The organism is Hyphomicrobium sp. MC1 (genome assembly GCF_000253295.1).
Classification (GTDB): Bacteria; Pseudomonadota; Alphaproteobacteria; order Rhizobiales; family Hyphomicrobiaceae; genus Hyphomicrobium_B.
Genome location: NC_015717.1, coordinates 906,272 through 1,130,182 on the forward strand (window position 1 = coordinate 906,272; position 223,911 = coordinate 1,130,182).

Consider the following 223,911-nt stretch of genomic DNA (forward strand, 5'->3'; position numbering starts at 1 on the left):
TGGTGGGTGGCGATCCGCAAGATGATGAACATCACGATGCCTTCGAGCGCCGCCTCATAAAGCTGGCTCGGATGGCGCGGGTTGTCGCCGCCGTTGGGAAAGACCATGCCGACCCAGGCGTCGGTCACGCGGCCCCAGTGCTCGGAATTGATGAAATTGGCGATCCGGCCAAAGAAAAGGCCGAAGGGTACGGACGCACAGACGAGGTCCGCCACGGACCGGGCTGACACTTTGTAGATGTAAGCGAATACGAAGATCAGGATGGCGCAGCCGATGACGCCGCCATGGAAGCTCATCCCGCCCTTCCAGACCTTCACCATCTCCAGAGGATGCGAGAAGTAGAAATCGGGGTCGTAGAGAAAGATCTGACCGAGGCGGCCGCCGATGATGACACCAAAGGTCATGAAGAGCAGAAGGTCGTCGATGCGTTCGAGCGTCATCGGCGGTTTGTTGCCCGCCCAGAGCCGCGGGGTCGAAACCAAGTTGCGGATATACCACCAGCCGAGCAAAAGGCCGGCCATATACGAGAGGCCGTACCATTTGACGGCGACTGGCCCGAGATGGATCGCGACCGGGTCGATATCGGGGTAGGTGAGAAGGGCGAGGGGTGTCATCGGCTCTCCGGGCGAGGTTTCGCAAATGGCCGTATCGAGTTACCAGGGAAGGCCGGTCTTAGGCCGCGTTGTTTGGGTAACGCCGTCTTAATGTCAAGCATGCATCCGGCAGACCCAAGATGAGAATGTCGTAAGCTTGCAGCCATGCCTGCCTATCGCCATAGTTGAATAACCGTTCCAATCCGAGATCTTGAAATGACCCAGACGACCAACAAATTCTTCGACGACTTTGCCAAGCTCATGACAGACGCAGCGGGTGCGGCAGAGGGCTTCAAGAAAGAAACCGAGGCTGTTTTTCGGGGCCAAGCCGAAAAGTTCCTGCGGGATATGAATGTCGTGACGCGCGAGGATTTCGAAGCGGTGCGCGAAATGGCGCAGAAGGCGCGGCAGGAAAACGAGGCGCTGGCGGCGCGCATCGCGGAGCTGGAAGCCAAGCTCTCGAAGCTTTCGCCGCAGGGCGGCACCGCTGCCTAAAGGCATCCACAGGTTCGAGCGCTTTTCACCAGCAATCGTGGCCCAAGGCGGCCTTGGCCCCTGTTCCGCCTGGGCTTTGCCACTTTGATCGTGGACAAGATTTCCTGGCCCGCCGGGTCAGCTTGCGACTCGCAGGGCCGTCTGGTTTTGTCCGGCGCAGCAGCACGAAAGCGGCGCAATTTGGGAAATCCCAATCGCGTGGTTGTTTCGTGGCCATCCCGGCGCGCGGCAGACTGGAGAGCGATATCAAATGGCAGTTGCGGAACAGGGTTCTGACCGCGTTCTCAATCCGATCGATCTCATCGAACAGCTCGCGCATGCCCATGACTGGCCGTGCGAGCGCGCGAGCGACGAAGAGCTGACGCTGATCGTTGCGGGTTCCTGGGCCGACTATCACATCTCGATCAACTGGCGTGACGATCTCGAAGCCCTGCACTTGGCGTGCGCGTTCGATTTCCGGGTGCCAGAAAACCGCCTGACGGAAATGTATCGCCTGATCGCCCAGATCAACGAGCAGCTCTGGCTCGGCCACTTCGATCTGTGGACCCAGGAAGGGCTCGTGATGTTCCGTCACGCGCTGCTGCTTAACGGTGCCGTCGCGACGGTCCGGCAGTGCGAAGCGATGCTGAAAGCGGCGCTGGAAGGCTGTGAACGGTATTACCAGGCCTTCCAGTTCGTGGTGTGGGCAGGTAAGGAAAGCCGCGAAGCCCTGGTTTCGACGATGTTCGAGACGCAGGGGCAGGCTTAAGCCGGGTCCATCGGGCGACGTCTCGACCCACGCCCGGCCACTTTCCAAGGTGTCCGGGTTATGTCTCTGAAATTAGATGGTTCCGTCGTGCTCGCCGGCGCAGGCAAAATGGGCACAGCGATGCTTGCAGGCTGGCTTGAGCGGGGCCTCGATCCGGCTCAGGTCATCATCCAGGAGCCGAAGCTTTCCGGAGCCGCCCTCGAACTCGCGCAGAAGCACGGGATCGCGTCGCAGCCGGTTCTGGAACCGCGGTCGCCGCCACCCGCTGTCATCGTCGTCGCGGTGAAGCCTCAAGCGATGGATGACGTCTTTCCGGCCTTGGCCAAGATCGCGGGGCCACAGACGGTCGTCATGTCAATTGCGGCGGGTAAGACGATTGCGAGCTTCGAGAGGCATTTGCCGGCTGGTGTTGCCGTTCTACGGGCCATGCCGAATACGCCGGCCGCCATCGGGCGCGGCATCACGGGTGCCGTCGCGAACGCTCATACAACACAGTCTCAAAAGGCTGCCTGCGAAGCGCTGCTCGGTGCGGTTGGTGATGTCGTTTGGGTTCCCGAAGAAGACCTGATCGACGCGGTAACGGCGGTGTCGGGGTCGGGACCTGCCTATGTGTTCCTGCTGGCGGAAGCACTGGCGGACGCTGGCGTTGCGGCGGGGCTCGATGCGGCGACGGCGAAGCGGCTCGCCACTGCCACGGTATCAGGTGCCGGTGAGCTTCTGCATCAGTCGAAGACCGATCCAGCGACGCTGCGCCAGAACGTGACGTCACCGGGCGGCACGACGGCGGCTGCGCTGGCCGTGTTGATGCGCGACGGCAGCGGCCTCAAAGAGCTGATGACGGAAGCGGTGCTGGCGGCGGAAAAACGAGGCCGCGAACTCGGGCATTGACCAGGGCTGGGAAATTGGTCTCGCCCGAGGTTCGCGACCTTCGATTGGCGTTCCCGTGGGTTGGCGACCCACAGCGTGGAACTTCGGTTCCGGCGACTGCAGCCTTGGAGGACACCTTCGCCGTAGTCGGACGGGAAATCGTGCCGGAACCGATGTGCAGAAATTGTAACTTCATAACGTTACGGTCAAATCACAAGGGCGTGTGCCACGCGCGCCAAATTTGTGATCGACGGCCAAATTTCTCTATTGCGGCAAAGAGATAATGGCGCGGAGGCCGCCCATCGAACTCTCGCCCAATGCGATCTCGCCGCCGTGGCTTTTGGCGATGTCGCGGGCGATGACGAGCCCCAAGCCGCTGTTGCCCTCGTCCTGATTGCGAGCGTGGTCCAGCCGATAGAACGGCCGGAAAACGTTCTCGCGTTCGTCCTCGGGAATGCCGGGACCGTCGTCATCGACCTCGATGCGGACCCAGCGGCCTTCGGGTGCCACACGAATGATGATGCGGTCGCCGAAGCGGGCGGCGTTGGTGACGAGGTTCATGATGGCGCGTTTCAGGGCCTGCCGCTTCAACGGCAGGATGATGTCGCCCTTGCTCTTGCGGATCTTGAGTTCGATCGAGCAAGCGTAGATCGACGCATCGTCGACGATCTCTTCGAGAAGCTCCTTGAGGTTCGTCGGCTTGGCTTCCTCGCCGCCGTCGCCTTTCGCGAAGGCTAGGTAGTCTTCGAGCATGTGCTGCATCTCGTCGACGTCGGCGGAGAGTGCGCGCGTCTCCGGTGTATCTTCGAGCAGGGCAAGCTCAAGCTTGAAACGGGTTAGGACGGTGCGCAGGTCATGGCTGACACCTGCCAGCATCGTCGTACGCTGCTCGACGTGCTGCTTGATGCGGTCGCGCATCTGCAGGAAGGCGAGCGCGGCCTGGCGCACCTCGCGCGCGCCACGCGGGCGGAAATCCTCCGGGATGCCGCGGCCTTTGCCGAAAGCGTCGGCGGCATCGGCAAGGCGCAGAATGGGTCTGATCTGATTGCGCAGGAACAGGATCGCGACCGTCAGCAGAATGACGGACGAGCCGACCATCCACAGCAGGAAGATGTGCGAGTTCGAGGCATACGTCTGGCTGCGGGTGGCGACGAAACGCAAGATCGCATCGTCGAGCTTCACGCGGATCTCGACGTTCTGATCGCCGACGGTGTTGATCCAGAACGGCAGCTGTACGTGCTTGCGCAATTCGTTCGAGAGCGCGCGATCAAGTAGGCGAAAGAACGGTTTCGGACCAGGCGGCGGCAGGTCGCCGCTTGGCAGCACTTCCATTTGCAGGTTGAGGCGATCGCGCGCGAGGTCGATGATCTTTTGGGGACCTTCGCGTTTCGCCATGTCCTCGTAGACTTCGATCACGGCCGCGATGTCGCGCGCGGTCGCTTCCGAAAGCCGGCGCGTAACGGCTTGCCAGTGCCGTTCCATGAACGCGAATGCGATCACGCCTTCGAGGACGACGATGGGCGTGATGATGATCAGCAGCGCGCGGGCATAAAGCCCTTTCGGCAGCATCTCGGAGCCGAGACCCAGGATGCGCATGACGATCGGGTGCTCGCGAAAGCGCTGATAGCGCGCGGCGAGGCTGCCGGTCTCCGGGGTCGTTTCGGGCACAACGGCCATGGGATGCTATCCGCCTTGCGCCGGTCGGCCCGAGCGCGCTGTTACGGTCAATCGGTGTAGAGGATGTAGCCTTTGCCTCTGACCGTTTGCAAATAGACCGGGTTCGAAGGGTCGGCTTCGATCTTGCGCCGGAGGCGGTTGATCTGGACGTCGATGGCGCGCTCGCTGCCAGTGCTGTCGTCACTCGACAGTTCATGGCGCGGGACGGCGACGCCGATGCGTTGCGAGAAGAGGCGCAAAAGATCGCGCTCGCGCTCGGTCAACTTGATGGCTTCGTCATCGCGCTTGAGTTCGCCGCGCGTGATGTTGAAGACGCAGCCGCCCATGCGGATTTCATCGCGCTGGGCGGATTGCGTCTGGCCGCGGCGAAGAATATTGCGCAAGCGGAGCAGCAACTCGCGCGGATCGAACGGTTTCGAAACGTAGTCGTCAACGCCGGCTTCGAGGCCTGAAATGCGATCCTCGGCTTCGGCGAGTGCGGTCAGCATGCAGATCGGCACCGGACGCGTCAGCTTCAGGTCGCGGGCAAGCGACAAGCCGCTTTCGCCTGGCATCATGACGTCGAGCAGCACCAGGTCGAACGCCAGTCCGCGCATGTAGGATCGTGCGGAGGCAGCGTCAGACGCTTCGGTGACGCGGAAGCCGTTGCTCGAAAGAAAGCGGCCGAGCAGTCCGCGGATTTTCTGGTCGTCATCGACGACGAGGATGTGCGGGGCATTATCGGCCAAAGGTTCAGTTCGGTCCGGTGCCATCATGGTTCCCGTGGGTTGCAACCAGGTTCGGGCGAGGGCAGTCCGCCGTGCTCGCTACGGATAAGGCTTTCGACACGATGCTTGTCCTTTTCGGAAATCATCGCGAAGAGAAAATTCCTTGCAACGGTGTCGGCGTTTTCGCCGAGCCCGGCAAGAGCCCCTTCAATCCGTTTGGCCTGGATTTGTGTCAGTTTATCGGTCAAACGCGCGCCCTTTGCCGACAGATAGAGGCGGCGTTCTCGGCGATCCTCGTTGCCCGCTTTCTGGATGATGAAGCCCTCATCGACGAGCTGTTTCAAGACGCGCGCTAATGACTGTTTTGTAATCTGCAAAATATCGAGCAGTTCCGCGACCTTCAGGCCGGGATTGCGGTGCACGAAGTGCAGGACGCGGTGGTGCGCGCGCCCGAAGCCGTATTGCTCAAGTATCGTGTCCGGGTCGCAAGTAAAGCCCCGATACGCAAAGTAAAACAGCTCGATACAGGCGATCAGGTCGGCATTGGGAGAGCGTCGGCCAGCGTCCTGGGCGTGGGAGGGCTGTCCCGGTGCGCCGCGATGTTCTGACGGGCCTTCTGACGTTATGTCAGTCATGTTGACTTATTGGCCTCGATTGTATTCTGTTGCAAGCCAATTTGGTGGCTTGTCCCGCAGGTCCATAGTCTTGCACGCGGCGCACTGAAATATCGGTTTTCCGAGCATTTCAGCCTGCCTGGCCCGTCCGTGACGGACCGCGCGACATACACCACCACTTCAAATTCGCCAATGATAAAGACCAGGAAGGATTACGCTGGCATGGCCGACCTTATTCCGTTTCACGATCGCGACGGGTTCATCTGGATGGATGGAGCGCTCGTTCCCTGGCGCGACGCGAACGTTCATATCCTGACGCACGGGCTGCACTACGCCAGCTCGGTGTTCGAGGGCGAGCGCGCCTACGACGGCGAGATCTTCAAGCTGACCGAGCATAGCGAGCGGCTGATCGAAAGCGCCCGGATCCTCGACTTTACAATTCCGTACACCGTCGCCGAAATCGACCAAGCCTGCCGGGATGTCGTTGCCGCCAACAAACTGTCAGACTGCTACGTGCGGCCTGTGGCATGGCGCGGCAGCGAGCAGATGGGTGTTTCGGCGCAGAACTCGAAGATCCATCTTGCCGTCGCTGCCTGGGACTGGGGTTCCTATTTCCCGATGGAACAGCGGCTGAAGGGTATTCGCATCACCAATGCCGTTTACCGTCGTCCAGATCCGGCCTGCGCGCCGTCGCGCGCCAAGGCTGCCGGTCTCTACATGATCTGTACGCTCGAAAAGCACCGCGCCGAGCGCATGGGCTATTCGGATGCTTTGATGCTCGATTGGAAGGGCCGCGTGGCGGAATGCACCGGCGCCAACATCTTCTTCGTCAAGGACGGCGTCATTCATACGCCGACGGCCGATTGCTTCCTTAACGGCATCACGCGGCGGACGGTCATTGAGCTGGCGAAAAAACGCGGAATTCAGGTGATCGAGCGCGATATTATGCCGGACGAGCTGGCGTCATTCTCGGAATGCTTCATCACCGGTACGGCGGCGGAAGTGACGCCGGTTTCGGAGATTGGCGAGCACAAATACAAGCCGGCTAAAGTCACCGAGACGCTCCTGAACGACTATATGGAACTGGTGAAACCGAAGAAGCGTGTCGCTGCGGAGTAAGCCACGTTTCGAAACTGTTTAGCAGAGATTAGCGGGGTGCCGTTTCGACGGCGCTCCGTTTTTTGTGAAGGCTAGACAATGCCGCGCAATAGAGCCTCAGGCCTAGGCGCATGTGGCGTGCGAGTTGAAATATGGGCTTGTTCTACGCCTTGCGGGCTTCGATTTTGGCGTCGGTGTCGGTGGCCGGCCGGCGCAACATCAGCGGAGCGCAAATCGCGAAGAGGAATAGAGCAATCACCGCGCCGATCATCAGGATCGTTTTCGAGGACAGCGGCTTGTCGAGCCACAACGCGCCGACGGCGAGAATCGCACTCCAGAAGGCGGCAGGAATGAGGGAGGCAATCGCGAGACCAGCGAAGCGCGAGAAGCCAGACGGATGAGCCACACGTGTGGTCTCCTCAATGGCGTGAATCGCGGTCGATGTCGTCGCAGTTCGCATGGCGGCTTCCTCAGCCCTAAGCCAGTAATATGATTCGCCCCTTAAGCTGGCGGTCGATTGCAGCTCTTCGACCAAGGCTATGTTGCGGCATTCAACAAATGGTAAATGCTGCTGCTAAAATGCTACAAATAGGGCGCAATGTAGGGCGAAATGGGGCTATATTCCGTATGCGCACCAACTGCCTTACGATCTTCTCCTGAGGGTTGTTCCCGAATTTCGCAATCGCGAATACTATGCCGCAGCCTTTTCGCAATCAATAGTGGTGTTTGCCTCTGTCTGCAATTGTTGGTTGGTGATTATGCACATTGCTCCGGCCGTGCCGATATTAAGGATATTCGACGAGGGGAAGGCCAAAGACTTCTACCTTGGCTTCTTGGGGTTCACGCTCGACTGGGAACATCGGTTCGAGCCGGGCACGCCGCTTTATGCGCAGATCTCACGGAGCGCCTGCATCATCCATCTCTCCGAGCATCATGGGGACGCATCCCCAGGCAGCGCGGTTCGAATTGCCGTCGACGATATTGACGGCTATCACGCTGAGATCATGGGGAAGGGCTACAAGTACATGCGGCCGGGGATCGAAGCGATGCCGTGGGGGACGCGCGAGATCAAAGTCATCGATCCGTTCTTCAACCGCCTGATGTTCTTCTCGCCCGCGAAGAAGGACTAGCAGCGCGATGCGCGTTTCCGATGCGCTCGACATCGACGAAGCGGAACTCGAAGAGCGCTTCGTCAGGGCGTCGGGACCGGGTGGCCAAAACGTCAACAAGGTGTCGACGGCAGTCGAACTGAGGTTCAACCTGCGAGCCAACACGTCGATACCGCCTTACGCCCGCGAGCGCCTGAAGCGGCTTGCGGGGCGGCGGCTGACACTCGATGGCGTGATCGTCATCCAGGCGGACCGGTTTCGAAGTCAGGAGCAGAACCGGGCGGATGCGCGTGCACGCCTCGCTGAGTTGATTGCAGAAGCGTTGGTGCGGCCGAAGCTTCGGATCAAAACCAAGCCGTCGCGCGGCGCCCGTGAAGAGCGCATCAAAGCAAAGACCGTGCGCGGGCAGGTGAAGAAAATGCGAAGCCGTAAAGTCGATTTCGATTGAGACCGCTGTGCGGCTTCGCGAGTAACCGTCTTGTCGCCTGTTGGATCAGGCGATCACCGCGGCGATGCCGGCGGCTGTCTTCAGGAGATTGGCGAATTCGGTAAGCGTCTGCTGGAGCGGGTCGGTCGCGGCCGTATCGGTGGTCGTCGTGCTATCGCTCGTCTGCGATGTCGCGTCGGCCTTGCCGTGGTGGCCGTGCGCACCATGAGCGTGCGATTTGCCGTCATTCGAGCCGTTGAGCATCGAAAGATCGGTTTTGAACTTGGTCGTGAACGGATTGGTGTCGGAGGGATCGGTCGTGGCCGGTGGCGTGATGTAGGACAGGGCTGTCGTCTGACCGGCTTGCGTCTGCTGGCCGGGCGAAGCCAGGAGATCGAGCGCCTGCTGGCGATAGCGTGCGTAGGCGTCCGAGTTGCCGACGGATGAAATGGACATGCGGTCTCCTATGGAGCGGAGGCATAAAGGAGGGCCGTGATGGCCTTGTCGGCCGCGGTAAGCACATGCAAATGACCCGCCGCCGATGAAACAGCGTTTTCTAACCCGCGAACCTCGCCCGAGGCTGACATTGTCATCGATTTGAGAAAAGGCGGCTCCGCGCCTGAAGCGCGATGTGGCCGAAGCGGCGCGCTGGGGAAATGCGAATGCTTGGTTTGAAATCTGGTAGCGGGAGGCGGACTTGAACCGCCGACCTGCGGATTATGAGACCGCCGCTCTAACCACCTGAGCTATCCCGCCACACGCGGCGCGCTGCGCCGTCGAGGGACCGTCTATAGGGAGCGCCGTGCCTTTCTGTCAACACGGCGCGCCGTCTCAAAATGCCGCCGAACCGCTTATCTCGGCAATTGGTTGAGGGCTGGCAGCTATTCCGCCGCTTCGGGGCGGAGGGAAGCCGAGCCTTCGTCCTTGCGGAAGCGCATCATCGTGAAGATGCCCCAGGGTCGGAGTGCCTTGCGGTCCATCAGCTTCAGGTCCGGGCAGACCATGACGCGCGAGACGTCGAAGACGGAATGCCAGCCGACGAGGTCGGCGAACGGTGCCATCTGGCGCTCGACCCAGCCGCGGACGCCTTCGTCCTGGCTGAAGTGATTGACCAGCATGACCTCGCCGCCGGGCTTGGTTACGCGTGCGAGTTCAAGCATCACCTTCTTGGGATCGGGAACGACGGTGATGACGTACATCGCAACCGTCGTGTCGAAGGTGTTGTCGGGGAAAGTGAGATTGCTGGCGTCCATCTCGTGGAGGCCGGAAACGTTCGTCAGCTTTTCGGCTTTGACGCGCTCGCGGGCCTTCTCAAGCATTTCAGGCGCGAGGTCGATGCCAACGATGTCGAGGTGTTTCTTGTAGTTCGGAAGTGACAAGCCGGTGCCGACGCCAACTTCGAGAACGCGCCCTGAGCCGGAGTTGATGATTTCGACGGCATGACGGCGGCCAGCGGTCGAAACGGCTCCGAAGGTATAGTCGTAGACAGGCGCCCAACGACGGTAAGCGTCGCGAACCTGGCCTTCGTCGAGTTGAAGTACCTTCGTTGCAGAACGCCCTTTCTGTGCTTCCGACCGCGCTGTCGCGGAGCGGAAGCTCGAAGGCTTGTTATCACTCACTGCCGATCTCCATCAGTCCGCAAACAATCTTGCCCGATGCGCCTAGCGTCCCAACTCGGCCATCGTCGTAACGCGAGGCTCGACACCGTTTGCCTTGATCGTCTTGGCAATCCAGCCCCCGCCGAGAACGCGTCCTTCCGTCCCGTCATCGGCATAAAACACGCACGCCTGACCGGTCGCAATACCTTCCTCACCGTCATGAAGTTCAATTCTGACCGCACCATTTTGTTCGATTTGCAGCAGTGCGAGCCGAAGCTTCTGCGACGAACGCATGCGAACATACAGCGAAAGTCCCGAGGCGCCGACGTCTTCGAGCGGCTTTTCCCCGAGCCAATTGACGTTGCGCAGCATCAGGCCGGTCGTCGTCAGCGCCGAGCGCGGCCCGACGATGACTTCGTTGCGGGCGGCGTCGAGGCGCACGACGTACAGCGGCTCGGCGGCGGGGATCTTGATGCCGCGACGCTGACCGACCGTGTAGTGAACGATGCCATCGTGACGGCCGAGAATGCGACCGTCGAGGTGGACGATGTTGCCGGAATCGAGCGCGGTCGGCTTCAGGCGTTCGATCACGTCGGTGTACTTGCCGGTCGGGACGAAGCAGATGTCCTGGCTGTCGGACTTATCAGCGACGGGCAGATTGAACGAGCGGGCAAGCTTGCGCACATCGTCCTTGCGCATGCCGCCGATCGGGAACCACAGGGACGCGAGCTGCTCCTTTGTGATCCCGAACAGAAAATAGCTCTGGTCGCGATCTGTATCGACGGCGCGGGCGAGGACGGGGCCGTGCTCGGTGTCGAGCCGCTGCACGTAATGGCCCGTGACGAGTACGTCGGCGCCGAGGTCCTTGGCGGTGTCGAGAAGATCGCGGAACTTGATCTCGTTGTTGCAGGTGACGCACGGAATCGGCGTTTCGCCGGCGACGTAGCTCTCGGCGAACGTCTCGATCACCTTGGCGGCGAAGCGCGTCTCGTAGTCCAGAACGTAATGGGGGATGTCGAGAGCTTCGGCGACGCGCCGAGCATCGTGGATATCCTGGCCGGCGCAACAGCTGCCCTTGCGTCCGGTGGCTGACCCATGATCGTAAAGCTGGAGTGTGACGCCGATGACGTCGTGGCCGGCTGCCTTCATGATTGCCGCAGCAACTGAGCTGTCGACGCCGCCGGACATGGCGACGACCACGCGCTTGCGAGCGGCCGGCGCCGCGATGGGCGCGTTGGCGGGATTGGTCATCGTGCCGCGGCTGGCAAATGTCGTTTCAGACTGAGTCATGGTGATCAAGCAGAGGCTAGGGTAACTCAAAGCGGGCCATCGGTCGGCCCCTGCAACGCTATCCCTGTGCCGCTATCCTTCAAAAGATTGAACAGATTCAGACAACTACCGTGACGCAGCCTGGATGGCGCCACCGCCAATTCGAATAGCGTGTAATCAATAGTTCTCAAATCTGCCATCGGCAAGGCTGTGTGTCATCCGGAAGCTGCCGTTGGCCCATTTTTCGCTGAGAAAGACTTACGGTTAGCGATTGGGTCACAATGGAACAGTTCGCCTCATCGGCGCCCTATTTCAGTGGCCGGAATGTTGGAATTGGCACGCCTATTTAAGTCTTTTTCACTCAATGGGTTAGTGCTAATTTAATCGCAAACCGGTTATAACTGAGCCGTGGTCAAGAGTGTGTATCGAGTATCATGACCGAACAGCAGATGAGAGCGCGCGGGCGCTATGTGATCGGACCCGATGGGTCTCCGCTCACAGTCGCAGATCTTCCCCCGCGGGATACGAAACGTTGGGTTATTCGCCGCAAGGCTGAAGTGGTTGCTGCCGTGCGCGGCGGACTGCTCAGCATTGAGGAGGCGTGCGAGCGGTATACGCTGACCGTCGACGAGTTTTTGTCGTGGCAGCGTTCAATCGACAAGCATGGCCTTCCGGGTCTTCGGGCGACGCGCCTGCAGGACTATCGCGAATAACTTCGCGATCCTCGTGAGGTGAACGCGGCGGCTCGCGCTTGCGGGCCGTTGAGCCGTGTCCAACTGGATTTACGGTTGAGAAGCAGACTGCGCGGCAGGTTTTGCCTGCGCAGCCTTGACCTTTGTCTTGGGCTTCTTCGCGGTCTTTGCCGGTTTTGTTGCGGACGCGACGGCGTCGCCTGGTGGCGGAGGCCACGCGGCGACGGTCGTCGGGCCGTGGCAGCCTTCTTCGCCTTTCGACCAGCGGGAAATGTCGTCGGTCATGGCGGCGGCGTAAGCGTCCGACATCTTGCGGTTTTCGACGGTGACACTGGCGGTTTCTTCGCCGGTCGGCTCGATTTCAACCAGATAGGCTTTGAGCCCACGCGGGTTGGCCTGCGATGGATCACGCACGTGGATTGTGATCACGGCCTTGCCGCCGGTGCCGCGCGATGGCGCGTCGGCCGCAGCATGGAAGATATAATCTTTCTTGAGTGGGCCATTCACTGAAAACCAGCAAGCCATCGCGCCGGTCGCGATGTGCGAATAGATCGTCGTCGCCGATCCGACAGCGCCGCGAATGGGAGTGCCGGGAGGTGCCTCAGGGTCGCCGGGTGCTGTCGTTGGCGACGTCGGCATCGTGACGGGCGTGGGTGCTGTTGCAGCCGTCGATTGCGCGCCGAGCGAGGGCAGTTCAGGGGTATTGCCTGCGCAACCCGATAGCGACGCAGCCAAAAGCAGCGCCGAAGCGGCCATGCATGATGGACGGCGAAGCGACATCTTCCCCCAAAGTGCAGTCCAATCGAATCGTCATTCTGAGCACTGCAACGGCACAGACTCCTGCCCGCCGCGTCACGTTTGGGCAAGGGGGCGGAGCACTTTCAGCCGCGCCGCCAACAGAATTTGGAATGAAAAAGGCGGCGCCTTTCGGGCACCGCCTTGAAGCCTGCCTTTTTCTGACGGCCTACACAACCCAAGTTCGCCCGGAGCGCAAGGCTCAGCGAAGGGCCGTGAAGCCGAGCGGACGGTCGCGGCGGCCGGGGCGCGGATCGTCCATATTCTGGGACTGCTGGGAGGCCCGGGAAAACTGTTCGACGGTATCATCGCGCTCGCGGACGGCGGCGGTAAGCTTCTCGCGGAGGCCTTCCGTCGACTGGCGGAGGTTGTCGCGGCGTTGGGCGGCGGCCTTCGCAAAGGTCGAGTAGGAGAAATGCCCGCGATCGCGAATGCCGGTGCGATCCTCTTCGAGCTGGATCTGGCGTTCCAAATCAGCAGCCATTTGATCAAATTCGCGAATAATGCGCTCGAGATCGTCAACCTTTCGGGACTTCTCTTCCACTTCTCGACGCTTCAGGCGGATGGCCAGGTCACGTGACTTCATCGTTCGATACCCCAAACACATTCGAACCCTGGTATCCAAGAAGCATGCCAGATCATTGATAAGGCTTTGCTACTACAGCAACCAGGAAGAAATACCTTAAATCCGGCAAGAGGCTGCGTTGCAACAGCTCTTTAGGACCCTCAATACTCTAAATAACATTCTGCACTTAAGTTGCGGTAAAGCAACGCGTAACTAATTCTGATCGGTCGTTTCGTTTGGGGGCAGCTTTTGGCCATAACCCATCTAGGGCAATGACGCGAATTCTGTTAGCTCTTGATTCGAGCCGTATATGGATTGCGAGGCGATTGTATAGGCCAATCAATGGGGTGGGCGCCCCAGCGAGAGGTTTCGCTTAGGGTCTGTTAGCGGGTCGAGAGGGGCAAGTTCTAATACATCGAAACTTGTGGCGGGCCGTTGTCCGGCGCGAACGGGATTACTTTGTCCCGTTATCGACGGCGCGTGACCCGAGATCGTGAAAGCCGTATCATCGGCTGCGGACGCTGACGTGTTTCGGCATTCCGACAGTATGGTGAAATAGCTAACGCGGATTAGGGTTTGTTAACCTCTCGTCGCTAACTTCCTAACGATCGCTTAGCTCGACTGTAGTGCGTTCACTTTGAGCAAAGAGCAGACATAGCGCGGACACGGATCGGATAGGGCACCAGAGGGACGGTCATGCGGGTTCTACTCATTGAAGATGATAGTGCCACGGCGCAAAGCATCGAGCTTATGCTGCAGTCGGAAGGTTTTAACGTTTACACGACGGATCTTGGGGAAGAGGGCGTCGATCTCGGCAAACTTTATGATTACGATATTATTCTCCTCGACCTGAACCTTCCCGACATGAGCGGCTATGAAGTTCTGAAGACGCTGCGCGTGGCAAAGGTCGGCACGCCAATTCTCATTCTATCGGGCCTCGCCGGCATCGACGACAAAGTTCGCGGTCTCGGCTTCGGCGCCGACGACTATATGACGAAGCCGTTCCACAAGGACGAACTCGTCGCGCGAATCCAGGCGATCGTTCGCCGTTCGAAGGGTCATGCGCAATCGGTCATCGAGACGGGCGATCTTCGCGTTAACCTCGACACCAAGACGGTCGACGTCAACAATCAGCGCGTGCATCTGACGGGTAAGGAATACCAGATGCTCGAGCTGCTCTCGCTGCGCAAGGGCACGACGCTGACGAAGGAGATGTTCCTTAATCATCTCTACGGCGGCATGGACGAGCCCGAGCTCAAGATCATCGACGTGTTCATATGCAAACTTCGTAAGAAGCTGCAGGCAGCGACCGGCGGCAAGCACTACATCGAGACGGTGTGGGGCCGCGGCTACGTTCTTCGCGATCCGAGTGATGAAGGCTCTGAGGCCGCGTAGGCCAGAGCGTCATTGCGATCACGCGCACAGGGGCCATGACGGCCCTTGTCGTGTTTTTGGGAGGCATGCGGAGTGCGGCAAGCTTCCCGCCGCGCTATTTCAACGGAGCGTCGGGCGTTTCGCGAGCGCCAAAGCGATAGTTGAGCGAGAGGCGGCCCATCTGGATGGTGGGATCGAATTTAGTCGAGATGAACTGATTGATCTGAGGAAGGTCGTTCGGCAATAACGTCACCTCATCGCGGCTGAGATCGACATAGCGATACTCGGCCTTAAGCGACAGCGACTCCCAGATTTTCGTTTCGATACCGCCGCCGACGAAGAAGCCATCAAATCGCTGGCCGTCGATCAGGACTATACCGGTGCTCGCTCCGGAGAACCCGGCGTTGAGCGTCATCGGATCCATTCCGACGTTGGCATAGCCGACACTTCCGAAGACCAGCGTGTCGGGGGTAACGAGATATCCGAGCCTGCCGCCGACCATCAGCATGTTGTCGAACTTCGAGATCGTGCCGGCGCCAAGAGTATCTACGCCGTCTGTCAGGCTGAGGGTGTTGCGGTTTTTGAGATTGGCAAAGTCGGCATCGAAAAATGCGCCGATGACATAGCGTGTGTGGAGCTGGAGGTCGTAACCGACCGTGCCAGATATCAGTCCTCCGTCGCTTCCGATGCCATCAAGGGCGACGTTGAAGATGGATCCCGGCGGCGATGAGCGATCTGCAACCGTCGCTTTATTGTTCGCGACGCCGTAGCCCGCGCCGATGCCGATATAGGGACCTGTCCAATTGCTGTTGACGGTCGGCGGCTGCGGATTGGTTGCGGCGTCGTTGCTGTCATCACCGAAGCGATAGTTCAGCGACAGTCGCGCCGTTTGAATCTGCGGTTTGATCGACGCGGATATGAAGTCGCTGACACCACTGCCAGGCAGGATCGTCGCGCTTTCGGCCTCAAGTGAGGTGTAGCGATACTCGGCCTTGACGCTGAATCCCTTGCCGATCAGCGTCTCGGCGCCGCCGCCGAAGAAATAGCCGTTGAAGCTTCCGACACTCGCGAGCGTTCCGCTGCCGCCGCCGCTGGCCGTTGAAACCGAGGCATCTACATCGCTCGTTTCGGCGTGCGTGTAGCCGCCCGTCGCGAAGAAGACCGTCGTCGGTGAAACCAAGTATCCGATCTTGCCGCCGACCGAGAGCTGGTTATCGATCTTGAATTTGGCGCTCGCGTTCAGATCGTCGGCGGGCGGGATGCCAAGCGAGACCTTCGTCTCGATGTCGGCGAAATCGTAGTCGACGAATGCGCCGACGAGCAGCTTGTTATAGAGAATGCGATCGTAACCAGCGCCGAGGGTGAAAAAACCGCCGGTGCCACTGAGCCCGTTGATATCCAGGCCGCCGCTTATTCCCGTCACGTCAGGACCGGGACCGATCTTCATCTCATTGTTGGTGGCCCCGTAACCGCCTCCAATTCCGACCGAAAACCCATTCCAGTCGTTGGCGTGTGCCGGGTGACAGGCGAGCCCAAACGCAGCAGCCGAAACAGCGATGCTTAGTGCAATACTGATTGTGTTCGGCATTGTTGCTTGTTCCCGCATCGAGCAAAAATTGAGCGTATGCGGACGATCGTGCGATTCGGCTTTGGCGCGGAGATGCCGAAAGGCAATGAACAATGATTGTTAATTAGGCAGATGATCTGGGGGTGGTTGGGTAGAGGCCGCTGCTGTGCCGATATTTGCGCCAATGCGACGCTGCTACCTGCACCGCAAGATGCGCTAAGACCCAGGTCGGCAATACGGAGCGAATCTCATGAGCGAACCGCGCGCGAACGTTTCATCCCCGCTGCAGGCCGCGATCGTTCGCGTCACGCCGTTCGAGCAGAATTGCACCTTGATCTGGGACGAGGCGACGAAGGTCGGCGCGGTTATCGATCCGGGTGGCGATCTCGATCGTATTGAAGCCGCGATCAAAGAGACGGGCATGACGGTCGAGAAGATCCTGCTGACGCATGGGCACATCGATCATGCGGGTGGCGCAGCGGAATTGCGCGACAGGCTCGACGTCAAGATCGAAGGCCCGCACAAGAACGACTCGATCCTGCTCGATGCACTGGAAAAGCAGGGCGAGATGTACGGCTTTTCCGGTGTCCGCAACGTCGTGCCGGACCGTTGGCTCGACGAAGGCGAGACAGTCACGGTCGCCGGGCATACGTTCGAGATTTTTCACTGTCCGGGGCACTCGCCCGGTTCGGTCGTGTTCTTTAACCGGCCGCAGCGGTTTGCGCTGGTCGGCGACGTCATCTTCCGCGGCTCAATCGGACGTACGGATTTTCCGTATGGCGATCATGAGGCACTGATCTCCGCTATCAAGACGAAGCTGCTACCGCTCGGCGACGATGTCGCCTTCATTTGTGGGCACGGTTCGCCTAGTCAATTCGGGCACGAGCGGACAAGCAATCCGTTTCTCGTATAGGGCAGAGTTGAGGCCGCTGCCGGTAGAGATCAGAAGCCGCTCAGAACGAGAATTCGTAAGAGCCGCCGAGACAGCCGAAGATGCCACATTCGCGGGCAAGCGAGCCATAGCCGCCATCGTCGATCGAGTTCCCGCCCGAAAAGTAGTCGATCGTCTGCACGCGCAATGTTTCTTCGCAGCTGCGGCGGCAGTAGGTCCAGTTGCCGCTCGGCAGCTTCACCTGCCAGCCCACTTGCGTCGGTCGAACGACGCTCCTGATCGAGCCGTTGCCGTAGCGGCTATAGGCCGTGATGATCTGGCCCGGCTTATAGCTCGTTTTCAAGCGGCCGATGCCGCTGGCATCTGCAACCGGAACAAGCGCCGTCGTGCCGAGCATAGCGGCGAGGGCGGGTATGAGAGCCAGCAGTCGTGCGCGCATCGAAATCTCCAATTTCCGGAAGTCTGGCAGATTCCCGTTAACGCGACATGGAAATGTGCACGCCCTTGAACGACGGACCGCTGGATGCGACCGTCACTGAATGCGTGCCGCCCGAAATCGAGACGGTCATCGTACCGGTGATGCCGCCACTGATGGCGAGCGTCATTCGGCTGGCTGTCGCGCGTCCCTGTACGGTGCCCGACTGATTGTAGGTTCGTTCTTCCCAGCTACCGCTGACGGCGCCGTTGGTATCGACGAGGTTGGCGCGCAGCTCCAGTTTTGCGGAAGCATTGGCGCAGCGGATCGAGAGCCCGAGGTTATGCGGGTTGCCGTTGTTGGTGTAGTATCCCTTGCAACGCAGGCTTTCGGTCTTGCCGTCATCGAAGCGGGCCGTGCCAGAGCCGCCCCACGTTCCTGCGAGGGTGACGAACGGGTTGTCCGATGCGGCCCATGCCGGTGCCGCCGAAACTGCTAAAGCCACGGCGATGGCGGAGGTCCACGCCGACACCGACGTTGCACGTCTCAGATTGCGCATCACGTAAAGCCTTCCTTCCCAGAATGCGGGCTGCACAAGCGGCGCGCATTATTGTCTGATGTTCGCCGTTTTGCGAGACGTATGCATGTAGTTCGCGTTCACGCCGAAATGTGTGGCCGCGAGGCGACACTAAAAGGGTAATGGCCGGCGCAGCCCCCCGTGATATGGGGGCGATTCTACAGTACTCCGGTTTCATTTTGATGCCGGTTTTAGAACGGATTGACGATTTGTGCGACGATCGGTGGCGCATCCGTTTTGGGGTCGTAGCGGAAATCCAGGATGAGATTGAAGCAGTCTTGAGGCCAGGGATCAGGATAAGACCCTTTTTGCGCGCCCAGAAGGGACGCAATCTCCGGCAGCTTGCCGTGATGCCAGCAGATGACGATGGTCTTGCCGCGATATTCGGGCTTCGAAAAAATCTCCGTGACAAGCGAACGGAACTGCTTGTCTTCGATGTGGTATTGAACCTCGATGCCGAGCGTGGCGGCGAGCGGTTTTACCGTTTCGATCGAGCGGATCGACCGCTTCGAGCGCGCTGCTGCATAGATATAGTCTGGTTTACCGAAGACTTGCGGGATATAGGTCGCCAGCCGTTCGGCGCGCTTCATTCCGTCTTTCGAAAGATAAATGTCGTCGGTCTTGCCGGTCTTCTCGGCGTGCCGCATCAACAGGATGCGGCCAGGACCGCCATCCGGGTGGCACGTCGCGGTTATTTCCTTGTGCCCACACCAGGCTTTCCAAAGCGCGCCAAGCCAGCCGCTGTTGCCGTCGGCACTTTTTTCCTCAGAACTCAGCACGTCGTGTCCCTCAACGGTGTCATCGCGGCGCATGTCCGCATCGGCGCCCGGCCCCAACTAAGCAGGCGCCCGCGTGTAGTCAGAGATGGCGGAAGCGTCAATGCGACGACGATCTGCCGGCGTTTCAATCCGGCAGTTACGCACGGCGATCAAAACGGTTCGATGACGCGCGACACCTTCGGAGGTTTGCCGGAGAAGGGATCGTATTGGAGATCGAGGACAATGTTGTAGGCGTTTTTCGGCCAAGGATCGGGATAGCTGCCGGCCGGTGCGCCGAGCAGCGCGGCGATGGCGGGCAATTCCTTGTGGTGCCAGCAGATGACGACCGTCTTGTTCTTGAAGTCTGGGTCGTTCAGGATTTCATCGATGAGATCGCCGAACTCATCTTTCTTGAAATAGTCCTGGATTTTGAGATCGAGCGCGTCCGCGAGCGGTTCCATCGTTTCGTGGGGCCGGTCGGAATGTTTCGATCCCGCGGTCGCGACGATGATGTCGGGCTTGCCGAAGGTTTCGGGGATGTACGTCGCCAGGCGCTTGGCGCGCTCGACGCCGGCATCCGAAAGGTCTTCGTTATCGGGGTCGTCGGTCTTGTCGGCGTGACGCATCAGGATGATGCGCTTCGGGCCGCCCATGAAGTGATCAATCGGCGCAAGGTCGCTCGCCTTTTCGCGCGCAGGCGTGCAGACGCTGCAAACGCGTGCCGCGGCGATTTTCGGAAAGCCGAGCGCAAGCAGGCCGACGTGAAGGCCATCGGCAATATCGGCAAAGTCAGTGCCGAATGCTGCTGTCGCGAGCGCCGCCATTAAAACGGCTGCGAAAAGTGCGTGCCGGTAGGCGAGACCATGTCTCATGTTTTTTCCCTTCAGCGGGAGATTAGACCCAGGTTGAGCCATTGCGGGGTTCTGGCAGGGGGCGCGGCCGACCGTTATCATCGAGCGCGACGAACGTGAAATGCGCGCGCGTCACGCAGGCTTGAACTTCGCCGTCACGCGGACGCCGCCATGCCTGGACCTCGAACGTCATCGATGTGCGGCCGCGCTTGGTGAGGAGCGCCCAAACCGTTACCTCATCGCCGACCTTGACGGGTGAGTGAAAGCTCATGCCTTCGACGGCGACCGTTACGCAGCGACCCTGGCTGAGCCGGGCCGCGGCGTTGCCTGCCGCGAGGTCCATCTGGGACATGATCCAGCCGCCGAAGATGTCGCCCGCCGGATTGGTGTCGGCGGGCATGGCGATCGTGCGAATGACCGGGTCGCCAGACGGCGTCGTGATATCCGCAGCCGTCGGGTTCTGGCTGGCGTCGGGTTTTCCATCTTTCATGTCCGCGACCCCTCTTTTGATGCGTTTCGCGGCTTCTGGCACGCGACGTCACATTACGAATGTCATCTGAACAAATATCCGGACTTGGCCGCCGGGGCTATGCGCCGGACGGGCGCGGTCTAAAAGGCCATGTCCGAAATCGGTATGGCGTCAACCCTTGTGCAACCTTCGTTGCCTAATTTCGGCAGTCGAACCGTTCTTTTCGATTCGAAAACGAGACCGCACGATGAAATGGGCAACGCCTGATCGCGAACTGCTGCAGCAACTTGCAGATATTCCGGAGGTGACACTCAGCGGCTTTTCCGTCCGGGAAGGCTTGGCTGGCACCGGTGTGACAGTTCTCAAGGGCCGGGACTATTTCGGCAGCTGGCGGACCGTCGATACGCAGCTCGTCTGGGTTCCGGCGAACCTGACAGAGCCGGGTCACATCGTCGAGACGGTGGACGAAGCGCTGCGCCAGACGCTGCTGATGATCTTAAAGAGCCTGCAGGTTTCGCCGAAGAAGCCGCCGCGCGCTCTCGCCGGTTGAGGCGGTTTGCAAAAATAGAAATGGCCGCCAAGGCAGCGGCCACTTCGTATCATCGCGTTTTGCAAATTTGAGACGACGCTAGGCCGCGAGAACCGCGCGGTCGTGTTTGCCTTCCTCAATCTCCTCGATGATTTTTGCGACGAAGGCTTCGAGGTCGCCGGGGTTGCGGCTCGTCACGATGCCTTGGTCGGATACCGCGGGTTCGTCGACCCATTGTGCTCCAGCATTCAGCATGTCGGTTTTGATTGAGGCGTAAGATGTCGCTTTGCGGCCGCGGACGGCGTTGGCTTCGATCAGCAGCCACGGAGCGTGGCAGATCGCAGCGACGACTTTGCCTTCCGCCAAAAATGCTTTGATGAGTTTCACTGCCTCAGGATTTTGCCGGAGCGCGTCGGGATTCATCTGCCCGCCAGGAAGTACGATCGCATCGTAGAGCGATGTTGAAGCTTCGCTCAGTTCGACGTCGACTTTGACGGGCTTGCCCCAGTCTTTGTTCTCCCAACCGATGATCGAGTCTTTCTGTTTGCGCTCCTTCGGTGCTGCGACATGCACGAGCTGCGCGACGGCTTTCAGCTTCTCGCGCGGTACGTCGAGTTCGGACTGCTCGAAGCCGTCAGTCGCGAGAATGAGAATTTTCGCTTTCGAGATCTTTGGCATTGGAGGTTCCTCGATTGCTGTACAACTGAGGGACAACCATGTGCATCAGGCGAGGTTCCCAGCAGTGCGAAGAACGCCGTTATTGTCGCGTGTTTATTGGCCAGGGCGGCCGGTTTTACGCGGGCGGCCGCGGCGTTTCTTCTTCTCGCTATCGTCGTCGAATTCCCGCGTACGTGTCGGCGTCGTAATGTGTGACGGTTTCTCTCCGGACTTCACGGGCAGCGATGCGTGCGGGCCCATCTCGTCGAGGGTCGGCTTGTGCGGCCCGGAAATGCGTTCGCCGAATGCGCCAGCTTTCGCGCGGCTGTCGACGGTTGGCGCGCGAGCAGGCACAGGGCGATCAGTTCCTGGACCCATGTCGTCGAGCGAAGGTTTCTTGATGCGTGATGTAGACTGAGCATGCGTCGGCTGAACCGGCTCGTATTCGTTCTTTACGCGTGAAGAATCGGCGGCCGGCGGCACATTCGCTTTCGCGCCGTATTTTCGTTCGCCTTTGAAGCCGCCGGACTTGTCCTCGATCTCCGACTGGCGCGCGAGTGGGTCGTCGGAGATTGCGAGTTCCGTTTGCTGCAGGCGTTTGATCTCGTCGCGCAAGCGCGCGGCGGTTTCGAATTCCAGATCGGCGGCGGCTTCTTTCATGCGCCGTTCCATGTCGGCGATGACGGCGTGTAGGTTGTGTCCGAGCGTTTGCACTTTGTCGCCGTCCGCGAGACCGGCATCGACTGTCACATGATCTTGCTCGTAAACAGACTGCAGCACGTCGGCGATATTCTTCTTCACGCTTTCCGGCGTGATGCCGTTGGCTTCGTTCCACGCCATCTGCTTTTCGCGACGGCGCGTCGTTTCGGCGATGGCTCGTTCCATCGAGCCGGTGATCTGGTCGGCGTAGAGAATGACTTTGCCGTCAACGTTACGCGCAGCACGGCCGATGGTCTGCACAAGGGATGTTTCCGAACGCAGAAAGCCTTCCTTATCCGCATCGAGAATAGCGACGAGGGCGCATTCGGGAATATCGAGACCTTCGCGTAGCAGGTTGATGCCGATGAGCACATCGAACGCGCCAAGACGGAGGTCGCGGATGATCTCGATACGCTCCAACGTTTCGATGTCGGAGTGCATGTAGCGGACGCGCACGCCGTTCTCGTGCATGTATTCGGTGAGGTCTTCGGCCATGCGTTTCGTCAGCACCGTGACGAGCGTACGATAGCCCTTTTGCGAAACCCGGCGCACTTCATCCAACAGATCATCGACCTGCGATTTCGCCGAACGCACTTCGACGACAGGGTCGATCAGGCCCGTCGGGCGAATGACCTGTTCGGCGAAGGTGCCACCGGTCTGCTCCAGTTCCCAGCTTGCGGGCGTCGCCGAGACGAACACCGACTGGGGGCGCATCGCGTCCCATTCTTCGAAACGGAGCGGGCGATTGTCCATGCACGACGGCAGGCGGAAGCCGTACTCGGCGAGCGTTGCCTTGCGCCGGAAGTCGCCGCGGAACATGCCGCCAATCTGCGGGACCGTGACGTGGCTTTCGTCGGCGAAGACGAGAGCGTTGTCGGGCAGATATTCGAACAGCGTTGGCGGCGGATCGCCCGGATTGCGGCCCGTCAGATAGCGCGAATAGTTTTCGATGCCGGCGCAGGAGCCGGTCGCCTCCATCATTTCCATGTCGAAGGTCGTGCGCTGTTCGAGGCGCTGGGCTTCGAGCAGCTTGCCGGCATTGTAAAGCTCGTCGAGGCGCTGCTTCAGCTCGGCTTTGATCGACTTGATGGCCTGTTGAAGCGTCGGCTTCGGCGTTACGTAGTGCGAGTTGGCGTACAGTTTCACGAGCGCCAGCTCGTCGGTCTTTGTGCCGGTCAGCGGATCGAACTCGACGATGCTCTCGATTTCGTCACCGAACATCGAGAAACGCCAGGCACGATCCTCTAAGTGAGCCGGAAAGACTTCGACGGTATCGCCGCGCGCGCGGAACGAACCGCGGATGAAATTGTGATCGTTGCGGCGATAGTGAAGCGCGACGAGGTCGGCCAGCAATTGATCGCGCGAAAGCTGTTCGCCCTGGCGAACCGTGAACGTCATCGCGGTGTAGGTTTCGACCGAACCGATACCGTAGATGCAAGAGACAGACGCGACGATGATGACGTCGTCGCGTTCGAGCAGCGCGCGGGTCGCGGAGTGGCGCATCCGGTCGATCTGCTCGTTGATCGAGGATTCCTTCTCGATGTAGGTGTCGGTGCGCGGGACGTAGGCTTCGGGCTGGTAGTAATCGTAATATGAGACGAAATACTCGACCGCGTTGTCAGGAAAGAAGCTTTTGAACTCGCCGTAGAGCTGGGCGGCGAGCGTTTTGTTCGGCGCGAGGATCAGCGCCGGGCGCTGCGTTGCTTCGATGACGTGCGCCATTGTGAATGTCTTGCCGGAGCCCGTCACGCCGAGCAGCACCTGATTGTGCTCGTGCTTGCTTACGCCCTCAACGAGTTCGGCGATGGCTTGGGGCTGGTCGCCTCGCGGCTGAAACTCGGACGCGATTTTGAAGCGTACACCGCCTTCACTCTTTTCCGGCCGGTCGGGGCGGTGCGGAACGAACGTCGGCATGCCGCCGGAGACGATCGGATGCGTCGCCATGAGCGGCTGGCGGGCGAGGATTTCGCGGGCACGATCGGTTCGCTCCTCGGGTTTGGTGAGGAGGGCTGTCAGGCTGTCGGTCAGGCTCTCGCTGCCCATGGGCGGGCGCGGTCCGGACTGGCGCAGGGCGGGCAGGCTTGGAAGGCCGTTGGCCGATTTGTGGCCCGAGAAGTCGGCGGGCGCGAAATAGGCGCTCGATTCCGCAAAGCCCGGCGTCCCTGCTTCCGTCTCAATGGGCGGAGCAGCCGGTTTTCCCGATTTGCCGCGGGAGGGGCGGGGGGTCTTGCGGCCGGATGATTTCGATGGGGGCGACACCGCCTAGATATAGGAAATGCCCGGCTGTCCATAAATGCTGTTTTCACGCCACAGTGTCACGGTCAAGCTATAGTACGAAGTGGCGAACCTCTCGGTCCGCGAAAATGTTCTCCTTACGGAACAGTATGTTCGGTCGCGCCAAGTGGCGTGATAGCGAAACGGAAACCGGGAAGGGGCGTTAGATGCGCGTCTGTCCGGCGGGGGGCGATGAACCTGCCAAGCTGGGCTTTGTCGGTTTATCGGGGCGACCCTAAAAAAAACATGGAGACCACAATGATCACCACCCGTTTGATCGCTGCAGCCGTTGCGGCCACGTTCGTTATTGGCGCAGGCGCAGCGGTTGCTGCCGAGAAGACGCGTACGCCGGAATCGATCGAATGCTCGAAGCAGGCCGACGCGAAAGGTCTGCATGGCAAAGAGCGCAAGACGTTCCGCGCGCACTGCAAGGCCGAGATGAAGAAGGCCAAGAAGAGCTAAAAGCTTTTTCTTCTGATACGTCTAGGTGAGAGACCCCGTCGCTTGCGGCGGGGTTTTTTGTTTGGCCGTTTGGCCGGCGCTATGTTCAGTTTAAAAAACGCCGGGAGAGGTCTCATGGCGATGGGCAAGGACGCGAAGCTCGCGCTTGTAACGGGCGCAAATCGCGGCATCGGCTTTGCGATAGCGTGCGGACTTGCGGCGCGCGGGATGCGTGTGCTGGCGGGTGTGCGTTCCACTGAGAAAGCCCGCGAGGCAGCCGATGCGTTCGGCAGGGCCGGTGCGGCGGTCACTTCTGCCGTGCTTGACGTGGCAGATGTGCGGCGCATTCCAGAGGCGCTTGATGGCATCGCGCGCGATCACGGTCCGATCGACATTCTCATCAATAACGCCGCCGTTCTCATCGACGGCCCCGGCGGGTTTGCTGCCAGCCTGTTCGACATGACCGACGGTGTCTTTCGGCGAACGTGGGAGACGAATGTCTTGGGGCCTTCAGCAACCATTCGCGCGCTGGTTCCGGGCATGATGGCGCGAGGGTTCGGGCGGGTCGTCAACATGTCGTCGAGGGCGGGGCAATTGAACGGGATGGGCGCGGGATTTCCCGCTTATCGGGTTTCGAAAGCGGCGCTCAATGCGCTGACGCGCATTGCAGCGGCGGAAGCGGCTGCGTCGGGCTCGGACGTGAAGATCAATGCGTGCTCGCCGGGATGGGTCCGGACCGGCATGGGCGGAGCGGAAGCGCCGCGCTTGCCTGCTGAAGGTGCGGAAACGCCGATCTGGCTGGCGACGCTTGCGAGCGACGGCCCAAACGGCGGCTTTTTCGAAGATAAGAAGGCGCTCGCATGGTAAGCGCCGCCTGGCGACCAAGCTGTGCGATCAGAATTATAGCGCGAAAATCAGAGCGTGCGGCCGCTGCGTCCGCCAGCTACGACCGGCAATCCGCCCTGCTGAATTTCCATCACGAAACGGACGGGCCGGGCTCCTGAATCGTTCAGATCACGGGCAGTGACGAGAACGAGGTGCGTCGGAGTCGTCGAGGTGTCGATCTGGGTGATCTGCGGCGTGAAATCGGAGACGGTCGAAACTTCAAGCGTGCGATGGACGCCGCCAAGATCCAGCGAAATCTGATCGCCGACCGAGATCGTCTTGGTGACGGGCGTGGTGCCGTCGCGCATGGCCGAAAGCCAGAAGTCTTCGGAGCCAGAAACCGGCGTCGCCGGCGCGATGGATGCGACCTGTCTGACTTGTTTGGTGTGAATTTCGGCGCGGTCGTTCAGAGCCGTTTGAAAGCTCGAGCGGAGGACCGACTCGCTGCTAGCAAAAAATAACGCCAACCCGGCGAAGGCCACCGTGGAACCGGCCGCCAAACTCAGCCAAAGAGGGCGCCTTACTTCCTGCTTCGTCATGCTTCCGTCTCCAGCATTCCTATCAGGGCAACAACCGGTCCAAATGCAACCTTGTTGCTATCCTCAGACGTACAGGCGAGATTAAGGCAATTCAATAGCGCTGCTCGCCACATCGGCCAATAACTCTATTTCGTGAGTGGGAAACGCCGGGCAGGGACCGCATAAGCGCGCTTCAGATGCCGCAGAATGGCCAAGTTCAGCGCCGTCATCAACGAAAACGCAACTCCCAGTAGGCCCCATGCGGCCGACACACTCGTTTGGCGGTAAACGGCGTCAGCGGGGGAGGTCGCGGTCGCGATCTGAACGATGGGCTGCGGACCAGGCTGGGCGACGGCCTTTTCAGCCGCAGATTTCTGAGCCGCCAGCGCGACGCCGGTGAAGGCTGCGGGCACGATCCCGGCCTTGGCGTGATTGCAGATCAGGGTCGAACTGACGATCGTGAAGAGGAGACCTGCCGCGACAGCGTCCACCAGGGGACGTACGAGGCGGCGATATTTCGGATGAGCGCGAGTTTTCGCGCGCGGAGGCGTTTCCGGATCAGTACTCACACTCATTGTCTCAAGACCTCCCGCTCAGCATCAACTTGGTAATGACATTCCATTAAAGCAAAGTTGACCTTTGCATCTGGGCGGACGTGGGTTCGGATTGTGGCGCGAGCGGATCAAATACGGTTTCGCGAGAATTCGCCCGCACTTTGTGTCTCGCCTGCATCATGACCTCACGATGGCGATAAGAGCCCTGCAAAAGCGCGACTTGCGGCGCGGATACATTGCAATTAGGGTCCGCGCCGCTTATCTCGCCGCTGCGAAATAGGAAGTCTTGTCCGTTTCCCCACCTCGTTTACAGGTCGCTTTGATCATGGGCTTCATCGCCGACAGTCTGAACCGCATCCAACCGTCCGCAACCATCGCCGTTTCGACCAAAGCGCGCCAGCTCAAGGCGCAGGGCCGGGACATTGTCTCGCTGTCCGCGGGCGAGCCGGATTTCGATACGCCGCAGAACATCAAGGATGCCGCCAAGCGGGCGCTCGACGAGGGCAAAACGAAGTATACCGACGTCGACGGCATCCCCGAGCTCAAGGCGGCGATCGTCGCGAAGTTCAAGCGCGATAATGGCCTCGATTACAAGCCGAGCCAGGTTTCGGTCGGCACGGGCGGCAAGCAGGTGCTCTATAATGCGCTGCTCGCGACGCTCAATCCGGGCGATGAGGTCGTCATTCCGGCGCCGTGCTGGGTGTCCTACGCCGATATCGTACTGCTCGGTGGAGGCAAGCCGGTGTTTGCCGAGACGACGCTCGAAAACGGCTACAAGCTGACGGCGGATGCGCTCGAAAAGGCGATCACGCCGAAGACGAAGTGGTTCATCTTCAACTCGCCGTCGAACCCGACCGGCACCGCTTATTCGGCTGCCGATCTGAAGATCATTACGGACGTTCTTCTTCGTCACCCGCACGTCTGGGTGCTGACCGACGATATGTACGAGCACCTGCTTTATGATGGGCTGGAGTTCGCAACGCCGGCGCAGGTCGAGCCGAAGCTCTATGAGCGGACGCTGACAATGAACGGCCTGTCAAAGGCTTACTGCATGACGGGCTGGCGCCTCGGTTATGCCGCTGGGCCGGAAATCCTGATCAATGCCATGCGCAAACTGCAGTCGCAGTCGACCTCGAACCCTTCGTCGATCGTGCAGTGGGCGGGTGTCGAAGCCCTGAACGGGCCGCAGGACTTCATTGCTGCCAACAACAAGATCTTCGTCGAGCGGCGCGATCTCGTTGTCAGCATGCTCAACCAGGCGAAGGGTATCCAGTGTCCGAAGCCGCAAGGCGCGTTCTATGTCTATCCGAGCATCAAGGCGACGATCGGCAAGACGAGCAAGGGCGGCACGGTCATCAAGGACGATGAAGCTTTCGTGACGGCCCTTTTAGAAGAAGAGGGCGTTGCCGTGGTTCACGGTGCGGCGTTTGAAGGCTCGCCATCATTCCGCGTTTCTTATGCGGCTTCGACCGAGTCCTTGAAGGACGCCTGTACCCGCATCCAGCGGTTCTGCGGAAATCTCAGCTGAAAAACATAAAGCGCGCGATTTTGGTCGCGCGCTCGAAAATTCGATCGGCAACTTGGTGGCGTGCCGAAGCCCCGGGTCAGAGCCTTAAGCTGGCGTCGCGCCGTGCGGCATGAACCGTTCGGCGAACCAATCCCAAGCATGGGCGAGCTGGCTCGTAATCGGTTTGCCATCGACTGCCGGGACGACCGGCCGCCAGATTGCGATTTCTGTCGCTGGCTGCGCTTTGAATTCGAAAACCGTCGGCTCAGCGCCGAAGGTCTCGGGGAGTTGTTCTTCGGCGGCCATGACGTATCCGGCGGCGTTAGCCGCGGACATCAGTGTTTCGATACTCATAACCTTGCCTCGCATTTCTGAGCCAATTTCCCTCTGGCCCATTCCGCATTTCTCGCCAGTACCCCTAGAACGCGCGAAACACCGGAAGAGTTCACAATGCGACGAATATAAAGTTATTCAAGTTATTTTTCGCTTTCGAACTCCGTTCGACAAACATGCGCCGCAAAGTAGGTTCGGCAGCGCAAAATAAATCTCCCTCGAATTGTCTTCATATCGCATCGCAATAGAAGCCTTCACAAAACTGTGCGGCGAAGATCGTTGTGCTGTCCGATCTTTGGAGCGAGCATCTCCTGAGCCGCTCCCTTCCGAGGTGCGGGGTGCGGCCGGTAAAGGTCGCGCGCCTCGCAATCGGAGGCAATCATGACAAGCTCAGATGGCCCAAAAGGCGGAAACGGCACTCAAAGTGGCAGAGGCGGGGTCCGGGGCGCGCGATGCGTGGCGCTCATCGGACCCTTTGCAGGCGGTAAGACGACACTTCTCGAAGCGATCCTGGCGCGAACGGGTACGATTTCCCGGGCCGGATCGATCTCAGCGAAATCGACGGTGGGAGACAGCACGCCGGAGGCTCGCGACCACGTAATGAGCGTCGGGCTCAACGTTGCGGAGGCTTCGTTCCTCGGAGAGCAATACACCTTCATCGATTGCCCAGGCTCGGTCGAATTTGCCTACGAGGGCGCGCTAGCGCTTCCGGCTTGCGACATGGCCGTCGTGGTGTGCGAGCCGGACCCCAAGCGCGTCTCGGCCTTACAGGTGATCCTGAAGCAACTCGACGACGCCGGGGTGCCGCATCTCCTGTTCCTGAACAAGATCGACGCCTCGAGCGTGCCGGTGCGTGACGTCATCCCGAGCCTGCAGCCCGCGAGCGCGAAGCCGTTGGTTCTGCGCCAAATCCCGATCTGGGAGAACGGCATCGCGACGGGGTTCGTCGACCTCGCGTCCGAGCGCGCCTACGTCTATCGCGAGCATGCCGAAAGCAAAATTATCGAACTGCCTTCCGCCGTCGCCGCGCGCGAGAAGGAGGCGCGGTTCCAGATGCTTGAAAAGCTCGCCGATTACGACGACGAGCTGATGGAGCAGTTGCTCGTCGATATTCCGCCTCCCAATGATCGGGTGTTCGAGGATCTGACGAAGGAATTGCGTGACGGATTGATATGTCCGGTGCTGCTCGGCTCTGCGGAGCATGGGCACGGCATTCTCCGGCTATTGAAAGTGTTGCGGCACGAATGTCCGACGGTCGAAGACACCGCCAAGCGACTAAAGCTCGATGGTGCGAAATCTGCGGCCTACGTATTCAAGAGCGTGCATACGAAAGCGGGTGGTAAGCTGTCGTTTGCGCGCGTTTTTGCCGGTGAGATCGCCGACGGAGCGACCGTGACGGGTGCGCATGGGCAGGAGGAGCGTGTCGCCGGCATCTTCAGCATTCGCGGTGAAGAAACTTCGAAGCGTGGAACGGCGAAAGCCGGAGAAACGGTGGCGCTGGGACGGCTCGATTCCATCCGGTCCGGCGAGACGATTGCGGTTGGAAAGTCGGCGGCGGCGCAGGTCGCCGTGGCGAAAGCTCCACAGGCGGCGCTTGCCATCGGTCTCGGCCTCAAGGATCGAAAGGACGAAGTGAAGCTGTCATCGGCCGTTGCGAAGCTGACGGACGAAGATCCCTCGCTGACGCTTGAGCACAACGCCGACATGCATCAAATCCTGCTGCATGGGCAGGGCGAGATGCATTTGCGCGTGGCGCTTGAACGCTTGATGCGCAAGTACGGCATCGACGTTACGCGCGAGAAGCGACGCGTCGGCTACAAGGAGACGATCCGCACGGCGACGGAGGTGCGGGCGCGGCACAAGAAGCAATCGGGCGGTCACGGGCAGTTCGGCGACGTGAAACTCGACATCCGACCGATGCCGCGATCAAGTGGAGTTGCGTTCGACGACAAGATCACGGGCGGCGTCATTCCGAAGAATTTCATTCCTTCGGTCGAGATCGGCGTGCGCGATTATCTGACTGAGGGGCCGCTCGGGTTTCCGGTGGTCGATGTCGCGGTGACGCTGACGGACGGCTCATTCCATTCGGTCGATTCTTCCGACATGGCGTTTCGTCAGGCCGGACGATTGGCGATGACGGAAGGCATGCCGAAGTGCAATCCGGTGCTGCTCGAACCGATCATGGCCGTGTCGATTGCCGTGCCCTCAGAGGCGAACGCGCGGATCAACGGTATCATCTCGCAACGGCGCGGGCAGATCCTGGGGTTCGATGCGCGTTCGGGCTGGCCGGGATGGGATGTGATCGAGGCACATATTCCGGAAGCGGAAATGGACAACCTGATCATTGATTTGAGATCAGCGACCGCGGGTGTCGGCTCGTTTACATTCGGGTTCGATCACCTGGCGGAAGTGTCCGGGCGGCTGCGCGATCAGGTGCTGGCTGCAAGCCGGGCCGCTGCAGAGTAATTTGCCACGTTCGAAACTTAAAAGGCGGCGTGGAACAACACGCTGCCTTTTTTAGTGCTGTGTCTTGGGGAGGTCTGAAGTCTTAGCCCGCGTCACCGCCGCCGCTGGCGGTGCTCGGCATAGCGCCTTTCGGCGCGACTTTGTCTTTGTTCTGCACGACGGCCTGCTTCACCGGCGATTTCGGGCCTTTGTAATAAGCAGCCATGGCTTCGAGGAAGAGAGGCGAGAGATCTTTTCCGCCAGCGTCGATGTAGGCCTTCAACTCGTTGCGCATCCGCGGTTCCCAGAAATTGTGGATGTGCATCGCGATGCCGTCGATCGCTTCCTGCTTCGGATACGACTCGAAATAAGCGGCAATTTGATTGGTCATGCGGATGATGTCGGAGCTTTGCATCGTCAGGTGATTTTCTGGTTGTTGGATGGGAAAGCGTTCAACGATTAAAGATGACAGGGCCGCCAGGGCCGAGCGCGGCGAGGAAGAGATTGGCGTTCGTCGCCAATTCAAGGGCGAGTGCGGTCGGCGCCGAGACGGTGACGAGCGCACCGATGCCTGCCGTGACGGTTTTCTGTACAAGCTCGAAGCTGCAGCGGCTGGTCATCAGCACAAAGCCTTCGCTGCGGTCGATGTTCTGCGTGTAAAGCGCGCCGACGAGCTTATCGAGCGCGTTGTGGCGGCCGACATCTTCGCGGACGAGCTTGATTTCCCCGTCCTTCGACACCCAAGCCGCGCCGTGGACGGAGCGGTTGAAGCGGTTCATCGGCTGCTGATCCGATAAGTTCTGCGCGGCGCGGCGGATGGCATCCGGCGAAGGCGCCCACGAACGATGCACCGGTTTCAGCGGACGAACGGCGGACTCGATTTCTTCGACGCCGCACAGGCCGCATCCGGTGCGGGCTTCGATCGTGCGTCGCGACAGGCGCGTCGAGTCGATTGCGTCTTCCGGCACGGCGACGTCAACTGCCATGCCGCCGTCGACCGGCATTACCAGGACGCCCTGGATTTTGCTTGGATCGGGAACGATGCCTTCGCCGACGAGAAAGCCGATGGCGAAGTCGCGCAGGTTTGCCGGCGTCGACATCATCACGGTGTAAGGCACCGAGTTGATCTGCAACGCAACCGGCGTTTCCTCAGGCAGTTGCCACGTGATCGCCTGCGTGCCTGACGCCGTTGTCTGCTCGCCGAAGGCAGGGCGCGAACACAGGTCCGCGCCGCCCGTTGGCTGAGATACGGCTTTGGGCACGACGTTCATTGCGGTCAAACTCCGGGAGGGCCGGCTAAGAGGACGTTACTCCGCCGGCTCCAGTTTCTTGTCCTTGGCGATGCGCTTGTTCTCGAACTCGCGCTCCTGCCATTCCTCCTGCCACTCTGACGGGTGGTTGGAGACGTGGACCTGGACCGCCGTCACCTTATACTCGGGGCAGTTGGTCGCCCAGTCCGAGTTTTCCGTAGTGATGACGTTGGCGCCGGTCACGGGGTGGTGGAAGGTCGTATAGACGACGCCTTGCGGCATGCGATCCGAGACCTTTGCCGTTAACGTGGTGGCGCCGACGCGGCTTGCAAGAGACACTTTCATGCCGCTCTTGATGCCACGCACTTCCGCGTCGTGCGGATGAAGTTCGAGGATGTCCTCCGGGTGCCACGCGACGTTCTCGGTGCGCCGGGTCTGAGCACCGACATTGTACTGCGACAGGATACGTCCGGTCGTCAGGATCAGCGGGAAGTTGCGGTTGGTGCGCTCGGCCGTCGGGACGAAGCCCGTCAGCATGAAGCGGCCCTTGCCGCGCGTGAACTCGTCCGTGTGCATGACGGGCGTGCCGACCGGATGTTCTTCGTTGCACGGCCACTGGATGGAGCCCAGTTCGTCGATGCGGTCGAACGAGACGCCTTCGAAGGTCGGCGTGACGCGGGCGATCTCGTCCATGATTTCCGACGCCGAATTGTAATGCATCGGATGGCCCATCGCCGTTGAGAGGCGCGAGATGACCTCCCATTCCGCCATGCCCTGTTTTTCGCGCATGACCTTACGGACGCGGTTGATGCGCCGCTCGGCGTTCGTGAACGTGCCGTCCTTTTCAAGGAACGACGTGCCGGGCAGGAAGACGTGAGCGAAGGCGGCCGTCTCGTTCAGGAACAAGTCCTGTACGATGACGATGTCCATCGATTCCAGCGCGTGCTCGACGTGATGCGTGTTCGGATCCGACTGAGCGATGTCTTCGCCCTGGATGAACATGCCCATGAACGTGCCGTCAGAGGCTGCGTCGAACATGTTGGGAAGACGCAGACCCGGTTCCGGATCGAGCTTGGTGTTCCATTCCTTCTCGAAGATCGTACGTACTTCGGCGTTCGAGACGTGGCGGTAACCGGGGAACTCGTGCGGGAACGAGCCCATATCGCACGAGCCCTGCACGTTGTTCTGACCGCGCAACGGGTTCACGCCGACGCCTTCGCGGCCGATGTTGCCGGTTGCCATCGCGATGTTGGCCATGGCCATAACCATCGTCGAGCCTTGGCTGTGCTCGGTGACGCCGAGGCCGTAGTAAATCGCAGCGTTGCCGCCGGTCGCAAAAAGGCGCGCGGCTTCGCGAACCATTTGCGCCGGAACGCCGGTAATGTGCTCGGTCGCTTCGGGGGAATTTTCAGGGCGCTTGATGAATTCTTCCCAGCGATAGAAATCAGCAGGTTCGCAACGGCGCTTGACGAACTTGGTGTCGATCAAGTTTTCGGTCGCGATGACGTGACCCATCGCGTTCATGACCGCGACGTTGGTCGAGGGTTGAAGCTGAAGATGGTAGGCCGCCTCAACGTGCGGCGAGCGCACGATATCTGTGCGACGCGGATCGACGACAATCAGCTTGGCGCCTTCGCGGATGCGCTTCTTCATGCGCGAACCAAAGACGGGGTGACCGTCGGTCGGGTTGGCGCCGACGACCATGATGACGTCGGTCTTATCGACGCTCTTGAAGTCTTGCGTTCCGGCGGATTCACCGAACGTCTGCTTCAAGCCGTAGCCCGTCGGCGAGTGGCAGACCCGGGCGCAGGTGTCGATGTTGTTGGTGCGGAAGGCACCACGAACCAGACGCTGCACGGCGTAGACTTCCTCGTTCGTGGTGCGCGAGGAAGTGATGCCGCCGATGGAATCCTTGCCGTATTTCTCTTGCGTGTCCTTGAGACGCTTCGCGGCATAGTTGATGGCTTCATCCCACGACACAGCCTGCCACGGATCGGTGATCTTTTCGCGGATCATCGGCGTCAACACGCGATCCTTGTGCGTCGCGTAACCGAACGCGAAGCGGCCCTTGACGCAGGAATGGCCTTCGTTGGCGCCGCCGTCCTTGTAGGGCATCATGCGGACGACTTCCTCGCCGCGCATTTCAGCCTTGAACGAGCAGCCGACGCCGCAATAAGCGCACGTTGTGACGAGCGAATGCTCGGGCTGACCGTGATCAAGAACGGACTTCTCGATGAGCGTTGCTGTCGGGCAAGCCTGGACGCAGGCGCCGCAGGAGACGCATTCCGACGACAGGAATTCTTCGTCCATGCCGGCAGAAACGTGAGAAGCGAAACCGCGGCCGTCGATCGTCAAGGCGAACGTGCCCTGCACTTCCTCGCAAGCGCGAACGCAGCGCGAGCAGACGATGCACTTCGACGGATCGAACTGGAAGTAGGGGTTCGACTTGTCTTTCGCCTTGAAGCGGTCGTTGGCTTCGCCGTCTTTCGTTTTGGCGAAGACGTGGTTCTCGCCGTCGTAGCCGTAGCGGACTTCGCGCAGGCCGACTGCACCCGCCATGTCCTGCAACTCGCAGTCGCCGTTGGCGCCGCAGGTTAGGCAGTCAAGCGGATGGTCGGAGATGTAAAGCTCCATCACGCCACGGCGGAGGTTGGCGAGACGAGCATTTTGCGTCGTGACCTTGATGCCGGGCGCGACGGGCGTCGTGCAGGACGCTGGCGTTCCTTTGCGGCCCTCGATCTCGCACAAGCAGAGGCGGCACGAACCCCAGGGGTCGAGGCTATCGGTGGCGCAGAGCTTCGGGATCTGGATGCCGAGCTGCATTGCGGCGTTCATGATCGACGTGCCTTCGGGCACCGTGATCTCGCTGCCATCGATTTCGAGCGTCACCATCTTGGTGGCTTCGTGGACATCTGGTGTCGGCGTGCCGAAGTCGGTCTCTTTGATGAGAGTCATCGGCTTGATATGTTGGTTCATCGAGCGTCCTCTTGGAGGTCAGCTGATTCTGGAAATTTACTCTGCGGCATCTGCGAGAAATTTATTCGTCGACGGCTTGTGGAAGTCTTCCGGAAAGCCCCGCAACGCACTCATGACGGGGAACGGTGTGAGGCCGCCCATCGCGCAGAGCGAGCCGTCCGTCATGGTCACGCACAAGTCTTCGAGCAGCGCCAAGTTCTTGTCGCGATCGACGTCGTCGATGATGCGGTCGATCACCTCGACGCCGCGCGTCGAGCCGATCCGGCACGGCGTGCACTTGCCGCAGCTTTCGATCGCGCAGAATTCCATCGCGAAACGTGCTTGCTTTGCCATGTCGACCGTGTCGTCGAAAACGACAAGGCCGCCGTGGCCGACCATGGCGTCGACTTTGGCGAATTCCTCGTAATCCATCGGCACGTCGAACTTCGATGCCGGGATGTAGGCACCGAGCGGACCACCGACCTGGACAGCGCGGACGGGACGTCCCGTTGCGGTGCCGCCGCCCCAGTCTTCGATCAACTGACGCGTGGTGACGCCGAACGCCTTCTCGACGAGGCCGCCCTGCTTGATGTTGCCGCCGAGCTGGAAGGCGAGCGTGCCGCGCGAGCGGCCGACGCCGTAGTTCTTATAGAACTCGCCGCCCTTGGACAGGATGATTGGCACGGCCGCGAAGCTCATCACGTTGTTGATGATGCTCGGCTTGCCGAACAGGCCTTCGATGGCGGGGATCGGCGGCTTGTAGCGAACGATGCCGCGTTTGCCCTCGATGCTTTCGAGCATCGACGTTTCCTCGCCGCAGATGTAAGCGCCGGCACCCATCCGGACGAAGAGATCGAACGAATAGTTCGTGCCCTGGATGTTATTGCCGAGCCAATTGGCTTGGCGTGCGATTTCGATGGCTTCGCGCAGCACGTGCACCGAATGGGGATATTCGGAACGCACGTAGATGTAGCCCTTCTGGGCACCGCCCGCGACAGCGGCGATAGTCATGCCTTCGATCAGGCAGAAGGGATCGCCTTCCATCAGCATGCGGTCGGCGAAGGTGCCGCTGTCGCCTTCGTCGGCGTTGCAGACAACGTACTTTTCGCCCGGCGGCAGGTCGTGAACCGTCTTCCACTTGATGCCGGTCGGGAAGCCTGCGCCGCCGCGGCCGCGAAGACCCGACGTCGTCACTTCGGTGACGATATCCAGCGGCTTCATCTGCAAGGCTTTGGCAAGCCCCTCATAGCCGCCGTGGGTACGATAATCTTCGATGGAAAGCGGATCGGTAATGCCGCAACGCGCAAACGTCAGCCGTTCCTGGTTCTTGAAGTAGGGAATCTCTTCAGTCCGGCCGTGGCCGAGACGATGGGATTTGCCTTCGAGGAAGCCAGCTTCGAAAAGGCCCGCGACATCGCCCGGCGTCACCGGACCGTAGGCGACGCGGCCGCCCGGCATATCGACCTCAACGAGCGGCTCAAGAAAGAGCATGCCGCGCGAACCGTTGCGGACGACCTGAATATCGAGGTTGCGAGATTTTGCCTCTTTGGTGATCGCAGCTGCGACTTCGTCGGCGCCGACGGAGAGCGCTGCAGCGTCTCTTGGAACGAAGACCCTGATCATTCTGCAGCTTCCTTGTCGAGAGCGCCGATGATTTCGTCGAAACGCTTGGAATCGACCATGCCATAAAGTTTTTCGCCGACCATGATGGCCGGCGATAGCGCGCAATTCCCAAGGCAGAAGACCTGTTCGATGGTGACCGAACCGTCGGCGGTGGTGCCGCCGAGTTTGGTGCCAAGCGATTGCTCTGCGTGCTGACAGAGCTTCTCAGTGCCCATCGATTGGCAGGCCTCGGCGCGGCAGATCTTGACGACGTGGCGGCCGACGGGATGGCGTTTGAATTCGTGATAGAAGGTCAACACGCCGTAGACCTCGGCGCGGGAGCGGTTCAGTGCCTTGGCGATCACCGGCAGCGTCGCATCCGGCACGTAGCCAAGCTGATGCTGCAACTCGTGAAAAATCTCCAGGAGCTCGTCGGGCTTGTTGCCGTGACGGGCGCATACCGCCAAGGCCGCGACCTCAGCGGGGTCCATGACTGGCGTTGGCGCCGTCGAAGTGCCGTTGTTTTGACTGGCTTTCTTCGCCATGCGTGGCGTTTCCTCGGTATTGTTGGCGGTCTTTCGTGCCGCAGTGCGCACTTTGCCGCATAAACGGTTAAGTGGTTCAATCCGCACCTCGGTTCAAATCGATATAGTCGATATCTCTATAGACGCCGTCAATGATGCGGTGCAAAAACTGGGCCGAATGGCACAGTTTTGAGCATTTTTTCGGGCTAAGTAGCCGGAAAATTTCAGGAAATGCGTTTTGTAGAAAGAGCGGTCGCGGCCTCTCTGAAGGCCCGTACGAGCGGTGCAACGGGATCACGATCCTGTGTGATCATGCCGACGCTGTGCGCCACCTCAGGATCTACAAGAGGAATGGCTCGGATGCCGGGATCGTCGCCCAAGAGATTCAACAGATAGTGGGGCATGACGCTCGCCAGCCCCATGAGGCGGACGTTGGAATAGAGATTGATCACGGAGTTCGTTTCGAGCGCCGGTTCTGGGTGGCGGCCGGCTGCCTCGAACGCGTGGTCAATGATGCGCCGGTTCTGCATGTTTGGGGTCAGCAGGCCCAGCGGCAACTCGGCGGCGTCGCGCCAGCTCACCGTCTCGCGCTCGGCCATCGGATGATCTTCTGGAACGAAAAGGCAATAGCGCTCGACGTAGAGCGGGGTGGCGACGAGGCCATTGATCGGCTCGTTGTCGAGGTAACTGATCCCGGCATCGATCGTATACTCGTTGAGCCCGCGCAGGATTTCCTCGGAACTCATCGACATGATCGTGAAGTTGATCTGCGGATGTAGGCGCTGCACGTCGCGCGTCAGATAGGGCAGAATCGGCAGCGCCGACGGGATCGCGCCGAGGACCAAGCGGCCAGTCAGGCCGAAATCGCTGATCGCAAGCTGCGCCAGCTCCTGATGCATCGAGGCCCAATTGTTGAGAATGAGCTGCGCCCATTTGAGGACGCGTTCACCTTCTTGCGTCAGACCCTGATAGCGTTGGCCGCGTTCGACGATGGGCACGCCGAGTTCAAGCTCAAGCTGGCGGATGCGGCCAGAGAGCGTCGGCTGCGTGACGTTGCAGGCCTGGGCAGCGCGCGTGAAATGCTTTTCGCGCGCCAGTGCAACGAGATATTGGAGCTGGCGGATATCCATTTTCGACGCTCTCGCTTGAGAGAGCGCCGGTTATCGGGGTTTCGCTGGGCAAAAGCAAATCGCGCGCTGACGGCTGTGTTTCAGCCGTCAATGCCGGTGGCGTCGAAGACGTGGCCCGAGAGTGCGCGGCGGCGGCGGGAAGCCAGGTGCAGCGCGAGAGAGGCGACATCGGGTTCGCTGGCGAGATAGGCTCCGGCGCGGCCGTCGAAGAAGGCGCGGGGCCCGACACCGTTAATGCGAACGCCCTTATCAGCCCAGGCGCGGGCTTCCTGCGCGATCATCGCGGCGAGCGCCGTCCGGATGACGCCGCAGATCGCGGCCGAGCGGGCATCGCGGGGTTCGGGCATGTTGACGACGTTGAGGACGAGGCCTTCGCTCATGACGAGGCACATGCGATTGGCGATCACCCGGGTGAGCTGGGCGAGGGGTGCGAGCTTTGACTCTATAAGGGCTTCGAGATCGGCATCGTCGGCGATGGCATTGATCTCGTCGGCCGAAATCGACGTCATGTTGATGGCGGCGTCGAGCCCGCCAAAGGCCTGAGCCGAGGTCTGGGCGAAGCGCGCCGCGGAATTTGCAGTCGAAATATCGAGAGTATGGAGGCGAATCTCGCTTGCGCTCTGGGACAGGAAGGCGAACAACTCGACGAGTTCTGGCGACAACTCGGCGGTATGGACGACAAGGCGGACGTTGAGATCGGCGAATGTCCGGGCGACGTCGATGCCCGAGTTTCCGGTCAGACCGGTGATTAGGATGCGCGCCCGCGATAACTCACTCGAGACTTCTTCTTCGACGCTGGTACCTACTCGATCCATGTACATGGCGCTCTTCCCCTCCTGACAACACGCTGAACCGGCGAACGCGAGAGGCGCCGTCGGCAGGATGATAGCACGCCGATTCGCCTAACGAGACCTAAACAGCCAGCCGATTCGGGTTTGGGGGAGACGGGTCAAGGGCGCTTTTGAGACTATGCACCGCGTCACGCGTTATAAGTCTGTGACCCTGACGCCCCGCACAGGCATCGATCTGCCCTTAGTGCGGGCAGAGGGTGGAAAAGGTGGTGATAGTTCGAGGCGCGCACGTTGCGCCGCGTTTCACGCCTCTGCGAAGGTTGAGACTGACGAATCGACTAGCTGCTTGGATAAGATGACAAAACAGGACAACTCGAAGCCGCAAGCCAGTGTCGCGCCTGCCGACACGGCTGCACCATCGCCGGCTCTTGTGCCTGGTCCCGCTTTTGGGCCTGGTCCGGCTCCAGGACCTGCTCCGGCAAACGGGCCGCCTGCTCCAAGCGCGGCTGCGCCATCCCAGGATTCGCCCCGCGAGGTTAAATCGCGAGATGGGCTGATCGTGGCGTCCATCGTCATTGCCTCTGTTGCCGTGGCGGTGATGTGCTTTACCCAGCTCGGGCTGACGCTACCTGTTGCCGGCGCCGTGGGCGTCGTAACGCTGGCGCTGCTGATGCTCATTCACAAGCAGATGCAGAAGTCGGCGCAGATCGCTCAGCTGAAAGCGGAACTGGCCCAAAGCCGCCTTGCCGGACGGCCCAAAGCCGGAATGCGTCCGGGTCCCGCTCCCCAGCAGGCCCAAGCCCAGCCTCAATCATCGCAAAGCGCAACCGAGGCGCGGATTCGCGAATTGAGCCGTGACATCGGCAATCTTGTTCCCCGTTCGGATGCGTCGCCAGCCGGCGCTCAAGGTCCGACGCAATCGTTCGTCGGTCCGCTGGCGCCCGAGCAGGGGCCGCGAAAGGCGCAGCGCGCGCCGTTACCGCCTATCGGTGAAGCAGCGGCGAAGTCGGCAAGCGAAGCCGGCGCTGGTCCGTCTCTGCAGGGGCCGACTGTAAAGCCTCCGGTTTCGGAGCCGCCTGCCGACACGCAGTTCATGGGGCCGCAACCGGCGCAAGAGGATGCGCCGCGCGAGCAGTGGTCTTTCCGGCCTCGGACCGATGCCCAGGCGTCCGTGCAGGGCGCGTCGGCTGCGACCAACGCTATGAACGGCAACGCACAGGCGCCAGTCGCGACGACCATCGAGGGCGATCTCGAACTCGTGCAGCGTAAGATCAAGGAACTCGCTGACGAGGTGAACGCGGCGGAAGCATTGCGTCCCAAGCCGCAGCTCGTTGCGACTCGTCCGAGCGGACCGTCGAGCCCGCTGGAAGACTCCATCGGCGCGCTGCGCGCTGCTGCAAAGAGCATGCGCGGCAGGCCGTCTCTCGGCGATTTCATTCCGAAGTTCGAAACGCAGGCTGCCGAGCCGAAGCCCGCTTCCCAACCACAGTCGATGCCTGCGCAGCCAGCTGCTGCTCCGGCGAGCCCCGCAACGGGTTTCGGCGAGCTCGTCATTCCGGCGACGGCAGAAAGAATCGCGGGTTCGGACACCGCCGCGTCGGCTTCTACTGCTCCACCATCAAATGCTGCTGAGCGCGATGTGGCACCTCCCAACCTTGAGCTGCCGCTTCCCGATTTCTCGCTGCCGTCGGGGCCGACCCTGCCGCCGCGTGCGGATGCGATCAGCCGTGCTGTTGACGATGGAACCATCGACGTCTTGCTTGGGCCGATCGTGACGCTGTCGGAGCATTCGGTCAGCCACTACGAAATGACGGCGAACCTCGTTTCGCTGACTGGCGAGACACTTACCTTCAGCGAGGACGATTTTGCGCTGATCGAAGGTGACCGCGATGCGAAATTCGACATTGCGCGTCTCACTCGGGCCGCTGCACTGGCGGCGCGAATGGATGCGCGTGATCGCGAAGGTTCGCTGCTCGCGGAATTTTTTGGCTCCTCGATGACGAGCAGGGCTTTTCTTGAAACCTTCGCGAACGCCTACGAAACGCGGCAGCGAATTTCGGCACAGCTCGTACTGACGTTTACGCAGCGTGCGGTCGACGCGTTCTCACCGGCGGCTTGGCAGGCCGTGCGCGATATGCACGCGTTCGGGTTCCGCTTTGCGCTCGACAAGGTTCGTCACGTGGGGACGGATTTCGCGGCGCTGCAGAGATCGGGCTTCCGCTTTGTTCGCATTGACGCTCAGACACTGCTCAATGGGTTGGCAACACCAGAGCGGCTTGTGCCGGCCGAGGAAATTCTGCAGCGGGCGACGCTGGCAGGGCTTTCGATCATTGCGGCGGGCATTCAGGACGCAACAACGCAAAAGCGGCTGCTGGACGCCGGTGTGCTGTTAGGTCAAGGGCCGCTGTTTGGAGCGCCGCGACAGGTCAACGTCGACAGCGGCGCGGGGCCGTCCGATCAATCGGCGGCGGCTTGAGATAGCTCGGCGAAGTTTAACGACTGTGACGACGGCGCCGGATGACAGTCCGGCGCCGCGTCGTTTATAGGGCCGTTTATCGGGGCCGCAGAGCGCGCGCTCCATGTAAAGGCCTGCCGATGACCGACATTCCCGTTCTCTCGTCCATTGCGCCATTCGCGGAAACATCCGAGCTCTGGTTCGTCGATATCTGGGGCGTGATGCACAACGGCGTGCGGCCGTTCGCGTCGTCGGTGGCGGCGTGCGAGGCTTTTCGCAAGCGGGGTGGAACAGCGCTGCTGGTGACGAACTCTCCGCGGCCGCGGGAGAGTGTGGGCAAGCAGCTCGATAGCATCGGCGTATCGCGCGATGCTTATGACGGCATTGTCAGTTCGGGAGACGTGTCGCGCAGTCTCATCGACGCGTGGGCGGGGCGGCCTATTTTGCACATCGGGCCATCGCGTGATCTGCCGATCTTTGCGGGGTTGAAGGCTCAGCCCGGCGCGACCCTCGAGGATGCCGAAGTTGCGATCTGCACTGGTCTTTACGACGACGAGACGGAAACGCCGGATAGTTACGCCACGATTTTGGAGAAGCTTCGTGCGCGCGATGTGCCGATGATCTGCGCCAATCCGGATTTGAAAGTCGAACGTGGTGGCCGCATCATCTATTGCGCCGGAGCGATTGCGGCGGCTTATACGGCGCTGGGTGGTACAGTGAGCTACGCAGGGAAGCCATACCAGCCGATCTATGACCTTGCGCTCAAGATCGGCGCCGAGAAGCGTGGCGCGGTGGTCGGTAAGGATCGGGTGCTGGCGATTGGCGACGGCGTGGCGACCGACATTGCGGGAGCGGCCGCATTCGGTATCCGTTCCGTGTTTATTGCGAGCGGCATCTCCGTACGGGCAGACGAAACGATGGATCACGCGGCGCGGCGCCTATTCGCAAACGACAGCGCCGCGAAGCCGGTTGCGGTGATGAAAGATTTTGTTTGGTAGTTGGAATTGTCATCCTCTGCATAATGTCGAGGATGACACGGTAAGAGCGGCGAAGTCGCTCAACGTTTCTATATCGTCAAAACGATTTTGCCGATGTGGGCGCCACTGTCGATGCGCTTGTGGGCTTCGGCGGCATCGGCCAGCGGATACGTGCTGTCGAGCGGAATTTTGATTTTTCCGGAGGCGATCAGCGGCACGACTTTTTCGGCAATCGCGCTCGCGATATCGCCTTTCACTTCGTTCGAACGGATGCGCAGCGTCGAGCCCGTTAGCGTCAGGCGCTTCAGCATCACGCGCATGAAGTCGACTGTTGCGGTCGAGCCCCTCTGGAACGCGATGTTGACGAGACGACCATCGTCGGCAAGCGAGCGAATGTTCTTCTCGATGTAGTCGCCGCCGACCATGTCGAGGATGACATTGACGCCTTTGCCTGCCGTTTCGGTCTTGATGACTTGGGCGAAATCCTGCGTGCGATAGTTGATCGCGACGTCGGCGCCGAGCTTGCGGACTTCTTCGCATTTTTCATCTGAGCCAACGGTCGTGAAGACCGTTGCGCCGAACGCCTTGGCAAGCTGTACGGCCGTCACGCCGATGCCGCCACTGCCGCCGTGAACGAGAAACTTCTCGCCCGCCTTCAATTGTCCGCGCTGAAAGACGTTGTGCCAGACAGTGAAGAACGTCTCGGGAATGGCGGCTGCTTCGATGAACGAGATCGGGTCCGGCTTTGCGATGCAGGCGAGTTCCGATACCGCAGCGTATTCGGCATAGCCGCCGCCAGGAACGAGGGCCATTACGGCATCGCCAATAGTGAAGCGTTTCGCGCCCTCGCCCAAGGCCACGATCGTGCCGGAGACTTCGAGGCCCGGAAGTTCCGAATGGCCTTTCGGTGCGGGATAATTGCCCTGTCGCTGCAACACGTCTGGCCGATTGACGCCTGCTGCTGCAACCTTGATCAACACGTCGCCTGCCTTCACCTCGGGTAGCGGCAGTTCCGTCATCGTCAGGACTTCGGGTCCGCCGGCTCCGTTGATCGCTACCGCTTTCATCGTCGTGGGAAGGCTCATCAGGTTTGCTCTCTTGGCATTTTGGCTGGCGAGAGGAATGCACCGCAAGGGCCGCTGGGGCAAGGCGGGATGGAGACGCGCCCTGTCTGCTGCATCCGATCTCGACCCGCTGGAGCATCTTCAATAGAGTGGGCGCATAAGAACCGGAGGACGCGTCATGGACCTCGACGATCTGTTGCCGCCGAAAAAACCAAAGGGTACAGCAATCGGCGAAAGCCTCGAAACGCTGTCGGTCGCAGAGCTCGAAAAACGGATCGCAGATCTTGAGGCGGAGATCGTCCGGGTGCGTGCGGAAGTCGATCGCAAGAAGCGTCACGAAGAGGCGGCGCACGCGCTTTTTAAATCGTAAAGTGCGTTCTAACGATCAATTTGAATTACGCTGCATACTGTCCAATTTTGGGATTCGATGAATTTGGCGCGGCTGTTTCGAATCCTAACAGCGCGTCACGCCGCTCACGTTTCCACTTAACTGAACCTTAAGCATATTGCTGCACTTTCGGTGTTAATCCAGGTCATCTGGATCGTGGCGGCCCCTCTGCCGCCTCATTTGACGCCTCCCTGTTGACTTTCGAGCCGCCCTAACGGAGCGGCTCTTTTTTTGCACTGTCCACAACAGGATTGGAAACGCCCCGTTTTGGGCGAGGTTGTTAACTATGGTGCTCTAGTGTCGGTTCGTGGTAGCAGTTGCACACGGGTAAGCGTTTGTATCGTTGAGGGTCATGAGTAACGTATATCGCGTGGATGGCGCGCCGTCTGGCGGCGCCACAACGGTCTCGTTCGGAGAGCGGTTTCAGTCCTCCGAACAGTTTGACCACATCTTCAAAGAAGGCATGGCGCTCGTCGAGCGCACCGCCAGTTATCTTGACGGTCCGGGCCGCAAGGAAGCAAAGGCGCTCGCTGGCGGGGTCGGCGTCCTTTATGCAACCGAAAGCATGCGTCTGACGACGCGGCTGCTCGATCTGGCTTCGTGGCTTCTCATTCGCCGCGCGCTTCGAGAAGGTGAGATCACCGAGGACGAAGCGCGCAAGAAGCGGCGTCGCGTCAAGCTGCAGGCTTTTGGCCGCCCGGCGCACGTCAAGGGCTATTCGGAGCTCCCGATGGGCCTTCAGAGCCTGATCGAGGAAAGCTTCGCTCTGCACGATCGCATCTCGCAGCTCGATCGCATTCTGACGACGCCGTCGGCAGCAGATGCGCCGGAAGCAGCGGTGAATCCGGTTGCGCATCAGGTCGGTTTGCTGGAGCGGGCGTTCGCTGCGAAAGTCAGCTGAGCGCAACCGACAGTTCGAAAATCAAAAAGGCCCGCTCGACGAGAGCGGGCCTTTTGATTTCTGACGATACGTTCGATCACGAAAAGCGATCAGAACATGCCTTCGAATTTCTTCTTGAAGCGCGACAGGCGGCCGCCACGGTCCATCAACTTCGCATCGCCGCCGGTCCAAGCCGGGTGCGTGTTCGGGTCGATGTCGAGGGTGAGCGTGTCGCCCTCCTTGCCGTACGTCGAGTACGTCATGAACTGAGTGCCATCCGTCATGACCACCTTGATCTGGTGGTAGTCGGGGTGGAGATCGGCGTCTTTCTTCATAGCCTTTGGTCCGTCTGGTAATACGTTTATCACGGCGAAGCCCTGAAGAGCTCCGGCCCCGGTCTTGGCAAAGAGGGGACTGAATTGGCGCGTTGTTTAGCCGAGATAGCCACCCTGCACAAGCCGCAGTGCGTCGCAAACCTAAGCAAATCGTAATTTTCTTGAGGCCGATCAGCGGCCCATTGCCACTTGAGCCATCGGCTCCGGTGGGGCATGGTCCCCGCGGCTTAAGGGTCGAAACATCATGTTTCCCCACGACTTGGATCAGAAAACCCCATGAGCAGCGACGTTGCAGACCGGAGCCCTGAGCAGGCTCAACCTACGGATGAACCTTCCCGGGAACGCCGGCGCATGTCGCTTAAGCCTTTGAAGACGCTGATGCCCTTGATCACCGCGCATAAGGGTGCGCTCTGGGGCGCCGTTATCGCCCTGGTCGTCTCGGCGCTTGCCATGCTGTCGGTTCCGCTCGCCGTCAGGCGTATGATCGACAAGGGTTTTGCCGGCAACGATTCCGCGCTCATTAACAGCTACTTCCTCACGCTCATCGGTATCGGCCTCATCATCGCGATCGCGAGCCCGGCCCGCTATTATTTCGTCAACTGGATCGGCGAGCGCGTGGTTGCCGATTTGCGCTCGAAGGTTTTCGCGCAACTCGCCAAGCTCGGACCGGCCTATTTCGACGTCAATCATTCCGGCGAGATCATGAGCCGCCTGACGGCGGACACCACGCAGATCAAAGCTGTCGCCGGCTCGTCGCTGAGCCAAGCGGCGCGCAACTCGATCATGCTGGTCGGCGCGCTGATCATGATGTTCATCACCAGCACCAAGCTTTCGCTGCTGGTGTTTCTGGCGATCCCGGTCATCGTTCTGCCGCTCGTCGGCTTCGGGCGGCTTGTGCGCCGCCTGTCACGGGAGGCGCAGGATACGCTCGGCGATTCATCGGCCTACGCGGCCGAGAACCTTGCCGCCTATCGGACGATGCAGGCCTACGTCAACGAGAAGGCCGTGACGGATCGGTACGACCGTTCGGTGGAGCGGACGTTCGCTGCGGCACGTCGGCGGATGCGGGCGCGCGCGGCGCTGACGGGCATCGCTATCTTCCTGACTGTCGCGAGTATCACGGCTGTGCTCTGGTACGGCGCGTCGGCGGTGATCTCCGGTGACATGACCGGCGGCCGGCTTGGGCAATTTGTGCTTTATGCGCTGTTCGCTGCGGCATCTCTCGCAGAAGTCTCGGAAGTCTGGGGTGAGATCAGCCAGGCGGCAGGTGCTGCGGAGCGGCTTTCTGAAATGATGGCGACGGTGCCGGAAATCCGTTCGCCAGAGAAGCCGACGCCGCTGCCGGAGCCCGCAATCGGCAGCGTAGCGTTCGAAAACGTGTCGTTCGGCTATGCGGCGCGCAAGGGCGATAAAGCGCTCGATTGTATTTCATTCCGCGCCGAACCGGGCGAGACGCTGGCGCTCGTCGGGGCCTCGGGGGCAGGCAAGACCACGATCTTCAATCTGCTTCTGCGCTTTTATGATCCCGATACGGGCATCGTTCGCGTTGATGGCGTCAACGTCAAGGATGCCGACCTCTCGGCGCTGCGCAATCGCATGGCGCTCGTACCGCAGGACGTTGCGCTGTTCGCCGATACGGTTGCCGAAAACATTCGCTATGGCACGCCAGGCGCGACGCTGTCGGAAGTGCGGCGTGCGGCGGCTGCAGCCCAGGCCGACGAATTCATTCGCCGTCTTCCGGATGGATACAACACGCGTCTTGGCGAACGCGGCACATCGCTTTCGGGCGGTCAGCGTCAACGCATCGCCATTGCACGCGCAATTCTGAAAGATGCGCCGATCCTGCTGCTCGACGAGGCGACGAGCGCGCTCGATGCGGAAAGCGAGGGCGCTGTGCAGCGAGCGCTTGAAGACCTGATGAAGGACCGGACGACGATCGTCATCGCGCATCGCCTGGCGACGGTGCAGAAGGCGGACCGGATTCTCGTCATGGAGAACGGCCGTATCGCGGAAGCCGGTACGCATAGCGAACTGGTACGGCGCGGCGGAATCTATGCGCATCTTGCCGAGCTTCAGTTCGGACGCGAGGCGGCGGAGTAGGCCGAACGGCGGATCTGCGAGTTAACCGGCTGTTAATGTCTGTGAACTGATTATCAACAATCTGTCCGCCTGCTGATAATTAGTGTCATGAAGACGCTTACGGCCATCGTTATCGGGTTCGGAGTTTTTGCGTACGACATCTCGTTCAACAACGGCGAGATCGTACGTTGGGTCGGGTCGTTTCTCGGACTTGCCTAGGCGATAACAGCTGACTACTGCCCCGACGCATGCGGCTGCGCATTGACGTGGCCGCTCCTGTTTTCCATTGAGCTTAGCGATAAGCGTTCGGCGCGGCGGCCGCTAGGCTTTTATCTGTTCGTCAGCTTCAGCTCGATGCGACGGTTCTTTTGGTAGGCTTCTTCCGTGTGGCCGGGATCGACCGGCTGGAATTCGGCATAGCCCGCTGCGACGAGCCGGTCGGCGGGGACGCCGCGCGAGACGAGGTATTTCACGACCGATGCGGCGCGGGCCGTTGAGAGTTCCCAGTTCGAAGCGAATTGCGAATTCGAAATCGGGCGCGCGTCGGTGTGGCCGTTGATCTGAAGAGCCCAATCAATGTCGGGCGGAATTTCTTTCTGCAATTCGACGATGGCTTCGGCGATCTGGTCCATCGCCGCCATGCCTTCCGGCGTCAGCGTTGCGGAGCCCGACGGGAACAGCACTTCAGATTCGAAGACGAAGCGGTCGCCGACAACGCGGATGTCTTTGCGATCTTTCAGCAGCGTGCGTAAGCGGCCGAAAAAGTCGGATCGATAACGCTTCAACTCCTGCACCTGCTGGGCAAGGGCCGTGTTCAAACGGGCTCCGAGATCCTTGATGGTCTTGTCGCTTTCGGCGCCTTTTTTCTCCGAGGCTTCGAGTGCGTCGTTCAAGGCTGCGATCTGGCGGCGAAGCGCAACGAGCTGTTGATTGAGAAGATCGACTTTCGACAACGCTTCGTTCGAAAGGTTCTTCTGCTTGTCCAGCGCCGCCGTTAATCCGGCAATCTGACCTTCGGCCGATTTGGCGCGCTCGTCAGCGCCAAGGCCTGCGCCCGTCAGTTTTTCGTTCTCGGCTTTGAGTGTGGAGAGCGTGGCTTGCAGAGCCGCGAGTTCATCCTGCGCCGATTGCGATTTGCCTTTTTCCAGAGACAGCATCGACGTCAATTCACTGATCTGGGCGGTGAGGCGCTGAAGGGCGGAATCTTTGCCGGTGACTTCCTGGGCGGAGAAGTACTGCGCGATCATGAAGATCGACATCAGCAGCGTCACGACGAGGAGCAGCGTCGAGAGCACGTCGACGTAGGCGGGCCAGAACTCGCCGTATTCGCCACCGCGGCGGGAGCGTCCGCGCGCCATTGGTTAGCCCCCGCGCTTCATCGCATCGGCGAGGCTGCGCAGCATGCTGGCGACCTCTTGCTGCTGCTGCGCCTGCTCATCGACCCATTCGCGGACGACCTTTTGTTCGGTGCGCATCTGCGTCACGAGCTGATTGACGCCGCGCGCGAGGTCGCGAACGTCCTCTTGAGCTTGACCGGCCGCCTTGGCGGTCGTGGGTGCCGGCTGGTCGGTCAAGCGATTGGTGAAGTCTTCGAGCGAGCGCTGCATGTCAACGACGGCGGACAGAAGCTGGCGGTTGACGTAGTCGCTCGACGACACGCCGCCGGCAGGCGTCAGCTCGGTGATGCCCGAGAGCCATTCTTCCAGCTCGTTATAGAAGCGGTTGTGCGCGTGGTTTGCCTGCAATTCGAGAAAGCCGAGAATGAGCGATCCGGACAGGCCCAGAAGCGATGACGAGAAGGCCGTTCCCATGCCCCTCAGCGGCGCGGCGAGGCTTGCCTTCAAGTCGCTGAAGAGCTGGACGTTGTCGGTCGCCTTGCTGTCGAGGGTGTCGATGGCGTGGCCAACCGACTGAATGGTTTCAAGCAGACCCCAAAAGGTGCCGAGCAGGCCGAGGAACACGAGCAGCCCGACGAGATAGCGGCCGGTGTCGCGGGCTTCATCGAGGCGCGAGCCGATCGAATCCATGAACGATCGCATGGCGGCCGTCGACAGCGAGATGGTGCCGGTGCGATCGCGCAGCATCGTCGCCATTGGGGCGAGCAGCACGGGGCGGGCGCTGATCGACAGGCCTGGATCGGAAATACGGAAAGCATTCACCCAGCGGATTTCGGGATAAAGCCGGAAGACCTGACGGTAGGCGTAGATGATGCCCAGAAAGAGCGTACCGAGGATCAGGCCATTCAGGCCTGGGTTGTTCAAAAACGAATGCTGCAACTGGTCGAAGAGAATGGCGGCAAGAAAGCCAACCAATGTCAGGAAAATCGTCATGCGCAGCAAAAAGACACCGGGCGGTGTCAAACGCCGCGATACCGGTGCGAGTGCCGAGGCATCGCCCGGGCGGATCTTGGCCATTCGTCGTCTCCGGAACGTCCCCGCTGTCCCATTGCGAGACCTTAGCGCAACGCTGTGTCATCGAAAACCGGCAACATCATGCCGGAGGTCGGGCTAGCCCGGGGCGTCCGGCGTGTGTCAGCCCTTTGTAAACAGCACAGAGCCGAAAGCTTTGTGAAGGTGGAGGTTGGCAGCCAGGACGTCGCCCGAGTCCAGCATCTTGTCGCCGCCCTTCAGGTCGCTGACGAAGCCACCGGCCTCGCGGACGATGACGATACCGGCCGCGACATCCCACGGTTGCAGATTGTGCTCCCAGTAGGCGTCGAAGCGGCCGGCAGCAACGAAGGCGAGATCGAGGGCGGCGGAACCGGTGCGGCGGATGCCTGCGACTTCGCCCATCAGCATTTCCATCTCTTTGAGGAAACGCGGGTGTCCGGTGCGGCCACGGTGAGGAATGCCGGTTGTCACCAGGGCATCCGCGGGCGATTTGCGGGCGGCGACGCGGAGGCGGCGGTCATTCAGGTAGGCGCCCTTGCCCTTTTCAGCGGTGAAAAGCTCGTCGCTCGCCGGATTGTAAATGACGCCCGCAACAAGCTGGCCTTCGCGTTCAAGGCCGATGGAAACGGCGAACATCGGGTTCGAATGCAGGAAATTGGTGGTGCCGTCGAGCGGATCGACGATCCAGCGGTGGGTCTTGTCGGCGCCAATGATCTCGCCGCGCTCTTCCATCAGGAAGCCGTAGCCGACGCGGGCCTTCGACAGTTCCTTGAAGATGATGTCTTCGGCTTTGTGGTCGGCGGCGGAGACGAAATTGGCAGGGCCTTTGATCGAGACCTGCAGGTGTTCGACCTCGCCGAAGTCGCGAATGAGGCTGCGTCCGCCTTTGCGCGCCGCGGAAATCATGACGTTCAGGGTCGGTGATACGTTGCTCATGTCGTGAGATCCGGAATCGGCGCGAGAAAAACTTCGAAGACGCGCGCTCTACCGGCTCTTCACAGTCATGGCAAGGCGGCGCAAAGCCTTAAGGCACTGCCGACATTTCCGGATCGACCGCGATACGGTCCATCCAGGCGGAAGCCTCGACCGCTGCTTTGAGGCGATCGGCCTTCGACATTTTCGCCAGAATGGCGTCGAATTCCTTGTCGACGAAGCCGTTCTTCTGCGCGATCAGGCGCCATTTCGCGGCTTCGATCGGGTCTTTCTTCACCTTGATGCCGTCAAGGTAAACGTAGGCCAATCGGTTCTGCGCGCCGACGATGCCCTTTTCTGAGGCCGCCTTGAGCAGAGCGGGGATCTTCACCTCGTCCTTCGTGAGGCCGAAGCCCTGGAGGAGCCGCACAGCATAATCGTATTGCGCGACTGCGAGGCCTTGCTCGGAAGCGCGGGAGAGCCAGCGTGCCGCTTCCAGCGCATTGGCATCGACGCCGGTGCCCGTCTGATAAAGCTCTGCGAGGTCGTATTCGGCCTGTGGAACGCCTTTTTCGGCGGCGTAGCGAATGTGCTGGTAGGCGCGGATCGGGTTCTGCGGCTTGCCCGTGCCGTTGAGGAACAGCAGGCCGAGATTGTAGTTGGCGTCGGCGCTGCCGGAGAGGGCGGCCTTCTCGAACAGTTCGCCGGCCTGTGTGTAGTCTTTCTTGACGCCCTTGCCCTGGGCGTAGGCCATCCCGAGCGCGAAGGTGCCCTGGATGTCGCCCATGTCGGACGCTCGCTTGAAGTATTCGTTGGCTTTGCGCTGGTCTTTTTCGACGCCAAGGCCGTCCTGGTAGATGCGGCCGATGAGAGTATTGGCTTGTGGTTCGCCCTTGGCTGCGGCTTCCTGCGCGAGCTTCAGCGCCGTCAGGTACTGGCCTTGGTCGAAGGCGGTGTAGGCGGCATCGTCGCCGGTCGGGGGAACCAGCGAGGGAATGCGCGTTTTCATGCTCGCCGGTCCGGACGTGGGGGGCGGCTCGGCTTCCGACTTCTTGGGCGTCGGGGTGAGCTTGGGGACAACCGTCTCGTCGCGCGAAAACCACGAGCTGCTTTCGGCCGCTGCGGGAGCGGCGCTGAGAGTGAGTGCCAAGCAGAGGGCCGTTCCGATTAATGATCCAGACCGGGATAATCTCATGTTGCAGTCTCGGGGATTCGTAAGGCTTCCGAAAACGCGCGAACGCGGGCGGCAGCGTCTTTTTCCGTTTCGCTGCTTGTCACGCGGACAGAGACGAAGTCGGCGCCCAAGATAGCCAATGCATGCGCGGCATCGCTATCGGGAACATCGAAGGCAACGCAGGGGACTTCGAACAGCTCACTCCACCAGGCGATGAGATCGCGTTGGCGTTGCGCTGCCTTTTCCCGGTCTTCGACATGAGGAGGAATGCCGAAGGCGACGTAATCGGCGCCGCTTTCGCCAAGTTCCATCGCGTCGTGGCGGCTGCGCCCAGCGTCGGCGCCGACGATGGCATCAGGCGCGGACTGGCGCGCTGTTTTGAATGAACGGATGATATCCTGTGACCAGAGCAGATGAACGCCATCGGCGCCGAGCATCTTGGTTTCGCCGGTCTCCGACGCGATCAGCACGGCGATGCCTTGTGCTTGCGCCAAGGCAATGAGCGGCCGCGTCGTTTCGGAAGCGATTTTCGCGCCTTGGCCGGGACGCAGCAGCACGCTTGCAATCGGCGCGGCCTCAATCGCCGCCGAAAGCACGCTTTTCGCCTGTGCGGCGGGCGTGTCGTCGATCTGAAAATCCAGATAAAGGCTGGCTGGGGTAGACACGCGCCAAAGACTCCAGTTTTTGAACGTTCAATTCCGTGCTGAATGCGGCGGAAACAAGAAGGCCGTCGATTGACCGGGTTTCGTCCACTGGGTTGCAGCAAACAGGGCTATACTCAAGACGAATCGAGTTTTAAGGGCCACAGCGCGGTTTTTTCGCCGGATTACCGCCTTAACGCAGTTTACCAGTCTACGGGAACGGGTCATGGTCACCCATCTCTGAGTTTAGGCGTTTTTCCGCCAACTTGAGGGCTCACGTAGTGTCGGCAAGATCGGCATGCTGCGTCTCTCGCCCATCGGAGCCAAACGGGGAATGATCAAACAAGTCACGCTTCGCCTAGTCGGCGTCAGTTTATTGGGGGTTTGCTGGATCGGATGTGCGCCAGTCATGGCGGCAGAGACGACCACGCAGGATTCCTCAAGCGGCACGACGACGTATTTTCCGCCGAAACCGACGTCGGCAGCGGATGCTCCGGTTGTCACGCCGGCGGCGCCGACGACAACGGCTGCCATTCCGAAATCGGCTGACCCGCCCAAGAGCAATCTTCCGGCCGAGCCTGCGGTTTCGCCGAAGAGCAGCGTACATGATGCCGATCCGTCGGTAACGGCGACGGTGACTCCGGCTGCCGGTGAGACGCCTCAGTCGCAACCGGCGCCCGCGACAGGCGATGCCAAGCCGGCTGATGCAAAACCGGCCGACGTCAAACCCGACGCTGCGCCGGCCCCTGCAACGACGGATACGGCTATCGTAACGCCATCGGCGGACGACAAGTCTGCCGCGGATAAACCTGCTGCAGACACGCCGGCTGCAACGCCTGCGCCATCAACCGACAGCAAGCCAGACGCTGCTACCGCGACACCTCCTGCGGCTTCTCCCGCGAGCGATACAGCGCAGCAGCCCAAGCCCGCTGAGACGACGCCGGTTGCCACGCCGCCAGCACCGCCGCCGGTCAATCCGGTCGTTCTCGCGGCACGCGGGAAGCTTTCGGATAAGTCGTTCGCCAGCAACAGCGCCAATGACGATGTGACCGCCGCGCGCGATTACTATAGTGGCCATACCGAGCCGCTGTGGGTTCATGGCGGTGAGTTCACGCGCAAAGCGAAAGAGATCATCTCGACGTTGAAAGGCGCTGATGATTGGGGTCTCGATTCATCGGCCTTCGCTATTCCGGCGCTCGGGAGTGGGTCCGCTTCGGAAGGAGCGGCGGAGGCTCAGTTGACGCTATCGGCGCTGAAATATGCGCGGTATGCGCGCGGCGGCCGTCTCGATCCAGTGTCGCTCAGCAACATTCTCGATATGAAGCCGCCGGTCAAAGAGCCGAAGGCCGTCATGCGAGAGCTGGCGAGTGCGTCAGATCCCGGCGCTTATCTGCGCGGCCTCAATCCGAAACACATCGGTTTCGAACGTCTACGTCAAGCGCTGTTGAAGGCACGTGGCGGGGCGACTGATGTCGCGGATGAGCCTGTCGACCCGGCGCTACTCATCAAACTACCGACGAAGGGCAAAACGCTGAAGCGGGGCGTCAAGGACGATCAGGTTTCGCTGCTGCGGCAGCGCTTGAAAGTTCCTGCCGACAATCCCTCAAATGATCGCGTGTACGACGATCAGCTTGCCGATGCGGTTCGCGCCTTCCAGCAGGCGAACGGTCTCAAGGCCAATGGCGTGGTGACCAATCGCGTGCGCACCGCGCTCAACAGCGAGGGGCAGCCCAAGCGTCGCGCCAGCCCGTCGGAGAACGTCGATCGCATCGTCGTCAACATGGAGCGTTGGCGGTGGCTGCCGGCCAATCTCGGGAAGTTCTACGTCATGAACAACATTCCCGAGTTTACCAGCGAGATCTGGAAAGACGATCGCATCGAGCTGAAGCAGAGGATCGTTGTCGGACAGCCGTCGTGGCCGACGCCGCTGCTGTCTTCTAAAATGCAGTATGTGATCTTCCGCCCGAGCTGGGGCATGCCGGACGGCATCAAAGCCAAGGAGCTTATGCCGCGCCTCCGGCAGGCGTCCGGCAATTCGGGCTTCGGATTCTTCGATCAGTTGTTCGGTGGCGGCGGCGGTTACAGCGGCGCAGATGTGATCGAAGCCTACAAGCTGCAGGTCTATTACAACGGCCAGAGGGTCGATCCCAATTCGGTGAATTGGAAAACGGCGGACGTTCGGCAATACAGCTTTATCCAGCCGCCGGGTCCGGACAATCCGCTCGGCATGGTGAAGTTCCGTTTCCCGAACAAGCATGACGTCTACATGCACGATACGCCGGAGAAGAGCCTCTTCAGCGCGAATGCCCGGGCGTTGAGCCACGGCTGCATGCGTGTTCAGGATCCTCGTAAAACTGCGGAGGTCATTCTGGGCGAAGACAAAGGTTATTCGCCTGAGAAGGTCGGAGAGCTTTGGAATAGCGGTGCCAGCATCACGCTGTCGAAAGAGGTGCCCGTTTACCTCGTCTATTTCACCGCTCGTGTGGGCGACGATGGTCAGATGGAAAACTTCCCCGACGTCTACGGCATCGACAGCCGGGTGATGTCTGCAATCCGGGGACGTCCCGTCCGCTTCGTTGCGCAGGAAGCGATCGATCCGACGGAAGCTTCGGAGCCGGGCGCCAGCGCGTACGATCCGGGAGACGATCAGCGGCCGAACCGCCGGAGCAAGAAGAACAGCAATCCCATCCAGGATGCGCTTTCCAACATCTTCTTGAACTGAGCGCAGCCGGTATAGACATCAAAAAAGGGCGGATCTTTCGATCCGCCCTTTCTGTTTTCAGGCCGTGCCCGGGATTTCGATACGGCTTTTATCAGGCCGCTTTTTCGAGCTTCTGGTCCCATTTGCCGAGAGCAGCTAGGCTGTTCATCTTGGCGCGGTGCGTGAAGGCGCGCTGGCCGGCAGCGACGTTCTCGGGCTTGCCGCCCCAGGCCTGGATCGCAGCGGCCTGCAACGCGCGGCCATAAGAGAAGGTCAGCGGCCAGGGCAGCGGACCGGACGCGTTCATCAGCGAGAGATGCTCGGTTGCGGCTTCGTCCGACTGACCACCCGAGAGGAAGGCAATGCCAGGGACAGCGGCGGGAACCGTCGCCTTCAAACACTTGACCGTCTTTTCGGCGACTTCGGCGGCGCTCGCCTGCTTTGAGCACTTCTGGCCGGAAATGATCATGTTCGGCTTGAGCACGATGCCTTCGAGATTGACGCGGGCATCATAGAGTTCGCGGAAGACGGTGCGCAGCGTCCACTCCGTGACGCGATAGCATTCATCAATGTCGTGGCCGGCATGCTCGCCGTCCATCAGGACTTCGGGTTCGACGATCGGGACGATGTTGGCTTCCTGGGCAAGGGCCGCGTAGCGGGCCAGCGCGTGCGAATTTGCCTTGATGCAGTTCCAGGTCGGCATGCCGTCGGCGATGGTGATGACCGCGCGCCACTTCGCAAACCGGGCGCCGAGCTTGTAATATTCGGCGAAGCGTTCGCGCAGGCCGTCGAGGCCTTCGGTGATGGTTTCGACCTTCGACGTCGGACCTGCGAGCGGTTTTGCACCCATGTCGACTTTGATGCCGGGAAGCGAGCCTGCGGCCTTCATGATGTCGACGAGCGGCGTACCGTCCTTGGCCTTCTGACGGATGGTCTCATCGTAAAGGATGACGCCGGAGACGTAATTCTTCATGCCTTCGGTGGCGCGGAACAGCATCTCGCGGTAGTCGCGGCGGCTGTCTTCGGTCGATGTCAGCTTGATCGAGTCGAACCGCTTCTTGATCGTGCTCGTGCTTTCGTCAGCGGCCAGAATGCCTTTGCCGGGCGCAACGAGAGCGCGGGCGATGTCTTCAAGTTTTTCGCTCATACTTGCCTCCGTAGGCCGTTTAAACAGTGAAACGCACAATAACGGGCGCCGTTCACTGGCGCCCGTCCTAAAATCCCGTTCAAATCAGCTTGGCCATTGCGACTGCGGTATCGGCCATGCGGTTCGAGAAGCCCCATTCGTTGTCATACCAGGAAACGACGCGAACGAAGTTGCCGTCAATCACCTTGGTTTGATCGAGGGCGACGGTCGAAGACGACGGATCGTGGTTCAGGTCCATCGATACGAGCTTGTCCTTCGTCACCGTCAGAATGCCACCGAGGCGGTTCGATTTTGTGGCTTCAACGATGGCGTTGTTCACTTCTTCTGCCGTCGTGTTCCGCTTGGCGACAAACTTGAAGTCGATCAGCGAGACGTTGGGCGTCGGCACGCGCATCGACGCGCCGTCGAGCTTGCCGGCGAGTTCCGGGATCACGAGGCCGACGGCCTTCGCGGCGCCGGTCGTCGTCGGGATGATGTTCAGCGCTGCTGCACGGGCGCGGTAGAGATCCTTGTGCAGGGTGTCGAGCGTCGGCTGGTCGCCCGTGTAGGAGTGGATCGTCGTCATGAAGCCGTGTGCGATACCGACGGCATCGTTGAGCACGTGGACGACCGGCGCGAGGCAGTTGGTGGTGCACGAGGCGTTCGAGACGACGACGTGCTCCTTCGTGAGCTTGTCGTCGTTGACGCCGTAGACGACAGTCAGATCGGCGTTATCGGCGGGGGCCGAGACGAGCACGCGCTTGGCGCCGGCTTCGAGATGCGCCTTGGCCTTGTCCTTCGAGGTGAAGATGCCGGTACATTCGAGCGCGACATCGACGCCCATGGCCTTATGCGGTAGCTCGGCGGGGTTCTTGATGGCCGTCACCTTGATCGGACCGGTACCGGCGTCGATCGTATCGCCATCGACCTTCACTTCCTTGGGGAAGCGGCCATGCACGCTGTCATAGCGCAGCAGATGGGCGTTGGTTTCGACAGGGCCGAGATCGTTGATGGCGACGACTTCAATGTCCGTCCGACCGCTCTCGATGATTGCGCGCAGCACGTTGCGACCAATGCGGCCGAAACCGTTGATCGCGACCTTCACAGCCATTCTTGGAGATCCTCCGGGTGTGAGAAATTGTAACGGATACGGACGAATTGCGGGCTCGTCGCGATCAGTCTCAAGGTTTTGCGGGTCTTTAACGTCACTTGGTGGCCGCCTGTCAATCAGGCAAGCCCGGTGCTTTGGGTTACGCTCCTAGGATTCTTTTCAGTCATAAGGGGGCAAACACGGTCTCGTTTATTGACGACATTTACCTTAGCCACGTAACCTAACGCCCAAGCTAAGGTGATCGATGCGTCAATCGTGTCGCCCGCGAGGGCGATGAGAGGCCATGACTGAACGCAACACCGTTAAGATCAAGCGCGCGGAAGACCTGAAGTCTGCCCGCAAGCCGTCGGGCGACCTCAATTTGCGGTCCGAGAATGCGCGCCTGCGAGCCGAGCTGGCGACCGCCCAGCAGCGGATCGCGGAGCTTGAGCAGCGGACCGCCGACGCCCTCAATCGCATTGATTGGGTTCTCGATTCGCTTCATAGTCTGCGCGAAAGCGAGTCATCGTGAGCGTCGTTCAAGGGGGAGACCGGCTGCGTTGCCGGGCAGGATGGCCGAAGTCCCGTTCACCTTCAATCAACGCACCTATCGGTTCCACTGCGAGGAACACGACGAGCGGCGCCTGAGGGACATCGTCTCGTACTTCAACTCAAAACTGGACGAACTGGTCCGTGAGCATGGGGCGGTCGGCGACGAGCGTCTGATCCTCATGGCGGCGCTGATGATTACGGACGAGCTGTTCGACACTCGGGCCGATGTCGACGATCTGCTGGGGGGCAACTCAGCTGACCTGCGCTCGGCCGCGATCCGCAGCCTTGAGGCGGACGAAGACGCCGAGCCCGAGAAGCGGCGCGCCAAGGGCTAAGGCGGCGAAAGCCCATCGGGCTCGTGCATATGCCGACGCGACCACTGGATTTTTCTTAGCCGTTCACATACATCAGCAGATGCTGCGGGGCTCGTCAGGGACAATATGACCCGGGGGCCTATAAGATCCGCACGGGCGCTGTCCCTGACCGGAGCCGTGGCTCCGGATACATGGTGCCCACCTACGCTCGTAGGGACCACGCGGGATCATCGTCTCAACGGCCTTCGCGGCATTATTTCTTTCAGGACCAACTTGCGTTAGACAGCGAAATGATGGCGGACGCAAAGAAAGAGCTGCGCGCCGAAGCGCTTCTGCGTCGCAAGGAAGCCTTCGAGCGCCACGGACCGGAGGCGAGCCGGCTGGTTGCCGCCCAAGGTCTGGATTTCCTTGGCATAAAGCCCGAAGCGACGGTGTCGGGGTTCGCGGCAATCCGCGATGAAATCAACCCGGCGCCGCTGATGACGTGGCTTCAGGCCGAAGGCTGCAAGCTGGCGCTGCCGGTGATGCAGGGGCGGGGCAAGCCGCTTATTATGCGGTTGTGGTCGCCTGGAGACGTGATGGCCCCTGCAGCCTGGGGGATCGCCGAGCCGACCGACGATAAGCCGGAGGTCGATCCGGACGTCGTGCTGGTGCCGCTGCTGGCGTTCGATGCGCGAGGGTACCGCCTGGGTTATGGTGGCGGTTTTTACGACCGTACGCTCAACCGGTTGCGAAAAATAAAGCCGATCATCGCCGTTGGGATCGCCTATGACGAACAAAAGGTCGACGCGGTGCCTGCCGAAAGCTATGACGAAAAACTCGACTGGGTCCTGACGCCTTCGGGTCCCCAAAAATGCCAATAAATTCTGGTCGGACCCTTTCATGCGTCTTCTGTTTCTTGGAGATATCGTCGGCCGTGCGGGCCGCACGGTCGTATGCGATGCATTACCCGGGCTCATCCGGCGGTTCGGCCTGGATTTTGTCGTCATCAACGGTGAGAATTCGGCCGGCGGTTTCGGTATTACGGAAGCGATTTTCAACGATCTGATCGACGCCGGCGCCGATTGCGTGACGCTCGGCAACCATGCGTTCGATCAGAAGGATACGCTCGTCTTCATCGAGCGACATGACCGGCTGATCCGGCCAATCAACTATCCCAAAGGTACGCCGGGAAGGGGCGCCACCCTGCTGCAGTCAAAGGGGGGTGCAGATGTGCTCGTCGTCAACGCTATGGGGCGCGTGTTCATGCCTGAAAACGACTGCCCCTTTCGCGCCGTCGATAATGAATTGGCGGCTTGTGCACTAAAGCGCGAAGCCGACGCCGTTATCATCGACTTCCACGCCGAGGCGACGAGCGAGAAGCAGGCGATGGGCTATTTCCTCGATGGGCGCGTCAGTCTCGTGGTCGGAACACATACTCATACGCCCACCGCGGACGGCCGCATTCTGCCGAGCGGAACGGCGTATCTTTCAGATGCAGGAATGTGTGGCGACTACAACTCAGTGCTCGGCATGGATCCCGAGGAGCCGATCAATCGCTTTCTGACGCGGATCCCGCGGGGGCGTTACGAGCCGGCCGTCGGGCCGGGCTCGATTTCAGGGTTCGCGGTCGATACGGACGACACCACCGGCTTGGCCGTTCATGCCGCCCCGCTGCGGCTTGGTCCGCATCTCGAGCCGTCAACGCCTGCTTTCTGGACGGAAACGGTCGCCTGAACGAGGCTTTGAAGGGTCGCCCTTGACCCGCGCGCGGCCGTTGCGCAAAAGACGGGGCTTCTGCACAACTCCAAAAACGCAACGAGCACGAGCATGGCCGGCCATTCGCAATTCAAGAACATCATGCACCGCAAGGGCAAGCAGGACGCGATGCGTTCGAAGCTCTTCGCGAAGCTCGCACGCGAGATCACGGTGGCCGCGAAGTCGGGCACACCCGATCCGGACATGAACCCCAGGCTGCGGCTGGCGATCCAGGAAGCCCGCGCCGAAAACATGCCGAAGGACAACATCGAGCGCGCCATCAAGAAGGCGGCAGGCGGCGACCTCGCGAACTACGAAGCAGTTCGCTACGAAGGTTACGCGCCGGGCGGCGTGGCGGTGATCGTCGAAGCTTTGACCGACAACCGCAATCGCACGGGCGGCGTCGTCCGCAGCGTGTTCACGAAATACAACGGCAATCTCGGCGCGACGGGTGCAGTCAGCCATATGTTCAATCATATCGGCGAGATCACCTACAAGCCGGGTGCCGGATCTGCGGACGCTGTGCTGGAAGCTGCGATCGAGGCGGGCGCCGACGATGTGCAGTCGGACGAGAATGGCCATCTGATCACGACGGCGTTCGAATCCCTCGGGACGGTCGCGGGCGAGCTTGAGAAAAAGCTCGGCGAAGCCCAGAGCGTCAAAGCTGTGTGGAAGCCGAACCTGTCAACGTCGGTCGATGAAGACAATGCGCAGACCATCATGAAGATGCTTGGCGCGCTCGAAGACGACGACGACGTACAGAACGTCTACGCCAATTTCGAAATCTCCGACGAAGTGTTGAAGAAGCTGACGGCGGCCTGAGGCTATAGGCCCGAGCGCCTCGGCCGAGGCGCTTCGAGAACTGAGAGCTATCCGGCAGTATAGAACACGCCAAATGTCATCGCGACCAGTCCGGCGATGACCATCAGGATGCCGACGATCCCGAAAAACTGAGCCATCGAGTTGCGGAAGCGGGTGCGGGCGCTACCTCCAGCCGAGGCTTTCGGCTGGCCTGGACCGGGAGCACCCGGCTTTTTGCGAAGTTTGTTAATTGCGGCTTCTGTCGTGGCGGCGGCGATCGCGGCGCGCGTATCATTCCGTTTGGCCCAGCGAAATAGCCAGAATCCGCCAAGGATCAGCAACAGACCTGCCACAATCCAGAGCGGATGAGCGAAGGTGACGTTCATTACGTCCTGAACCTCTATGGTGGCGGCGGACCGCCAAGTTATTTATTCATTCCGCAACACTAAAGTCGAAATCTTGCGTTCTTACGAGTTTGGTGCGGCAGCAAAGCCGGGGAAGCGTGCTTTGTTGTCAAAACGCACTATGATTAGGGCGTACACGGTGTACGGGAGTAGGCATGGCGGCGGGCGGACCATCGGGGGGCAGAAGCCGGGTTCGTGTCGGACTGGTCGTTGTCCACGGTGTGGGCGAGACCGAGCCCGGCTATTGCGTCAATGCCGTTCTCGATACCCTGGCCACGACGCGGCCCGGATACAGCGTTTCGCCTGCCAACGAATACAATCGCATGACCGAGCCCGAGGTCGGCAATCCGCCGCCCGTGTTTCCGGTGATCCGCCGCGGCGCCGCGCATAACAGCGGCATCGAGATCGAAGCCGTCGAGCTGCACTGGGCGGACCTGACCGAAGGCCAGCCCGGGCGCGTGAATACGCTGCTGCAACTCTTTCGCGTCATCTTCGAATCCCATCACCTCGTCGATGCCATGCTCGACCGGACGCGGGATGTCACGTCGTGGATCCTGCGCAAGCTGCTCTGGATCGCGGGCTGGCTGATCCGCGGGCCGAGCGCGGCACTCACGATCGTGACCTCGGCGATCTGTGCGCTGTTCCTGTTCGAGCCCGTGTCGGTGACGACCGAAATGATGGACGTCCGCTCGCAGGTGCTCGTCATGACGGGCGCAATTTTTATTGCGTCGCTCTATGTTTTCTACCGGATCAGCCGGCAGCAGGATTACTCCTGGTACGACACCGTGTTCTGGCTGGTGGTGACGTCGCTCGCGGTGTTCGCGCTGACGTACTACAACGCGCTGCTCGTGCTTCTACAATACATTCCCGAACTCGAGATCGGTCCGCAGCGGCTGTTGGCCCGCGGTGTTGCTGACTGCGTCGGCGGACCGACGAACGCGGCCTGCTATATCGACGGCCTTTACAAGATCATCATCTGGGGCTGGCGCTTCTGGGGCGGGATGATGGTGTTCGCGGCGGTGCTGCTCGGGTTCGCCTGGGTCCGCGCCCGGATCACGCGCGACCGTTCGCGGCTCGGGACGCTGTCGACGAGCATCGCCATCCTCATCATGCAGTTCATGCTGTGGACGACAGTGGTCGTCAGCGTGATCTATCCGGTGTTGAACCGGGCTGAGACGATCACGACGCTGCGGGAAGCGCGGCCCATTGTCCAGAAGGCCATCGCCGCGCATGAGATTCAACCCGACAGTCCGCTTGCAAAGCTTGTGCAGGTGCCGAACATCGAGCTCGACTGGATCGGTCGCTTCAAGTTCATTTATGCGGCAACCGCCGTCACCGTGCTGCTGATGATATTGGCCTCGATCCTGCTGATCGAAATCCGGCAATTCAAGGCGCGGCGCGGGCGTTCAGATCTCGAACAGACAGCGCGAAACATGCCACGGCTGTTGTTCAATCCGGCGCTGGTCGGGCTTTTGATTTTCGCGTTTCTCGTCGTCTTCGCGCTGGTTTTCGTGCAGCCCTATCTCGACAAGAACCAGATGTTCGTGACGCTGAGGGGCTATATCCTGCCGGTGGCGGCGGTGGTCGCTTTGGTGCTGCCGTTCTTCTTCGGACGGCGCGTCGCCAACGTCGCAAACTTCGCGCGCGATCTGATCGACCATCACTATCAGCCGCGGCAGGAGACGGCCGCGTACTTCATCCCGTCGGTGTTTCGCATTCGCAACCGTCGGCTCCGGCGCGAGCGGATACAGTCGCGCCTCAACCTGGTGCTCGAACACTTCGTGCAGAACCAGGGCTATGACGGCGTGATCTTTCTGGCGCACAGCCAAGGGTCAGTGATCGTCTATGATTATCTGCGCGATAACGGGCCGAACTATACGCGCCTCGGCGATGCCGCCCCGGCGCTGCTGACGTTCGGATCGCCGCTCGGCAGCATCTATCAGAAATATTTCCACGAATACGCGGCTGCGAAGCAGGTGCCGATTGGCATCGCGTCGAAGCTCAAGTGCTGGATCAATCTCTTCCGGGTGGACGATTACATCGGCGGTCGCATCCAACCGCCGCCGGGACTGCGCGTCGACAACCACGTCATGGGCCTGGGTGGCCATACCGGTTACTGGACCGAGCCTGACGTGGCGGAAGCGCTCGATGCGATCCTGACGGGCAAGGTTGCGGACGCTACCAAGCCCCCGCCGTTGCCGCCGCCACCGATGACGCCTTCGGCGCCCTATGCGGTTCGTGCTATGCGAAGAGCATGAGGGAACGAACGATTCGCATTATCGGCTTCGATCCGGGGTTGCGCCGGACCGGGTGGGGGGTCATCGACAGCGATGGCGTCCGGCTCGTCTATGTGGCGTCCGGCGTGATTACGCCGCCCAAGGACGACGATCTTGCCTATCGGCTTTCGGCGTTGTTCGACGAGGTGACGAGCGTTATTCAGAGCTTCAGTCCGTCTGAGGCCGCCGTCGAAGAGACGTTCGTCAACGAGAACCCGCGCTCGACGCTGAAGCTCGGTCAGGCGCGCGGAGCGGTGCTGTTGGCGCCCGCACGCCTCGGGCTGCGCGTCGCGGAATACACGCCGAACCTCATCAAGAAATCGGTGACCGGCGCAGGTCACGCAGAAAAACATCAGATCCAGGCGATGATCTCGTTCCTGCTGCCGAAGGCGACGTTTGGATGTGCGGACGAGGCGGACGCGTTGGCGATCGCTATCACGCATGCGCATCATCGCGTCAGTCGCCAGCGGGCGGCGGCGTTTGCGGCCAAGGTCGCGGGAACATGATCGGCAAGTTCATATGATCGGGAAGCTCAAGGGCAAGGTCGATGCGATCGGCGAAAGCCACCTCGTGATCGATGTCAACGGCGTCGGCTACGAAGTGCAGGCCTCGACGAAGACGCTGCGCAATCTGAAGGTCGGCGACGACGTGGCGCTGACGATCGATACGCACGTGCGCGAGGATGCGATCCGGCTGTTCGGATTTCAGAGCGAGTTCGAGCGGAGCTGGTTTCGTACCCTGCAGACGATCCAAGGCGTCGGCGCCAAGGTTGCTTTGAGCGTGCTTGGCGTGATGGCGCCGCAGGATCTCGCCAACGCCGTGGCGTTCGGCAACTGGGCGGCGGTGGAAGAAGCACCGGGCGTCGGCAAGAAACTCGCGCAACGCATCGTTCTCGAATTGAAGGACAAGGCGCCGGCGCTTTCGCTCGGCGGGCATAACATTCCGGCGGGTGGTGCGGGTATGGCTGCTCCTGGGCCCAGCATGCCGCCATCGAGCCTGGCGTTCGCCGAAGCGCTCTCGGCGCTGACGAATCTCGGCTACAACCCGGCGCAGGCCAATGCTGCCGTTGCGGTCGCGTCGCAGGAATTGGGAGATGCTGCCGACACTGCTGCCCTTATCAAGCGCAGCCTCAAAGAGTTGGCGCGCTAGGCCGTCCGTCATAATTTTCGCCGCAACCGGAAAGCAGTCTCGCGCATGGAGAAGAACAAGATCAGCAACACCATGCGCACGCTCTGGATGGTTTTGATTACGTCGCTGGCGGCGCCATTCTTTGCCGGATTGATCTTTGTCGGACTGCAATTCCTTGCTCCGGCGACGAATTTTCTACTGCCGCCGCACGGTGGCGAAGCGATTGGCGAAGTCGCAGTGGATGCGTTCGTCTGGAGCGCATTGCCGGCGACCGTCGCGGCGCTGGGATTGACGCCGTTCGTCCTGCAAAACGGCACGTACCCGTGGTTGTATGCGGCCGTGGCCGGTGTGTTGGGGTTCATGGCGGGCGTGATCATTTTTCCGTTTCACGCCGGACCGGCGATGCCGTTTCTGGCATTTCTGGCGGGTTTGCTGGCCATCGGCATGCGGGCGCTGCTGATCGCGGGCGGCATTCTGCGCGAAGAGGCGTGAAGTCGGGCTTTGCACCGCGTTTCCAACGGCCCCTGGCGCGCCGACTTGACGGCGCTGGCGAATAGCCTCACGAACAAACCATGACCGACAGGCTTGTCAGCAGCGCGCGTAAGGACGCGGATGCCTTCGAGGCGACGATCCGCCCGCAGTCGCTCGACGATTTTGTCGGGCAGGAGCAGGCGCGCGCAAATTTGAGGGTTTTCATCTCAGCGGCGCGCGGGCGCGGGGATGCGCTCGACCATGTGCTGTTCGCCGGGCCTCCGGGGCTCGGCAAGACGACGCTGGCGCAGATTCTGTCGAAGGAACTCGGCGTCGGGTTTCGAGCGACCTCAGGGCCGGTGATTTCCAAGGCTGGCGATCTCGCGGCGCTCCTGACGAACCTCGAAGAGCGCGATGTGCTCTTCATCGACGAAATTCATCGGCTCAATCCGGCGGTCGAAGAAATTCTCTATCCAGCGATGGAGGATTTCCAACTCGATCTGATGATCGGCGAGGGGCCCGCGGCGCGGTCGGTTCGCATCGATCTGCCGAAATTCACGCTGGTCGGCGCGACAACGCGCGCGGGACTGCTGACCAATCCGCTGCGCGACCGGTTCGGCATTCCGGTGCGGCTCAACTTCTATACGGTTGCCGAGCTTGAGCAGGTGGTCGGGCGCGGGGCACGCGTGCTCGGAGCTGCGATGTCGCCGGACGGAGCACGCGAGATCGCCAAACGTTCGCGTGGGACGCCGCGCATCGCAGGGCGGCTGCTTCGCCGCGTCCGGGATTTTGCGGCCGTCGAGGGTGCCGTCGTCATCAACGCCGAGGTCGCCGACCGGGCGTTGACGATGTTGGAAGTCGATGGCGAGGGACTCGATGCGCTCGATCATCGCTATCTGGGCTGCATCCTCAAACATTACGAAGGCGGCCCAGTCGGCATCGAGACGCTGGCGGCGGCGCTGTCGGAACCCCGTGACGCGCTCGAAGAGATCGTCGAGCCGTATCTTTTACAGCAGGGCTTCATCGGGCGTACGCCGCGCGGACGGGTTCTGACCCTCAAAAGCTACAGGCATCTGGGCGTAAACAGCCCGGCGAAAGGGGCTTCGCCGGAGCTTCCGATCTTCGAGGACGGCGAAGGCGAGGCGTAACGCCGCTCCTCAACCAAAACTTAAAAAAGTTCATGGTTTGAACAGCATTTGCCGTCGAATGTCGGTGCTCGGCTTTCAAATCTGAAGACTTAAGAGGGATTTGCAGTGATTAGCCGCCGCGATCTGCTGAAGATGACGGGCGTCGCAGGCGTCGGCTCGACGGCGCTCAGTGGTTATGCCGTCGCCGAAGCCTTCCGCGAGCATGTCACGACCTACGCATTTACGCCGCCGAACTGGACGCCGGGACTGACGTTGCGTCTGGCGGTTCTGGCCGATCTGCATGTCTGCGATCCGTGGATGTCGACCGAGCGGCTCGAACGCATCGTGGCGCAGACAAATGCGCTTAATCCGGACGCCATCCTGATGCTCGGCGATTTTGTCGTCGGCTTGCAACTCGGCAGCTACTCAGGCGCGGTCAGCAACGAAGCGTGGGCTTCTGAGCTGGCGAAGTTGAAGGCGCCTTATGGCGTGCATGCGATTCTCGGCAATCACGATTGGTGGCAGTCGGCAGAGGTTCAAAAACGCCGCGCAGGTCCGACGCCGGCGGGACTGGCGCTGAAAGCCGTCGGTATTCCGGTTTACGAAAACACTGCCATTCGGCTGGAGAAAGACGGGCATCCGTTCTGGATTGCGGGGCTCGGCGATCAGTGGGCTTTCAAACCGCCCAAAGTTGAAAGCGACGAGGTGGTGCCGAGCCGGGATAGCGGATTGAGCTATGCGGGCGTCGATGATCTTCCGGCGACCATGCGCGCAATCAAGGACGATGCGCCGGTCATTCTGATGGTGCATGAACCCGATATCTTTCCAGACGTTTCAAAGCGCGTGTCGCTGACATTTGCCGGCCACACGCATGGCGGTCAGGTGCGCATTTTAGGATATGCGCCGGTCGTTCCGTCGATCTATGGGTCGCGCTATGTCTACGGGCATATCGTTGAGGATGGGCGGCATCTCATCGTTTCGGGCGGCCTCGGTTGCTCGTCGCTGCCGATCCGGATCGGATCTCCGCCGGAAATCGTGGTCGCAGACCTCGGCGGGGCAAACGGAGGCGAAGTTTGAGCGTCGAGCAATGGCCGGATATCGCGGGCCGCATCATCAATGATGCGAACGGCCAGCGGCACATTCTACCGGTCCGGGTTTATTTCGAGGACACTGACGCAGGCGGCGTCGTCTATCACGCATCGTTCGTGCGCTATGCCGAACGTGGACGCACGGATTTTCTGCGGTTGCTTGGCACCGACGCGCGCCGCTTAATCGACGGCTCCGACAGTGGCGAGCCGGCGGCGTTCGTCGTGAGGCGGATGACGTTCGACTACGCGCGCCCTGGACGGATGGACGATCTCCTGGAGGTCGAGACCCGCGTGAAAGAGCTGGGTGGGGCAAGCGTCACGCTTGAGCAGACGATCAGCCGCGACGGCGTGCGTCTCGTGTCCGCGGACGTCATCGTGGTGCTCGTTGCGATTTCGGGGAAACCGCTGCGTCTCAGCGGAGCTGTGCGGGAAGCTTTTGCCGCCTACGCGGAAGGCGCGAAAAGCTCGGCATCCTAAGGGCCTGCATCTGGGATAGGCAGACGTCGGCCGATTGCTGTCAGACACGGATTGAGCACCTTGAGTGGCTTATCTTGGCTCCGCCTGAGGCCAACGGCCGCAATTTTCGTGGATAAACGGGCGGATGCGGCGATGTCATGGGCTGTAGTAAGCCCTCGTTTGGTCATATTGGGCGGCAAAAGCTCTCCGCTCCAAATGCGCATGGGGCGGGGGCGCTTGCTGCCGGGGTGGACGTCATTAGGCCGTCATACGCTTTCTTCAACGGGCCGATGCTCGGCGCGTCTCATATCATTGGGTTCGCCTTGAGCGTGTCCCGGTGCTACCGGAATTCCACGGCTCGTGCGATTGCGCACGGGTATCGCAGTTCTACGACATGGATGGTGAAATGAATCCCGCGGATGTCGCCCAAAGCGCCGTTGCACCGGTCTCAGCGGGTGGTTTTTCCTTTCTCGAACTTTTTCTGCACGCAAGCATCGTGGTGCAGCTCATCATGGGCGGGCTGGGGCTCGCCTCTATCTGGTCTTGGGCGATCATTTTCGAAAAGCTTCTGGCGTTCCGCAAAGCGCGCGTCGAAAGCGATCGTTTCGAGCAGCTTTTCTGGTCTGGCCAGTCGCTCGACGAGCTCTACACCAATCTGTCGCGTGGGCGGACGATCACGATGGCGGCTCTGTTCGTGGCGGCCATGCGGGAGTGGAAGCGCTCCGTCGAAGGCAACATTCGCGCACTCGGCGGCATTCAGCTTCGCGTCGAGAAGGTGATGGACGTTACGATCAGCCGTGAGATGGAACGGCTCGATCGACGCCTGCTTTTCCTTGCGACGGTCGGCTCGACGGCGCCGTTCGTGGGTCTGTTCGGCACGGTCTGGGGCATCATGACGAGCTTCCAGTCGATCGCGGTTTCCAAGAATACGTCGCTGTCGGTTGTGGCGCCGGGTATCGCGGAAGCGCTTTTTGCAACCGCCCTCGGCCTGATGGCCGCTATTCCTGCCGTTATTTTCTACAACAAGTTCTCGGCGGATTCGGCTGCGATCTCGCAGCGTCTCTATGCATTTTCGGATGAATTTGCAGCGATCGTATCGCGGCAGATCGACGTGAGGGCTTAGCCGATGGGAATGAGCGTCAAGGCGGGCGGAGGCGGTGGACGCGGTCGGCGTCGCGGCAAGCATATGCCGATGAGCGAGATCAACGTCACGCCGATGGTCGACGTGATGCTCGTGCTGCTCATCATTTTCATGGTCGCCGCGCCGCTGCTGCAGACCGGCATCGACGTCAATCTGCCGGAAGCCAAGGGGCAGCAAATTCCGACGCCGAAGAAAGATCCGCTGGCGGTCACGGTGAAGGCCAACGGCGATGTTTACATCGGCGATTCGCAGGTTCCGCTCGATGATCTGGCGACGAAGCTCAAGGCCATCGCGCAGAACGGCTACGACGAGACGATCTTCGTGCGCGGCGACAAGGGTGTGAACTACGGTACGGTGATGGAAGTCATGAGCCGCATCAATCAGGGCGGCTTCAAGAAGTTGTCGTTCGTTCTCAACGGGGAGAAGGGAGGCACTTAGCGCCCGTAATCGCTAAAGGACGATACGTATGACGAACATGGATGCGCGTCAGCGCCCTCTCAAGACCGGTTCGTCGCGAGGCCTGTCGGCAGCGAAGGCTTCGGTCTGCGGCCGGTTCCCGTCGCAGTTCGGACCGCTACTTGGGCCGCAGTTTGGTGAGTATCGGCGGCCGGACGCGCCGCCTTATGTTGATTGTGGGTGCTGAACCGTGCCCTTCGGACTTGTTCTGTCCCTTCTTTTTCATGCCGCCCTTCTCGGGTGGGCACTTTACGGCTTGCATTCCTCGCCGCCGCTGACCCCGGACACGCCTGCGATTTCGGCTGAACTCATCACGCCGTCGGAATTCCTGCGCCTGAAGCAGGGCAGCGAAGACGCCAAACATCTCGAAACGAAGGCGAACGACAAGCCGACGCCGGACGACAGCAAGAACGATACGCAAAAGCCCGCGAATGCGCCGCCCCCTCCGCCGCCCCCGGCCGAGGAGCAGGTCGCGAAAACGGAGCCGCCTCCGGAGCCCGAACCGCCGGACGCTGCCGAGCCTCCGCCGCCTCCACCTCCGCCCGAGGCATCGAAGTCCGAGCCCGATCCGATCGCGAAGAAGCTGCAGGAGACGCCGCCGCCTCCGGCTGCGAACACGCCGCCTCCGCCGCCCGAGCCTGGTCCGACGCCTGAAGAAAAGAAGGCTGAAGAAGAAAAACAGGCCGCAGAAGCGGCGAAAAAGAAGGCCGAGGAAGAAGCTAAAAAGAAAGCCGAAGAAGAGGCAAAGAAAAAGGCCGAAGAGGAAGCCAAGAAGAAAGCGGCCGAGGAAGCGAAGAAAAAAGCGCTCGCCGAAGCCAAGAAGAAGGCTGCGGAAGAGGCAAAGAAAAAGAAGCTCGCTGCACTGAAGAAGAAGCGGCAGGAAGAGGCGCGCAAGAAGGCCGAGGCTGCCAAGAAGCAGTTCGATCCGAGCAAGATTGCCGCGTTACTGGACAAGTCGCCGGACGACGCGACGCCGAAAGCGTTGCTCGACAAGGACAAGCGGAAGAAGGGTCAGCAGGCATCTGGCTCGAAGAACGACGCGTTCGACACGGGCAAGGAAGCCGGTACGGCGACGGGCACCGATACGGTGCTTTCGGCGCGCGAGCAGGATCTGCTTAAGGGCATGCTGAAACAACAGCTCAACGGCTGCTGGCGGCCGCCGGGAACGGGCGGCGGCGAGGAAGTGCCGGTCGTCGCGCTGCATTGGGAACTCAATCCCGACGGCACACTCGCAGGCGAGCCGCAGGTGACGTCGGCACCGAACACGACGGCGGGGCAGGTCTATGCCGAGGCGGCGCTCCGGGCCGTCCGGACCTGTGCGCCTTTCCATCTGCCGCCGGACAAGTACGAAGGGGGCTGGAAGGTCATCGACTGGACTTTCGATCCGCGACAAATGTTGTAAACGCCTAAAAGTTGCTTCAATCGACCGCGAAGCGAGACAATCTTTGAACTCCCGGTTTGCCGGCAGTGACGCATGAGAGAGCCTGAATGATTCTGAAAGTCCGCCTGAAACGGCTGTTTTCTGTCGCTACGTTCGTCGCTGCCACCATAGGGCTCGCTCCAGGGTTGGCGACGACGCCCGCCATGGCGCAGCTCAAAGGTACGCAGACGGAAGGCACGATCGCGCCGATCCCGATCGCAATCCCGACATTTCTTGGCGACGATCAGCAACTCGCGCAGCAAATCTCCGGCGTGGTCGAAGCAGACCTTGGGAATTCAGGTTTGTTCCGGCCGCTCGATCACGGGTCTTTTCTGGAGCAGGTGCGCGACGTCAACGCGCTGCCACGTTTCAACGACTGGAGGTCGATCCAGGCCGACGCCCTGGTCGTGGGGCGCGTCGTCAACAGCGGCGACGGGCGAGTCGGCGCCGAATTCCGGGTCTGGGACGTGGCAGGCGGAAAGCAGCTCACGGGGCAGCGATTCTCAACGGCGTCCCGAAACTGGCGCCGCATCGGTCATATGATCGCCGACAGCATCTACGAACGCCTGACGGGCGAAAAAGGCTACTTCGATACGCGAATCGTCTTTGTCGACGAGACGGGACCGAAGGAACGCCGCATCAAGCGGCTCGCGATCATGGATCAGGACGGCGCCAATGTCCGCTTGCTGACGCAAGGCAACGAACTCGTGCTGACGCCGCGGTTCTCGCCGACGAACCAGGAAATCACCTACATGGCCTACATGGCCGATGGCCAGCCCAAGGTTTTCATCATGAACCTTGAGACCGGACAGCGGGAACTGGTCGGCGATTTTCCGAACATGACGTTCGCGCCGCGATTCTCGCCCGACGGCCAGCGCGTGATCATGAGTCTCGGCCGACCGGACGGCGGCTCCGACATCTACGAGATGGATCTGAGGTCGCGGCAGCCGCGGCGACTCACCCAGTCGAACGGCATCGACACCAGCCCCAGCTATTCGCCCGACGGCAGTCAGATCGTGTTCGAAAGCGATCGCGGCGGCCGGCAGCAGCTCTGGGTCATGAATTCGGATGGCTCCAACCAGCATCCGATCTCTGGAGGCGATGGCACCTATTCGACGCCGGTCTGGTCGCCGCGTGGCGACTATATCGCCTTCACCAAGCAGGCGGGCGGCCAGTTCATCATCGGCGTGATGAAACCGGACGGTTCAGGCGAGCGGCAATTGACGTCGGGCTTCCACAACGAGGGGCCGACCTGGGCGCCCAACGGCCGGGTGCTGATGTTCTTCCGTGATGTCAGCAACGGCGAGTCGGGTGGACCTCGAATCTATTCGGTCGACATCACCGGCTACAACGAGCGCGAAGTGAAGACGCCCTCGTTTGCATCCGACCCAGCGTGGTCGCCGCTGCTGAATTAAGATCCCGTTTACGAATGCGTCGCCACAAATATTAACGGCGATGGAAAAAGGACTCGAAAAGATACGCGATACCAATTGGTTGCGTATCTTAACGCCGCTGGAAAAAGTGTTGACTTTTGCCCACTAACGCCCGTTGCATTTTCGCATCTATGGGGTTGGAAAACTTGGGATTTGGCGCCTCCGTTCTTGATCCAAGACCGCCCTCCCGGTACCCCAGAGTACGGCTTTTGCCGGAATCGTATCAGGAGATATGACCATGCAGGGTGTGAAGGGGCTGATCCTTTTGTCAGCAGTTGTTGCGGCTATCGCTCTCGGCGCTTGCCGTCGCGAAGCTGAGCATGTTCCTCTGAAGCTTGGCGGCCCGGTCGCCAGCGACTCGGTTGCTCGCTAATTTAGCGCGTAATCAGGAACTTTAAGGAGACTACAATGAAGAGCGCAATCGTTCTCGCTACAGTTTTGGTTGCTGTTGCTCTCGGTGCTTGCCGCCGTGAAGCAGAAACGACGCCGCTGAAACTTGGCGGGCCCGTCGCTTCGGAGCAGGTTGCGCACTAAGCGCACCCTGACTTCTTAGTACTGCGTTTTTCATTATTGATCTTCAAGACCGAGTTGTGGGCGGGTTTCCGTCAACAACTCGGTCTTGAGCTTTTTAGGCCTGTCGTTCCAGGCATCCTCATTGTGCTGACAAAAGATCAGAACAAGTGAGTCTCAAGTTCTTTGGTGCTCTCGCGCAATAATTCCGGGAAAACACAAAGAAAAGTGGTCGTAATTCAAATTAGTCGCACACACACCTCTAAACCCGATGGTAATAGATCCGGTGAGAGGCTGCTGCGGAAAGCCCAGATTGCCAGTTCGAAATACGACGGATCGGGGAGCTACCGCCGCGGAATCGGCCATATTTTCGGCTGAACGCTCCGCTATCGGCATAAGGGACAAACACTATCTCTTGGCGGACGGTACGCGGTGCGACTCGCGCAAGGGACGAGATCGATACGAAGGGGATTAGCGGAATGATGGCCACGTTTGCGCGGAGCTTGGGCCTGCGCCTTGCCGCCGTTTCGATTCTTGCCGCGACGCTCGGCGCATGTGCCAACAAAGACATGCAGCCCGACTCGCTCGCCAGCAAGTATGGCAATGCAACACCCGGTTCGCAGCGCGACTTCACCCAGAATGTCGGCGATATCGTCTACTTCTCGACCGACTCGGTCGATCTGACGCCGGAAGCGCAGCAGACGCTCGTGAAGCAATCGCAATGGCTGCAGCAGTACCCGCAGTACACGATCACGATCGAAGGTCACGCCGACGAACGCGGTACGCGCGAATACAACATCGCGCTCGGTGCGCGCCGCGCGACGGCCGTGCGCAATTTCCTTTCGCAGCATGGTATCAACGGCGCCCGCATCCGTACGATCTCGTACGGCAAGGAGCGTCCGGTTGCGGTTTGCAACGATATTTCCTGCTGGTCGCAGAACCGGCGCGCGCAGACCGTGCTCAACAGCGGCGGCGTCGTCAGCCAGCGTTAGCGCTGGGCATCAACACCGAGGCATCGGCTGGGCGTCGTTTCGCCCGCCGCCACCTGCTCGTTCCTACCGGGTCGATGCTTGAGGGGGCTTGTTCGATAGGGGTTGCCGGGTGGTTCAATTCGGCAACATGTTAACAAACCTTTAAGGCCATTTGCTATCAGCAAAGTTTGGCCCAATTAGCCTCGCATAAGGACGCCACGTTATTTTTAGTTGCGGCGCCCTTATTCAATGCGGATTTCGCGGACTTCAATTGTTGCGGCTGGCGTGATTTGTTGCGTCCTGGGCTTGATGGGCGCCTTGGCATCGCATGTCGGCGCGCAAGACAGTGATCCTGATGGCATTCGGGCAGCCGAACTTCTCGAAGATGGTCTGGATGCCTTGTCCGACCGTGCAGAGGATTCGGGCCGCCGGCTCCTTAATCGCGTTATCGACGAATATCCCGGCACGGCTGCCGCGTCGCGCGCCAAGCGAGCGCTCGCCGCGCTTGAGCGTGGCGAACTCGATCCGGAATCGCGGCAACGGCTGAAAGCCGATGAGGCCGAACGGACGTCGGAATATCGGCATGCTTTCCTGCTGGATGTTGGCGATCGCGTCTTTTTTGCTGAGAACAGTGCCGCACTTGGCGGACGCGCGCGCAGCCTTATCGAGCAGCAGGCGCGCTGGCTAAATGTGCGACCGGATCTGTCCATCATGGTCATCGGCCGGGCCGACGGCGAGGGCAACAGCAAGGCGGCCCGCGACCTGTCGCTGCAACGGGCGCAGGCAGTTCGCGATCGTCTCGTCGCGGCTGGTCTGCCGCTGAATCGCATAGAGATCAAAGCCGCCGGAGATCTGGACCAGGTCGCAATCTGCGACAACGCCCTTTGCCGGGCGCAGAATCGCAATGCCGAGGTTCTGATCAACTACTGGCACGTCTATTCCGGCTGGCAAGCCGGTGCGCAGCATCCCGGATTGGCAAATTCCACGTCCGGAACGGCAAGCCGGCAATTGCGCGATTCGGGCGATCAGATTTCTCAATAGGTTGTTGGGAAAGGTGGTTGATGGCGGACTGCGACCCGGCGTAGGTGGAGGCGCGGGAACACCTGGGGTAAGCTCCCGCAGCCGGCTGGCGGGAGAATCCTGTTCCGGCGCGTGTCGCATCAACTGATCCGAGGGGCACAGCCGGGCATGGCCAAGCTTGCGCAAATCTACAGCACTGGCATGGGCGCCTTTCAGGCCGTCGCCTTGATTGCGGTTATGGCTCTCTCGTCCGGTCCGCTTTTGTCTCGCCCGGCCATGGCGCAGGCGAACGATGCGCGCGGGACGAAGGGCGGCGCGGCGGCGAATGCTTCTCCTGACTCGGCTCTCAAAGCACGCGTCGATGCCCTGGAAGAGCAGCTTGTCGATATGCAGGTCGTCGTCGGGACTTTGGAAACACTCGCCAAGAACGGCGGCGGTGGTGGCGGGGCTGCATCGCAACCCTTCCCATCGGCCGGAAGCGGTGCTGATACCGCGCGGATCGAAAGCCTCGAAACGCAGGTCCGGGCGTTGACGGCACAGGTTCAGCAACTCACAGAACAGATTCAAGCCCAGGGCGGTGTGCAACATCGAACCGACCTTCCGGGCGGACCTGACACGGCTTCGCTCGGGAGTGGCAACGGAACGCCGCAAGCCGAGTCTGCGGCTATTCCAGGTTTCGGCTCGACGACCGTTTCGCCGGGGAATGGCGGCAACGATGCCATCGGCGGGCTTCTGAACAAGCAGGATCAGCAAGGGCAGGCGAACGGCTGGTCGTCTCCACCCGGCGCGGGCGTTGCGACGGCGGCCTTGCCGCCCGCAAGCGAAGCGTCAGGCGATCCCAAGCAGGCCTACGAGACGGCGTATGGCTATCTGCTGCAGCGCGATTACGGCTCGGCGGAAGCGTCCTTCAATGATTTTCTGAAGAAGTATCCCAACGACTCGCTCGCCGGGAACGCCCAATACTGGCTCGGCGAGACGTATTTCGTGCGCGGTCAATACAAGGCGGCAGCCGGCGCGTTTCTCAAGGGGTATCAGACTTATGGGCAAAGCGGTAAGGCGCCCGACAGTCTGTTGAAGCTCGCGATGTCGCTGGACAGGCTGGGTCAGAAAGAGGCAGCTTGCTCATCGTTCTCGGAGCTCGCCGCGAAATTTCCGACCGCCCCGCAGAGCGTCAAAGGCCGGGCGCAGAGCGAGCGTCAGCGGATCGGCTGCCAATAAATCTGTGTTCGCCGGCCTTTAGGGCGTTTGCCGGCTGAGAGTTTGCCCGTGCGTAGAGATTTGCAATCGCCGATCAGCACTGTCGAAGCGGATGCCGCGTTGGCGGTGCTCGCGCGTTTCGATCATGTCGTGCTTGCGGTGTCCGGCGGTCCGGACAGCATGGCGTTGATGGCGCTCGCGGCTGAATGGCGTGCCCGTTTCGAAGGGCTAAAGCCAAACGTCTCCGTCGCCACTGTCGATCATGGTCTGCGCGCCCGGTCGCGCCACGAAGCGGAGATGGTGGCTGTCGAGGCGCGGCGCCTCGGTTTGCCGCACGCTATTCTGAGTTGGGACGGAGAAAAGCCGACCTCGGGTCTGTCAGCCGCCGCACGGGAGGCGCGCTATCGTCTGCTCGAAGCGCATGCGAAAACGATTGCTGCGGCCAACATCGCAATCGTCACGGCGCATCATCGTGACGATCAGGCAGAGACGTTTGCGATGCGGCTTGCGCGCGGGGCGGGACTGGATGGTCTTGCCAGCATGCGTGGCGAACGGCCGTTGCGCGATGGCGCGCCGATCGTGCTGATGCGGCCGCTGTTGGCTTTTCCGAAAGCGCGGCTATTGGCGACAGTCGCTCTGCGCGGCATCACCTATGCCGAAGATCCGACGAACCGCGACCGGCGCTATGAGCGGGCGCGCGTTCGCTCGACGCTGGAGCAGATGGAAGAGGCCGGTCTGTCGTCCGAGGCCATTGCAACGTCCGCCCGGCGCCTGGGCGAAGCTCGCGAGGCGTTGGCCTACGCCGAAGCGCACTTCGTGGCCTCGCTTGATCTGTCTTACGGCAACGACGTTTTCGCGAAGCTCGATCGTCGGGCATTCGAGGCTGGCCCGGCATTCCTGCGACAGAAAGTTCTCGCGCAGCTTATCGCGCGATATGGCGGTGCAAGTCCGTCACCGCAACTTTTCGAGGTTGAGGACTTGGTGGCGCGTATGCAACGCGATGCCGCCTCAGCGGCAACACTCGGGGGGGCGGTGGTTTCGAGCGGCCCGCGCTTCGTGCGTGTCTGGCGTGAGGTTGGGCGGCTCGGACAGGCCGAGATTACGCTGTGCGTCGGTGAGGCGACCGTCTGGGATCAGCGTTTCGTCGTGCGGTTTGCGCCGGATCAGGCCGATATGGCCGATGCCGTCACGGTTAAGCCTTTGGGCGAAAAGGGCTATGCGGCCATCGTACTGCGGCTTGCGCCGACCCGGCGGCCGCCGACACGTGCGGCACAGGCGCTGCCGTCATTTTGGATCGGGGACAGCTTCCTTGCGGCCCCTTCTCTTGCCCCATTTGCGTTATTCGATGCAGCGCCGCTCGATCCCAAGGCATACGAGATCAGCCCCTGGTTGCCGCTGCCAGATCTTAAGGAATTGGCCGTACGGTCGGAGGCCAAAGGTTGGTAAATGCCCGAACTTGTGCGGCGTTACGCTGGCACCTATGTTAGGGTCTAACTTTGGGGGCAGCAGTGCCGCCGAGCACGCGCCGATTTGGTGCCGGTGGCACCATCAAGGAAAAATATGAACCCGAATTATCAGAAACTTGCGATTTGGGCGGCACTGTTCGTCCTGTTGCTTGCCCTCTACAATCTCGTCAGCAATCCGAGCACGACGCGCCGGACCAACGAAATTCAATATTCCGAATTTCTTGATGCCGTCGATAAGGGTAACGTAACCGAAGCCGTGATTGCAGGTAATCGGATCACGGGTACGAAGCGCGATGCGAGCAGCGGAGACATTTCGTTCTCGACTTACGCCCCGGAAGACCCCAACCTCGTAAAGCTTTTGCGCGAGAAGGGTGTAAAATTCAAAGCGCGACCTGCCGAGGATGAAGTGCAATCGATTACGAGCATTCTTCTGAGCTGGTTCCCGATGCTGTTGCTCATCGGCGTGTGGATCTTTTTCATGCGTCAGATGCAGTCCGGCTCCGGTCGAGCCATGGGCTTCGGCAAGTCACGCGCTAAGCTTTTGACGGAGCGCCACGGGCGCGTCACGTTCGAAGACGTGGCCGGCGTCGACGAGGCGAAGGCCGATCTTGAGGAAATCGTCGAGTTTCTGCGCGATCCGCAGAAGTTCCAGCGCCTCGGCGGACGCATTCCGCGCGGCTGTCTGCTCGTCGGTCCTCCCGGCACCGGTAAGACCCTGATCGCGCGTGCCGTCGCCGGTGAAGCCAACGTGCCGTTCTTCACGATCTCAGGCTCCGACTTCGTCGAGATGTTCGTCGGCGTCGGCGCGAGCCGCGTCCGCGATATGTTCGAGCAGGCGAAGAAGAATGCGCCGTGCATTATCTTCATCGACGAAATCGACGCCGTCGGTCGCCATCGTGGCGCCGGTCTTGGCGGCGGTAACGACGAACGCGAGCAGACGCTCAACCAGTTGCTGGTTGAGATGGACGGCTTCGAGGCCAACGAAGGCATCATCATCATCGCGGCGACGAACCGTCCCGACGTGCTCGATCCAGCTTTGCTGCGTCCGGGCCGTTTCGACCGGCAGATCGTCGTGCCGAACCCGGATGTCATGGGCCGCGAGAAGATCCTTCGCGTGCACATGAAGAAGGTGCCGCTGGCTCCTGACGTCGATCCGAAGGTGATTGCGCGCGGTACGCCCGGTTTCTCCGGCGCTGATCTCGCGAACCTCGTCAACGAGGCGGCCTTGCTTGCTGCGCGCCGTAACAAGAGGCTCGTAACGCAGGCCGAATTCGAAGATTCCAAAGACAAGGTCATGATGGGCGCCGAGCGCAAAACCATGGCCATGACCGAGGAAGAAAAGCTCGCGACCGCCTATCACGAAGCCGGTCACGCCATCGTCAACCTCGTCGTGCCAGGCAACGATCCGCTGCATAAGGTGACGATCATTCCGCGCGGCCGGGCGCTGGGCGTAACGATGAGTTTGCCGGAGCGCGATCGCCTCAGCTATTCGAAGCAGTGGTGCGAGGGCAAGATCGCGATGGCCTTCGGCGGCCGTGTCGCCGAGCAGTTGATCTATGGCCGTGAGCATTTGAACACCGGCGCGTCGAGCGACATCAGCCAAGCGACGAACATTGCCAAGAAGATGGTGACGGAGTGGGGTATGAGCGAGAAGCTCGGGCCCCTGCTCTATTCCGAGAACCAGCAGGAAGTGTTCCTCGGCCATTCGATCACGCAGCAGAAGAACATGAGCGATGAGACCGCAAAGCTCATCGACGAAGAGGTTCGCCGCATCGTGACCACGGGCCAGACCACCGCTTGGGAAGTGTTGACGAAGCACAAGGGCGAACTGGAGCTGATGGCGCAGGCGCTGATGGAATACGAGACGATCTCGGGCGATGAGTGCCAGACGATCATGCGCGGCGAGAAGATCTCTCGTCCCACGGATGATGACGGTACGAAGGGGCCTGCCGGTTCGGCTGTTCCTTCAGCCGGTCGTCAGCCGCCGCGTCCGCGCGGAGAACCGCAGGGCGGCATCGACATCGGACCTGAGCCTCAGCCGCAGTAAGTGGCGAGGTCGATGGTCGGCCAATAATTTCCAGGCGGCCGCGATTGTTTCGCGGCCGCTTTTTCATGAGTTACGCGCACGGGCAGGCACACACCGGAATGAGACGCTCAATCTATCTGCAACCCACCGCCATCTTCTGGGACCGGAGCGAGCGGCGCGCCGTCGACGAAGCCGACGTGGCCCAGTGGAAGGGTCTGCCGCTGGCAGGCGGACGCCTGTCGTTTGCTGCGCTCGACGTGCTGACGCGTAGCTCGCCTAACACCAAACGGCGAACGGTCGTGCTCGGTGATGCCTTCAGCGGCGATTGGGGGCGGGAAGCGCTGGCTGCTGCCGATATTCTGCAGGAGCTTTCGGAACCGAGGGCGCGGCTTGCCGGTATGTCGCTCGACCGGCCGCGCATCATGGGCATCGTGAATGTCACGCCCGACAGCTTTTCCGATGGCGGCGAGTTTGCTTCGACGCGCGATGCAGTCGAGCACGGTCTGCGTTTGATCGAACAGGGTGCCGACATTCTCGATATCGGCGGCGAGAGCACGCGACCGCAGGCTGACTATGTCGCTGTCGAAGAAGAGTTACGACGCGTCATTCCGGTGATCGAAGGGCTGCGGGCAAAGACCGATGCCGTCATTTCGGTCGATACGCGCAAGTCTGAGGTCATGAAGCGCGCGGCGGCGGCGGGAGCTGATATTCTGAATGACGTCTCCGCCTTCACGCACGAACCGGACGCGCTGGAGGTTGCTGCCGAGACGGGGCTGCCGGTCATCGTCATGCACGCGCAAGGTGATCCGAAGACGATGAACGACAATCCTCAGTACGACGATGTCGTGCTCGACGTGTTTGATTATCTGGAAAGCCGCGTGCAGGCGTGCATCGCGGCCGGGATTCCGAAGTCGAAAATCGTCGCCGATCCGGGCATCGGCTTCGGCAAGCATCTGCATCACAACGTGGCGGTGATGGCGGGGTTGTCGCTCTATCATGGGCTCGGCGTGCCGCTGCTTCTCGGCGCGAGCCGTAAGAAGATGATCGGTCAGCTCTGCAACGTGGATGGTGCCAAGAACCGGGTGCCGGGTTCTCTGGCCTGCGCCATCGCCGGGGTTGCGGCAGGCGTTCAGATGGTTCGCGTGCACGACGTGGCGGAAACGAAGCAGGCCGTCGAGGTCTGGCGGGCGTGCTCGGCAGGAACGGAGAAAGGACTGGACTGAACTGAACGGCGCTAAGGCCGATCTTCCCTCTCATTTTTCGAGAAGGTCCTTGCTGGAAATCCGGACTGCCGCCGCCGGCTAGAATGCCCTATCTCCGGTCTCCAGAGACGGTGTGAGAGGGCAAAGGCGATGAAATTATACGATCTCGATGTTTCCGGAAATTGCTACAAGGTCCGACTGCTTTGTTCGCTGCTCGGCGTCCCGGTCGAACTCGTTCCGGTCGACTTTATGGGCGGCGCGCATAAGCGCAGTCCAGTGATCGATCTCAATGCCTTTTGTCAGCTGCCCGTCCTAGAAGACGGCGATGTGATCCTCAGAGATAGTCAGGCGATCCTCGTTTACGTCGCTCGTAAGTGGGGCGGGGAGACTTGGCTGCCCACCGACGCGGAGTCGATGGCGCAGGTCATGCAGTGGCTCATGGTGGCGGAGAACGAAATCGCACGCGGGCCGGGTGATGCGCGCCTGCATGACAAGTTCAAAATGAATATCGACATCGCGGCGGCGCGAGGGAAGGCGGCGCGCATTTTGACGATCATGGATCGGCATTTGGAAACGCGGCAGTGGCTGGCGCTCGACCGGCCGACGATCGCCGACATCGCCTGCATGCCCTACGTCGCCCTCGGGTGGGAGGGCGGTGTGCCGCTCACACCGTATCCGGCCGTTTCCGCTTGGGTCGAGCGCATCAAGAAACTTCCTGGCTTCATCGGCATGCCGGGTCTTTGACGAAAGGTATGTGCTGTGGATCGTGTCGCGTCTGACATTGCGTTTACGCCTGCCGTGAAGGCGGAGCAGGCGCGGCACGGGTCGCGCCTGCAATACGAGCGCATGGAGCGGCTCAGGGGCTGGCCGACTACGGTGACCGACGATCTCGCGGAACGGATCGCCGAGACGCGGTCATTCTACTTGGCGACGGCGAGCGCCGACGGGCAGCCTTACGTCCAGCATCGCGGCGGCCCAGCCGGGTTTCTCAAGGTTCTCGACGAGAAGACGCTGGCGTTCGCGGATTTCGGCGGCAACAAGCAATACATCACCGTGGGCAATCTGGGTGAGAATGCGAAGGCGTTCATTTTCATCATGGACTATGTGAACCTGCGCCGCGCCAAACTCTGGGGCACCGCAAAGGTGGTCGAGGGTGACGACGCGCTGCTGTCGCAGCTCAGCGATCCGGGCTACCGCGGCAGGCCGGAGCGGGCGATCGTCTTCACACTCGAAGCGTGGGATCTGAATTGCCCGCAGCATATTCCACGCATGCTGCCGTTCGACGATGTGAAAGACGCGATCGGCCGGTTGCAGTCACGCATCGCCGATCTGGAGGCCGAAAACCAGCGCCTGCAAGACGAACTTGCCGCCGCCGCGCACTGATCAGCGCTGGCTCGCCTTCGTCAGCCGCAATATTGCGTAGAGCGCGAGAATGCCGGCGAGGAGCGCGGCGGCGAGTGCCGGCGCGCGCCAGTCTGCGCTCGCGAGGCGGGTGATCAGCAACACGCCGCAGACGCCGATCCCTGCAATCGGTAGCGCAATCGGGATTTCGAAGCGGCCGCGCGCTTCACCGGGGCGGCGCTTCAGAACGACGAGCGCCGCATTCACCGCAATGAAGATCACCAGCAGCAACAGGACCGTAGCGGCGGCGAGGTCGGCAATCTGACCGGCGACGACCAACAGCAGGAGCAGTCCGAGCAACGCCGCGATGGCGATGTGGGGTGTCCTGCGGGTCTCATGCACGCGGCCGATAAAGCTCGGCAACAGGCCTTGTCCCGACATGCCGTAGATGAGGCGCGAGGCTGTCACGTAATTTACGAGTGCGGTGTTGGCGACCGAGAAAAGCGCGATGAGCGTCATCAGTTCCGCCGGGATGCTCGGCGCACTCTTTTCGAGGACGGCCGTCAGCGGGCTTGGCGCAGCGGCGAGTTCCTGCCGCGGCACGACGGAAACGGCCGTGATCGAGACGGCGACGTAAAGCACCGCTGCGGCGAGGGTGGCCACGATCAAGCCGCGCGGGATCGTGCGCTCGGGATCTTTGCATTCTTCCGCGACGTTCACGGCATCCTCGAAGCCGATGAACGCGAAGAAGGCGAGCACGGAGGCCTGCAAGACGACGACCCCGAGGCCGAGATCGGCACGCTCGGGCGGGATTTGGAAATAGTCCACGGTGCCCCAGTACGAGAGGCCGGAGGCGATGACGAGGAGGAGGCCCGAGACTTCCATCAACGTGCAGACGACGTTCACCCACATGCTTTCGCGAATGCCGCGGAAGACGATGCCGGAAAGAATGAGAAGGAAGCCAACGGCGATGATGTTCGGCGACGAGGCTTCCCAGCCAGCCAGATCCGCGACGATGGCGGCAAAGATTTTTGATTGCGTCGCAACCGACGTCAGTCCGGAGGCAACGAGCGCCAAGCCAATGGTGAAGCTCAGAACTGGAATGCCGAAGGCGCGGTCAGTGACGTAGGCGGCGCCGCCTGCGCGCGGGTACCGTGAGCCAAGAGAGGCATAAGACAGCGACGTCAGCAGCGCCGCAACGAGCGCGGCCAGGAATGACAGCCAGACAGCGGAGCCGGCTTCGCCTGCGGCCTTGCCGATCAGGCCGTAGATGCCTGAGCCGACCATGCTGCCGAGCGCATAGAGTGCAAGCTGAGTCGGCCCGACGGAGCGGCGGAGATGAGGGGTTCCGTCGCTCACACTGTCGGTCACCAATACGCTTCTCCCGGTTTAAGGATTGCGGCCGGTCAGCTTGCGGCGGCTTTGCGATCCGCGAGCCGGCGTTCGACGCCTGCCACGATGGCCTTGCGGATATCGTCGGTTCGTTTCAGCGAGGCGTCAACCGGGACATGTTGCGCTTCGGCGAAGGCACGTAGATTTTCGGCCGACTTGATATCTTTCAGCCGCAGCATCAGGCCGTCGCGGCCATGCTTCGCCAAGGCGACAAGCGCGGAGAACAGGTACGGATTGAAGTTCTCGGCGCGGTCGTGCCGCTCCTGAACGGCGATCTCGCTTTCGATCTTTGGCGGCGAAGGAGGCGTCGCGGCAGCTTCCGGCAGGTCGGCAGGGACCTCCCACACCAACATGCGATTGACGGACTTCGTCAGCGAGGCTGCAAGTTTTTCGGCTGTTTCCGCATCGAGAGACGTTTCGCGCCGGATGTGGGCACGAAAGAAGTTGAGCATCTCATCGCCGGGCCAGAGCTGTTTGCCTTTGCTCATGATCGACGTCTTTTCGCTCTCAACGGTTAAGAAACAGCGACTGCGGCTTTCTTTTTCGCGGCGACCGTTTCGACCAGTCGCGCGATTTCCTGGTGAAGCTCTTTCACGTCACCGGCAGCATCGCCGTATTTGGCGTCGATCGGGCGGAGCTTGCCAAGATAGTCGAAAGCGTTGGCGATTCCGTTGCGCTGCGGCAGGAACGTCTCGAGCACAGGATGCACGAGGCTGATTTCTTCGATCATCATATAGTCGCGGTCGTCGTTGCGCACGTAGTTTGCGAGGCAGACGTAACGGCGGTCTTCCGGCGGCATCTCGGCGAGATCGTCGAGGTTGCGCATGTCCTCGATCAGCATGGCGACGCGGTCGACGGCAAGCTGCGAGACGTAGTCGGGGCGGAATGGCACGATCACCTTGTCAGCCGTCTTGAGCGCCGCCAGTGCCGCGAACGACAGGCCGGGCGCGCAATCGAGAATGACGACGTCATAGTCGCCTTCGAAGCGGCGGATGAGGCTTTCCATGCGGCCGCGTACACGGTTGGCGACGACCTCGGGCACGTTGCTCTGGTTCGCCTGCTTCAGGTACAGCTCGCCCTGGATATCCTCAAGCAGAAGAGATCCCGGCACGAGCGAGATCGGCGCGGGCTTGCCGTTTGCCGCAGAGACGTCCCCGACGTTCTTGGCGACATAGTCGCGCGCATTTGCCGGGATGCCGTCGAAAAGATCGTAGAAATAATCGGCGATCGTCTTGCCGGCCTTGCGGGATTCGTTCCAGCCCTGGCCGCCCATCAGGATCAGTGAGGCGTTGCACTGGGAGTCGAGGTCGATCAGAAGGACGCGCTTGTTGCCATAGACCGCCAGGCCGTGCGCGAGCATCACCGAAACCGTGGATTTGCCGACGCCGCCCTTTCGGTTCGCGACCGCAAGAAAGACTGCCATAATTGAGTTACCTCTCAGATCGCGCACGCCAATTCAGCCCTCTGAGGCGCGCGATTCATCAATAGCCGAGCTATGGGCCGATTCCATGTCGCTTCGCCACCCCGCGCGAGGACGCTCAGTAGGTGCGGCTTTATTAGCGCTGTTTTCAACCCTCAGTGGAATTCCGTGCAAAATTTTGTTTCATTCAACCGTGGGGATGGAATGCGGAACCGCTCTCGGGCATCTATGATGGCGAGGGGTGAGGGGGAAGCAGGTCGTCTCGGTGCGACACGCGTTTCTCCGCCAATTCCGGATTGTTTCGCCGGGGCCGAAAAGGCCGGCTGCAGGCGTTCCGGCTCTACGGGAGGATAGCATGGCACGGCGGTATTTCGGGACAGACGGCATTCGCGGTCTCGCCAATCGTCACCCGATGACGTCGGAACTGGCGTTGAAGGTCGGCATGGCGGCCGGAACCGTTTTCCGGTCCGGTACGCATCGCCATCGCGTCGTCATCGGCAAGGACACGCGGCTCTCGGGCTATATGCTCGAAGCGGCACTGATGTCAGGCTTCACCGCTGTAGGCATGGATGTGTTTCTGCTTGGGCCCATGCCGACGCCCGCGGTCGCCATGCTGACGCGGTCGTTGCGCGCCGATCTCGGCGTGATGCTGTCGGCATCGCATAACCCATCGCACGATAACGGCATCAAGCTGTTCGACCCTGACGGCTACAAGCTCTCCGACGACATGGAACAGCAGATCGAGGATCTGATCGACGCGGACAGCCGGACGCTGCTTGTCGATGCCGATCGGATCGGGCGGGCAACGCGAGTCGAGAGCGCGCAGGAGCGTTACATTGAATTCGCCAAGCGGACGATGCCGAAGCAGCTCCGCCTCGCGGGGCTCCGGATCGTCATCGATTGCGCCAACGGCGCTGCCTACAAGGTCGCGCCGGAAGCGTTGTGGGAGCTTGGTGCGGAAGTCATCAAGATTGGCGTCGAGCCGAACGGTCTCAACATCAATTTGAATTGCGGTTCGACGTCACCGCAGGCGCTGGTCGACAAGGTCAAGGAGTTGCGCGCCGACATTGGCATCGCGCTCGACGGCGACGCCGACCGCGTCGTGATCGTCGACGAGAAGGGCGATATCGTCGATGGCGATCAACTGATGGCAGTGATCGCCGAAAGCTGGCATCGCACGGGCAAGCTTTCCGGCGGCGGCATCGTCGCGACGGTGATGAGCAATCTCGGGTTAGAGCGTTATCTGCGCTCCATCGGACTGTCGCTGGCGCGCACGCCGGTCGGCGACCGTTACGTGACTGAGCACATGCGCAAACATGGCTTTAATATCGGCGGTGAGCAGTCCGGCCATATCGTGCTGTCGGACTTCACCACAACAGGCGATGGGCTCGTTGCGGCGTTGCAAATTCTCGCCTGCGTCGTGGCGACCGGAAAGACAGTATCGGAAGTCTGCAATCGCTTTCGCCCGTTGCCGCAGATTTTGCAGAACGTGCGTTACTCAAACGGCCAACCGCTCGAAGACACGCGCGTGGTCAAGGCGATCGAAGGCGCGAAAGCAAAGCTTGGCGAGAACGGGCGCCTCGTTATCCGGCCATCGGGCACGGAGCCTGTCATTCGCGTGATGGCGGAAGGCGACGACGAGAAAATCGTTTCCAGCATCGTCGGCGACATTGTCGATGCCGTGAAGTCGGCAGCGGCCGCGGCTTAGTTTCGACGTTTGCGTGTCATGCTCGGTTCGTCCGAGCATGGCAGGATTAGGTCGGCTTCGCGCCATACCTTGTTCGCAAGACCGCGTGGGCATTTACCTTTCATTAAGGCCATCGCCGCCGCTGAGGCGTGCCACAATTCGACGGCAATTAAGGCTCCCTTAAGCACTCTCGGCAATATTCGGGTTCGATTTTAAATCCCGGTTCGGCGAATCGCGCGGACCGGTTCCTAGGGAACCCGTATGTTTTTTGCGCGCACAGTTCCGTTTGTCAGCGCTGCGCTTCTGTTCGGAGGCGCCGTTGGTGCGTCTGCGGCCGATCTCGGGATGCCCGATCTCGACACTGCGCCGACAATGGCGCCGATGCCTCAGCAGTTCACGTGGAAATGGTACTTGCGCGCTGATGGGGGGTACACGTGGTATCCGACGCCGGGCATGTCGTTCAGCGATTTCGACACGCACTACACGAAGTCTGAAGGCGCATGGACCGTCGGCGGCGGTATCGGCCAGTATTACGCCTGGGGCTTCCGCGGCGACATCACCGTCGATCATATGTTCGACGCCAAGAACGAAACCAATTTCGATTTTGGGTCTTCGCAACTCGATTTCAACAGCACGGTCGTGCTTGCGAACCTCTATTATGAATTCAATCGCGGCGGGCGCTTCGTTCCTTATATCGGCGGCGGCATCGGCTGGGCGCATAACGAAACGAATTCGGGAACGGTGACGACGGCGGCGGGCACATCGTCATACGGCGGACAATCGACCGATAACTTTGCGGCCGCAGCGATGGCCGGCATCTCGTGGCGCCTGTGGGGCGGCCGGACGATGTACGTTTCGGGCAGCACGAAAGATGCCGATCCCGTCGAGGTCAATACGGGGCACGCGGTCTATCTCGATTTCGGATACCGCTTTCTCTACCTCGGCGACGCCAAGACCTTGGCATTCGATGCCGACGGCACGACGGCGGCCGAGAAGCTCAAAGAAATCACCGCGCATCAGTTTCGTATCGGTGTGCGCTACGACCTGAATTAGGGGGGCGGACGCGTTTTGTCCGCTAAGTAAATGAGTAGGCAGGCGCGGGGGGCTGCGTCTGCTTGGAATGCCAACAGGTGCGGTTTATACTGCGGTGTTTCGCGTACGTGTGTCCACGTTGTTGCGTCGTGCGCTTCCCTTTAAGGGAAGCGCACAGGACACCGTCCGAAGACCGTTTTTCCCTCCCTTGGCTTTGTTAGCGCAAGCGTAGCGTCGAGCAGAGTCTCAAGTGGCGTGCGTTTTGTCTTGAGCGCCGACTTCAAAGGGTGGGGCGATGAAATCTACCATTGCGTGGATTGCGACGATATTTGTGATGGCTTCCGGTGCGGCGCCTGTGATGGCAGCCGATTGGGGAGGCGTCAAAGACATGGGCGGCGGCGTGCCGATCCCGGTGCCTGCTCCTGCGCCGGTCCCGACATATGATGCGGACAGCGATTGGTATATCGGGCTCTCGCTGGGCGGGAATCTGCTGACGGATGCGACAATACGGGATTCCGATCCCAACATGCCTGTCAAGGACGGCAATGATATTGCAGCGTCCCCGACATTTGGACTGACTTTTGGGCGCTACATCACACCGTCGCTACGTTGGGAAATTGCAGTCGATTATACCCCCAATACCAACTTGATCGACGGGCAGGTTAAGTATCGAACGTATGGTGAGCCTGGCACGGCTATCGAGACACAACAGTACGGTGTATTTCGCAACGACACTGTGAAGCTTTCGCGAACGACAGCGCTTTTTAATCTGCTTTACGATATTCCGACCGGAACGCGCTTTACGCCTTATCTCGGCGGCGGCTTCGGATTGACGTGGCGGCGTTTAGAGCGCAGCTACACGGAGAATGCCAGCTGTGATGATACCTTCGATTTTCCCGGTATAAGCTGCAACGGGGCGGGGCCGAGTAATTCGAGTACGTCCGGCTCGAGTTCCAAGAACCAAATCAATTTTGCCGCAGCGGTTCAGGCCGGCGTTTCGACAGACCTCACGGACTCGATCGTTTGGGACAACGGTTGGCAGATGCTTTGGGAGAGTGGAGGCATCTCAATTGATGGCAATTCGATTTCCGGCAACAATCGCCTGACCTTCAAAGATTCCATCCTGCAGCAATTCCGCTCGGGCATCCGCATCAAGTTCGACTAGAAAGCGTGCACCCTTGTGTTGCTTTGGTGCCGAAAGGCGGTCGTTCGCGACCGCCTTTTTCTTTGGGGGGAGGCCATGCTAAGAGGCCCCCATGCCGAAGCTTTTGAAGCCCAAAACCAGTCCTGAAAGGCCGTTCTTTTCGTCCGGGCCCTGCGCCAAGCGGCCGGGGTGGCGACCGGATGTGCTCTGCAATGCGCTGGTCGGACGTTCGCATCGCTCAATGGATGGGCGGGAGCGATTGAAGCTTGCCGTCACGCGCACGCATGAGCTTCTGCGATTGCCGCCCGGTTATGAAGTCGCCATCGTTCCGGGGTCAGACACCGGCGCGTTCGAAATGGCGATGTGGAATTTGCTTGGGCAACGTGGCGTCGATGTTCTTGCCTGGGACGTGTTCGGCCGTAACTGGCTGCGGGACGCAACATCTGAACTAAAGCTTGCCGATCTCAGAACGTTCGAAGCCGAACCGGGGTATCTGCCTGATCTTGGTCAGGTGGATTTCTCGCGCGACGTTCTTTTTACCTGGAACGGTACGACGACAGGCGTGCGTGTCCCGGATGCGAATTGGATCGCATCTGATCGCGACGGACTCGTTATTTGCGACGCTACGTCGGCGTTGCTCGCGGAAGAGATCGACTTTCAAAAAATCGATGTGCTGACGTATTCCTGGCAGAAGGTGCTCGGCGGCGAGGGCGCGCACGGCATGCTGATCCTGTCGCCGCGCGCGCTCGAACGGCTGGAAACGCATCGGCCGCCTTGGCCGGTGCCGAAGCTTTTCCGACTATGGAATGCCGACGGCGTCCTGCGCGACGTGTTCGAAGGCGTGACGCTCAATACGCCGTCGATGCTATGCGTCGAGGACTATCTCGATGCACTCGCCTGGGCCACGGGGATTGGCGGTCTAGAAGCGACGATCGCGCGTGCCGACGCGAACGCAGCGCTGCTTTACGATTGGATCGAGCGGACGGATTGGATTGCGCCTCTGGCCGTCGATCCGCAGACGCGGTCGCACACGTCAGTCGCGATGCGCTTTGCCGAGCCACAGCTTGTTGCCGCCTCGGAAAGCGTGCGCGCCGATGTCATGCGCACGATGGTGCAGTTACTCGAAGCCGAAGCGGCGGCGTTCGATATCGCAGCTTATCGTGGAATGCCCCCCGGCCTGCGGATCTGGTGCGGCGCGACGGTCGAGACGCAAGACATCGCCGCGCTTCTGCCCTGGCTCGATTGGGCCTATGCGGAGGCCCGTGCCGTGATTGCGGCCTGAAAATGAGCCGATCCTGCTCGCAAACTGGTTAAAACCGGTCGTGTCAATGCCTTTTTCTCACGCATACCATCGGTCATAATCGCCCGGGCTCGCCAGCGCGCTATGGTGCGCTCTTCCCCACGTGTCAGAAACGATCAACGAGAGGTCTCAACGCGATGCGCATTGTCTTAGCGGCTGTTTGGGCGGCTGTCTGGTTTTCCGCCTTGTCCGCACCGGCATTTGCGGCTCAGGTTCCGGCAACGTCGGCCGTCGATGCGGTGACTGTGTTCCTGTCGGGGGCAGAAGTGACGCGACTGGCAAAAGCGCATCTCGACAAAGGCGAGCATACGATTGTTGTCGGCGACCTGCCAGCAAGCGCTATTCCGGGCTCGATCCGCGTCGAAGGGCGGGCCTCCGGCAAGCTCGATATCGGTTCTGTCGATACGGCGCAGAAAATGCTGCAGCGTGCTGAAAGCGAAGCGGCGGACGCGCAGCGTAAAATTCTCGAAGACAAGATACAGACGCTGAAAGATCAACGGAAGACCATCGAGGCGCAGGCGCTGGCGGCAAAGACGCAGCAGAAGCTGATCGCCAACCTGGCGCAATTGCCGACGCGACCCGCTCCGCAGGGCCAACCTGCGACGTCGCTCGATGACTGGACAAAGGTTCTTGCGCTCATCGCGCAGGGGACGACCGATGCGGGCAAGCTCGCTCTCGACGCCGAACAGAAGACGCGCGACATCGATCGGCAAATCGCCGACGCCAAGGCGCAGATGTCGTCGCTCGCGCCGGCGCGTACGCAGCAAACGGAAGTGCGCATTCATGTGATCGCACAGAGCCCGCTCGATGTCGATTTGAGCATTCACTATCAGGTGCCGGATGCACATTGGACGCCGCTTTATGATGCGCGCCTTTCGACGGGGACCAAAACCGAGCCGCCGAAGCTTTCGATCGACCGGCGGGCTGCCATTTCGCAGGTGACAGGCGAGGACTGGAACGGCGTTTCCATGGAACTTTCGACGGCGCGTCCGTCGGATGGATCGGCGGCGCCGGATATTGAGACGCAGTTCGTCGATTTCGAGCCGGAGCCAAAGCCTGTAGCGGCAATGCCGGCTCCGCCACCCGCTCCGACGCTGATGGCGCGTCGTAAGATGGATGCCGAGCTTGACGCCACACTCGGTGCGGGTGCGGAGGCCAACGCACCCGTCGCGGCAGAAGAAGCCGTTGCACAGCTCAAAAGTGCGCCGTTCGACGCGACGTTTGGGGTCCCCGGACGGGTGACCGTGGCGGCGAACGGCGAGCCCAAGCGCGTCTTGATCGCGTCCGAAAGCAGCGAGCCGACGCTCGGCTGCCGCTCAGTGCCGAAGGTTGATACCAACGCCTACCTCTACGCCCGGATCAATGTGGCCAAGGGGAGCCCCATGCTGCCGGGCACCGTCTATCTTTTCCGGGATGGTACGTTTGTTGGAACCGGAAATTTACCACTTTTGCGCCCAGGAGAAGACCACGATATCGGTTTCGGCGTTGACGATCAGGTGAAAGTCAAGCATGCGGTGCTGGAAGATAAGCGCGGCGAGACCGGGCTGATTTCGACGTCGCATGTCGATAGCCGGAATTTCCAGGTCAACGTCAAGAACATGCATGAGCGGCCGATCGACGTAACGATTCTCGATCGCGTTCCGGTCTCGCAGAACGACGACATCAAGGTCGAGATGACGGGCAAGGCGTCGCCCACTACGACCAACGTCGATGACAAGCGCGGCGTCATCGCCTTCCAGGCGAAGCTGGAGCCGGATGAGGAGAAAATCCTTGAGTACGGCTATCGGGTTTCGTGGCCTGCGTCGAAGTCGATCGTTTACGGGCCTTGAGGCGGGCGCTTCAAGTCCCGGGTTTTAACAAGCGGGTGTGCCGCGTGGCCCTGGCTCAAGCCGGGGCCAAATCATGAGAAGACTGAGAAGGTTTAAGACTAATGGCGAATGTCGTCGTGATCGGAGCCCAGTGGGGCGACGAGGGCAAAGGCAAGATCGTGGACTGGCTCTCGGAGCGCGCCGACGTCGTCGTGCGTTTTCAAGGTGGGCATAACGCTGGGCACACGCTGGTGATCGGCGACAAGACGTTCAAGCTGTCGCTACTGCCGTCGGGCGTGGTGCGGCCGGACAAGATGTCGGTGATCGGCAACGGCGTCGTCATTGATCCATGGGCGCTCGTGAGCGAGATCGAGCGGCTAAGGGAGCAGGGGATTTCGATCACGCCGGATAATCTGCGCATCGCCGAGAACGCGGCGCTGATTCTGCCGCTGCATCGCGAGCTCGACGTCGTGCGCGAAGCCGCAGCTGGCACGGAGAAGATCGGTACGACGGGCCGGGGTATCGGTCCGGCCTATGAAGATAAAGTCGGCCGCCGGGCTATCCGATTCCAGGATTTGGCGACGCCCGAGACGCTGGGGCCGAAGGTCGATCGTTTGCTGGCGCATCACAATGCGTTGCGGCGCGGGCTTGGTCAGGAAGAGATTTCGAAGGCGAAGCTGATCGATGATCTCGTCACGATCGCGCCGAAGGTTCTGCCTTACTCGGACGTGACCTGGGAATTCCTCGACAATGCATGGCGGCAGGGAAAGCGCATTCTGTTCGAGGGTGCGCAGGGCGCTCTGCTCGATGTCGATCATGGCACGTATCCGTTCGTTACCTCGTCGAACACCGTTGCAGCGCAGGCTGCGACCGGCTCCGGTATCGGTCCGCGCCACGTCGGTTACGTGCTGGGGATCGCGAAGGCCTATACGACGCGCGTTGGCTCGGGTCCGTTTCCATCGGAGCTGACGGACGCCATCGGCGAGAAGATCGGCGAGCGCGGCCGCGAGTTCGGAACGGTGACGGGACGCAAGCGCCGCTGCGGCTGGTTCGACAGCGTCCTCGTCCGGCAGGTGGCCAAGGTGTCCGGCATCGACGGCATTGCGCTGACGAAGCTCGATGTGCTCGACGGTTTCGACACGATCCGCATTTGCGTCGGTTACAAGCTTCGTGGTGAGCGCCTCGACCGGCTACCTGCAAGCGCCACGGCACAGGCCGAGATCGAACCGATCTATGAAGAGTTCGAGGGCTGGTCGGAATCGACCTACGGTGCGCGGCGCTGGGCGGATCTGCCGGCGCAGGCAGTGAAATACGTTCGCCGCGTCGAAGAGCTGATCGAATGTCCGGTCACGCTACTCTCGACGAGCCCCGAACGCGACGACACGATCCTGATGAAGGACCCATTTATCTGATCTGACGAGTTTCGGCGCGAGGGGGAGCGAAGCAGATGTTTTTCGTCGCGTCGAAAGTCATTTTCTTCTGCATTCAGCCTTCGAACCTGGTGTTCTTTGCACTGCTCGGTGGCACGCTGCTTCTCGGCTGGTGTCCGAAGTGGGGGCGGCGGCTGCTCTATGCCGGTCTCGCCGGTATCGTGCTGTTCGGCTATCTGCCGGGCGGGAACATTCTGGTCCTGCCGCTCGAAGAGCGCTTTGCCTCGCGCGTTCCGGCTGTGCCGCACGAGAAGATCAGCGGCATCATTCTGCTCGGTGGCTTCGAGGATATTTCCATCACGCGGGCGCGCGGCGGATTGGCGCTCAACGAAGCCGCGGAGCGTTTGACCGAGACGCTTCGGCTCGCTCATGAACTGCCCGAGGCCAAGGTCGTTTTCACCGGCGGTAGCGGGGCGCTGTTCGGCGACAGCGGCATCGCGGATGCGGTGAAGCAGTTCTTCATCGACGCGGGAATCGCGCCCGACCGCATCATCATCGAAAACGACTCGCGCAATACCTATCAGAACGCCGTCTTCACGAAGGCGCTGCTGAGGCCCGTTCAGCAAGATCGCTGGCTGCTCGTGACGTCGGCCTATCACATGCCCCGTTCGACAGGCGTGTTTCGTAAGGTCGGCTTCGACGTTGTGCCGTATCCTGTCGATTTCCGCACGCGCGACTGGGACGATGCGTTCCGTCCGTTCGACAGCTTCGCGGCGGGATTGCAGCGCACAGATCTGGCCGTCAAGGAATGGATTGGGCTCGTCGCCTATTGGATCACAGGGCGAAGCTCGGCGATTTTTCCCGGCCCTTGAACCGCCCTCCGCGCAGTCGTGCTGGCGCCGTTCGCCTGACGAGTGCGGCGCACACGGACGATCCCGTGCGCTTTCGGTATTTTCGGCTGGAACAATCACGCCGCGAGCACTGTTGAAACCTCGAATCTTGGCGAGGAGACGTGTGCAGTGCACGAGATCATCTATCTGATCGGACTAATCGTGGTCATTTCGTTTCTTCTGAGCCTTCTGGGTTTTAGATGATCGAAGGAGATGCGCAGATGGCCGATGTCATCGAAATCGAGGCGACGACTCCAGCTGAATCCTTCCTGAGCTGGCGAGGTATTCTCGCCGGGGCGGCAGCAGGTTCAGCGTTTTCTCTGGTACTTATTTCCCTTGGACTTGCGGGGGGCTTGTCGCTGCTGTCGCCGTGGCCGGGTCAGTCGCACACGGGATTGGCGGCAAGCGTAGCGGCAGCTTGGAGTTTGATCGCGACGATCGCTTCGTTCCTGATTGCCGGATTTGTTGCGGCGCGCGTGCGGCCGCGTGTTGCAGATGTGCCCGCGGACGAAGTCGAATTTCGCGACGGCGTGCAAGGGTTTGTCGCGTGGGCAGTGTGCGTGTTGTTTGCGGGACTGATCGCAGTCGGCGCGAGCGGTCTTGCTCTGCACGCGACGTCGGCCGTCGCCAAATTCTCGGACCGAACATCGTCAAGCCCGCTGGCGGCAATCGTGTCGACGCTGGCGGCGCCACCCGAAGGCAAGCCGGTGACGGCGGCGGTGCCACTGTTCACGGCCGATGAAACGCGCACCCTCGAAGGCGTTTTTCTGAAATCGGTCGGTAGTGGCGGAATGGCGCCGAAGGATAAATCGTTCGTGGCAAACATCGTCGCGGCAAGAGCCGGTATTCCGCTGAGCGATGCCGAGACGCGAGTTGATGTGGCTTATGCGGATGCAGTCGCAGCTCTCGACAAAGCGAAGAAGGCCACCGAGCTGTCCGGGCTGCTGACAGGTATCGGTCTACTGATCGGCCTCGCGGCCGCTTGGTATGGCGGCGTCCGCGGCGGCAAGAGCCGTGACGAGAACATGCCCGGCCGCCTGAGGTTCGGCGGCTGGTGAGGTGAGGACCGGCCGATTATTGGCCCAGGATGATGCGCGGCTTACGGCGCGGTTTCGGCAGCGTCGGCAAGGGCGGTCCGAACAGCGGCTGAACAAGATTATAGTTGGGACCGGCCGCACCGCCGCTGTTGCTTCCGTTCCAGCCAGAATCCGGCCCGAGCATAGTGTCGGGCGGGAGGGTTGGGCCTAAGCGATCGACGGGCGCCACCGGAACGTCTCCGGCTGGGCCGCGGGGTCCCGAACCTGAGCGGGGTTCCGCGCTGGCCGCACCAACCGACAGGGCCAGCAAGGCCGCGGCGGCACTGGTGATGGCGAGGGGTCTCATCTGGCTGTCCTCTGCGAGAGCGTGGCACATCCGGCCAAAGATCAATCCTAGATTAATCTCTGGCGCCGGAGACGGAAAGACCGTCCGACCGTATCCTCTCGGCTGCTGCTTAAAGGGCACAAGCGGGACAAAGAGCCTTGAACCACGCGGGAAAAGGGGCGCCGACCCCAGAGTTCACGCAGTGCAGGCGGCCGTACATTACATCCGAAACGACGCAAATCCGTTAAACGGCCCCCCGCAATTGCGAGGATCAGGAGCTGATCGGAACTGTGATCGGGTCGATGGAGATGATGCCGTTCGACGAGCCGGAGCTGCCCTGCAGGATCTGGAGGACGGGAGAAGTCGAGGTCACGTCGGAATTGTTTATGTCATAAAGTGCTGAGAATTGTGCGATGAGCTTGGTCAGCTTTTTCGGGTCTTGAAGGTCTGCGAGGTTGAGCTTCTTGGTGATCATCGTGGCCTGGGTATCGATATCGGCATTCGACATATAGCTCGACAGGCCAAGGGCGGTCTGGGTGAACTGCAGAAGCGCTTTGTCGCCCAGGATCTGATAGGCTGACGTGATGGTCGGGGCCTTTTTCAGGAAATAAAGCGCGAGCTGTGCGCCAGTGCTTTGGTCGCCTGCTTGCGTTTCCATCGTCTGCTCGACGTAGCCGTCCTTGGTGGCGACGATCTGGCTGCGATCCTGGACCTGATTGATCGGCACGCTGAGCGTATTGCCGTCTGTCCCGAAATTGAAGGCGACGTCGAGAGCGCGATACTTCGCATTTTCAGGCTTGTTGATGTAGCTGCTCGGGTCGGTCGGATCGCTGGTCAGGATTTTGCGCAAATCCGTAGTGGTAAGATTCGCGTCCTTTAAATTGTAGGCATCGAGCGCGTAGTTGACTAGGCGCTGGTCCTTCAGGAAGTCGTCGACATTCGTGATCGAGCCGATCGTCGATGTGTAGTAATTGCTTTCGGCTGTAGCCAATGTCTGCTGCTGTGTGGCTGTCGCGCCGGAGGCGACCGAGCCACCGTTGTGGCTTGTGTATGCCGTTACCGTTGTCGCGAGATTGGTGTTGGTCTGGGCAACGTTGGCCGTTTTTGCATTGCCGTTGGCGTCGAAATTGAAATCCTGCGCCAGCTTGATGTAGGCGGCGTTGTGCGACTGGTTGGCAAAGCTGTGCGGATCGTTGGGATCGCTCGTCAGGATCTTGGTCAGCGTATATTTCGACGTCGTATCGGAATTGAGCCCGTAGGCGGCCATGATGAAAGAGTATGCGGTGCCGCTCAACAGATCGCTGACGGTCGTGATGCCTTCGACCGTGCTCTTATACGCGGTAATAGCGCGATCGTTCGAGGCCTGCAGGTTGTCATCGAAGGTGTTCGAATAAAGATTGACCACATTGTTGAGCTGATCTGTAGTTTGAATTGAGCCGTTGATGGAACCGTCGGCGTTGAAGTTGAAGGCCTGGGCGAGCTTTTTGTAGGCCTTGTTGGTTTGCTGATTGGCGATGCTGTTGGGATCGGAGAGATCGCTCGTCAGCACCTGCTTCAATAGTGTTCTGGATGTGAGGCTGGGGGTGAGGCCAAAGGCTGTCAGCGCAACATCGACGAGCGCGTTGTTGGCGAGGAAATCGTCAACATTGGACACCGTGCCGATGGTCGATTTGTAGTACTGCGATTTGTAGTTGGCGGCCTGCTGGCTGGCGTTCGTGCCAGTCGCGTTGAAATATTGATAGACGGTTGTGGCCGTGTTCGCTGCCGACTGGGCCGTGCCGTTGACGCTACCGTCGGTATTGAAATTGAAGGCTGCCGCCAGCGTCTTATAATTCGAATTGTTCAGCGTGTTCGCGACACTGTTGGGATCGGACAGATCGCTCGTTAGGACGGCACGAATCGTCGATTTCGAAATAAGATCTGGATCGATGCCATAGGATCTGACCGCGACGTCATACAGGCGCGGGTTTGCCATCAGCTGATCGACGGACGTGATGTTGCCGATGTTGGCTTGATAGTACGTCGCTTCGGTCTGGGCTGAGGTCGCTTTGTTGACCTGAGCCTGCGTGTAGAGATCAATCGTATCGTCTTCGTCGTTGGTATTCTGAGCGGTCACTGCCTGCTGAGCGACGGTGCCGTCGGTCGAGAATTGATAGGCCTTGGCGAAGGTGAGAAAGCGCGGATCGGTGAGCTTGTTGACGAAGCTACTGCTGTCGCTCAGGTCGCTGGTCAGCACCTTTTTCATGAAGGCTTTGGCGTAGGCCATGTCGCTCAGGCCGTATGCCGTCATCGCATACGAGAACAGGCGCTGATTGTTCAGGAAGTCATCGACGGACTTCACCTTGCCGATGTTGTCTTGATAATACTGCGCGGCGGTGGAAACGTCCGACTGAGAACTGATGCGGGCAAGCGTTTTGGAGAGGTCGGCCGCGTAGCTCTGATAGAGGAGATACGTTGAGGTCATCGCCGGCTTTCCCATTCCGTGGCTTACATCGAGGGGACTGTCGCCGAGGCAGCTTGCGTGGGCCTGCCCCTGCCGCGTTTCGATGCTTGATACAACTCGTGTAATGATACCCGCGCGGAATCCTCCGGCGATTCGGTTACGAGGGCGTTACGATCACAGACGTCCTTGGTCCGATCAGGCGGTTTTTCGAGCAGGGGGCTCTGCAACCACAAGACCGCGATACTCGGTGAGGGCGTCGGCCGCGAGTTCGTAGGCCAGGATGCGCTGCGGATTGACCGGGCCGGGAAAAATGATCTGGCCCATCGGCACGGGCTTGAAGCCGAAGCGGCCGTAATAGGGATGATCGCCGACGAGCACGATAAGGCGGGCGCCGCCGTTGCGCGCAGCTTCCAGCGCCGCCGCGATCAGCTTACTGCCGAGGCCTAGGCTGCGGTGTTCGTTGTCAACGGCGATCGGTCCGAGCAGGACCGCGCCCGTCTTGCCGCCAATGGCGATCTCGGTCGTGCGGATCGAGGCGATGATCGTCTTGCCGAGGCAGGCGACAAGGCAAAACCGCGACAGGTGCCCCTTGCCCTCGCGCACGCGATAGGCGGAGCGGGCGAAGCGTCCCGGACCGAATACGCGCGCATGCAACTTGGATATCTCGGCGATATCGTCGGGAAGCGCGGGGCGGATGGTCAGGGACGGGGACATGCGCGAACACAGAAAGCTGGAGGCCGAAGGAATGCAGCCGCGGCTTCTATCATACTTCCGGCGCCATGCGATCCTCGACGGAGCGGCGAATTCGCTCGGCCGTCTGAGCGCCCGTGTCCGGCGGAAGGGATTGGATCGGGAAAAAACCGACCTCGCGGGTGGTGAGCGCGGTTACACGCCGCCAATGGCGGACGAGATACACACCCGTCTGCTCATTTTTCCCCCTAGCATAGAAGAACGACAGATCCGGTTGGGCGTTAACCTCGATGCCGGCGACCTCGCGCAGGACGCGGCGGAGGGCCGTTTCAAGATTTTCGCTGTTATGAACCGATCCCACCGGCAATTCCCAGGTGCTGCCACTTTCGTTTTGGACCATAAGAGTGCGCCCCGCTTCGTCGATGACACAGGCTTCGACGGAGAGGTTCAGTCCACGCGCTACCCGCCAATACTTTTGAAAAACGCGGGCAATCCATCGACCGAGCAGCGGAATGTCTTCTCTCAACGGCAAACTCTCCTTCGGCAATGCCCGTCGCTGGACATTTCCCATCCGCAGGGTGATCTAGACGTGCGCTTCTCTATATATCGTTCCTGCCGCCAATGACCGAAGCTTTCACGCTCGCGCATTTTTCCGATGTGCACCTGCCGTCTACCGTGCGGGCAGCGTGGCCTTTTTGGAATGCAAAACGTCTGCTCGGGTACGCCAATTGGATGCGCAAGCGGCGGCGCGTTCACGTGCGTTCGGTCGTCGACAGACTAGTGGCGGACGCGAAAGCGTTGAGGCCCGATCATATCGCCATCACGGGCGACCTCATCAATCTGGGGTTGCCGGGAGAGTACGAGGCGGCGCTCGGTTGGCTGAGGACCGTCGGGGCGCCTCGGAACGTGACGGTCGTTCCCGGCAACCACGACATTTATTCGAGCCTGCATGGCCATGCCGGAATTGGGCGGTGGGCGCAGTATATGGGCGATGAAGACGACACGCTGGCATTTCCGTTCGTCCGCCGCGTCGGGCCGCTCGCGCTCGTCGGCTTGAACTCGGCCGTCGAGACACCGCCTTTTTATGCCGGCGGTAAGCTTGGTCGCCATCAACTCGAAATTGCCAGCGAGCTTCTCGATGCGCTTGGCCAAGAAGGCGTCATTCGCGTTGTGCTGATCCATCATCCGCCATTGCCGGATCTCGCGCCGACACGACGGGCATTGAGCGATGCGGCGCATCTTTCGCATTTGCTCGAACGCGGGAATGCTGAACTCGTGCTCTATGGACACAATCATCAGCCGCGGCTCGATTGGCTGCATTCGCGCGGCAAAGCCGTTCCGATCATCGGCGCAGCATCGGCGTCAGCGGCGATGGCGCATGGTGAAGAGCCGCCTGCGAACTACAATCTCTTCACGTTCTTTAAAAACGAAAAGGGATTGCGCATTCGTCATATCGTGCGCGGTATCGATGGGCCGGAAAGCGCGGTCAGGAAGATCAGCGAAACGGTGTTGAAGGCGCCGGCATAAATTTCAGGCAGCGCATTTCCGTGTCGCGGCCATATGCCACGCGCAAACGAAAGCAGCGTTGCGATGCCTCATCGTGACGCGTCTTCTCTCTATGCAGCGCACGTATGCTTGTGTTCTGAGCAAGTGTGACAGCGTGGCCGCCCATGCGATGGGCAGGAAAGACGTGCAGCGCGTGTGTTATATTTACGCGCTAGTGCATAATCTGGGTGAAAGCCTGTCGTTCTGACGCGGCGCCATTGACACAAGCTCGCCGCGAGCGGTCATGATATGAAGACGCGCTGGCTTTCATTTTTAGGTGGCCTGCGGGGAGCACTGCAATTTGCCTAAACCTGTCGAAATCAATCTCGCCCTTCAGGGCGGTGGAGCACACGGCGCCTTCACGTGGGGCGTTCTCGACCGTCTGTTGGAGGATGAAACGCTACAGTTCGGATGGATCAGCGCAACGAGTGCTGGTGCCGTCAATGCGGTAGCGCTTGCAGCCGGTCTGGCTGAAGGTTCTCGTGCCAAAGCGCGCGAGAAGCTCTACAAGATCTGGCATGCGATCCATCAAGCCGGTGTGCCGGATCTCACCCGTCTCAATCCGTTTCTGAACGGATTGGTTCGTCCGACGCAATTGACGACGCATCTCGCGACGATGCTGTCGCCATACGAATTCAATCCGCTGGGCTTCGATCCGCTCCGCCGGCTGATTACCGAGCATGTCGATTTCGATCTGATCCGCACGCGCTCGCCGGTCGAGCTGCTGATTGCTGCGACGCATGTTGCAACGGGCCGCGCACGTCTTTTCCGCGAAGATGAGATCACCGTCGACGCGGTATTGGCGTCCGCCTGTCTCCCGGTCATGCATCACGCCGTAGAAATCGAAGGCGCGGCCTATTGGGACGGCGGCTTTTCGGCCAATCCCGATATCGTGACGCTGGCGAGCGAAAGCCCGGTTCCCGATACGCTGCTGGTGATGGTGTCGCCGCGCGTGAATGAACATCTGCCCACGACGGCGCGCGATATTTCCAATCACGCCAACAGGCTGACATTCAATGCGCCGCTGTTGCGCGATATCGAAGTCGTGACGGCGGTGCGCGAAACGTCCGGGCCGCTCATGGCAAAGGGCCGTTTGGCGCCGATCTGCCGACATCGCTTTCATTTGATCGACGGTGGTCCGATCACGGGCACACTCAATCCCGAGACGACGATGCAGCCCGATTGGGATGTCATCACGTATCTGCACGGCGCCGGGCGCGACCATGCGGAGAAGTGGATGGACGTTGCTCGTTCTGCCGTCGGCCGGCTCGAAACCGTGGACCTCGCGAACTACTTCTTTCCACCAGTCGAAGATGGCGTGCAGTTCCGCACGGTTTCCACGCCGAAGCGGCACACCGGGCGTCGTGGCCTCGGCGGTGGCGTTAAACGCGCGAAGTAGCTTCGTCGGGCAAATCTCCCGGTCACAATCGTGGGATTTGCCTGCAACAAATCGGTCCCGCGGCGGTATTCCTTTCGGAATTCGAAGGAATACGAGCAATGATCAATCGCAGAACTCTCTTTGTGGCGTTGATGGCGGCGTTATTGCTGCCGTTGTTGCCGATTTCAATTGCTGAGGCCGCGCCGTTGCGCTTGGCTTTCCTCGGCGTGCGCATCCAAAACGACAACGAAGGCTTGGAGCCGACGACCGATGCAGAGCGCAAGCGGATGGCGGCGATCGGTAAGCAGTTCACCGATGCGCTGGCAACGTCCGGCGACTATAAAATCGTGCCGTTGACGGACGATATTCGCGCCGAGATCGCGCGCGGACAGTCCGTCGGGCATTGCGGTGGCTGCGAGGCCGATTACGGCAAGACATTGAAAGCCGATCGCGTCGCGTGGATCATGGTGCAGAAAGTTTCAAACCTGATCCTGAATATGAATGTCTATATCGCCGACGTGGCGACAGACAAATATACGTTCATCAAGAGTGTCGATATTCGCGGCAACACGGATGAATCGTGGTCACGCAGTCTGAAATACCTGCTCGACAATTACTTCTTTGAACGGAAGTCGTAGCGCAAGTGCCGCCGTCTTCGGTGCGGAACCTATAATTTTGCGTGGATGGCCGCCTTTCGCGGCCATTTCCTTTTTGGGGGAAGATGACAGCGACTGGGCCGCAGAGTCATCCGACGAGTTTGGCGTAGCCTTCAGCGATGGTTTCATCGAGCAGGCGTTTGTATTCCGCATAAGCTTTGTTCTTCGGCGTGACTTCGCCGAAGGTGTCACCGTCGAAGTTCTGGCGCTGGGAATACAGAATGGGCGTTGCGACCGGGATGAAGGTCGCGCGCTGTTTGTTCAGTGTCGTGATGATGCCGCGCATCTCTCCCGCGCGATCGAGCTGGGAGACGACGACCATGCGCATCGCGCCTTTCGTCAGCGAGACGAGGTGGATGAAGCTCGATGATGCCGGAATGTAGAGCCGGCCGCGATGGGCATACGGGGCGTCCGGCCGGTCACGCTCCTGGAAGAGCAGGCTCGGCCATTCCGGGTCCCAACTGATGTCGGTGCGATAGGCGACGATGGTATCGGGCAGCGAGAACGAGCGCCGAAGCGTCAGGTAGCTGCCGATGTAATGGTCGACGGCAGCTTGTGTGTAGGCGCCCATGTAGATCGGCGCGATGCCGCCGCCGTTGCGCGCAAATTCGAGCGGACCGCTGGCGCTTTCGACGGCGACCGTTTCGCCGTGCCAAGCGTCACGCAGGCCATGGAAATCGAGGCCGAGCACCATACAGACGTCAAACAGCGTCTGGTCGCGGACGGAACGGCCGCCGAGCAAATTTTGGATCGTCTTTTCGTGGCAGTCGGCGGCGTCGGCGAGTTCGGCTTGCGTGAGCTTTTTTTCGACCATCGCCGTCTTGATGCGGTCGAGCGCCTCGGAGCGAGTGGTGGCGGGCGCAATCTGGTCGGCGACTTTTTTCATGGCCCACGAGTTTCGATGCGTGGCGGCGGAACGCCGCCGTTGCCGGAAAATACCGATTTTTTCCGCCTGGAAGCAATCGGAATCGGAGGTCAATTCCCGGCTTCTTCCGGTTGCCGCTTACTGGGGCCTGACGGGCTCATGTTTCCGCTGTGCATTCGGCATTCTTCTCGCGTCGTCACCGCTGGGGTGACGCGGCGCGCCGCTTTAGCGCGCAACCCGAGGAGATGGGCACCATGTCGGACACGGTTACTTTAAAATTGGCGGCGGCGATTTCTATGGGCTCGCTGCTGGCGCTCGCCATCATGGCGGGCAGCGTTGGGCGAGCCGCGGCGCAGGAGTTCGATTGCCGGAACGCCGAATTCGCATCCGAGATGACCATCTGCGGCAGCGGCCGGCTATCGGCGCTCGATGAGCGGATGAACGAACTCTATCGGGATTTGAAGGCCGCTTACGGCACCCGCTACCAGCGCAACGGTCTCAAAGCCTATCAGCGGCAATTTCTCGATGCGCGTGACGCGTGTGGGCGCGATACGGAATGTATCAAAGGTGCGTATCTCGATCAGATCAGCGTGCTGGAGGCGCGCCTTGAGCAGGTTTACCGGCGCACCGAACGTTGATCGAGGTTTTCGACGACGTGGGGCGGATCCTGCCGGTCGACGACTTCGAGTTTCACGGCAGTCAGGCCCTTATCCGTCATCGAGAGGTCTTCGGCGGCTCTGCGAGACAAATCAATGACGCGGCCTGGTTTGAATGGGCCGCGGTCGTTGATGCGAACGATGACGCTTTGTCCGGTGTCGACCCGCGTAATGCGGACACGCGTTCCGAAGGGCAGCGTCCGGTGGGCGGCGGTAAGGGCGTTCGGATCGAACGCTTCGCCGGAAGCCGTCTTCTTGCCGGAGCCGTAATACGAAGCGATGCCCTTCATGGCATGGCTCTTAGCGGTGCCCTCGGTAATCGGACCGTGCAGGCCGAACGGCGGGGTAGCCACTGTGGCGGTGGCCTTGACGCGTTTGATCGCCGGCTTGTTCAGTGTGATCTTGGCTCGCCAGTGATCGAATTTGATGGCGGGCGGTTTCGGCGGATCAGGCTCGGGCTGGGTGTTCGTGGCCCAGACGCCGACGGATGCGGTGGCGGCCGATGTTGTGGCCGCCGACGTCGCGACGGCAGCGTTGCTTGCCGGCCCTGACAGAGCTTCTGAAAGCGATTGAGCCTGTGATAAGCCGCTTCCAGCGAAAACGGCTGAACTCACTAAAACGGCAACATAAGCCACACGAGTGCTTCGGCGCACGCACATTCCCCCCGGAACATCCCCGAATCACTGTGATTATGACGATTCTAATGGCGGAAAAACGTCGGGAGGCGCAGGTTATCCAACGCCTCCCGTCGTTTTAGTCAGAGCATAAGCGTCTTTAGTTCAAGACCTGCAACGAAACACGGGCCACGCCGGCACCGGTCATGTTGATGGCGCGGGCTGCGCCGCGCGACAGGTCGATGACGCGACCGCCGACAAACGGACCGCGATCGTTGATGGTGACAACGACGGACTGGCCGTTCGACTGGTTCGTGACGCGAACGCGCGTGCCAAATGGCAGCGTGCGGTGGGCGGCCGTCAGACCGTCCGGATTGAAGCGCGCGCCCGAAGCGGTTTGCTGGCCCTGCCAGTAGTACGACGCCATGCCGCCACCGCCGCCGCCAGAAGCATAGTGACGCTTACGCGACGAACCCTGTGCATAGTGCTTGCGAGATACGTTGCGGGCATACCGCGACTTAGAAGACTTGTGGTAGGACTTATACGACGACTTGCGATAGACGGCTTTCTTGTGAGAATGCCCGCAGACATAGGCTGCGCCTTCGCACTTCCAGGCCGCGTTTGCGGGCATGGCTGCCGCTGTGATCCCCGCCAACGTGAACGCGGCTACCGCGATAGTTGAACGCATAATGCACTCCTTCATCAGGAGCAGCAGTGGTTTCGGGTCGAATGGGCGGTTTCCCCCGCCCGTGATCCGCTTTCTTCAGCGATCACGGGTCAACCGCCTCGGTGGCGGCACCGTCCGTGTATGTTGGGAGAAAGTTGCCCCTGTATCGGAAACCCCGTGTGACCCGTTACTGAACTCCAGAACCCAGTTCGTACTGCTGCCCGTGCTTGTTGACTGGGGTTACCCCCGTCCTGGCAGCGGCCAACGAGCACCGACTGGCTCCCGCGGTCAACCCGTTGCTGCTAACACTTTTTAACCATAATTGGTAACTGTCGGAAATATATCATTTATTTTAACTGCATCTTTAGGTTGCGCGACGCCAGGTCGCAGAATTTAACAATCTTTCACGGAACAAAAATCTTAACAGGCCATTTGTCATATTTCGTTTACCAATCAAAAGCCTATCTCGATCGGCCTGGACGGACGCTCCGTATGCGCCGATTACCCGTTTTCGAAAATGCACTTTTAAATCTCGTCGCCGAGCTCTCGTCGGCTGCCGTGTCGTGAGACGTCCGCGCATGTTATTGGCCGTCCAAGCGCGAGAGATTAGCGCGATGAGATGGATCGAATGCGATGGCGGATGTCCGGCGACAGCAGCACGAACAGCCGGTGCCGACGCCATCATTCGCGGAGGCACGCGCGGTTTGGCTGCGTATTGGGCTGATGTCGTTTGGCGGTCCCGCCGGACAGATCGCTCTGATGCACAAGGTCCTCGTCGATCAGAAGCGATGGCTGGACGAGGGGACGTTCCTACTGGCGCTGAACTTCTGCACATTGCTGCCCGGTCCGGAGGCGATGCAACTCGCGACCTATGCAGGATGGCGGATGCATGGCGTGCGTGGCGGTCTGACGGCTGGGCTGCTGTTCGTTCTGCCGGGCGCCCTGCTGATCCTCGCGATCTCCATTCTCTATGGCAACTTCGGGCAGGTGCCGATCGTTGCCACCCTGTTCGAGGGGATCAAGGCGGCGGTGCTGGCGATAGTCGCCGAAGCGCTGTGGCGGATCGCACGGCGCGCGCTGACGAGCCGGACGGAATGGCTAGTCGCTACGGCATCGTTCATTGGGATCTTTCTGTTCAAGGTGCCGTTTCCGCTCATCGTGCTGGCGGCGGCGCTGGCGGGCTGGGGCCGGACACTGGTTTCCGGCGGCGGCAGTTCCGCATCAGCGACGGCGTCGAATTTGGTTGTGCCGATCGCATCCACGCTTAAGACGATCGGGCTTTGGCTGGCAGTTTGGCTCCTGCCGCTGCTGGCCGTGGCGCTGGTTTTCGGGTTCGATCATGTGCTGGCGCGGCTTGCCCTCTTTTTTTCGAAGCTGGCAGTCGTAACGTTTGGCGGGGCTTATGCCGTGCTCGCCTATATGGCTCAGGACGTCGTCGAAAAATACGGGTGGCTCAGGCCCGGCGAAATGCTGGACGGACTGGGTCTCGCCGAGACGACGCCGGGACCGCTGATCCTCGTTACCGAGTTCGTCGGCTATCTTGCGGCGGCAAGACATGGCGGCGGCCCAGCGTGGCTGTTCGGAGTGCTTGGCGCTTTTGTTACGCTGTGGGCGACGTTTGCGCCGTGCTTTCTCTATGTCTTCGCCGGTGCGCCGTATATCGAGTGGCTGAAAGCGGCGCCGAAGCTGAAAGCGGCCTTATCAATGATCACGGCGGCCGTCGTCGGCGTCATCTTCAATCTGTCGCTCTGGTTTGCGCTGCATGTGTTCTTCAGGGCGCAGGCGGAAGTGGGGTTCGGGCCGGCGCGGCTCGACGTGCCCTTACTGGCCAGCGTCGATGTCCGGGCTGTCGGATTGGCGGTTCTTGCCGCCGTGCTGCTGTTCGTTTTTCGCCTCGGAATCGTGACGACGCTCGGCGTTTCAGCCTTGGCATCGTTGCTGCTGGCTTGGGCGATGTGACGTCAGAGCCAACCCTTCTTCTTGAAATAGAGGAACGGGATCAGGCCCGAGATGAACATCAAGACGAGGGCCATCGGATACCCGAACGGGAAATCGAGCTCCGGCATGACTTTGAAATTCATGCCGTAGATCGAGGCGACGAGGGTCGGTGGCATCAGCATCACGGCCATGACCGAGAACAGCTTGATGATCTGGTTCTGCTCCGTCGAGATCATGCCAAGCGTCGCATCGAGCAGAAAGCTGGTGCGGGCCGAGAGAAAGCGCATGCTTTCCATCAGCGATAGGATGTCATGGTTGGCGGCTTCGATGCGACCGAGCACGCGCGTGTCGTCCTGGCGTTCGCGAGCGGCATTGGCGAAATAGAGCGACAGGCGGTGAAGCGACATGGCGCTTTCCTGCGCTCTCGCGGTGATGTCGCCTTCCTTGCCGACCGTCCTGAGTAAAACGTCCAGTCGCCGGTTGTGTGCGGCCTGTCCCTTTTGAGCGAAGACGAGTGGGGCGATGAGTTCGATTTCATCTTGCACGCGTTCGATCAGGTCGGCTTCGCGCTCGATCAGCATTTCGAGCAGGCCGATCATGACGCCCGCGCCAGTCACGCAATCGGCGTCACCTTTCGCGGCGCGGGTGACGTAAACCGGAAAGGCCTTCGGCTCGGCGTAGCGCACGGTGACGAGGCGGTTGCCGGACAAAATGAACGTGATGACCGACGTCATCGGCATATCCTGTGCGTTGTGATGCAGGATAATGCTCGTCATGTAGTAGGCGCCGTTCTCCGAGTAGAAGCGGTTCGACGCTTCGATCTCGCGCATTTCGGAGCGGGTCGGGATTTCGATGCCGAGAGCGTCCTCAATGCACTTGTCTTCGTTTTCGCCGGGATTAATCAGGTCGATCCACACGCTCGACGCAAGATCGCCCGGCTCTGTGCGCTTGATCAATTTGCTGCCGAGGGCGTCATAGACCGTTATCATTGATTTCAACCTTGCTGTGAAATGCGTGCGGCGTGGATGCTAGAACGCCGTCGATAGGCCTCAAGTTCGGGGCGCAGCCATTCCACGGCGTCCCAGAGCCGAACAAGCCCGCCGAACGGCCGAGCTTGTTCCAGCCGTCGGCGTTTCGGGCTTTGCTCGGCGGTCGCGAGTCCGATATGACGAATGCATCTTTAATTGGAGCGGCTTCCATGTCTCCGCGATTGATGATCGTTGCTGGTGTGGCCGGAATTCTATTTTGCGGATTGGCGACGTCGGCCGGCGCCGGAGGAATTCAGTGCAAGAACGGCTTTCAGCTGGTGCAGGGCTCTTGGCTTTCCACGCCCTACTGCCAGGACGCACTGGTTGCCCAGGTAGCCCATGAATATGGGTTTAAGGCGACAGCGGCGGAGGTTCGAAACAACCCGATGTTCAAGCAGCGTCTTTGCCGTTTCATCGGCCAGGATATCCGGATCAAAGAGACCTGCAGCGAGGTCACGCCGGTGCCGGGGCGCGGATTTTACTGACGCCGCTATCGTAGGCCGCCAGGCATAAAAAAGGTGATGATCGCTTGGTACGATCATCACCGGGATGGCGTCGAAAAAACGTCAGATCTCAGCCGAGATCTGGCGTCACTTCGCTGATGTCCTTGGCGCGGCGGACGCTGCCGTCGAACTGGGCGCCTTCGTCGATCGAGAGTGTCTGCTTGATGATGTCGCCGTCAACGCGCGAGGTGGCGTTGAGGTTCACGGACGAGCCCTTGAGGGCGCCGCTGACTTCGCCCTGCACCGTGATGGTGCGTGCCGTGATGGTGCCGGCGACGCTGCCCGTTTCACCGACGGTGACAGCTTCGCCATGAACATCGCCCTGGATGTGCCCGGCGATGAGCAGCGAGCCCTTCGTCTTGATCACGAGCTGCTGGCCCGAGATGGTGATGTCCTGTCCGAGGACCGATGTCGGCGCGTCGATGGCGTGGGTGTGTGAGTGACTGGCGGTCTGCTGGATCGGCGAGCCGAAAAGCGGCGGTGCCGGGGTCTTGGGTGCCATCGATGGGATCGATGAAGCGTGTGGCGTGAGTGTCTTGGCTGGCTCTGCGACGCGTGGTTCCGGCGTCGCTACGCGGTTGAACATCGGTCTACCCCCAAACAAAAAAGAACTGCTGTCGCCCTTCCCGCTGAGGCACAGCATCACGCTAGTTAGGGTACATTATGTCCAAGTCGGCACTGGCGCTAGGATTGTTTCGCCGCGGCGCAGAATTCGGCGGGCCGGGGCAGCAATCGTTAAGACGCTTGATCAAAAGAGAAACGGGCCATCGCGTTTGGCGAGGCCCGCTTTGGATTTCCCATAGTGAATTCGTGTCGATCAATCCCAGTAATTCACGAACGGCGCGACGACGTGCGTTCTGCCGTGGCGATCGCTGTAGACGTGTGCGAACGGTGCATCGACGACTGTCCGGCGTCCGCTTTCCACGCGCGTGAAGGGCGCATGCACAACATTACGGCCCCGGTGATAGTGACGGTGATAAATAGGGCGGCCATTCCGGTCGTACCGGTCATGGACCTTGATTAGGTTGGACGGCGCAGCGGGTGCGCCGGGCTTTGTAGCCGGGAAGGCGTTGGCTGTTACGGAGACCGCCAGCATCGAAGCCAGCGCTGCCGTGACTGCGATGAGGGGACGGGAAAATGCCGTCATGACAATACTCTTCTCGTTTCTGTTGCTACGCTTTCAAAACTGACGAAGTGAGCTTTTGGTTCGCATTTTTCCATGCGGCAATTGGCTGAACGGCTGCCTCTTTTGCTCGGCGCGATCCAATCCCTGACGCCTTAATGCGACGTACCCTGCAGAATCTGCGGGTCTGGGCTTCCGACAGCGCGGGAGTCTGCTAGATTCGTTAACAAAAAGGGGAGGTCGTCATGGTCATTCACCGAGTGGGGCTCGCCATTATCTTAACGGCGCTTCTCGGGCATGGCCCGGCGTCGGCGGCAGATGAAGCGGCGTGTCCGCGTCCGGGTACGCTTGGCGTTTCCCGCACCGTCGAGATCGATACGACCGGCGGGCCGGGCTTCGGAATGGAGCACTACAAGGCGTACGACTTCCTACAGGACAAGGAAGTCGTCCTGACATTCGACGATGGTCCGCAAAAGTACACGACCGAAGCGGTCCTCAAGGCGCTGAATGACGAATGCGTCAAGGCGACGTTCTTCTCGATCGGGAAAATGGCGCTGGGCTATCCGGAGATCATTCGCGAGGTGGCGAAGGCCGGACATACGGTCGGAACACACACGTGGAGCCACAAGGCGATTGCCAAGCTCAAGACCTTCGATGCGGGCAAGGATGAGATCGAGCGCGGCGTCAGCGCAGTGCACCGCGCGGTCGGTGGTCCCATAGCACCCTTCTTCCGGTTTCCAACGCTCGTCGATACGCAGGAGGCCGTCGCATATCTCGGCAAGCGCAACATCGCGATCTTTTCGACCGACATCGACAGCGTCGACTACAAGCCGCAAACGGCTGATCATCTCGTCAAGTCGCTGATGCAGAAGCTCGACAAGAGGGGCAAGGGCATCCTCTTGATGCATGATATTCATAAAACGACCGCGAAGGCCGTGCCGATGTTGCTCGCGCAGCTCAAGGCCAAGGGCTACAAGATCGTCCACATGACGGCGAAGTTTCCGGTGACGACGGTGGCGGAATACGATCAAGCCATCGAGAAGGAAGCGAAAGGCTTGCCGCAAGTCGGCGCCGAGAAGCCGCTTTCGAGCATCGTCAAGACAGTCGGAGGAACACCGCCGCCAAGCGAAGCGCCATCTTCATCGGAAAACGGCGAGCCAGAGGGGCTGCCGGCGCCGCCGTCACCTGAAGCCGCGTCGTCCGCTCCGGCTGCTGCGCCGCTTCCGGCTTTTCCGGCGACGCCGCCCGCTCCACAATCCGTTCCTGAAGCGGCGCCCGCTCCGGGAAAGCAATCTTCTGCGGCCCCCGTGCCTCAGGAGATCAAATCTCCGGTGGCGACTGTGTCGGAGACAGGCGACGGCGCGGCAAAGCCCGTGAGCGTTGTCGCGGCGGCCGAGACCGCGCCTGTGAAGACGGTTTCGGGGACAGCGCATATCGATGAGCCAAAGAAGGTCGACGCGCTTGAGCCCGCGCATCCGGGCGAGCCACCAAAATCGATATCCGAGAAGCTGAAAGAGACGTGGCAGTTCTGGTTCGGCGAATAGTGCCGACAAAAATGAAATGGGTGGCAGGGTCTGCCACCCATTTCATTTTGGACGCCCTGTAAGGCCCCCCCGGGCCCGCCGCAAACCAAGCTTTCTGCCCGAGCGCACAACAGCGCGACGGCAAGTTCTTGGGCGTTCACCACGGTCTGACGCTGATAATCAGAGACGTAGCGTTTCCGGCATCATGTGGGCTTGGTCCCCCAATCGACCCCCCGATCGACTGCCCACGAGAAGGACGCTATTGGACCTTGACGGGGGCTTCCACAGAAAACGAATCAGTTTTGCTCGAATCCAAAATCGTGTGGCGTATTGGATACAACAAAATGAATATTCAGTACTCAGACTATAGTCTTGTGGATAGCTGCTTTCGGAGGGAACTACGCAAAGAGAAGGGCCGCTCGTGAGAGCGGCCCCGTGAGATCATCGTCTGAAAGCGGAGTTGCAATGTCTGCCGCTTAAGGTGTCAGGCGCACTCCAGGAGAGTTCCGTGTGCAAGCCCGAGCGACCTCGACATCGACCGCCTCAAGATCCCACTCGACATCGGATCACCTCCTCTCTGTTGTTGAAAGATGAGATAAGCTGACACTGTTCGCGCGCTTTGAAAAGCCTTTGTTTATGACGCTTTGTTAAGTCTGGTTCGCATCATTTGTTGAGGCAACTCGGATAGGGCGGTTTCTCGTCCGGTTTGATTGCGCAGAGGCGGATCGGTGCGAGCTTCGCCAGCCGGTCTTTCCATTTGCTCTCGTCGATCGTTAGGTTCTCGGCATTCGCGGCCGTGCGCTCGGCCCATTGCACCGTGTAAACGGCGGACGCGGATTTGATCGCAACGACGAGGGCTGTTTCGCTGTCGTCGCCGCCGCTCGCATCGATCTTGCCGCAACTCGCGACGGCGACGAATGCGTCTTCGCCGCTGATCTCGGTCTGGCCGAGCGGCTTTACCGAGAATGTTTTCGGGCAGGCCTTCTGAAATCCGGCCGCGATCTGCGCCGCGAAGTATTGTGCGGAGAGGTCGGGATGTGTGGGTGCGGCTTTCGCGCCGGTCACAGTGATCATCTGCGACCACTTCTCGGCTGTCTCGCCTTTCAGCACGGCTTCGCGAATATAGTTGTCGGCGGTCGGCTGCTCATAAACGGTGGTGAAGTCTGCGGGCAGCGTGAACATCACGAGCTTCCCAAAGATCGGGGAAATGACGATCGGCGCGGATGGGCTGCTTGGTGGCTTGGCCGTATCGTCGGCGATAGCATATCCCGGCAAAGTGCAGATCAGGGCGAGCAGAAACATCGAACTTCGCATGCAGCACATCCTTGATGGTTTTCCGGAACGGCTAGCGTGCAGATATGACCATAGTCAGACGGCACCTGCGTCAATTCTAGGGTCGTTGCAATGTCGGGAAATTTCTCCCCAACAACGCCGTTCATGTAGAGCCGCTGACGGCGTCGTGGATGGCGCGGCAGTGGCGCACCATGTTGTCATGCGCGACGACGAATTTCTTCAGCGGTGTGTCGATGTCATAGAAATAGATGTTGGCGATAAAGCCATAGATGCCGGCATCTATCGTTGACGGTTTGGGGCCGTGAACGAAGCCCTCGGCCGGGATGAGGTTGGCCAGAACCTGTAGGTCCGCGAGGCCGCGCGCCATGGCCTGATCCGGCTCGTAGCGGCCGATCCCTTGGTAGTAATAGCGCTTGGCGTTGAATTCTTTTGCAGCGGCGAGGCCCTCTTCCGTCAGTTGCGGATGTTCGCGCAGCAACGCATCGCGGAATTGCTTCCAATAGCGCTCGTCCTTCCAGCGCGAATACGACATGACCCAATAGAGATCGTCGAGCAGGCGCGTGACGAGGAGATCGGTGTCGCGCTGGGCGGGCGTCAGCGCGTCGTCCATCGTTACGCCGTACTTGCGCGTGACGTGCGCGATGATCGCGCCGCTGTCGCCGATCGTTTCGCCATTGTCGACGATGTAGGGAAGCTGACCGCGCGGCGCGGACGAGGCGTCGAAGATGTGTTCGTGCACGAACGGTACGCCTGCCAGTTTCAGGAAGGTATAGACTTTCAGGCCGTAGCCGTTGTTGTCGGCGACGCCGAACAGCGTCGGGTAGGAGTAGAGCGTGAGCATCGCGCGAACCCTTAAGTCTAAGACCTATGCGCACGCATTTCCATGGCACGGCCAAACCCAGCAAGCAGTGTGCCGACGGCAAACAACGCCAGCACGATGTATTGGAGATTATCCTCGACGCCTTCCTTCGCGATCATGAAATCGGAGATATCGGCGTCCGATGTCTTGAAGCGGTTCAGGGTCTCGTCGCGCGCGGTCCGTGCCCCTGTGATTTTTTCCGCGGGCGCATTGAGAGCTTGCAGCACCTCGATGCGATTGTCGTAAATGGCTTTGATCTGGACCTGTGCCGATTGCTGGGTGCTGAACGCGGCAAGGCGCCATTCGATCTCGCGCTTCAATGGATCGAGATAGAACATCTGCATTGCCGTCGAGCCGAGCAACAGAATGATCCCGAACAATTCACCGAGCTGATAGACCCTGAACCCCATAGCTTCCCCCGCGGTTGGCGTTGGGCGGGCGGCGCTGGTGTCACCGCTTCCGCCAACCGCGATCCTAGCAAATGGGCGTGTGCTGCCTATGGCTTTTCGGCGTCGATGTAGATCTGGTTCCCCATCTCTTTGAACTTCGCGCTCATCTCGATCATGCCAACCTGCTGATCGTTCAGGGTGGCGGCGTAGTCGCGGACGTCCTGCGTGATCTTCATCGAGCAGAACTTCGGGCCGCACATCGAGCAGAAGTGCGCGACCTTGTGGGCGTCCTTCGGCAGCGTTTCGTCGTGGAACGACATCGCCGTGTCGGGATCGAGCGAGAGGTTGAACTGATCCTGCCAGCGGAACTCGAAACGGGCGCGTGAAAGCGCATCGTCGCGAAGCTGTGCGGCGGGGTGGCCTTTCGCGAGATCGGCGGCGTGTGCTGCGATCTTGTAGGTGATGACGCCGACCTTCACGTCGTCGCGGTTCGGCAGACCCAGATGCTCCTTTGGCGTGACGTAGCAAAGCATCGAGGTTCCAAACCAGCCGATCATCGCGGCGCCGATGCCTGATGTGATGTGATCGTAACCCGGCGCGATGTCGGTCGTCAGCGGCCCAAGCGTATAGAACGGGGCTTCGCCGCAAGCTTTCAGCTGCTTGTCCATGTTGGCTTTGATCTTGTGCATCGGCACATGGCCGGGGCCTTCGATCATGACCTGACAGCCCTTGTCCCAGGCGATCTTGGTCAGCTCGCCGAGGGTTTCCAATTCGGCGAATTGCGCGCGGTCATTTGCATCGGCGATGGAACCGGGACGCAAGCCGTCGCCCAGAGAGAACGACACGTCATACTTGCGCATCAGATCGCAGATCTCGTCGAAGCGTTCGTAAAGGAAGCTTTCTTTGTGGTGAGCAAGGCACCACTTCGCCATGATCGAGCCGCCGCGTGAAACGATGCCCGTGACGCGATTGGCGGTTAGCGGCACGAACGGCAGCCGCACGCCGGCGTGAATGGTGAAGTAATCGACGCCTTGCTCGCACTGCTCGATCAGCGTGTCGCGATAGAGTTCCCATGTGAGCTTCACAGGATCGCCGCCGCACTTTTCGAGCGCCTGATAGATCGGCACGGTGCCGATGGGCACGGGCGAATTGCGGATGATCCATTCACGCGTGGTGTGGATGTTGCGGCCCGTCGAGAGGTCCATGACGGTGTCGGCGCCCCAGCGGATCGCCCACACCATCTTTTCGACTTCCTCTTCGACCGACGACGTGACAGCCGAGTTGCCAATGTTGGCGTTGATCTTCACGAGGAAGTTGCGACCGATGATCATCGGTTCCAGTTCGCCGTGGTTGATATTTGCCGGAATGATGGCGCGGCCGCGGGCGATTTCGGAACGCACGAACTCGGGCGTGATGTGCTCGGGGATATCGGCGCCGAAACTTTCGCCATCGGCAAGAGCATCCTTGGCACGCGCCAGGGCCGCCGCACGACCGAGGTTCTCGCGATGGGCGACGTAGATCATCTCTTTGGTGATGATGCCTGCGCGGGCGTATTCGAACTGGGTGAGGGGAGCGGAAGATGTGGCACAGCGCGGTTGATAGACGGTCGGGAATACGCGCGCGGCGTGGGCGCCCGTTACGTTGCCGTTATCTTCAGGTTTGATGACGCGACCTTCGTAGGCTTCCGTGCCGCCGCGCTCGGCAACCCAGGCGTCGCGGATTCGCGGGAGACCGGCCGTGACATCGATCGTTACGATCGAATCGGTGTAGGGGCCGGACGAGTCATAAACGCGGAACGACGGCTCGTTCACATCCGTAAGCGCGATCTCGCGGAATGGTACGCGCACGTTGTCATGGCCTTCGGGAGAGGAATAGACTTTCGTCGAAGCGCTGACCGGGCCGACAGTGACTTTCGGCGTCTGGATGTCGGCGCTGCGGGTTGGCTTGTTCATGACGTTGCTCCTCTCGGCCACTCCCTTGGTAAGGGAGTGCTCCATGGCTGCACGCGCACGCGCAGAATTGCGTTGACCGGAAAGGTGCGGAATGCGGCTCTGCCGCGGAATGCCCCGTCCCTTCGCCGGCATGACCCGGATCAGGTTCGAAGGGTGCTCGCGCTTTCTTACGCGATCTCAGCCGGACAACCGGCGCCCCTCGGAAACGCTCCCATTCTTGCGCGGATGGGGTGCGCTTGGCAAGCTTGGGCTTATCTCTTCACGAAACAGTCAATTTTTGTACCGGGCGAGCAGCTGCCTTCGCCGGCATGACTGTGGTTTGGCTTAAGCTGCCGCGACCAGTTTGGCGAACTCGACCCAGGTTTTGATTTTTTCGATGTCGGGTGGGCGGCCTTCGCGCAGGACGCGTTTGCCTGCCGATGTGGTTGCGAATTTCAACACGCTGGCCGAGAGCGCGAGCGGATCGGCTTCGGCCACGGCTTCGGCCGTCTTGTAGCCCGCGCCGACGAGTAGTTGCGCGTGTGTGCCGCGCAGACCCGGCACGGCCATGACGAGTTTCGCCTGATCCTGCCATTCGAGCAGCGTTTCGGAATCGAAATGCGGGTCGTCGAGTTTTTCTGCGAGCTGCTCCGGATCCTGCTTCAGGAAATCTGCGACCGTGTGAATATCGATCGCCGCGAAGCGATCGGCGATTTTCGGTCCGATGGAGGGTGCCGCTTCGAGGTCGTCGCCTTCGCGCAGATACACGCGCGTTTCCGACGGACGATCAGGGGACGGCCGCGAGATTGAAATCGGCGCGACTGTCGCGGCAGGTGCCGAAGCGGGCGTGTGTGCCGCTGCGGGCGTCGCTGCTGGCGGTACTGTCGCCGCACGTTGTTGCGAGGGCGTCCAGAGCGGCTCCATGCGCGCGACGATGCTCGGCGCGGCGCGGGGCATAGGCGGCGGTGTTTTCGACAGCGGGATCGTCGGCGGCGTTTCGGAAATGTCCATTTTGGTAGCAGCCGACTTTGCGACCGCGAGTTCGAGCGGCGTGTCGTCAGGACCATTGATGCGGGCGGCGCGTGCTGTTTTGCGTTCGGCGAGCTTTGGCGCCAGAACTTCAGCATTGTGAAGGTCGCGGATCGTGCGATCGTCTTCGGACAGAGATTTGTCGACGCGGCCGGTGGTTTTCAATTCGTCGTAGATGGCAGCGACGAGCTTGCGGTCTTCCTCGTTCGAGAGCCGCTTTTCGATGAACTTCCGTGGGATCTGCGTCATGGCGAGGAAAGTTTCCGCCGTCAGCGTTACTTCCGGCGCGGACATGCCGGATTCGGCGACGGCTCTGTCGAGAACTTTGCCGAAGCTCGTCGAGGCATAGATCAGCAGTTCGGCGACGATGGTTTTGGCAATGTCGTCAAGGCCTTCCTCGGGACGAGAAGCGCCTTTGTGAATATCGTAATGGGCGATGAGCTTCTCGTAATAGCGGTGCGAGAATTCGGCGCCGTCGCAGACGAATTTTGCCAGCCATTTCTGGCCAGAGGGAACCGCGATGCTCAAGCGTCCGAAGCGCTTTTCGCCAAGCGCGCGGAGCGTATTGTAGGAGCGGTTGATGCTCCACTCGGTGGCGCGGTGGATGGCGTTCTCGGCTTCCGTCTGGCCGGTGTGGAACGGCATCACCGGATCGGTGAAGTAGTGGCTCAGTACGCCCGCGGCGTAGACGGCTTCCGGCCAATTACCGGCTTTGAGTTCGAAGACGGTGCGGTTGTACCACTCCTGCGTCTTCTCCGGCGCGCCGCCCCAGTAGTTCTCGGATACGTGCAGGACGTGGTTCTTGAAATCCTTGAAGGTGACGTCAGGGGCTTTCGAGCCTTCGAGATAGCGCTCGACGTGTTTCAGGAACAGGCGGGTCCAATCGGCGCTGTCCGGGCGCGTCATCGCTTCCAGCGCATCGAGCGCCAGCTTGTGATGCGTGCCGTTGGCATGCGTAGCATACACAATTCGAAAGAGCGGCGACATGTGAGGCCCCAGTGCTCGCGGTGAAGTCTCGCGACGAAAGTGCAAGATGCTTACGCGAGTCGGGGCTGTCGCTCGATCCGTGCGGCAGGGACGCCGCAGGTCATCAACGGTTTTCGCGCTTGGAGCGTGCCTGTTTTTCAGCCGCAAGGTCGATGATGTCGGCTCCCACATTGCGGTCGCGGGCGATACGGCGGGCAAGATCGGCGCGGCGGGCGATCTGTACGACGTTCATTCCGTGCGGGGGCGCGCGTTCGGACAGGACGCGGGCGATCATGTCCGGCGTCAGGCCACAGGCGGCGCCAAGGGCCATGGCTTCCTCGCGGGCGACGGCATGGGCGGCCTCGATGTAGCCCATAAGGGCCGCGGCGGCGTGGGCACTTCCGAGCGGGCCTGTACGCTCGACGGTGCCGAACAGCGAGACGATGCTGGCTGCCATCTCGGTCGCGGTTTCGGCGCCGCCGAGGAGAACTTTGGCGCGGCCTTCGGCAGCAGCGGCGCCGCCGCCGATCAGCGCCGCGTCCGTCAGCGAAACGCCACGCGGCTCGAGAAGTTCGAGCAGCGCATCGAGTTCCCGCGGCGTGCGGGCACCGAGATCGACGATGACAGCGCCCGACAGCGGAGCAAAATCGAGATCGGACGCGTCGCGGCTGGTCAGGAGGCCGCGGAACGCTTCGGTGTCCTCGATGGCGATGAGGATGACCGGACAGTTCGCCATGCTGTTCGAGGTTGGTGAGACCGGCTCCAGATGCTCGCCGTAGATGGCGGGTGAGGCCCCAGGCAACGCTGCGTAGAGCGTTGGAATGCGGCATGCAGCGAGGCGTTCGGCAATTGCCGTTGCGAATTCGTCGTTGCCTATGACGCCGATTGGCCGGGTATTCGAAGCGCTGCCCATGGGGTTATGTGCCCTCTCATTATCGTCCCTCACGCCACCACGCCAAGGCGATGAGAGCGAGTAGCAGCGAAAGCGCCGCAAATCCCGTAAACATCGGCGTCAGCTTGACGCCGCGGGTCAGAAACGCTTGCCGGTCTTTCAGACCGAGCCAGTCTGAGCCCGCCATCACCTTGGCCGCTGACATCATAGAGATACGCGGCACGTCGATATCGGTTGCAGTCGCGAGGAGACCTGACGGCTTCGTCCAGAAGATGCCGCCGCCCGTCGCGTCGGCGATGGGCTTCATTTTCTGGTCTGTCGCAGTGACTTCGCTCATTTCGCGAGGGTCTTCGACGCCAGCATTGGCAACGGCAGTCAGCTGGCCGTTGGGGCCATCGGTTTCGACTTTGTAGAGGCCCGGCATTTTGACATCGATGGTCGAGCGCCACACGCCAGGCTCGACGGGCACAGGCTGAAGCGTGACTGTAGACGTGTCGCCGCCGGGACCCAGCACCTTCACAGGTGGAATTTTGTCTTCCATCGAGCGGCGCTCGATCGTGAGCTTCAGACCTTTGGCGGACGCGATGACGCGTTCTTCCTCAAGGTCCGGCTCTTTCATCAGCCAATGCGACAGGCGGCGAAGCAGGTCGGTGTGCGGGCCGCCGCCGTCGTAGCCGCGCGCCCAGAGCCAGGAGTGGTCGGACGTCAACAGCGCAACGCGGCCTTTGCCCTTGCGGTCGAGGATCAGAAGTGGCTTGTCCTCGGCGCCGCTCATCAGCACGCGACCGCGCAGCGGCGTCACCTCGGCCTGACGGAACCACTTGCCCCATGACGGCTGCGGAGAATTGTCGGCGACCTGCGCGCCATTCCAGCCGGGGAGATCGCGTGTGACAGGATGCTTCTGTCCTTCCGCCGTCACCTTGGCTTTGAACGGCATTTCGAGGACGCGGCCGGTCGGCGCGGCGGGAAGCACCGGGGCGAGCGGCGTATTATAGATACTGTACGGGCTGGCATAATCGTCACCCGCGGCAACCAGCAGCGCGCCGCCGTGCTCGTTCACGTAGCGGGCGATGTTGTCGTAGTAGAGAAGCTGCAGAATTCCGCGGTGCTCGTACCGATCGAAGATGATCAGGTCGAACTCATTGATCTTTTCCGAGAACAGCTCGCGCGTCGGGAATGCGATGAGCGAGAGCTGATTGATCGGCGTGCCGTCCTGCTTCTCGGGCGGGCGCAAAATCGTGAAGTGGACGAGATCGACGGCGGCGTCGGATTTCAGCAAGTTGCGCCATGTGCGTTCGCCTGGGTGCGGCTCGCCCGAGACGAGCAGCACGCGTAGGTTTTCGCGCACGCCTTCTGCTGCAACGACGGCGCGGTTGTTTGCAGTCGTCAACTCGCCGTCGACAGGCTGCAACTCGATTTCGACGATGTTCGTCCCGGTGTGCGGGATCGGCATGTCGATTTTGACGTTACGATTGACTTCAGTGCGGATCGTTTCGTCGGGTTGGCCTTCGCGGCGAACTTTCAGCGTCGCAGCGCCAGAGTTCGCGGATGGGGCGGTACCGGTCTGGCGGACGGCAACTTCGATTTCGCGCGACTGGCCAACGAGACCGTAACGCGGAGCTTCGATCACCTCGATGCGGCGGTCGAATTCATCGCGCTTGCCGGTCAGCAGCGTGTGAACGGGGGCGTCAAAGCCGAGCGATGCGGCGGACTTCGGCACGTCGTGAACTTCGCCGTCGGTTACGAAGATGACGCCCGCGATGCGGTCCGGCGCAGTGTCGTTCAGCGCTGCATTCAGGTCCGTGAAGAGGTTCGTTCCCGGCGGCGCTGAATCGGACGGCACACCGCCCGTCACCCATTTGATGTCGAGGTTCGGGATCTTGGCGAACTTGGCTTCAAGATTGGCGCGGATCTCGTCCATCTGCTTGGTGCGGTCGGCGAGCTTTTGGCTCGGGCTTTCGTCGAGGACGACGATCGCGACGTTGGCTAGGCTTTCGCGCTGCTCTTCCTTCAGGATCGGATTGAACAGCGCCGCGATCAACGCTGCCAGCGCACCGGCGCGCAGAAAAGCGCCACGCGAACGGCGGAACAGAAGAATGAGGATCAGCGCGGCCGCCAATACCGACAGGCCGATCAGGATCGGCATCGGAATCAGGGGCGCGAAGGTAATCGACCAGTTCAAAACCTAATGCCTCTACTGACCGAGCCGCTCAAGCAGCGCGGGAACGTGGACCTGATCGGCTTTGTAGTTGCCGGTCAACGCGTGCATGACGATGTTGATGCCGCCGCGGAACGCCATCTCGCGCTGCATCTCGCCGCCGGGCACGACCGGATAAAGCGGGCGTCCGCGGTCATCGAGCGCCCAGGCAGCAGCGAGATCATTCGACGTGATCATGATCGAGGTCACGCCGTCCGAAACGCGAGCCTTGTGGGATTCGTTTTCGTCTTTCGGTGTCGCTTCGACCCAAAGCTGGCCGCCGTCCCAGCGGCCGGGGAAGGAGCGCAGCAGATAGAACGATTTCGTCACGACGTGATTTTCGGGAACCGGTTCGAGCGGCGGCACGTCGAGCTTGCTCAACAGCCGCTGGATGGCGGTGCCGCCCTGGCCTGCCATCGGCAGCATGTCAGCGCCGCCGTCGCCATAGTCGCGCGTGTCGAAGATGATGAGACCACCTTCTTTCATATACGCGTCGATCTTGGCGATGATTGCGTCGGGCAACGCCTTTGCCGTCTTCAGCACCGGCCAATAGAGCACAGGATAGAACGCGATCTCGTCTTTCGTGATGTCGACGGCTGCGGGTTCGCCGGGCTCGACAGCCGTGCGGGTTTGCAGCACGCGGCCGAGGCCTTTCAAGCCCGCGCGGCTTGTGTCGTCGGTTTCTCGATCGCCGCTCAACACGTAGGCGAGCGTGACCTTACTCGTCGCGTCGATGGCGGCATTATCGGCGGGCGATGCGGGCGGGCGCACAATCACCGGGCCTTGCTGCTGCGACGGGCTTACCGGACTGAAGCCGTCGAACTGAGGAATGGCGTCGCGAAACTCGGACGGAAACTCCTGCGCCTTCGCATCGGTGCCGAGGGCGATGATGCCCGCGCCTAAAGCAAGAAGACCGAGCACGATCGTGGAAGCCGTTGCGGCGCGGCGCCGCGATCCGGGGCGGCGGGAAAAGAGACCGGCGATGCCGCCTGCCTGGAGGATCATGACGGCGATGATGTCGAGGAACAGCAGGCCGAGCGCCAGTGCTAACAGCGCAGGCTTCAGCGAGGTGCTGGCAGCGTTGTCATACGTCAACCTCTCGATGCTCGCGGGCAGTTCCGGGAACGGCGCAAGCGTGCTCTTCACGGTCAACACGTTGACGGCGCGGGGCGCCGCGGCCTGGCCGTAGTAGCCCGGCGGATGCTCGAAGTTCGGCCGGATTGCACCGATCTCGGCAGCCTTCAGAGGTTCGGCGGTCGGCGGTGGCGAGACGAGCGTTCCGACGCCGCTCAGCGTCTTCAGAGGTGCAAGCACGCTCGCTGACACGGTATTGGCTTTCGTTGCGGTATCGGCTGCGGCCGTATCCGACTGCGGTTCCGCCGATGCTGCAGCGCCGACCGTTCCCATGGTCGAGAGGCGGCGAAGCATTTCGACGAATAGCCCGGACATCGGCAGGTTCGACCAGTCGGAATTGGCGGTGACGTGGAACAGGACGAGTCGGCCGTTGCCGCGTTTTGCGGAGGTGACAAGGGGCGTACCATCTTGCAGACGCGCCCAGATCTCGACGTCAGGAGTCAGCTCGGCCGGGTCGGCCAGTACCTGGCGCGTAACGGTGACATCCTTCGGCACGGTCAAACCGGCGAACGGACTGGTCTCGTCGAACGGTGCAAGCGCCTGAGGTGACGACCACGAGAGCGCGCCACCGAGCGAGCGGCCACCGCTGCGCAGTACGACGGGCAGCAGATCGTCGCCGGCCTTTTCGAGGCGCGGTCCCGCGAAGCGCACCAGCAGGCCGCCATGTTTGACGAACTCGTCGACCTTTTCTTCGGCTTCGCCGCTGATGGTGCCGATGTCGGCGAGAACCAGAACGGAGATGTTCTGCTTCAGCACGGCGTCGAGGCCTTCCACGAGGTTGGCGTTTTTGGCGGCGACGACGTCGGCGTAAGGCTTCAGCGCCTTCTCGATGTAGTAGAGCGGCGCGAGCAGCGGCTGAGCTTCCTCGCGGCTTTCGCCTGAGAGAAGACCCACGCGGTGCCATTGTGTCATGGCGTCGATCAGGCTAACGGCGCCTGCCGAGCGTTCGCCTGCGATTTCGATGCGAGCGACTTGGTTGCGCAGTTCGAGCGGCATTTCGAATTTAGCTTTCGCGGATGTTGCGCCCGGGCCGAGCTTGAAGGGCGCTTCACCGAGACGTTCGCCACGGGCTGAAAAGGCATTGACCACACCTTCGCGCGCCGGGCCACCGGTCGAGAGCACCGTTGCTTCGAGCTTGCCGCGCTCGGCGAGATCGGCGACGAGGCCCAAGGCTTCGCGGCCTTTGGTTTCGTCAATTACCGAGAGCGTGCCGCCACCCGCTAGATTTTGCAGTTTCGTTGCGACGTCGCTGACTTTGCCTCTGTGATCGATGCCGTCTTCGATCCAGACGATCGAGGAATTTTTAACGGCGGCGTCCGACAACGCAGTTTGCAGGGCGGCGACGGCGGCTTCGCGATCAGGCTCGAACGGTTGCGGTTCGATTGCCGCTGCCGTGCTGCGCGCTTCGCCGGGCGGCTCGATCTTGATGGCGGGCAGCTTTGTGGCGGCGGCGGTCGGCACCAGCATGACGGGACGGCCGCTGCTTTCCGCTTCGCTGATGAGGCGTTGCATGATGTTGGCGCGCTCAGGCCAGCGCGATGCTGCCGCCCAGCCGTTATCGACGAAAATGACAACAGGGCCGGTGCCGGTCAGGCCCTTGTCCTTCGAGGGATTGAGCATCGGGTCGGCGAGCGCGAGAATGACGAGCGTCGCCGCGATGAGGCGCAGGAGCGTCAGCCACCACGGCGTCTTCTCGGCCATCTTTTCTTCGTTCTCGATGCCGACGAGAATGCGGGTCGGCGGAAATTCGATCTGCGTCGGGCGCGGCGGCACGGCGCGCAGCAGCCAATAGATCAGCGGCAGCGTGACGAGCGCCGCAAGCAGCCAGGGATTGAGGAAGGCGAGCGGGCCGAAGCTCATCGGGCGCGCTCCTTATCGTCGGAGCTGACGGCATCAGAGCTGGACGACATCCAACGATAGCCCTGGGCTGAACCGTTGAGACGCATCAAGAGCGACAGCAGCGGCTCGGAGGCCGGGCGGTCGGTGTGGTGGGTCAGCAGCGACCAGCCGAAGCGTTTCGCCATCTCGGCGACCTCGGCGCGATGGGCTGCGAAGCGTTCCTGATATTTCGGACGGAGCGATTCAACGCGGTCGGCAACCCAACGCTGACTGCCGGACGGAGTCAGGAATTCGGTGCGGCCGTGATAGGGCAGCGTCTCTTCCGCCGGGTCGATCACCTGCACGAGGTGACCGCCGACGCCATTGCCCGCGTACCCTTCGAGGCGTTCGCGAATGGCGTGCACGGGGGCAAGAAAATCGCTGAACAGGATCAGGCCGGAAAAGCGGTTGAGGCCGGCATTGGGCGGCAAGCTTTTCTGCGTTGTTTCGGAATTGGCGTTGGCGGCAATCGTTTCGGCAATGCGCGTCGCGGCATTGCGGCTGGCAGTCGGCAGCATCTGCGCGAGCAATGCAACGCGCTCTCCACCGCGAACAAGCATCTCGGCGGCGGCGAGTGTCAGCACCAGCGCGCGGTCGCGTTTGGTGACTGGCGCGAGATGGCTCTTGAAGTCCATCGACGGCGAAATGTCGGGCCAGAGATAGAGCGTGTGCGCGGCTTCCCACTCGCGTTCGCGAACGAAGAGATGATCCGAGCTTGCCGAGCGGCGCCAATCGACGAGGCTCGCATTCTCGCCCGACTGATATTGGCGGAACTGCCAGAACGTTTCGCCGGGTCCGGCGCGACGGCGTCCGTGAATGCCCTGCGCAACAGTCGAGGCGATGCGCGCTGCTTCCATCAGCAGCTCCGGCATCCGGTCGACGATGGTGACGGCTTCGCGCTCAAGCGTGAGGACGCGCCGCCTTTCGGAGCTGTTGCCTTCGCCTGACGTTCCTGTCCGCCCTATTGGGCTCGCCATCCCGCACCTACTCCACAGCCGCCGCGAGACGCGCGATGATATGGTTCAGATCTTCGCCTTCGGCGCGGGCGGCGAATGTCAGCGCCATGCGGTGCTTCAGGATCGGTTCCGCGAGCGCGATGACGTCATCGACGGACGGAGCGAGGCGGCCATCGATCAGCGCCTTGGCGCGGACGGCGAGCATCAGCGCCTGGCTGGCGCGCGGGCCGGGACCCCAGGCGACGAACTTATCGGTATCGGCGTTCGCTCCGGTGCCCGGACGGGCCGAGCGCACGAGCTTCAGAATGGCCTCGACAACTTTATCGGGCACCGGGATCTGGCGGACGAGGCGCTGCGTCGCCATCAGTTCCTGTGCCGAGATGACGGTTTCGAGCTTCGGCGTTTCCGTGCCGGTCGTCGCGTAGAGCATGCGCCGCTCGGCGACGAGATCGGGATACGTCACGTCGATCTGCAGCAGGAAGCGGTCGAGCTGGGCTTCGGGCAGCGGATAGGTGCCTTCCTGCTCCAGCGGGTTCTGCGTGGCGAGCACATGGAACGGCGCGGGCGTATCGTGGCGCTGACCGGCCACCGTGACGTGATGCTCCTGCATCGCCTGCAGCAGTGCCGACTGCGTCTTCGGCGAAGCGCGGTTGATTTCGTCCGCCATCAGAAGCTGCGTGAAGATCGGACCTTTGATGAAGCGGAAAGCGCGGCCGCGGCCCGGCTCATCTTCGAGGACTTCGGAGCCGATGATGTCGGACGGCATCAAATCCGGTGTGAACTGAATGCGCTTGGCGTCGAGGCCCAGCACGCGTCCCAATGTTTCGACGAGCAGCGTCTTGGCGAGACCCGGAACACCGATCAGAAGGCCGTGCCCGCCGGACAAAATCGTGATGAGCGTCCGCTCGATCACCTGATCCTGACCGAAGATGACGCTGGCTGCCGCTTTGTGGGCGCGCTGAACGCGCTCGGCGGCGGCCTCGAGCCGGGGCACGATATCGGTATGCGTTTCGACGACAGTGCTCATAAAGGGGGCCTCGCGCAGCTGCTTCTTGTCATTCTTGGTGGCGAATTCGCCTTACAAAACAATGGCCGAGCGGCTGCGTACTCGGCCTTAAGCATCAGCCTAGACGATCCTGCCCAGCCCTCATAGGGTCAAGTGAATGTTACGTTAGGATGAGGTGCATCTGAAGGCACCTTGAGGGCGCGGGCAGAAATGCCGAATGAAAAACTGCAAGTTGCGTCCGGGAATGGAAATTCTGACGCACGACCGGGTGGATTGGATGCGCTTTTGCGAGCGGCGTCGGAAGGTGGCGCGTCGAGCATAAGACCGGTGGAAAAGTGGAATCCGCCGTACTGTGGCGACATCGGCATGGAGATCCGCCGCGACGGGACGTGGCTCTATCAGAGGAGCCCGATCGGACGCATCGCGCTCGTCAAGCTGTTCGCGTCGATCCTGAGAAAGGACGATGACGGACGAACGTATCTCGTGACGCCGGCGGAGAAGGTCGACGTTCAAGTCGAGGACGCGCCGTTCCTCGCCGTCGAGATGGCGGTCGAGGGCGAGGGGCAAGCGCAGCGGCTGACGTTCCGCACCAATCTCGATGACGTCGTGACGGTCGATGCGGAGCATCCGCTGCGGTTCGCGCCGAGCGGACCCGACGGCGGGCTGAAGCCCTACGTGCTCGTGCGCGGGAGATTGGAAGCGCTGTGCACGCGCGCGGTTTACGCGGAGCTGGTAGAGTTGGCAGTTGCCGCAGGTGATGACGGCGATGCGGTCGGGGTTTGGAGTGGCGGGATGTGGTGGGGGATGGGGTAGTTAGAAATGATTTCTGTTCTCCGGGGATGTTCTGATAGCTAATTCGAGTGTCGCGACGGCAATATGAGAAATCACATGACAAAACGGAAGTTCGACGTTGAGCCGAGAGATGAAGAATTTGAAGAAGACGAACCCCGTGAGCGGCCGGAAGACCTTGCAATTGCCGCCGGCGATTTTGGTCAACTGCTTGTTGCGCCGAGCGATTGGACGATCCAATCTCTTCTTCACCAAATAGGAAAGCAGATTGATCTTAATCCGGAATTCCAAAGACGAGGTGTTTGGAGTCGGCAAGCGAAATCCAGTTTCATCGAATCTCTTTTTCTGAATATACCAATTCCCCAAATTCTTCTCGCCGCGAAGAAAGACAACCGAAATTCATTCATCGTCCTTGATGGCAAGCAGCGGCTACTAACTATAAAGCAATTCTACGACGGTGTTTTGGATGACGGGTCCAAATTCGTGCTGAGTGGGTTGCGTGTTCTCACTGCACTAGAGGGAAAAGACTGGTCGGAAATTTCGCAAACGGGAGAGTGGGCAGATCGATTTTTAAACACGACTCAGCGGACGGCGGTGTTGAGAGGTTGGGATAGAGAAGATGTTCTCTACGAAATTTTCCACCGGCTCAATTCGGGATCAGTGAAGTTATCGCCGATGGAACTTCGTATGTCGTTGTACCCAGGCGGCTTCTTAAAGCACATAATTTCTTGGTCCGAGAAGATGGGTGCGATACATGAGCTCCTGCGACTGAAGCACCCTGATAAGCGCATGTCCGATGTAGAGATTGCTGTGCGCCATTTAGCGTTCGGTGATCCTCGCTTTGTTTACGATGGAAATCTGAAAAAGTTTCTCGACGACGCATGTCGTCAGTACAACGTTGATTTCATGAACGTTACGACAAAGAGTGCGATCGAAGATCGGCTAGCGCAGCTTGAGGACAGCATTCGTGAGGTTATCTCGATCTTCGGGATCGATAACGCCTGCAGGAAATGGAAAGGTACCAAATATGAGCGGCGTTTTAATCGAGCCATTTTTGATATTCAGGTCGGTTCGTTAGCTTCGAGCGTTCTGCGAAATATTGTGAGCAAGGACCGGCCCAGATACGAGAAATTGTTTCAGAAGCTAAGTGAGGAGGATGATGAATTCGTCAGATCAATGGAAACGACGACGAAGAGTGTTGCTTCAGTCAGGAAGCGATTTGGAACATGGTATAATGCTATTAAATTGGAATATAAAGTTGATCTAGTGATGGCGCAAATAGCGGATTCTCCTAATGCGTCATCCAACTGACATGCTGAAGAAATTGAAAATGGAGATAAGGCAGGCAGGGAAGATTGTGGCCGGTGTTCCCACAACCGGATCGGTCACGCCGCTCCACCACTTGAAAGTACAGTCATTTATTTTGCTATCTCATGCTGCATTCGAGCAGTACCTTGAGGAACTGGGAAGGCAAATCGCAAGAGATGCTCGACGTCAATTTAAAGCTAAAGGACGCATCTCTAAGGTTTTGGTTACTCTTATGACCGCTAAAGCATTGGACGACGTCGCTGACAAAGCCCGAAAACGAGTGACTGAGGACATTGTTCATAACTTGGATGTTTTTTCTGAATTGGCTCTAAGTAGATACGAAAAAATGTTAGGCGATAATCACGGGATTTGTGAGCAAAACCAGAAGAATATTTTGTTGCCAATCGGTGTTGATCCCGAAATGATCGATACATCCCTTATGAATACCTTGAACGCGTTTGGTAAAATGAGAGGAACAATAGCGCATACGTTCGCAATGGTTCGAACGGAGCATACACTAAGCGATGTAAACGCCACCCTTTCACTGATATTGGGAAGTATTGGAAGTTTCGATCAAGCTGCATGTTCGGCTCTAAAGCTCGGTATGGCGAAGTCAAGTTAGATTGCAAGCAGTTGATGTTGGAGCTTGCCCTCAAAAAACTTATCCCCGCTCACGCACTCCCGCTGACTACCCTCTCCTCCCGCCGCGACGTCGAAGGTCTAAACCCGCCCCACCTTCCGAGACTGCTGGACGCGTTGCCTGCGCCTTCGCGTTCCGCCATACCCTCCCGCGATGGAAACTTCTAATCCTCACCTTCCAGACGGCTATTCGCCGATACCGGCGGGGAAGCTGGTCAATGCCGTGACATTCGTCGAGATGTGCGAGCGGCCGACGCCCTCGCGCGCCACGAATGAATCATCATCGCTTTCGATATCGCGGTGGAGATCCCCCGATCTCGATGCTTATCGCGCGTTGTTCCGCGCCGTCGGTGAAGATTGGTTGTGGTGGTCGCGTCTCCGGCTGACTGATGAGGCCTTGGCGGCCGTCCTCAGCAATCCCGGCGTCGAGGTTTTTGTCCTGACCGACGGCGACGCGCGCATCGGTCTGCTCGAATTGGATTTTCGCGAAGATCAAGAGTGCGAGATTACGTGGTTCGGCGTCGTCAAAGAAGCCATCGGCAAAGGCGCGGGCCGGTTCATGATGGATTTCGCAATCGACACGGCGTGGGCGCATCCCATTCGCAGGCTGTGGCTGCACACCTGCAGCTTCGATCATCCGGGCGCGTTGGCGTTCTATCGGCGGTCCGGCTTTCGGCCCTATGCCTTTATGGTTGAGGTGGAGAACGATCCGCGCCTCGCTGGCCTGCTGCCGCGAACGGCCGCGCCGCAAATTCCTTTGTTGGAGTGGTGACGGGGGAAAAAAACTTATCCCCGCTCTGGCGCGCTCCCGCATACTCCCTCCTATCCCGCCGCGACTTGCAAGGGCGCGAAACTCGAGCATGGGGTTTTGCGTGCGGATGAGAGCGTGCCGGGCCGCCAGCGATATCGGCGCGCCTGGGGATCCCTGCCGGCCGCGAGCGGACCACCATGGCGTGGTATCGCGGTTCAACTCCCGCTCCAACTCGAGATGCACGGGAGGATGGTGGGTTCACGGCTCGAAAGGAAGCTCGCTTCCTTTCAGGTTGCGAGTGCCCCGGAATGCCGGTTCGGCCGCCGCTGGGTGCATGAACAAGACTTGGCACTGTCCCGGGGCGGCGAAGGCTGCATCCGAAGTACAATAAGACAAGAGAGCGAGGCCCCGCCGCCCTGGCCCTTGTTGCGTTTGCCATCGGCGACTCCGCTACGCGGAGCCGGCCGCCGATGGCGCTTGCTTTTGCGTCTTTCTTCGGACGTCGGCCGCGCAACCGGCACGCGTTCCACGAGCCGGCCGTCGGCGCATGACCGTTTCCACCGGCCGCCGATCGCGGGTGTGCCGTCGCTTAGAGCGTCGAAAAAATCATCACTTCGACGGCTTCTTGCGGGCGTCCAGGCATTTGCCGCCCTTGAGATACTGATACGTGCCCTTGCACGATTTCCAGCCCTTCACGTGATGGGTCTTGTGATGGCCGTGATGCTTCGTGGCCTTCTTGGCTTTGCCGGCCTCGGCAGCGGACGTCGCGGCGAATGCGATCGCCATCGTTGCGATGGCGAGCAGGAATTTCGAATTCATAAGGTGGACCCCCAAATGCGGTTTGAGCGTCTGAGACTCATCCGCTGGCGGACGAGTTCAGCCGTCCGCGCCCCTTATCCCAGATTTATAACAAGCCGGTGTAAGCGCCGGGAGGTTCCGACGAATGACGATGGGCGTGAGCGCCAGTTGGTGTTGCGGGAGGCGGCGCCTGGGGGTGTTGGAAAGTCTGCTACGTTATCGCTTCTTCTTCGTCGCGGGGGGATTGGCTGCTTCCCGGGCGAGCCGCTCGGCGCGAAGTCGTTCAGTCTTGGCGCGAACGGCTTGGCGTTCCGCTTCGTGGTCTTTCATCGCTTGCGATGCTTCCTGAGCCTTCCGCAGCTTAACGGTTGCTGCACTCGACAGGTCTTTCCGGGGCATAGCCATGAAATCGTTCCTTGATTTTGACGGGCAAACAAAAACCCGCGGCTGGCCGAGCAGACGCGGGTTTCGTTGATCCGGTTCGTGTTCGAGGCCAGCAGGGGCTGGCCAGGTCCCGATCTTTATGGAGATCAGGCGGCGCGCAGGTTGTCGGCCGACGACTTGCCGCTGCGGCGGTCAGCTACGACATCGAACGAAACCTTCTGGCCTTCGTTAAGGCCGTTCATGCCCGCACGCTCGACGGCGCTGATGTGCACGAAAACGTCGTTGCCGCCATCATCCGGCTGGATGAAGCCGTAGCCTTTTTGGCCATTGAACCATTTCACGGTACCAGTCTGCATAGGTAAAATCCTTAGTTTATGCGCGATTATTCCCGACAATGCCGGGACTGACAGTCGAGATTTGTTGGGAAGGTCGTCGGTCAGGCGCGCACTTCGCGGGCGAGGCCAAGTCATTTTCAGCGAAGCTCGAACGGAGAAACAATAGAAAAAATGCTGCTTCTATGCAAGCGCAATCGGTTCAGCGCGCAAAAACGTGTTTCCAATCGGACGTTGCAAAGCCCTTGATCTAAGGGTTTGCCTTGGTGGGACGATCGCAATCTTTAACGGTTAGGTGGCCGAGGTGACGGACGATCCGCGTCGCGCGGGCCTGATGCCGCGGACGGCAGCGCCGCATATTCCGCTGTTGGAGCCCCACGGCAAATAGAAGCTTGCGCGCTACGTTAAACGCTGTGTCTGTGGAGATGAACGCTCAGCCCGACGTCTTGGCGGGTGTGATGTGGAATTCTACGCGGCGGTTCAGACGGCGACCTGCGGCCGTGGCGTTGGATGCGATCGGTTGATCCTGTCCGTACCCGACGGCGCGCAATTTCTCGGCTGGGACGCCCGCGCTAACGAGCACGCCAACGACGGCATCGGCTCGACGCTGCGACAACTCACGATTGCCGAGGCGGGTGCCGAAAGTGTCGGTGTGACCGCTAACCTCTATTGCCACGTTCGTGCAACTGCGGGCGATCTCGGCAATTTTTTTGAGTTCGGCGACGCTATCGTTCGAGAGGATCGCGCTGGCATTCGCGAACGTTATCGCTGCGGCATGGATTTCGCTATCGAGCGTTTCCCGGCAGGGTTCGACGCCAGGTACGGCGGCGACGGTCGACTCGGCGGATGGCGGCGGGGCGGCGGTTGGCGACGGTTTTTCCTCTGCTCCAGGGTTTGCCGCTGGGGTCTGTATGGTGACAGCAGGTTCAGTGGACGCGCTCGGCGACGGCGGGGCGTGTAGCAACGGCTTTTCTTCTGTGCCGGTACTTGCTGCAGGAGCCTGCGCGGTATCGGCAGTTGCTATTGAGGCGCTTGGCGGTGGTGTGGCGGGTGTCGCTTCCGTCGCATTTTTCTCGGGTTCGACAGTTGCGCTCGGCTCCGCTTGCGCCGTCGGCGCTTTCGCAGAGCCGCTGATGTTACCTCTATAGTCGGCCGCGGTCTGGGCGTCGGCCGGAGGAGGCGAGGCGGGCACGCTTGTGGGTGGCGTGGCAGGCGCTGGCTCAGGTGCGCTTGTGGGCGATTCAACGGAACGTGGTTCCGACGGCGGCTCGGATGCCTTTGCCGAGCCGGCGGTGGCGTGTTCGTCGCCGGTCGTCGGCTGTGCCGAGGGTGGAGGCGCGGCAGCGAGGCTTGGCGGGGGAGCGGCGGAGAGCGGCTCAGCCGCATTCTTTTCCGGCCCGGAGATGGAGTTCGGCAGTGGCGGGGAAGTAATCGCCGCGAGGTTTTTGTGATCCTTCTCTTCAGTCTTCGCTTCGTCCGTCGCCGCAGGTGCGGAAGGCATGTTTGGCGACGTTGACAGCGGCGACGGCGGTGCTGCCTCGTTTGGCTCAGGTTTAGCGGCGAGCTTTGGTTCGATGTTCGGCTCGGCCTTCTGAGTAGATGGCGGTGCCGTCTGGCCTGGAATTGGCTCTGATTGTCGTGGGGCGCCCGCGGCTCGGTTCGATTGGGCGACAATGTCAGAGATTTTGGCGCGCACGCACGAGTCGAAAAATTCGCGATTTTTACCGCCACCCGAAAAGCCGCCGCTGTTGGCTGCCAAGTCGAAATAGAAAAAACCGAGTTCATCGCCGCTTGCTGGCGGAGACGTTTCCTTAACGTCCGTGCCGTCAACCAAAAGTGACATCGTCTTGAACCAGCCCTTGCCGAAATCGACCCTGGCGGTTTTGGCGGCAATGTTGATGGCGATGATGGCGGATCCGATTTTTCTTCGGGTCGCTTCCGCTTCGGAGCCAAGCTGATAATTGCACGTGTAGGCCACTTCTCCAGCCGACGCTGCGCAAGCAAATAGCGTCGAGAGCAGGATGAGAATTATGGTCGTTGTCCGTGTCACCGTACTGCTGCGTCCATCGAGGGGCGATTTGTCGATCTTAAATCAAAGCGCGCGGCAGGCCGCGATGGGTTTCAAAGCCTTTGGTTAGCGAGGCGGCGCGATCGGCCGCCAATATTCCCAGGTAAAAATTTATTCTCGTAGCGCATCGTGTGTCCCGGCTCCGGGTTCACGTGCGTAGGGTTCTACGTCGCGATACGGCCGCCGGATCTGAACAGGAACGCCGCCGATTGCACACTCCGCAGGCTGGCTTCGCCACGCTCCCATGCTGCGCGCAACAGTCTGCGAACGGGCGGCTCGCCATAGAGCGAAACTTCGTAAGCTATCGACAGCATCGACAGAACAGCGATCGTCAAAGCAATCCAAGGATTTATTCCAGATCGCACCATCACTCGGATCAAGAAGGCCCCGACGACGGAATGAATGAGATAAAGCGGATACGTCATCAGCCCCAGGTTCTTGAAGGCATTTTGCAGCCTGGGCGACAATGGTGTGAAGCGCTTGTCGTCTCGGACGATCACCAGCATAAACATTATGGTGCCGATCCATACAGCTGCTGGCAGTACCTGCGAAACTGGAACACCGGGGTGAACTTCCCATTTTGCCATATCTCGCGAACGGCCGACGATTTCGAGAATGCAGATCGCAAATGCGGAAACCAGGCCGAATACGTTGGGCATTCCCAATGTGCGCCTTGAGAAAAGCCACATCCAGATGCCGAAAGCGAAAAAACATCCGTATCGGAGCTGCAGCACGTCCGAATACGCCACGATGTGCCAGCCAAGATGGGATCTGTAGGCGTTGGGAAAGAAACTAACGGAAATCAGAAATGCCGCCGAGATCGTCGTCAACGCCCACGCCACATGCGTTAGACAATCGAACCGGCTGCTGAGTAGAAGGAAAAAGATGATCGCGTAAAACACCAATTCCACAGCGAGCGACCAGTAGACGCCATCGACCCATGGTCCGAAAATCCAAAGCGTGATGGAGCGCAAGAATTCTCCGCTAAGGTGACGTCCCGACACGCCTCCGACGAGAAGCCACGCTGCAACTGTGAAGCAAATGGAAAGCCATGCGGCTGGATAGAGTCTGAGCACCCGGCTTTTGACGAACGCAATCGGCGATGAATTGTTGGCGGAATTGGCGATCACAAAGCCGGAAATGACGAAGAATATCTCGACGCCGACCCAGCCGAACGATGTATAGGGCGCAGCCTGCGGAAAGGACGTCGCGGATGCGAACATTTGGCCGACGACGGAGTTCGTCGACGCCCAATCGTAAAAGCTCAGATGAAAGAGCATGACGCAGAGCGCTGCAAAAAAGCGGACTGCGTCAAGCGGATATATGTGGGCGCGCATGAAAGGCCCCCGGAATTTGGCTTTTGCGGCCAACTTGAAGGGTAGCGCAAGATTCGGGCCCTCGACATTCCGCCGAAAAGGCTAATTACGGCGTATACGTTCCGAAAGCTTGCGGCGTGCTACTCCATTCGGAGAGCGATCCGCAGACCGCGTCCGTTAAACATATCGCAGCGTCGTGAACATGCCTGCTGCCATGTGATAGAGCAGATGGCAGTGGAACGCCCACCAGCCGGGATTGTTGGCATCAAACGCGACGACGACACGGCCGTTCTCGGGAACGAGGACCGTATCGCGCTTGGCACCAGAAAAGCGCTGGCCGTCGATTTCCACGACCTGGAACGGATGGCCATGAAGGTGCATCGGATGCGGCATCGGGTTCTTGTTGATGATGATCAGCTCGACGCGCTCGCCTTGAGCAATGGCAAGCGGCGGCACATCCTTCGTCCAGGGCACGCCGTTAATCGACCAGACGTAGGTCGCCATATCGCCTGTCAGGTTGATGGTGTGGACGCGATCAGGCTTGCGAGGGGCGAGCGGATCGAGTGCTTTCAGATTGCGTTCCAGATCGAGCGTCAATGCGGGTGAAGGCTGTGCAGCCTGATCGGGAATGCGCGAGACGGTTGCCGCACCTGCCGAGAGCACGATGCCGGTCTGCTTTGCCGCGCCTTCGAGGATGGCAAGAACGGGATGCGCTGCGGCGCCGGCCGGTATCGTAAGCTCGATATCGAGGCGTTGCGCGACCGCTATCGGGAAACGCTGTCCCGATACGGGCTGGATGCGCAAGCCATCGACGGCAATCAGTTTGCCGGAGAGTGCGCCGAGATCGAGGTGAAAATTGCTCATCGACGAGCCGTTGATGACGCGCAGCAAGACGCGTCCGCCGGGTTCTACCTTAATCACCTCGGGATCGGCCAGCGTGCGGTCGTTGGCGAGAAACGCGTCATACGTTACGTCGTTGAGGTCCGGCACTGCGTGCGCACCGGTTTTGCCCATCTGCATGCCGGGCGTCGACATGTCCTTCATGTCCATGCCGGACATATCCATACCACGCATCGCCATTCCGCTCATGTTGCCCGGCTTGCGCAGGGATGCGTAAATCTCTTCAGGCGACTTGAAGCTGAAGTCGTGCAGCATCAGCACGACCTCCTGCTGGTCTTTCGTATCGCGCTGGTCGTGGATGATGAGCGGCGCCGTCATCAGAAGTTGTTCCTGGAAGCCTTGATGCGAGTGCATCCAGAAAGTGCCGCCAAAATTCAGCGAAAAATCGTAGTCGGCGCTGCCGCCAGGCGGAATGGCGGGGGATGAGATGCCGGGGACGCCATCCTGCTGCCAGGGTGGGGTCAAGCCGTGCCAGTGAATGAGGCTCGGCTTGTCGATCTGGTTCTCGACGCGCACGCGAAAGCGCTCGCCAATCCCGGTCGTCAATCCGCTTACGCCGTTTGGCTGGGCGATGCGATAAACCGAGGCGGACTTGCCATTCATATCGATTTCACGTCGCTGCAACCTTAAGACCGTAGCGGGCGTTTCGGCAGCAAAGGTCGGCGTGCGGAGCAAGCCAGCCGCGGCAGTTGCCAGAGCCGATGTGATGACCGTGCGGCGATTGAGGAGCATGGCATTTCTCGTGAAGGCAGCAATACGAAGCTCGTTCGCGAGTTTGCCAAATGTGCGAACGATTACTCAATAGCCTCGTATAGATCGGCGATCCGCGGTTTTGACATGAAACAATCGTCCGTGTGGGCGTGGGGCTGCATCGGGTTGATTGCCATTATTTCCAGAGCCCCAGGTCTTCGTAGCGGTCTTCCGGAATTTCGGTCCCGAGATCGTACGTAAAGGATGTGGCTGTCATCTGGTTTTCGCCAACCGTGCAGGTGAACTTGAGCCGGTACCAGTGGCCGTCGGCTCGAACGGCCGCGCCCTTGGCGACTACGGTAGCACCGTCGAATGTCGCTCGGGAAAGAATGCTCGTTTTCAGCCGGTCGATCTTTTTCAGTTTTTTGGCGCGCTTGAGCGTGTCCATGCCGCGCAGAATGCACGCCTGATGCGCACGTTCTTCAGGTTCGAGCTTCATCAGCGTCTTGTCCATGGACGCCGCAGATGCCGGCGTAATCAAGCCGATGAGTGCCAATAGTCGCAACCACAGATGCATTTCCCCTCCCTCGTCGCGCGTCACGCTGCGGACGGACCCGACTTAACGCCCCTCGTCGCTGGCGTCAAAAAAGTTATGCCGGCACGGGGCGTAGTGTGGACAGGGCTCTCGTGGCTTCGGGAAGGGAAAATCCGACGCTGATCGGCGTTAACGCGGCTGGGGCGCCCTCGGTTGCATTGCGGGACGATTGTTCGAACGGTCTATATGAGCACTTGAACGATTTCGGCCGCCGGTGCGTATTAATCCGCATGGATACATGGGTCGCTACTATTCACCGGGCTGCGCTTGCTGCTCGCACCATTCCGAAGGTGCTGCGCTACGCAATCACAGTGCTTCTCGTGGCGCTAACGGTTTTGGTGCAACTCGCGTTGGATGGCTCAACGGTCGATCGATATCCGTTTCTGACCTTCATTCCCGTCGTATTCGTTTGCGGGATGTTGTTCGACCGTGGGAACGGATTTCTTGCGACCATATTGAGCGCGATGGCCTGCGTCTTCTTTTTTCTGTCGCCACACCATTCGCTCGACATTCTGCAGGCACGCGATCAAGGCGGATTGGTCCTTTTTATCGTCATCGGTTTTGCGATTTCGTCCGTTGTCGAAGCCCTTCATAGCGGGCTTGTGGCGCTGGCGATGGAAAAAGAGGAGGCGCGCGATACTGTCCGGGATCGCGATTTGCTGCTGAATGAGCTTGCTCATCGCACGCGCAATGACTTTGCCAATGTCGTGACGTTGCTCAATCTTCAGTCTCGGTCCGCCAACCCCGAGGCGCGTGAGGCGCTGGCATCCGCGGCGGAACGTGTTCAGACGATTGCGCGGGTGCATCGCCGATTGGAGCTTCAAAACGATCGGGTCGTCGTCGATACCCGGGCGTATATCGGCGAGCTGTGCGCCGATCTTCGCCTCTCGCGGCTGGCGATGCGGCCAATCGCGCTCGATTGCGAGGTCGAAAGCCATTCGATTAGCCTGGAAAAGGCTGTGCCGCTTGGGCTGATCATCAACGAGTCTGTTACCAACGCCTGCAAGCACGCGTTTCCAGAACAGCGCCAAGGGCATATTACGGTCTATTTTCGACGCGTCGGATTGGAGTACACGCTCACCATCGCGGACAACGGCGTGGGAAGCGAAACCGTCACGAACGGCGGGATCGGCAACCGTCTGATGGGCATGCTCGCAGCTCAGCTCAATGGCGATCTTTCGTTTGAGCCGAGGTCGCCGGGCATGGCCGTGGTCGTCGTCATTCCTGTCAAAACAGAGAAATAAAAATTCCCAAAAAAAGAGGCAGCGCTTGCGCGCCGCCTCAAGAACTGAGTTTCGGATTGACCGAAGCTCAGCGCCACCAGCAGTGGCGGTGGCCGTGGCGCCATACGCAATGGCGATGGCGATGATAGTAGCCCGTCTTCTGAACGAGGCTTGAGCCGTGAATGCCGTCGAGCGCAGCGACGCTCGGAGCGGCATTTGCGATTTGAGAGCCCAGAGCGAATGTCGCCACTGTGGCGACTGCCAGAAAAAACTTCATGATTTTCTCCTCAATTGATCCCGTCGAGACAGCCTGGAGCGCGCTGCTTGCGAGATGCCCCGCCAACGCAGATCCAAGTGTGTGTCGGCTGCGATCTAGTCCCACCCAATGAAATATTTCGTGCGACGGCGCGAAGCTAAACCGAAGCGGTAAGGAGGAGGTACTTACCCTTTTGTAAAGTCGATTTCGTTCTGCGGGCAGAGGCGGAGAGACGCGCGCTCATTGTGGCGGTCGGAAAGGCCGACCGCTTTCGTTCATCGTTCTGCCGCAGATATAAGGCGCGCTCTCTCGCACTCGCGAACGCCCAACTCAATGCAGCTTCAATTCCGATCCAATGAGCCGTAATTCGCGCGGCCTTATTAATTCGGAATGGGCTACGGTCACGCGATAAAGTTTGCCTTCGAGCTTGGCGACCCAGAAATCGAGGAACGATTTGAGTTTCGGAAAACGCGGCGCGGCGTCGTATTCCTGCCAGATATAGCTTTGCAGCAGCGAAGGATGGTCCGGAAGACGGTAGAGGATTTCAGCGGTCGTCAGGCTGAACCCTGCAAGTTGAGCCCGGAAACCGTTATCGCAAGACATTTCCCGTTCGGTCACGTAGCAATCTCCTTTGAATTAGGTGATTGGGCGCCCTCCCTAGAATGATGATGATCAAGTGAGATTCGTTCCTTGTCCATTGCGAAGATGTGCGAAAATACATTGCTAGCAAACGCATTATTCGAGTGCTGGCGGTTTCTGCCGAAGTGCTGTGCGGACCGCTGACTGGATGTGCGTCAACGGCTGTGCCGATGGCTGTTTCGATTGGAAGGTAGCGTCGCCGGATGCTTGAGATTGCCCTCAAAAGTTTCACGACGTTCTTTGCAACGGTCGGTCCAATCGAAGCCGCGGTGTTATTTGCGACGCTGACGCCAAAGATGGCCTATGCCGAGCGTCAAGCGATTGCGGTGCGGGCGACGCTGATCGCCTCCGGTATTTTGGCGTTCTTTACGCTGCTGGGTGGTCCGATCCTCAGCCAGCTCGGCGTATCACTGGCGGCGCTGCAGGCGGCGGGCGGCGTGATCCTGCTCTTGATTGCGCTCGACATGATTTTTGCGCGGCCGGGCGGATCGATAAAACTTACGGCTCCGGAAGGTGCGGAAGCACAATCGCGCGATGACGTTGCGGTTTTTCCTCTGGCGACGCCGTTGCTCGCAGGACCTGGCGCAATGAGCGCAGGTATCCTGCTGGCCGCCAACGTCCACGGCGAGCCGCTGGGGTTGGCTGTCGTCGCCATCACCCTTGTCGTGGTGATGATCATCACGCTGGTCCTGCTGATGATGGCCAATCAACTCAACCACGTCCTCGGTATCACGGCGCAACGGGTGCTCATTCGCGTGTTCGGAATTCTGCTGGCGGCGATTGCGGTGCAGGCGCTGTTCAATGGCATCCTGGCGTCGGGGCTGATCCCGGCTGCAGCCAAGCTTTCTTAGAGACCTCGGCAACCCGAGCGGCTTCAAAAGCTGGCGGCCGTTAGGGCGCCTTTAACGCCTGGCTGTTTCAATCCCGGACAACTGTTGAACTTGCGTAGCGTTTGTTGCGTTGACGAAGGCGTATGTGATGTCCGCGTTTTCTTTTCACCGTCCGGCGGCTCCGTCCGTGCGCGCGGTGCTTGCATCTTTTGCAGCCGGAGCGGCAGCTCTTTCGGCGGGCGGATGCGCCAATACAGGCAACGGCTATTCCGCGAGTGCGACGCCGACGGCTTACGTTGCGCAGGGGCCGGCCGTGCAGATGGAGAGTGATGGTTTGCCGGTGCAGGCCGCACCTGCAGCAACGATCCGGCAATTGCCGGACGATCCGAGCCAGCCGTTCAGCCCGAACTACGGCGGGGCAAATCCGGCGAGCACGATTTCGCCGAACCCGACGGTCAAGGCGTCGAACGATGTGCCGCCGTTCAAGCAGGCTATTCCGTATGACCTGCCGCCGACGTTCCGCAGACAGCTCGTGGCGGCGGTCGACGCTGCCGGTTGATTGGGATGTGGACTTTCGCGCCGTGTGCTAAGGCGCAGGGATGTCCGAGACCGTTTCGATTTGCCGATACCGCGATATCGATCTGACGCCTGAAAGGGTGGCCGAGATCGACCGCATCTTTTTTGAATCGAGCAATACGAAAACGTTTCCGAGCGACGCAGCACGAGCTGCGTTCCGCGAGCGGTGGCTGGGACGTTATCTGGTCCACGATCCGGCGTTTGCATATTTGGCGCGGGATGGCGGCGGCAGGATCATCGGCTATCTCGTCGGCGCGATCGACGATCCGGCGAAGACGCCGCGGTTTGCCGATATTCCGTATTTCGCGATGCTCGGCGCGCAGACGAAGCGCTATCCGGCGCATCTCCACGTCAACATCAGCCCCGAGTTTCGCAATCGAGGGATCGGGGGGCGGCTGATTAGTTGTTTTATCGTCGATGCCCAGGCGGCGGGTGTGCCCGGCGTGCACGTCGTGACGAGCGTGGGGGCTGCGAACGTCAGCTTCTACAATCGGAACGGCTTTGAGGAGGTGGCGCGGGCCGGGCCGGATGGTAGCCTCGTCTTCTTGGCGCGCAGCTTGTGAAAATTGGGATTTGAAAGCCTTTCCGGCCGCCGACTAAGCGGTACAAACAGGCGGCCGGAAAGGTGAAGTTAAGCCCTCTGGGGGAAGGGCCTCTGGGGGTTTGGGGTCGTGTAAACTTTTGTGATCTCTCAGTTCGGCAATTCAGGCGGCTGCGCTGGGATGACAAAGCCGATTGGCTCCGCCTTGATTTCTGCCGTGCGCGGATCGTCTTTGGTGCGGCGCGACTTGCCTTCGAACAAGGCGCCCTGTTCGATCGACAGCGACTGATGGAAAATGTCGCCTTCGACCTGGCTGGTGGTCTGCAGCATCACGCGCTTGCCGCGGACGGTTCCGACGACGTGGCCGCGGACGATGACTTCATCTCCGGTGATGCTGCCTCTTATCGTGGCTTCCTCGCCGATGACGACATTGCTGCCTTCGATGTCGCCTTCGACGATGCCGTCGATTTGGACTTCACCTTTGCAGATGAGATTGCCGGTGATGGTGAGGTCGGCGCCAATCACCGAGACCGATTTCGGACCCTCGGCGGCGGCGCGGGGAACGGTCAGGAATGGACGGGGCTGAAACACCGGGGCGGGAGGCGTCGGCGTGGCCGTTTCAGATGTAGCGGATGCCAGCGTCGGGGACTTCGACAACTCAGGCTCGGAACGGCGGAAATTTGGCAACATGCTCGGACTTCCCTCTGACACAACTTAAGCAACAATCCGCACCCGAAACGACTCAACGCATCACATCATCGCTTTGCGACGAGCGCGTTTGATTCGCGTAGCACTTTTCCAACGTTGGTCCACCGTGTCGCCCGAGGCTTTCCACCGGAAATTCCCCGGCGCGACGTCGCAAGGCACTCTCTTGAGCGAGAAGTGTGGCGGAAGATCAACGGTCGTAATGATTATGCGCAGTATGGTTATATTTTGAGCGCGCGCACGGCCGCCAGAACTTCTTCGGCATGTCCCGGTATCTTCACCTTGCGCCAGCTTTTGACGACCTTGCCGCTGCCGTCGATGAGGAACGTCGAACGCTCGATTCCCATGTATTTGCGCCCGTACATCGATTTTTCGACCCATACGCCATAGGCTTGAGCGACCTCTTTCTGCTCGTCGGCGAGCAGGCGGATGGACAACTCGTGTTTCGCCTTGAACTTCTGGTGTTTGGTCGGGCTGTCGGGTGAAATGCCGAGCAGCTCTGCTCCGGCCGCGGCGAAATCGTCGGCGAGGCAGGTGAAGTCCTTGGCCTCCTGTGTGCAGCCCGAGGTGTCGTCCTTGGGATAGAAATAAACGACCACCGGGTGGCCCTTGAGCTTGGAGAGGCGGACCTTTTCCCCAGTGTCGTCGGGAAGCGTGAAGTCGGGCGCCTTTTTGCCGTCCTCGATCATCTTGAAAGTGCCTTTCTTTTGTCGTTTTTGACCCTTGTAGCTGGCTTTATGCCTGAGAGGGGGCCAGAGAGTTTAGACCTTCTATTGAAAGCATTTTCTGTTCGTTCCGAGCTACAGTACGGGTGACCGGCCCGCAACTGGCCGGTTGGGGGTTTTGAGGAGCGGAGTTGACGAGACCGGTAACCGGCGGGCGCGCTGCTGTTCGGCGCGGCGCTGACCAAAACGCGCAGCAAAACGCTTCGCAACGCCTGTCGGCCATCCCGCAGCGCGAGGTCTCGGCCTCGCCGCCGCCCATGCCGCGGAAAGACACTGCGATGGCGAAGGGCGCCAAGCATTTCTTTCGCGGGTGCCGCGTCATGTTCTATCTCGTGATGCCGCTTACGCTGCTCGCGGCGATCGCTATTGGCGTCTTGTATGTGCGCTTGCGCCACGGCCCGATCGCGTTCGATTTCGTCGTCGCTCCGATTGAGCAGGGGATCAACGCTGAACTCGTTACCAGCTCGGTGAAGATCGATGGCGCGGAGTTGCGGCTTGGGCAGACGGGAGAGCTCGAATTTCGTCTGCGGGATGTCAGCGTGCTCGAAAAGGGCGGCGATGTCGTGCTGTCGTCGCCGCTCGCGGCCGTGAATATCTCGATGGGGGCGTTGATGCGGGGCCGCATCGTGCCGGCCCGCATCGAGTTGATTGATCCGATTATTGCGCTCGCCTATTCGGAGCAATCCGGGTTTGTGTTCGAGCGAGCCATTCCCAAACCGATGCCGCTGCATCCCGGAACTGACACAGGAGTGCAGCCAGCGACGGGCGAGGCGCCTGCCGTGGTCTCCGGTACGACGATCGTGCCACAGCACGGCGCGAAGGGCACGAAAGTCAATCTCGCGAAAATGCTGACCGAGTCTTCGCGGCGGGCGCGGCAACGTCTCGATGCGACGTCCTACCTGACGGAATTCGGCATCTCGAACGCCACCGTCGTCGTCGATTACGAAGGACAGCGCAGCTCCTGGCGGATCGACGAGGCCAGTGTCGATTTCGATCATGCGGCCAAGCGCAGCGTGATTTCGGGGCGCGCCACCGTCGCGTCTGCGCGCGGGCCATGGTCGCTCTCGTTCCTGACGGACGAAAGCGAACAGATGGGCCGGCTCGAGGTCAAAGCGACCGTGCGCGGTCTGGTGCCGTCGACGCTGGCATCGGCTGCGCCGCCGCTCGCGCTTCTCGGAAACTTCGAATTTCCGGTTTCGGGCGACGCGACCGTAGACCTTTCGACGGTCGGCAACATCGAAGCCGCGGACCTTTCTGTCGAAGTCGGCAAAGGCCGGGCGCGGCTGCCCTATATGGTTCAGCCGATGGACGTTACGGCCGGTATCTTCAAGCTTGCCTACGACGGCAAGCAGAAGCGCTGGGAGCTCAAGCCGAGCCCGGTCAAATGGGCCGATGGCACGATCATGTTTACCGGCAACATGGCGGATGTGGCCAAGGGGACGGAGCCGCCGACGTGGCAGTTCAGTCTCGACGGCAAGAATGGTGTCTTTGAAGCGCCCGAGTTCAAAGTTCCCCCCGTCACCATCGACAAGTGGAACGCGACCGGTACGATCGTTCCGCGGCGTGGTTCCGTCGATCTAAGCGAATTTCAACTCGCGGGCGGTGGCGGCGAGGCGACGGTCAAAGCGAAGATGCAAGCTGGGCCACAGGGCCAGAGCATGTCGGCGGAGTTCCATGTTTCGCCGATGCCGCTCAACACGCTCAAGGCGCTATGGCCGCGGGCGGTGGCGACCGGGCCGCGCGAGTGGTTCGGCGAGAATGTGAAGTCCGTCGATTTCAAAGGCGGGACACTGAAGTTTTCAAACGGTGACGTCGGTGGCATCGAGCCCGGCACTGTGCAGACCGCAACGGAACAGGCCAATGCCGATTTCGAGGCGGAGAATGTCGTCCTTACGACGCTGCCGGGTATCCCGCCTATCGCGGCTCCCAAGGCTTCGATCCATCTGGAAAACAATATCCTGTCGGTTGCCGTCCCAGAAGGAACACTGACACTGCCGGACGGGAAGCAGGTGCCGCTCAAAGATGGAAGCATGACGACGGACAATATTCTGTCGCCGCGTCCGAACGGCGAGATCGCGCTCACAGCGACCGGTGATCTCGGTCCCTTCATCGAAGCGCTTGAGCAGCTTCCGATCAAAGCCGTTCGCGATGCTTCACCGTTGCCGAAAGCCGGCGAAGGCAAGGTCAATGCGCAGTTCCTGATTAAAATGCCATTCTACGACGGCGTCAGCGGCGACGACATGGCCATCACCGGCAAGGCGCGCATTACGGATGGGCGTTTCGGCAAGGTTGCCGGGCGCTTCGACGTGCAGAACTTTTCGCTCGACCTCAATCTCACGGCAACGTCGCTCGATGCGAAGGGCGATCTTCTGGTCAATGGCGTTCCGGCAAAAGTCGTGGGACAGCGGCTGCTCGGTCCGGATGCCGGTGACCAGCCGCCGCTCAAGATCGTCGCCAAGCTTGACGAGGCAGACAGGACGCAGCTCGGGCTCGACGTCAACAACATGGTGCACGGCGTTGTACCCGTCGAGGTGACGTACCAGAAGGGCGATCGGCCGGAGCCTGCAATCAAGGTGCATGCGGATCTGACCGGCGCCGAGATGACGCTCGACAAGCTTCAGTGGCGCAAGGCGCCCGGCCGGACGGCGTCGCTCGATATGGATGTCGTGAAGACGCCTGACGGCGACACGGAGCTGCAGAATTTCAAGGTGCTGAGCGACAACATCGCGGCTGACGGCAAGGTCGTGTTCGGCCCGGACAACAAGATCAAGGAATTCGAATTTCCCGATCTCAACCTCAACGTCATTTCGAAACTCGATATCGACGGCACGCGCAGCAAGGACGACTTCTGGACGGTCAACATCAACGGTTCGAATTACGACGGCCGTAATTTCTTCAAATCGCTCTTCAGCGTCGGGGATGGGCCGGATCGCACGGCAAAGGCTGCTTCGGGCGGCTCCCATGCTTCGATCTCGCTGACCAACGTCATCGGCAGTTCGGATGTATCGCTGCGCAATCTCAAGCTGGAAGCCGAAATGCGGAATGGCAACCTGTCGAGCCTGGACGCCAGGGGAACGCTCGATGGCGGGGGCAATTTCGTTGCGACACTTGATAAAAGCACGGGCTCGCGGCATCTGATCGTGACGTCGAGCGATGCCGGGCAGGTGATGAAGCTCGTCAACTTCTATCCGAACATGCAGGGCGGGCGCATGCGTCTCGACGTGGCGCTCGACGGTTCGGGACCGGCAGAAAAGACCGGCCTTCTCGTCGTCGATAATTTCAGGATTTTGGGCGATCCCGTCATTACGGAACTCGCAAGCAGCGCCGACAGCGGCCGCCCCGCCATCGGCGGCAACGATCACGTTGTGCGCGAAGTGTTCGATTTCAATAGAATGCGCGCGCCGTTTTCCGTCGGCTACGGACAATTCGTGTTGCAGGAAGCCTATCTGAAAGGACCGCTGCTCGGCGCGACGCTGCGCGGCAAGGTCGATTTCCGGACGAAGCGGGTTAACATCGGCGGCACGTATATTCCGCTGCAAGGCCTCAACGGTGCGCTCGGCGACATTCCGGTGATCGGACAGATCCTGTCAGGCACGCAGGGTGAGGGCGTTCTTGGCATGACCTTCGCGGTGCAAGGGCAAACGAACGCCCCGCAAGTCATCGTCAACCCGTTCTCACTGGTTGCGCCGGGCATCTTCCGTGACATCTTCCAGATGACGTCGATGGACCCGACCATCCAAGTTCGCGATGCCGCCAAGCGGCAGGTTCCGGTCGTATCACCCAGCCCGTCTTCCGAGACGAAGAGATCAAAGTCGAAGGCCAAGAAAAAAGCGCCAAAGGCCGAGGCACAGGTCGATGGCTGGTCATCGACGACGACCAACCACTAGACCACTCCTTTAGTGCGGTCGCAGCAAGATGTGTTTTTTCTTGCCGAGCGACAGCTTGATAAAGCCTGATGCACTCGCATCGGCTGGGGTGAGGCTGGCTTTGTCGCTTGTGACGGCTACATCGTTGACCTTCAGGCCGCCGCCCTGAATCTGCCGGCGCGCTTCGCTGTTCGACGAAACGAGCCCGGCTTTCACGAACGCAACCAGAATGCCGATGCCGGCATCGAGTTCGTTTCGCGGGATTTCGATGGTCGGCAGATCGGACGCGAGCGCGCCCTGCTCAAAGGTCTTGCGCGCGGTTTCGGCGGCAGCTTCGGCTTTGTCGCGACCGTGCAGCAGCGCGGTGGCTTCGGTCGCTAGCACCTTCTTTGCTTCGTTGATCTCGGAGCCCGACAGTTTTTCGAGCCTGGCAATTTCATCGAGCGGCAGGAACGTGAAGAGCTTCAGGAAGCGGGCAACGTCGGCGTCTTCGGTGTTGCGCCAGAACTGCCAGTAGTCGTAGGCGGACAGCTGCGCCTCGTTGAGCCAGATGGCGCCCGCAGCGGTCTTGCCCATTTTGGCACCCGACGCCGTCGTCAGCAGCGGGCAGGTCAACGCATAAAGTTGATCCTTCACGCCCATGCGGCGGCCAAGGTCGATGCCGGTGACGATGTTGCCCCACTGATCCGAACCGCCCATTTGCAGATTGCAGCCATAGCGACGGTTCAGCTCGACGAAGTCATAGGCCTGAAGCAGCATGTAGTTGAACTCGATGAACGACAGCTCCTGTTCGCGTTCGAGGCGGAGTTTGGCCGAGTCCATCGTCAGCATGCGGTTGACCGAGAAGTGACGGCCGACATCGCGCAGGAAGTCGATGTAGTTGAGTGGCGCGAGCCACTCGGCGTTGTCGACCATCATGGCGTCGGAGCCCTGATCGCCGAACTTCAGGAACTTCTCGAAAACCTGCTTGATGCCGTTCTTGTTGGCTTCGATCTCATCGATGGTGCGCATCTGGCGCGTCTCGTCCTTGCCGGATGGATCGCCGACGCGGGTCGTGCCGCCACCCATCAGGGCGATGGGCTTGCCGCCGAGCTTTTGCAACCAGGTCAGCATCATGATCGAGATCAGCGAGCCGACATGGAGAGACGGCGCCGTGCAATCGTATCCGACGTAAGCAACAATACGGCCATCGGCCGAGAGCTTGTCCAGGCCCTCGATGTCGGAGCACTGGTGGAAAAATCCGCGCTCGGTCATAGTCTTAAGAAATTCGGAATTCGGTGTCGTCATTGCAATTCAGGCTTTCACTTCAGTCGTCGCGGGCTATGTTTTGAGCTGTGCCGCTTTTTAGTATGCGGCGTGGCCGCTTTCTATTTGCGGCTGCGCCACTTGATGATTTGCGGCCTGCGCCGCGGGGCGGCACCATGCACGGGAAGGTCGCGATGAGCAAGTTGATGAGAGCGGTGGGGCTGATGAGCGGAACATCGCTCGACGGCATCGATGTGGCGTTGATCGATACGGACGGGGAAGATCACGTGATCCGCGGTCCGGCGATGACGTTTCCCTATGACGATGACATGCGCCGCGTGCTGGTCAACGCCATAGCGGATGCGCGGGATCTGCATGTTCGCGATGCGCGACCGTATTCTCTGGCGGATGCGGAACGGGCGCTGACCGAAGCCCACGGCATTGCGGTCGCGCAGTTTTTCAAGGAGGCGGGCATCGAACGCTCGTCGGTCGATGTGATCGGCTTTCATGGCCAGACGGTGCTGCACAGGCCGGAGATTGGCCTGACGGTGCAACTCGGGCTTGGCGATCTGCTGGCGAACTTTACGCGCTGTCCGGTCGTCTATGATTTGCGTGCGGCCGATGTCGATGCGGGCGGAGAGGGTGCGCCGCTCGTTCCAGCCTATCACCGGGCGTTGACGGCAAAGCTGCCGCAGCGGCCGGTCGCGATCGTCAATATCGGTGGGGTCGCGAACCTGACGTGGATCGGGCGCGACGGCTCTCTGCTGGCTTTCGATACTGGACCCGGCAATGCGTTGATCAATGACTGGATGTTGCGCAAGACCGGCGCCTATCTCGATTCCGGCGGCGTGACGGCGGGTCAGGGGCAGGTCGACGAAGATGCGATCATTTCCTTGCTGAGCGATGGGTATTTCGCCGAGACGCCGCCGAAGTCGCTCGATCGCAATGCCTTTGCGCTCGATGCCGTCCAGCACTTGGGCATCGAAGACGGAGCTGCGACGCTGACGGCTTTTACTGCGCGCTCGATTGCGAAGGCGCGGGAGCACATGCCGAGCGAACCGGAGTTGTGGGTCGTTGCAGGCGGTGGCCGGCGCAACAAGACCATTATGGGGATGCTGGCGGAGCAGGTGCATCATGCCGTCGTTCCAGCGGAAGCAATCGGCCTTGATGGCGATAGCCTGGAAGCGGAGGCGTGGGCCTATCTGGCTGTTCGTTCGACGCTCGGACTGCCGATTACGTTTCCGGGCACGACGGGCGTTTCAGAACCAATGAGCGGCGGGCTCAGGGCTGAACCCACCGCTCACGTCATTCACTAAGCTACGTAAGACGGCGTTATTCGTCGTCGCTTTCTTCGTCGCCGCCTGCGCCGGCAGCGGGTGCGCTCTGGGATTCGAGCCGTTCAAGTTCGCGCTGGCGCTGACGTTCACGCTCACGCTCACGCTCGCGTTCCTTGTTGCGCTCGCGATCGAGTTCGAACTGAACCATGCGCTCGTCGAGATAGCTGCCGACGATATTGCCGAGTTCTTCCGTCTTGTTCTCAAAGAAGTGGTTGGCGCCGGGCACGACCTCGTGCGTGATCTTGATGCCCTTCTGGACCTTCACCTTCGCCGCCATTTCGGCAACCGAAGCGGTCGGGACGACGCGGTCCATATCGCCGTTGATGATGAGACCCGAAGAGGGGCACGGCGCGAGGAACGAGAAGTCATACAGGTTCGACGGGGGCGCGACGCAGATGAAGCCGTCGACTTCCGGGCGGCGCATCAGGAGCTGCATTGCGATCCAGGTGCCGAACGACACGCCGGCGATCCAGCAGGTCTTGGCGTCGGGCTTGACGAGCTGCAGCCAGTCGAGCGCGGAGGCTGCGTCGGCGAGTTCGCCGGGGCCGCCGTCCCAAACGCCCTGGCTGCGGCCAACACCGCGGAAGTTGAAGCGAAGCACGGAAAAGCCCCGCGCTGCGAACGTGTGGTAGAGATTGTAGACCACCTGGTTGTTCATCGTGCCCCCGAACTGTGGGTGGGGGTGCAGGATGAGCGCGATCGGGCTATCCGCGTTGCTCTCGTGGTGGTAGCGGGCCTCAAGGCGTCCGCCTGGGCCATTTATTATGAGTTCGGGCATTCGTTACTCGGTCTCGCTCGTGTGAAATTGGGCTGCATTCGGAGGCTGGATGCCGCCGCCAGGATGACCTGCGGCGTTTTGGCGTTCAAATCCTTGTGGCTCGAATTCTCAATCCTTGACTCCAGCGCTCAGGATTTCCATAACCTTAGAACCGTTCGAAATGTAGGGGCTGGCGTTCAAAAACGCAGGGCCCTTCCGATAGGGCGGGTCTCTTAGCACAGTCCGGGGTGCCGGATGCAAGCTAAGGATGCGTGGTGAAGGATTCCGCCGCCGCTTGGGGCGACGATAGTCCGGGGATTAATACGTGGAACTAACGACCAAAGGCCGTTATGCGGTCATGGCCATGGCGGACCTTGCCGGGCATGCCGATGAAGGTGCGACACCGCTGTCGGTCGTGGCTGAGCGCCAGAGCTTGCCGCTTTCCTATCTTGAACAGCTTTTTGTGCCGTTGCGCCGCGCTGGGCTAGTTGAGAGCGCCCGCGGGCGCTCTGGCGGCTATCGTCTTGCCAAGCCTGCAAATGAGATTTCCGTCGCCGATGTGATGGACGCGGTCGAGGAAGACACGCGTTTCACCCGCTGCTCGCACAACGATCCGCGCTGTTCGGTTGCGACGCCGTGCGTGACGCATGGGCTGTGGAGTGCGCTGAGCGACGCGACGGGGAAGTTTTTGAGTTCGGTCAAACTTGCTGACGTCGTAGCAGGCGGCCGAATGTCAGCCCGTCCGGCTGCCAGCCGCGGATTGCCGTTTGCACGCGCGGACGGTCCGCGAACCTATCTCGACTACAACGCGACGGCGCCGCTTCTGCCGGAGGCGAAAGCCGCGATGATCGAGGCGCTCGATGTTGCCGGCAATCCATCGTCGGTGCACGCGGAAGGCCGTCGTGCACGCTCTGTCATCGAAGCGGCGCGTGAGAGCGTCGCGCGTCTGGTCGGCGCGAAGTCGTCCGAGATCGTGTTTACGAGCGGTGCGAGCGAAGCCAACACTTGGGCGTTGTCGCAGCCTTGGGCGACGATTTTGACGAGCGGCATCGAGCACGATTCGGTGCTTGCACCTGCGCGGGCTTCAAACGCCGAGCTTGTGATGCTGCCGATCGGCACGGATGGCAGGCTCAAAGTTGAGGATATCGCTGCGCTGCTCGCGTCGCGCAGTTTCACCGGCCCGGCCGTCATTGCCGTTCAGATGGCCAACAACGAAACCGGCGTCGTCCAGCCGGTCGCCGAGATTGCCGAACTTGCCCGGGCACACGGTATCAAAATGCACGTCGACGCGGTGCAGGCGGTGGGCCGGATGCCGATCGATTTCGCCGCGCTCGATGTCGATACGCTGGCGATTTCCGCACACAAATTTGGTGGCCCGAAAGGGGTTGGCGCACTCGTCAATCGTGACCATGTGGACCTTGTGTCTCTTATCAGGGGCGGCGGGCAGGAACGTCGCCGTCGCGCTGGGACAGAGAACGTTGCGGCGATTGCAGGCTTTGGCGCTGCTGCCGAAGTTGCGCTTCGCAGTCTGGCTTCGATCGAAGCGGTCGGCGCGTTGCGAGACAAGCTCGAAGCCGAACTGAAGCGGGTCAGCCCGAATGCGGTCATCGTTGGTGAAGGTGCACTGCGTCTCGCCAATACGACGGCGGTGGCGCTTCCCGGAAAGCTTGCGGAAACGCTCGTTATTCGGCTCGATCTTGCAGGCATCGCAGTAAGTGCGGGGTCGGCGTGCTCATCGGGCAAAGTCGGCGCGAGCCATGTTCTGGAGGCGATGGGATTGGGGCCGGACATCGCAGCGGGCACCATCCGCGTCAGCCTCGGCCCGACGACGACCGAAGATGATATCGCGGCGTTTCTAGCCGCCTGGAAGACAATCGCGGGCGCACCGGCGCTCGCTGCGTAAAGATCAGATTTCAAGTGCCGTCGTGAGGCGGTGCGTAAATAGAGAGACGAAGAAATGGCTGCTGTTCAGGAGACGATCGATCAAGTTCGCAAGATCGATGTCGACCAGTACAAGTATGGTTTCGAGACGCTAATCGATAGCATCACGGCGCCGAAAGGCCTCGATGAATCGACGGTTCGTTTCATCTCGGCCAAGAAGGATGAGCCGGAGTGGCTGTTGAACTGGAGGCTCGAAGCGTTCACGCGCTGGAAGGCGCTGACGGAGCCGACGTGGGCGAAGGTCCATTATCCCAAGATCGACTTTCAGGACCTCTATTATTATTCCGCGCCGAAATCGACCGAGGGGCCGAAGAGCCTTGCCGAGGTCGATCCGGAATTGCTGGAGACTTACAAGAAGCTCGGCATTCCGCTGAAAGAGCAGGAAGTGCTGGCCGGCGTGCAGGGTTCGCGCGTTGCGGTCGACGCCGTGTTCGACAGCGTGTCGGTCGTCACGACGTTCAAGGATGAACTGAAGAAAGCTGGCGTGATCTTCTGCTCGATCTCGGAAGCGGTGCGCGAGCATCCCGAGTTGGTGAAGAAGTATCTGGGCTCGGTCGTGCCGCAGTCGGACAATTTCTACGCGGCGCTCAACTCGGCGGTGTTTTCTGATGGCTCATTCGTCTACGTGCCGCCGGGTGTTCGCTGCCCGATGGAGCTTTCGACGTACTTCCGCATCAATGCGAAGCAGACGGGCCAGTTCGAGCGCACGCTGATCATCGCCGACAAGGGTGCATATGTATCGTATCTGGAAGGCTGCACGGCGCCGATGCGTGATGAGCATCAGCTGCACGCAGCGGTCGTCGAACTGGTCGCGCTCGATGAAGCCGAGATCAAGTATTCGACCGTCCAGAACTGGTATCCGGGCGATGCGCAGGGCAAGGGCGGCGTCTATAACTTCGTGACGAAGCGCGGCGATTGCCGCGGGCATCATTCTAAGATTTCGTGGACGCAGGTCGAGACGGGTTCCGCGATCACCTGGAAATATCCGAGCTGCATTCTGCGCGGCGACTATTCGCGCGGCGAGTTCTATTCGATTGCGGTATCGAACGGCTATCAGCAGGTCGATAGCGGCACGAAGATGATCCACCTCGGCAAAAACTCGTCGAGCCGGATCATTTCGAAGGGCATTGCGGCGGGGTTCTCGCAGAACACCTATCGCGGTCTTGTCTCAGCGCATCGGAAAGCAACGAACGTGCGCAACTTCACGAACTGCGACTCGCTGCTGATCGGCGACAAGTGCGGTGCACATACGGTGCCTTACATCGAGGCCAAGAATTCGAGCGCGCACTTCGAGCACGAAGCGACGACGTCGAAGATCTCGGACGACATGCTGTTCTATTGCCGCCAGCGCGGGCTTTCGTCGGAAGAAGCAGTGGCGCTCGTCGTCAATGGCTTCGTGCGCGACGTGCTTCAGCAGTTGCCGATGGAGTTCATGGCCGAGAGCCAGAAACTGATCGGCATTTCGCTGGAAGGCTCGGTTGGTTGATCGTGGCTGAGGGTGACCGCCCGCGCAGCTGTGACGAAATCAGAATTCAAGTTTGTAGAAACGGTTATTGAAATGCTTGAAATCAAAAACCTGCACGTGAAGCTCGCGGATGAAGATCGTGAGATTCTTAAAGGCCTGTCGCTCACAGTGCCGAAGGGCGAAGTGCACGCGATCATGGGGCCGAACGGATCGGGCAAGTCGACGCTTGCCTATGTTCTTGCTGGCCGCGACGGCTACGAGGTCACCGGCGGCGACATTCTCTGGAACGGCGAGTCGATCATCGACATGGAACCCGATGAGCGGGCTGCGAAGGGCGTCTTCCTCGCGTTCCAGTATCCGATGGAAATTCCGGGCGTCGCCGGGCTGACGTTCCTGCGCACGGCGCTCAATTCCGTTCGGAAGAAGCGCGGTGAAGCGGAACTCACGACGCCTGCGTTCCTGAAGCTCGTGAAGGAAAAGGGCGCGAAGCTCAACATCGACGTGGATATGTTGAAGCGCCCTGTCAACGTGGGCTTCTCAGGCGGCGAGAAGAAGCGCTCGGAAATCCTGCAGATGGCGCTGTTGGAGCCGACGCTGTGCGTGCTCGATGAAACCGATTCCGGTCTCGACATCGATGCGCTGCGCATCGTCTCTGAGGGCGTCAACGCCCTGCGCGACAAGGACCGCGCGTTCGTCGTCATTACGCACTATCAGCGGCTGTTGAACTATATCGTGCCGGACAAGGTGCACGTCCTTGCCGATGGCCGCATCCAGAAGACAGGCGGCAAAGAGCTGGCGCTCGAACTCGAGAAGTCCGGCTACGCGGAATACACGCACAAGGCGGCTTAATATGAACGTTGCAGTGATGAAGACGAAAGCCGAACAGGCCATTTCGGAAAGCTTCGAGGCTGCGGCCGGAAAGCTGCCGGGAACCGATGTCGTGCGTGAGCGGCGCGCGCAAGCGATCGGGGCTTTCAGTGGCCTTGGCCTGCCTCATCGGCGCATCGAGGAATGGAAATACACCGATCTTCGCGCCAACGTGAAAGACATCTTTCCCGCTGCCCTCGACGACGCAACGCCGTTGACGATCGCGGAATTGATTGTGGCGCTCGGGCCGTTGGCCCACGTCGATGCGCATCGGATCGTTTTCGTGAATGGTCACCATCGGGCAGGGCTTAGCGATTTTGCCGACGCGGCAGGCTTCGAGGTTGCGGCGCTTGGCGAGTTGTTGGCAACGGCGACGGAAGACGTGAGTGCGGCTCTCGTTTCCACTCCGGAGGGCGGCGATGCGATTGAAACGCTCAATACGGCCTTCATGACCGACGGCGCCGTCGTGCGCGTGACGGAAGGCGCGTCAGTCGCAAAGCCGCTGTTGATCGTTTTCGTTCGAGCAGGCGCCGAGGCTTCTTCAGTTGCCGTGCGCAATTTCGTGACGGTTGAAGCCGGTGCGTCGGCGAGCGTGATCGAAGCGCACGTCGTTCTGCCGGGCGCTGAGCAGGACGTGCAGCTCAACGCGCTGACGGATGTCGTCGTTGGCAAGGGCGCGACGCTGCATCATGCAAAGGTCGCGGTCGATGAGGGGAAGGCTCTGCATCTGTCGAATTGCGATGTAACGCTCGATGCCGATGCAACTTATCGCAGCTTCCAGTTTTCGGCTGGGCTCGGTCTGGCGCGTAATGGCCTCAACGTCATTTTCGAGGGCGAGGGCGGCAAGATCGATCTCTCCGGCGCCTATCTCGCGCGGCGGGCGGAGCATATCGATACGACGCTCGTCGTCGATCATGCGGTGCCGCGCTGTGAGAGCCGCGAACTATTCAAAGGCGTGCTGGAAGATCACGGTCGTGGCGTGTTCCAGGGCAAGATCATTGTTCGCCCTGATGCGCAGAAGACTGACGGTAAGCAGATGTCGCAAGCGCTGATGCTGTCGGAAGATGCCGAATTCGATTCGAAGCCTGAGCTCGAGATTTACGCCGACGACGTCGTCTGCGGCCACGGCACGACGGCGGCGGAACTCGATCCCGATCTTCTGTTCTATTGCCGTTCGCGCGGCATTCCGGAGAAAGAGGCGCGGGCGCTGATGATCGAATCCTTTATTGGTGAAGCCATCGAGAAGGTTGAAAACGAGCAGCTTCGAGGTGCGCTAGCGGCTTACGCTACGCAGTGGCTCGGGCGCTCGGCGGGCCGATAGTTTAGGGCCGAAAGTCTGGGCGGATAACATATGGGACATGAAGCCAGCATTGCCGCTTCCCGAAGCGCCGCGTCGCAGGCGGGGCTCACCGGCGCGCCTTACGATGTCGAGCGCATTCGCGCGGATTTTCCGATCCTGTTTCGGGAAGTGAACGACAAGCCGCTCGTCTATCTCGACAATGGAGCGTCGGCGCAGAAACCGCTGTCCGTCATCGAGGCAATGGATCACGCGTATCGCTACGAGTACGCGAATGTGCATCGCGGGCTGCATTTCCTGTCGAACACAGCGACGGATAAATACGAAGCCGCACGCGAGACGGTGCGCCGGTTCCTCAACGCCGAGCATGCGGACGAGATTATCTTTACGCGCAATGCGACGAGCGCGATCAATCTCGTGTCGCGGTCATTCGGTGAGCCGAGGATCGGACAGGGCGACGAGATCGTCATCACGATCATGGAGCATCACGCCAACATCGTGCCGTGGCATTTCCTGCGCGCGCGCAACGGTGCGGTGCTGAAATGGGCGCCGATGACGGATCGCGGCGAGCTGATAATCGACAAGCTCGAGGCGCTTATTACGCCGCGCACGAAGCTTGTTGCCGTGACGCATATGTCGAACGTGCTCGGCACGATCAATCCGGTGAAGGAGATCATTCGTATCGCGCACGCCAAGGGCGTGCCGGTGCTGATCGACGGCAGCCAAGCGGCCGTGCACATGGGCGTCGACGTGCGCGATCTCGATGCGGATTTCTACGTCTTCACGGGGCACAAGACCTATGGCCCGTCGGGGATCGGCGTCCTGTATGGAAAGCGCCAGTTGTTGCAGTCCATGCCGCCGTACGAAGGTGGCGGCGACATGATCGAAAGCGTAACGCTCGATAACGTCACATATAACGAACCGCCGCACCGGTTCGAGGCCGGCACGCCGATGATCGTCGAAGCGGTCGGGCTGGCGGCGGCGCTGAATTACATGATGCAGATCGGGCGCGAGAAAATCGCCCGCTACGAAGCGGAGCTTGGCGCCTATGCCGCCGAGCGGCTGGCGGAGCTGCCGTGGCTCAAACTTTACGGCACGGCGCCGGGCAAAGGCGCGATCTTCTCGTTCACGATAGATGGGCTGCATCCGCACGACGTGTCGACGATCATCGACCGTTCGGGTGTGGCGATCCGGGCGGGGCATCACTGTGCGCAGCCCTTGATGGAGCGCCTGGGCGTGACTGCAACCTGCCGCGCGTCCTTCGCGTTGTACAACACAAAAGCCGAGGCTGATGCGCTGGTTACCGCGCTCACCAAGGCGCATGATCTTTTCGCGTAAAGGAGCTTCCGAATGGATGGGAAGCAAATCGAAGACCGCGAGGCATTGAAGACGGCGGTGGAGGCGCTCGATGCGCCGCCGACGTTGCCGCCGGACGGTGGCGTTGCGCCGGACCCAGCAGCGGGTGTCGTATCGGCAGATGGTGCCCCCAAGGGTGACGGCAATGCATCGGCACTCCCGCCGGAAGAGATCGAGCGGCTGACGAACGATATCGTCGCCGCGCTCAAGACGGTTTACGATCCGGAAATTCCGGCGGACATTTACGAACTGGGCTTGATCTACAAGGTTGAGGTCGATGACGACCGCAATGTCGTGGTCAACATGACGTTGACGGCGCCGGGCTGTCCGGTCGCAGGTGAAATGCCGATCTGGGTTGAAAACGCCGTCAATGCCGTGCCGGGCGTCGCTGGAACCAGGGTCAATATCGTGTTCGATCCGCCCTGGGATCAAAGCCGGATGTCGGACGAAGCGCGGCTTGCGGTTGGAATGTTCTGACGTGGGTATCGTTTTGGACGGCGAATACCCATATACTTGCAGTGAAGCAACGACCTACGGAGGCCAGCGTGCCCTCGCTTAGAATGATGCCAAAAGTCATGACCTTGACCGACACCGCTGCGGCGCGCGTTTCTGCTCTGCTCGCGCAGAAGCCGGGTGTCAAGGCGTTGAAGATCGGGATCAAGAAGGGCGGCTGCGCGGGCATGGAATACACCATGACCTGGGCCGAAGAGATCGGGAAGTTCGACGAAGTCATCGAAGACAAAGGCGCGGTCGTGCTCATCGATCCGGCAGCGATCATGTATCTGATCGGCACGGAGATGGACTACAAGACCGACAAGCTGTCGTCGCAGTTCGTCTTCAACAATCCGAACCAGAAGAGCGCTTGTGGTTGCGGCGAGAGCGTCAACCTCGAACCGGCTACGCCGGAAGGGTTTGCGCCGGTCGGCTGACGCAAACCGCGGGCACGGGTTTGGGACCGGGGCATGTCCTCCGCGAACGATGATCTGCTTCAAATCCTGAAAGATGCTCTGGAACGCGAAGGTTTCGTGCGCGGTGGGCGCATGTTCGGCGGCGTTGGTGTTTATTTTGACGGCACGTTCTTCGCCATCATCACCGGCGGCACGATCTATTTGAAGACCTCTGAAGGAATGCGAGCGCGGTTCGAGGCGGAGCGCTCGCAGCCGTTCTCCTACCAGACCAAAAGCGGAAGGACGCAGCTTACGTCTTATTGGCGGCTGCCGGAGCGCCTGCTCGACGACGTCGATGAATTGAGGGATTGGGCGCGTGCATCCATTGATGCCGCGCGTGAGTTCGCTGCTAGCAAACAGCGGAAGCCGACAACCGCAAAGCCCAAAGCAGCGCGAAAGACAAAATCGGCCGCCCGATCATCCCGTTGAACATCATCCTCGGCACAAAGCCGAGGATTGTTTTTCTGCTGAGGATTCTGGCCGGTAGATCCTCGGGACGAGGCCGAGGATGACTGGCGAGGAAGCAAGCCAGCGGCTGGTCCCCTCGCTCTGTGGCCTCTCAAAGGGAGAGGTAAGATCAATCAGCCGCGGCCCGGGACCTTTATTGGGCGGGCGGGCTTGCGCATGAACGCCGGCATGTTTTCAGCGAAGCCGAGGCGCTCGCCACCCTTCTGCGGCGGAGGCGGGGCCTTGCTACGTGGCTGCTCTTGCGCCGCTTGCCGCTTCTCCGGCGCACGCTCGGGGCGACGCGGCGCTTTTGGCTCATCCGTCCAGGCATCGACCGTCGGCTGTTCGTTGCGATGGGCTGAGCGCTGAGGATGTTCGCGGCGCGGCTGCGCATGCTGACGGCTTGGCGACGGCGGTTGCTCTCCGCGCCCATGAGCACGCGGAGCTTCGTTGTCGCGCGACGGTGCATGGCTTCGCGGCTGCTTGTCCGCCGACGGCTTCTGCTCGCGACGACCGTGCTCAGAACCACGGTGCTGCGGCTTGGCCGACTTCTCGCGACCGCCCGAGGCTTGGCCGCGTCCACCGCGACCGCGGCGGCGCTTTCCGGCTCCGGCGATGTCTTCCTCCGATGGAGGTTCGCCAAGCCAAACGGCCGTTTCACCTGTGATCTTTTCGATGTCTTTCACGAACTTCAAATCATCCGGACTGACGAGGGAAATGGAATGTCCTTCGTGTCCGGCGCGGCCGGTGCGGCCGATGCGATGCACGTAGTCATCGGCTGCCCACGGCAGATCGAAGTTGAAGACGTGCGAGACCTCCGGAATATCGAGACCGCGTGCCGCAACGTCGGACGCTGCCAGCAGCATGATCTCGCCAGCGCGGAATTTGTCGAGCGTCTCCATGCGGCTCGTCTGGTCCATGTCGCCATGCAACGCGCCGGCGTTGAAGCCGTGCTTGGTCAGCGATTTATGGAGCACCGCGACATCGCGCTTGCGGTTGCAGAAGATGATCGCATTCTTGACGTTGCCGTCGCGGATCATGTCACGCAGGACTTCGCGTTTGGCCCAGTCTTCGCCGTTCTGGCAATAGACGAACCGCTGCGTGATCGTCTTTGCCGTTGTTGCTGGCTTGGCGACTTCGATGCGTTCGGGATTGTTCAGGAACTGATTGACGAGGCGTGTGATCTCGGGCGGCATCGTCGCCGAGAAGAAGAGCGTCTGGCGGCGCGGCGGCAGCAGCTTGCAGATCTTCTCGATGTCGGGAATGAAGCCCATGTCGAGCATGCGATCGGCTTCGTCGATGACGAGAATTTCGACGCCCATCAGCATGACGCGGCCGCGGCCGAAATGGTCGAGCAACCGGCCGGGGGTGGCGATGAGAACATCGACGCCGCGGTCGAGCTTCTTCACCTGGTCGTCCATCGAGACGCCGCCGATCAGCAGCGCGAGCGACAGCTTGTGATTGACGCCGTATTTCTCGAAGCTCTGCGCGACCTGAGCGGCGAGTTCTCGCGTCGGCGCGAGGATCAATGAGCGGGGCATTCGCGCGCGTGCGCGGCCCGTTTCGAGGCGTGTGATCATCGGTAAGGTGAAGGAGGCGGTCTTGCCGGTGCCCGTCTGAGCAATGCCGAGAACGTCTCGGCCGGTCACGGCGACGGGAATAGCAGCGGCTTGAATCGGGGTTGGCGCGACGTAACCCGCAGCCGCGATGGCGGCTTGAACCTTGGGCGAGAGCCCCAGGTCAGCGAACGTCTTGGTTTCCAAAAGCAGGTATCTCCATCTGCACAGGATCTGGCTGTCCGGCGCGAGGGGCGTCAGACGGTCTTTAAGAGAGCGCAGGGGGGACGGGTGCCGAAAGGACCTAAGCCGAAATAGGAGTGCGGATCAAAAAAGCATTAAAAAATGCGCAAATCGATCCCCTGCGCTCCGGCACGATCGCGTGCTCGCATACATCTCGGCAAATCGCAAGGAAAACCCACTAGTTTTGAGCCTGTAAGCCGCGGGCTTGTGTCACAGGCAGCTCCAGGGCCGCTTTTGGGCGGCCCTAGAAACCCTAAACTCCAAGTTTAGTCTTCAAGCAACCAGCGGCCGAACAGTCCACCGATGATGCCGCCGAGAATCGGCGCGACGAAGAACACCCAGACCTGCGACAGCGGCTCGCCCCCGGCATAGATCGCCGGGCCGAAGCTTCGGGCCGGGTTAACCGAAGTGTTGGAGATCGGGATCGACATGATGTGGATTGCAGTCAGGGCGAGGCCGATAGCGATGGGCGCCATCATCGAGGGGTGGTTTGCCCGCGTGACGCCCATGATGACGACAAGGAAAAATGCAGTCAGGACCGTTTCCAAGATGAAAACCTCACCCAGGGTCGCTTTCAGCATCGAGAGATCACCGTAGCCGTTGGCGGCGAACGTGGGGCTCGTATGGCCGACGAGGGAGAAGATTCCGCAGGCGGCACAAGCGCCGACGAGCTGGGCGATGATGTAGAGAATGGCGGGACCGAACTCGAAGCGGCCGCCGGCAACCAAGCCTAGAGTGACAGCGGGATTATAGTGCCCACCGGAGACGTGGCCGATCGCGAAGGCCGTCACCATGACGGTAATACCGATACAAAACGCGACGCCAAGTATGCCCGCCGCGCCGGACGGTGCTCCAAACGAATAGAACGCCGATCCAAGTATGGACGACATCAGCATAAATGTGCCGAACGTCTCGGCAGCCAAGGCTCTTATGTTCATAATATTATATTCCCCCCGGGCGCCGTATTCTGAGGTCGCTCAGAATTCTGCCGCCGTATGTTGGCATAATGAATGCGAATCAGCATTCGGAACAGGGGCATGCGTGCAACATGGTGGGCGTTGCGGCGAGTGCTTTTTTGCCGTGCCCGTTGAAAAAATCTTAACGAACCTCCACAAGCTCCGAGGAGCTTATTTGTCGTATCAACTAAATTGCCTTTTTAGCGGATATTTAGTGCCGTAGATTTCGGCGAGGCGGCGCCTGTCACGGTCTGGGTATAGGGGCGGTGTTAAGAGCGCTCTGTTGCGTGGCGTTTCGCGTGTGCAATTTTGAACGCGGGAACCGTCTCGCGACCTCGCAAGGATGTCGAGCAATGACAATCGATGCTGGTTCTGCGGTTGGCGGTGTGACCGCACGCGAAACTCCGGCGGTAATGGCAGAAGCCCGGCCACGCGGCATTCGTCGTGGCGATGTCATACGCGAATTGAAGAAGCGGGATAATTATACGAATTTCGCACACATCGGGTTTGTCTACCTGGTGATTGCCACCGCGATTGGCTTGACGATCTGGAGCTATGGCGCCGTCGCGGCTGCCGGCCTCGGCTGGTGGTGGAACATCCCGATGACGCTGCTGTGCATTGCGACGGTTGGCGCCTCGCAGCATCAATTCGGCGGTGTCATTCACGAGGGCACGCACTTCACGCTCTTCGAAAACAAATTCATGAATGAAGCCGTGTCCGATTGGCTTGGCGGCTTTCCGATTTACACATCGACGTTCCAGTATCGGCTGCACCACTTAGCGCATCATCAGTTCATCAATGATCCGCTGCGCGATCCCGATTGGGCACAGTTGAATGAGAGCGGCCACGATCTCGATTTTCCGATCACGCACGTCGACATGCTGAAGGAGCTGGCGAAGCAGCTCTGGCTGCCGAACCTCTTCCGCTACATGATCGTGCGTGCGCGTTACAGCGCGCTCGGGACGGACAATAATCCATATATGGACCGGGAGCGGAAGGGCGAACGGCTGCCGACGCTGGCCGGTGTCATCTATGCCGTTACGGCGCCGATTGCGGCTATCACACTCATCAAGACGGGCCACGGCCCATGGGCCTTTGCGGCGCTCGGCGTGATGACGGCGGCTGTCGTCGCGTATTTCTATTTTCTCGATGAAAACAAGCTGCCGCACGCACACGTCGAGACGGTGATTTCGCATCGGGCGACGAATATCAGCCGCATCATTTACATGGCGATCGTCTACACGGCTTTGACAGCAGTCGAAGTGGCGGGCTGGGGACCGGCTTGGAGCTATTACGGCCTGCTGTGGATCTTGCCGCTATTCACGGCTTTCCCGTTGTTCATGATCATGCGGCAGTGGGTGCAGCACGGGAACGCCGATCGCGGGCGCTATACGAACACGCGCGTGTTCCTGGTCAATCCGTTCATTCGCTATGCGGTGTTTCCGTTCGGCATGGACTATCACTTGCCGCACCACATCTACGCGTCGGTCCCGCATTACAAGCTCAAGGACCTGCACGAGCTGTTGCTGGACGATCCGAAGTATCGCGAGAAGGGTATCGTCGTCGAAGGGTATTTCAACTCGCCGCATGGTGAGACCCCGGAGCGCAATCCGACAGTGATTGAGGTTCTGGGCGAGAAGTATGCGCCGAAGCCGGATGGCGAAGTTTACGTCGATACGGATACGCTTGAATACGCCAAGGTCAGCAATGCGGCGGCCATCCAGCGCGAGAACGAAGCCTCATCGCGCGGGGAGTAATCCGCGAATTTTGTCGTCCTCGGGGTTTGTCCCGAGGATGACAAATGGAATGCTTTCAGGTTGAGCCGAGCGAAGGCCTTAAATATCCAGATCCTTCGCGAAGGCAGCGTTCTCCTGAATGAAACGGAAGCGCGCTTCAGGCTTCGAACCCATCAGAGCGTTGACCACTTCTGACAGGCCGTCGCGCGCGGCTTCATCGATGGCGACACGCAGAAGCGTGCGGCGCTTCTTGTCCATCGTCGTCTCTTTCAGGTCTTTGAAGTCCATCTCGCCGAGGCCTTTGAAGCGCGTGACCTTCGGTTTCTTGTTCTTGAAATGCGTCGCGAGCAGCTCGTCGCGGTGCGCCTCGTTGCGGGCGTAGGCAACGTCGCTCTTGTCGGAGATCTTGTAGAGCGGCGGCACCGCCAGGAAGAGGTGGCCGTTTTCGACCAGTTCCGGCATTTCCTGATAGAAGAACGTGATCAGCAGCGAGGCAATGTGCGCGCCGTCGACGTCGGCGTCGGTCATGACGATCACGCGCTCGTAGCGCAGGTCATCGTCTCGATACTTGGTGCCCGTGCCCACGCCGAGCGCCTGGATCAAATCGGCTAGAAGCTGGTTCTGTGACAGTTTCGCCGACGAGGCGTTGGCGACGTTCAGGATCTTGCCGCGCAAAGGCAGCACGGCCTGGGTTTCGCGGTCGCGTGCGCTCTTGGCGCTGCCGCCGGCCGAGTCGCCCTCGACGATGAAGATTTCGGTGCCGGCGGCCTGCTGGATCGAACAGTCGGCAAGTTTGCCGGGAAGACGCAGCTTGCGCGTTGCCGATTGGCGGCCGACCTCTTTTTCGCGGCGACGCTTCAGGCGTTCTTCGGACTGGTCGATCGTCCATTCGAGCAGTTTCGTTGCCTGCTGTGGAGAGTCTGCCAGCCAGTGATCGAAGGCGTCGCGCACAGCGGTTTCGACGATCTTCGTCGCCTCGACGGTCGCGAGCTTGTCTTTGGTCTGGCCCTGGAATTCGGGCTCTCGAATGAAGACGGACAGCATCGACGCGGCCGTTCCCATCACGTCTTCGGACGTGATCTGCTGGGCTTTCTTTACGCCGACGAGTTCGCCATAGGCACGGAGCGCCTTATAGAGCGCCTGGCGCAGGCCGTTTTCGTGCGTGCCGCCTTCTGGCGTCGGGATCGTGTTGCAGTAGGACGATGAGAAACCGTCTTCGTCGGAGATCCAGGCGACGGCCCATTCAACGGAACCGTGGCCTTCGTCCTTCTCGACGCGACCTGAAAAGATTTCCTTGGTGACGCGGGTGCGGCCGTCGATCGATGACGTGAGATAGTCGCTCAAGCCGCCGGGGAAGTGGAAAGTCGCTTCGGCGGGCGTGTCGTCTTTGATGAGCTCCGGTGCACACTTCCAGCGGATTTCGACGCCGCCGAACAGGTAGGCCTTCGAGCGGGCCATTTTCATCAAGCGCGCAGGCTTGAACGCAGCGCCTTTGCCGAAGATTTTCTCGTCTGGCTTGAAGCGCGTTTTCGTGCCGCGCCGGTTCATGATGGAGCCGAGCTTTTCGAGCTTGGTCTGCGGCTCGCCGCGCGAGAACACCATGCGATAAAGCTGTTGGTCGCGTGCGACCTGAACTTCGAGCGTTTCGGACAGCGCATTGACGACCGACACGCCGACGCCGTGCAGACCGCCCGAGGTGTTATAGGCCTTGGAATCGAATTTGCCGCCCGCGTGCAGAACGGTCATCACGACTTCGAGCGCGCTCTTATTCTTGTACTTGGGATGCGGGCCGATCGGAATACCGCGGCCATTGTCGGTGACCGTCAGAAAGCCGTCTGCCGAAAGCTCGACCTCGATCCAGGTGGCGTGGCCCGCAACGGCCTCGTCCATGGAGTTGTCGATGACCTCGGCGAAAAGGTGATGCATGGCTTTTTCGTCGGTGCCGCCGATGTACATGCCGGGGCGGCGGCGCACGGGTTCGAGGCCTTCGAGGACCTCGATGTGCTCTTCGCTGTAGGCGCTTTCGACAGGCTTGCGGGCACGCGACGATTTCTCAGTCATTTCGCTTTCGAATTCCGGAAAAAGGTCAGTTTGCGATCGGCTCATTAGCGGCCCCCAATCGTGCCATGGCATAACCACGCATTCGGAAAGAAGCGGCGGGGACGCCTGACAGCTGGGCCGCTGAAGCGAATCTCAGAGAGCTTCTTATAGCCCGAGCCGGGCCGGGGCTACCATGGCGTTTCGGTTCTGTGTCGGTCCGGCAACTCGCGGGCTGGATCAGGCTGCGACGTTATCGATCAGCCGGGTTTTGCCCAGCCAGCAAGCGGCGAGAACGCGCATCGGCCGCCCACTTGCGGTTGATGCCGGTTCGAGTGTTTCGGCATCCCAGACCTCGATATAGTCGATTTTCGTGAAGCCTGCCGCGGTGACTTTGCGTTTGGCATCAGCCACGCCCGCCGGAATGTCGGCACCGTTGGCGACATCTTTGGCAAGTGCGGAAATTGCTGCGTAAAGAGCCGGCGCGATCTTGCGTTCGGCTTCCGAGAGATAGGCATTGCGCGAAGAAAGCGCCAGTCCGTCGGCGTCGCGTTTCGTCGGTGAGCCGATCAATTTCAGCGGCATGTTCAGGTCGCGGACCATCTGGCGCAGTACGGCAAGCTGCTGAAAATCCTTTTCGCCGAAAACTGCGATGTCGGGCGTCACCTGATTGAAAAGCTTGGCGCACACGGTTGCGACGCCATCGAAATGACCGGGGCGGAATGCGCCTTCCAGGTCCTTGGCGGCGCTCCCGGCACGCACGCCTGTGGAAAAACCGTTTGGGTACATTTCTTCAACACCGGGTGACCAGACGAGGTCGGCGTCGGCAGCAGCGAGCTTGGCGAGGTCGCCCGCTTCATCGCGCGGATAACGCGACAGGTCTTCATTGGCGGCGAACTGCGTCGGGTTGACGAAAATAGAGACGACGGCCTTGTCGGCTTTCTTTTTCGCCAGTTTCACCAGGGAAATATGCCCGGCGTGGAGCGCACCCATCGTCGGTACAAGGCCAACCGTCTGGTCGCGGCCGCGCCATTTGGCGACGGCCTTTCTGAGGTCGTGGACGGTGCGGACGATCTTGATTTTATCGGACACAGGCGAAGCCCCCGAGCTTAAATTTCGGCCAGAGGTGCCGGGAATAGGGGCGAACCGTCAAGGGGACACGGTGGGCGGCGACGGCCGGGGGAGGCGACGGTTTAACGATCTGCTAGTATTCCTTAACGGGCGAATCGCATCGGCCGCCCTATATCAGCGGGTAGGACATGGTCGCGACATTGCGGCGTGAGGACAGCGTGACACAGCGGGCTCTCCCACCACGGGATGAATTCGCCGCCCAGTATCTTATGGACGAGCCGCGTCTCGTCGGGGCTTTGATCGAGCGGGCGTTTTTCACTGAAGACGAACGCCGGCGCACGGCCGACATCGCGCGCCGCCTCGTTCATACCGCACGCGCCGATAAAGCAAGCCATGCGGGCATTGATGCTTTCATGCACGAGTATGGGCTGGCGACCGATGAGGGCGTCATCCTGATGTGCCTCGCTGAGGCGCTGCTGCGCATCCCGGATGCCGAAACGGCCAACGCCTTCATTGCCGACAAGATTTCCGGCGGCGCCTGGGAGAAGCATCGTGGCCATTCCGATAATCTGTTCGTCAACGCCTCGACCTGGGGCCTGATGCTGACGGGCCGCATCATGCGGCTCAAGGAGGCGAAAGGCGCCAATCCGTTTCAGGCGATGAAGCGGCTCGTCGCGCGTTCGGGTGAAGGAACGATCCGGCTGGCCATCCGCCATGCCGTGAAGCTGCTCGGCGAGCAATTCGTGCTGGGCTCGACGATCGAGAGCGCATTGGCGCGAGCGCGCTTTTATGAAGAGAAGGGCTACCGGTTTTCCTACGACATGCTGGGCGAGACGGCGCGCTCGGAACATGATGCCGAGCGTTATTTCCAGCGCTACATGGCGGCGATCGATGCCGTTGGGGCGGAGGCCCGGCCATTCACAACGCAGCATGCCGACGCGATCTTTGGGCGCCCTTCGATTTCGGTGAAGCTTTCGGCGCTGCATCCGCGGTTCGAGCCGGGGAAAGAGAAACGACTGCGTGCGGAACTCGGCCCCCGACTGTTGACGCTGGCGCGAGCGGCGCGGGCGAAGGGTCTCGGGCTGACGGTCGATGCCGAAGAACAAGACAGACTCGATCTCACCGCGCAGCTTTTCGGTGATACATTCGTCAGTTCACAGCTCGAAGGCTGGCATGGGCTTGGGATCGCCGTGCAGGCCTATGGGAAGCGCGCGATCCCGATGCTTCGCTGGCTCCGGCGGCTGAGTGAGCAGACGGGCAAGCGCATTCCGGTGCGGCTCGTCAAAGGCGCGTACTGGGACAGCGAGATCAAATGGGCGCAAGAGCGTGGTCTTGAAGATTACCCGGTATTCTCGCGCAAGCTGCATACGGACGTTTCCTATCTCGCAGCGATGCGGCTGCTGATTTCCGATCCCGTCGCATTCTATCCGCAGATTGCGACGCATAACGCGCATACGATTGCGGCGGCGGCAGTCGCGGGGGGCGCTGTCGAATTTGAATATCAGCGCCTGCACGGCATGGGCGAAGCGCTTTACGAGCAGGTCGTCGGCGAAGGTAAGTTCAATCGCGCCTGCCGCGTCTATGCGCCGGTCGGCGGGCATGAGGATCTGCTCGGCTATCTCGTGCGGAGACTGCTCGAAAACGGAGCCAACACGTCGTTCGTTAATCGGTTGGGCGACGAAGAAACGCCGATTTCCGAGATCATCGCCGATCCGGTCGAGATCGCAGACCGGGAATTCAGCTCGGGCGAGCGGCCGAAGCTGATTGCGCGCCCGCGCGATATTTTTCTGCCCGAACGCAAGAACAATGCCGGGCTGGCTCTAACCGAGACCGGCGTGCGCGAGGCGTTGCAAACCGAGATCGCGAAAGCCCTGAAAACGCCATTCGCGGCGGGGCCGATCATCAACGGCGTTGTCACGGCGGGGGGCGAGGCAGCAGGCGTTGTCGCGTCACCGCACGACCATCGCGATCGGATCGGAACGGTGCGGCTTGCAACGCCGCAGCACCTCGAAGACGCGATTGCGTCGGCGAAAAACGCAGCGCCGTTATGGGAAAAAACCGACGCTGCCGAGCGTGCGCGCATTCTCGAAGTTGCTGCGGACCTGTTCGAGCGAGATCGTGCAGCGCTGATGGCGGCGCTGATCCGCGAGGCCGGGAAGACCATCGAAGCGGCGCAGGCCGAGGTGCGGGAAGCTGTCGATTACCTGCGCTATTACGCCGTCGAAGCGCGGCGGCTTTTTTCCGATCCGGTCGTACTCCGGGGCCCGACGGGCGAGGAAAACACTCTGACGCTGCGCGGGCGCGGTGTGTTCGGCTGCATTTCGCCGTGGAACTTTCCGATTGCAATTTTCACCGGCCAGGTGGCGGCAGCACTGGCGGCGGGGAATGCCGTCATTGCAAAGCCTGCCGAGCAATCGCCGATCTCAGGCTTTTTGGCCGTTAGGCTGCTGCATGAAGCGGGTGTCCCGCGCGAGGCGCTGCAACTCGTGACGGGCGGCGGCAAGCTCGGCGAAGCGATGGTGAAAGATGCGCGCCTGCAAGGAATTGCATTCACGGGATCGAACGAAACAGCCTGGGCCATTCAGCGGGCGCTGGCGGATCGGCGCTCGGCCATCGTGCCATTCATCGCCGAGACGGGCGGAATCAACGCGATGATCGCGGATTCATCGGCGTTGCCTGAGCAGGTGGTGCGCGATGCTGTGCGGTCGGCCTACGATAGCGCCGGTCAGCGCTGCTCGGCGGCTCGCATTCTCTTCGTTCAAGACGATAATGCGCCGCGTATCCGTGCGCTGCTCGCTGGCGCCATCGAAGCGCTTGATGTCGGCGACCCGCTGGATTACGCGACCGATATCGGCCCGGTGATCGACGAAGCGGCGCAGGACAATCTCGAAAGCCACAAGGTCTTGATGCAGCGTGAGGGGCGCGAGATCATCGATCTTGCGATGCCGGAAGCCTGCCGGGCTGGGACCTATGTCACACCAGCGCTTTATGAGATCGACCGGCTCGACAGGCTCGATCATGAAGTGTTCGGGCCGATCCTTCACATGGTTCGCTATGAGCGCGGGCATATCGACAAGGTCGTTGCTGCGCTCAATGCGACTGGGTACGGCCTGACGCTTGGGCTGCACAGCCGCATCGAGAGCGTCGCCGATTACGTGGCGGAGAACGCCCACGTCGGTAATCTCTACGTCAACCGCAATCAGATCGGGGCGGTCGTCGGCGTCCAGCCGTTCGGCGGCGAGGGGCTTTCCGGCACCGGACCGAAAGCTGGCGGACCGAACTATCTTGCGCGCTTTGCGACCGAGCGGACGCGTTCGACCGATATCACCGCGACCGGCGGCAATTACACACTGCTGAGTGGGAAGAGTTAGGAGGCTTCGTCACTCATAAACTGCGTAGAACTTCTTGGCGGGTTCGATGACTTCCCAGGTTCCGGTGAAGCCTGCGGGCGTCAGGAAGGCGTCTCCAGCGCGGAAGGTCGCCTCGGAACCATCATCGCCGCGGACGACGATGAGGCCCTCCAAGATGTAGCAGAACTCGGTTTCGGTGAAGACGACGCGCCATGCTCCTGGATCGCCGCTCCAGATGCCCGAGCTGAAATGGCCATCGGGGCTTTGAAACAGGTTTTGTGCGCACTGCACCGGGTTCCCAGAGACGATGCGATCGGCTGCTGGGTGATAAACGTCGCCGGGCGGAAGGACGCCTTGGAAGACGACGAGCTTGGGAATTTCGCTGTTGGCGGTCACGGGCGGGCCTTACATTGCAAGCTGGGCGGCGATGCTACGTCTGCGCTGCTTTCCAGTGCAAGGCGTTACTCGCCCGCCATGACGAAGCAATCGACCGCCTGGCGACGCAGTGCGTTGCACGTCGAGGCGGCACGATTGGCGTTGAAGCCGGTGAAGCGGGCCCGGAAGATCTGGTGGCCGTTCTTCATCGCCGGGTTGGTGACCGAGGAAACGCCGGCGAGAAGGCGTCCGGCACGATCCTGGACGTTGCTCAAGGCGCGCTGGGCGTCGTCGATCGAGCTATAGGCGCCGATCTGAACGGCATAGCGACCGCCATTTGCCGTCCGAGCCGTGTCCCGGCGCGGTTCAAACCGATCGTCTGACGCGTCACCTAACGCGCGGGCTTGGGCGCCCAGCGTAGACGGCGGCATGCCACGGATAACCGGCGGGTCGTGCAGTTCGGTCTCTTGCGGCTGCTGACGTCGCTGCGGCCGCGGGGCAAGCGCTGGCGGCGGCGGTTCATAGGCCGCGACGCGCTGCAGAGGGCGAGGTGGCGCGGTTATCGACGAGGTGCTGGAGCTGGCAAGGTTCGCCGGAGCGAATGGGCGAATTGGCGCGACCTGGGCTCCCGTCGCCGGGGAAGCGTTGCCGACGCGCGTGTAGCCGGGCGTTGCCTGGATCGGCGGAACGGCTCGGGCCGGGGCTTCTTCGGGGCCTGTGTCTTCCATGTCGGTCGTGTCGTCGGACGAGGGCGCGCGCGCCTTCGTCGAGATCGGCACCGCACGGACTTTGAAGATACGGACCGGCGTTTCATCGGCGTCGGCCTGGACAGCCGGTTGTGGAGCTTCCGCGCGGGCCGGCGCGCGCTTTATGGGGCGTTGCGCGATCTTCGGCTCGTTTCTTAGACGGGCGAGCAGCAGCGGCTTGCGGGTTTTGTTGCGGGAGGCGCGCGACAGCATCCGCGTCAGCAGGGCGCGCATCTCGGCATTGCGCGTCGCCGCGGTGCGGCCGCCGAAGACAACGCCGACCAAATGTTTCTCGCCGCGATGAAGGGACGTCACGAGGTTGAAGCCGGAAGCGCGCGTGTATCCGGTTTTGATGCCGTCGATGCCTGCGAAGGTGTTCAGCATGGTGTTGTGGTTGCGGTAGGACTTGCCGCCATACGAAAACACCCGGGTGGAAAAGAACGGGTAGTACTGTGGAAAGTCGTCCTGCAGGCGCAGCGCGAGGGTCGCCATGTCGTGTGCTGTGGTAATCTGCTCGTCGTTCGGGAGGCCCGAGGCGTTCTCGTAGTGGGTACCTGACATGCCGAATGCGCGGGCGCGGGCATTCATCAGACGGGCAAAATTGGTTTCGGAGCCGCCGATTTTTTCGGCAAGCGCGACGGCGATGTCGTTTGCGGACTTGGTGACGATCGCCTTGATGGCGTTTTCGACAGTGATCTGATCGCCCGGTTTGAGGTCGAGCTTCGAGGGCGCCTGATCGGCAGCATGCTCGGAGATCGTAATCCTGTCGGCCATACGTAGACGCCCGGTCTGGAGCGTCTCAAATGTCAGATACAGCGTCATCATCTTGGTGAGAGACGCGGGATGACGCGGCGCATCACCGTCTTCATTGTGGAGAACAGCGCCGGTGTTGGCGTCCAGGATAAACGCAGCGTGGCGGTTGTCCCGAGCTTCCGCGCTCGTCAGGCCAACGGCGAAAACGATGAGAAAAGCTGATGCGTACGCAAATACTCGTCGCAACACGACGCTCTATCCCTCTGGCCGCCCTCGAAAAGCGGCAATGACTGACACCCTGTTCGTGGGATTGCCGACCGGTTCCCACTGGCGCCCCACCCACCGATATCGGCAAGAAGAGCATTGTTTTTGGGCACCTTTTTGGCGTCAAAGAGGCTTTCGGCGCTTTCCAGGTGCCAGCGCCACTGTAGGAGCTGAAGGACTTCGTTAGCGTTAAGGAGCAAGGTAAAATTTACCCCTTTGGCTGTCCCATTATTGGGCGCTAAGGTCTTGATTATGGCCCGCGTGACGACGCGTGGGGCGAGACCGGACTGTTGGCCGCCGCGGCTTCTGTGGAAGGGCCAAGAGGGGGGTGTCATGAGGGTGGCGAGCATCTGTTGAAACGACATTGTCCCATGCTTCGAGCCTGTCTGAAGCGCCGCATGGCTCGTTCTATTTTTTGCTCGTCAGCGTGCCTATATTACAGGCTTGATGAACACGGGTGTTTAGCTTGAACATTTGGCGAGAGAGACAGTTGTCCCTGCGGGCATGCGTTTGCAGTGAAAGCGTAACTTTTCTGCCTCCAACGGTTGAAGGTTGCGGGATAGCTTTAGGAGATCCGATGGATTCGGGGTTTGCCCGAGGCACGCGATGAAGAAGGTGGACATCCACTCCCTGGTGCACGCTGCCCGCATGGCAGCGAATGAGCCGCCCGATGGTCCGCGCCGTGATGACGGTGATGGTGACTCCAAGACGGGTATTGTCACGAAGACCCGTCCCAAAACTAAGAAGCCGAACCTATATAAAGTTCTTCTGTTGAACGACGACTTCACTCCGATGGAGTTCGTCGTTCTCGTGCTGCAGCGTTTCTTCAATAAAGGACAGGAAGATGCCACCCGCATCATGCTTCATGTCCACCATAAAGGTGTCGGTATTTGTGGCGTGTATACGTACGAGGTTGCTGAAACCAAGGTGACGCAGGTCATGGACTTCTCGCGGCAGCATGGCCATCCTCTTCAATGCACCATGGAGAAAGAGTAGGACTCGATTGACATCGCTCTCCAAAAATCTTGAAGCCTCGCTGCACCGGGCGGTGCAGTATGCAAACGTCCGTCACCACGAATTTGCGACGCTGGAGCATCTGCTTCTGGCGCTCGTTGACGACCGGGATGCGGCCGCCGTGATGCGTGCCTGCTCGGTTGATCTTGAGCAGCTCAGGGCGCGCCTGATCGAATATCTGGATACGGAACTGAAGCCGATCGTATCCAAGTCGGCCAGGGATGCGCACCCGACGAATTCGTTCCAGCGCGTCGTCCAGCGGGCGATCGTGCATGTGCAGACATCCGGACGCGAAGAGGTGACGGGCGCGAACGTTCTGGTCGGGATTTTCTCGGAACGCGAGAGCCATGCCGCCTACTTCCTGCAGGAGCAGGAAATGACTCGCTTCGATGCGGTGCAGTATATCGCACACGGCATCGCGAAGCGGCCGGGCATGTTCGAGCCGCGGACGGTTCGTGGCGTCGACGAGGAAGTCAATTCGACCGAGAGCGAAGAGAAGAAGCCCGGCGACGCGCTCAACACTTACTGCGTCAACCTCAATAAAAAGGCCCGCGATGGCAAGATCGATCCGCTGATCGGCCGCGAGCAAGAGGTGCTGCGCACGATTCAGGTTCTCTGCCGCCGGCAGAAGAACAACCCGTTGCTGGTTGGCGATCCGGGCGTCGGCAAGACGGCCATTGCTGAAGGCTTGGCGCGCAAGATTGTGCAGGGGCAGGTTCCCGACGTTCTCAAGGGCGCAACGATCTTCTCGCTGGATATGGGCGCGCTGCTTGCCGGCACGCGCTATCGTGGCGACTTCGAAGAGCGGCTTAAGGCCGTGATGAAGGAGGTCGAAGCTTTCCCGGGAGCCGTGCTGTTCATCGACGAGATCCACACCGTTATCGGTGCGGGTGCGACGTCGGGCGGCGCGATGGATGCTTCGAACCTGCTGAAGCCGGCGCTTCAGTCGGGCGCGCTGCGCTGCATCGGCTCGACGACCTACAAGGAGTATCGCCAGCACTTCGAGAAGGATCGCGCTCTCGTCCGTCGATTCCAGAAAATCGACGTCAAGGAGCCGTCCGTCGAGGATGCCATCGAGATCTTGAAGGGTCTGAAGTCGGTCTTCGAGGACTATCACAAGATCAAGTACACGAACGAGGCCATTAAGGCCGCGGTCGAACTGTCGGCGAAGTACATCCACGACCGTAAGCTGCCGGACAAGGCGATCGACGTGATCGACGAAACCGGCGCGTCGCAGATGCTGCTTCCCGAAAGCAAGCGGAAGAAAAAGATCACCACCAAGGAGATCGAAGCGACCGTCGCAACGATGGCGCGCATTCCGCCGAAAACCGTCACGAAGAGCGACGCCGAAGTCATTGCGCACATCGGGCGCGATCTGAAGCGGCTGGTGTTCGGTCAGGACAAGGCGATCGAAGCGCTTTCGAGCGCGATTAAACTGGCCCGTGCCGGTTTGCGCGAGCCCGAGAAGCCGATCGGTTGCTACCTGTTCTCCGGCCCGACCGGCGTCGGCAAGACGGAAGTTGCCAAGCAGCTTGCGAACCTGATGGGCGTCGAGCTGCTACGCTTCGACATGTCGGAATACATGGAGAAGCACACGGTTTCCCGTCTGATCGGCGCTCCTCCGGGCTATGTCGGTTTTGATCAGGGCGGCCTTCTGACTGATGGCATCGATCAGCATCCGCATTGCGTGCTGCTGCTCGATGAGATCGAGAAGGCGCATCCGGACCTGTTCAACATCCTGTTGCAGGTCATGGATCACGGCAAGCTGACGGACCATAACGGTAAGTCGGTCGATTTCCGCAACGTCGTGCTGATTATGACGACGAACGCGGGGGCGTCCGACATGGCCAAGCCGCCGATGGGCTTCAATCGGACGAAGCGCGAAGGCGAGGATACGGAAGCCGTGGCCAAGCTGTTCACGCCCGAGTTCCGTAACCGTCTTGATGCCGTCGTGCCGTTCGCCGGGTTGTCGCCCGAGATCATCGCGCAGGTCGTCGAGAAGTTCATCTTCCAGCTCGAAGCGCAGCTCGCAGATCGCGGCGTTTCGATCGAGCTGTCGGATGAGGCGACGCGCTGGCTTGCGGAGAAGGGTTACGACGAGAAGTTCGGTGCTCGTCCGTTGGCGCGCGTCATCCAGGAGTACATCAAGAAGCCGCTGGCAGAAGAGCTGCTGTTCGGCAAGCTCGAAAACGGTGGCACGGTGAAGGTGCTGGTTGCCGGCAAAGGGCCGGATCGGACGCTGACGTTCGATTTCCTGCCGCTTGATCCTTCGAAGAAGGTGAAGACGCCGGACGACGAAGAAACCGACGAAGACGATGGCCCACAGCCGGTCCTGGCCGACGCGACGCCAAAGAAGGCGCTTCCCGGTCCGAAGGAGAAGGGCGACAAGCCCAACGGATCGGGTGCGGTGCCGAGCGTGCCGCGGAAGAAGAAGGACGAGTAGTTCTTTTTAGATTGAAATTCACAACGCCGGGCTCGAAGCCCGGCGTTTTTGTTGGAGCGTCTCAGTCGACGAGGATCGGCGTTTTTCCGTACGTGGTTGGATCGGCGAGGCTCTTGACCATGAAGTCCGCAACATCAGCGCGGGATATTGCGCCTCGGCGCCAGTCCTTCATGTCATTCAGTACCTTATAGCGCTTCTTGGCTGGCGCATTTGTCAGCAATCCAGGCCGGACGATAGTCCAGTCGAGGTTGCTTTTCTGAACGATATCTTCGGCGATGTCTTTGTCGGAATAAACGCGCTGCAGGAACAGCGGAAACATCACGTAATCATAGAGAGGGTGAATGCGCCCACGACTGTTCCCGGCGCCGATACCGGTCACCATGACAAGGCGGCGAACGCCGGTCTGCTGCATTCTGTCGACCATAACGCGCGTTGCTTCGGAAAAGATCGTTGTGCCAAAGGCAAGCTCGGTTAGCGTTTTGACGCCAAGTGATTGAATGACAGCGTCCACGCCTTGCATCGCGGCACTGACATCTGCGCTCGAGCGCGCATCACCGTTGAGCTTCACGAGTTTAGGGTGGCTGATCGATATGTTCTTTGCCGAGCGCGAGAATGCGCGGACTTCGTGACCAGCAGAGAGTGCGGCTTTCACAGTTTCGTAGCCGATCCCGCTGCTAGCGCCGATAACAAGGACAACGGACATGGCGCACCTCCTTATCGAGTTTAGAAGTGGGCTTCCGAGGGCGTGCCGTGAAGGGGAGCACGCCCGGCTCCTCACTCAGTTAAGTTACGCCAGCGCTGCTTTCAGCTTCTCGGCGTTGGCTGCAAGAATGGCGGCATCTTCCATCTGGCGCGCATGCAACTGAAGGGGTTTGCCCTCGTAGCGCGGCATGATGTGGAAATGCAGGTGAAACACTGTCTGCCCGCCAGCCGGTTCATTGAACTGGGCGATGCTGATGCCGTCGGCGTTGAAGGCGGCTTTGGCGGCGATGGCGACCTTCTGCACCAGCGGGATGATCTTTGCGAGCACAGCCGGATCGGCATCGAGCAGGTTGCGCGACGGCGCTTTCGGCACAACGAGCGTGTGGCCCGACGTCTGGGGCATCACGTCCATGAAGACGATGGCGTCAGCATCCTCGTAGACTTTGTGGCACGGGATTTCGCCGCGCAGGATTTTCGCGAAGATATTGGAATTGTCATAGGACATGGTGTTCGCTCGGCCCGGTATCGCGGCACCCGGCCGGGGCCGCTTCAGGCCTCGTCTTTGCGATAGGGACCCATTTCGGTCAAGTCGGCATTCATCTGGGCGACGGCCTCACGCTCTTGCGTCAGGAAACGCTCGACGGCGCGGCGGAACGATGGATCGGCGATCCAGTGGGCCGAATAGGTTTCGACCGGCAAGTAGCCGCGCGCGAGCTTGTGCTCGCCCTGGGCGCCCGCTTCGACGCGCGGCAGCTTGTTGGCGATGGCATAGTCGATGGCTTGGTAATAGCAGACCTCGAAATGCAGGGCCGGATGGTGCTCCGTGGCGCCCCAGTAGCGGCCGTACAAACAATCGCCGCCGATCATGTTGAGAGCGCCTGCGATGTAGCGCCCGTCACGCTTAGCGAATACGAGGAGGCAGTGTTCGGCCATCGTCTCGCCCAGCAGCGAAAAGAACGTGCGGTTGAGGTAAGGGCGGCCCCATTTGCGATTGCCGGTGTCCATGTAAAACGTGAACATCGCGTCCCAATGGTCTTCGGTGATGTCTTTGCCGGAGATCTGCTCGATCTCGATACCGGGTGCGAGGGCGGCCTGCCGTTCCTTTTTGACGGCCTTGCGTTTGCGCGAGGCGAGCGACGCCAGAAAATCATCGAATGATGCGTAGCCGTCGTTCTGCCAATGGAACTGCTGGCCGACGCGCGTCAGGAAGCCGAACTCTTTCAAACGTTCGGCCGTTTCGGCATTCAGGAAGGTCAGGTGTACGGATGACAGTCCGCCCTGGCGCGCGACTTCAATTGCGGCGGCTGCCAGCACCTGTTCGTCGGCGCGCGCTTTCTCGCCCGGTTTGACGAGGAGGCGTGGGCCGGGAACAGGCGTGAACGGGATGGCAATCTGAAGCTTTGGATAGTAGCGCCCGCCTGCGCGCTCATAAGCATCGGCCCAGCCGTGATCGAAAACGTATTCGCCCTGACTGTGGGATTTGACGTAGGCGGGGGCAACGGCAGCGATGTTTCCATCATCGTCATTGATGACGAGGTGGCGCGGCAGCCAGCCGGTCTGCCGGCCAACAGTATGCGAATCCTCCAATGCCTTCAGGAAGGCGTGGCTGACGAACGGATTGAAAGTCGCCGGATCGGGATTGGCGCATGCGTCCCACTGCGCGGCATCGAGTGTCGCGATCGAAGGAACGAGATTGACGGCGGTGTCGGAAAATATAGGCATTCGGTCGTTTGTCGCGCCTGCGCAAAGTCTATGCAACGCCTTGATATAGGATCAAAGCGATTACACGGCAGGGCTGTCACGCGCGGCGCGGGAGGCACGCAGTGTCGCGGGCTGCGGCTACTCGGGCCGGAAGCCTTCGAAGATCATGGCATCTGCCCATGTTTCGGCGATGCGGCGCTGTTTGGCGGTACGGACCGTCCAGGTGAAAACGGGAAGACCTAACGTCCGGCGCACGAATTCGGTGACGGGCGTCGGCAGCGCATCGACTTCGTAGGCGTAGAAATCAGGTGCGACGGCGCCCGATTCGAGCAGATCGCGAAGGTCTTTGGCGCGGGCCTTACCGATCTTGCGCGGCCACCAGCCCGGTCCTTCATAGCTGCCGGAGACCATACCGCGCAGGATCTCAGGGGCGGCTGTCCTTATCGCGACCATAACGGCGGGGTCGAATGACATCAACGCGATGGGGCCTGGGTACGCAGCGACTGCCGCTGCGATATTGGCGATGAACGTTTTGTTCGGCGGCTCCCACTCGCTTTTGATCTCGATCAGAAGTGGCACGCGTCCGGCGACCAGATCGAGCAGTGCGGGGAGCGTGAGAATGGGCGTGTCGCTGTCGCGGTGGCGCAGTGTTTTGAGGTCGCTTTCCTTCAGGTCAGCGACGAGGCCGCGGCCACCGACGAGCCTTTGCAATGTCTCGTCATGAAAAACGACCGGAACGCCACGTTTGATCGGACGGATATCGCATTCGATGCCGTAACCGGCCGCAATGGCCGCTTCGAATGCGGGGCCGGTGTTTTCGATGATGCCGCGTTTGCTGTCGTGCAGCCCACGGTGCGCGACGGGCCGGAAAAACGCGGCATGATTGGCCATGACGTCAGCGCACCTTGAAGATAGCGTCGATCTCGACGCAGGCGTTCAACGGCAGGCTCGCGACGCCAACGGCGGAACGGGTGTGGCGGCCTGCATCGCCCAGGGCGGCGACCATCAAGTCGGATGCGCCGTTGATGACTTTCGGCTGGTCGTAGAAGTTCGGTGCGGAGGCGACGAAGCCCGTGAGTCGCAGGACCTGCACGATGCGGCCGAGATCGCCGAGGGCTGCCTTGGCTTGCGCCAGCAGGTTGAGTGCGCAGTGGTGAGCGGCTTCCTGGCCTTCCTCGATCAAGACACCGGCGCCGAGCGTTCCCGTGAGAATGCGGCCGGCGCCGTCCTTGGCGACCTGACCTGAAATGAAGAGTTGATCGCCCGAAAGAAGAAACGGCACGTAGTTGGCAACGGGTTGCGGAGCCTCGGGGAGTTTTAAGCCCAATTCGGCCAGCCGCTGTTCGATGGAGGTCATTGAAAGATTACTCGATGTTTAGGTTGTTCAGTAGCTTGTGGCCGTCGCAACGCCCTTTTGTAAATGCTTTATCTGCCATCTTGTTTGCGGTACCTATAGCCTTTTCCGCCCGGAGAGCGAGCTAAGTTCGATGACGACGCGTTTTGGCTACGCTTTGGTAGCGCTTTCGACCCTGGTAGCGGGCCTTGCATCGGGAATGGCGAGCCATTCTGCGGCAGCTGCAGAGCTTGTGCCGTTTTCGCCGCATCGCGCCGTATACGATCTGTCTTTGGGCGATGCTTCGGCGGGCTCGGGCGTGACCGGAATCGTCGGCCGGATGGTTTATGAGCTGAAGGGCTCGCCGTGCGAGGGTTATACGCAGAACATGCGCTTCGTCACTGTGATGACGAACCAGGATGGCGTCGAGACGGTTAGCGATCTTAGAAATTCGAGCTGGGAAGAGGCGGACGCCAAGAAGCTCCGTTTTTCATCGACGCAATATCAGAACGATGAGCTAGCGGATTCGAGCCAAGGCGATGCGCTAAGGACGAAGGGCGCGACGCCAGTCGTCGGCGTCGATCTCGTGAAGCCCGCCAAGAAGCGGTTGTCGCTGCCGACCGACATTTATTTCCCGATGCAGCACGCTTCAACCTTGGTTCAAGCCGCCAAGAGCGGTGTCAAGATGTTCACCGCCAATCTCTACGACGGTTCGGAGAAGGGCGAGAAATACTACCTAACCAATACGATCATCGGCAAAAAATTCGGGACTGGTCCGGATGCGTCTGTCGGCACGTTCAAGGGTGCCGATCAGCTGGCGAAGGTCGAATCCTGGCCGATGACGATCAGCTATTTCGACGCCGGCAAAGAGCACGAAGATCAGACGCCCGCTTACGAGCTGTCGTTCCGCTATTTCGAGAATGGCGTCACGAGCGATCTCAAGATCGATTACGGTGAGTTTTCGATCAGGGGCGATCTCAAGGAGCTGACGTTCCTTGAACCCGGTAAGTGCCCCGCCACGGCGGCGCCGACGAAATAAATTTACTTCAGTCGTCGATCGGGCCGGCGAGTAGCTGATGGGCCGGCGCAATCAGCGCCGGGTCAATCCCGTTCTCCTGGCAAAATGCCAGAAGAAGCCCTTCATCGGACAATAGAAACTCGAGCGTCGCCAGCTGCATCTCGCGCGAAGAGGCGATGTTGCGAAGGTCTTGCGGGTCGCTTCCGGTCAGCGCCAGAAAGCGCGAAATCTGCTTGGGGTCGGCGAGCACGTACGTCAGTATCTGCAACGCGAGTGCTTCTGCCCGTTCCTCGGTCAATCGCGCGGGCTTCGATCGGAACATATGGTTACCTAATCGTCGAGGTGTCGTTAACTGTTGGTTACCGCTTTCAGGGGCAAAGTCGAGCGCCAATTCAACGGAGAATCGGTGCACAACGGCCGCAAGGAGCCTAGGCGGTTGCTATGACGTATCAGGAAACGGGAATGAGCGTCGAGCGTCGTTCGCCCGAGCCGCTGCTCGGTGCGCAATCTGTCCTGATCGTTGAAGACAACGAGCTCAATATGAAGCTCTTCAACGATCTCCTTGTTGCGCACGGTTATCAGACAATTCAGACGCGCAACGGCTTCGAGGCTCTCGAACTCGCGCGCAAGCATCGTCCCGATCTCATCTTGATGGACATTCAGCTGCCGGAGGTATCCGGGCTAGAGGTCACGCGCTGGCTAAAGGACGACGATACGCTTTGCCAAATTCCCATCGTCGCGGTCACGGCCTTTGCGATGAAAGGCGATGAAGAACGCATCCGTTCAGGCGGTTGCGAAGCGTACATCTCGAAACCGATCTCCGTCACGTCTTTCCTCGAAACCGTCCGGAAGTTCATCGGTGCATCGAAGGCCTAGTATTCTTCAAAGATTTTTCAGCTCATGACCGCGCGCGTTCTCGTCGTCGACGATATTCTGGCAAACGTGAAGCTTCTCGAAGCGAGGCTTCAGGCGGAATATTTCGAAGTTCTCACGGCGAACAGCGGGCAGCAGGCGCTCGATATCCTTGAGCATGAGAGCGTCGACGTCGTGCTTCTCGACGTCATGATGCCCGGCATGGACGGCTTCGAAACGTGCCGCCGCATTAAAGGTAGTCATCTCACGCACCACATTCCCGTCGTCATGGTCACCGCCCTCGATCAGCCGTCCGACAAGGTTCTCGGGCTGGAGAGCGGTGCGGATGATTTCCTCACCAAGCCGGTCGACGACATCGCGCTCGTGACGCGTGTGCGGAACCTTGCACGCCTCAAAATGCTCAACGACGAAATGATGATGCGCGCGTCGACGGGCCGAACCATGGGCATTCCCGACGACGGCTCCCTCGCGCGGGCTCTGTCGGCGAGGACAGGGCGTGTTCTGCTGGTCGACGATCATGAGCGGTCGGCGACGCGTTTGCTTGAAGTGCTGTCGCGCGCGAACGACGCGCATCTCGAACGGGATGCGCAGACGGCGCTCGTTCGGCTCGCCGAGGGCGGATTTGATCTGCTCATCGTCAGTCTTTCATTGAGCGGCTCGGACGGCTTGCGGCTTTGCTCGCAGGTCAGATCGCTCGAACGGACGCGGCATCTACCGGTTATCATGCTGGTCGAACCCGGCGATGAAGCACGATTGCTGCGCGGCCTCGATATGGGCGTCAACGACTACCTGATGCGGCCGATCGATCGCCATGAACTGCTGGCGCGTGTCAAAACCCAGATCAAGCGGAAGCGGCATTCGGATTTTCTTCGCCATCGGCTCGCGGAAAGCGTCGAGCTGTCGATTACGGATTCGCTGACCGGGCTACATAACCGTCGCTACATGGAAGGCCATTTGCGGACGCTTGTTTCGGAAGCGGCCCGGACCGGGCGCAGCCTGTCGATGCTGGTCGCCGACATCGATCACTTCAAGAACGTCAACGATACCTACGGGCACGATGTCGGTGATGAAGTGCTGAGGGAGTTTTCCGTGCGCTTGCGGCGCAATACGCGCGGGATCGATCTTGCCTGCCGGTTCGGCGGCGAGGAGTTCGTGATCATTATGCCGGACACTGATCTAACGCACGCTTATCAGGTCGGCGAGCGCCTGCGCGCATGCGTTGCCTCCGATGAATTCCGGATCGGTGATGGTCAGAATATCCGGGTGACGGCGAGCGTAGGGATCGGCACGTTGGAGACGGCAGACGACACGCCGGAGACGATGTTCAAGCGGGCGGATAGCGCCCTCTACATCGCCAAAAGACGCGGCCGGAACCGCGTTGTCGTCGACGCCGCGTAAATGAGACTTTAGCCGAAAGTCACGTTGCTTGCGGGCAAGCCGCAATTTGAGAACAACGCAACCGTCACGCAGATGTCAGAAAATAGCTATGCTTTTCTGTCAGTTAGTTGTGAACGCCATACAGCCAAGCTTGCGTGAATCGTAGCGCCAGCGACACAGTAAAGCAGTTGTTGCTTTCCGCGTCGTAATCTGGCACCAATCTACGCGTCTAAGTGGGGATAAATAGGAATTCTTGCGATTTTGACGTCGGCCTTGCGTGCACTCGCTGTGAGGTGACGCCTATAAAATCCCGCGCTATCGGGCCCGCCGCAAAGCCTGGTAGAGTGGGTATGATCGAACCAAGCGACCACACGAGTGGCCTCCTCGAACGGTTGCGGAGGATCGATCGCGAAGCTGGGTGGGGAACAACGCCCTCTTTGAACCTCGCCCGGTCGTGGCCAGGGTTGCGAAGCTGTCTCGGAACGATTTACCCCGCTGCCGAGTTTGCTTTAAGCCCTGGCCACATCATCAGCCAGAGCTTCCTCAACGCGATTGATATCCGTCAAGTTCAGCCGTAATCGGCTGAGCAGCAGCGCGGTTTATTTAATTTTTGTTTCTTTGAATTCCACGTGCTTACGCGCAACGGGGTCGTACTTCTTGAAAACAAGCTTTTCGGTTGCCGTGCGCGGATTTTTCTTCGTGACGTAGAAGAAACCGGTTCCGGCGGACGACAACAATTTGATTTTCTGCGTAACTGGCTTTGCCATGGATAGTGGCCTTAAGTGAAAAATGCCAAGAAACCTTGGCCAGGGAGCGCGCAACATACGCGTCAACTTTGCCGTGTCAAGGCATCGGAGGTGCGACTTTACACGATATCAGGTCGCGGTGGAAGGATGAGCCTGCGGAATAATAGAAAGGCAGGAGTTCGGCGCTGTTGCGAAATACCGGCGCGGCTTCGAGAAGTTCGGCCACATCATTAAGCACAAGCCGCGTAATGTTTGGCAAATCGAGCGCCGCGGCTTCCGTTAGCGTAAACCATCCAAGATCCAGCAGCTCGTCGTCCGTCGCAGAGCGATCGGCAGAGACCGCTTCGGAAACTGCAAGGAAGAACCAAGTATCGTAACGGCGAACGCGGCCCGGCGGCGTTATCGCGCGCGCGAACGGAATGAGGTTCGCGGGAGCTGGTGCCTGCCCTGATGCGGCAAACGTCTGCCAGGCAGGCAATGTCTCGGGCAGTGCACCTTCTTTGCCGATCAGCAGCCCTGTCTCCTCGAAAAGCTCGCGGATGCCTGCAAGCGCAAATGGTTTGATCTCGTCGGCCAGATCGGCAGGCGAGAATTGTCCTGCGAACTGCTTTGCGAAGTGGCGATCTTCGTCTTCGACGCGACCGCCGGGGAAGACCCATTTGTTGGGCAGGAAGACTTGATTGGAATGACGGCGTCCCATCAGCAGTTTGGGTTCGGCGTTGCTGAGGTCGGCGACGAGCAGGCACGCGGCGTCGCGAACGGGAACATCGGACGTAGGATTGTCGAGTGGCTCCGCGGACATGGACGGCTCGTTACCGCGTGTCCGTCTCGGCCGGAGCTGGCGGCCATTTCTCAGGCTCGTCGAGGCTCGGATCGCCGAAGCCATGCATGCGAAGCGCCCACTGATATCCGATCAACGCACCTTTGACGCGCGGCAGCAGCCAGAGGCTCAAGATCACCAGCGCCGGCATCCAGATCGAAAGCTGCACCCAGGTTGGCGGCGAATAGAGCTGTTCGGTGATGAGAATGCCAGCGACGATGACGTGTGCGGTGATCGTCATGACGAAATAAGGAGGAGCGTCGTCGGCGCGCTGATGGAAAAACTCCGTGCCGCAATCGGAGCAGATGTCGTTGACTTTGAGATATTTGCCGTAGATCCGTCCGGTGCCACAGCATGGGCAGCGCTGTCGCCAGCCGCGCCCCATCGCTTGCCAGAGATTACGATCCGTCTGGGCGTCAGCGTCGATAATCTTGTCGGCTGGGTTGGCCATGGCTAGGTGATGGGGTTTTCCGTTTCCGAGGTCAAGGTGGGCCTCCTGTCCTGCGGCGTTAGCGTCGTTGCCCGCGGAACTTTCCGAATTTTCGTTTGCCACCTGTGTTGCGCCGCAAGGTCTTTCCCGAGCCGAAGTTGCCGGGCGAGGGCTCCGTCAGCATTTCGAAACGCAATGCGCCTGCCGAGGGAATTGCCTCAAGCAAGCGGACTTCAACAGTATCACCAAGGCGATAGCCTTCGCCGGAGCGCGCGCCGATCAATGCGTGGGCGGCTTCGACGTGGTGATAGTAGTCGTTTCCGAGGCTTCCAATCGGAATGTAGCCGTCGGCGCCGGTGTCCTTCAGGCGCACGAATAGACCAGAACGCGTTACGCCAGCGATGCGCGCCGTGAACGTCACTCCGATGCGATCGGCCAGGTGAGCGGCGATCAGACGGTCGGTCGTCTCGCGCTCGGCGGACATGGCGCGGCGCTCGGTATCTGAGATGGCCTTGGCGACGCTCGCGAGACGCGGAATTTCATCGTCGGTCAATCCGTCGGGGCCGAGGCTCAATGCGCGGATCAGCGCGCGATGGACGATCAAGTCGGCGTAGCGGCGGATCGGCGACGTGAAGTGTGCATAGCGCACGAGGTTCAGGCCGAAGTGGCCGATGTTCTTCGGATTGTATTCGGCTTGCGATTGCGAGCGCAGGATCACTTCGCTGATGAGATCCGGTACGGGAAGGTCTTTCGCCTGCTCAAGCACGCGATTGAAGGCTTCCGGCTTTAGCGCGCCCGCGTGAGGAATTTTCATATCGAGCGTTTCGAGGAAGTCGCGCAGGCCTTTGAGCTTCTCGGGGCTCGGTTGATCGTGAACGCGATAGACAAGCGGCAGGCGCTTTTCTTCGAGCGTCTCGGCGGCAGCGACGTTCGCCTGGATCATGAACTCTTCGATCAGGCGATGGGCTTCGAGTCGTTCCGGTGTGACGACGCGCGCAACCTTGCCTTCCTCGTCGAGCACGATACGGCGCTCGGGCAGATCGAGGTCGAGCGGGCCGCGGTTGTCGCGGGCTTTCGCGACGGCGCGATAGGCTGCCCACAGCGGGAGCAGCGCGCGCTCCATCAGCGGCTGGCATTTGTCGGAGGGTTTGCCATCGATGGCGGCCTGCGCTTCCTGGTAGGAGAGCTTCGCGGCCGACTTCATCATGGCGCGAAGGAACGTGTGCTTTCGCTTCTCGCCATGCTTGTCGAAGATCATGCGAACGGCGAGGCAGGGGCGTTCCTCAAGCTCACGCAGCGAGCAGAGGTCGTTTGAAATCTTCTCTGGTAGCATCGGCACGACGCGATCAGGGAAGTAGACCGAGTTGCCGCGCAGTTGCGCCTCGCGGTCGAGCTTCGAGCCCGGACGAATGTAGTGGGCAACGTCGGCGATGGCGACGGTGACGATGAAGCCACCGGAATTTTTCGGATCGGTGTCGGGCTCGGCGTGCACCGCGTCGTCATGGTCGCGGGCGTCGATGGGGTCGATCGTCAACAGCGGGACGTTTCGGAGGTCCGTGCGGCCATCCATCGTCGGAGGCGGGAGCGTCTCGCACTCTTGCAGGACGGATTCAGGAAAGTCCTCTGGGATGCCGTGGGCGTGAATGGCGATGAGCGAAATCTTGCGCTGATCGTCGGGATTGCCCAGGCTTTCGACGATTTCGGCGCGCGGCGTCGCAAAGCGGCCACGTCGGTTGAGTTGGAAGCGCACGAGGTCGCCGTCTTCCGCGCTGCCCGTATCGTCGGGCAGGATCGGCCAGCTCTTCAATTCCTTGCGGTCGATCGGTTCGATGGTGCCGCCGCCGCGCTTCGACGCGCGGAAGATGCCGAGCAGCCGGCGCTTCTCGCGTGGCAGCTTCTTGATCGGCGTCGCTTCGTAAGACGCCTGCCCGCTGCCGCGGGGCAACTTTTGCAGGCGCGCAAGAATGTGATCGCCGATGCCGATCTCAGCGTCGCGTCCATCGCGGGTCGCGACAACGCGAACGACTGGGCGCTTGCCGTCGGACTCTTCCCACTGAAGAGGTTTAGCAAGAAGGTCGCCGTCGTCATCGCGGCCGGTGACTTCAAGCGTCGTGACGGGCGGCAGCTTGCCCTTTTCGCGCAAGTGCTTCTTGTCGCCTGAGAGGGCGCCTTCTTCCGTCATTTCGGCGAGCAGGCGCTTCAACGCAATCTTCGCGCCGCCTGATACACCGAAGGCGCGAGCGATCTCGCGCTTGCCGGCTTTGCCCGGAGCGGAATTCAGGAATTCGAGAATCTGCTCCTTGCTCGGCAGACCGCCATCGGCCGGGGCTCGCGCCGGGCTCGATTTGCGGGCCACCTTTGCGCCTCGTCGTTTTGCGGTCAGGCCTTTGCCCTCGCGAGTTTCTTGGCTCCAGCGGACGTTGCAGGTGCTTTCTTGGCTGGCGCTTTTTCGGCTTTGGCCGCTGCGGTTTTCGTTGCGGCTGGCTTCTTCGCGGCTTTCGGTGCGGCGGCCTTGTCAGCTTTTGGCGCTTTCGCGGGTTTGTCGTCCTTCGCGGCTTTTGCCTTGGCACCGCGCGCGGGCTTGCCCTTCTTGCCACCGCCGTTGGCGGTGCGCTCGTTAATGAGGGCGACGGCTTCGTCCATCGTCAGCTCGGCGGGGTTCTTCGCCTTGGGAACGGTGGCATTGACCTTATTGTGCGTGACGTAGGGACCATAACGGCCTTCGAGCACCTGCACTGCTCCGCCTTCGCTCGGGTGCTGCCCCAGGTCTTTCACGACCTTCGGTGCGTTACGCTGGAAGCGGCTCTTGCCACCGCCTGCGCGCTTTTCAGCGATGAGCGTGACAGCGCGATTAAGGCCAACCGTGAAGACGTCTTCCAGGCTTTCGAGGTTGACGTACGTTTTCGCGCCGTCCTTCTCATGTACGATGAACGGTCCAAAACGGCCGAGACCGGCTGTAATCATGCCGCCTTCGTCGGGATGTTCGCCAACATCGCGCGGCAGCGACAGAAGCTGCATCGCGCGTTCGAAATCGAGGGTCGCAGCGTCGATGCCGCGCGGAATGCTGGAGCGCTTCGGCTTCTCGTCGCCTTCGGCTTCGCCGAGCTGGATGTAAGGTCCGAAGCGGCCCGTCTTCATCGTGACGGCAAGACCGTCATCGTTGTAGCCGAGGATTTTGCCGTCGAGCGCGGCGGCGTCGCCGTCGGAGCTTTGCGTCAGCTGACGGGTATAGTTGCACTCTGGGTAATTTCCGCAGCCGATGAAGGCGCCATACTTGCCTGAGATTTTCAGGCTCAGGCGTCCAGTGCCGCACTTCGGGCAGAGGCGTGGATCGCTGCCGTCGCCCTTATCGGGGAAGACGTGCGGTCCAAGCATCTCGTTCAGCGCTTCGAGGACGTCGCCGACGCGCAGATCCTTGATCTCGCCGACGGCCGCCATGAAGTCGCGCCAGAAGTCGCGCAGCACTTGCTTGTATTCCAGCTCGTCGTTGGAGATGAGGTCGAGCTTTTCTTCGAGGTCGGCGGTGAAATCGTATTCGACGTAGCGCTTGAAGAAGCTTTCGAGGAACGCGATGACGAGGCGGCCCTTATCTTCCGGGATCAGACGCTTCTTCTCGATGCGGACGTAGTCGCGATCGACAAGCACGGCCATCGTCGAAGCATAGGTCGACGGCCGGCCGATGCCGAGCTCTTCCATGCGCTTCACGAGCGTCGCTTCCGAGAAACGCGGCGGCGGCTGCGTGAAATGCTGGTCGGCGCTGATCTCTTTGTCTTTCAGGCGATCGCCGACTGCGAGCGGCGGCAAGCGACGGCTGTCGTCGTCCTCGTCGGCAGTGTCGTCCTTGCCTTTTTCGATGGTGCGAACGCGGTCGTCGCGGCCTTCCTCGTAGACCTTGAGGAAGCCGTCGAACATCAGAACCGAGCCGTTGGCGCGGAGGCCATAAGCTTTGCCGTCGGAACCTTTGACGTCGATTTCCGCTGTCGTCTGCTCGATGTCGGCGGCGGCCATCTGGCTGGCGATGGTGCGCTTCCAGATCAGGTCGTAAAGCGCGGCCTGATCCTTTTCGAGGTGCTTGCGGACCTGGTCGGGCTTGCGGCGCGGATCGGTCGGGCGGATGGCTTCGTGCGCTTCCTGGGCGTTCTTGGCCTTGGTTTTGTATTCGCGCGCGAAGGGCGTGTAGTTCTTGCCGTATTCGGCCGAGATCACGTCGCGGATCTGGCTGACGGCTTCCGGTACGATCTGGACGCCGTCGGTTCGCATATAAGTAATGAGGCCGACTGTCTCGCCGCCGATGTCGACACCTTCGTAGAGGCGCTGGGCGATCTGCATCGTCTGCTTGGCGGAGAAGCCGAGCTTGCGGGAAGCGTCCATCTGGAGCGTGGACGTCGTGAACGGCGGAAACGGATTGCGCTTCGTGGCCTTCTTCTCAACGGACGCGATGCGGAAATCCTGCCCGAGCAGCGCCTTGCGGATTGCTGTCGCGGTCGCTTCGTCTTTAATGTCGAGTTTCTTCAGCGCCGTGCCGTCGATAGCGACGAGGCGCGAGCGGACGTCTTCGTTCTTGGCGGTCGAAAGGAGCGCCTCGATCGTCCAGTATTCTTCGGTCTTGAACGCCTCGATCTCGGCTTCGCGGTCGCAAACCAAGCGAAGCGCCACCGATTGGACGCGGCCCGCCGAACGCGAGCCCGGAAGCTTGCGCCACAGAACGGGAGACAGCGTAAAACCAACGAGATAATCCAGCGCCCGGCGGGCGAGGTAGGCGTCAACCAGCGGCTCGTCGATCTTGCGCGGCTCTTTCAGCGCGGCGAGGATCGACTGCTTGGTAATGGCATTGAACGCTACGCGCTCGACTTCGGTGTCTTTGCCGAGCGCCTTCTTCTGATTGAGAATTTGCAGGATGTGCCAGGAGATGGCTTCGCCTTCGCGATCAGGGTCGGTCGCGAGGATCAGCTTGTCGGCCTTTTTCACCGCTTCGGCGATTTCGCGCATGATCTTCTGGGATTTCGTATCGACTTCCCAGTGCATGTTGAAATCATGATCGGGCTCGACGGAGCCATCTTTGGCCGGCAGGTCGCGCACGTGCCCGTAGGACGCGATGACCTTGTAACCCGAGCCCAAATATTTATTGATCGTCTTGGCCTTAGCGGCGGATTCGACGATGACGACGTTCATCTGGCGATTTCGCTCCTCACGCCGTTAAACCCGCAATTGCTGCGGATTGGCGGGCTTCATCTCTGCCGCCCGGCGGGCCGGGAACATGGTTGATCGTCGCGGCGCTGTCAAATGCCCGGTCTTTCTATTTTTGATTGTATTTTTGTTGATGTTGCCACCATTTGGCGAGTAAGATGTTCTCGGGATATGGATGGTGGTGGGAATGATCGCAAGCACAATGGACGATTTGCATCATAATCGGCTTTCCGGCGGTTCGGGCGATGAGCGGCGGGAACGGCTTGAGTATCTCGCTGATTTGCTGGGACAATTGCAGCAAATGGCGGACCAGCATGGGTGCCGGAAGCTGTCTCGCATGCTCGCGATATCGCACGCCGAGGCACAACGCGAGACGCTCAGGTGAGGCTCCTAACGAGCGTAAGGAGCGGTCGCTGGGCTCAAATCGCGGTCGCCTTCAGGGCGACAAGGCTTTGGCCCTGCCGTTCGATACGCCCCGCCAGATCGAGTTCCAGGAGGGCAACCTGCACGGCTTGGACGTTAAGGCCCGTTTGGCGGGCGATGGCGTCAGTGGCGACGGGCGCGGGCCCTAGGGCCGTCAGAACGGCATTCAGAACGTCTTCGGATGCCATCTCGGGTGCGGGAGGTGATGGGAGGGCGGTTGGTTGCGGCTCTCGGTCGGTGAAATCGAACCGGCGTTCTTCGATACCAAGGATCGGCCTCAAGACCTCTATAATATCCGAGACCTCCGTCACCAGCGTGGCGCCCTGCTTAATCAGGCGGTTAGTGCCTTCCGCGCGCGGGTCGAGTGGGTGGCCGGGGACGGCGAAGACCTCGCGGCCGAGCTCGTTCGCGTAGCGGGCGGTGACGAGCGTGCCTGAGCGGGCGGCGGCTTCGATGATGACGACGCCATAGACGAGGCCCGCAATGATGCGATTGCGGCGGGGGAAGTCCTTATCGCGGGGTTTCAATCCGGGAGGGCGTTCCGTGACGAGGCAGCCTTCCGTACCGATGCGGGCCTGAAGCTCGGCGTGTTCCGGCGGATAGACCCAGTCGATGCCTCCGGCGACCACAGCGATCGTTCCGCTGCCCAAAGACGCGTCGTGTGCAGCTTTGTCTATGCCGCGGGCAAGGCCGGATACGATGACGAAGCCTGCTTCCGCCAATTGGCTCGCAAACAATCTGGTCAGTTGCATGCCTGCTGCTGAGGATTGGCGCGAGCCAACGATGGCTATGGACGGCCGTTTCAGCAGGTTCAGATCACCCTTCACATAAAGCATCGGCGGCGGAGCTTCGATGCCTCCCAGAACCTGCGGATACCCGTGCTCGATCGTGAAGAACGGCATTGCACCGATGCGTGCGGCAGTTGCGAGTTCGCGTTCGGCGTCGGCTTTTGGGCAAATTCGGATCGGCCGCCCTGAGCCGCCACGCCGCGAGAGCGTCGGCAGGATCTCTAGCGCTTTCGCCGCTCCGCCGTAATAATTGATCAGATCACGAAAGGTGACAGGGCCGACATTCTCCGAGCGGATCAGGCGCAGGCAGGCGATCCGTTCTTCATCGGAGAGCCCGGCAGGCGGCGGCGCGGGAATGAAAAGCTCGGGCTGATCAGGTTTTGGAGCCAATCCGCGGCTCCTCCCCAGCCATCAGACGTTCGATATTGGCGCGATGTTTGATGAGCACCACGATGCTCATCAGAGTGACGGTGATGGCGAGCGCGCGGTCTCCCCATATCCAGGCGGCGACGGGAACGGCGATCGTCGCAACGATGGCCGCAAGCGAGGATATCTTGCCGACTTTCGCAACTGCAAGCCAAAGCACGGCGAAAAGCAGAGCGAGTTGCCAAGCGAGGGCAATGAGAACACCGACGTACGTCGCGACGCCCTTGCCGCCTTTGAAACCAAGCCAAACCGGATAGATGTGTCCGAGGAAGGCTGCGAGACCGGCCACCATCGCGGCGGTTTCGCCGAGCCAGGCGCGTGCGATCAGGACGGCGGCGGCGCCTTTGGCGGCATCAAGCAGAAGCGTCGCTGCGGCGAGCTTTTTATTGCCCGTTCGGAGGACGTTGGTCGCACCGATGTTGCCCGAGCCGATGCTGCGGATGTCGCCCAGTCCGGCGGCGCGTGTCAGCAGTAGGCCGAACGGAATGGAGCCGAGCAGATAACCGAGAAGTGCCGCCACGGCGTGCGGCTGCCATGAGCCGTTGTCCGTCAGCAAAGCCAAGGGTGACAACAAGCTCATGACTGGAATCTCTCGTGTGCGAAATGGAGCGTCGCCGAGAGAGGTAATGCCTAGGTGCGTTCGACGCCAGCGTATTCATAAACGGTCTGGCCCGCGACCATCGTCCTCAAGACGCGGCCTTGCATCTTGGCCTCATCGAAGGGCGTGTTCTTGGAGCGCGAACGCAGGAGATCCTTGTTCACGACCCAGGGTTCGCCGGGGTCGAACAGGACGAGGTCGGCGATGGAGCCCTTCGCAAGTCGGCCGGAGTGCAGACCGAGCAGTCGCGCGGGGTTGATGGTCAGCGCTTTCAGCATGGCCGACAGCGTCATGTCGCCGGAGTGAACGAGCCGGAGCGCGGCAGAGAGCAGCGTTTCGAGGCCCACGGCGCCGTCGGCGGCTTCCGAAAACGGTCGCCGCTTGGTGTCGGCGTCCTGTGGGTCGTGGCTCGATACGATGATGTCGATATCGCCGTTGGCGACACCTTGGACCATGGCGACGCGGTCTTCCTCACGCCGCAGAGGCGGACGCACCTTGAAGAACGTGCGGTACGGGCCGATGTCGTTCTCGTTTAGCGTCAGATGATTGATCGAGACGCCGCAGCTGACAGGCAGTTTTTTGGCCTTGGCGGCCTTGATGACGTCGAGGCTTTCCTGGCAGCTGATCGTTGCGGCGTGATAGCGCCCGCCCGTCATTTCGACGAGGCGAACGTCGCGTTCGAGGGCGATGGTCTCGGAGATCTTGGAAACGCCGGAGAGGCCGAGACGTGCCGCGACTTCGCCCGAGTTCATGGCGCCTGTCGAGAGATACGGGTCTTCAGTGTGATGCACGACGAGGGCGTTGAAGTCTTTGGAGTAGCTCAGGACGTTGCGCATCACGCGGGTGTTGACCACGCTCGCTTTGCCGTTCGAGAAGGCGATGGCGCCGGCGCGTTTCAACAGACCGATTTCGGTCATTTCCTCGCCCTGCAAGCCTTTCGTCATCGCGGCCATGGTGTGGACGTGGACGAGGGCGTTGTCGCGGGCGCGGCGCTGAATGAAATCGACGAGCGCGACTTGGTCGATCACCGGATTGGTATCCGGCATGACAACGATGGTCGTAACGCCGCCTGCCGCGGCAGCGTGGCTCGCAGTCTTGAGCGTTTCGCGATGTTCGTAGCCGGGTTCGCCGGTGAAGACCTGTGCGTCGATCAAACCAGGAGCCAGGATGTGACCTTTGCAGTCTATGACCGACGCGCCTTCCGGTGCGTTGCGGCGCAGATGGCTGCCGAGATCGGCGATCAAGCCGTCCTTGACCAGAAGGCCGCCGGGCTCATCGCGGTTCGATGCCGGGTCGATCAGGCGAGCATTGATGAAGACGGTTGCGGGGCCGACGCTCTTCGGCTTTTCGATCGGTTTTCTCATGGCGCATCCTCCGCGAAGCCGGGAAGGTGCGCAGACAAGGCTTCAAGAACGGCCATGCGAACTGCAACGCCCATTTCTACCTGCTCGCGGATAACGCTTCTGGAATGATCGGCAACGGTCGAGGCGATCTCGACGCCGCGGTTCATCGGCCCTGGATGCATGACAAGCGCATCGGGCTTGGCGCGAGCGAGCTTTTCGTGATCGAGGCCAAAGAAGTGAAAGAATTCACGGCTGGAGGGAACGTAGGATGCTTCCATCCGTTCGCGCTGCAGACGCAGCATCATGACGATATCGACGCCTTCGATGCCTTTCCACATGTCGGTGAAAACTTCGCAGCCGAGCCGTTCGGGCGAGGAGGGCAGAAGCGTCGTCGGAGCAATGAGGCGGACGTGAGCGCCGAGCGCGTTCAAGACGTTGATGTTGGAGCGCGCGACGCGCGAATGGAGAATGTCGCCGCAGATCGCGACCGTCAGTCCGGCGACGCGGCCTTTTGCGCGACGGATCGTCAGCGCATCGAGCAGGGCTTGCGTCGGATGCTGATGCGCGCCGTCACCTGCGTTGATGACCGAGCAATCGACTTTCTGAGACAAAAGTTCGACTGCGCCAGCCGCGTGATGGCGCACGACGATGATATCCGGCCGCATGGCGTTGAGCGTCACGGCGGTATCGACGAGCGTTTCGCCCTTCGTGACGGACGACGTCGCGACATTCATGTTCATGACGTCGGCGCTCAAGCGCTTGCCCGCCATCTCGAATGACGACTGGGTGCGTGTCGACGATTCAAAGAAGAGATTGATCAGCGTTCGGCCCGCGAGGACCTGCCGCTTGCGGCCATTGTTGCGGATGTGATCAGCGTTCCGGTCCGCGAGATCGAGAAGAAAATTGATCTCATTGGCTGACAAACCTTCGCAGGTCAGCAAATGGCGGCGCGGAAAAACCTTCAGCGCGTTGGAATTCGATTTCGTTGTCATTAAAGGCGCTTCTATAGGGGGAGTCTTGCGGGGCCGCAAGCTCGGGGCGCGACATCAATCGCAAACCTCTTAACGGAGCCTGAAATGCCACGCTTCGTGTGGCCGAAAGTCGGGGACAAAGCGAGTGTGGCGCACCGTTCGACGGGGTCACCAGCTGCGCCTTTTGTCATCCTCAGCACAAGCGGGAGGATGACATTTGGACGATTGCCGCTAGTTGTCCTGCTTCAGGCGGTCTAGGGCGCTTTGCAGGATTATGGTGGCAGCGAGCTTGTCGATGACCGCGGCGCGGCGTTTGCGGGTCTGATCGGCGTCAATTAGCATGCGTTCGGCTTCGGCAGTCGTCAGGCGTTCGTCCCAGAGCAGAATCGGCAGCGGCGACAACTTGTTGAGGTTGCGGGCAAGTGCGCGGGTGGCCTGGGCGCGTGGGCCTTCAGTGCCGTCGAGATTTCGCGGCAGGCCAAGCACAAACCCCGAGACGCCGTGCTCGGCGACGATGGCAAACAGTCGTGCCGCATCAGCGGTGAACTTTGTCCTGCGGATCGTTTCGAGGGGGGACGCTATCGTGCGCCGTACGTCAGACAGGGCAAGGCCGAGCGTCTTCGTTCCGGCGTCGATCCCGATCAGCCGGCCCGCGCCGGTCGTGGCGTCGCGAAAGTGATGGTGATCTTCGGTGGTTAGTCCCGACGGCGGGGAAACGGTGGGTTGTGTCACTGGGCGCCTAATTTCGGCTGCAAAGGGTCATGACGCAACGCTCTAGCAGGTCCGGCGACAAATTGGCATCGCCAACGGGCCTTATCCGGCTTTCCCGGTCCGTTTCCGTGACTTGAACCCCTTGCGGAATGCCGCCGCTGGTTGCATTGGTGGCGTTCGCCCGGTTATGAGAGCGGCGCAATCCCCCGATTTCTTGAAGGGACTTTTCATGCAGGTCGATGAAGCGACCGTTCGCCGTATCGCGCGCCTCGCCCGTATCAAGGTGAGCGACGAGGAGGCCAAGGGTCTCGAGAAGGAGCTTTCCGGCATTCTCGACTGGGTCAAGCAACTCGATGAGGTCGATACGTCGGCGGTCGAGCCGATGACGCGGGTCGTCGATCAAAAGCTCAAGATGCGGGACGACGTCGTGACGGACGGCGAGATTGCCGACCAGATCACGGCGAATGCGCCGATGGCGGAAGACAATTTCTTCGTGGTGCCCAAGGTCGTGGAGTGACCGAATGTTTCATGCGTTGCTTGCTGTTGCAGCAGTGATGCTGGCTTCCGGGATGGCGCAGGCTGAGGAAACGAAGCTTGACGCCGCGTTCGTCGGCGACGGGACGTACTCGCCGACAACCGGATGCAAGAAACTCGAGGATATCCAGAACGGCAAGGATGCGCCGAACATCGCGACCTATCCGCTGACGTTGACGCGTGAAGGAACGGGAAGTTGGGAAGGCGGCTGCAATTTTGCAGCGCTACGCGAAGTGAAGTCGAACGTCTTCGAGGGCAAGATGCAGTGCTCAGAAGGCGCAGAAGAATACGCACAGACGGTGACGTTCACGCGTCTGGATGCCGACCGCATCGAGGTCAGAAGCGGAACGGAGGCGCTGGTTTATGAGCGCTGCAAAGGTTTAAAAGGGAAAGTCGAGCGGTGACCGATCTTACCAAACTCACCATGGCTGAAGCCCGGGACGGACTTCAGAAAAAGTCATTCACGGCACTTGAGCTGACGGATGCCTTTCTCTCGGCAATCGATAAGGGTAATGGCGCCCTGAATGCTTACGTCTTGCCGACGCCGGAACACGCGCGCGCACAGGCGAAAGAAAGCGACAAGCGGATCGCAGCAGGCAATGCGCGTCCCCTGGAAGGCTTGCCGATCGGCAACAAGGATCTGTTCTGCACGAACGGCATCCGCACCACGGCGTGCTCGAAGATCCTCGACGATTTCAAGCCGACGTATGAGTCGACGGTCGGGCAGAATTTGTGGGACGCCGGTGCGGTCATGCTCGGCAAGCTCAATAACGACGAGTTCGCGATGGGATCGTCAAACGAGACGAGCGCGTTCGGCAACGTCGTCAACCCATGGCGGCGGAAAAGCGCTGACGGCAAAACGTCGGCCGACAAACTTGTTCCCGGCGGCTCGTCGGGCGGTTCGTCATCGGCGGTTGCGGCCAACCTTTGCCTGGCGGCGACGGCAACGGATACGGGCGGTTCGATCCGCCAGCCCGCAGCGCTGACGGGTACGGTGGGCATCAAGCCGACGTACGGCCGCTGCTCGCGCTGGGGCATCGTGGCGTTTGCCTCGTCGCTCGATCAGGCCGGGCCGATCGCAAAGACAGTTCGCGACAGTGCGATGATGCTGAAAGCCATGGCGAGCCACGATCCGAAGGATACGACGTCGGTCGATGCGCCGGTTCCCGACTACGAGGCGGCGCTTGGCAAGGGCGTCAAAGGCCTGCGCGTCGGTATTCCGAAAGAGTATCGCGTCGATGGCATGTCGGCCGAAATTCAGAAGCTCTGGGACGATGGCATCGCGTGGCTGAAATCGGCCGGAGCGACGATCCATGACATCTCGCTGCCGCACACGAAATATGCGCTTCCCGCGTATTACATCGTGGCGCCTGCCGAGTGCTCATCGAACCTCGCTCGTTATGACGGTATGCGGTACGGCCTGCGCGTTAGCGGCGACAATCTGATCGACACGTACGAGAAGACGCGCGCTGCCGGTTTCGGCAAGGAAGTGCGCCGCCGCATCCTGATCGGCACGTATGTGCTCTCAGCGGGCTATTACGACGCCTATTATCTCAAGGCGCAGAAGGTCCGCACGCTCATCAAGAAGGACTTCGACGACGCCTGGAATTCGGTCGATGTCGTGCTGACGCCGACGACGCCGTCGCCCGCGTTCGCATTCGGCGAAAAGTCTGGCGATCCCTTGGCGATGTATCTAGAGGACATATTTACTGTGACGGTGAACATGGCCGGTCTGCCGGGCATGTCCATTCCGGGCGGACTTTCCTCGCAGGGCACGCCGCTTGGGCTGCAGCTCATCGGCAAGCCCTTCGACGAGGAAACGCTGTTCCGGACCGCACAGGTTATTGAAGACGCTGCCGGACGGTTTGCCGTGCCGGACGCATGGTGGATGAAGGGCTAAGATCATGGACCCAAAACGTCCGTGGGAATGCGCAGACATGTCCCAGGTGCGTAGCGAGATCGATCGGATCGATAATGCGCTCGTCGATCTGATCACCGAGCGCTACGGCTACGTCGACAGGGCGTGGCAACTCAAGATGTCGACGCGCGAAGGCGCCGTCGTTCAGTGGCGCATTCAACAGGTCATCGACCGGGTCAAAGCGCGGGCCTCCGAAAAGGGGATGCCGCCTGAGATGATCGAGATGGTCGGCGCCCAATGGCGCAACATGATCGGTTGGTTCGTGCAGTACGAGGAAGAGAAGCTTCGTCAGGTGCAAGACAGCAGTGACAAGCCGGGAGCAAACGGTGGGGCCTGACTTTCAGCCGGACGTGCCGCTGACAGAGGTTCTGCTTTACGGCATCTTCAATCCGGCAACGATCATCGTGGCGTATATGCTCGGCCAGCGCGCTGATGATAAATCCAAGATTTTGATCGCCGGATTTGGCGGTGCGGCGGCCGGCGCGGCACTGCTTTACATCGTGACGTTGCTGCGCATCTGGGACGCGCCAAACCTGGGCCGGGCTGCAGCGGGCGTGTTCATCGTGTCCCTTGTTTTCGGCTTTATCTATGCAGCTATCGGCTACGCCATGAAGGCCCGGACTGGAGGCGGAAAATGAGTTCTCAGAAGGTCGCTGAAAAGCCGAAGGCGAAGAACCTTATCGCAGGCGCGACCGGCGACTGGGAAGTGGTGATCGGCATGGAAGTCCACGCCCAGGTCGCCTCGAAGTCGAAACTGTTTTCTGGCGCTTCGACCGGCTTTGGCGCGGATCCGAACAGCCATGTGTCGCTCGTCGACGCGGCAATGCCGGGCATGCTGCCGGTCATCAATCGCGAATGCGTGGCGCAAGCGATCCGCACGGGACTGGGTCTCAAGGCTCAGATCAATCTGAAGAGCGTGTTCGACCGCAAGAATTACTTCTATCCGGATTTGCCGCAGGGCTATCAGATCTCGCAGTTCAAGCAGCCGATCGTCGGCGAGGGAGAGATCGAGATCGAAGTGGATGGCGAGACGCTGAAGATCGGCGTTGAGCGTCTGCATCTCGAACAGGATGCGGGCAAGTCGCTGCACGACCAGCATCCCGATTATTCCTACGTCGATCTTAACCGCTCGGGCGTTGCGTTGATGGAAATCGTCTCGCGGCCGGATCTCCGGTCCTCTAAGCAGGCGCAGGCGTACATCACGAAGCTGCGGACCATTCTGCGTTACCTCGGCACGTCCGACGGCGACATGGAGAAGGGCAACCTGCGTGCCGACGTCAACGTGTCGGTAAGGCAGCCGGGCGACGAGCTCGGCACGCGGTGCGAGATCAAGAACGTCAACTCGATCCGCTTCATCGGCCAGGCGATTGAGTACGAAGCGCGCCGTCAGATCGACATCATCGAAGATGGCGGCAAGATCGATCAGGAAACGCGGCTGTTCGATTCCGGCAAAGGCGAAACGCGGTCGATGCGTTCGAAGGAAGAAGCGCACGACTATCGCTACTTCCCCGATCCCGATCTGCTGCCACTGGAGCTGACGCAGGGCTTCGTCGACGATTTGAAGTCGGGGCTGCCGGAGCTTCCGGACGAGAAGCGTGCGCGCTTCATGAAGAGCTTCGGGTTGTCGGGCTACGACGCCGACGTGCTCGTCGCCGAGCGGTCATCGGCCGATTACTTCGAGACGGTTGCCAAGGGCCGCGACGGCAAGCTCGCTGCCAACTGGGTCATCAACGAGCTGTTCGGGCGCTTGAACAAGGAAGGCAAGTCGATCGAGGAAAGCCCCGTCTCGGCGGGGCAGCTCGGCGGCATCGTCGATCTGATCGGCTCCAACGCCATCTCGGGAAAGATCGCCAAAGATCTGTTCGAGATCGTTTGGACTGAGGGCGGCGATCCGGCGGAGATCGTCGAAAAGCGTGGCATGAAGCAGGTGACGGATACCGGCGCCATCGAGAAGGCCGTCGATGCAATCATTGCCGCCAACCCCGAGAAGGTTGAGCAGGCGAAGGCGAAGCCCTCGATGCTCGGCTGGTTCGTCGGTCAGGTGATGAAGTCGACTGGCGGCAAGGCGAACCCGGCCGCTGTCAACGAGATCCTGAAAGGCAAGCTCGGGATTTAACGTCCGGCTTTGACCGGCACCGTTTGAAGGGCCAGTCTGGCCCTTCTGTCTTTCAGGCCGGTCATTGCGACGTGAGCGATGCCGAGGCACGCCAGTAGGATCAGTCCGCCCGGTGCGATTGCTGCGATCAGGTAGGCTATTTTTGTCATCGTCATTGGCCTCTCCTTGGAGGCGGTTCTTATGATGCGACAAATCATAGCACTGACTGTTTTCAGCCGCGCTCACGCCAAGGCTGCAATTGCGACAGTAAAATTTGGACTTCGCTAACGCGGCGTAAATGCTTTCCTAATGTCGCCGCTGCGCGCGTGGAGCAACTTCACAGTGGGCGGACGGTCAGCGGCATGCCGCCTTTCGGCCGGAGCGTTACGCGGCTGACGGGTTCCGGCGCGAACTTGCCGTCCCATTCGAAACGGGCGTGGCGCAGAAGCGTTGCCAGGATGGCGGTCGCTTCGAGGATCGCAAACGACGAGCCGATGCAAATGCGCTGGCCATAGCCAAAGGGCATGAATTGGGTGCGCGCGTACCGAGCTTCCTTCTCGGGAAGAAAGCGATCCGGATCGAAGCGATTGGGGTCTTCCCACAATGCGCGATGGCGATGGATGATGAAGATCGGCATGACAATCAGTGTCGATTTCGGCAGCGTCTTGCCGCCAATATCCATCTCCACTGCCGTGACGCGCGTCATGACGGGAGCCGGCGGATAGAGGCGCATCGCCTCTTTCAGCACGCGCGACACCGTCGGCAATTTGGTGACGGTTTCGGGCGTGATCGGCGCCGAACCTGCGACGGCTGAAATTTCGTCGCGGAGACGGTCCTGCCATTCCGGTGCACGGGCGAGAAGATAGAGGGTCCAGGTGAGGGCCTTCGCGGTCGTCTCATGGCCGGCAAACAGGAAGGTTGCCAGATTGTCGGCGAGCATGTCGTCGGACATCGGTTCGCCCGTGTCGGGATCTTTCGCAGCCAGCATGCGGGCGACAAGATCGTTACCTGATGCTCCGCCACTACGGCGATGCGCGACGAGGCGGCGCATGATTGCCCTCAGCTCGTCTGCAGAACGACGCATGCGGGCTTTACCCGGATGCCAATAGGTTTCGGGATACTGCAGCATCGACGCGGCAACTTCCCATGAGATCGGATCGAGATAGGAACGGCTCGATGCCTTGATGCGATCGCCCTCGGCGGTGTTGATGCCGGCGAGGACGGTGCGCGCGACGACGGCGAACGTCGCATCGGTCATGGCGGCTTCGACGTCGGTCGTGAACGGCGCAGAACCGCGCTGACGCCATTGCGCGATGCATTCGTCGGCCGCGTCGACCATCGTCGGCACATACGTCAAAAGCTCGGTGTGCCGGAACGGCGGGCTCGCAATCTTACGCTGCCAGCGCCAGCTCTCGTTCTGGGCGGTCAGCAGGCCGTCGCCGACGATGGGCCGCAGGACGCGCAGATCGAGGCGCGTCTTGGGGAACTGCTCAGCGTTTTTGACGAGAATGTTTTCGATGAGCGCCGGGTTTGTCACCCAGGCAAGCAGCGGACGCTTCTTGCCATAGGTAACGACCGGCTCTTCATAGACCGCCTGAGGAATCGCCCGCAGCGGATTGCGGATGAAACGCCTCAGGAAGGGAAGCAGCGGCAAAGGCTGCGCCGGCGGTGTCACCGTCGGCGGATAGAGCGCAGGTGTCATAAGGCTTCTTGCTCACGTCGTCACGATGCGCCGGCGTTGACGGAGTATAGCTAGGTAGCGGCGGCCCGATGTCTAGGCGGCCACTGCCTTTTTCGCGCGGGCGATGCCGGAAAGCTTCTTGAGGCGCTTGCGAGCGGCGGCCGTGTTGCCCTGGATCCGCGACTGAGCCGGACGGTCGATGGTGCGGCGGGCTTTCTTCTTCTGCTTCTGAATATTCTTCAACGACGTCTTAGACATGAAAAACGGCCTCGATGCCAGGAAAGGGGTGGATGAGAAGGCCGCGCATCGAAGCGCAGCATTGGGCGTTCCTCTAAGGGATCGCGCTGCGTCGCGCAAGCTCAGGCTGCATTATGGGGACGGGGGCGGGGATTCCGTGCCTAGAAGATAGCCAAAGCCGAAATAGGATGGGGCAATAATGCCAGCCGCCCAAATGAACGCTGATACAATATTGGCGAGTTGAAATTGCCACTGCGGCAAAGCGTACATGCCGGCCACGACAGGAATGACCGCCCGGATCGGCCCGAAGAAGTGGCCGAAGAACACGCTCAGCGCACCCCACTTATCGAAGAACGCCTGTCCGCTCTCGACCAGCGCGGGGTTGCGATTGAAGGGCCACATCTCGCGGATGCCATCTTTGAAATAGAGGCCAATCCAATAGGAGAGCGCATAGCCAAACGATCCGCCCACGGCTGCTGCCACGATAGCCGGCCAAAGCACGCTTAATTCCACGCCGCTTTTGGCGAGCAGCGCGGAAATTCCCACGAGAATTGCGGTGCCGGGCCAGAGAATGGACAGAAAGCAGAAGCTTTCGAGAAAGGCTACGGCGAAGGCGACGGGCACGGCCCAGTTTTCGTTCGCTCTTACGAAAGTGACGACTGCATCGACGAAGTCATGCACGCTCATTCTGAAGCTTTCGCGCTGGTGTTATTGTTGTTTGTTGGCGTGCACGGCGTAAACGCCCTCCCGGCAAAATGGGGAGCCGACGGGCCGCGTCAAGCCTCACCTGCATCGGCGCGCAATTTCCTTCGCGAGTTCTTTCGAGACTTCACGGGACAGCATCGCGCCGCGTGCGACCTGAGTTGACGTAATCCCGACATAGGCGCCGCCCGTCAACACGGTCGGGCCACGGTCGGCCTCTTCTTTGCCGTGTTGCAACTCGGCGCAGGAGAGTTCCTTGCGCTTCTTGCTCAGGGCCATGAGGCGTACGCCGGATGCGTATTCGTGGGGACCTGCGGGCTGATTGATCCAAGCGCGGGACGAATCCGCCATGTAGGAATCGTAGACCATCTTGCGTTGGCTGATGCAGACGTGGCTGTCGTCGACACACTTCAGGCCGCGCGCCGGATCGCCGAGAGCGGCCTGGTTGCCCGCGCAGCCGCCAACGGCCAACGACGCCAAGACGAGCATCAAGGCGGTACGCGGCTTTCTGGGGCGCTGCACAGTCGGCGGGCTTCGCAAGATATATTCCGTTGTCGTTGCCCCCTGCGGGTAGAAAGTCAGCGTGGCAGGCTCGTGGCAGAGGGCAGTCTAAGATGTGACCCTTGCCAAGCCACTAGCGGGATTCGCTGTGAAACGGCATCACTTGGTCCACAAGTTCGATCGGAAGGAACATTCGATGCCACATTCGGTCCGCGTGCATTCTATCGGAGGCCCCGAGGCGCTTGTTTACGAAGAAGTCGCAATGCCGGTCCCGGGACCGGGCGAGGTGCTTCTTCGTCAGCACGCCATTGGCGTGAATTTCATCGATATCTATCACCGGAGTGGCCTCTACAAGCTTCCCGAATATCCGGTGACGATCGGCTCGGAAGGTGCGGGCGAGGTAATCGCGCTGGGGCCCGAAGTGGCCCGATTGAAGGTCGGCGATCGTGTCGCCTATGCGGGGGCGATCGGCGGCTACGCAGAGGTGCGCACCGTGCGGGCCGACCGCCTCGTCAAAATTCCGGACGGGATCGACTACGAGACGGCAGCGGGGATGCTGCTTCGAGGCATGACGGTCCGTTGCCTGCTTCGCGACGTCTATCGGGTCGATGCTAGCACGACACTGTTGTTTCACGCTGCGGCAGGGGGCGTTGGCCTCATCGCCTGCCAATGGGCTCGGTCGCTCGGTGCGACGATGATCGGCACGGTGGGCAGCGATGAGAAAGCGGAACTGGCGCGCGAAAACGGTTGTACGCACGTGATCAACACCGCCCGCGAAGACTTCGTCGAGCGCGTTCGAGAGTTAACGGCGGGAAAGGGATGCGACGTCGTTTACGATTCCATCGGCAAGGATACGTTCCCGCGATCGCTCGATTGCCTCAGGCCGAGAGGCTTGTGGGCCTCGTTCGGCAATGCGTCGGGACCGGTGCCCCCTTTTGAGCTCACGGCGCTTAAAGGTTCGCTGTTCGCCACGCGACCGTCGATTTTAGCCTATACGGCGACAACTCAGGATTTGGAAGAAAACGCCGCAGACGTATTCGAGATGGTGCTGAGCGGAAAAATTCGGATCTCGATCAACCATCGATATCCGCTCGCTCGTGCCGCCGATGCTCATCGCGATCTTGAGGCTCGAAGAACGACGGGTTCGGTCATTCTCGTTCCCTGAGGAGGAAGATGCTGGACGATCTCGAAGACGAGCCGATCATTCTCTATTTCTGGACGACGCCGAATGGATTTAAAATTTCGATTATGCTCGAAGAACTCGGCGTGCCGTATGACGTGCGGTTCGTCGATCTGACCAAGGGCGAGCAGTTCGAGCCGGGGTTTCTCGCTATTTCGCCGAATAACAAGATTCCGGCTATCGTCGATCCAGATGGACCGGACGGCAATCCGCTCGCGATTTTTGAATCGGGCGCCATCCTGCGTCACCTCGCACGCAAGTTCGGTGCGTTTTATCCCGCGAACGAGCGCGTCAAGGCGGACGTGGACGAATGGCTGTTCTGGCAGGTTGGCGGTCTTAGCCCGATGGCCGGGCAATACAATCACTTCGCCCACTACGCCCCGGAGAAAATTCCCTACGCGATCAATCGCTATCAGAAAGAAGTCGAGCGGCTGTTTTCGGTGATGAACAAACGGCTCGCCGATAGGCCGTATCTCGCGGGCGAGTATTCGATTGCCGACATCGCGTGTTTTCCATGGATGCACAACTGGAAGACACTCGACCAGGACATCAGCAAGTTCGCGAACCTTGCGCGGTGGATTGCCGATATCGAGGCACGGCCGGCGGTGATCAAAGGTCTTGCAGTCAAGAAGCCCTAAATCTCGTCAGTTCAGATGGCCTGTTACTGCGAGCTTTTTACTCGCTGTCGCCGCGGACGAGACTGTCAGGATCGACTGTCCTGCCCGTCATGCGCTGGAACGCCATGGCCCCGAGGACTTTGTTCGATTGAACGTGACGAAGGATATCCGGCACGTCGCCGGTCGAGGGCGACGGCTGCTTCAAAGCAGGGCTATTCCCGGCAAGATCCGACAGGCCGAGATAAGACGGGCGCACGCCTTCCTGGGCGCAACCCGCGAGCGCCAACAATGCTGTCGCCGCCAGCACGCGGCAGACCATCGCGTGATCCATTATCCCTCATCAAGCTGCCTGGCAGCTTGAACCCTCCTGCTGTCCGGGCACGGTTACGGCCCGGTTATTATGGTTACCAGCATTTCGCTGAACCCCATCTGAACGCCGTTGCACCCCGTCCGCGTAACCGGCCGTCAGAGGGCTTTTTTCAAGCATGGTTAGCAAATGATGGCAACCCGGCTTAACGCCCTGTCACCGACCGTAATGTTGTGGAAAAAATGGGTCACCGCGTGACGGCGCATAACTCGAAATAAAGCAAGTTTACCCGGCATTTACAGTAATTTTGTGCGGGTTTTTACGAGATTTCATCCAAGGACTGAGATTGTTCGATTGCGCCTTATGTCAGCGATTTGAAGGCGCGCGTAACAGGCCGTGCTTCGACATCAAGTCCGTTTGGGCGGTCAGGTTTGGGAGTATTCAGTTATGGCACGTGTGGACGTGTTGTTCCGCCAGACTGCGGAGTACGCCGCTCAAGGCGAGCAGTCGGACGCTCTTTTCGAACTCGGCCTCAGCTATTGCTCGGGTCGTGACGGGGTGATCGATCTCGTTCAGGCACATAAGTGGTTCAACATCGCAGCGATCCGCGGCAACGACGATGCAAAGCGCTATCGGTCGGAACTTGCTGGCGACATGAGCAAGGCCGAGATCATGCGGGCGCAGCGGTTGGCGCGCGAGTGGTTGGCTTCAGTGCACTGAGGCCATTCCACGGTCGCTTTCCACGGTCGCTTTCCACGGTCGCTATACGCGGCCACCATGATCGGCTTCAGCACTTTGAGAAAAACGACGAAAGGCATTTCCACGAGCTCTTGGCGGCGCCGCCGACGGCGGAGCCAGCTTTTTCGAGCGCCGTGCTTGCGGATTTTGCGGCTTCGCCAGCAGTTTTTTGTGTCTGGCTGAGGCCGGTGCTCGCCGACAGGCCGCTTTTTTCCACCATTTCCTGCACCGTCTTTGGCGGCGCTTCCTTGGCGGGCAATTCCTCTACAGGCGGCTTGGGCGGTACGCCTGCGGCGCCATCCGGGGCGGCTGGCGGGGTGGCAGCTGCGTCTTGGGTCTGTAAGCTCGAGTGATCCTGCTTCGCCGCTGGCACGTCGCCCGGCGGAGCGCCATCGTCGCCGCCATTGAGGAAAGCCGGAATCGGCAGGTTTCGGCGCTCGCCAGGGCAGGGCGCAGTCACGTTACGATCTATCGCGCAACTTGCATGCGAGCCAGCTTTAGCGAGGCTCGTGATGCAATAGAATTTCGATACGGTGTCGAGCGTCGGGTTCGAAGTGTTGCCTACAACGCAAGCGTAGTTCGCGTCGGGACCGGTGCATTTGACGCAGAGTTCCGTCGCCCCCGCCTGTGCTGCGGCTGAAAGCGCCAGGAGGGCCATGCCCGTCAGAAAATATGGCCGATAATTCACAGCCAGTACCCGTTTCGATGGAGCAACATTGCTTCCAAGAGACTAGGACGACTTTGCGGCAGTAGCCAGACAAGGCCGTATCCTTTTGCCGCTTCATCCAACGCGTCTTGCATTGCCGTGGCGTGCCCTCTATAGGGGGCCATTGCCCATTGATTTGGGGAGACGTGGCCGAGTGGCTGAAGGCAACGGTTTGCTAAATCGTCATACGCTTTAAAGGCGTATCGAGGGTTCGAATCCCTCCGTCTCCGCCAGTACCATTGCTTCACCCCATCCCGAGATAACAGACAGTGCACAGGCACCGGAACTTGATGCCATCGTGGATGGACGACGGCGTTTCCGTTTTTTGTTCACAATGGCGTTCCAGATCGTGAAGCTCAGGGGGCTTGCTTCGGGACAGGCCGGAGCGTCGCTCCGGCGCCTTGGGTCGGGGCTGCCACAAGAATGGATTTGTCAGATCAGGCGAGATGCGTCGAGCCTGCGTGGGCGTATTATGGACTGGATCAAGCTAAGCTCACTCGTTGTTTCTGCCGGGCTATCCGCTTGCGCCAGCACGGGCACATCCAACAGCGGCGTCGTGACGGGACTTCCGATGTCCGAAAATTTCCGCGTCGAGCGATCGCCATCGCCTGAATACGACTATCTCGTCACGATCAAGAACGGGAAGGATTTAGGCATCAACGCCGATAATCAGTTGGCCCGCGATCGTATGGCGCTGCTGGCGCTGAAAAATCAATGCGAGGCGCCGCAGATCGTCAAAGAGTTCGTTGTCCATTCCGGATCGGATCTGTTTGGGGGTGCCGAGCGCACCTATCAGCTTCATATCAAGTGCTGAGAGCGCAGCCGTTTCTTTTTAACGCGTTCGGATGCGCAAAGCATGAAGCTCGAAGTGGCTGAGCATCGATCGCTGCGGGATGCTCTTATACTATTTGGCATGCCGTGAAGGTGTGCAGAATTTCAATGGCCGGCGGGATGTCCGGGATGCTTGGCAGACCTTCTAAATTCGCGGTTCGATAAGCATTTTCTTGGGCTAGACGAACTATGGGCGGGCGGCGAGTCGTCTGCGGAACCAATCCCCCTTGGTCCCCAAAGGCCTTCGAATACTCCCGTCTTCGAGGCGCCGCCCCCTATTTTTGAAGACAGACGATTTGTGCAATCGGAACGTTCAGGCGCTGACGCCTGAGAGCCCCAGTTTCTCGGCCGCGCGCACGAGATCGGCGAGCGACCTTACAGCCATTTTGCGCATCACATGACCGCGATGGATTTTGACGGTGATCTCGCTTAGACCCATCTCGCCCGCGATCTGTTTATTCATGAGCCCCTTCGTAACGTAGGCCATGACTTCTTTCTCGCGGGCCGTCAGGCTTTCGTAGTGAGCCGACAGATCCGCGATGCTTTGATCGGATTCGAGCTGCTTGCGGTCAGTCTCCAGCGCCGAAAAGACGGCGTCGAGCATATCCTGGTCGCGGAAGGGTTTGGTCAGGAAGTCGATGGCGCCGGCCTTCATGGCGCGGACCGACATTGGAATATCACCATGCCCGGTCATGAATATCACGGGCATCCGAATGCCAGCCTTCGCGAGCTGGGCCTGGAAATCCAAGCCGCTGACGCCGGGCAAGCGGATATCGAGAACGAGGCAGCTCGGAATTTCCGGCAGCTTCTTTTCCAGGAATTCTGCGGCGGACCCGAACACCTCAACTTGCAGGCCGACGGATCTAAACAAGCTGCTGAGCGCGTCGCGAAGCGCGGGATCGTCGTCGACGACGTAGACGGCACGGCCGGCGGTCGAACGATCTGAACTAGGGTTGCTTTTCACGCTGCGTCCTCCCGGACTGGCAAGTGGATCGTGAACGTCGCGCCGTGTCCGAGTTCAGACGTCGCGACGATCGTGCCACCGTGGCTTTCAATGATCGAACGGCAAATAGATAGTCCCATACCCATGCCTTCGGACTTCGTCGTGTAGAATGCCGTGAAAAGCTTACTAATAACAGCCGGATCGATGCCGGGGCCGTTGTCGGCAATTTCGATAATCGCGTTTTTCTGCGGCGGTTCTGCCTTGTCGTCCTGTTCGAGCCTGGTCGAGATGCGAAGGGTTCGCGGCCGGTCGGTGACAGACGACATCGCCTGGACGGCATTCAATGCCAGATTGATGACGGCCTGCTGGAGCTGAACGCGGTCTCCGAGTAGCGGCAACGGGGTGGCCGCGAGGTCCAGCCGCAGGGCAACGTCCCGGGCGATGAGCTCCCGTTCAACGAGGAGCAGGACATCCTCCAACAGTTCGTTGGCGTCGAGCGGCGCGCGGATGAGATCGGTTTTTCGCGTCAGCGCCCGCAGCCGCGCAATGACGTCACTCGCCCGGCGACCGTTGCTGATCATTCGTTCGAGCGAGTTATTGACCTCAGTGAGATCAGGGACATCACGCTTCAACCAGCGCAATGCCGCTTCGCCGTTCGTGACGACCGCTGCGAGCGGCTGGTTCACTTCGTGGGCGATCGAGGCCATCAGTTCGCCGAGCGTCGTCAAGCGTGTGACGTGGGCAAGTTCGGACTCTGCTTTGTGCAGCGCCGTTTCGGCAAGCTGTTGATCGGTTATGTCGTTGTTCGTGACCATCGTGGCAACGGGCCGGCCTTTATCGTCGCGCTGCTGCGACCAGCGGCTGGCGACTACGACACTGCTACCGTCACGCTTGGCATGCGTGATTTCACCCTGCCAACGACCTTCGGCCGCAAGGTCTCTGGTGATTTCCGCGAGCGGTTTGGGAAACTTCGATTTGAGCAGGTCGATAGCGACCTTGCCGATCGCATCCTCGCGGGGCCAGCCATAGAGCTGTTCGGCGCCGGCGTTCCAATACGTGATGACATCGTGGTTGTCGCGGACGTAGATCGCGTCGTGGGTGAGATCGAGGAGGGCAGCTTGATCGCGTAGATCGTGGGTCGCCTGATTGTTTTTAAGCGCCAGCAGCGTCGTGACGATGATTGCGCTCAGGCTAACAAGGCAACGGATGAGAGCGCTGGTTTCCAGATCAGACCAGTGCGTGATGATAAACGATGAGATCGTCAGGAACACGCATGTGGCAGCGATGGCGAGCAGTCCCGTGCGGCTGAGGAATGTCGCCGACAGCATGATGACGGCCACGTAAAGCACCGCGACCGCGATATCGAGCGGCGTGAATGTATCGATCAGAAAAATCGCCGTCGCGCCGAGAAGAGCAAGTGCGGAATTGAGATGGGAATTCGGCTGCATAGGCGAAGGCAAATTTTTATTTTTCAACATTCGGTCCGTAACCTGTCCTGTGCAGGCTCGCCGGAAGAAGCCTGGCGCTCTCGGTGCGGCGACATTCGACCTGGGTGCAAAGTCGCTCGCTATAAGTGGTAAGCACGCGCCCTATTCGATGCGCCATGGGACAAATGGTAGTTCAAGCACTCTTGAATTGATTAGAAAAATTTATGACTTCTGATGAGTAGGCTTAATTCAATATGTCTGCCGGATATCCGGGGCGAATTTGATGTGCTCGGTGGCGGCGGCAGGATAATGCCGGTTGCCGGAAAGGAACGACGTCATTGTACGTCGTTCCTTCCGGTCCGATGGCATTCTCGATTTGTGCGGTTTTGCTGCGGCTTAGGGCTCGCTCGCCAATTCGTGTGCCGGGTTGGGAGCCGATGGCGGTGGGCCGAAAACGTTCTTGGCGCGGCGAACTTTGCCCGACTGTTCCGGCGCAATTTTATCGACAATTTCGATATCGAACGTGATCACGTCGGCCAAGCCCTCAGCCGTCACCGACTGCTGAATGAGTTCACGCAGTTTTTCGGCGGACAGCGTGCGGCCAGCGAGCGGCGCGGCGCGCAAGACGAATTTGTTGACGCCGGTTTGCAGAAACTGATGCTCCGCGAGATCGGTCTCCGTATGGAGTGCGAGCAGGAACACATAATACGGTAGGTCGCGGATCTCGCCATTAACGTCGACCCAGAACTGATCTTTGGCGCGGCCTTCGACAGCCTTGACCAGGGGCAGCAGGCTGCCGCATTCGCAAGGCTCTGGGCTGATCGTGACGACGTCGTCGATCTCGTAGCGGATGATCGGCTGGGCGAGATTGTAGAGGTTCGTAAGCAGCACTTTGCTTCCCGCGGTCCCTTTGGGGACCGGACGGTTGTTTGCATCCACGACCTCAAGGAAGGCCAGCTCGTCGTTCAGGTGGCTGCCGTGCGTCGCTTGGCAGCCGCAGGTCAGAGCCATGCATTCCGCCATGCTGTAGACGTTGGTGATGTGAACGCCGAAGGCTTTCTCGACGCGCTGGGCGATGGCTTCCGGCAATGGCTCGCTGATGTTTGTCATCTGCTGGAGATCACCGTTCAGCTTCAAGCGACCAGCGTGGAGTTCATGTGTGATCGTTTCGAGCGCGCTCGTGTAGCCGGTGATGAAGTTCGGCTGAAAGCTATTCAGCTTTTCGACCAGCACCTCTGGCGGATCGAAAACGGAAAGGCGCTGCAACTTGATGTATCGGCGCGCACGCTCGGGGAAATAGTTGAAGAACGTGCTGCTTGGATAGAAACCGGGTTTCTGCGTGATGATCGCAAATCGGGCCGGATTGAAGAGCTTCTGCAGGAACGGCAGAAAGCGCCGCGAAACCGGTGTGCCGCGCGCAAATTGCGCTGCGAAGGTCGTCAAGATCGCGGGTTTGTCCTGGACGATAATTGCCGGCTGTCCCTGACTGCCGGACGTATGGCAGACGGCGTAATTGTCTTTGTAATACGAGCCGACGTTCGAAGGATTGGACATGAAGCGTTCCAGACCTTCGCGCCGGACGGCACGGTCGGTCAGGATATCGTCGAGATTCTCCATCATCTGCGCCTTCGTGAGCGTGGGCAGATCTGTGATGGAGCAGGTATTCAAGTCGATGCCCTGAAACTGCTTGCGATAGTACGGTGAGTTTTCGTTGGCGTAGTTCAGGAGTTTGCGAAACCTGGCTTCCCGCGCCGCGGCGCGGGCTTCCATGTCTTCGGGGCGTGGTGGCAAAAGCGAGCGAATGGCGAGCGCCAATTTCACTTGATCCACGACTGCCCGGAGAAATCCTCTCATCAGATATAAGCCTTTGAGATACGACGATAATTGTTAGGGGCAGAACCCGAGCAAACTTGCATCAGCGGCATGACCGCCCTCGACGCGGCTTAAGTATGGCAACGGCGGACAAATTGGCAGCGAAAACTGCGATCCGCATGTTTTTACACCGCCGGTTCAATCCAAACGAAGACGTTTCCATTGCCACTTATTGAAGAGTGTCAGCAAACGACGATCTTGCTCAGATGGTGACGCAACTCAGTCGCGGGGTTCAAAGCCGGGAAGATGTCCTGGAAGAGAAGCTTCCGCCCGGGCCTGAAGTTCCGCTTCATGGCGTTTCAAATAGATAAAGATCGCAAACAGGATGACCAGAGCGATCGTGATGCCGATAATTCCTGCCGGCCCCTGAACCGCGTGTATGCTCCGTCCGAATGTGTAGGCAGAGATGCCGACAATGCTCGCCCAGACGAGTCCTCCCAGAGCGTTGGCGACAAGAAAACGCGGCCATGCCAATTGATTGACGCCGGCGAGGAACGCGGCAAGAAATCGCAAGACGGCAAAGAAGCGGCCGAAGAAAACGACGGTGCCGCCATACTTCTGAAAAAGGTACTGACCGAGCTTGATGCGTCCTTCGGTCAACCCCAGGTAAGCACCGAATTTCAGAACGAGGCGATAGCCGAATTCACGGCCAATCATGTAGCCGATGTTGTCGCCGACGATGGCGCCGATCGTCGCTGCGGCGATGACCATCGCGATATTGCCGTCATGGGTTGCGGCATAGACCGACGCCAGGATCAGCACGGCTTCGCCGGGCAGCGGAATACCTAGGCTTTCGAGTGCGACGATCAGGGCAACCGTCCAGACGCCATAGGTTTGGAATAGGTGGTGCAACTGTTCTGGAGAAAGCAAGCGTATCCCTCTCTGTGACGGCGCAGCGAACACGCAACGCCCGTCAGCACCACTAATTGTGCTGTCATTTTAATGTCAATCGAACTCGCTGGAGTGGATTGCATTGTTCACGTCGATTGGCGGCCCGTCCGTTCGCGGCGGCACCATCCAGCGAAATGCAATAGGCGGCATTTCCGTATATCTCTTGGCTGGCAAGATAATCGAACTCGTGGTTCTTAATTGCGCACTTGGCGCGAACGTGGCGCAATAAACGGTGCATCAACCATCGTCGCAGGCTGCGCCTTGCGGAATTGAATATCGGAATTCAGAGATAGCCGATGATTTGGATTCCCAAGACATTGCTGAATGGGCAGCGACTTTCCGCGCTTCCTCCGGGAATTGCGGGCGATACGGCATTCAGGATTTTTTGTACGCCGGAATTATCGCAATATCGCGCTTCAAATCATTATCAGCTCGTCGAGCGGGCTCGGTTTCATTTGCGCAATGCGTCTTGGGCTCGTATTCCGACGCCGGTCGCCGATATCCAGACGTACACGTTCGATCCGGACACCGATGCGCCGAGGGGCACGATTCTCGTCGTTCACGGCTGGACGGCCGAAGCCTCTTTCATGACTGCGATTGCCGAGCCGATCCGGCGAGCAGGATATCGCGTCGTCCTGCTCGATTTGCCGGCGCATGGCTTGAGCGGCGCTCATTCGACGAACCTAATCGACTGCGCGCGCGCAACGGCGGCAGTGGCCGCGCATTTTGGTCCGATCAGCGCGGTCGTCGCACATTCCTTCGGCGGCATGATTTCGCTCGTTGCGGCGGAGGGGCGCATGCCGATGCCCTGCAAGCTCGATATTCCGCGTTTCGTGCTGGTTGCTTGTCCGAACCGTCTATCGCAAGTCACTGCCGATTTTTCGGTGCATTGGGGCCTGACACTTGCCGGACAACAGGCCTTCGAGCATCGGCTGGAACGCGTCGGCGGCCGTGCGCTTCGCTGTTTCGCGATCACTAAGCTTTTGCCGGCTATCGGCGCGAAAGCGCTCGTCGTCCACGATCGGGACGACCGTGACGTCACGTTCGAGGCGGCCGAAGAGATCGCCAATAACGTCGCCGCAGCGGAGTTGCTGTCGTTCCAGGGTTTCGGTCATCGAAACATCTTGTTCGCACCGCCGGTGATGCGTGCGATTGTCTCATATCTTTCTCGAGCGGATCGCGGAGCGACGACTGCGATGGCAATCGGAGATTCGGACTAAAACGATAATTCGATATCGTTGTCCGGCTATATCGCATGTCGGAAATCGCATGAATTCCGACATTCCCGCGACATTGAACGAAGGAATGATAGAAGTAATATAAGAGCCTTCTCAGACTGCGATAAAGATCGTCGGTCTAACGTCGATCATTTTGTGCCGGGAGCTCTCGATGATCACCCTTCAAGTTAACGGTCAGTCGCACGAGGTGGACGTTTCGCCCGAAACGCCACTGCTGTGGGCCTTGCGCGATGTGCTAGGCATGACCGGAACGAAATTCGGTTGCGGTATCGCGCAATGCGGTGCCTGCACAGTCCATCTCGACGGTCAGGCTGTTCGCTCATGCCAATTGTCGGTCGGATCGGTCGGTGATCGCCCGATCACGACCATCGAGGGCGTCAGCGCGACGGAAACAGGTGCTAAAATTCAGAAGGCCTGGCTCGACCTCGAAGTCATTCAATGCGGCTATTGCCAGTCCGGACAGATCATGTCCGCGGCTGCGCTTCTGGCGCACAAGCCGAACCCGACTGACGACGATATCGATGCGGCGATGGCCGGCAATATTTGCCGTTGTGGCACCTATGTCCGCATTCGGGCTGCCATCAAAAAAGCCGCTGCGGCGTAAGGGAGGCGTTCATGCGAACAAATGTCATGGCCGAGACACGCGGCCTTTCGCGGCGCGATCTGTTGAAGGCCGGTGCCGCTGGTTTTCTCCTTGTCAGCTTCAGGATGCCCGTCGCCCGTGCGGCGAGCGACTCGTTTGCACCCAACGCGTTCATTCGCGTCGGTGACGACGATGTCGTGACGCTCGTCATGCCCCAGGTTGAAATGGGCCAGGGCATTTACACGACTGTCGCCATGATCCTGGCGGACGAGATGGATGCCGACTTCAACAAAGTCGTTTTGCAGCACGCGCCGCCCGATAAGGCGTACATCAATCCAATTTTCGGCCTGCAGGCCACCGGTGGGTCGACGTCGGTTAAGGCTTTCTGGGATCCGCTGCGCAAGGCGGGCGCCTCGGCGCGAGGCATGCTGGTCGAAGCGGCTGCGCAACAATGGGGTGTCGACCCTTCGTCATGCCGGACGTCGAACAACGAAGTCATTCACGACGCCAGCAGCCGCAAGGTCAGCTACGGCTCTATCGCGGCGTCGGCGGCCACGATGAAGCCTGTTGCCGATCCGAAGCTCAAGGATGCCAAGGATTACACGCTTATCGGCAAGCCGGTGAAGCGCAAGGACACGCCCGATAAGACGACGGGCGCGACGAAGTACGGCATCGATGCGATGCCGGCAGGCGTCAAGTTTGCTGCCATCGCGCAATGCCCGGTGTTCGGCGGCAAGGTCGGACACGTCGACGATACGAAGGCGAAAGAGATCAAGGGCTATCGGCAGTTCGTTGCCGAGGATGATTTTGTCGCGGCGGTCGCGGATACGACGTGGGCCGCGATACAGGCGCTCGATGCGCTCGATATCGAGTGGAACGAAGGACCGAACGCGAACGTCAATTCGGAGCAAATCTGGGAGGCCCTGAGGGCGGCCAGCACAGGGCAGGGCGCAGTCGCGAAGGACGTAGGTGACGTGAAGTCCGCGCTGTCGGACGGAGCGCGCTACGACGGCGTTTACGAGTTGCCCTTCCTCGCGCATGCGACGATGGAGCCGCTGAACTGCACGGTCCACTACACGAAAGACGCGTGCGAAGTCTGGATCGGAACGCAGGTCATCGGCCGCGTGCAGGAAGACGTCGCCAAGGCCGTCGGGCTCCCGGTCGAGAAAGTAACTGCTCATAACTTCTATGTTGGCGGCGGTTTTGGACGGCGGCTCGACCACGACATGGCGGTGCGGGCGGCGCGCGTCGCCGTGCACGTTGATGCTCCGGTCAAAGTGACGTGGAAGCGTGAAGAAGACACGCAGCATGACGTCTATCGGCCGGTTTATCACAATGCGGTCTCGGCGACCGTCAAGGACGGGAAGATCCAGGGTTGGTCACATCGCATTACGGGATCTGCCGTTATCGCGCGTTGGCTTCCGCCGGCGTTCAAGAACGGCGTCGATATCGACGCGGTAGATGCGGCGATCGATCAGCCTTACGACTTCCCGAATTTCAAGGTCGAATATATCCGCGCCGAGCCGCCAGCGGTTCCTACCGGTTTCTGGCGCGGTGTCGGACCAAACAACAATATCTTCACGATTGAAAGTTTCGTCGACGACATTGCGTTCAAGGAGAAGGTTGACCCGGTTGCCTTTCGGCTGAAGCATCTCGATCACAATCCGCGCGCTAAAGCTGCGCTTCAACTCGCCGCTGAAAAGGGTAACTGGGGAGCGCCGCTGTCCCCACGGATGGGTCGAGGAGTTGCGGTGCAGAATGCGTGGGGCACCTACCTTGCCACCATTTGCGAAGCAGAGGTCGATGAGAGCGGAGAGGTCCGCGTTCATCGGCTCGTCACGGCTGTCGATACGGGCATTCCCGTCAACCCGGATACGATCGTCGCGCAGATCGAAGGCGGCATGATCTTTGGTCTGACCGCGGCGCTTTTCAGCGAGATCACGATTGCGAACGGTCGGGTGCAGCAAGGCAACTTCAACGACTATCGCATGTTGCGCATCAACGAAGCGCCGAAGATCGAGGTGCATCTCATTCAGAGCACCGAACATCCGGGCGGGATCGGTGAACCGGGAACGGCATCCGTACAAGCCTCCCTCGTCAACGCGCTGTTTTCAGCAACGGGCGTGCGGCTGACGCGGCTTCCGATCGATCGCAAGGCGCTGGCCGGGAGAAAGCCTGTATGAAACGTATTTACTGGGTTCTACTGGCGCTCGCGGCCGTCGCGTGCATCGTCGCCGGCATAATCATCTATGTGCCGGATCCGACCGCGTTTGCGGGTGGCAGCACAGTGGCGCTTGCCGACTACAAGGACACAAATCCGACGGGCGTGCCGCCTAGCCTCGCGAAGGCCGATATCATCACACGCGGCGAATATCTCACGCGTGCGGCCGACTGCGAAGCCTGTCATACGTCCAAGGGCGGCGTGCCTTACGCTGGCGGTTTGGCGTTCAAGCTGCCGTTCGGCACGCTTTACTCGCCGAATATCACGCCCGACAAGGAAACCGGCATCGGTAACTGGACGGACGCCAACTTCATCAATGCGCTGCACAAGGGCATTGCGCCGGATGGCTCGCGTTTCTATCCGGCGTTTCCGTATCCGTCCTACACGCTGCTGACGAATGACGACGCGCTGGCGATCAAGGCTTATCTGTTTAGCCTGAAGCCGGTGCATCAACCGACGCCGGAAAACACGCTAATGTTTCCGTTCAATCAGCGCTGGGGCATGATGTTCTGGTCGTTGTTCTACAACAGCGACGAGCGGTATCGTCCGAATCCGGGCCAGAGTGCGGAATGGAACCGTGGTGCTTATCTTGCGGAAGCGCTCGGGCACTGCGGCGAATGCCATACACCGCGCAATCTGCTGCAGGCCGTCGACAACAAGAAGAAGTTTGCCGGAGCTGTGACTGCGGGTTGGCGTGCCTACAACATCACGCAGGACAAGACGACCGGCATCGGCAGCTGGGATATCAAAACGACGGCGAACTTCCTGGCGCACGGCCACGTCGAAGGCTTGGGCACCGCTTCGGGGCCGATGGGTGAAGCCATCGACATGAGCCTTCGGCATATGGCGCCTGAAGATATCAATGCGCTCGTCGTCTATCTGAAGACGATCCCGGCGATCGCCGATACCTCATTGCCTGTTCCGAAGACGATGCTGGCGTCCGCATTCCCAAGCGACCATGAAATGAGCGAGAACCAACGGGGCGCCATGGTCTTTGCTGGGGCATGCGCTGCGTGCCACAACTGGACCGGCAAGAGCGCTGTACTTTCCTACGCCGACTTCATCGGCGGCCGGACGGTCAACGATCCGACGGCAAGGAACGTCGCTCAGGCGATTGTCTGGGGCGTGACGCGGCACACGCCAGACGGGGTTGTGAAGATGCCCGCCTTCGGCGCCGCCTATACGGACGAAGAAATCGCAGCGGTGTCGAACTACATCACCGCGCGGTTCGGAGCCGAGAAGTCGCGTATCACCGCCGACGAGGTCAGGAGCATCAGCAAGCAGGCTTCGCAGTAAGCCGACTGCCACGTTAACGAATTCAGCGGGAGTTTTTTTGCTCCCGCTGAGGGCTTTTCAATCGAATTGACGTATCACTTCCGGGCCGGAAGGCGCTTGTTCGCCCCGGCCTGGATCGTTACGAAGCTCGTAGAGTCGCCGCATTGAAGCTGCGGCACGGAAACGAGCCTCTGTTCATGTCGAATGCCAAACAAGAGACGGTTTCTACACGTCAGGGCGCCCGTATCGGGCCCCTCGCAACGCTGCCTGTCTTTTTTAAGCTCGACGGCAAACGCGTCGTGCTCATCGGCGGCGGCGAACCGGCGCTCTGGAAGGCGGAGCTGTTGGCGGCGACGGGCGCGCTGGTGGAAGTTTTTGCCGAAGCGTTTGCCGAGGAATTTTTCGCGTTGGCCGAAGCACCGCCGAGCGGACAAATTCTTCTCGTTCAGCGAGGATGGTCGCCGGGGGATCTGGCGAACGCAGCGCTGGCGGTTGGCTCCTTTGCTAATGAAGCGGAAGGGGCGGCGTTTGCGGCTGCAGCTCGCGCTGCCGGCGTACCGGTCAACGTGGTCGATCGACCGGCGCTTTGCGATTTTCAGTTCGGCGCGATCGTCAATCGTTCGCCACTCGTCGTGGGGATTTCGACGGACGGAGCGGCGCCGGTTTTCGGACAGGCTATCCGCTCGCTGGTCGAAAGCTTGCTGCCTGAAAGTTTCCGGCTCTGGGCAGGTGCGGCGCGCGATCTTCGCAGGGAGAGCGACCGCTTTGGAGAGACGCCAGAACAAAAGCGGCGCTTCTGGCGGCGGTTTACCGATTTCGCTCTTCGCCATCTCGACCGGGGGCCGGGAGCCGACGACATTGCGCAGTTGATCGCTGGCGAACCGGAAGCGTGCACACCGGAGGCCGTGACGGTCATCGGGATTGGAAATGACGCGGACATGCTGACGCTTGGAGCCGTGAGGGCATTGCGGGCTGCGGACGATATTTTCTACGACGACGATGTCCCGGCCGCTGTGTTGGACTTCGCCCGGCGCGAGGCGCGCCGTCATCCGATCGTGAACACCCTAGGCGGCGACACATCCGCCGTTGTCGCGTCGGCAAAGAGCGGCCGCCAAGTTGTGCGCGTCAGGCTCAACGCGGATGCGAGTAGACGAGGCGAGGAGCAAGAGCTGGAGGCACTTCGAGCCGCCGGCATATCGGTGGTTGTGCTGTCATCGTGACAGATGCCGCCAAGGCGATGCCCATTGGTGACAAGAAGCGATTTTTGCCTTTTTTGCCATGTGGTTGCCGTGAAGGGGTGCGAGCAACGGCCCTGAGCGGCACTGGAGCAACAGGGTGTAGCCGGTTCGGCGAAGACGGAATAAAATCTTTCTTTTTCAGTCGGTTATGGCGCAGTTCTGTGGCTCTCGCCTGCTTGGAATGGTCTTTCCTCTTGTCTATACTTCGGATCGGGGGATCCGCTCGGATCAAAGATTGCCACGCTGGGCGGGGTTAGCGCATCGCTTCCCTCATGGTTGGTTTTTTGTCGTTCCGCGACAGCGAGACGTCGGTAAGCATTCGGAGTCGCGTGCGCATGCGCTGCAATCCATCATGTTGGCTTTTGGGACTCGTCCCGATCGCGCTTTTGACTTGGGTTGCCGTGCACTTCGAACAGGGCGGTATCGAGTTCGATCTGTCGCGCCGTGCAGGCGAAGCGCTGCGCCGTTCAGGGCTCGATTGGGCCAAGCTGCATGTCGTCGGCCGCGATGCGGTGCTGACGGGACGTGCGCCGGACGAGCGGGATCCGGGACGGGCTCTCGCGAGTGTCGAGAACGTCTGGGGCGTGCGCGTCGTTGCCGACAGGGCTGCGCTGCTTGAGAGTGTCGCCAACTATCATTGGTCGGTGACGTCGTCGGACGATGGGCGCGTGCGGATTGTGGGTGACGTACCATCGGAAGACGCGCGCCGCGCGCTGCTGGACGCTGCTCGCAAAGCTTTCTCCGGCGCTAAGATTCAGGATGAGACGCGGCTGGCGCGGGGAAGCATCAATCGCAATGCGTGGCTCTCTGCTGCAATCTTCAGCATGAAAAATCTGGCCGAGTTGAAGCGCGGACAAGCGTCGCTCTCCATGCTGGATCTGTCGATCGCAGGCGAAGCCAAGACTGCGGATGCCTACCGCGATGTTCGTGAGGCGCTGTCCGAGAAGCGTCCGGCAGGGCTTGCTTTGGCTCGCGAGGCGATTACGCCGCCGCTCGTCCGGCCGTTCGTCTGGGGCATTAAGAAGAGCGGCGCGGGCATCGAGATTTCGGGGTTTGCGCCGAGCGACGACGACCGCGAGCGGTTGAAGGCGCGCGCCAAATCATTGTTCCGGGCGATGACGATTACCGACAATTCGGATATCGGCGACGGGGCGCCGCAGGGCTGGAACAAGGCGACGAGTGTGGCGCTCCAACAGCTCGCGCAGCTTCGTACCGGCGACGTCGCGTTTACGGATCGCGATATGGCTTTCTCTGGCGAAGCGCCGGACGAGCAGACGGCGACCGCCGTCAAGAGAACATTGAAGCTCGATGTGCCGCAGAATTTCCGGATCGTCGAACACATCCGTTTCCCGAAGCCGGAGATCAAGCTGCCACCGAGCGGCTATGTCATGGGCATCGTAAACGATGGGGCGTCGCTGTCTCTGGTCGGCATGGTGCCGAGCGAGGCGGCGCGCGGCGCACTGCTCGATGCGATCAAGGCGCGGTTCCCCGGCAAACAGGTCAACGACAAATCGCAGGTTGCGCCGGGAGCTCCGGATGGCTGGCAGCAATGCGTCGTCGCCGGTTTGTCGTCGCTGCCGCGGCTCAAAAAGGGCAAGTCCGTTCTGACCGACCACAAACTTGAGGTGTCGGGCGACACGGATGATTACGCCGCGTCGCAGTCGGTGCCGGGGGATGTGAAGGCGGCCGCCGGGCAGACCTGCGAAACGATGACGAACATCGCGTTCACCGGCAAGATGAAGACCGATCTCACGTGGAAAGCGGCGCGTGAGCCAAACGGCATGGTGACGATCGAGGGTGAGGCGCCCGACGACGCGTCGCGCCTGCGTATCGTTGAGATCGCGCAGCAGATTTTTGCCGGCTCCAGCGTGACCGACAACATGAAGATTGTCGGCGCGTCGGCGGAGCCGTGGTCGTCCGCGGCGCACCTCGGACTTGAGGAGATGGCGCGTCTCAAAAACGGCGAAGTCTCGATTGCGGGCAAAGAATTTGTGATCAAGGGCGCGGCGGAGAGCGATCAGGTCGCGAACGATATCCGCAGCGTTCTGTCGACGGATTTGCCGCCGGGCTTCAAGAGCCGGGACGAGATCACGGTCATGTCCCAGGAAGAGAAGGCGGCCGACAGTTGTCAGACGCTGATGCGGCAAGCGTCGGCCAACGGGACGATCAACTTTGCGCGCGCCAAGGCGGATTTGACGGCGGACAGTGCGCAGACTCTGAGAGATCTGGCTCAGATCGCCAACCAATGTCCGAGTTTCAAAATTCAAATCGAAGGTCATACGGATTCGGAAGGCACGGATGAGCGCAACCAGCGGCTTTCCAACCGGCGGGCGCAAGCCGTCGCCGACTTCCTGGCCCAGAACGGCGTCGATCCGCGGCGCATGACGACGGTCGGATACGGCGCGACGAAGCCCATCGCCGATAACGCGACGGCGGAAGGGCGGGCCAAGAACCGCCGCATCGAATTTACGGTCAAGGTCAACTGAGGGGAACGGAGGAAGACCGCAAATGGACTATCTGTTCATGAAGTTGATCTGGTGGATCGCAGCGGCGTTCGCGCTGGGGCTTGTCGTTGGTTGGGTCTCGTGCCGTGAAAAAAAGAGATGACGCGCGGCCGAGATTATCCGGCCGCCCTTGGGCATCTGATTAGGTAGGAAATGACGTATCTACTGCTGCAAACGTTCCTGCTGTTGCTTGCGTCGTATTTTCTCGGCGCTTTTGTCGCGTGCACGGTGAAACGCGCTCTGTTGAGTTCGCGGGGTGAAGCACCTGAGCGCGTGCTTGCGCCGGTGCAGGCCGACGTGCCGGTCGGACCTCCGATCGTCATCCCGCCGCAACCGGTGCGTCCGCGTCCGGCGCAGCCGATGCCGCCGGTCACGCCGCGGACGATTGATCCGGTTCAGCCGAAAATCGAAGTTCTCCGGCGTCCGGAGCCGCGTCCGGCGCCGGCTGTGCTCGATCCGTCGCGCTTCGAGCGCGCGTTGACCGGCCCGCATTTCAACGAAGGCGTTCCGCGTATCGCGGTTATTGAAATTTGCCCTGCGGTGCTGCCGCCGGTGACGGATATCTATCAGCCTGCGCCTCCGGAGTTGCCGCCCCCGCCGCCCGTCGAAGAACTTCCGCCCGACGTGCCGGATATCGAAGACATTCACGAGGAAGCACAGGAACCTGAGCCGGAGCCGACTCCGGAGCCAGAATCGGTGTCCGAACCTGCGCCGGAGCGTGAGCCGCGTACGGGCGGGTTGGCTGCGCGGTTGCGCGATGCGACCACTGCGGCGGCCGCCGGAGCCGTTGCAGCCGCCAAAGCCGCGGCTGCAGCGTCGGTTGCGATGCCGGGGATGGGGTTGTCGCGGCGCGAACCGGTGAAGGAACCGCCCGTTGAGGAAACGCGGCCTCCCATCGAGGAGATCAGTGCGGAACCGGTGATGACGGAACCGGACCAGATCGATGCTCCGGATGCGGATCGCGATGAAGCGGCGAAACCCTCGGAAGAGATCGTGTCTGCCGCAGCCGAGCCCCCGGCTGTTGAGGCAGAGGAAGAGACGTTTGCGGCTGAAGAGGAGCAGGTGCCGGAGCCTGCGCTCGAAGCCGAGCCGGAGGCTGATGCTCAACCGCAATCAGATGACGAAACGCTATCGGAGCTTGAGCCGGAGATCGAACCTGCGCTCGAACCGGAGCCCGAACCTGAACTTGCACGTGAACCAGAACCGACGCCTGAGCCTGTGCCGGAACCTGTGGTGCCTGCGCCCGTCGTGCCTGCGGCGCTGATCGAAGACGGCGACGATTTTCAACGTATTCGTGCCATCGACAGCGATATCGAGCAGAAGCTCAAGACGCGCGGCGTCGTATATTTCGAGCACATCGCGGGCTGGAGCGCGTCCGATGTCCGGCGGATCGGCCAGGAACTCGAAATGCCCGGCCGGATCGATAGAGAGCAGTGGGTCGAGCAGGCCCAGATCTTGGCGAAAGGCGGCGAGACGTATTACTCGCGCAACCGCAGGGCGATGCTGAAGGCCAAGGCCGAAACTGAGGCGGCAAGCGAGACGAAAGCGGAGCCAAGCTCCACAGGCGGGCCGCCGGCATCACAGGATGATGCTGCAGCGCCTGCGCAGTCGCAGCCCACGACAGGGACGGTGTCGCAACGTGAGGGGCTTTCCGGCGTCGCGGCTGCAAGTCAGGGACGCTCGGTCGCCGAGATGGCGGCTGCTGCTGCGGCGGCGATCGCCGCTTCGTCAGCAAGCGTGACCCGCGGGCTCAAACCCATCGAACCGATTTCGCCGTTGTCGAAGGTCGATCCGAAAATCTCGATGCCGGCTCGGATCACGGATGCGATCCGCGAAAAGGGTACGAGCACTGCGACCGTCGAAATCGCGAAAGACAGCACGCCGTTGCCGGAGGCTACGGCCGAAGGTCCTTACGACGACTTGAAGCGCATTCGCGGTATCGGTGTCCTGATCGAGAAGCGTCTCAACGCTATGGGCATTCGCCGCTACGATCAGATCGCGAACTGGACCAGTGGCGATATCGATCGGGTTAGCCGCATGCTGGAATTCAAGGGCCGGATCGAGCGCGAGAGCTGGGTCGAGCAGGCGCGCATTCTAGCGAGCGGCGGCTATACGGAATTTTCGCGCCGGGTAGATAGAGGCGAGGTCGATACCAGCCGCGAGACGTGACCGAAATCGCTGCGGGACAGGATTCCGTAGCGCGTGCCGTCGTTCTGCTCATCGGTTTCGGCAAAGAACGAGGCGACGGCGGAGATCGTCGGCACATCACGTAGCAGCGGCGCGTGCCCTTGGGCGGGCACCGTGAATGACGACAGTTTCGGATGGCGCTGGCGCATCTCCTCGACGGTCTTTTCGGATAGCAGATCGGAGTTTTCGCCGCGCAGAACGAGCACCGGCATGCGCTTCATCGCTTCGAACTGCGGCCAGAGTTTCGGGATCGGTCCATCAAGGACGGACAGGCATTTTGCCAGCTTCGGGTCGTAAGCGCCGACCGGCTTGCCGTCCTTATCATTGAACATCTGGCGGGCGATGGCGGCAAAATCGTCATCGGTCATTTGCGGAAAATCGCGGCTGAAGAGATCGCCGATGATGCGCGTCGCGTCAGCCCAGTTCTTCGGCTGGGGAATGCGACCGACATAGCCTGCAATGCGTGCGAGCCCGTCTTGTTCAATCACCGGACCGATGTCGTTTAGAACCACCGCGCCCATCAGTGAGGGTTGCGCAGCCGCCAGAACCATTGAGATGAGGCCGCCGCGAGACGTTCCGATGATGCCGGCGTTGCGCAGCCCGAGCATCATCATGAAGTCGATCGCGTCCTGCATTTCGATCGGCACGGCGTAGTTCTTCCAGTCGGAATCGTATTCGGACAGGCCGCGACCGCGCGTGTCGAGCGTGAACACGTCGCGTGCCTTCGCGCCCTGGCTCAATGCCATCGCGATGTCGTGGAAGTCGCGGCTGTTGCGCGTCAATCCGGCGAGGCAAACGACCGGCCGCGCGTTGGACGCGACTTTGGGCCGATAATGGCGTCCGTAGAGGCGCAGCCCGTCGCGGCTGGTGAAGTGAATGTCTTCGAATTCCTGCACCGCCACCATTGGGATATCGCGCCTCGTTTTGGTTTACTCAGCCGTCGCTGTTGTTGTCGGCGATGCCGTTACCTGAATCGTCGTCTTTCGGCATCCGTGCATCGCTACGGCCGCGCCAGAGGTCTTGGCGAAGACGCAGCGGGTTCTTCATGCCCATGCGCGCGCGATAGATCTGGATGTTCGACAGAACCTTGGTGACGTAATTGCGGGTTTCAGGAATCGGGATGCGTTCGATCCAGTCGATCGGATCGACGTTTGCGTCTCTCGGGTCGCCGAACTCATTCATCCACTGGCGTGCCCGGCCCGGGCCGGCGTTGTAGCCGGCAAGGCCAAGCACATAGGAGCCGTTGAAGTCATCCATCCGGTCGGCGACGTAGGCCGAACCGATCATCGCGTTATAGCGAGGATCGGAGAGTAAACGATCAATCTGGCATTTGATCTTGTAGTCGCGGCATACGTGGCGCGCGGTTCCAGTCATGACTTGCAGCAGACCTTTGGCGCCGGCGCCCGAGACGATCTGAGCGTTGAATTCCGTCTCCTGTCGCGCAAGGCCGAGAAGGAGCGGAAGCTCGGGCGGTGCGCGCAGCGGCGTGTAGCCAGGAAACGGCTTCAGGGGATAGGCGTAGATCAGCAAGTTCTGGTCGCGCGCGATGGCGATCTTGGCGATGCGCAGGGACATTTGCGGGTCGCCCAGTTCTTCCGCGAGAAAGGCGACCATACCGACTTCCGCCTCGGACGGCGCAGCGTTTCTCAAGCCTGCCAGGAGCGTGCGGGTAATTTCGCGAGAGAGGCCCGCCTTTTGCGCAAGCACCAGCGCGTGCGCCTGATCGGAGGCGTTCAGCTTGCGGATTTGCGCGGCTGTCGGATAGGCGGGCGGGGTGATTTCGAGATGGGTGCGGCTGGGGTCCAGCGTCTGCATTGCCAGGAGACCGTGGAACGTATCGGAATACTTGGCTGCCTCACGGTATTGCTGGGCCGCGGCGGCCTTGTCCCCACGCGCCGCCAGGACGCGTCCCAGCCAATAATGCGCCTTGGCGCTGCTCAACGGCCCGTCCGATGCGGCGATCATATCGCGGAAGTGGCGCTCGGCGACGGCGGCCTTTTTGAGATATCGGAATGCGATCCATCCGGCCATGAACGTCTGGTCTTTGCGCGGATTGACGGAGAGGGGGCCGGCATCCTTGACGAGTTCGTAGGCAAGCTTCGGCTTATCGAGCTTGAGTGCTCCGTAGGCCAGTTCGCGCCGCTCGGCCCACCACTCGTCAAGCGCTGCGATCTTCTTGGGATCGGGCGGGATGGACAGAATGATGGCGGCGGCCTGCTCGATCTTTCCGGCTTTGCGCAGCAACTGCTCACGATGAAATGCGAGGCCGACGTCGTCGCGACCGCCTGGTGCGAGCGCACTCATCAGGGCTTGGGCGTTTGAGGCCTTGTTGAAGACGGC

General features: G+C 60.5%; 213 protein-coding genes, 2 tRNA genes, 1 other RNA gene and 1 riboswitch (2 of these 217 only partly in view). Of the genes, 106 read left to right on the forward strand and 110 right to left on the reverse strand.

From position 1 onward, the window contains the following. Positions 1-614: the 5' portion of a prolipoprotein diacylglyceryl transferase gene (gene lgt / locus HYPMC_RS04310; RefSeq protein WP_013946577.1), read on the reverse strand. The gene continues 229 nt to the left of window position 1, outside the view; 614 of the gene's 843 nt are visible here — the first part of the coding sequence; its start codon is at positions 612-614; its stop codon lies beyond the left edge, outside the window. Positions 615-809: 195 nt separating this feature from the next. Between lgt and HYPMC_RS04315 the strand changes: the two genes are divergently transcribed. From HYPMC_RS04315 to proC, 3 genes are all read left to right on the forward strand, one after another. Further along, positions 810-1,088 carry an accessory factor UbiK family protein gene (locus HYPMC_RS04315; protein WP_013946578.1) on the forward strand — a complete coding sequence of 93 codons (279 nt, stop codon included), beginning with the start codon at positions 810-812 and terminating at the stop codon, positions 1,086-1,088. Positions 1,089-1,338: 250 nt separating this feature from the next. Continuing rightward, positions 1,339-1,836, forward strand: coding sequence for a YbjN domain-containing protein (locus HYPMC_RS04320; protein WP_013946579.1), 498 nt, complete (start codon positions 1,339-1,341; stop codon positions 1,834-1,836). 60 nt (positions 1,837-1,896) lie between these two features. Then, a complete protein-coding gene (gene proC, locus HYPMC_RS04325; protein ID WP_013946580.1) occupies positions 1,897-2,724 on the forward strand; it encodes a pyrroline-5-carboxylate reductase in 828 nt (275 codons plus the stop codon). 243 nt (positions 2,725-2,967) lie between these two features. Here proC and HYPMC_RS04330 read toward each other — a convergent pair whose 3' ends face one another. Genes HYPMC_RS04330 through HYPMC_RS04340 form a run of 3 tightly spaced genes read right to left on the reverse strand, consistent with a single transcriptional unit; the run spans position 2,968 to position 5,722 of the window. Beyond that, positions 2,968-4,380 (reverse strand): ATP-binding protein, encoded by a 1,413-nt coding sequence (locus HYPMC_RS04330; protein WP_013946581.1) that lies wholly within the window; start codon positions 4,378-4,380, stop codon positions 2,968-2,970. A 47-nt stretch (positions 4,381-4,427) separates the two neighbouring features. Continuing rightward, on the reverse strand, positions 4,428-5,135 hold the full coding sequence (locus HYPMC_RS04335; protein WP_013946582.1) for a response regulator transcription factor: 708 nt from the start codon (positions 5,133-5,135) through the stop codon (positions 4,428-4,430). Continuing rightward, complete coding sequence (locus tag HYPMC_RS04340; RefSeq protein WP_013946583.1) at positions 5,132-5,722, reverse strand: MarR family winged helix-turn-helix transcriptional regulator; 591 nt, start codon at positions 5,720-5,722, stop codon at positions 5,132-5,134. Before HYPMC_RS04340 ends, HYPMC_RS04335 begins: the two co-directional genes overlap by 4 nt. A 201-nt stretch (positions 5,723-5,923) precedes the next feature. On the opposite strand from HYPMC_RS04340, the gene HYPMC_RS04345 reads away from it, so the two are divergent. Then, a complete protein-coding gene (locus tag HYPMC_RS04345) occupies positions 5,924-6,820 on the forward strand; it encodes a branched-chain amino acid aminotransferase (protein ID WP_013946585.1) in 897 nt (298 codons plus the stop codon). Between the two features lie 142 nt (positions 6,821-6,962). On the opposite strand, the gene HYPMC_RS04350 is transcribed toward HYPMC_RS04345, so the two are convergent. Next, on the reverse strand, positions 6,963-7,334 hold the full coding sequence (locus HYPMC_RS04350) for a hypothetical protein (RefSeq protein WP_050976747.1): 372 nt from the start codon (positions 7,332-7,334) through the stop codon (positions 6,963-6,965). A gap of 223 nt (positions 7,335-7,557) precedes the next feature. Here HYPMC_RS04350 and HYPMC_RS04355 point away from each other — a divergent pair, with 223 nt between their 5' ends. Continuing rightward, complete coding sequence (locus HYPMC_RS04355; protein WP_013946587.1) at positions 7,558-7,929, forward strand: glyoxalase superfamily protein; 372 nt, start codon at positions 7,558-7,560, stop codon at positions 7,927-7,929. A 7-nt stretch (positions 7,930-7,936) separates the two neighbouring features. After that, positions 7,937-8,356 carry an alternative ribosome rescue aminoacyl-tRNA hydrolase ArfB gene (gene arfB, locus HYPMC_RS04360; RefSeq protein WP_013946588.1) on the forward strand — a complete coding sequence of 140 codons (420 nt, stop codon included), beginning with the start codon at positions 7,937-7,939 and terminating at the stop codon, positions 8,354-8,356. A 45-nt stretch (positions 8,357-8,401) separates the two neighbouring features. Here arfB and HYPMC_RS04365 read toward each other — a convergent pair whose 3' ends face one another. The 4 genes from HYPMC_RS04365 to mnmA form a co-directional block, all read right to left on the reverse strand. After that, positions 8,402-8,791, reverse strand: coding sequence for a hypothetical protein (locus HYPMC_RS04365; RefSeq protein WP_013946589.1), 390 nt, complete (start codon positions 8,789-8,791; stop codon positions 8,402-8,404). Positions 8,792-9,014: 223 nt separating this feature from the next. Continuing rightward, positions 9,015-9,091: transfer RNA gene (locus tag HYPMC_RS04370), tRNA-Met, on the reverse strand. 125 nt (positions 9,092-9,216) lie between these two features. Then, positions 9,217-9,954, reverse strand: a complete 738-nt coding sequence (locus HYPMC_RS04375) for a class I SAM-dependent methyltransferase (protein ID WP_013946590.1) — start codon at positions 9,952-9,954, stop codon at positions 9,217-9,219. Positions 9,955-9,996: 42 nt separating this feature from the next. Continuing rightward, complete coding sequence (gene mnmA / locus HYPMC_RS04380) at positions 9,997-11,184, reverse strand: tRNA 2-thiouridine(34) synthase MnmA (protein WP_050976857.1); 1,188 nt, start codon at positions 11,182-11,184, stop codon at positions 9,997-9,999. Between the two features lie 452 nt (positions 11,185-11,636). Here mnmA and HYPMC_RS04385 point away from each other — a divergent pair, with 452 nt between their 5' ends. Continuing rightward, positions 11,637-11,915, forward strand: a complete 279-nt coding sequence (locus HYPMC_RS04385; protein WP_013216444.1) for a DUF1153 domain-containing protein — start codon at positions 11,637-11,639, stop codon at positions 11,913-11,915. A 69-nt stretch (positions 11,916-11,984) separates the two neighbouring features. Here the strand turns inward: HYPMC_RS04385 and HYPMC_RS04390 are convergent, their stop codons facing one another. Beyond that, positions 11,985-12,674 carry a hypothetical protein gene (locus HYPMC_RS04390; protein WP_041299720.1) on the reverse strand — a complete coding sequence of 230 codons (690 nt, stop codon included), beginning with the start codon at positions 12,672-12,674 and terminating at the stop codon, positions 11,985-11,987. Positions 12,675-12,891: 217 nt separating this feature from the next. Further along, the gene (locus tag HYPMC_RS04395; RefSeq protein ID WP_035575737.1) at positions 12,892-13,275 is read right to left on the reverse strand and encodes a hypothetical protein; all 384 of its coding nucleotides are present in this window, start codon (positions 13,273-13,275) and stop codon (positions 12,892-12,894) included. A 675-nt stretch (positions 13,276-13,950) separates the two neighbouring features. Here HYPMC_RS04395 and ctrA point away from each other — a divergent pair. After that, positions 13,951-14,649, forward strand: a complete 699-nt coding sequence (gene ctrA, locus HYPMC_RS04400) for a response regulator transcription factor CtrA (protein WP_013946595.1) — start codon at positions 13,951-13,953, stop codon at positions 14,647-14,649. Between the two features lie 94 nt (positions 14,650-14,743). Here ctrA and HYPMC_RS04405 read toward each other — a convergent pair whose 3' ends face one another. Next, a complete protein-coding gene (locus HYPMC_RS04405; RefSeq protein WP_013946596.1) occupies positions 14,744-16,216 on the reverse strand; it encodes an outer membrane protein in 1,473 nt (490 codons plus the stop codon). A gap of 229 nt (positions 16,217-16,445) precedes the next feature. Between HYPMC_RS04405 and HYPMC_RS04410 the strand changes: the two genes are divergently transcribed. Then, complete coding sequence (locus HYPMC_RS04410) at positions 16,446-17,108, forward strand: MBL fold metallo-hydrolase (protein ID WP_013946597.1); 663 nt, start codon at positions 16,446-16,448, stop codon at positions 17,106-17,108. Between the two features lie 40 nt (positions 17,109-17,148). Here the strand turns inward: HYPMC_RS04410 and HYPMC_RS04415 are convergent, their stop codons facing one another. The 5 genes from HYPMC_RS04415 to HYPMC_RS04435 all read right to left on the reverse strand — a co-directional run bounded on the left by HYPMC_RS04415 (position 17,149) and on the right by HYPMC_RS04435 (position 20,178). Beyond that, positions 17,149-17,526, reverse strand: a complete 378-nt coding sequence (locus tag HYPMC_RS04415) for a hypothetical protein (protein ID WP_013946598.1) — start codon at positions 17,524-17,526, stop codon at positions 17,149-17,151. Between the two features lie 37 nt (positions 17,527-17,563). Next, positions 17,564-18,061 carry a hypothetical protein gene (locus HYPMC_RS04420; RefSeq protein ID WP_157135395.1) on the reverse strand — a complete coding sequence of 166 codons (498 nt, stop codon included), beginning with the start codon at positions 18,059-18,061 and terminating at the stop codon, positions 17,564-17,566. Positions 18,062-18,270: 209 nt separating this feature from the next. Further along, on the reverse strand, positions 18,271-18,891 hold the full coding sequence (locus HYPMC_RS04425; protein ID WP_013946600.1) for a histidine phosphatase family protein: 621 nt from the start codon (positions 18,889-18,891) through the stop codon (positions 18,271-18,273). Positions 18,892-19,007: 116 nt separating this feature from the next. After that, positions 19,008-19,709 carry a histidine phosphatase family protein gene (locus tag HYPMC_RS04430; protein WP_013946601.1) on the reverse strand — a complete coding sequence of 234 codons (702 nt, stop codon included), beginning with the start codon at positions 19,707-19,709 and terminating at the stop codon, positions 19,008-19,010. Positions 19,710-19,731: 22 nt separating this feature from the next. Then, entirely contained in the window at positions 19,732-20,178 is a 447-nt protein-coding gene (locus HYPMC_RS04435) for an acyl-CoA thioesterase (RefSeq protein ID WP_013946602.1), read from the reverse strand. Between the two features lie 226 nt (positions 20,179-20,404). Here HYPMC_RS04435 and HYPMC_RS04440 point away from each other — a divergent pair, with 226 nt between their 5' ends. Continuing rightward, positions 20,405-20,707, forward strand: a complete 303-nt coding sequence (locus HYPMC_RS04440) for a hypothetical protein (protein ID WP_013946603.1) — start codon at positions 20,405-20,407, stop codon at positions 20,705-20,707. A gap of 78 nt (positions 20,708-20,785) precedes the next feature. On the opposite strand, the gene HYPMC_RS04445 is transcribed toward HYPMC_RS04440, so the two are convergent. Further along, positions 20,786-21,364: a type 1 glutamine amidotransferase domain-containing protein gene (locus HYPMC_RS04445; protein WP_013946604.1), complete on the reverse strand. Its 579-nt coding sequence runs from the start codon at positions 21,362-21,364 to the stop codon at positions 20,786-20,788. Positions 21,365-21,457: 93 nt separating this feature from the next. Continuing rightward, complete coding sequence (gene uvrB, locus HYPMC_RS04450) at positions 21,458-24,085, reverse strand: excinuclease ABC subunit UvrB (RefSeq protein WP_157135396.1); 2,628 nt, start codon at positions 24,083-24,085, stop codon at positions 21,458-21,460. Positions 24,086-24,574: 489 nt separating this feature from the next. Here uvrB and HYPMC_RS04455 point away from each other — a divergent pair, with 489 nt between their 5' ends. Together HYPMC_RS04455 and HYPMC_RS04460 are read left to right on the forward strand one after the other, a co-directional pair. Further along, positions 24,575-24,778: a PsiF family protein gene (locus HYPMC_RS04455; protein WP_035576045.1), complete on the forward strand. Its 204-nt coding sequence runs from the start codon at positions 24,575-24,577 to the stop codon at positions 24,776-24,778. 114 nt (positions 24,779-24,892) lie between these two features. Continuing rightward, complete coding sequence (locus HYPMC_RS04460) at positions 24,893-25,624, forward strand: SDR family NAD(P)-dependent oxidoreductase (RefSeq protein ID WP_013946607.1); 732 nt, start codon at positions 24,893-24,895, stop codon at positions 25,622-25,624. 47 nt (positions 25,625-25,671) lie between these two features. Here the strand turns inward: HYPMC_RS04460 and HYPMC_RS04465 are convergent, their stop codons facing one another. Both HYPMC_RS04465 and HYPMC_RS04470 read right to left on the reverse strand, forming a co-directional pair. Then, positions 25,672-26,181, reverse strand: coding sequence for a hypothetical protein (locus HYPMC_RS04465; protein ID WP_013946608.1), 510 nt, complete (start codon positions 26,179-26,181; stop codon positions 25,672-25,674). Positions 26,182-26,306: 125 nt separating this feature from the next. Next, positions 26,307-26,735, reverse strand: coding sequence for a hypothetical protein (locus HYPMC_RS04470; protein ID WP_013946609.1), 429 nt, complete (start codon positions 26,733-26,735; stop codon positions 26,307-26,309). A 304-nt stretch (positions 26,736-27,039) separates the two neighbouring features. On the opposite strand from HYPMC_RS04470, the gene HYPMC_RS04475 reads away from it, so the two are divergent. Beyond that, on the forward strand, positions 27,040-28,242 hold the full coding sequence (locus HYPMC_RS04475) for a pyridoxal phosphate-dependent aminotransferase (RefSeq protein ID WP_013946610.1): 1,203 nt from the start codon (positions 27,040-27,042) through the stop codon (positions 28,240-28,242). Positions 28,243-28,326: 84 nt separating this feature from the next. Here HYPMC_RS04475 and HYPMC_RS04480 read toward each other — a convergent pair whose 3' ends face one another. After that, complete coding sequence (locus HYPMC_RS04480; RefSeq protein ID WP_024275499.1) at positions 28,327-28,575, reverse strand: hypothetical protein; 249 nt, start codon at positions 28,573-28,575, stop codon at positions 28,327-28,329. Positions 28,576-28,935: 360 nt separating this feature from the next. Here HYPMC_RS04480 and HYPMC_RS04485 point away from each other — a divergent pair, with 360 nt between their 5' ends. After that, positions 28,936-31,020 carry an elongation factor G gene (locus HYPMC_RS04485; RefSeq protein WP_013946612.1) on the forward strand — a complete coding sequence of 695 codons (2,085 nt, stop codon included), beginning with the start codon at positions 28,936-28,938 and terminating at the stop codon, positions 31,018-31,020. Between the two features lie 82 nt (positions 31,021-31,102). On the opposite strand, the gene HYPMC_RS04490 is transcribed toward HYPMC_RS04485, so the two are convergent. From HYPMC_RS04490 to HYPMC_RS04520, 7 genes are all read right to left on the reverse strand, one after another. Continuing rightward, entirely contained in the window at positions 31,103-31,414 is a 312-nt protein-coding gene (locus HYPMC_RS04490; RefSeq protein ID WP_013946613.1) for a formate dehydrogenase subunit delta, read from the reverse strand. Between the two features lie 37 nt (positions 31,415-31,451). After that, positions 31,452-32,270 (reverse strand): formate dehydrogenase accessory sulfurtransferase FdhD, encoded by an 819-nt coding sequence (gene fdhD / locus HYPMC_RS04495; RefSeq protein ID WP_013946614.1) that lies wholly within the window; start codon positions 32,268-32,270, stop codon positions 31,452-31,454. Between the two features lie 36 nt (positions 32,271-32,306). Then, positions 32,307-35,204 carry a formate dehydrogenase subunit alpha gene (gene fdhF / locus HYPMC_RS04500; RefSeq protein WP_024275502.1) on the reverse strand — a complete coding sequence of 966 codons (2,898 nt, stop codon included), beginning with the start codon at positions 35,202-35,204 and terminating at the stop codon, positions 32,307-32,309. Between the two features lie 57 nt (positions 35,205-35,261). Continuing rightward, on the reverse strand, positions 35,262-36,827 hold the full coding sequence (locus HYPMC_RS04505; protein WP_013946616.1) for an NADH-quinone oxidoreductase subunit NuoF: 1,566 nt from the start codon (positions 36,825-36,827) through the stop codon (positions 35,262-35,264). Then, a complete protein-coding gene (locus tag HYPMC_RS04510; protein ID WP_013946617.1) occupies positions 36,824-37,351 on the reverse strand; it encodes a formate dehydrogenase subunit gamma in 528 nt (175 codons plus the stop codon). Before HYPMC_RS04510 ends, HYPMC_RS04505 begins: the two co-directional genes overlap by 4 nt. A gap of 203 nt (positions 37,352-37,554) precedes the next feature. After that, on the reverse strand, positions 37,555-38,460 hold the full coding sequence (locus HYPMC_RS04515; protein WP_013946618.1) for a LysR family transcriptional regulator: 906 nt from the start codon (positions 38,458-38,460) through the stop codon (positions 37,555-37,557). Positions 38,461-38,540: 80 nt separating this feature from the next. Continuing rightward, entirely contained in the window at positions 38,541-39,275 is a 735-nt protein-coding gene (locus HYPMC_RS04520) for an SDR family NAD(P)-dependent oxidoreductase (protein ID WP_244420976.1), read from the reverse strand. A 535-nt stretch (positions 39,276-39,810) separates the two neighbouring features. On the opposite strand from HYPMC_RS04520, the gene HYPMC_RS04525 reads away from it, so the two are divergent. Together HYPMC_RS04525 and HYPMC_RS04530 are read left to right on the forward strand one after the other, a co-directional pair. Continuing rightward, complete coding sequence (locus HYPMC_RS04525; protein WP_050976750.1) at positions 39,811-41,727, forward strand: EAL domain-containing protein; 1,917 nt, start codon at positions 39,811-39,813, stop codon at positions 41,725-41,727. Between the two features lie 119 nt (positions 41,728-41,846). Further along, a complete protein-coding gene (locus HYPMC_RS04530; RefSeq protein WP_013946621.1) occupies positions 41,847-42,704 on the forward strand; it encodes a TIGR01459 family HAD-type hydrolase in 858 nt (285 codons plus the stop codon). A gap of 68 nt (positions 42,705-42,772) precedes the next feature. Here the strand turns inward: HYPMC_RS04530 and HYPMC_RS04535 are convergent, their stop codons facing one another. Beyond that, on the reverse strand, positions 42,773-43,768 hold the full coding sequence (locus tag HYPMC_RS04535) for an NAD(P)H-quinone oxidoreductase (RefSeq protein WP_013946622.1): 996 nt from the start codon (positions 43,766-43,768) through the stop codon (positions 42,773-42,775). 157 nt (positions 43,769-43,925) lie between these two features. On the opposite strand from HYPMC_RS04535, the gene HYPMC_RS04540 reads away from it, so the two are divergent. Next, a complete protein-coding gene (locus tag HYPMC_RS04540; protein WP_013946623.1) occupies positions 43,926-44,117 on the forward strand; it encodes a DUF1192 domain-containing protein in 192 nt (63 codons plus the stop codon). A 370-nt stretch (positions 44,118-44,487) separates the two neighbouring features. Next, entirely contained in the window at positions 44,488-45,036 is a 549-nt protein-coding gene (locus tag HYPMC_RS04545) for a DUF1465 family protein (protein WP_013946624.1), read from the forward strand. Positions 45,037-45,125: 89 nt separating this feature from the next. On the opposite strand, the gene rpmE is transcribed toward HYPMC_RS04545, so the two are convergent. Continuing rightward, a complete protein-coding gene (gene rpmE / locus HYPMC_RS04550; protein WP_013946625.1) occupies positions 45,126-45,350 on the reverse strand; it encodes a 50S ribosomal protein L31 in 225 nt (74 codons plus the stop codon). Positions 45,351-45,701: 351 nt separating this feature from the next. On the opposite strand from rpmE, the gene HYPMC_RS04555 reads away from it, so the two are divergent. Then, a complete protein-coding gene (locus tag HYPMC_RS04555; RefSeq protein WP_244420977.1) occupies positions 45,702-47,450 on the forward strand; it encodes an ABC transporter transmembrane domain-containing protein in 1,749 nt (582 codons plus the stop codon). A gap of 308 nt (positions 47,451-47,758) precedes the next feature. Here the strand turns inward: HYPMC_RS04555 and HYPMC_RS04560 are convergent, their stop codons facing one another. The 5 genes from HYPMC_RS04560 to HYPMC_RS04580 form a co-directional block, all read right to left on the reverse strand. Next, positions 47,759-48,787: a peptidoglycan -binding protein gene (locus HYPMC_RS04560; protein WP_013946628.1), complete on the reverse strand. Its 1,029-nt coding sequence runs from the start codon at positions 48,785-48,787 to the stop codon at positions 47,759-47,761. Positions 48,788-48,790: 3 nt separating this feature from the next. Further along, entirely contained in the window at positions 48,791-49,843 is a 1,053-nt protein-coding gene (locus HYPMC_RS04565; RefSeq protein ID WP_013946629.1) for a hypothetical protein, read from the reverse strand. Positions 49,844-49,960: 117 nt separating this feature from the next. Beyond that, positions 49,961-50,755 (reverse strand): inositol monophosphatase family protein, encoded by a 795-nt coding sequence (locus tag HYPMC_RS04570; RefSeq protein ID WP_013946630.1) that lies wholly within the window; start codon positions 50,753-50,755, stop codon positions 49,961-49,963. An 88-nt stretch (positions 50,756-50,843) separates the two neighbouring features. After that, the gene (locus HYPMC_RS04575) at positions 50,844-51,881 is read right to left on the reverse strand and encodes an SEL1-like repeat protein (protein ID WP_244420978.1); all 1,038 of its coding nucleotides are present in this window, start codon (positions 51,879-51,881) and stop codon (positions 50,844-50,846) included. Positions 51,882-51,922: 41 nt separating this feature from the next. After that, the gene (locus HYPMC_RS04580) at positions 51,923-52,570 is read right to left on the reverse strand and encodes a thiamine phosphate synthase (protein WP_013946632.1); all 648 of its coding nucleotides are present in this window, start codon (positions 52,568-52,570) and stop codon (positions 51,923-51,925) included. A 310-nt stretch (positions 52,571-52,880) separates the two neighbouring features. Between HYPMC_RS04580 and HYPMC_RS04585 the strand changes: the two genes are divergently transcribed. Then, the gene (locus HYPMC_RS04585; protein ID WP_024275509.1) at positions 52,881-55,268 is read left to right on the forward strand and encodes a murein L,D-transpeptidase; all 2,388 of its coding nucleotides are present in this window, start codon (positions 52,881-52,883) and stop codon (positions 55,266-55,268) included. Positions 55,269-55,359: 91 nt separating this feature from the next. Here HYPMC_RS04585 and HYPMC_RS04590 read toward each other — a convergent pair whose 3' ends face one another. Then, positions 55,360-56,394 carry a class I fructose-bisphosphate aldolase gene (locus HYPMC_RS04590; protein WP_013946634.1) on the reverse strand — a complete coding sequence of 345 codons (1,035 nt, stop codon included), beginning with the start codon at positions 56,392-56,394 and terminating at the stop codon, positions 55,360-55,362. A 79-nt stretch (positions 56,395-56,473) separates the two neighbouring features. Then, positions 56,474-57,484 (reverse strand): type I glyceraldehyde-3-phosphate dehydrogenase, encoded by a 1,011-nt coding sequence (gene gap, locus HYPMC_RS04595; protein ID WP_013946635.1) that lies wholly within the window; start codon positions 57,482-57,484, stop codon positions 56,474-56,476. A 283-nt stretch (positions 57,485-57,767) separates the two neighbouring features. Here gap and HYPMC_RS04600 point away from each other — a divergent pair, with 283 nt between their 5' ends. The 6 genes from HYPMC_RS04600 (at position 57,768) to HYPMC_RS04620 (ending at position 60,888) form a co-directional block, all read left to right on the forward strand. Further along, positions 57,768-57,995 (forward strand): hypothetical protein, encoded by a 228-nt coding sequence (locus HYPMC_RS04600; RefSeq protein WP_013946636.1) that lies wholly within the window; start codon positions 57,768-57,770, stop codon positions 57,993-57,995. A 40-nt stretch (positions 57,996-58,035) separates the two neighbouring features. After that, positions 58,036-58,350, forward strand: a complete 315-nt coding sequence (locus HYPMC_RS04605) for a cell division protein ZapA (RefSeq protein WP_024275510.1) — start codon at positions 58,036-58,038, stop codon at positions 58,348-58,350. Between the two features lie 76 nt (positions 58,351-58,426). Then, positions 58,427-58,587: non-coding RNA, 6S RNA (ssrS, locus tag HYPMC_RS23570), on the forward strand. A gap of 32 nt (positions 58,588-58,619) precedes the next feature. After that, a complete protein-coding gene (locus HYPMC_RS04610) occupies positions 58,620-59,192 on the forward strand; it encodes a 5-formyltetrahydrofolate cyclo-ligase (RefSeq protein WP_013946638.1) in 573 nt (190 codons plus the stop codon). 19 nt (positions 59,193-59,211) lie between these two features. Further along, complete coding sequence (locus HYPMC_RS04615; protein WP_013946639.1) at positions 59,212-60,045, forward strand: TIGR00282 family metallophosphoesterase; 834 nt, start codon at positions 59,212-59,214, stop codon at positions 60,043-60,045. 93 nt (positions 60,046-60,138) lie between these two features. Continuing rightward, positions 60,139-60,888 carry a YebC/PmpR family DNA-binding transcriptional regulator gene (locus HYPMC_RS04620; protein ID WP_013946640.1) on the forward strand — a complete coding sequence of 250 codons (750 nt, stop codon included), beginning with the start codon at positions 60,139-60,141 and terminating at the stop codon, positions 60,886-60,888. 47 nt (positions 60,889-60,935) lie between these two features. Here the strand turns inward: HYPMC_RS04620 and HYPMC_RS04625 are convergent, their stop codons facing one another. Next, a complete protein-coding gene (locus HYPMC_RS04625; protein ID WP_013946641.1) occupies positions 60,936-61,253 on the reverse strand; it encodes a hypothetical protein in 318 nt (105 codons plus the stop codon). A 173-nt stretch (positions 61,254-61,426) separates the two neighbouring features. On the opposite strand from HYPMC_RS04625, the gene HYPMC_RS04630 reads away from it, so the two are divergent. The 21 genes from HYPMC_RS04630 (at position 61,427) to HYPMC_RS04720 (ending at position 82,042) form a co-directional block, all read left to right on the forward strand. Continuing rightward, on the forward strand, positions 61,427-63,529 hold the full coding sequence (locus tag HYPMC_RS04630) for a hypothetical protein (protein WP_013946642.1): 2,103 nt from the start codon (positions 61,427-61,429) through the stop codon (positions 63,527-63,529). Beyond that, positions 63,526-64,053: a crossover junction endodeoxyribonuclease RuvC gene (ruvC, locus tag HYPMC_RS04635; RefSeq protein WP_013946643.1), complete on the forward strand. Its 528-nt coding sequence runs from the start codon at positions 63,526-63,528 to the stop codon at positions 64,051-64,053. Before HYPMC_RS04630 ends, ruvC begins: the two co-directional genes overlap by 4 nt. A gap of 13 nt (positions 64,054-64,066) precedes the next feature. Beyond that, positions 64,067-64,696, forward strand: coding sequence for a Holliday junction branch migration protein RuvA (gene ruvA / locus HYPMC_RS04640; protein WP_013946644.1), 630 nt, complete (start codon positions 64,067-64,069; stop codon positions 64,694-64,696). A gap of 45 nt (positions 64,697-64,741) precedes the next feature. Beyond that, positions 64,742-65,167 carry a hypothetical protein gene (locus tag HYPMC_RS04645; RefSeq protein ID WP_013946645.1) on the forward strand — a complete coding sequence of 142 codons (426 nt, stop codon included), beginning with the start codon at positions 64,742-64,744 and terminating at the stop codon, positions 65,165-65,167. 80 nt (positions 65,168-65,247) lie between these two features. Next, positions 65,248-66,294 (forward strand): Holliday junction branch migration DNA helicase RuvB, encoded by a 1,047-nt coding sequence (gene ruvB / locus HYPMC_RS04650; protein WP_013946646.1) that lies wholly within the window; start codon positions 65,248-65,250, stop codon positions 66,292-66,294. Positions 66,295-66,399: 105 nt separating this feature from the next. Further along, complete coding sequence (locus tag HYPMC_RS04655; protein ID WP_013946647.1) at positions 66,400-67,350, forward strand: metallophosphoesterase; 951 nt, start codon at positions 66,400-66,402, stop codon at positions 67,348-67,350. After that, positions 67,347-67,838 (forward strand): YbgC/FadM family acyl-CoA thioesterase, encoded by a 492-nt coding sequence (locus HYPMC_RS04660; RefSeq protein WP_013946648.1) that lies wholly within the window; start codon positions 67,347-67,349, stop codon positions 67,836-67,838. The genes HYPMC_RS04655 and HYPMC_RS04660 overlap by 4 nt, the downstream gene beginning before the upstream one ends. Before the next feature lie 385 nt (positions 67,839-68,223). Then, positions 68,224-68,940: a protein TolQ gene (tolQ, locus tag HYPMC_RS04665; RefSeq protein ID WP_024275511.1), complete on the forward strand. Its 717-nt coding sequence runs from the start codon at positions 68,224-68,226 to the stop codon at positions 68,938-68,940. 3 nt (positions 68,941-68,943) lie between these two features. Further along, positions 68,944-69,396, forward strand: coding sequence for a protein TolR (tolR, locus tag HYPMC_RS04670; RefSeq protein WP_013946652.1), 453 nt, complete (start codon positions 68,944-68,946; stop codon positions 69,394-69,396). A 208-nt stretch (positions 69,397-69,604) separates the two neighbouring features. Beyond that, positions 69,605-70,816, forward strand: coding sequence for a cell envelope integrity protein TolA (tolA, locus tag HYPMC_RS04675; RefSeq protein WP_013946653.1), 1,212 nt, complete (start codon positions 69,605-69,607; stop codon positions 70,814-70,816). A gap of 86 nt (positions 70,817-70,902) precedes the next feature. Further along, entirely contained in the window at positions 70,903-72,249 is a 1,347-nt protein-coding gene (tolB, locus tag HYPMC_RS04680) for a Tol-Pal system beta propeller repeat protein TolB (protein ID WP_013946654.1), read from the forward strand. 256 nt (positions 72,250-72,505) lie between these two features. Continuing rightward, complete coding sequence (locus tag HYPMC_RS24855) at positions 72,506-72,640, forward strand: hypothetical protein (protein WP_256380100.1); 135 nt, start codon at positions 72,506-72,508, stop codon at positions 72,638-72,640. Positions 72,641-72,675: 35 nt separating this feature from the next. Beyond that, positions 72,676-72,801 carry a hypothetical protein gene (locus HYPMC_RS24860; protein WP_256380101.1) on the forward strand — a complete coding sequence of 42 codons (126 nt, stop codon included), beginning with the start codon at positions 72,676-72,678 and terminating at the stop codon, positions 72,799-72,801. A gap of 455 nt (positions 72,802-73,256) precedes the next feature. Then, positions 73,257-73,769, forward strand: a complete 513-nt coding sequence (gene pal, locus HYPMC_RS04685) for a peptidoglycan-associated lipoprotein Pal (RefSeq protein ID WP_013946655.1) — start codon at positions 73,257-73,259, stop codon at positions 73,767-73,769. Between the two features lie 288 nt (positions 73,770-74,057). Beyond that, a complete protein-coding gene (locus tag HYPMC_RS04690) occupies positions 74,058-74,789 on the forward strand; it encodes an OmpA family protein (protein ID WP_371199590.1) in 732 nt (243 codons plus the stop codon). Between the two features lie 147 nt (positions 74,790-74,936). Next, positions 74,937-75,986 (forward strand): tol-pal system protein YbgF, encoded by a 1,050-nt coding sequence (gene ybgF, locus HYPMC_RS04695; RefSeq protein ID WP_013946657.1) that lies wholly within the window; start codon positions 74,937-74,939, stop codon positions 75,984-75,986. 48 nt (positions 75,987-76,034) lie between these two features. Next, positions 76,035-77,411: a tRNA lysidine(34) synthetase TilS gene (gene tilS, locus HYPMC_RS04700; RefSeq protein ID WP_013946658.1), complete on the forward strand. Its 1,377-nt coding sequence runs from the start codon at positions 76,035-76,037 to the stop codon at positions 77,409-77,411. Between the two features lie 114 nt (positions 77,412-77,525). Further along, complete coding sequence (ftsH, locus tag HYPMC_RS04705; protein WP_013946659.1) at positions 77,526-79,478, forward strand: ATP-dependent zinc metalloprotease FtsH; 1,953 nt, start codon at positions 77,526-77,528, stop codon at positions 79,476-79,478. 98 nt (positions 79,479-79,576) lie between these two features. After that, the gene (folP, locus tag HYPMC_RS04710) at positions 79,577-80,680 is read left to right on the forward strand and encodes a dihydropteroate synthase (RefSeq protein WP_024275513.1); all 1,104 of its coding nucleotides are present in this window, start codon (positions 79,577-79,579) and stop codon (positions 80,678-80,680) included. Between the two features lie 129 nt (positions 80,681-80,809). Then, positions 80,810-81,403 carry a glutathione S-transferase family protein gene (locus tag HYPMC_RS04715; RefSeq protein ID WP_013946661.1) on the forward strand — a complete coding sequence of 198 codons (594 nt, stop codon included), beginning with the start codon at positions 80,810-80,812 and terminating at the stop codon, positions 81,401-81,403. Positions 81,404-81,418: 15 nt separating this feature from the next. Beyond that, positions 81,419-82,042, forward strand: a complete 624-nt coding sequence (locus HYPMC_RS04720) for a pyridoxamine 5'-phosphate oxidase family protein (protein ID WP_013946662.1) — start codon at positions 81,419-81,421, stop codon at positions 82,040-82,042. Here the strand turns inward: HYPMC_RS04720 and HYPMC_RS04725 are convergent, their stop codons facing one another. From HYPMC_RS04725 to HYPMC_RS04735, 3 genes are read right to left on the reverse strand one after another with little or no spacing between them, the layout of a single operon-like run. Beyond that, positions 82,043-83,371 (reverse strand): APC family permease, encoded by a 1,329-nt coding sequence (locus HYPMC_RS04725; protein ID WP_041300716.1) that lies wholly within the window; start codon positions 83,369-83,371, stop codon positions 82,043-82,045. Between the two features lie 35 nt (positions 83,372-83,406). After that, positions 83,407-83,880 (reverse strand): hypothetical protein, encoded by a 474-nt coding sequence (locus HYPMC_RS04730; protein WP_013946664.1) that lies wholly within the window; start codon positions 83,878-83,880, stop codon positions 83,407-83,409. A 26-nt stretch (positions 83,881-83,906) separates the two neighbouring features. Continuing rightward, positions 83,907-84,815: a ParA family protein gene (locus tag HYPMC_RS04735; RefSeq protein WP_013946665.1), complete on the reverse strand. Its 909-nt coding sequence runs from the start codon at positions 84,813-84,815 to the stop codon at positions 83,907-83,909. Between the two features lie 352 nt (positions 84,816-85,167). Here HYPMC_RS04735 and glmM point away from each other — a divergent pair, with 352 nt between their 5' ends. The 8 genes from glmM (at position 85,168) to HYPMC_RS04780 (ending at position 95,101) form a co-directional block, all read left to right on the forward strand. Next, positions 85,168-86,520, forward strand: a complete 1,353-nt coding sequence (glmM, locus tag HYPMC_RS04740; protein WP_013946666.1) for a phosphoglucosamine mutase — start codon at positions 85,168-85,170, stop codon at positions 86,518-86,520. A gap of 240 nt (positions 86,521-86,760) precedes the next feature. Next, positions 86,761-87,552: an outer membrane protein gene (locus HYPMC_RS04745; RefSeq protein ID WP_013946667.1), complete on the forward strand. Its 792-nt coding sequence runs from the start codon at positions 86,761-86,763 to the stop codon at positions 87,550-87,552. A gap of 274 nt (positions 87,553-87,826) precedes the next feature. Further along, a complete protein-coding gene (locus tag HYPMC_RS04750; protein ID WP_013946668.1) occupies positions 87,827-88,696 on the forward strand; it encodes an outer membrane beta-barrel protein in 870 nt (289 codons plus the stop codon). 91 nt (positions 88,697-88,787) lie between these two features. Further along, positions 88,788-89,957, forward strand: coding sequence for a phosphoserine transaminase (locus HYPMC_RS04755; RefSeq protein ID WP_013946670.1), 1,170 nt, complete (start codon positions 88,788-88,790; stop codon positions 89,955-89,957). Between the two features lie 155 nt (positions 89,958-90,112). After that, positions 90,113-91,804, forward strand: a complete 1,692-nt coding sequence (locus HYPMC_RS04760; protein ID WP_013946671.1) for a mucoidy inhibitor MuiA family protein — start codon at positions 90,113-90,115, stop codon at positions 91,802-91,804. 101 nt (positions 91,805-91,905) lie between these two features. Continuing rightward, positions 91,906-93,195 carry an adenylosuccinate synthase gene (locus HYPMC_RS04765; RefSeq protein WP_013946672.1) on the forward strand — a complete coding sequence of 430 codons (1,290 nt, stop codon included), beginning with the start codon at positions 91,906-91,908 and terminating at the stop codon, positions 93,193-93,195. 35 nt (positions 93,196-93,230) lie between these two features. Next, positions 93,231-94,025, forward strand: a complete 795-nt coding sequence (locus HYPMC_RS04770) for a YdcF family protein (protein ID WP_013946673.1) — start codon at positions 93,231-93,233, stop codon at positions 94,023-94,025. 239 nt (positions 94,026-94,264) lie between these two features. After that, entirely contained in the window at positions 94,265-95,101 is an 837-nt protein-coding gene (locus HYPMC_RS04780) for a hypothetical protein (protein WP_157135398.1), read from the forward strand. 16 nt (positions 95,102-95,117) lie between these two features. Here the strand turns inward: HYPMC_RS04780 and HYPMC_RS24115 are convergent, their stop codons facing one another. The 4 genes from HYPMC_RS24115 to HYPMC_RS04795 all read right to left on the reverse strand — a co-directional run bounded on the left by HYPMC_RS24115 (position 95,118) and on the right by HYPMC_RS04795 (position 99,064). Then, positions 95,118-95,426 carry a hypothetical protein gene (locus HYPMC_RS24115; RefSeq protein WP_013946676.1) on the reverse strand — a complete coding sequence of 103 codons (309 nt, stop codon included), beginning with the start codon at positions 95,424-95,426 and terminating at the stop codon, positions 95,118-95,120. Between the two features lie 250 nt (positions 95,427-95,676). Beyond that, complete coding sequence (locus HYPMC_RS04785; RefSeq protein WP_024275522.1) at positions 95,677-97,869, reverse strand: DUF1217 domain-containing protein; 2,193 nt, start codon at positions 97,867-97,869, stop codon at positions 95,677-95,679. 174 nt (positions 97,870-98,043) lie between these two features. Further along, positions 98,044-98,562, reverse strand: coding sequence for a GNAT family N-acetyltransferase (locus HYPMC_RS04790; RefSeq protein WP_013946678.1), 519 nt, complete (start codon positions 98,560-98,562; stop codon positions 98,044-98,046). A gap of 49 nt (positions 98,563-98,611) precedes the next feature. After that, positions 98,612-99,064 (reverse strand): NUDIX domain-containing protein, encoded by a 453-nt coding sequence (locus HYPMC_RS04795; RefSeq protein WP_013946679.1) that lies wholly within the window; start codon positions 99,062-99,064, stop codon positions 98,612-98,614. 95 nt (positions 99,065-99,159) lie between these two features. Here HYPMC_RS04795 and HYPMC_RS04800 point away from each other — a divergent pair, with 95 nt between their 5' ends. The 3 genes from HYPMC_RS04800 (at position 99,160) to HYPMC_RS04810 (ending at position 102,099) form a co-directional block, all read left to right on the forward strand. Next, positions 99,160-100,065 carry a metallophosphoesterase gene (locus HYPMC_RS04800; protein ID WP_013946680.1) on the forward strand — a complete coding sequence of 302 codons (906 nt, stop codon included), beginning with the start codon at positions 99,160-99,162 and terminating at the stop codon, positions 100,063-100,065. Positions 100,066-100,384: 319 nt separating this feature from the next. Next, positions 100,385-101,482, forward strand: a complete 1,098-nt coding sequence (locus HYPMC_RS04805) for a patatin-like phospholipase family protein (protein ID WP_013946682.1) — start codon at positions 100,385-100,387, stop codon at positions 101,480-101,482. 98 nt (positions 101,483-101,580) lie between these two features. After that, positions 101,581-102,099, forward strand: a complete 519-nt coding sequence (locus HYPMC_RS04810) for a DUF3280 domain-containing protein (RefSeq protein WP_013946683.1) — start codon at positions 101,581-101,583, stop codon at positions 102,097-102,099. A 106-nt stretch (positions 102,100-102,205) separates the two neighbouring features. On the opposite strand, the gene HYPMC_RS04815 is transcribed toward HYPMC_RS04810, so the two are convergent. Further along, entirely contained in the window at positions 102,206-103,003 is a 798-nt protein-coding gene (locus tag HYPMC_RS04815) for a helix-turn-helix transcriptional regulator (RefSeq protein WP_013946684.1), read from the reverse strand. A 233-nt stretch (positions 103,004-103,236) separates the two neighbouring features. Between HYPMC_RS04815 and HYPMC_RS04820 the strand changes: the two genes are divergently transcribed. Beyond that, positions 103,237-103,620 carry a lysozyme inhibitor LprI family protein gene (locus HYPMC_RS04820; protein ID WP_013946685.1) on the forward strand — a complete coding sequence of 128 codons (384 nt, stop codon included), beginning with the start codon at positions 103,237-103,239 and terminating at the stop codon, positions 103,618-103,620. Here HYPMC_RS04820 and HYPMC_RS23095 read toward each other — a convergent pair. Together HYPMC_RS23095 and HYPMC_RS04830 are read right to left on the reverse strand one after the other, a co-directional pair. After that, on the reverse strand, positions 103,599-104,273 hold the full coding sequence (locus tag HYPMC_RS23095) for a septal ring lytic transglycosylase RlpA family protein (protein ID WP_244420980.1): 675 nt from the start codon (positions 104,271-104,273) through the stop codon (positions 103,599-103,601). The genes HYPMC_RS04820 and HYPMC_RS23095 overlap by 22 nt on opposite strands. A 139-nt stretch (positions 104,274-104,412) precedes the next feature. After that, positions 104,413-104,940 (reverse strand): septal ring lytic transglycosylase RlpA family protein, encoded by a 528-nt coding sequence (locus HYPMC_RS04830; protein ID WP_013946687.1) that lies wholly within the window; start codon positions 104,938-104,940, stop codon positions 104,413-104,415. Positions 104,941-105,552: 612 nt separating this feature from the next. Here HYPMC_RS04830 and chrA point away from each other — a divergent pair. Then, positions 105,553-106,878 (forward strand): chromate efflux transporter, encoded by a 1,326-nt coding sequence (gene chrA, locus HYPMC_RS04835; protein ID WP_013946689.1) that lies wholly within the window; start codon positions 105,553-105,555, stop codon positions 106,876-106,878. 2 nt (positions 106,879-106,880) lie between these two features. Here the strand turns inward: chrA and HYPMC_RS04840 are convergent, their stop codons facing one another. Continuing rightward, a complete protein-coding gene (locus HYPMC_RS04840; RefSeq protein ID WP_013946690.1) occupies positions 106,881-107,846 on the reverse strand; it encodes a magnesium transporter CorA family protein in 966 nt (321 codons plus the stop codon). Between the two features lie 209 nt (positions 107,847-108,055). On the opposite strand from HYPMC_RS04840, the gene HYPMC_RS04845 reads away from it, so the two are divergent. Next, positions 108,056-108,370 carry a hypothetical protein gene (locus HYPMC_RS04845; RefSeq protein ID WP_013946692.1) on the forward strand — a complete coding sequence of 105 codons (315 nt, stop codon included), beginning with the start codon at positions 108,056-108,058 and terminating at the stop codon, positions 108,368-108,370. 88 nt (positions 108,371-108,458) lie between these two features. On the opposite strand, the gene HYPMC_RS04850 is transcribed toward HYPMC_RS04845, so the two are convergent. After that, positions 108,459-108,974 carry a polymer-forming cytoskeletal protein gene (locus HYPMC_RS04850; protein WP_013946693.1) on the reverse strand — a complete coding sequence of 172 codons (516 nt, stop codon included), beginning with the start codon at positions 108,972-108,974 and terminating at the stop codon, positions 108,459-108,461. A 231-nt stretch (positions 108,975-109,205) separates the two neighbouring features. Continuing rightward, entirely contained in the window at positions 109,206-109,535 is a 330-nt protein-coding gene (locus HYPMC_RS04855) for a hypothetical protein (protein ID WP_013946695.1), read from the reverse strand. Positions 109,536-109,756: 221 nt separating this feature from the next. On the opposite strand from HYPMC_RS04855, the gene HYPMC_RS04860 reads away from it, so the two are divergent. Then, positions 109,757-111,055, forward strand: coding sequence for a polysaccharide deacetylase family protein (locus HYPMC_RS04860; protein WP_013946696.1), 1,299 nt, complete (start codon positions 109,757-109,759; stop codon positions 111,053-111,055). Positions 111,056-111,697: 642 nt separating this feature from the next. Here the strand turns inward: HYPMC_RS04860 and HYPMC_RS04865 are convergent. The 10 genes from HYPMC_RS04865 to HYPMC_RS04910 form a co-directional block, all read right to left on the reverse strand. Continuing rightward, positions 111,698-112,348, reverse strand: a complete 651-nt coding sequence (locus tag HYPMC_RS04865; RefSeq protein WP_013946697.1) for a hypothetical protein — start codon at positions 112,346-112,348, stop codon at positions 111,698-111,700. 121 nt (positions 112,349-112,469) lie between these two features. Next, positions 112,470-113,168: a glutathione S-transferase family protein gene (locus HYPMC_RS04870; RefSeq protein WP_013946699.1), complete on the reverse strand. Its 699-nt coding sequence runs from the start codon at positions 113,166-113,168 to the stop codon at positions 112,470-112,472. A gap of 17 nt (positions 113,169-113,185) precedes the next feature. After that, positions 113,186-113,596 carry a hypothetical protein gene (locus HYPMC_RS04875; RefSeq protein ID WP_013946700.1) on the reverse strand — a complete coding sequence of 137 codons (411 nt, stop codon included), beginning with the start codon at positions 113,594-113,596 and terminating at the stop codon, positions 113,186-113,188. Between the two features lie 86 nt (positions 113,597-113,682). Further along, positions 113,683-115,527 (reverse strand): phosphomethylpyrimidine synthase ThiC, encoded by a 1,845-nt coding sequence (thiC, locus tag HYPMC_RS04880; RefSeq protein ID WP_013946701.1) that lies wholly within the window; start codon positions 115,525-115,527, stop codon positions 113,683-113,685. 100 nt (positions 115,528-115,627) lie between these two features. Further along, positions 115,628-115,737: riboswitch (TPP riboswitch) on the reverse strand. A 114-nt stretch (positions 115,738-115,851) separates the two neighbouring features. After that, positions 115,852-117,522, reverse strand: a complete 1,671-nt coding sequence (locus tag HYPMC_RS04885) for a DUF4332 domain-containing protein (RefSeq protein ID WP_013946702.1) — start codon at positions 117,520-117,522, stop codon at positions 115,852-115,854. Between the two features lie 103 nt (positions 117,523-117,625). Further along, positions 117,626-118,414, reverse strand: a complete 789-nt coding sequence (locus HYPMC_RS04890; RefSeq protein ID WP_013946703.1) for an NAD(P)-binding domain-containing protein — start codon at positions 118,412-118,414, stop codon at positions 117,626-117,628. Positions 118,415-118,433: 19 nt separating this feature from the next. Next, positions 118,434-120,575: a membrane protein gene (locus HYPMC_RS04895; RefSeq protein WP_013946704.1), complete on the reverse strand. Its 2,142-nt coding sequence runs from the start codon at positions 120,573-120,575 to the stop codon at positions 118,434-118,436. Between the two features lie 12 nt (positions 120,576-120,587). Further along, positions 120,588-123,584, reverse strand: coding sequence for a DUF4159 domain-containing protein (locus HYPMC_RS04900; protein WP_013946705.1), 2,997 nt, complete (start codon positions 123,582-123,584; stop codon positions 120,588-120,590). Then, the gene (locus tag HYPMC_RS04905; RefSeq protein WP_013946706.1) at positions 123,581-124,579 is read right to left on the reverse strand and encodes a DUF58 domain-containing protein; all 999 of its coding nucleotides are present in this window, start codon (positions 124,577-124,579) and stop codon (positions 123,581-123,583) included. The genes HYPMC_RS04900 and HYPMC_RS04905 overlap by 4 nt, the downstream gene beginning before the upstream one ends. A 7-nt stretch (positions 124,580-124,586) precedes the next feature. Beyond that, the gene (locus tag HYPMC_RS04910) at positions 124,587-125,585 is read right to left on the reverse strand and encodes a MoxR family ATPase (RefSeq protein WP_013946707.1); all 999 of its coding nucleotides are present in this window, start codon (positions 125,583-125,585) and stop codon (positions 124,587-124,589) included. Between the two features lie 189 nt (positions 125,586-125,774). Between HYPMC_RS04910 and HYPMC_RS04915 the strand changes: the two genes are divergently transcribed. From HYPMC_RS04915 to HYPMC_RS04930, 4 genes are all read left to right on the forward strand, one after another. Further along, positions 125,775-126,377, forward strand: coding sequence for a DUF1285 domain-containing protein (locus HYPMC_RS04915; RefSeq protein ID WP_013946708.1), 603 nt, complete (start codon positions 125,775-125,777; stop codon positions 126,375-126,377). Between the two features lie 75 nt (positions 126,378-126,452). Continuing rightward, positions 126,453-127,664 carry a DUF262 domain-containing protein gene (locus HYPMC_RS04920; protein WP_013946709.1) on the forward strand — a complete coding sequence of 404 codons (1,212 nt, stop codon included), beginning with the start codon at positions 126,453-126,455 and terminating at the stop codon, positions 127,662-127,664. Beyond that, entirely contained in the window at positions 127,648-128,283 is a 636-nt protein-coding gene (locus tag HYPMC_RS04925) for a HEPN domain-containing protein (RefSeq protein ID WP_013946710.1), read from the forward strand. The genes HYPMC_RS04920 and HYPMC_RS04925 overlap by 17 nt, the downstream gene beginning before the upstream one ends. A gap of 171 nt (positions 128,284-128,454) precedes the next feature. After that, positions 128,455-129,072: a GNAT family N-acetyltransferase gene (locus HYPMC_RS04930; protein ID WP_013946712.1), complete on the forward strand. Its 618-nt coding sequence runs from the start codon at positions 128,455-128,457 to the stop codon at positions 129,070-129,072. 588 nt (positions 129,073-129,660) lie between these two features. Here HYPMC_RS04930 and HYPMC_RS04935 read toward each other — a convergent pair. The 7 genes from HYPMC_RS04935 to HYPMC_RS04965 form a co-directional block, all read right to left on the reverse strand. Next, positions 129,661-129,870 (reverse strand): hypothetical protein, encoded by a 210-nt coding sequence (locus HYPMC_RS04935; protein ID WP_013946713.1) that lies wholly within the window; start codon positions 129,868-129,870, stop codon positions 129,661-129,663. Positions 129,871-130,065: 195 nt separating this feature from the next. After that, positions 130,066-130,254: a hypothetical protein gene (locus HYPMC_RS04940; RefSeq protein WP_013946714.1), complete on the reverse strand. Its 189-nt coding sequence runs from the start codon at positions 130,252-130,254 to the stop codon at positions 130,066-130,068. 125 nt (positions 130,255-130,379) lie between these two features. Further along, positions 130,380-130,589: a cold-shock protein gene (locus HYPMC_RS04945; RefSeq protein WP_013946715.1), complete on the reverse strand. Its 210-nt coding sequence runs from the start codon at positions 130,587-130,589 to the stop codon at positions 130,380-130,382. 409 nt (positions 130,590-130,998) lie between these two features. Next, a complete protein-coding gene (locus HYPMC_RS23100) occupies positions 130,999-132,615 on the reverse strand; it encodes an OmpA family protein (RefSeq protein ID WP_155831191.1) in 1,617 nt (538 codons plus the stop codon). A gap of 182 nt (positions 132,616-132,797) precedes the next feature. Next, positions 132,798-133,970: an acyltransferase gene (locus HYPMC_RS04955; protein ID WP_013946717.1), complete on the reverse strand. Its 1,173-nt coding sequence runs from the start codon at positions 133,968-133,970 to the stop codon at positions 132,798-132,800. Positions 133,971-134,126: 156 nt separating this feature from the next. Further along, positions 134,127-135,581 (reverse strand): multicopper oxidase family protein, encoded by a 1,455-nt coding sequence (locus tag HYPMC_RS04960; protein WP_013946718.1) that lies wholly within the window; start codon positions 135,579-135,581, stop codon positions 134,127-134,129. Between the two features lie 154 nt (positions 135,582-135,735). After that, on the reverse strand, positions 135,736-136,116 hold the full coding sequence (locus HYPMC_RS04965; protein WP_013946719.1) for a DUF930 domain-containing protein: 381 nt from the start codon (positions 136,114-136,116) through the stop codon (positions 135,736-135,738). A gap of 248 nt (positions 136,117-136,364) precedes the next feature. Between HYPMC_RS04965 and HYPMC_RS04970 the strand changes: the two genes are divergently transcribed. Then, complete coding sequence (locus HYPMC_RS04970) at positions 136,365-137,378, forward strand: DUF4118 domain-containing protein (protein WP_024275537.1); 1,014 nt, start codon at positions 136,365-136,367, stop codon at positions 137,376-137,378. A 67-nt stretch (positions 137,379-137,445) separates the two neighbouring features. On the opposite strand, the gene HYPMC_RS04975 is transcribed toward HYPMC_RS04970, so the two are convergent. After that, the gene (locus tag HYPMC_RS04975; protein ID WP_013946721.1) at positions 137,446-137,634 is read right to left on the reverse strand and encodes a hypothetical protein; all 189 of its coding nucleotides are present in this window, start codon (positions 137,632-137,634) and stop codon (positions 137,446-137,448) included. Between the two features lie 309 nt (positions 137,635-137,943). Continuing rightward, a complete protein-coding gene (locus HYPMC_RS04980; protein ID WP_013946722.1) occupies positions 137,944-138,231 on the reverse strand; it encodes an usg protein in 288 nt (95 codons plus the stop codon). A 224-nt stretch (positions 138,232-138,455) separates the two neighbouring features. Here HYPMC_RS04980 and HYPMC_RS04985 point away from each other — a divergent pair, with 224 nt between their 5' ends. The 3 genes from HYPMC_RS04985 to HYPMC_RS04995 all read left to right on the forward strand — a co-directional run bounded on the left by HYPMC_RS04985 (position 138,456) and on the right by HYPMC_RS04995 (position 140,221). Then, positions 138,456-139,103 carry a MarC family protein gene (locus HYPMC_RS04985; RefSeq protein ID WP_013946723.1) on the forward strand — a complete coding sequence of 216 codons (648 nt, stop codon included), beginning with the start codon at positions 138,456-138,458 and terminating at the stop codon, positions 139,101-139,103. A 127-nt stretch (positions 139,104-139,230) separates the two neighbouring features. Next, positions 139,231-139,641 (forward strand): hypothetical protein, encoded by a 411-nt coding sequence (locus HYPMC_RS04990; protein ID WP_013946724.1) that lies wholly within the window; start codon positions 139,231-139,233, stop codon positions 139,639-139,641. 40 nt (positions 139,642-139,681) lie between these two features. Then, entirely contained in the window at positions 139,682-140,221 is a 540-nt protein-coding gene (locus tag HYPMC_RS04995; protein WP_013946725.1) for a GNAT family N-acetyltransferase, read from the forward strand. A gap of 128 nt (positions 140,222-140,349) precedes the next feature. Here the strand turns inward: HYPMC_RS04995 and HYPMC_RS05000 are convergent, their stop codons facing one another. Then, entirely contained in the window at positions 140,350-140,889 is a 540-nt protein-coding gene (locus tag HYPMC_RS05000) for a polymer-forming cytoskeletal protein (RefSeq protein WP_013946726.1), read from the reverse strand. 236 nt (positions 140,890-141,125) lie between these two features. After that, on the reverse strand, positions 141,126-141,593 hold the full coding sequence (bcp, locus tag HYPMC_RS05005; protein ID WP_013946727.1) for a thioredoxin-dependent thiol peroxidase: 468 nt from the start codon (positions 141,591-141,593) through the stop codon (positions 141,126-141,128). Between the two features lie 167 nt (positions 141,594-141,760). On the opposite strand from bcp, the gene HYPMC_RS05010 reads away from it, so the two are divergent. Then, a complete protein-coding gene (locus HYPMC_RS05010) occupies positions 141,761-145,516 on the forward strand; it encodes an AsmA-like C-terminal region-containing protein (protein WP_013946728.1) in 3,756 nt (1,251 codons plus the stop codon). Between the two features lie 9 nt (positions 145,517-145,525). Here the strand turns inward: HYPMC_RS05010 and tyrS are convergent, their stop codons facing one another. Further along, positions 145,526-146,782 (reverse strand): tyrosine--tRNA ligase, encoded by a 1,257-nt coding sequence (gene tyrS / locus HYPMC_RS05015; RefSeq protein ID WP_013946729.1) that lies wholly within the window; start codon positions 146,780-146,782, stop codon positions 145,526-145,528. Positions 146,783-146,916: 134 nt separating this feature from the next. Between tyrS and HYPMC_RS05020 the strand changes: the two genes are divergently transcribed. After that, positions 146,917-148,056 carry an anhydro-N-acetylmuramic acid kinase gene (locus HYPMC_RS05020; RefSeq protein WP_013946730.1) on the forward strand — a complete coding sequence of 380 codons (1,140 nt, stop codon included), beginning with the start codon at positions 146,917-146,919 and terminating at the stop codon, positions 148,054-148,056. 16 nt (positions 148,057-148,072) lie between these two features. Here HYPMC_RS05020 and HYPMC_RS05025 read toward each other — a convergent pair whose 3' ends face one another. Next, positions 148,073-148,855, reverse strand: coding sequence for an alpha/beta hydrolase (locus tag HYPMC_RS05025; protein WP_013946731.1), 783 nt, complete (start codon positions 148,853-148,855; stop codon positions 148,073-148,075). A 304-nt stretch (positions 148,856-149,159) separates the two neighbouring features. On the opposite strand from HYPMC_RS05025, the gene HYPMC_RS05030 reads away from it, so the two are divergent. The 8 genes from HYPMC_RS05030 to HYPMC_RS05065 all read left to right on the forward strand — a co-directional run bounded on the left by HYPMC_RS05030 (position 149,160) and on the right by HYPMC_RS05065 (position 157,136). Next, positions 149,160-150,737, forward strand: coding sequence for an aminotransferase class V-fold PLP-dependent enzyme (locus tag HYPMC_RS05030; RefSeq protein WP_013946732.1), 1,578 nt, complete (start codon positions 149,160-149,162; stop codon positions 150,735-150,737). Between the two features lie 54 nt (positions 150,738-150,791). Beyond that, positions 150,792-152,261, forward strand: a complete 1,470-nt coding sequence (sufB, locus tag HYPMC_RS05035) for a Fe-S cluster assembly protein SufB (RefSeq protein WP_013946733.1) — start codon at positions 150,792-150,794, stop codon at positions 152,259-152,261. Between the two features lie 72 nt (positions 152,262-152,333). Continuing rightward, on the forward strand, positions 152,334-153,089 hold the full coding sequence (gene sufC, locus HYPMC_RS05040) for a Fe-S cluster assembly ATPase SufC (protein ID WP_041300729.1): 756 nt from the start codon (positions 152,334-152,336) through the stop codon (positions 153,087-153,089). A 1-nt stretch (position 153,090) separates the two neighbouring features. After that, positions 153,091-154,428 (forward strand): Fe-S cluster assembly protein SufD, encoded by a 1,338-nt coding sequence (sufD, locus tag HYPMC_RS05045; RefSeq protein ID WP_013946735.1) that lies wholly within the window; start codon positions 153,091-153,093, stop codon positions 154,426-154,428. 30 nt (positions 154,429-154,458) lie between these two features. After that, positions 154,459-155,742, forward strand: a complete 1,284-nt coding sequence (locus tag HYPMC_RS05050) for a cysteine desulfurase (protein ID WP_013946736.1) — start codon at positions 154,459-154,461, stop codon at positions 155,740-155,742. A gap of 12 nt (positions 155,743-155,754) precedes the next feature. Next, a complete protein-coding gene (locus HYPMC_RS05055; protein WP_013946737.1) occupies positions 155,755-156,237 on the forward strand; it encodes an SUF system Fe-S cluster assembly protein in 483 nt (160 codons plus the stop codon). A gap of 98 nt (positions 156,238-156,335) precedes the next feature. Further along, positions 156,336-156,689, forward strand: a complete 354-nt coding sequence (locus tag HYPMC_RS05060) for an iron-sulfur cluster assembly accessory protein (RefSeq protein ID WP_041300732.1) — start codon at positions 156,336-156,338, stop codon at positions 156,687-156,689. Positions 156,690-156,722: 33 nt separating this feature from the next. Beyond that, complete coding sequence (locus tag HYPMC_RS05065) at positions 156,723-157,136, forward strand: TfoX/Sxy family protein (protein ID WP_013946739.1); 414 nt, start codon at positions 156,723-156,725, stop codon at positions 157,134-157,136. A 152-nt stretch (positions 157,137-157,288) separates the two neighbouring features. On the opposite strand, the gene HYPMC_RS05070 is transcribed toward HYPMC_RS05065, so the two are convergent. Beyond that, positions 157,289-158,917 (reverse strand): DEAD/DEAH box helicase, encoded by a 1,629-nt coding sequence (locus HYPMC_RS05070; RefSeq protein ID WP_013946740.1) that lies wholly within the window; start codon positions 158,915-158,917, stop codon positions 157,289-157,291. Positions 158,918-159,219: 302 nt separating this feature from the next. After that, positions 159,220-159,891, reverse strand: coding sequence for an aquaporin (locus tag HYPMC_RS05075; protein ID WP_013946741.1), 672 nt, complete (start codon positions 159,889-159,891; stop codon positions 159,220-159,222). A 371-nt stretch (positions 159,892-160,262) separates the two neighbouring features. Here HYPMC_RS05075 and HYPMC_RS05080 point away from each other — a divergent pair, with 371 nt between their 5' ends. Next, the gene (locus HYPMC_RS05080; RefSeq protein WP_013946742.1) at positions 160,263-161,666 is read left to right on the forward strand and encodes a fatty acid desaturase; all 1,404 of its coding nucleotides are present in this window, start codon (positions 160,263-160,265) and stop codon (positions 161,664-161,666) included. 78 nt (positions 161,667-161,744) lie between these two features. Here HYPMC_RS05080 and parE read toward each other — a convergent pair whose 3' ends face one another. Next, complete coding sequence (parE, locus tag HYPMC_RS05085) at positions 161,745-163,751, reverse strand: DNA topoisomerase IV subunit B (RefSeq protein ID WP_013946743.1); 2,007 nt, start codon at positions 163,749-163,751, stop codon at positions 161,745-161,747. Between the two features lie 171 nt (positions 163,752-163,922). Then, entirely contained in the window at positions 163,923-164,774 is an 852-nt protein-coding gene (gene panC, locus HYPMC_RS05090) for a pantoate--beta-alanine ligase (RefSeq protein ID WP_013946744.1), read from the reverse strand. A gap of 167 nt (positions 164,775-164,941) precedes the next feature. Between panC and putA the strand changes: the two genes are divergently transcribed. Next, the gene (gene putA, locus HYPMC_RS05095; RefSeq protein ID WP_013946745.1) at positions 164,942-168,124 is read left to right on the forward strand and encodes a bifunctional proline dehydrogenase/L-glutamate gamma-semialdehyde dehydrogenase PutA; all 3,183 of its coding nucleotides are present in this window, start codon (positions 164,942-164,944) and stop codon (positions 168,122-168,124) included. A gap of 9 nt (positions 168,125-168,133) precedes the next feature. On the opposite strand, the gene HYPMC_RS05100 is transcribed toward putA, so the two are convergent. Together HYPMC_RS05100 and HYPMC_RS05105 are read right to left on the reverse strand one after the other, a co-directional pair. Further along, the gene (locus tag HYPMC_RS05100; RefSeq protein WP_013946746.1) at positions 168,134-168,499 is read right to left on the reverse strand and encodes a cupin domain-containing protein; all 366 of its coding nucleotides are present in this window, start codon (positions 168,497-168,499) and stop codon (positions 168,134-168,136) included. A gap of 65 nt (positions 168,500-168,564) precedes the next feature. Beyond that, on the reverse strand, positions 168,565-170,226 hold the full coding sequence (locus tag HYPMC_RS05105) for a D-alanyl-D-alanine carboxypeptidase (protein WP_013946747.1): 1,662 nt from the start codon (positions 170,224-170,226) through the stop codon (positions 168,565-168,567). Positions 170,227-170,889: 663 nt separating this feature from the next. Here HYPMC_RS05105 and clpS point away from each other — a divergent pair. Together clpS and clpA are read left to right on the forward strand one after the other, a co-directional pair. After that, positions 170,890-171,237: an ATP-dependent Clp protease adapter ClpS gene (clpS, locus tag HYPMC_RS05110; protein ID WP_029670871.1), complete on the forward strand. Its 348-nt coding sequence runs from the start codon at positions 170,890-170,892 to the stop codon at positions 171,235-171,237. 7 nt (positions 171,238-171,244) lie between these two features. Further along, positions 171,245-173,698, forward strand: a complete 2,454-nt coding sequence (gene clpA, locus HYPMC_RS05115) for an ATP-dependent Clp protease ATP-binding subunit ClpA (RefSeq protein ID WP_013946750.1) — start codon at positions 171,245-171,247, stop codon at positions 173,696-173,698. Positions 173,699-173,759: 61 nt separating this feature from the next. Here clpA and HYPMC_RS05120 read toward each other — a convergent pair whose 3' ends face one another. The 5 genes from HYPMC_RS05120 to HYPMC_RS05140 form a co-directional block, all read right to left on the reverse strand. After that, a complete protein-coding gene (locus HYPMC_RS05120) occupies positions 173,760-174,401 on the reverse strand; it encodes an NAD(P)-dependent oxidoreductase (protein ID WP_013946751.1) in 642 nt (213 codons plus the stop codon). An 84-nt stretch (positions 174,402-174,485) separates the two neighbouring features. Beyond that, on the reverse strand, positions 174,486-174,905 hold the full coding sequence (locus HYPMC_RS05125; protein ID WP_013946752.1) for an HIT family protein: 420 nt from the start codon (positions 174,903-174,905) through the stop codon (positions 174,486-174,488). Positions 174,906-174,949: 44 nt separating this feature from the next. Then, positions 174,950-176,122: a GNAT family N-acetyltransferase gene (locus tag HYPMC_RS05130; RefSeq protein WP_013946753.1), complete on the reverse strand. Its 1,173-nt coding sequence runs from the start codon at positions 176,120-176,122 to the stop codon at positions 174,950-174,952. Positions 176,123-176,239: 117 nt separating this feature from the next. After that, positions 176,240-176,992 carry a glycerophosphodiester phosphodiesterase family protein gene (locus HYPMC_RS05135; RefSeq protein ID WP_013946754.1) on the reverse strand — a complete coding sequence of 251 codons (753 nt, stop codon included), beginning with the start codon at positions 176,990-176,992 and terminating at the stop codon, positions 176,240-176,242. Positions 176,993-176,996: 4 nt separating this feature from the next. After that, complete coding sequence (locus tag HYPMC_RS05140) at positions 176,997-177,458, reverse strand: RidA family protein (protein ID WP_013946755.1); 462 nt, start codon at positions 177,456-177,458, stop codon at positions 176,997-176,999. 130 nt (positions 177,459-177,588) lie between these two features. On the opposite strand from HYPMC_RS05140, the gene HYPMC_RS05145 reads away from it, so the two are divergent. After that, the gene (locus tag HYPMC_RS05145; RefSeq protein WP_013946756.1) at positions 177,589-178,473 is read left to right on the forward strand and encodes a cell envelope integrity EipB family protein; all 885 of its coding nucleotides are present in this window, start codon (positions 177,589-177,591) and stop codon (positions 178,471-178,473) included. A 7-nt stretch (positions 178,474-178,480) separates the two neighbouring features. On the opposite strand, the gene HYPMC_RS05150 is transcribed toward HYPMC_RS05145, so the two are convergent. Then, on the reverse strand, positions 178,481-178,843 hold the full coding sequence (locus HYPMC_RS05150) for a DUF3572 domain-containing protein (RefSeq protein ID WP_244420982.1): 363 nt from the start codon (positions 178,841-178,843) through the stop codon (positions 178,481-178,483). Between the two features lie 50 nt (positions 178,844-178,893). Here HYPMC_RS05150 and HYPMC_RS05155 point away from each other — a divergent pair, with 50 nt between their 5' ends. Both HYPMC_RS05155 and HYPMC_RS05160 read left to right on the forward strand, forming a co-directional pair. Beyond that, positions 178,894-179,328, forward strand: coding sequence for a response regulator (locus tag HYPMC_RS05155; RefSeq protein ID WP_013946758.1), 435 nt, complete (start codon positions 178,894-178,896; stop codon positions 179,326-179,328). Between the two features lie 24 nt (positions 179,329-179,352). Next, entirely contained in the window at positions 179,353-180,723 is a 1,371-nt protein-coding gene (locus tag HYPMC_RS05160) for a PleD family two-component system response regulator (RefSeq protein ID WP_013946759.1), read from the forward strand. A gap of 578 nt (positions 180,724-181,301) precedes the next feature. Here HYPMC_RS05160 and rpmG read toward each other — a convergent pair. From rpmG to topA, 5 genes are all read right to left on the reverse strand, one after another. Beyond that, positions 181,302-181,469: a 50S ribosomal protein L33 gene (gene rpmG, locus HYPMC_RS05165; RefSeq protein ID WP_013946760.1), complete on the reverse strand. Its 168-nt coding sequence runs from the start codon at positions 181,467-181,469 to the stop codon at positions 181,302-181,304. 76 nt (positions 181,470-181,545) lie between these two features. Beyond that, entirely contained in the window at positions 181,546-182,250 is a 705-nt protein-coding gene (locus HYPMC_RS05170; protein ID WP_013946761.1) for an NUDIX hydrolase, read from the reverse strand. 10 nt (positions 182,251-182,260) lie between these two features. Next, a complete protein-coding gene (locus HYPMC_RS05175; RefSeq protein WP_348623178.1) occupies positions 182,261-182,821 on the reverse strand; it encodes a DUF983 domain-containing protein in 561 nt (186 codons plus the stop codon). Continuing rightward, positions 182,778-185,054: a ribonuclease R gene (gene rnr / locus HYPMC_RS05180; protein WP_013946763.1), complete on the reverse strand. Its 2,277-nt coding sequence runs from the start codon at positions 185,052-185,054 to the stop codon at positions 182,778-182,780. Before rnr ends, HYPMC_RS05175 begins: the two co-directional genes overlap by 44 nt. A gap of 23 nt (positions 185,055-185,077) precedes the next feature. Beyond that, a complete protein-coding gene (gene topA, locus HYPMC_RS05185; protein ID WP_013946764.1) occupies positions 185,078-187,870 on the reverse strand; it encodes a type I DNA topoisomerase in 2,793 nt (930 codons plus the stop codon). Positions 187,871-188,072: 202 nt separating this feature from the next. Between topA and HYPMC_RS05190 the strand changes: the two genes are divergently transcribed. Further along, on the forward strand, positions 188,073-188,270 hold the full coding sequence (locus HYPMC_RS05190; protein ID WP_013946765.1) for a hypothetical protein: 198 nt from the start codon (positions 188,073-188,075) through the stop codon (positions 188,268-188,270). 34 nt (positions 188,271-188,304) lie between these two features. Here the strand turns inward: HYPMC_RS05190 and dprA are convergent, their stop codons facing one another. The 5 genes from dprA to ruvX form a co-directional block, all read right to left on the reverse strand. Next, complete coding sequence (gene dprA, locus HYPMC_RS05195; RefSeq protein WP_013946766.1) at positions 188,305-189,486, reverse strand: DNA-processing protein DprA; 1,182 nt, start codon at positions 189,484-189,486, stop codon at positions 188,305-188,307. Next, the gene (gene plsY / locus HYPMC_RS05200) at positions 189,470-190,102 is read right to left on the reverse strand and encodes a glycerol-3-phosphate 1-O-acyltransferase PlsY (RefSeq protein ID WP_013946767.1); all 633 of its coding nucleotides are present in this window, start codon (positions 190,100-190,102) and stop codon (positions 189,470-189,472) included. Before plsY ends, dprA begins: the two co-directional genes overlap by 17 nt. A 50-nt stretch (positions 190,103-190,152) precedes the next feature. After that, a complete protein-coding gene (locus HYPMC_RS05205; RefSeq protein WP_013946768.1) occupies positions 190,153-191,484 on the reverse strand; it encodes a dihydroorotase in 1,332 nt (443 codons plus the stop codon). Beyond that, complete coding sequence (locus HYPMC_RS05210) at positions 191,481-192,455, reverse strand: aspartate carbamoyltransferase catalytic subunit (protein WP_013946769.1); 975 nt, start codon at positions 192,453-192,455, stop codon at positions 191,481-191,483. Before HYPMC_RS05210 ends, HYPMC_RS05205 begins: the two co-directional genes overlap by 4 nt. Before the next feature lie 210 nt (positions 192,456-192,665). Further along, complete coding sequence (ruvX, locus tag HYPMC_RS05215; protein WP_013946770.1) at positions 192,666-193,166, reverse strand: Holliday junction resolvase RuvX; 501 nt, start codon at positions 193,164-193,166, stop codon at positions 192,666-192,668. 208 nt (positions 193,167-193,374) lie between these two features. Between ruvX and gatC the strand changes: the two genes are divergently transcribed. The 6 genes from gatC to gatB are packed head-to-tail and all read left to right on the forward strand — an operon-like array spanning position 193,375 to position 197,713. Next, on the forward strand, positions 193,375-193,662 hold the full coding sequence (gatC, locus tag HYPMC_RS05220; RefSeq protein ID WP_013946772.1) for an Asp-tRNA(Asn)/Glu-tRNA(Gln) amidotransferase subunit GatC: 288 nt from the start codon (positions 193,375-193,377) through the stop codon (positions 193,660-193,662). A gap of 4 nt (positions 193,663-193,666) precedes the next feature. Then, positions 193,667-194,083: a hypothetical protein gene (locus HYPMC_RS05225; RefSeq protein WP_013946773.1), complete on the forward strand. Its 417-nt coding sequence runs from the start codon at positions 193,667-193,669 to the stop codon at positions 194,081-194,083. After that, on the forward strand, positions 194,080-195,579 hold the full coding sequence (gene gatA / locus HYPMC_RS05230; RefSeq protein WP_013946774.1) for an Asp-tRNA(Asn)/Glu-tRNA(Gln) amidotransferase subunit GatA: 1,500 nt from the start codon (positions 194,080-194,082) through the stop codon (positions 195,577-195,579). The genes HYPMC_RS05225 and gatA overlap by 4 nt, the downstream gene beginning before the upstream one ends. Positions 195,580-195,583: 4 nt before the next feature. Next, positions 195,584-195,934, forward strand: a complete 351-nt coding sequence (locus tag HYPMC_RS05235; protein ID WP_013946775.1) for a chorismate mutase — start codon at positions 195,584-195,586, stop codon at positions 195,932-195,934. Next, a complete protein-coding gene (locus HYPMC_RS05240; protein WP_024275555.1) occupies positions 195,924-196,235 on the forward strand; it encodes a hypothetical protein in 312 nt (103 codons plus the stop codon). Before HYPMC_RS05235 ends, HYPMC_RS05240 begins: the two co-directional genes overlap by 11 nt. Beyond that, positions 196,232-197,713 carry an Asp-tRNA(Asn)/Glu-tRNA(Gln) amidotransferase subunit GatB gene (gatB, locus tag HYPMC_RS05245; protein WP_013946777.1) on the forward strand — a complete coding sequence of 494 codons (1,482 nt, stop codon included), beginning with the start codon at positions 196,232-196,234 and terminating at the stop codon, positions 197,711-197,713. The genes HYPMC_RS05240 and gatB overlap by 4 nt, the downstream gene beginning before the upstream one ends. Here the strand turns inward: gatB and HYPMC_RS24120 are convergent. The 5 genes from HYPMC_RS24120 to HYPMC_RS05260 all read right to left on the reverse strand — a co-directional run bounded on the left by HYPMC_RS24120 (position 197,710) and on the right by HYPMC_RS05260 (position 200,834). Continuing rightward, positions 197,710-197,868, reverse strand: a complete 159-nt coding sequence (locus HYPMC_RS24120; RefSeq protein WP_013946778.1) for a hypothetical protein — start codon at positions 197,866-197,868, stop codon at positions 197,710-197,712. The genes gatB and HYPMC_RS24120 overlap by 4 nt on opposite strands. A 161-nt stretch (positions 197,869-198,029) precedes the next feature. Further along, positions 198,030-199,394, reverse strand: a complete 1,365-nt coding sequence (locus HYPMC_RS05250) for a cytochrome P450 (protein WP_013946779.1) — start codon at positions 199,392-199,394, stop codon at positions 198,030-198,032. Positions 199,395-199,466: 72 nt separating this feature from the next. Then, complete coding sequence (locus HYPMC_RS24450; RefSeq protein ID WP_013946780.1) at positions 199,467-199,631, reverse strand: hypothetical protein; 165 nt, start codon at positions 199,629-199,631, stop codon at positions 199,467-199,469. A 111-nt stretch (positions 199,632-199,742) separates the two neighbouring features. Beyond that, on the reverse strand, positions 199,743-200,297 hold the full coding sequence (locus HYPMC_RS05255) for a DedA family protein (protein ID WP_013946781.1): 555 nt from the start codon (positions 200,295-200,297) through the stop codon (positions 199,743-199,745). 96 nt (positions 200,298-200,393) lie between these two features. Continuing rightward, the gene (locus HYPMC_RS05260; protein WP_244420983.1) at positions 200,394-200,834 is read right to left on the reverse strand and encodes a hypothetical protein; all 441 of its coding nucleotides are present in this window, start codon (positions 200,832-200,834) and stop codon (positions 200,394-200,396) included. Positions 200,835-201,009: 175 nt separating this feature from the next. Between HYPMC_RS05260 and HYPMC_RS05265 the strand changes: the two genes are divergently transcribed. Together HYPMC_RS05265 and HYPMC_RS05270 are read left to right on the forward strand one after the other, a co-directional pair. Continuing rightward, on the forward strand, positions 201,010-201,978 hold the full coding sequence (locus HYPMC_RS05265) for a quinone oxidoreductase (RefSeq protein WP_013946783.1): 969 nt from the start codon (positions 201,010-201,012) through the stop codon (positions 201,976-201,978). 8 nt (positions 201,979-201,986) lie between these two features. Next, positions 201,987-202,631, forward strand: a complete 645-nt coding sequence (locus HYPMC_RS05270; RefSeq protein WP_013946784.1) for a glutathione S-transferase N-terminal domain-containing protein — start codon at positions 201,987-201,989, stop codon at positions 202,629-202,631. Positions 202,632-202,668: 37 nt separating this feature from the next. On the opposite strand, the gene HYPMC_RS05275 is transcribed toward HYPMC_RS05270, so the two are convergent. Continuing rightward, positions 202,669-202,941: a hypothetical protein gene (locus HYPMC_RS05275; RefSeq protein ID WP_013946785.1), complete on the reverse strand. Its 273-nt coding sequence runs from the start codon at positions 202,939-202,941 to the stop codon at positions 202,669-202,671. A gap of 423 nt (positions 202,942-203,364) precedes the next feature. Here HYPMC_RS05275 and HYPMC_RS05280 point away from each other — a divergent pair, with 423 nt between their 5' ends. Continuing rightward, complete coding sequence (locus HYPMC_RS05280) at positions 203,365-203,637, forward strand: sel1 repeat family protein (RefSeq protein ID WP_013946786.1); 273 nt, start codon at positions 203,365-203,367, stop codon at positions 203,635-203,637. 67 nt (positions 203,638-203,704) lie between these two features. Here the strand turns inward: HYPMC_RS05280 and HYPMC_RS05285 are convergent, their stop codons facing one another. Then, positions 203,705-204,343, reverse strand: coding sequence for a hypothetical protein (locus HYPMC_RS05285; RefSeq protein WP_013946787.1), 639 nt, complete (start codon positions 204,341-204,343; stop codon positions 203,705-203,707). 158 nt (positions 204,344-204,501) lie between these two features. Between HYPMC_RS05285 and HYPMC_RS05290 the strand changes: the two genes are divergently transcribed. Further along, a tRNA-Ser gene (locus tag HYPMC_RS05290) sits at positions 204,502-204,594 on the forward strand. 239 nt (positions 204,595-204,833) lie between these two features. Next, positions 204,834-205,175, forward strand: a complete 342-nt coding sequence (locus HYPMC_RS05295; protein WP_041299742.1) for a hypothetical protein — start codon at positions 204,834-204,836, stop codon at positions 205,173-205,175. A gap of 330 nt (positions 205,176-205,505) precedes the next feature. Here HYPMC_RS05295 and HYPMC_RS05300 read toward each other — a convergent pair whose 3' ends face one another. The 4 genes from HYPMC_RS05300 to HYPMC_RS05315 form a co-directional block, all read right to left on the reverse strand. Then, positions 205,506-206,156, reverse strand: coding sequence for a response regulator transcription factor (locus HYPMC_RS05300; RefSeq protein ID WP_013946790.1), 651 nt, complete (start codon positions 206,154-206,156; stop codon positions 205,506-205,508). Continuing rightward, complete coding sequence (locus HYPMC_RS05305; RefSeq protein WP_035575748.1) at positions 206,153-207,583, reverse strand: nitrogen regulation protein NR(II); 1,431 nt, start codon at positions 207,581-207,583, stop codon at positions 206,153-206,155. The genes HYPMC_RS05300 and HYPMC_RS05305 overlap by 4 nt, the downstream gene beginning before the upstream one ends. Before the next feature lie 375 nt (positions 207,584-207,958). Then, complete coding sequence (locus tag HYPMC_RS05310) at positions 207,959-209,392, reverse strand: phenylacetate--CoA ligase family protein (protein ID WP_244420984.1); 1,434 nt, start codon at positions 209,390-209,392, stop codon at positions 207,959-207,961. Between the two features lie 261 nt (positions 209,393-209,653). Then, on the reverse strand, positions 209,654-210,304 hold the full coding sequence (locus HYPMC_RS05315; RefSeq protein WP_013946793.1) for a DedA family protein: 651 nt from the start codon (positions 210,302-210,304) through the stop codon (positions 209,654-209,656). 317 nt (positions 210,305-210,621) lie between these two features. Between HYPMC_RS05315 and HYPMC_RS05320 the strand changes: the two genes are divergently transcribed. The 7 genes from HYPMC_RS05320 to HYPMC_RS05350 all read left to right on the forward strand — a co-directional run bounded on the left by HYPMC_RS05320 (position 210,622) and on the right by HYPMC_RS05350 (position 221,553). Beyond that, positions 210,622-211,545: an alpha/beta hydrolase gene (locus HYPMC_RS05320; RefSeq protein ID WP_013946795.1), complete on the forward strand. Its 924-nt coding sequence runs from the start codon at positions 210,622-210,624 to the stop codon at positions 211,543-211,545. 169 nt (positions 211,546-211,714) lie between these two features. Beyond that, on the forward strand, positions 211,715-212,167 hold the full coding sequence (locus HYPMC_RS05325; RefSeq protein WP_013946796.1) for a (2Fe-2S)-binding protein: 453 nt from the start codon (positions 211,715-211,717) through the stop codon (positions 212,165-212,167). An 11-nt stretch (positions 212,168-212,178) separates the two neighbouring features. Next, on the forward strand, positions 212,179-214,329 hold the full coding sequence (locus HYPMC_RS05330) for a molybdopterin cofactor-binding domain-containing protein (protein WP_013946797.1): 2,151 nt from the start codon (positions 212,179-212,181) through the stop codon (positions 214,327-214,329). Further along, positions 214,326-215,663 carry a cytochrome c gene (locus HYPMC_RS05335; protein WP_013946798.1) on the forward strand — a complete coding sequence of 446 codons (1,338 nt, stop codon included), beginning with the start codon at positions 214,326-214,328 and terminating at the stop codon, positions 215,661-215,663. Before HYPMC_RS05330 ends, HYPMC_RS05335 begins: the two co-directional genes overlap by 4 nt. 176 nt (positions 215,664-215,839) lie before the next feature. Continuing rightward, positions 215,840-216,862, forward strand: coding sequence for an NAD(P)-dependent oxidoreductase (locus tag HYPMC_RS05340; RefSeq protein ID WP_013946799.1), 1,023 nt, complete (start codon positions 215,840-215,842; stop codon positions 216,860-216,862). 353 nt (positions 216,863-217,215) lie between these two features. Next, on the forward strand, positions 217,216-219,366 hold the full coding sequence (locus HYPMC_RS05345) for an OmpA family protein (RefSeq protein ID WP_013946800.1): 2,151 nt from the start codon (positions 217,216-217,218) through the stop codon (positions 219,364-219,366). A 171-nt stretch (positions 219,367-219,537) separates the two neighbouring features. After that, positions 219,538-221,553, forward strand: coding sequence for a hypothetical protein (locus HYPMC_RS05350; protein WP_013946801.1), 2,016 nt, complete (start codon positions 219,538-219,540; stop codon positions 221,551-221,553). On the opposite strand, the gene HYPMC_RS05355 is transcribed toward HYPMC_RS05350, so the two are convergent. Together HYPMC_RS05355 and HYPMC_RS05360 are read right to left on the reverse strand one after the other, a co-directional pair. Continuing rightward, positions 221,493-222,476, reverse strand: a complete 984-nt coding sequence (locus HYPMC_RS05355; protein WP_013946802.1) for an alpha/beta fold hydrolase — start codon at positions 222,474-222,476, stop codon at positions 221,493-221,495. The two genes, HYPMC_RS05350 and HYPMC_RS05355, sit on opposite strands and share 61 nt — an antisense overlap. Positions 222,477-222,504: 28 nt before the next feature. Then, on the reverse strand, positions 222,505-223,911 hold the 3' portion of the coding sequence (locus tag HYPMC_RS05360; protein ID WP_244420985.1) for a lytic transglycosylase domain-containing protein. It continues 687 nt past the right edge of the window; 1,407 of the gene's 2,094 nt are visible here — the last part of the coding sequence; the start codon falls outside the window, past its right edge; its stop codon occupies positions 222,505-222,507.

What these genes read in the sequence shown, in the direction of transcription:
- HYPMC_RS04315 (WP_013946578.1), top strand. Translation starts at nt 810, where the DNA reads ATGACCCAGACGACCAACAAATTCTTCGACGACTTTGCCAAGCTCATG.
- HYPMC_RS04320 (WP_013946579.1), top strand. Translation starts at nt 1,339, where the DNA reads ATGGCAGTTGCGGAACAGGGTTCTGACCGCGTTCTCAATCCGATCGAT.
- proC (WP_013946580.1), top strand. Translation starts at nt 1,897, where the DNA reads ATGTCTCTGAAATTAGATGGTTCCGTCGTGCTCGCCGGCGCAGGCAAA.
- HYPMC_RS04330 (WP_013946581.1), bottom strand. Translation starts at nt 4,380, where the DNA reads ATGGCCGTTGTGCCCGAAACGACCCCGGAGACCGGCAGCCTCGCCGCG.
- HYPMC_RS04335 (WP_013946582.1), bottom strand. Translation starts at nt 5,135, where the DNA reads ATGATGGCACCGGACCGAACTGAACCTTTGGCCGATAATGCCCCGCAC.
- HYPMC_RS04340 (WP_013946583.1), bottom strand. Translation starts at nt 5,722, where the DNA reads ATGACTGACATAACGTCAGAAGGCCCGTCAGAACATCGCGGCGCACCG.
- HYPMC_RS04345 (WP_013946585.1), top strand. Translation starts at nt 5,924, where the DNA reads ATGGCCGACCTTATTCCGTTTCACGATCGCGACGGGTTCATCTGGATG.
- HYPMC_RS04355 (WP_013946587.1), top strand. Translation starts at nt 7,558, where the DNA reads ATGCACATTGCTCCGGCCGTGCCGATATTAAGGATATTCGACGAGGGG.
- arfB (WP_013946588.1), top strand. Translation starts at nt 7,937, where the DNA reads ATGCGCGTTTCCGATGCGCTCGACATCGACGAAGCGGAACTCGAAGAG.
- HYPMC_RS04365 (WP_013946589.1), bottom strand. Translation starts at nt 8,791, where the DNA reads ATGTCCATTTCATCCGTCGGCAACTCGGACGCCTACGCACGCTATCGC.
- mnmA (WP_050976857.1), bottom strand. Translation starts at nt 11,184, where the DNA reads ATGACCAATCCCGCCAACGCGCCCATCGCGGCGCCGGCCGCTCGCAAG.
- HYPMC_RS04385 (WP_013216444.1), top strand. Translation starts at nt 11,637, where the DNA reads ATGACCGAACAGCAGATGAGAGCGCGCGGGCGCTATGTGATCGGACCC.
- HYPMC_RS04390 (WP_041299720.1), bottom strand. Translation starts at nt 12,674, where the DNA reads ATGTCGCTTCGCCGTCCATCATGCATGGCCGCTTCGGCGCTGCTTTTG.
- HYPMC_RS04395 (WP_035575737.1), bottom strand. Translation starts at nt 13,275, where the DNA reads ATGAAGTCACGTGACCTGGCCATCCGCCTGAAGCGTCGAGAAGTGGAA.
- ctrA (WP_013946595.1), top strand. Translation starts at nt 13,951, where the DNA reads ATGCGGGTTCTACTCATTGAAGATGATAGTGCCACGGCGCAAAGCATC.
- HYPMC_RS04405 (WP_013946596.1), bottom strand. Translation starts at nt 16,216, where the DNA reads ATGCCGAACACAATCAGTATTGCACTAAGCATCGCTGTTTCGGCTGCT.
- HYPMC_RS04410 (WP_013946597.1), top strand. Translation starts at nt 16,446, where the DNA reads ATGAGCGAACCGCGCGCGAACGTTTCATCCCCGCTGCAGGCCGCGATC.
- HYPMC_RS04415 (WP_013946598.1), bottom strand. Translation starts at nt 17,526, where the DNA reads ATGCGCGCACGACTGCTGGCTCTCATACCCGCCCTCGCCGCTATGCTC.
- HYPMC_RS04420 (WP_157135395.1), bottom strand. Translation starts at nt 18,061, where the DNA reads ATGCGCAATCTGAGACGTGCAACGTCGGTGTCGGCGTGGACCTCCGCC.
- HYPMC_RS04425 (WP_013946600.1), bottom strand. Translation starts at nt 18,891, where the DNA reads ATGCGCCGCGATGACACCGTTGAGGGACACGACGTGCTGAGTTCTGAG.
- HYPMC_RS04430 (WP_013946601.1), bottom strand. Translation starts at nt 19,709, where the DNA reads ATGAGACATGGTCTCGCCTACCGGCACGCACTTTTCGCAGCCGTTTTA.
- HYPMC_RS04435 (WP_013946602.1), bottom strand. Translation starts at nt 20,178, where the DNA reads ATGAAAGATGGAAAACCCGACGCCAGCCAGAACCCGACGGCTGCGGAT.
- HYPMC_RS04440 (WP_013946603.1), top strand. Translation starts at nt 20,405, where the DNA reads ATGAAATGGGCAACGCCTGATCGCGAACTGCTGCAGCAACTTGCAGAT.
- HYPMC_RS04445 (WP_013946604.1), bottom strand. Translation starts at nt 21,364, where the DNA reads ATGCCAAAGATCTCGAAAGCGAAAATTCTCATTCTCGCGACTGACGGC.
- uvrB (WP_157135396.1), bottom strand. Translation starts at nt 24,085, where the DNA reads ATGGGCAGCGAGAGCCTGACCGACAGCCTGACAGCCCTCCTCACCAAA.
- HYPMC_RS04455 (WP_035576045.1), top strand. Translation starts at nt 24,575, where the DNA reads ATGATCACCACCCGTTTGATCGCTGCAGCCGTTGCGGCCACGTTCGTT.
- HYPMC_RS04460 (WP_013946607.1), top strand. Translation starts at nt 24,893, where the DNA reads ATGGCGATGGGCAAGGACGCGAAGCTCGCGCTTGTAACGGGCGCAAAT.
- HYPMC_RS04465 (WP_013946608.1), bottom strand. Translation starts at nt 26,181, where the DNA reads ATGACGAAGCAGGAAGTAAGGCGCCCTCTTTGGCTGAGTTTGGCGGCC.
- HYPMC_RS04470 (WP_013946609.1), bottom strand. Translation starts at nt 26,735, where the DNA reads ATGAGTGTGAGTACTGATCCGGAAACGCCTCCGCGCGCGAAAACTCGC.
- HYPMC_RS04475 (WP_013946610.1), top strand. Translation starts at nt 27,040, where the DNA reads ATGGGCTTCATCGCCGACAGTCTGAACCGCATCCAACCGTCCGCAACC.
- HYPMC_RS04480 (WP_024275499.1), bottom strand. Translation starts at nt 28,575, where the DNA reads ATGAGTATCGAAACACTGATGTCCGCGGCTAACGCCGCCGGATACGTC.
- HYPMC_RS04485 (WP_013946612.1), top strand. Translation starts at nt 28,936, where the DNA reads ATGACAAGCTCAGATGGCCCAAAAGGCGGAAACGGCACTCAAAGTGGC.
- HYPMC_RS04490 (WP_013946613.1), bottom strand. Translation starts at nt 31,414, where the DNA reads ATGCAAAGCTCCGACATCATCCGCATGACCAATCAAATTGCCGCTTAT.
- fdhD (WP_013946614.1), bottom strand. Translation starts at nt 32,270, where the DNA reads ATGAACGTCGTGCCCAAAGCCGTATCTCAGCCAACGGGCGGCGCGGAC.
- fdhF (WP_024275502.1), bottom strand. Translation starts at nt 35,204, where the DNA reads ATGACTCTCATCAAAGAGACCGACTTCGGCACGCCGACACCAGATGTC.
- HYPMC_RS04505 (WP_013946616.1), bottom strand. Translation starts at nt 36,827, where the DNA reads ATGATCAGGGTCTTCGTTCCAAGAGACGCTGCAGCGCTCTCCGTCGGC.
- HYPMC_RS04510 (WP_013946617.1), bottom strand. Translation starts at nt 37,351, where the DNA reads ATGGCGAAGAAAGCCAGTCAAAACAACGGCACTTCGACGGCGCCAACG.
- HYPMC_RS04515 (WP_013946618.1), bottom strand. Translation starts at nt 38,460, where the DNA reads ATGGATATCCGCCAGCTCCAATATCTCGTTGCACTGGCGCGCGAAAAG.
- HYPMC_RS04520 (WP_244420976.1), bottom strand. Translation starts at nt 39,275, where the DNA reads ATGGATCGAGTAGGTACCAGCGTCGAAGAAGAAGTCTCGAGTGAGTTA.
- HYPMC_RS04530 (WP_013946621.1), top strand. Translation starts at nt 41,847, where the DNA reads ATGACCGACATTCCCGTTCTCTCGTCCATTGCGCCATTCGCGGAAACA.
- HYPMC_RS04535 (WP_013946622.1), bottom strand. Translation starts at nt 43,768, where the DNA reads ATGAGCCTTCCCACGACGATGAAAGCGGTAGCGATCAACGGAGCCGGC.
- HYPMC_RS04540 (WP_013946623.1), top strand. Translation starts at nt 43,926, where the DNA reads ATGGACCTCGACGATCTGTTGCCGCCGAAAAAACCAAAGGGTACAGCA.
- HYPMC_RS04545 (WP_013946624.1), top strand. Translation starts at nt 44,488, where the DNA reads ATGAGTAACGTATATCGCGTGGATGGCGCGCCGTCTGGCGGCGCCACA.
- rpmE (WP_013946625.1), bottom strand. Translation starts at nt 45,350, where the DNA reads ATGAAGAAAGACGCCGATCTCCACCCCGACTACCACCAGATCAAGGTG.
- HYPMC_RS04555 (WP_244420977.1), top strand. Translation starts at nt 45,702, where the DNA reads ATGTCGCTTAAGCCTTTGAAGACGCTGATGCCCTTGATCACCGCGCAT.
- HYPMC_RS04560 (WP_013946628.1), bottom strand. Translation starts at nt 48,787, where the DNA reads ATGGCGCGCGGACGCTCCCGCCGCGGTGGCGAATACGGCGAGTTCTGG.
- HYPMC_RS04565 (WP_013946629.1), bottom strand. Translation starts at nt 49,843, where the DNA reads ATGGCCAAGATCCGCCCGGGCGATGCCTCGGCACTCGCACCGGTATCG.
- HYPMC_RS04570 (WP_013946630.1), bottom strand. Translation starts at nt 50,755, where the DNA reads ATGAGCAACGTATCACCGACCCTGAACGTCATGATTTCCGCGGCGCGC.
- HYPMC_RS04585 (WP_024275509.1), top strand. Translation starts at nt 52,881, where the DNA reads ATGATCAAACAAGTCACGCTTCGCCTAGTCGGCGTCAGTTTATTGGGG.
- HYPMC_RS04590 (WP_013946634.1), bottom strand. Translation starts at nt 56,394, where the DNA reads ATGAGCGAAAAACTTGAAGACATCGCCCGCGCTCTCGTTGCGCCCGGC.
- gap (WP_013946635.1), bottom strand. Translation starts at nt 57,484, where the DNA reads ATGGCTGTGAAGGTCGCGATCAACGGTTTCGGCCGCATTGGTCGCAAC.
- HYPMC_RS04600 (WP_013946636.1), top strand. Translation starts at nt 57,768, where the DNA reads ATGACTGAACGCAACACCGTTAAGATCAAGCGCGCGGAAGACCTGAAG.
- HYPMC_RS04605 (WP_024275510.1), top strand. Translation starts at nt 58,036, where the DNA reads ATGGCCGAAGTCCCGTTCACCTTCAATCAACGCACCTATCGGTTCCAC.
- HYPMC_RS04610 (WP_013946638.1), top strand. Translation starts at nt 58,620, where the DNA reads ATGATGGCGGACGCAAAGAAAGAGCTGCGCGCCGAAGCGCTTCTGCGT.
- HYPMC_RS04615 (WP_013946639.1), top strand. Translation starts at nt 59,212, where the DNA reads ATGCGTCTTCTGTTTCTTGGAGATATCGTCGGCCGTGCGGGCCGCACG.
- HYPMC_RS04620 (WP_013946640.1), top strand. Translation starts at nt 60,139, where the DNA reads ATGGCCGGCCATTCGCAATTCAAGAACATCATGCACCGCAAGGGCAAG.
- HYPMC_RS04625 (WP_013946641.1), bottom strand. Translation starts at nt 61,253, where the DNA reads ATGAACGTCACCTTCGCTCATCCGCTCTGGATTGTGGCAGGTCTGTTG.
- HYPMC_RS04630 (WP_013946642.1), top strand. Translation starts at nt 61,427, where the DNA reads ATGGCGGCGGGCGGACCATCGGGGGGCAGAAGCCGGGTTCGTGTCGGA.
- ruvC (WP_013946643.1), top strand. Translation starts at nt 63,526, where the DNA reads ATGAGGGAACGAACGATTCGCATTATCGGCTTCGATCCGGGGTTGCGC.
- ruvA (WP_013946644.1), top strand. Translation starts at nt 64,067, where the DNA reads ATGATCGGGAAGCTCAAGGGCAAGGTCGATGCGATCGGCGAAAGCCAC.
- HYPMC_RS04645 (WP_013946645.1), top strand. Translation starts at nt 64,742, where the DNA reads ATGGAGAAGAACAAGATCAGCAACACCATGCGCACGCTCTGGATGGTT.
- ruvB (WP_013946646.1), top strand. Translation starts at nt 65,248, where the DNA reads ATGACCGACAGGCTTGTCAGCAGCGCGCGTAAGGACGCGGATGCCTTC.
- tolQ (WP_024275511.1), top strand. Translation starts at nt 68,224, where the DNA reads ATGAATCCCGCGGATGTCGCCCAAAGCGCCGTTGCACCGGTCTCAGCG.
- tolR (WP_013946652.1), top strand. Translation starts at nt 68,944, where the DNA reads ATGGGAATGAGCGTCAAGGCGGGCGGAGGCGGTGGACGCGGTCGGCGT.
- tolB (WP_013946654.1), top strand. Translation starts at nt 70,903, where the DNA reads ATGATTCTGAAAGTCCGCCTGAAACGGCTGTTTTCTGTCGCTACGTTC.
- HYPMC_RS24855 (WP_256380100.1), top strand. Translation starts at nt 72,506, where the DNA reads ATGCAGGGTGTGAAGGGGCTGATCCTTTTGTCAGCAGTTGTTGCGGCT.
- HYPMC_RS24860 (WP_256380101.1), top strand. Translation starts at nt 72,676, where the DNA reads ATGAAGAGCGCAATCGTTCTCGCTACAGTTTTGGTTGCTGTTGCTCTC.
- pal (WP_013946655.1), top strand. Translation starts at nt 73,257, where the DNA reads ATGATGGCCACGTTTGCGCGGAGCTTGGGCCTGCGCCTTGCCGCCGTT.
- HYPMC_RS04690 (WP_371199590.1), top strand. Translation starts at nt 74,058, where the DNA reads ATGGGCGCCTTGGCATCGCATGTCGGCGCGCAAGACAGTGATCCTGAT.
- ybgF (WP_013946657.1), top strand. Translation starts at nt 74,937, where the DNA reads ATGGCCAAGCTTGCGCAAATCTACAGCACTGGCATGGGCGCCTTTCAG.
- ftsH (WP_013946659.1), top strand. Translation starts at nt 77,526, where the DNA reads ATGAACCCGAATTATCAGAAACTTGCGATTTGGGCGGCACTGTTCGTC.
- folP (WP_024275513.1), top strand. Translation starts at nt 79,577, where the DNA reads ATGAGACGCTCAATCTATCTGCAACCCACCGCCATCTTCTGGGACCGG.
- HYPMC_RS04715 (WP_013946661.1), top strand. Translation starts at nt 80,810, where the DNA reads ATGAAATTATACGATCTCGATGTTTCCGGAAATTGCTACAAGGTCCGA.
- HYPMC_RS04730 (WP_013946664.1), bottom strand. Translation starts at nt 83,880, where the DNA reads ATGAGCAAAGGCAAACAGCTCTGGCCCGGCGATGAGATGCTCAACTTC.
- HYPMC_RS04735 (WP_013946665.1), bottom strand. Translation starts at nt 84,815, where the DNA reads ATGGCAGTCTTTCTTGCGGTCGCGAACCGAAAGGGCGGCGTCGGCAAA.
- glmM (WP_013946666.1), top strand. Translation starts at nt 85,168, where the DNA reads ATGGCACGGCGGTATTTCGGGACAGACGGCATTCGCGGTCTCGCCAAT.
- HYPMC_RS04745 (WP_013946667.1), top strand. Translation starts at nt 86,761, where the DNA reads ATGTTTTTTGCGCGCACAGTTCCGTTTGTCAGCGCTGCGCTTCTGTTC.
- HYPMC_RS04750 (WP_013946668.1), top strand. Translation starts at nt 87,827, where the DNA reads ATGAAATCTACCATTGCGTGGATTGCGACGATATTTGTGATGGCTTCC.
- HYPMC_RS04755 (WP_013946670.1), top strand. Translation starts at nt 88,788, where the DNA reads ATGCCGAAGCTTTTGAAGCCCAAAACCAGTCCTGAAAGGCCGTTCTTT.
- HYPMC_RS04760 (WP_013946671.1), top strand. Translation starts at nt 90,113, where the DNA reads ATGCGCATTGTCTTAGCGGCTGTTTGGGCGGCTGTCTGGTTTTCCGCC.
- HYPMC_RS04765 (WP_013946672.1), top strand. Translation starts at nt 91,906, where the DNA reads ATGGCGAATGTCGTCGTGATCGGAGCCCAGTGGGGCGACGAGGGCAAA.
- HYPMC_RS04770 (WP_013946673.1), top strand. Translation starts at nt 93,231, where the DNA reads ATGTTTTTCGTCGCGTCGAAAGTCATTTTCTTCTGCATTCAGCCTTCG.
- HYPMC_RS04780 (WP_157135398.1), top strand. Translation starts at nt 94,265, where the DNA reads ATGGCCGATGTCATCGAAATCGAGGCGACGACTCCAGCTGAATCCTTC.
- HYPMC_RS24115 (WP_013946676.1), bottom strand. Translation starts at nt 95,426, where the DNA reads ATGAGACCCCTCGCCATCACCAGTGCCGCCGCGGCCTTGCTGGCCCTG.
- HYPMC_RS04785 (WP_024275522.1), bottom strand. Translation starts at nt 97,869, where the DNA reads ATGACCTCAACGTATCTCCTCTATCAGAGCTACGCGGCCGACCTCTCC.
- HYPMC_RS04790 (WP_013946678.1), bottom strand. Translation starts at nt 98,562, where the DNA reads ATGTCCCCGTCCCTGACCATCCGCCCCGCGCTTCCCGACGATATCGCC.
- HYPMC_RS04800 (WP_013946680.1), top strand. Translation starts at nt 99,160, where the DNA reads ATGACCGAAGCTTTCACGCTCGCGCATTTTTCCGATGTGCACCTGCCG.
- HYPMC_RS04810 (WP_013946683.1), top strand. Translation starts at nt 101,581, where the DNA reads ATGATCAATCGCAGAACTCTCTTTGTGGCGTTGATGGCGGCGTTATTG.
- HYPMC_RS04815 (WP_013946684.1), bottom strand. Translation starts at nt 103,003, where the DNA reads ATGAAAAAAGTCGCCGACCAGATTGCGCCCGCCACCACTCGCTCCGAG.
- HYPMC_RS04820 (WP_013946685.1), top strand. Translation starts at nt 103,237, where the DNA reads ATGTCGGACACGGTTACTTTAAAATTGGCGGCGGCGATTTCTATGGGC.
- HYPMC_RS04830 (WP_013946687.1), bottom strand. Translation starts at nt 104,940, where the DNA reads ATGCGTTCAACTATCGCGGTAGCCGCGTTCACGTTGGCGGGGATCACA.
- chrA (WP_013946689.1), top strand. Translation starts at nt 105,553, where the DNA reads ATGGCGGATGTCCGGCGACAGCAGCACGAACAGCCGGTGCCGACGCCA.
- HYPMC_RS04840 (WP_013946690.1), bottom strand. Translation starts at nt 107,846, where the DNA reads ATGATAACGGTCTATGACGCCCTCGGCAGCAAATTGATCAAGCGCACA.
- HYPMC_RS04845 (WP_013946692.1), top strand. Translation starts at nt 108,056, where the DNA reads ATGTCTCCGCGATTGATGATCGTTGCTGGTGTGGCCGGAATTCTATTT.
- HYPMC_RS04850 (WP_013946693.1), bottom strand. Translation starts at nt 108,974, where the DNA reads ATGTTCAACCGCGTAGCGACGCCGGAACCACGCGTCGCAGAGCCAGCC.
- HYPMC_RS04855 (WP_013946695.1), bottom strand. Translation starts at nt 109,535, where the DNA reads ATGACGGCATTTTCCCGTCCCCTCATCGCAGTCACGGCAGCGCTGGCT.
- HYPMC_RS04860 (WP_013946696.1), top strand. Translation starts at nt 109,757, where the DNA reads ATGGTCATTCACCGAGTGGGGCTCGCCATTATCTTAACGGCGCTTCTC.
- HYPMC_RS04865 (WP_013946697.1), bottom strand. Translation starts at nt 112,348, where the DNA reads ATGCGAAGTTCGATGTTTCTGCTCGCCCTGATCTGCACTTTGCCGGGA.
- HYPMC_RS04870 (WP_013946699.1), bottom strand. Translation starts at nt 113,168, where the DNA reads ATGCTCACGCTCTACTCCTACCCGACGCTGTTCGGCGTCGCCGACAAC.
- HYPMC_RS04875 (WP_013946700.1), bottom strand. Translation starts at nt 113,596, where the DNA reads ATGGGGTTCAGGGTCTATCAGCTCGGTGAATTGTTCGGGATCATTCTG.
- thiC (WP_013946701.1), bottom strand. Translation starts at nt 115,527, where the DNA reads ATGAACAAGCCAACCCGCAGCGCCGACATCCAGACGCCGAAAGTCACT.
- HYPMC_RS04885 (WP_013946702.1), bottom strand. Translation starts at nt 117,522, where the DNA reads ATGTCGCCGCTCTTTCGAATTGTGTATGCTACGCATGCCAACGGCACG.
- HYPMC_RS04890 (WP_013946703.1), bottom strand. Translation starts at nt 118,414, where the DNA reads ATGGGCAGCGCTTCGAATACCCGGCCAATCGGCGTCATAGGCAACGAC.
- HYPMC_RS04900 (WP_013946705.1), bottom strand. Translation starts at nt 123,584, where the DNA reads ATGAGCTTCGGCCCGCTCGCCTTCCTCAATCCCTGGCTGCTTGCGGCG.
- HYPMC_RS04905 (WP_013946706.1), bottom strand. Translation starts at nt 124,579, where the DNA reads ATGGCGAGCCCAATAGGGCGGACAGGAACGTCAGGCGAAGGCAACAGC.
- HYPMC_RS04910 (WP_013946707.1), bottom strand. Translation starts at nt 125,585, where the DNA reads ATGAGCACTGTCGTCGAAACGCATACCGATATCGTGCCCCGGCTCGAG.
- HYPMC_RS04915 (WP_013946708.1), top strand. Translation starts at nt 125,775, where the DNA reads ATGCCGAATGAAAAACTGCAAGTTGCGTCCGGGAATGGAAATTCTGAC.
- HYPMC_RS04920 (WP_013946709.1), top strand. Translation starts at nt 126,453, where the DNA reads ATGACAAAACGGAAGTTCGACGTTGAGCCGAGAGATGAAGAATTTGAA.
- HYPMC_RS04925 (WP_013946710.1), top strand. Translation starts at nt 127,648, where the DNA reads ATGCGTCATCCAACTGACATGCTGAAGAAATTGAAAATGGAGATAAGG.
- HYPMC_RS04930 (WP_013946712.1), top strand. Translation starts at nt 128,455, where the DNA reads ATGGAAACTTCTAATCCTCACCTTCCAGACGGCTATTCGCCGATACCG.
- HYPMC_RS04935 (WP_013946713.1), bottom strand. Translation starts at nt 129,870, where the DNA reads ATGAATTCGAAATTCCTGCTCGCCATCGCAACGATGGCGATCGCATTC.
- HYPMC_RS04940 (WP_013946714.1), bottom strand. Translation starts at nt 130,254, where the DNA reads ATGGCTATGCCCCGGAAAGACCTGTCGAGTGCAGCAACCGTTAAGCTG.
- HYPMC_RS04945 (WP_013946715.1), bottom strand. Translation starts at nt 130,589, where the DNA reads ATGCAGACTGGTACCGTGAAATGGTTCAATGGCCAAAAAGGCTACGGC.
- HYPMC_RS04955 (WP_013946717.1), bottom strand. Translation starts at nt 133,970, where the DNA reads ATGCGCGCCCACATATATCCGCTTGACGCAGTCCGCTTTTTTGCAGCG.
- HYPMC_RS04960 (WP_013946718.1), bottom strand. Translation starts at nt 135,581, where the DNA reads ATGCTCCTCAATCGCCGCACGGTCATCACATCGGCTCTGGCAACTGCC.
- HYPMC_RS04965 (WP_013946719.1), bottom strand. Translation starts at nt 136,116, where the DNA reads ATGCATCTGTGGTTGCGACTATTGGCACTCATCGGCTTGATTACGCCG.
- HYPMC_RS04970 (WP_024275537.1), top strand. Translation starts at nt 136,365, where the DNA reads ATGGATACATGGGTCGCTACTATTCACCGGGCTGCGCTTGCTGCTCGC.
- HYPMC_RS04975 (WP_013946721.1), bottom strand. Translation starts at nt 137,634, where the DNA reads ATGAAGTTTTTTCTGGCAGTCGCCACAGTGGCGACATTCGCTCTGGGC.
- HYPMC_RS04985 (WP_013946723.1), top strand. Translation starts at nt 138,456, where the DNA reads ATGCTTGAGATTGCCCTCAAAAGTTTCACGACGTTCTTTGCAACGGTC.
- HYPMC_RS04990 (WP_013946724.1), top strand. Translation starts at nt 139,231, where the DNA reads ATGTCCGCGTTTTCTTTTCACCGTCCGGCGGCTCCGTCCGTGCGCGCG.
- HYPMC_RS04995 (WP_013946725.1), top strand. Translation starts at nt 139,682, where the DNA reads ATGTCCGAGACCGTTTCGATTTGCCGATACCGCGATATCGATCTGACG.
- HYPMC_RS05000 (WP_013946726.1), bottom strand. Translation starts at nt 140,889, where the DNA reads ATGTTGCCAAATTTCCGCCGTTCCGAGCCTGAGTTGTCGAAGTCCCCG.
- bcp (WP_013946727.1), bottom strand. Translation starts at nt 141,593, where the DNA reads ATGATCGAGGACGGCAAAAAGGCGCCCGACTTCACGCTTCCCGACGAC.
- tyrS (WP_013946729.1), bottom strand. Translation starts at nt 146,782, where the DNA reads ATGACGACACCGAATTCCGAATTTCTTAAGACTATGACCGAGCGCGGA.
- HYPMC_RS05020 (WP_013946730.1), top strand. Translation starts at nt 146,917, where the DNA reads ATGCACGGGAAGGTCGCGATGAGCAAGTTGATGAGAGCGGTGGGGCTG.
- HYPMC_RS05025 (WP_013946731.1), bottom strand. Translation starts at nt 148,855, where the DNA reads ATGCCCGAACTCATAATAAATGGCCCAGGCGGACGCCTTGAGGCCCGC.
- sufB (WP_013946733.1), top strand. Translation starts at nt 150,792, where the DNA reads ATGGCTGCTGTTCAGGAGACGATCGATCAAGTTCGCAAGATCGATGTC.
- sufC (WP_041300729.1), top strand. Translation starts at nt 152,334, where the DNA reads ATGCTTGAAATCAAAAACCTGCACGTGAAGCTCGCGGATGAAGATCGT.
- sufD (WP_013946735.1), top strand. Translation starts at nt 153,091, where the DNA reads ATGAACGTTGCAGTGATGAAGACGAAAGCCGAACAGGCCATTTCGGAA.
- HYPMC_RS05050 (WP_013946736.1), top strand. Translation starts at nt 154,459, where the DNA reads ATGGGACATGAAGCCAGCATTGCCGCTTCCCGAAGCGCCGCGTCGCAG.
- HYPMC_RS05055 (WP_013946737.1), top strand. Translation starts at nt 155,755, where the DNA reads ATGGATGGGAAGCAAATCGAAGACCGCGAGGCATTGAAGACGGCGGTG.
- HYPMC_RS05060 (WP_041300732.1), top strand. Translation starts at nt 156,336, where the DNA reads ATGACCTTGACCGACACCGCTGCGGCGCGCGTTTCTGCTCTGCTCGCG.
- HYPMC_RS05065 (WP_013946739.1), top strand. Translation starts at nt 156,723, where the DNA reads ATGTCCTCCGCGAACGATGATCTGCTTCAAATCCTGAAAGATGCTCTG.
- HYPMC_RS05075 (WP_013946741.1), bottom strand. Translation starts at nt 159,891, where the DNA reads ATGAACATAAGAGCCTTGGCTGCCGAGACGTTCGGCACATTTATGCTG.
- HYPMC_RS05080 (WP_013946742.1), top strand. Translation starts at nt 160,263, where the DNA reads ATGACAATCGATGCTGGTTCTGCGGTTGGCGGTGTGACCGCACGCGAA.
- parE (WP_013946743.1), bottom strand. Translation starts at nt 163,751, where the DNA reads ATGAGCCGATCGCAAACTGACCTTTTTCCGGAATTCGAAAGCGAAATG.
- putA (WP_013946745.1), top strand. Translation starts at nt 164,942, where the DNA reads ATGGTCGCGACATTGCGGCGTGAGGACAGCGTGACACAGCGGGCTCTC.
- clpS (WP_029670871.1), top strand. Translation starts at nt 170,890, where the DNA reads ATGGCAGCGAATGAGCCGCCCGATGGTCCGCGCCGTGATGACGGTGAT.
- HYPMC_RS05120 (WP_013946751.1), bottom strand. Translation starts at nt 174,401, where the DNA reads ATGTCCGTTGTCCTTGTTATCGGCGCTAGCAGCGGGATCGGCTACGAA.
- HYPMC_RS05125 (WP_013946752.1), bottom strand. Translation starts at nt 174,905, where the DNA reads ATGTCCTATGACAATTCCAATATCTTCGCGAAAATCCTGCGCGGCGAA.
- HYPMC_RS05130 (WP_013946753.1), bottom strand. Translation starts at nt 176,122, where the DNA reads ATGCCTATATTTTCCGACACCGCCGTCAATCTCGTTCCTTCGATCGCG.
- HYPMC_RS05135 (WP_013946754.1), bottom strand. Translation starts at nt 176,992, where the DNA reads ATGGCCAATCATGCCGCGTTTTTCCGGCCCGTCGCGCACCGTGGGCTG.
- HYPMC_RS05140 (WP_013946755.1), bottom strand. Translation starts at nt 177,458, where the DNA reads ATGACCTCCATCGAACAGCGGCTGGCCGAATTGGGCTTAAAACTCCCC.
- HYPMC_RS05145 (WP_013946756.1), top strand. Translation starts at nt 177,589, where the DNA reads ATGACGACGCGTTTTGGCTACGCTTTGGTAGCGCTTTCGACCCTGGTA.
- HYPMC_RS05155 (WP_013946758.1), top strand. Translation starts at nt 178,894, where the DNA reads ATGACGTATCAGGAAACGGGAATGAGCGTCGAGCGTCGTTCGCCCGAG.
- HYPMC_RS05160 (WP_013946759.1), top strand. Translation starts at nt 179,353, where the DNA reads ATGACCGCGCGCGTTCTCGTCGTCGACGATATTCTGGCAAACGTGAAG.
- rpmG (WP_013946760.1), bottom strand. Translation starts at nt 181,469, where the DNA reads ATGGCAAAGCCAGTTACGCAGAAAATCAAATTGTTGTCGTCCGCCGGA.
- HYPMC_RS05170 (WP_013946761.1), bottom strand. Translation starts at nt 182,250, where the DNA reads ATGTCCGCGGAGCCACTCGACAATCCTACGTCCGATGTTCCCGTTCGC.
- topA (WP_013946764.1), bottom strand. Translation starts at nt 187,870, where the DNA reads ATGAACGTCGTCATCGTCGAATCCGCCGCTAAGGCCAAGACGATCAAT.
- HYPMC_RS05190 (WP_013946765.1), top strand. Translation starts at nt 188,073, where the DNA reads ATGATCGCAAGCACAATGGACGATTTGCATCATAATCGGCTTTCCGGC.
- plsY (WP_013946767.1), bottom strand. Translation starts at nt 190,102, where the DNA reads ATGAGCTTGTTGTCACCCTTGGCTTTGCTGACGGACAACGGCTCATGG.
- HYPMC_RS05205 (WP_013946768.1), bottom strand. Translation starts at nt 191,484, where the DNA reads ATGAGAAAACCGATCGAAAAGCCGAAGAGCGTCGGCCCCGCAACCGTC.
- HYPMC_RS05210 (WP_013946769.1), bottom strand. Translation starts at nt 192,455, where the DNA reads ATGACAACGAAATCGAATTCCAACGCGCTGAAGGTTTTTCCGCGCCGC.
- gatC (WP_013946772.1), top strand. Translation starts at nt 193,375, where the DNA reads ATGCAGGTCGATGAAGCGACCGTTCGCCGTATCGCGCGCCTCGCCCGT.
- HYPMC_RS05225 (WP_013946773.1), top strand. Translation starts at nt 193,667, where the DNA reads ATGTTTCATGCGTTGCTTGCTGTTGCAGCAGTGATGCTGGCTTCCGGG.
- HYPMC_RS05235 (WP_013946775.1), top strand. Translation starts at nt 195,584, where the DNA reads ATGGACCCAAAACGTCCGTGGGAATGCGCAGACATGTCCCAGGTGCGT.
- gatB (WP_013946777.1), top strand. Translation starts at nt 196,232, where the DNA reads ATGAGTTCTCAGAAGGTCGCTGAAAAGCCGAAGGCGAAGAACCTTATC.
- HYPMC_RS24120 (WP_013946778.1), bottom strand. Translation starts at nt 197,868, where the DNA reads ATGACGATGACAAAAATAGCCTACCTGATCGCAGCAATCGCACCGGGC.
- HYPMC_RS05250 (WP_013946779.1), bottom strand. Translation starts at nt 199,394, where the DNA reads ATGACACCTGCGCTCTATCCGCCGACGGTGACACCGCCGGCGCAGCCT.
- HYPMC_RS24450 (WP_013946780.1), bottom strand. Translation starts at nt 199,631, where the DNA reads ATGTCTAAGACGTCGTTGAAGAATATTCAGAAGCAGAAGAAGAAAGCC.
- HYPMC_RS05255 (WP_013946781.1), bottom strand. Translation starts at nt 200,297, where the DNA reads ATGAGCGTGCATGACTTCGTCGATGCAGTCGTCACTTTCGTAAGAGCG.
- HYPMC_RS05265 (WP_013946783.1), top strand. Translation starts at nt 201,010, where the DNA reads ATGCCACATTCGGTCCGCGTGCATTCTATCGGAGGCCCCGAGGCGCTT.
- HYPMC_RS05270 (WP_013946784.1), top strand. Translation starts at nt 201,987, where the DNA reads ATGCTGGACGATCTCGAAGACGAGCCGATCATTCTCTATTTCTGGACG.
- HYPMC_RS05275 (WP_013946785.1), bottom strand. Translation starts at nt 202,941, where the DNA reads ATGGATCACGCGATGGTCTGCCGCGTGCTGGCGGCGACAGCATTGTTG.
- HYPMC_RS05280 (WP_013946786.1), top strand. Translation starts at nt 203,365, where the DNA reads ATGGCACGTGTGGACGTGTTGTTCCGCCAGACTGCGGAGTACGCCGCT.
- HYPMC_RS05295 (WP_041299742.1), top strand. Translation starts at nt 204,834, where the DNA reads ATGGACTGGATCAAGCTAAGCTCACTCGTTGTTTCTGCCGGGCTATCC.
- HYPMC_RS05305 (WP_035575748.1), bottom strand. Translation starts at nt 207,583, where the DNA reads ATGCAGCCGAATTCCCATCTCAATTCCGCACTTGCTCTTCTCGGCGCG.
- HYPMC_RS05320 (WP_013946795.1), top strand. Translation starts at nt 210,622, where the DNA reads ATGATTTGGATTCCCAAGACATTGCTGAATGGGCAGCGACTTTCCGCG.
- HYPMC_RS05325 (WP_013946796.1), top strand. Translation starts at nt 211,715, where the DNA reads ATGATCACCCTTCAAGTTAACGGTCAGTCGCACGAGGTGGACGTTTCG.
- HYPMC_RS05330 (WP_013946797.1), top strand. Translation starts at nt 212,179, where the DNA reads ATGCGAACAAATGTCATGGCCGAGACACGCGGCCTTTCGCGGCGCGAT.
- HYPMC_RS05335 (WP_013946798.1), top strand. Translation starts at nt 214,326, where the DNA reads ATGAAACGTATTTACTGGGTTCTACTGGCGCTCGCGGCCGTCGCGTGC.
- HYPMC_RS05340 (WP_013946799.1), top strand. Translation starts at nt 215,840, where the DNA reads ATGTCGAATGCCAAACAAGAGACGGTTTCTACACGTCAGGGCGCCCGT.
- HYPMC_RS05345 (WP_013946800.1), top strand. Translation starts at nt 217,216, where the DNA reads ATGCGCTGCAATCCATCATGTTGGCTTTTGGGACTCGTCCCGATCGCG.
- HYPMC_RS05350 (WP_013946801.1), top strand. Translation starts at nt 219,538, where the DNA reads ATGACGTATCTACTGCTGCAAACGTTCCTGCTGTTGCTTGCGTCGTAT.
- HYPMC_RS05355 (WP_013946802.1), bottom strand. Translation starts at nt 222,476, where the DNA reads ATGGTGGCGGTGCAGGAATTCGAAGACATTCACTTCACCAGCCGCGAC.